The 228706-nt window shown below is 56.5% G+C and carries 220 protein-coding genes, 4 tRNA genes, 3 pseudogenes and 2 riboswitches (2 of these 229 running past the window's edge); of the genes and pseudogenes, 94 read left to right on the plus strand and 133 right to left on the minus strand.

Annotated elements, in window-relative coordinates:
• The 5 genes from lgt to QWY83_RS07875 all read left to right on the plus strand — a co-directional run.
• On the plus strand, window positions 1-508 hold the 3' portion of the coding sequence (lgt, locus tag QWY83_RS07855) for a prolipoprotein diacylglyceryl transferase (RefSeq protein WP_249945380.1). It extends 374 nt beyond the left edge of the window; the window shows 508 of its 882 coding nt (coding positions 375-882); its start codon lies off the left edge, out of view; its stop codon occupies window positions 506-508.
• Complete coding sequence (locus tag QWY83_RS07860; protein ID WP_249945379.1) at window positions 505-1560, plus strand: class I SAM-dependent methyltransferase; 1056 nt, start codon at window positions 505-507, stop codon at window positions 1558-1560. The genes lgt and QWY83_RS07860 overlap by 4 nt, the downstream gene beginning before the upstream one ends.
• The gene (gene pgeF / locus QWY83_RS07865) at window positions 1557-2315 is read left to right on the plus strand and encodes a peptidoglycan editing factor PgeF (protein WP_249945378.1); all 759 of its coding nucleotides are present in this window, start codon (window positions 1557-1559) and stop codon (window positions 2313-2315) included. The genes QWY83_RS07860 and pgeF overlap by 4 nt, the downstream gene beginning before the upstream one ends.
• Window positions 2316-2508: 193 nt before the next feature.
• Complete coding sequence (locus QWY83_RS07870; protein ID WP_249945377.1) at window positions 2509-2658, plus strand: hypothetical protein; 150 nt, start codon at window positions 2509-2511, stop codon at window positions 2656-2658.
• Between the two features lie 274 nt (window positions 2659-2932).
• Window positions 2933-3715 carry a Hint domain-containing protein gene (locus tag QWY83_RS07875; protein WP_067546288.1) on the plus strand — a complete coding sequence of 261 codons (783 nt, stop codon included), beginning with the start codon at window positions 2933-2935 and terminating at the stop codon, window positions 3713-3715.
• Here QWY83_RS07875 and QWY83_RS07880 read toward each other — a convergent pair.
• Window positions 3712-4212 (minus strand): Lrp/AsnC family transcriptional regulator, encoded by a 501-nt coding sequence (locus QWY83_RS07880; protein ID WP_067546291.1) that lies wholly within the window; start codon window positions 4210-4212, stop codon window positions 3712-3714. The two genes, QWY83_RS07875 and QWY83_RS07880, sit on opposite strands and share 4 nt — an antisense overlap.
• Window positions 4213-4404: 192 nt before the next feature.
• On the opposite strand from QWY83_RS07880, the gene trxB reads away from it, so the two are divergent.
• Complete coding sequence (gene trxB / locus QWY83_RS07885; protein WP_067546295.1) at window positions 4405-5346, plus strand: thioredoxin-disulfide reductase; 942 nt, start codon at window positions 4405-4407, stop codon at window positions 5344-5346.
• A gap of 42 nt (window positions 5347-5388) precedes the next feature.
• Here trxB and QWY83_RS07890 read toward each other — a convergent pair whose 3' ends face one another.
• The 3 genes from QWY83_RS07890 to QWY83_RS07900 form a co-directional block, all read right to left on the minus strand.
• Complete coding sequence (locus tag QWY83_RS07890) at window positions 5389-5868, minus strand: cytochrome b (RefSeq protein ID WP_249945376.1); 480 nt, start codon at window positions 5866-5868, stop codon at window positions 5389-5391.
• Between the two features lie 101 nt (window positions 5869-5969).
• Window positions 5970-6194 (minus strand): DUF1150 family protein, encoded by a 225-nt coding sequence (locus QWY83_RS07895; RefSeq protein WP_105234661.1) that lies wholly within the window; start codon window positions 6192-6194, stop codon window positions 5970-5972.
• Entirely contained in the window at window positions 6194-6613 is a 420-nt protein-coding gene (locus QWY83_RS07900; RefSeq protein WP_105234660.1) for an Hsp20 family protein, read from the minus strand. Before QWY83_RS07900 ends, QWY83_RS07895 begins: the two co-directional genes overlap by 1 nt.
• Window positions 6614-6771: 158 nt before the next feature.
• Between QWY83_RS07900 and QWY83_RS07905 the strand changes: the two genes are divergently transcribed.
• The 3 genes from QWY83_RS07905 to QWY83_RS07915 all read left to right on the plus strand — a co-directional run bounded on the left by QWY83_RS07905 (window position 6772) and on the right by QWY83_RS07915 (window position 8621).
• Window positions 6772-6990: a YdcH family protein gene (locus QWY83_RS07905; RefSeq protein ID WP_067546311.1), complete on the plus strand. Its 219-nt coding sequence runs from the start codon at window positions 6772-6774 to the stop codon at window positions 6988-6990.
• Between the two features lie 73 nt (window positions 6991-7063).
• Entirely contained in the window at window positions 7064-7552 is a 489-nt protein-coding gene (purE, locus tag QWY83_RS07910) for a 5-(carboxyamino)imidazole ribonucleotide mutase (protein WP_067546314.1), read from the plus strand.
• The gene (locus tag QWY83_RS07915) at window positions 7545-8621 is read left to right on the plus strand and encodes a 5-(carboxyamino)imidazole ribonucleotide synthase (protein ID WP_249945375.1); all 1077 of its coding nucleotides are present in this window, start codon (window positions 7545-7547) and stop codon (window positions 8619-8621) included. Before purE ends, QWY83_RS07915 begins: the two co-directional genes overlap by 8 nt.
• Here QWY83_RS07915 and QWY83_RS07920 read toward each other — a convergent pair.
• Complete coding sequence (locus QWY83_RS07920) at window positions 8599-9333, minus strand: alpha/beta fold hydrolase (protein WP_249945374.1); 735 nt, start codon at window positions 9331-9333, stop codon at window positions 8599-8601. The two genes, QWY83_RS07915 and QWY83_RS07920, sit on opposite strands and share 23 nt — an antisense overlap.
• A gap of 77 nt (window positions 9334-9410) precedes the next feature.
• Here QWY83_RS07920 and QWY83_RS07925 point away from each other — a divergent pair, with 77 nt between their 5' ends.
• On the plus strand, window positions 9411-9857 hold the full coding sequence (locus QWY83_RS07925) for an NUDIX domain-containing protein (RefSeq protein ID WP_249945373.1): 447 nt from the start codon (window positions 9411-9413) through the stop codon (window positions 9855-9857).
• Here the strand turns inward: QWY83_RS07925 and QWY83_RS07930 are convergent.
• Together QWY83_RS07930 and QWY83_RS07935 are read right to left on the minus strand one after the other, a co-directional pair.
• Window positions 9854-10912 (minus strand): CaiB/BaiF CoA transferase family protein, encoded by a 1059-nt coding sequence (locus QWY83_RS07930; RefSeq protein ID WP_249945372.1) that lies wholly within the window; start codon window positions 10910-10912, stop codon window positions 9854-9856. The genes QWY83_RS07925 and QWY83_RS07930 overlap by 4 nt on opposite strands.
• Window positions 10912-12123, minus strand: a complete 1212-nt coding sequence (locus tag QWY83_RS07935; protein WP_249944287.1) for an acyl-CoA dehydrogenase — start codon at window positions 12121-12123, stop codon at window positions 10912-10914. The genes QWY83_RS07930 and QWY83_RS07935 overlap by 1 nt, the downstream gene beginning before the upstream one ends.
• A 99-nt stretch (window positions 12124-12222) precedes the next feature.
• Between QWY83_RS07935 and QWY83_RS07940 the strand changes: the two genes are divergently transcribed.
• The 4 genes from QWY83_RS07940 to QWY83_RS07955 all read left to right on the plus strand — a co-directional run bounded on the left by QWY83_RS07940 (window position 12223) and on the right by QWY83_RS07955 (window position 16186).
• Window positions 12223-13113, plus strand: a complete 891-nt coding sequence (locus QWY83_RS07940; RefSeq protein ID WP_249945371.1) for a LysR substrate-binding domain-containing protein — start codon at window positions 12223-12225, stop codon at window positions 13111-13113.
• 61 nt (window positions 13114-13174) lie between these two features.
• Window positions 13175-13870 (plus strand): molybdate ABC transporter permease subunit, encoded by a 696-nt coding sequence (modB, locus tag QWY83_RS07945; protein ID WP_435404506.1) that lies wholly within the window; start codon window positions 13175-13177, stop codon window positions 13868-13870.
• Window positions 13867-14925: a molybdenum ABC transporter ATP-binding protein gene (gene modC, locus QWY83_RS07950; protein WP_249945369.1), complete on the plus strand. Its 1059-nt coding sequence runs from the start codon at window positions 13867-13869 to the stop codon at window positions 14923-14925. The genes modB and modC overlap by 4 nt, the downstream gene beginning before the upstream one ends.
• A 49-nt stretch (window positions 14926-14974) precedes the next feature.
• Window positions 14975-16186, plus strand: coding sequence for an AGE family epimerase/isomerase (locus tag QWY83_RS07955; RefSeq protein ID WP_249945368.1), 1212 nt, complete (start codon window positions 14975-14977; stop codon window positions 16184-16186).
• A gap of 4 nt (window positions 16187-16190) precedes the next feature.
• Here QWY83_RS07955 and QWY83_RS07960 read toward each other — a convergent pair whose 3' ends face one another.
• Genes QWY83_RS07960 through QWY83_RS07970 form a run of 3 tightly spaced genes read right to left on the minus strand, consistent with a single transcriptional unit; the run spans window position 16191 to window position 19141 of the window.
• Complete coding sequence (locus QWY83_RS07960; RefSeq protein WP_249945367.1) at window positions 16191-16937, minus strand: maleate cis-trans isomerase family protein; 747 nt, start codon at window positions 16935-16937, stop codon at window positions 16191-16193.
• A 1-nt stretch (window position 16938) separates the two neighbouring features.
• Window positions 16939-18099: a M24 family metallopeptidase gene (locus QWY83_RS07965; protein ID WP_249945366.1), complete on the minus strand. Its 1161-nt coding sequence runs from the start codon at window positions 18097-18099 to the stop codon at window positions 16939-16941.
• The gene (locus QWY83_RS07970; RefSeq protein ID WP_249945365.1) at window positions 18092-19141 is read right to left on the minus strand and encodes a pyridoxal-phosphate dependent enzyme; all 1050 of its coding nucleotides are present in this window, start codon (window positions 19139-19141) and stop codon (window positions 18092-18094) included. Before QWY83_RS07970 ends, QWY83_RS07965 begins: the two co-directional genes overlap by 8 nt.
• A 170-nt stretch (window positions 19142-19311) precedes the next feature.
• On the opposite strand from QWY83_RS07970, the gene QWY83_RS07975 reads away from it, so the two are divergent.
• On the plus strand, window positions 19312-19767 hold the full coding sequence (locus QWY83_RS07975; protein WP_105234648.1) for an Lrp/AsnC family transcriptional regulator: 456 nt from the start codon (window positions 19312-19314) through the stop codon (window positions 19765-19767).
• Here QWY83_RS07975 and hpbA read toward each other — a convergent pair.
• Window positions 19764-21800 (minus strand): N-methyl-L-proline N-demethylase HpbA, encoded by a 2037-nt coding sequence (gene hpbA, locus QWY83_RS07980; protein WP_249945364.1) that lies wholly within the window; start codon window positions 21798-21800, stop codon window positions 19764-19766. The two genes, QWY83_RS07975 and hpbA, sit on opposite strands and share 4 nt — an antisense overlap.
• A gap of 118 nt (window positions 21801-21918) precedes the next feature.
• On the opposite strand from hpbA, the gene QWY83_RS07985 reads away from it, so the two are divergent.
• Both QWY83_RS07985 and QWY83_RS07990 read left to right on the plus strand, forming a co-directional pair.
• Window positions 21919-22548 (plus strand): TetR/AcrR family transcriptional regulator, encoded by a 630-nt coding sequence (locus QWY83_RS07985; protein WP_249945363.1) that lies wholly within the window; start codon window positions 21919-21921, stop codon window positions 22546-22548.
• Window positions 22545-23312: a pyrroline-5-carboxylate reductase family protein gene (locus QWY83_RS07990; protein ID WP_249945362.1), complete on the plus strand. Its 768-nt coding sequence runs from the start codon at window positions 22545-22547 to the stop codon at window positions 23310-23312. Before QWY83_RS07985 ends, QWY83_RS07990 begins: the two co-directional genes overlap by 4 nt.
• Here QWY83_RS07990 and QWY83_RS07995 read toward each other — a convergent pair.
• Both QWY83_RS07995 and QWY83_RS08000 read right to left on the minus strand, forming a co-directional pair.
• Window positions 23309-24382, minus strand: coding sequence for an FAD-binding oxidoreductase (locus QWY83_RS07995; RefSeq protein ID WP_290245900.1), 1074 nt, complete (start codon window positions 24380-24382; stop codon window positions 23309-23311). The two genes, QWY83_RS07990 and QWY83_RS07995, sit on opposite strands and share 4 nt — an antisense overlap.
• Window positions 24379-25596 (minus strand): aromatic ring-hydroxylating oxygenase subunit alpha, encoded by a 1218-nt coding sequence (locus QWY83_RS08000; protein ID WP_249945743.1) that lies wholly within the window; start codon window positions 25594-25596, stop codon window positions 24379-24381. Before QWY83_RS08000 ends, QWY83_RS07995 begins: the two co-directional genes overlap by 4 nt.
• Window positions 25597-25725: 129 nt before the next feature.
• Here QWY83_RS08000 and QWY83_RS08005 point away from each other — a divergent pair, with 129 nt between their 5' ends.
• Both QWY83_RS08005 and QWY83_RS08010 read left to right on the plus strand, forming a co-directional pair.
• Window positions 25726-26607, plus strand: a complete 882-nt coding sequence (locus tag QWY83_RS08005; RefSeq protein ID WP_249945361.1) for a LysR family transcriptional regulator — start codon at window positions 25726-25728, stop codon at window positions 26605-26607.
• A gap of 105 nt (window positions 26608-26712) precedes the next feature.
• Window positions 26713-27546, plus strand: a complete 834-nt coding sequence (locus QWY83_RS08010) for a bifunctional allantoicase/(S)-ureidoglycine aminohydrolase (protein ID WP_249945360.1) — start codon at window positions 26713-26715, stop codon at window positions 27544-27546.
• A gap of 79 nt (window positions 27547-27625) precedes the next feature.
• Here QWY83_RS08010 and QWY83_RS08015 read toward each other — a convergent pair whose 3' ends face one another.
• Genes QWY83_RS08015 through puuE form a run of 3 tightly spaced genes read right to left on the minus strand, consistent with a single transcriptional unit; the run spans window position 27626 to window position 30976 of the window.
• Window positions 27626-29023 carry a uracil-xanthine permease family protein gene (locus QWY83_RS08015; protein ID WP_249945359.1) on the minus strand — a complete coding sequence of 466 codons (1398 nt, stop codon included), beginning with the start codon at window positions 29021-29023 and terminating at the stop codon, window positions 27626-27628.
• Between the two features lie 52 nt (window positions 29024-29075).
• On the minus strand, window positions 29076-29564 hold the full coding sequence (locus tag QWY83_RS08020) for an ureidoglycolate lyase (protein ID WP_249945358.1): 489 nt from the start codon (window positions 29562-29564) through the stop codon (window positions 29076-29078).
• Window positions 29561-30976, minus strand: coding sequence for an allantoinase PuuE (gene puuE, locus QWY83_RS08025; RefSeq protein ID WP_249945357.1), 1416 nt, complete (start codon window positions 30974-30976; stop codon window positions 29561-29563). The genes QWY83_RS08020 and puuE overlap by 4 nt, the downstream gene beginning before the upstream one ends.
• Window positions 30977-31114: 138 nt before the next feature.
• Between puuE and uraH the strand changes: the two genes are divergently transcribed.
• Window positions 31115-31468 (plus strand): hydroxyisourate hydrolase, encoded by a 354-nt coding sequence (gene uraH, locus QWY83_RS08030; RefSeq protein ID WP_249945356.1) that lies wholly within the window; start codon window positions 31115-31117, stop codon window positions 31466-31468.
• Here uraH and QWY83_RS08035 read toward each other — a convergent pair.
• On the minus strand, window positions 31465-32370 hold the full coding sequence (locus tag QWY83_RS08035; protein WP_249945355.1) for a LysR family transcriptional regulator: 906 nt from the start codon (window positions 32368-32370) through the stop codon (window positions 31465-31467). The genes uraH and QWY83_RS08035 overlap by 4 nt on opposite strands.
• 101 nt (window positions 32371-32471) lie before the next feature.
• On the opposite strand from QWY83_RS08035, the gene QWY83_RS08040 reads away from it, so the two are divergent.
• The gene (locus QWY83_RS08040) at window positions 32472-33707 is read left to right on the plus strand and encodes a urate hydroxylase PuuD (RefSeq protein ID WP_249945354.1); all 1236 of its coding nucleotides are present in this window, start codon (window positions 32472-32474) and stop codon (window positions 33705-33707) included.
• A gap of 153 nt (window positions 33708-33860) precedes the next feature.
• On the plus strand, window positions 33861-35177 hold the full coding sequence (locus QWY83_RS08045; protein WP_249945353.1) for a cytochrome-c peroxidase: 1317 nt from the start codon (window positions 33861-33863) through the stop codon (window positions 35175-35177).
• Here the strand turns inward: QWY83_RS08045 and QWY83_RS08050 are convergent.
• Window positions 35174-36652, minus strand: a complete 1479-nt coding sequence (locus tag QWY83_RS08050; protein ID WP_249945352.1) for a CRTAC1 family protein — start codon at window positions 36650-36652, stop codon at window positions 35174-35176. The genes QWY83_RS08045 and QWY83_RS08050 overlap by 4 nt on opposite strands.
• Window positions 36649-37923, minus strand: coding sequence for an ROK family transcriptional regulator (locus tag QWY83_RS08055; protein ID WP_105234632.1), 1275 nt, complete (start codon window positions 37921-37923; stop codon window positions 36649-36651). The genes QWY83_RS08050 and QWY83_RS08055 overlap by 4 nt, the downstream gene beginning before the upstream one ends.
• Window positions 37924-38137: 214 nt before the next feature.
• On the opposite strand from QWY83_RS08055, the gene QWY83_RS08060 reads away from it, so the two are divergent.
• From QWY83_RS08060 to QWY83_RS08090, 7 genes are all read left to right on the plus strand, one after another.
• On the plus strand, window positions 38138-39166 hold the full coding sequence (locus QWY83_RS08060) for a substrate-binding domain-containing protein (protein ID WP_249945351.1): 1029 nt from the start codon (window positions 38138-38140) through the stop codon (window positions 39164-39166).
• Between the two features lie 158 nt (window positions 39167-39324).
• Window positions 39325-40644 (plus strand): sugar ABC transporter permease, encoded by a 1320-nt coding sequence (locus QWY83_RS08065; RefSeq protein WP_249945350.1) that lies wholly within the window; start codon window positions 39325-39327, stop codon window positions 40642-40644.
• Window positions 40645-40656: 12 nt separating this feature from the next.
• Window positions 40657-41418 (plus strand): ATP-binding cassette domain-containing protein, encoded by a 762-nt coding sequence (locus QWY83_RS08070; RefSeq protein WP_105234629.1) that lies wholly within the window; start codon window positions 40657-40659, stop codon window positions 41416-41418.
• Entirely contained in the window at window positions 41418-42857 is a 1440-nt protein-coding gene (gene xylB, locus QWY83_RS08075) for a xylulokinase (RefSeq protein WP_249945349.1), read from the plus strand. Before QWY83_RS08070 ends, xylB begins: the two co-directional genes overlap by 1 nt.
• 8 nt (window positions 42858-42865) lie before the next feature.
• Window positions 42866-44167, plus strand: coding sequence for a xylose isomerase (xylA, locus tag QWY83_RS08080; RefSeq protein ID WP_249945348.1), 1302 nt, complete (start codon window positions 42866-42868; stop codon window positions 44165-44167).
• Between the two features lie 216 nt (window positions 44168-44383).
• Complete coding sequence (locus tag QWY83_RS08085; RefSeq protein ID WP_105234626.1) at window positions 44384-45361, plus strand: hypothetical protein; 978 nt, start codon at window positions 44384-44386, stop codon at window positions 45359-45361.
• Between the two features lie 3 nt (window positions 45362-45364).
• Complete coding sequence (locus tag QWY83_RS08090; protein ID WP_249945347.1) at window positions 45365-46372, plus strand: carbohydrate kinase family protein; 1008 nt, start codon at window positions 45365-45367, stop codon at window positions 46370-46372.
• A 4-nt stretch (window positions 46373-46376) separates the two neighbouring features.
• Here QWY83_RS08090 and QWY83_RS08095 read toward each other — a convergent pair whose 3' ends face one another.
• Window positions 46377-47342: a sodium-dependent bicarbonate transport family permease gene (locus tag QWY83_RS08095; protein ID WP_435404507.1), complete on the minus strand. Its 966-nt coding sequence runs from the start codon at window positions 47340-47342 to the stop codon at window positions 46377-46379.
• A gap of 95 nt (window positions 47343-47437) precedes the next feature.
• Between QWY83_RS08095 and QWY83_RS08100 the strand changes: the two genes are divergently transcribed.
• A complete protein-coding gene (locus QWY83_RS08100) occupies window positions 47438-48346 on the plus strand; it encodes a hydrogen peroxide-inducible genes activator (RefSeq protein ID WP_249945346.1) in 909 nt (302 codons plus the stop codon).
• A gap of 130 nt (window positions 48347-48476) precedes the next feature.
• On the opposite strand, the gene QWY83_RS08105 is transcribed toward QWY83_RS08100, so the two are convergent.
• The 4 genes from QWY83_RS08105 to QWY83_RS08120 form a co-directional block, all read right to left on the minus strand.
• Window positions 48477-50696 (minus strand): S8 family peptidase, encoded by a 2220-nt coding sequence (locus QWY83_RS08105; RefSeq protein ID WP_249945345.1) that lies wholly within the window; start codon window positions 50694-50696, stop codon window positions 48477-48479.
• Between the two features lie 297 nt (window positions 50697-50993).
• On the minus strand, window positions 50994-51797 hold the full coding sequence (locus QWY83_RS08110) for a 3-hydroxybutyrate dehydrogenase (RefSeq protein ID WP_249945344.1): 804 nt from the start codon (window positions 51795-51797) through the stop codon (window positions 50994-50996).
• Window positions 51794-53320 (minus strand): AMP-binding protein, encoded by a 1527-nt coding sequence (locus QWY83_RS08115; protein ID WP_249945343.1) that lies wholly within the window; start codon window positions 53318-53320, stop codon window positions 51794-51796. Before QWY83_RS08115 ends, QWY83_RS08110 begins: the two co-directional genes overlap by 4 nt.
• The gene (locus QWY83_RS08120) at window positions 53317-54477 is read right to left on the minus strand and encodes an acetyl-CoA acetyltransferase (RefSeq protein ID WP_249945342.1); all 1161 of its coding nucleotides are present in this window, start codon (window positions 54475-54477) and stop codon (window positions 53317-53319) included. Before QWY83_RS08120 ends, QWY83_RS08115 begins: the two co-directional genes overlap by 4 nt.
• An 83-nt stretch (window positions 54478-54560) precedes the next feature.
• On the opposite strand from QWY83_RS08120, the gene QWY83_RS08125 reads away from it, so the two are divergent.
• A complete protein-coding gene (locus QWY83_RS08125; protein ID WP_249945341.1) occupies window positions 54561-55109 on the plus strand; it encodes a PAS and helix-turn-helix domain-containing protein in 549 nt (182 codons plus the stop codon).
• Here the strand turns inward: QWY83_RS08125 and QWY83_RS08130 are convergent.
• Both QWY83_RS08130 and rpsU read right to left on the minus strand, forming a co-directional pair.
• A complete protein-coding gene (locus tag QWY83_RS08130; protein WP_249945340.1) occupies window positions 55106-55357 on the minus strand; it encodes a hypothetical protein in 252 nt (83 codons plus the stop codon). The genes QWY83_RS08125 and QWY83_RS08130 overlap by 4 nt on opposite strands.
• Window positions 55358-55621: 264 nt before the next feature.
• Window positions 55622-55822: a 30S ribosomal protein S21 gene (rpsU, locus tag QWY83_RS08135; protein WP_067546482.1), complete on the minus strand. Its 201-nt coding sequence runs from the start codon at window positions 55820-55822 to the stop codon at window positions 55622-55624.
• Between the two features lie 215 nt (window positions 55823-56037).
• Between rpsU and QWY83_RS08140 the strand changes: the two genes are divergently transcribed.
• The 3 genes from QWY83_RS08140 (at window position 56038) to QWY83_RS08150 (ending at window position 58811) form a co-directional block, all read left to right on the plus strand.
• Window positions 56038-56478, plus strand: a complete 441-nt coding sequence (locus QWY83_RS08140) for a rhodanese-like domain-containing protein (protein WP_249945339.1) — start codon at window positions 56038-56040, stop codon at window positions 56476-56478.
• Between the two features lie 92 nt (window positions 56479-56570).
• Window positions 56571-57788 carry an NAD(P)/FAD-dependent oxidoreductase gene (locus tag QWY83_RS08145; protein ID WP_249945338.1) on the plus strand — a complete coding sequence of 406 codons (1218 nt, stop codon included), beginning with the start codon at window positions 56571-56573 and terminating at the stop codon, window positions 57786-57788.
• 282 nt (window positions 57789-58070) lie between these two features.
• Window positions 58071-58811, plus strand: coding sequence for a hypothetical protein (locus QWY83_RS08150; protein ID WP_249945337.1), 741 nt, complete (start codon window positions 58071-58073; stop codon window positions 58809-58811).
• A 242-nt stretch (window positions 58812-59053) separates the two neighbouring features.
• Here QWY83_RS08150 and QWY83_RS08155 read toward each other — a convergent pair whose 3' ends face one another.
• Window positions 59054-59287: a hypothetical protein gene (locus QWY83_RS08155; protein WP_249945336.1), complete on the minus strand. Its 234-nt coding sequence runs from the start codon at window positions 59285-59287 to the stop codon at window positions 59054-59056.
• On the minus strand, window positions 59284-60501 hold the full coding sequence (locus QWY83_RS08160; RefSeq protein ID WP_249945335.1) for an FAD-binding domain-containing protein: 1218 nt from the start codon (window positions 60499-60501) through the stop codon (window positions 59284-59286). The genes QWY83_RS08155 and QWY83_RS08160 overlap by 4 nt, the downstream gene beginning before the upstream one ends.
• A 400-nt stretch (window positions 60502-60901) precedes the next feature.
• Between QWY83_RS08160 and QWY83_RS08165 the strand changes: the two are divergent.
• Together QWY83_RS08165 and QWY83_RS08170 are read left to right on the plus strand one after the other, a co-directional pair.
• Window positions 60902-61161 (plus strand): annotated as a pseudogene (locus QWY83_RS08165) (transposase); the annotation flags it as partial.
• Window positions 61162-61351: 190 nt separating this feature from the next.
• Window positions 61352-61616 (plus strand): annotated as a pseudogene (locus tag QWY83_RS08170) (integrase core domain-containing protein); the annotation flags it as partial.
• A 500-nt stretch (window positions 61617-62116) separates the two neighbouring features.
• Here the strand turns inward: QWY83_RS08170 and QWY83_RS08175 are convergent.
• Window positions 62117-62380 (minus strand): annotated as a pseudogene (locus tag QWY83_RS08175) (alpha/beta fold hydrolase); the annotation flags it as partial.
• An 18-nt stretch (window positions 62381-62398) separates the two neighbouring features.
• Here QWY83_RS08175 and QWY83_RS08180 point away from each other — a divergent pair.
• Window positions 62399-63202 (plus strand): TRAP transporter large permease, encoded by an 804-nt coding sequence (locus QWY83_RS08180; RefSeq protein WP_290245947.1) that lies wholly within the window; start codon window positions 62399-62401, stop codon window positions 63200-63202.
• A gap of 36 nt (window positions 63203-63238) precedes the next feature.
• Here the strand turns inward: QWY83_RS08180 and QWY83_RS08185 are convergent, their stop codons facing one another.
• The 11 genes from QWY83_RS08185 to QWY83_RS08235 all read right to left on the minus strand — a co-directional run bounded on the left by QWY83_RS08185 (window position 63239) and on the right by QWY83_RS08235 (window position 74458).
• A complete protein-coding gene (locus QWY83_RS08185; RefSeq protein WP_249945334.1) occupies window positions 63239-63946 on the minus strand; it encodes an IS6 family transposase in 708 nt (235 codons plus the stop codon).
• A gap of 77 nt (window positions 63947-64023) precedes the next feature.
• Window positions 64024-65127: a mandelate racemase/muconate lactonizing enzyme family protein gene (locus tag QWY83_RS08190; protein WP_067548455.1), complete on the minus strand. Its 1104-nt coding sequence runs from the start codon at window positions 65125-65127 to the stop codon at window positions 64024-64026.
• A gap of 11 nt (window positions 65128-65138) precedes the next feature.
• Window positions 65139-65354, minus strand: a complete 216-nt coding sequence (locus tag QWY83_RS08195) for a helix-turn-helix domain-containing protein (protein ID WP_353958945.1) — start codon at window positions 65352-65354, stop codon at window positions 65139-65141.
• Complete coding sequence (locus QWY83_RS08200; protein WP_249945332.1) at window positions 65257-66351, minus strand: ATP-binding cassette domain-containing protein; 1095 nt, start codon at window positions 66349-66351, stop codon at window positions 65257-65259. Before QWY83_RS08200 ends, QWY83_RS08195 begins: the two co-directional genes overlap by 98 nt.
• A gap of 10 nt (window positions 66352-66361) precedes the next feature.
• Window positions 66362-67411, minus strand: coding sequence for an ABC transporter permease (locus QWY83_RS08205; RefSeq protein WP_067548462.1), 1050 nt, complete (start codon window positions 67409-67411; stop codon window positions 66362-66364).
• A gap of 75 nt (window positions 67412-67486) precedes the next feature.
• Window positions 67487-68449 (minus strand): ABC transporter substrate-binding protein, encoded by a 963-nt coding sequence (locus tag QWY83_RS08210; RefSeq protein ID WP_249945331.1) that lies wholly within the window; start codon window positions 68447-68449, stop codon window positions 67487-67489.
• A gap of 327 nt (window positions 68450-68776) precedes the next feature.
• The gene (locus QWY83_RS08215) at window positions 68777-69787 is read right to left on the minus strand and encodes an Ldh family oxidoreductase (RefSeq protein ID WP_249945330.1); all 1011 of its coding nucleotides are present in this window, start codon (window positions 69785-69787) and stop codon (window positions 68777-68779) included.
• 12 nt (window positions 69788-69799) lie between these two features.
• Complete coding sequence (locus QWY83_RS08220; protein WP_249945329.1) at window positions 69800-70372, minus strand: DUF3726 domain-containing protein; 573 nt, start codon at window positions 70370-70372, stop codon at window positions 69800-69802.
• The gene (locus QWY83_RS08225) at window positions 70369-72036 is read right to left on the minus strand and encodes a hypothetical protein (protein ID WP_249945328.1); all 1668 of its coding nucleotides are present in this window, start codon (window positions 72034-72036) and stop codon (window positions 70369-70371) included. Before QWY83_RS08225 ends, QWY83_RS08220 begins: the two co-directional genes overlap by 4 nt.
• Window positions 72033-73016: a membrane dipeptidase gene (locus QWY83_RS08230; protein WP_067548477.1), complete on the minus strand. Its 984-nt coding sequence runs from the start codon at window positions 73014-73016 to the stop codon at window positions 72033-72035. The genes QWY83_RS08225 and QWY83_RS08230 overlap by 4 nt, the downstream gene beginning before the upstream one ends.
• On the minus strand, window positions 73016-74458 hold the full coding sequence (locus tag QWY83_RS08235) for an aldehyde dehydrogenase family protein (protein WP_249945327.1): 1443 nt from the start codon (window positions 74456-74458) through the stop codon (window positions 73016-73018). Before QWY83_RS08235 ends, QWY83_RS08230 begins: the two co-directional genes overlap by 1 nt.
• Window positions 74459-74560: 102 nt before the next feature.
• Between QWY83_RS08235 and QWY83_RS08240 the strand changes: the two genes are divergently transcribed.
• Entirely contained in the window at window positions 74561-75463 is a 903-nt protein-coding gene (locus tag QWY83_RS08240) for a LysR family transcriptional regulator (protein ID WP_249945326.1), read from the plus strand.
• Here the strand turns inward: QWY83_RS08240 and QWY83_RS08245 are convergent.
• Genes QWY83_RS08245 through QWY83_RS08260 form a run of 4 tightly spaced genes read right to left on the minus strand, consistent with a single transcriptional unit; the run spans window position 75455 to window position 80488 of the window.
• Window positions 75455-75997, minus strand: a complete 543-nt coding sequence (locus QWY83_RS08245) for a sarcosine oxidase subunit gamma (protein ID WP_249945325.1) — start codon at window positions 75995-75997, stop codon at window positions 75455-75457. The two genes, QWY83_RS08240 and QWY83_RS08245, sit on opposite strands and share 9 nt — an antisense overlap.
• A gap of 4 nt (window positions 75998-76001) precedes the next feature.
• Complete coding sequence (locus QWY83_RS08250; protein ID WP_067548488.1) at window positions 76002-78944, minus strand: sarcosine oxidase subunit alpha family protein; 2943 nt, start codon at window positions 78942-78944, stop codon at window positions 76002-76004.
• A complete protein-coding gene (locus QWY83_RS08255) occupies window positions 78941-79228 on the minus strand; it encodes a sarcosine oxidase subunit delta (protein ID WP_249945324.1) in 288 nt (95 codons plus the stop codon). The genes QWY83_RS08250 and QWY83_RS08255 overlap by 4 nt, the downstream gene beginning before the upstream one ends.
• Window positions 79229-79237: 9 nt before the next feature.
• Window positions 79238-80488, minus strand: a complete 1251-nt coding sequence (locus QWY83_RS08260; RefSeq protein WP_249945323.1) for a sarcosine oxidase subunit beta family protein — start codon at window positions 80486-80488, stop codon at window positions 79238-79240.
• Between the two features lie 103 nt (window positions 80489-80591).
• Here QWY83_RS08260 and QWY83_RS08265 point away from each other — a divergent pair, with 103 nt between their 5' ends.
• Together QWY83_RS08265 and QWY83_RS14230 are read left to right on the plus strand one after the other, a co-directional pair.
• Window positions 80592-81542, plus strand: a complete 951-nt coding sequence (locus QWY83_RS08265) for a GlxA family transcriptional regulator (RefSeq protein ID WP_067548497.1) — start codon at window positions 80592-80594, stop codon at window positions 81540-81542.
• Between the two features lie 20 nt (window positions 81543-81562).
• The gene (locus tag QWY83_RS14230; protein ID WP_353958948.1) at window positions 81563-81802 is read left to right on the plus strand and encodes a thermonuclease family protein; all 240 of its coding nucleotides are present in this window, start codon (window positions 81563-81565) and stop codon (window positions 81800-81802) included.
• Between the two features lie 17 nt (window positions 81803-81819).
• On the opposite strand, the gene QWY83_RS08270 is transcribed toward QWY83_RS14230, so the two are convergent.
• Together QWY83_RS08270 and QWY83_RS08275 are read right to left on the minus strand one after the other, a co-directional pair.
• Complete coding sequence (locus tag QWY83_RS08270; protein WP_249945322.1) at window positions 81820-82557, minus strand: DUF5681 domain-containing protein; 738 nt, start codon at window positions 82555-82557, stop codon at window positions 81820-81822.
• Entirely contained in the window at window positions 82558-83850 is a 1293-nt protein-coding gene (locus tag QWY83_RS08275; protein WP_249945321.1) for a site-specific DNA-methyltransferase, read from the minus strand.
• 426 nt (window positions 83851-84276) lie between these two features.
• Between QWY83_RS08275 and QWY83_RS08280 the strand changes: the two genes are divergently transcribed.
• Both QWY83_RS08280 and QWY83_RS08285 read left to right on the plus strand, forming a co-directional pair.
• Window positions 84277-84672 carry a DUF2924 domain-containing protein gene (locus QWY83_RS08280; protein WP_290245919.1) on the plus strand — a complete coding sequence of 132 codons (396 nt, stop codon included), beginning with the start codon at window positions 84277-84279 and terminating at the stop codon, window positions 84670-84672.
• Complete coding sequence (locus QWY83_RS08285; protein WP_249945320.1) at window positions 84673-86358, plus strand: recombinase family protein; 1686 nt, start codon at window positions 84673-84675, stop codon at window positions 86356-86358.
• A gap of 363 nt (window positions 86359-86721) precedes the next feature.
• On the opposite strand, the gene QWY83_RS08290 is transcribed toward QWY83_RS08285, so the two are convergent.
• Window positions 86722-86811: transfer RNA gene (locus QWY83_RS08290), tRNA-Ser, on the minus strand.
• Between the two features lie 186 nt (window positions 86812-86997).
• Here QWY83_RS08290 and QWY83_RS08295 point away from each other — a divergent pair.
• From QWY83_RS08295 to QWY83_RS08325, 7 genes are read left to right on the plus strand one after another with little or no spacing between them, the layout of a single operon-like run.
• Entirely contained in the window at window positions 86998-87843 is an 846-nt protein-coding gene (locus QWY83_RS08295) for an SPOR domain-containing protein (RefSeq protein WP_249945739.1), read from the plus strand.
• Window positions 87844-87863: 20 nt separating this feature from the next.
• A complete protein-coding gene (locus QWY83_RS08300; protein ID WP_249945319.1) occupies window positions 87864-89042 on the plus strand; it encodes a D-alanyl-D-alanine carboxypeptidase family protein in 1179 nt (392 codons plus the stop codon).
• Window positions 89043-89049: 7 nt separating this feature from the next.
• On the plus strand, window positions 89050-89670 hold the full coding sequence (gene tmk, locus QWY83_RS08305; RefSeq protein ID WP_105236301.1) for a dTMP kinase: 621 nt from the start codon (window positions 89050-89052) through the stop codon (window positions 89668-89670).
• Complete coding sequence (locus tag QWY83_RS08310; RefSeq protein WP_249945318.1) at window positions 89667-90791, plus strand: DNA polymerase III subunit delta'; 1125 nt, start codon at window positions 89667-89669, stop codon at window positions 90789-90791. Before tmk ends, QWY83_RS08310 begins: the two co-directional genes overlap by 4 nt.
• A 7-nt stretch (window positions 90792-90798) precedes the next feature.
• On the plus strand, window positions 90799-91590 hold the full coding sequence (locus QWY83_RS08315; RefSeq protein WP_249945317.1) for a TatD family hydrolase: 792 nt from the start codon (window positions 90799-90801) through the stop codon (window positions 91588-91590).
• Window positions 91590-92387: an MBL fold metallo-hydrolase gene (locus QWY83_RS08320; RefSeq protein WP_249945316.1), complete on the plus strand. Its 798-nt coding sequence runs from the start codon at window positions 91590-91592 to the stop codon at window positions 92385-92387. Before QWY83_RS08315 ends, QWY83_RS08320 begins: the two co-directional genes overlap by 1 nt.
• Before the next feature lie 25 nt (window positions 92388-92412).
• Window positions 92413-93342, plus strand: a complete 930-nt coding sequence (locus QWY83_RS08325; protein ID WP_249945315.1) for an AEC family transporter — start codon at window positions 92413-92415, stop codon at window positions 93340-93342.
• 49 nt (window positions 93343-93391) lie between these two features.
• On the opposite strand, the gene QWY83_RS08330 is transcribed toward QWY83_RS08325, so the two are convergent.
• The 7 genes from QWY83_RS08330 to QWY83_RS08360 form a co-directional block, all read right to left on the minus strand.
• A complete protein-coding gene (locus QWY83_RS08330; RefSeq protein ID WP_067550953.1) occupies window positions 93392-94285 on the minus strand; it encodes an ABC transporter permease in 894 nt (297 codons plus the stop codon).
• 5 nt (window positions 94286-94290) lie between these two features.
• A complete protein-coding gene (locus tag QWY83_RS08335) occupies window positions 94291-95832 on the minus strand; it encodes an ABC transporter permease (RefSeq protein ID WP_249945314.1) in 1542 nt (513 codons plus the stop codon).
• A gap of 91 nt (window positions 95833-95923) precedes the next feature.
• Window positions 95924-97033: an extracellular solute-binding protein gene (locus tag QWY83_RS08340; protein WP_249945313.1), complete on the minus strand. Its 1110-nt coding sequence runs from the start codon at window positions 97031-97033 to the stop codon at window positions 95924-95926.
• Window positions 97034-97115: 82 nt separating this feature from the next.
• Entirely contained in the window at window positions 97116-98216 is a 1101-nt protein-coding gene (locus QWY83_RS08345; protein WP_105234549.1) for an ABC transporter ATP-binding protein, read from the minus strand.
• Window positions 98217-98440: 224 nt separating this feature from the next.
• Complete coding sequence (locus QWY83_RS08350; protein ID WP_249945312.1) at window positions 98441-100213, minus strand: Hint domain-containing protein; 1773 nt, start codon at window positions 100211-100213, stop codon at window positions 98441-98443.
• A 97-nt stretch (window positions 100214-100310) separates the two neighbouring features.
• Window positions 100311-100397, minus strand: a tRNA-Leu gene (locus QWY83_RS08355).
• A gap of 68 nt (window positions 100398-100465) precedes the next feature.
• The gene (locus QWY83_RS08360; RefSeq protein ID WP_105234547.1) at window positions 100466-100957 is read right to left on the minus strand and encodes a DUF2306 domain-containing protein; all 492 of its coding nucleotides are present in this window, start codon (window positions 100955-100957) and stop codon (window positions 100466-100468) included.
• Window positions 100958-101047: 90 nt separating this feature from the next.
• Between QWY83_RS08360 and QWY83_RS08365 the strand changes: the two genes are divergently transcribed.
• Together QWY83_RS08365 and lipB are read left to right on the plus strand one after the other, a co-directional pair.
• On the plus strand, window positions 101048-101818 hold the full coding sequence (locus QWY83_RS08365) for a LytTR family DNA-binding domain-containing protein (RefSeq protein ID WP_249945311.1): 771 nt from the start codon (window positions 101048-101050) through the stop codon (window positions 101816-101818).
• A 3-nt stretch (window positions 101819-101821) separates the two neighbouring features.
• Complete coding sequence (gene lipB, locus QWY83_RS08370) at window positions 101822-102484, plus strand: lipoyl(octanoyl) transferase LipB (protein WP_105234545.1); 663 nt, start codon at window positions 101822-101824, stop codon at window positions 102482-102484.
• Here the strand turns inward: lipB and QWY83_RS08375 are convergent.
• Window positions 102481-102981: a DUF2244 domain-containing protein gene (locus tag QWY83_RS08375; RefSeq protein ID WP_249945310.1), complete on the minus strand. Its 501-nt coding sequence runs from the start codon at window positions 102979-102981 to the stop codon at window positions 102481-102483. The genes lipB and QWY83_RS08375 overlap by 4 nt on opposite strands.
• Window positions 102982-103101: 120 nt before the next feature.
• Complete coding sequence (ctaD, locus tag QWY83_RS08380; protein WP_067550981.1) at window positions 103102-104775, minus strand: cytochrome c oxidase subunit I; 1674 nt, start codon at window positions 104773-104775, stop codon at window positions 103102-103104.
• A 355-nt stretch (window positions 104776-105130) separates the two neighbouring features.
• On the opposite strand from ctaD, the gene QWY83_RS08385 reads away from it, so the two are divergent.
• On the plus strand, window positions 105131-106342 hold the full coding sequence (locus QWY83_RS08385; RefSeq protein ID WP_249945309.1) for an aminotransferase-like domain-containing protein: 1212 nt from the start codon (window positions 105131-105133) through the stop codon (window positions 106340-106342).
• A gap of 41 nt (window positions 106343-106383) precedes the next feature.
• On the opposite strand, the gene QWY83_RS08390 is transcribed toward QWY83_RS08385, so the two are convergent.
• Window positions 106384-106842 carry a GatB/YqeY domain-containing protein gene (locus tag QWY83_RS08390; protein WP_249944330.1) on the minus strand — a complete coding sequence of 153 codons (459 nt, stop codon included), beginning with the start codon at window positions 106840-106842 and terminating at the stop codon, window positions 106384-106386.
• 151 nt (window positions 106843-106993) lie between these two features.
• On the opposite strand from QWY83_RS08390, the gene carA reads away from it, so the two are divergent.
• Entirely contained in the window at window positions 106994-108154 is a 1161-nt protein-coding gene (carA, locus tag QWY83_RS08395; RefSeq protein ID WP_105234541.1) for a glutamine-hydrolyzing carbamoyl-phosphate synthase small subunit, read from the plus strand.
• Between the two features lie 96 nt (window positions 108155-108250).
• On the plus strand, window positions 108251-110068 hold the full coding sequence (locus tag QWY83_RS08400) for a glycosyltransferase (protein ID WP_249945308.1): 1818 nt from the start codon (window positions 108251-108253) through the stop codon (window positions 110066-110068).
• Here QWY83_RS08400 and QWY83_RS08405 read toward each other — a convergent pair.
• The gene (locus QWY83_RS08405; RefSeq protein WP_249945307.1) at window positions 110065-110715 is read right to left on the minus strand and encodes a GntR family transcriptional regulator; all 651 of its coding nucleotides are present in this window, start codon (window positions 110713-110715) and stop codon (window positions 110065-110067) included. The two genes, QWY83_RS08400 and QWY83_RS08405, sit on opposite strands and share 4 nt — an antisense overlap.
• A 103-nt stretch (window positions 110716-110818) precedes the next feature.
• On the opposite strand from QWY83_RS08405, the gene QWY83_RS08410 reads away from it, so the two are divergent.
• Both QWY83_RS08410 and QWY83_RS08415 read left to right on the plus strand, forming a co-directional pair.
• Window positions 110819-111463: a pyrimidine 5'-nucleotidase gene (locus QWY83_RS08410; RefSeq protein ID WP_249945738.1), complete on the plus strand. Its 645-nt coding sequence runs from the start codon at window positions 110819-110821 to the stop codon at window positions 111461-111463.
• A gap of 30 nt (window positions 111464-111493) precedes the next feature.
• Complete coding sequence (locus QWY83_RS08415) at window positions 111494-112705, plus strand: UbiH/UbiF family hydroxylase (protein ID WP_249945306.1); 1212 nt, start codon at window positions 111494-111496, stop codon at window positions 112703-112705.
• Window position 112706: 1 nt separating this feature from the next.
• Here the strand turns inward: QWY83_RS08415 and QWY83_RS08420 are convergent, their stop codons facing one another.
• From QWY83_RS08420 to QWY83_RS08430, 3 genes are all read right to left on the minus strand, one after another.
• Window positions 112707-113249, minus strand: a complete 543-nt coding sequence (locus QWY83_RS08420) for a hypothetical protein (RefSeq protein WP_249945305.1) — start codon at window positions 113247-113249, stop codon at window positions 112707-112709.
• A 64-nt stretch (window positions 113250-113313) separates the two neighbouring features.
• The gene (locus QWY83_RS08425; RefSeq protein WP_249945304.1) at window positions 113314-113769 is read right to left on the minus strand and encodes an Lrp/AsnC family transcriptional regulator; all 456 of its coding nucleotides are present in this window, start codon (window positions 113767-113769) and stop codon (window positions 113314-113316) included.
• A complete protein-coding gene (locus tag QWY83_RS08430; RefSeq protein ID WP_067551005.1) occupies window positions 113766-114221 on the minus strand; it encodes an Lrp/AsnC family transcriptional regulator in 456 nt (151 codons plus the stop codon). Before QWY83_RS08430 ends, QWY83_RS08425 begins: the two co-directional genes overlap by 4 nt.
• Window positions 114222-114359: 138 nt before the next feature.
• On the opposite strand from QWY83_RS08430, the gene ilvC reads away from it, so the two are divergent.
• A complete protein-coding gene (gene ilvC / locus QWY83_RS08435) occupies window positions 114360-115382 on the plus strand; it encodes a ketol-acid reductoisomerase (protein WP_067551008.1) in 1023 nt (340 codons plus the stop codon).
• 86 nt (window positions 115383-115468) lie between these two features.
• On the opposite strand, the gene glmM is transcribed toward ilvC, so the two are convergent.
• The 8 genes from glmM to QWY83_RS08475 all read right to left on the minus strand — a co-directional run bounded on the left by glmM (window position 115469) and on the right by QWY83_RS08475 (window position 125801).
• Window positions 115469-116812 (minus strand): phosphoglucosamine mutase, encoded by a 1344-nt coding sequence (gene glmM / locus QWY83_RS08440; RefSeq protein ID WP_249945303.1) that lies wholly within the window; start codon window positions 116810-116812, stop codon window positions 115469-115471.
• Window positions 116812-117816, minus strand: coding sequence for a dihydropteroate synthase (gene folP / locus QWY83_RS08445; protein ID WP_249945302.1), 1005 nt, complete (start codon window positions 117814-117816; stop codon window positions 116812-116814). The genes glmM and folP overlap by 1 nt, the downstream gene beginning before the upstream one ends.
• Window positions 117813-118733: a dihydroneopterin aldolase gene (locus tag QWY83_RS08450; RefSeq protein ID WP_249945301.1), complete on the minus strand. Its 921-nt coding sequence runs from the start codon at window positions 118731-118733 to the stop codon at window positions 117813-117815. The genes folP and QWY83_RS08450 overlap by 4 nt, the downstream gene beginning before the upstream one ends.
• A gap of 91 nt (window positions 118734-118824) precedes the next feature.
• The gene (locus QWY83_RS08455) at window positions 118825-119502 is read right to left on the minus strand and encodes a cell wall hydrolase (protein ID WP_249945300.1); all 678 of its coding nucleotides are present in this window, start codon (window positions 119500-119502) and stop codon (window positions 118825-118827) included.
• A gap of 145 nt (window positions 119503-119647) precedes the next feature.
• A complete protein-coding gene (locus tag QWY83_RS08460; protein ID WP_249945737.1) occupies window positions 119648-122152 on the minus strand; it encodes a putative PEP-binding protein in 2505 nt (834 codons plus the stop codon).
• A gap of 126 nt (window positions 122153-122278) precedes the next feature.
• Window positions 122279-124339 (minus strand): glycine--tRNA ligase subunit beta, encoded by a 2061-nt coding sequence (gene glyS / locus QWY83_RS08465; protein WP_249945299.1) that lies wholly within the window; start codon window positions 124337-124339, stop codon window positions 122279-122281.
• Entirely contained in the window at window positions 124339-124872 is a 534-nt protein-coding gene (locus tag QWY83_RS08470) for a DUF6446 family protein (protein ID WP_105234533.1), read from the minus strand. Before QWY83_RS08470 ends, glyS begins: the two co-directional genes overlap by 1 nt.
• The gene (locus QWY83_RS08475; RefSeq protein WP_249945298.1) at window positions 124869-125801 is read right to left on the minus strand and encodes a glycine--tRNA ligase subunit alpha; all 933 of its coding nucleotides are present in this window, start codon (window positions 125799-125801) and stop codon (window positions 124869-124871) included. The genes QWY83_RS08470 and QWY83_RS08475 overlap by 4 nt, the downstream gene beginning before the upstream one ends.
• 173 nt (window positions 125802-125974) lie before the next feature.
• Here QWY83_RS08475 and QWY83_RS08480 point away from each other — a divergent pair, with 173 nt between their 5' ends.
• Window positions 125975-127705 carry a trypsin-like peptidase domain-containing protein gene (locus tag QWY83_RS08480; RefSeq protein WP_249945297.1) on the plus strand — a complete coding sequence of 577 codons (1731 nt, stop codon included), beginning with the start codon at window positions 125975-125977 and terminating at the stop codon, window positions 127703-127705.
• A gap of 27 nt (window positions 127706-127732) precedes the next feature.
• On the opposite strand, the gene QWY83_RS08485 is transcribed toward QWY83_RS08480, so the two are convergent.
• The 4 genes from QWY83_RS08485 to QWY83_RS08500 form a co-directional block, all read right to left on the minus strand.
• Window positions 127733-129181 carry a TrkH family potassium uptake protein gene (locus QWY83_RS08485; RefSeq protein ID WP_249945296.1) on the minus strand — a complete coding sequence of 483 codons (1449 nt, stop codon included), beginning with the start codon at window positions 129179-129181 and terminating at the stop codon, window positions 127733-127735.
• A 78-nt stretch (window positions 129182-129259) separates the two neighbouring features.
• Window positions 129260-129487, minus strand: a complete 228-nt coding sequence (locus QWY83_RS08490; RefSeq protein ID WP_249945295.1) for a hypothetical protein — start codon at window positions 129485-129487, stop codon at window positions 129260-129262.
• Between the two features lie 117 nt (window positions 129488-129604).
• The gene (folE2, locus tag QWY83_RS08495) at window positions 129605-130705 is read right to left on the minus strand and encodes a GTP cyclohydrolase FolE2 (protein WP_067551638.1); all 1101 of its coding nucleotides are present in this window, start codon (window positions 130703-130705) and stop codon (window positions 129605-129607) included.
• 107 nt (window positions 130706-130812) lie between these two features.
• On the minus strand, window positions 130813-131991 hold the full coding sequence (locus tag QWY83_RS08500; RefSeq protein ID WP_249945294.1) for an aminotransferase class V-fold PLP-dependent enzyme: 1179 nt from the start codon (window positions 131989-131991) through the stop codon (window positions 130813-130815).
• Window positions 131992-132042: 51 nt separating this feature from the next.
• Window positions 132043-132119, minus strand: a riboswitch (SAM riboswitch).
• 93 nt (window positions 132120-132212) lie between these two features.
• Between QWY83_RS08500 and QWY83_RS08505 the strand changes: the two genes are divergently transcribed.
• Window positions 132213-132911: a glutathione S-transferase N-terminal domain-containing protein gene (locus QWY83_RS08505; protein WP_249945293.1), complete on the plus strand. Its 699-nt coding sequence runs from the start codon at window positions 132213-132215 to the stop codon at window positions 132909-132911.
• The gene (locus tag QWY83_RS08510) at window positions 132908-133195 is read left to right on the plus strand and encodes a Dabb family protein (protein WP_249945292.1); all 288 of its coding nucleotides are present in this window, start codon (window positions 132908-132910) and stop codon (window positions 133193-133195) included. The genes QWY83_RS08505 and QWY83_RS08510 overlap by 4 nt, the downstream gene beginning before the upstream one ends.
• Here QWY83_RS08510 and QWY83_RS08515 read toward each other — a convergent pair.
• Genes QWY83_RS08515 through ftsY form a run of 3 tightly spaced genes read right to left on the minus strand, consistent with a single transcriptional unit; the run spans window position 133188 to window position 135883 of the window.
• Window positions 133188-133787, minus strand: a complete 600-nt coding sequence (locus tag QWY83_RS08515) for an inner membrane-spanning protein YciB (RefSeq protein ID WP_105234525.1) — start codon at window positions 133785-133787, stop codon at window positions 133188-133190. The genes QWY83_RS08510 and QWY83_RS08515 overlap by 8 nt on opposite strands.
• Before the next feature lies 1 nt (window position 133788).
• Window positions 133789-134691: a DMT family transporter gene (locus tag QWY83_RS08520; RefSeq protein ID WP_249945291.1), complete on the minus strand. Its 903-nt coding sequence runs from the start codon at window positions 134689-134691 to the stop codon at window positions 133789-133791.
• Window positions 134692-134716: 25 nt separating this feature from the next.
• A complete protein-coding gene (gene ftsY / locus QWY83_RS08525; RefSeq protein ID WP_249945290.1) occupies window positions 134717-135883 on the minus strand; it encodes a signal recognition particle-docking protein FtsY in 1167 nt (388 codons plus the stop codon).
• A gap of 117 nt (window positions 135884-136000) precedes the next feature.
• Here ftsY and QWY83_RS08530 point away from each other — a divergent pair, with 117 nt between their 5' ends.
• Window positions 136001-137026 carry an alkane 1-monooxygenase gene (locus tag QWY83_RS08530; RefSeq protein ID WP_249945289.1) on the plus strand — a complete coding sequence of 342 codons (1026 nt, stop codon included), beginning with the start codon at window positions 136001-136003 and terminating at the stop codon, window positions 137024-137026.
• A gap of 36 nt (window positions 137027-137062) precedes the next feature.
• A complete protein-coding gene (locus QWY83_RS08535; protein WP_249945288.1) occupies window positions 137063-137461 on the plus strand; it encodes a hypothetical protein in 399 nt (132 codons plus the stop codon).
• Here QWY83_RS08535 and QWY83_RS08540 read toward each other — a convergent pair whose 3' ends face one another.
• On the minus strand, window positions 137462-139909 hold the full coding sequence (locus QWY83_RS08540; RefSeq protein ID WP_249945287.1) for a beta-glucosidase: 2448 nt from the start codon (window positions 139907-139909) through the stop codon (window positions 137462-137464).
• A 103-nt stretch (window positions 139910-140012) separates the two neighbouring features.
• Between QWY83_RS08540 and QWY83_RS08545 the strand changes: the two genes are divergently transcribed.
• Window positions 140013-141047 (plus strand): LacI family transcriptional regulator, encoded by a 1035-nt coding sequence (locus QWY83_RS08545; protein WP_249945286.1) that lies wholly within the window; start codon window positions 140013-140015, stop codon window positions 141045-141047.
• Between the two features lie 10 nt (window positions 141048-141057).
• Here QWY83_RS08545 and purD read toward each other — a convergent pair whose 3' ends face one another.
• A complete protein-coding gene (purD, locus tag QWY83_RS08550) occupies window positions 141058-142320 on the minus strand; it encodes a phosphoribosylamine--glycine ligase (RefSeq protein WP_249945285.1) in 1263 nt (420 codons plus the stop codon).
• Between the two features lie 70 nt (window positions 142321-142390).
• On the opposite strand from purD, the gene xseA reads away from it, so the two are divergent.
• On the plus strand, window positions 142391-143932 hold the full coding sequence (gene xseA, locus QWY83_RS08555; RefSeq protein ID WP_249945284.1) for an exodeoxyribonuclease VII large subunit: 1542 nt from the start codon (window positions 142391-142393) through the stop codon (window positions 143930-143932).
• Between the two features lie 112 nt (window positions 143933-144044).
• On the opposite strand, the gene QWY83_RS08560 is transcribed toward xseA, so the two are convergent.
• From QWY83_RS08560 to QWY83_RS08580, 5 genes are all read right to left on the minus strand, one after another.
• Window positions 144045-144554, minus strand: a complete 510-nt coding sequence (locus tag QWY83_RS08560) for a CarD family transcriptional regulator (RefSeq protein ID WP_067551068.1) — start codon at window positions 144552-144554, stop codon at window positions 144045-144047.
• A 244-nt stretch (window positions 144555-144798) separates the two neighbouring features.
• Entirely contained in the window at window positions 144799-145134 is a 336-nt protein-coding gene (gene fdxA, locus QWY83_RS08565) for a ferredoxin FdxA (protein ID WP_249945283.1), read from the minus strand.
• A 48-nt stretch (window positions 145135-145182) separates the two neighbouring features.
• On the minus strand, window positions 145183-145581 hold the full coding sequence (locus QWY83_RS08570) for an RNA-binding S4 domain-containing protein (protein ID WP_249945282.1): 399 nt from the start codon (window positions 145579-145581) through the stop codon (window positions 145183-145185).
• A gap of 3 nt (window positions 145582-145584) precedes the next feature.
• Window positions 145585-148293, minus strand: a complete 2709-nt coding sequence (locus QWY83_RS08575) for a helicase-related protein (protein ID WP_249945281.1) — start codon at window positions 148291-148293, stop codon at window positions 145585-145587.
• Window positions 148294-148317: 24 nt separating this feature from the next.
• Complete coding sequence (locus QWY83_RS08580; RefSeq protein WP_249945280.1) at window positions 148318-148878, minus strand: tetratricopeptide repeat protein; 561 nt, start codon at window positions 148876-148878, stop codon at window positions 148318-148320.
• 69 nt (window positions 148879-148947) lie between these two features.
• Here QWY83_RS08580 and QWY83_RS08585 point away from each other — a divergent pair, with 69 nt between their 5' ends.
• The 4 genes from QWY83_RS08585 to QWY83_RS08600 all read left to right on the plus strand — a co-directional run bounded on the left by QWY83_RS08585 (window position 148948) and on the right by QWY83_RS08600 (window position 153341).
• Window positions 148948-149238 (plus strand): SCP2 sterol-binding domain-containing protein, encoded by a 291-nt coding sequence (locus QWY83_RS08585; protein ID WP_105234515.1) that lies wholly within the window; start codon window positions 148948-148950, stop codon window positions 149236-149238.
• Window position 149239: 1 nt separating this feature from the next.
• Window positions 149240-150205 carry an alpha/beta fold hydrolase gene (locus QWY83_RS08590; RefSeq protein WP_290245933.1) on the plus strand — a complete coding sequence of 322 codons (966 nt, stop codon included), beginning with the start codon at window positions 149240-149242 and terminating at the stop codon, window positions 150203-150205.
• A gap of 62 nt (window positions 150206-150267) precedes the next feature.
• Complete coding sequence (locus tag QWY83_RS08595) at window positions 150268-152085, plus strand: M3 family oligoendopeptidase (RefSeq protein WP_249945278.1); 1818 nt, start codon at window positions 150268-150270, stop codon at window positions 152083-152085.
• Between the two features lie 77 nt (window positions 152086-152162).
• Window positions 152163-153341 (plus strand): dipeptidase, encoded by a 1179-nt coding sequence (locus QWY83_RS08600; protein WP_249945277.1) that lies wholly within the window; start codon window positions 152163-152165, stop codon window positions 153339-153341.
• A 3-nt stretch (window positions 153342-153344) separates the two neighbouring features.
• On the opposite strand, the gene QWY83_RS08605 is transcribed toward QWY83_RS08600, so the two are convergent.
• The 3 genes from QWY83_RS08605 to QWY83_RS08615 form a co-directional block, all read right to left on the minus strand.
• Window positions 153345-154310 carry a Gfo/Idh/MocA family protein gene (locus QWY83_RS08605; protein ID WP_249945276.1) on the minus strand — a complete coding sequence of 322 codons (966 nt, stop codon included), beginning with the start codon at window positions 154308-154310 and terminating at the stop codon, window positions 153345-153347.
• A 93-nt stretch (window positions 154311-154403) separates the two neighbouring features.
• Entirely contained in the window at window positions 154404-155300 is an 897-nt protein-coding gene (gene rpoH, locus QWY83_RS08610) for an RNA polymerase sigma factor RpoH (RefSeq protein ID WP_249945275.1), read from the minus strand.
• A 180-nt stretch (window positions 155301-155480) separates the two neighbouring features.
• Window positions 155481-156509, minus strand: coding sequence for an RluA family pseudouridine synthase (locus tag QWY83_RS08615; protein WP_249945274.1), 1029 nt, complete (start codon window positions 156507-156509; stop codon window positions 155481-155483).
• Here QWY83_RS08615 and QWY83_RS08620 point away from each other — a divergent pair.
• Window positions 156508-156807 (plus strand): DUF6476 family protein, encoded by a 300-nt coding sequence (locus tag QWY83_RS08620; protein ID WP_249945273.1) that lies wholly within the window; start codon window positions 156508-156510, stop codon window positions 156805-156807. The genes QWY83_RS08615 and QWY83_RS08620 overlap by 2 nt on opposite strands.
• Before the next feature lie 18 nt (window positions 156808-156825).
• On the opposite strand, the gene QWY83_RS08625 is transcribed toward QWY83_RS08620, so the two are convergent.
• A tRNA-His gene (locus QWY83_RS08625) sits at window positions 156826-156902 on the minus strand.
• 125 nt (window positions 156903-157027) lie between these two features.
• On the opposite strand from QWY83_RS08625, the gene QWY83_RS08630 reads away from it, so the two are divergent.
• Window positions 157028-157222, plus strand: coding sequence for a DUF6324 family protein (locus QWY83_RS08630; RefSeq protein WP_067551101.1), 195 nt, complete (start codon window positions 157028-157030; stop codon window positions 157220-157222).
• Here the strand turns inward: QWY83_RS08630 and QWY83_RS08635 are convergent.
• The 6 genes from QWY83_RS08635 to QWY83_RS08660 all read right to left on the minus strand — a co-directional run bounded on the left by QWY83_RS08635 (window position 157209) and on the right by QWY83_RS08660 (window position 161236).
• Entirely contained in the window at window positions 157209-157655 is a 447-nt protein-coding gene (locus QWY83_RS08635; protein WP_105234508.1) for an MmcB family DNA repair protein, read from the minus strand. The two genes, QWY83_RS08630 and QWY83_RS08635, sit on opposite strands and share 14 nt — an antisense overlap.
• A gap of 326 nt (window positions 157656-157981) precedes the next feature.
• Window positions 157982-158317 carry a hypothetical protein gene (locus QWY83_RS08640; RefSeq protein WP_105234507.1) on the minus strand — a complete coding sequence of 112 codons (336 nt, stop codon included), beginning with the start codon at window positions 158315-158317 and terminating at the stop codon, window positions 157982-157984.
• A 106-nt stretch (window positions 158318-158423) separates the two neighbouring features.
• Window positions 158424-158891, minus strand: coding sequence for a transcription antitermination factor NusB (nusB, locus tag QWY83_RS08645; protein WP_067551110.1), 468 nt, complete (start codon window positions 158889-158891; stop codon window positions 158424-158426).
• Window positions 158892-158905: 14 nt separating this feature from the next.
• Entirely contained in the window at window positions 158906-159424 is a 519-nt protein-coding gene (locus QWY83_RS08650) for a 6,7-dimethyl-8-ribityllumazine synthase (RefSeq protein WP_249945272.1), read from the minus strand.
• Window positions 159424-160554: a 3,4-dihydroxy-2-butanone-4-phosphate synthase gene (gene ribB, locus QWY83_RS08655; RefSeq protein WP_249945271.1), complete on the minus strand. Its 1131-nt coding sequence runs from the start codon at window positions 160552-160554 to the stop codon at window positions 159424-159426. The genes QWY83_RS08650 and ribB overlap by 1 nt, the downstream gene beginning before the upstream one ends.
• An 85-nt stretch (window positions 160555-160639) precedes the next feature.
• Window positions 160640-161236: a riboflavin synthase gene (locus tag QWY83_RS08660; protein WP_067551119.1), complete on the minus strand. Its 597-nt coding sequence runs from the start codon at window positions 161234-161236 to the stop codon at window positions 160640-160642.
• Window positions 161237-161491: 255 nt separating this feature from the next.
• Between QWY83_RS08660 and QWY83_RS08665 the strand changes: the two genes are divergently transcribed.
• From QWY83_RS08665 to QWY83_RS08675, 3 genes are all read left to right on the plus strand, one after another.
• On the plus strand, window positions 161492-162703 hold the full coding sequence (locus tag QWY83_RS08665; protein ID WP_249945270.1) for a capsule polysaccharide biogenesis protein: 1212 nt from the start codon (window positions 161492-161494) through the stop codon (window positions 162701-162703).
• 151 nt (window positions 162704-162854) lie between these two features.
• Entirely contained in the window at window positions 162855-163988 is a 1134-nt protein-coding gene (locus tag QWY83_RS08670) for a polysaccharide biosynthesis/export family protein (RefSeq protein WP_249945269.1), read from the plus strand.
• Window positions 163988-166021 carry a capsule polysaccharide biogenesis protein gene (locus tag QWY83_RS08675; protein ID WP_249945268.1) on the plus strand — a complete coding sequence of 678 codons (2034 nt, stop codon included), beginning with the start codon at window positions 163988-163990 and terminating at the stop codon, window positions 166019-166021. Before QWY83_RS08670 ends, QWY83_RS08675 begins: the two co-directional genes overlap by 1 nt.
• On the opposite strand, the gene ribD is transcribed toward QWY83_RS08675, so the two are convergent.
• From ribD to dnaG, 6 genes are all read right to left on the minus strand, one after another.
• Entirely contained in the window at window positions 166018-167115 is a 1098-nt protein-coding gene (gene ribD, locus QWY83_RS08680; protein WP_290245941.1) for a bifunctional diaminohydroxyphosphoribosylaminopyrimidine deaminase/5-amino-6-(5-phosphoribosylamino)uracil reductase RibD, read from the minus strand. The genes QWY83_RS08675 and ribD overlap by 4 nt on opposite strands.
• Window positions 167112-167579 carry a transcriptional regulator NrdR gene (nrdR, locus tag QWY83_RS08685; RefSeq protein ID WP_067551134.1) on the minus strand — a complete coding sequence of 156 codons (468 nt, stop codon included), beginning with the start codon at window positions 167577-167579 and terminating at the stop codon, window positions 167112-167114. Before nrdR ends, ribD begins: the two co-directional genes overlap by 4 nt.
• 115 nt (window positions 167580-167694) lie before the next feature.
• Window positions 167695-168117, minus strand: a complete 423-nt coding sequence (locus tag QWY83_RS08690; RefSeq protein WP_249945266.1) for a secondary thiamine-phosphate synthase enzyme YjbQ — start codon at window positions 168115-168117, stop codon at window positions 167695-167697.
• A gap of 13 nt (window positions 168118-168130) precedes the next feature.
• Entirely contained in the window at window positions 168131-168343 is a 213-nt protein-coding gene (locus tag QWY83_RS08695; RefSeq protein ID WP_249945265.1) for a hypothetical protein, read from the minus strand.
• Window positions 168344-168388: 45 nt separating this feature from the next.
• A complete protein-coding gene (gene rpoD, locus QWY83_RS08700; protein WP_105234498.1) occupies window positions 168389-170371 on the minus strand; it encodes an RNA polymerase sigma factor RpoD in 1983 nt (660 codons plus the stop codon).
• 108 nt (window positions 170372-170479) lie between these two features.
• Window positions 170480-172441 (minus strand): DNA primase, encoded by a 1962-nt coding sequence (gene dnaG, locus QWY83_RS08705; RefSeq protein ID WP_249945264.1) that lies wholly within the window; start codon window positions 172439-172441, stop codon window positions 170480-170482.
• A gap of 440 nt (window positions 172442-172881) precedes the next feature.
• Between dnaG and QWY83_RS08710 the strand changes: the two genes are divergently transcribed.
• The 4 genes from QWY83_RS08710 to QWY83_RS08725 all read left to right on the plus strand — a co-directional run bounded on the left by QWY83_RS08710 (window position 172882) and on the right by QWY83_RS08725 (window position 176465).
• The gene (locus QWY83_RS08710; protein ID WP_249945263.1) at window positions 172882-174336 is read left to right on the plus strand and encodes a TadE/TadG family type IV pilus assembly protein; all 1455 of its coding nucleotides are present in this window, start codon (window positions 172882-172884) and stop codon (window positions 174334-174336) included.
• A complete protein-coding gene (locus QWY83_RS08715; protein WP_249945262.1) occupies window positions 174336-174890 on the plus strand; it encodes a TadE/TadG family type IV pilus assembly protein in 555 nt (184 codons plus the stop codon). The genes QWY83_RS08710 and QWY83_RS08715 overlap by 1 nt, the downstream gene beginning before the upstream one ends.
• A 2-nt stretch (window positions 174891-174892) precedes the next feature.
• On the plus strand, window positions 174893-175462 hold the full coding sequence (locus tag QWY83_RS08720; protein WP_249945261.1) for a TadE/TadG family type IV pilus assembly protein: 570 nt from the start codon (window positions 174893-174895) through the stop codon (window positions 175460-175462).
• Between the two features lie 91 nt (window positions 175463-175553).
• The gene (locus tag QWY83_RS08725; RefSeq protein ID WP_249945260.1) at window positions 175554-176465 is read left to right on the plus strand and encodes a pirin family protein; all 912 of its coding nucleotides are present in this window, start codon (window positions 175554-175556) and stop codon (window positions 176463-176465) included.
• A 16-nt stretch (window positions 176466-176481) separates the two neighbouring features.
• Here QWY83_RS08725 and QWY83_RS08730 read toward each other — a convergent pair whose 3' ends face one another.
• Window positions 176482-177069, minus strand: a complete 588-nt coding sequence (locus QWY83_RS08730; RefSeq protein WP_249945259.1) for a TetR/AcrR family transcriptional regulator — start codon at window positions 177067-177069, stop codon at window positions 176482-176484.
• Window positions 177070-177176: 107 nt separating this feature from the next.
• Here QWY83_RS08730 and QWY83_RS08735 point away from each other — a divergent pair, with 107 nt between their 5' ends.
• The 5 genes from QWY83_RS08735 to QWY83_RS08755 all read left to right on the plus strand — a co-directional run bounded on the left by QWY83_RS08735 (window position 177177) and on the right by QWY83_RS08755 (window position 181881).
• The gene (locus QWY83_RS08735) at window positions 177177-177416 is read left to right on the plus strand and encodes a hypothetical protein (RefSeq protein ID WP_105234491.1); all 240 of its coding nucleotides are present in this window, start codon (window positions 177177-177179) and stop codon (window positions 177414-177416) included.
• Between the two features lie 73 nt (window positions 177417-177489).
• Window positions 177490-178776, plus strand: coding sequence for a homoserine dehydrogenase (locus QWY83_RS08740; protein ID WP_249945258.1), 1287 nt, complete (start codon window positions 177490-177492; stop codon window positions 178774-178776).
• A 176-nt stretch (window positions 178777-178952) separates the two neighbouring features.
• On the plus strand, window positions 178953-179915 hold the full coding sequence (gene glpX / locus QWY83_RS08745; RefSeq protein WP_105234489.1) for a class II fructose-bisphosphatase: 963 nt from the start codon (window positions 178953-178955) through the stop codon (window positions 179913-179915).
• Between the two features lie 78 nt (window positions 179916-179993).
• On the plus strand, window positions 179994-181742 hold the full coding sequence (gene recJ / locus QWY83_RS08750; RefSeq protein ID WP_249945257.1) for a single-stranded-DNA-specific exonuclease RecJ: 1749 nt from the start codon (window positions 179994-179996) through the stop codon (window positions 181740-181742).
• Between the two features lie 64 nt (window positions 181743-181806).
• Window positions 181807-181881 (plus strand) — tRNA-Glu (locus QWY83_RS08755).
• A 16-nt stretch (window positions 181882-181897) separates the two neighbouring features.
• Here the strand turns inward: QWY83_RS08755 and QWY83_RS08760 are convergent.
• Window positions 181898-182893, minus strand: a complete 996-nt coding sequence (locus tag QWY83_RS08760) for an NAD(P)-dependent oxidoreductase (RefSeq protein ID WP_353958946.1) — start codon at window positions 182891-182893, stop codon at window positions 181898-181900.
• Between the two features lie 272 nt (window positions 182894-183165).
• Here QWY83_RS08760 and QWY83_RS08765 point away from each other — a divergent pair, with 272 nt between their 5' ends.
• Both QWY83_RS08765 and QWY83_RS08770 read left to right on the plus strand, forming a co-directional pair.
• Complete coding sequence (locus QWY83_RS08765; RefSeq protein WP_249945255.1) at window positions 183166-184248, plus strand: Zn-dependent alcohol dehydrogenase; 1083 nt, start codon at window positions 183166-183168, stop codon at window positions 184246-184248.
• 27 nt (window positions 184249-184275) lie between these two features.
• Window positions 184276-185505 (plus strand): mandelate racemase/muconate lactonizing enzyme family protein, encoded by a 1230-nt coding sequence (locus tag QWY83_RS08770; protein ID WP_249945254.1) that lies wholly within the window; start codon window positions 184276-184278, stop codon window positions 185503-185505.
• A 15-nt stretch (window positions 185506-185520) separates the two neighbouring features.
• Here the strand turns inward: QWY83_RS08770 and QWY83_RS08775 are convergent, their stop codons facing one another.
• Complete coding sequence (locus tag QWY83_RS08775; RefSeq protein ID WP_249945253.1) at window positions 185521-186252, minus strand: class II aldolase/adducin family protein; 732 nt, start codon at window positions 186250-186252, stop codon at window positions 185521-185523.
• Window positions 186249-187397, minus strand: coding sequence for a TauD/TfdA family dioxygenase (locus QWY83_RS08780; RefSeq protein WP_249945252.1), 1149 nt, complete (start codon window positions 187395-187397; stop codon window positions 186249-186251). The genes QWY83_RS08775 and QWY83_RS08780 overlap by 4 nt, the downstream gene beginning before the upstream one ends.
• 112 nt (window positions 187398-187509) lie before the next feature.
• Between QWY83_RS08780 and QWY83_RS08785 the strand changes: the two genes are divergently transcribed.
• The gene (locus QWY83_RS08785) at window positions 187510-188394 is read left to right on the plus strand and encodes a LysR substrate-binding domain-containing protein (protein WP_249945251.1); all 885 of its coding nucleotides are present in this window, start codon (window positions 187510-187512) and stop codon (window positions 188392-188394) included.
• A 2-nt stretch (window positions 188395-188396) separates the two neighbouring features.
• Here QWY83_RS08785 and QWY83_RS08790 read toward each other — a convergent pair whose 3' ends face one another.
• The 6 genes from QWY83_RS08790 to bcoG all read right to left on the minus strand — a co-directional run bounded on the left by QWY83_RS08790 (window position 188397) and on the right by bcoG (window position 195842).
• Complete coding sequence (locus QWY83_RS08790; protein WP_249945250.1) at window positions 188397-190019, minus strand: ABC transporter ATP-binding protein; 1623 nt, start codon at window positions 190017-190019, stop codon at window positions 188397-188399.
• Window positions 190012-190830 (minus strand): ABC transporter permease, encoded by an 819-nt coding sequence (locus QWY83_RS08795; protein ID WP_105234481.1) that lies wholly within the window; start codon window positions 190828-190830, stop codon window positions 190012-190014. The genes QWY83_RS08790 and QWY83_RS08795 overlap by 8 nt, the downstream gene beginning before the upstream one ends.
• The gene (locus QWY83_RS08800) at window positions 190827-191786 is read right to left on the minus strand and encodes an ABC transporter permease (protein ID WP_105234480.1); all 960 of its coding nucleotides are present in this window, start codon (window positions 191784-191786) and stop codon (window positions 190827-190829) included. Before QWY83_RS08800 ends, QWY83_RS08795 begins: the two co-directional genes overlap by 4 nt.
• Window positions 191787-191796: 10 nt before the next feature.
• Window positions 191797-193386: an ABC transporter substrate-binding protein gene (locus QWY83_RS08805; RefSeq protein ID WP_067551349.1), complete on the minus strand. Its 1590-nt coding sequence runs from the start codon at window positions 193384-193386 to the stop codon at window positions 191797-191799.
• Between the two features lie 96 nt (window positions 193387-193482).
• Window positions 193483-194925 (minus strand): carnitine 3-dehydrogenase, encoded by a 1443-nt coding sequence (locus QWY83_RS08810; protein ID WP_249945249.1) that lies wholly within the window; start codon window positions 194923-194925, stop codon window positions 193483-193485.
• Window positions 194922-195842: a 3-dehydrocarnitine:acetyl-CoA trimethylamine transferase BcoG gene (bcoG, locus tag QWY83_RS08815; protein WP_249945248.1), complete on the minus strand. Its 921-nt coding sequence runs from the start codon at window positions 195840-195842 to the stop codon at window positions 194922-194924. Before bcoG ends, QWY83_RS08810 begins: the two co-directional genes overlap by 4 nt.
• 148 nt (window positions 195843-195990) lie before the next feature.
• Here bcoG and QWY83_RS08820 point away from each other — a divergent pair, with 148 nt between their 5' ends.
• Complete coding sequence (locus QWY83_RS08820; protein ID WP_249945247.1) at window positions 195991-196926, plus strand: GlxA family transcriptional regulator; 936 nt, start codon at window positions 195991-195993, stop codon at window positions 196924-196926.
• On the opposite strand, the gene QWY83_RS08825 is transcribed toward QWY83_RS08820, so the two are convergent.
• From QWY83_RS08825 to QWY83_RS08840, 4 genes are read right to left on the minus strand one after another with little or no spacing between them, the layout of a single operon-like run.
• Entirely contained in the window at window positions 196923-197792 is an 870-nt protein-coding gene (locus QWY83_RS08825; protein WP_249945246.1) for an alpha/beta hydrolase, read from the minus strand. The genes QWY83_RS08820 and QWY83_RS08825 overlap by 4 nt on opposite strands.
• 2 nt (window positions 197793-197794) lie before the next feature.
• Window positions 197795-198580: a carnitinyl-CoA dehydratase gene (locus QWY83_RS08830; RefSeq protein WP_249945245.1), complete on the minus strand. Its 786-nt coding sequence runs from the start codon at window positions 198578-198580 to the stop codon at window positions 197795-197797.
• Window positions 198577-200610 carry an acetate--CoA ligase family protein gene (locus QWY83_RS08835; RefSeq protein WP_249945244.1) on the minus strand — a complete coding sequence of 678 codons (2034 nt, stop codon included), beginning with the start codon at window positions 200608-200610 and terminating at the stop codon, window positions 198577-198579. The genes QWY83_RS08830 and QWY83_RS08835 overlap by 4 nt, the downstream gene beginning before the upstream one ends.
• Window position 200611: 1 nt before the next feature.
• A complete protein-coding gene (locus QWY83_RS08840) occupies window positions 200612-201772 on the minus strand; it encodes an acyl-CoA dehydrogenase family protein (RefSeq protein ID WP_249945243.1) in 1161 nt (386 codons plus the stop codon).
• A 77-nt stretch (window positions 201773-201849) separates the two neighbouring features.
• Between QWY83_RS08840 and QWY83_RS08845 the strand changes: the two genes are divergently transcribed.
• On the plus strand, window positions 201850-202806 hold the full coding sequence (locus QWY83_RS08845; protein WP_249945242.1) for a GlxA family transcriptional regulator: 957 nt from the start codon (window positions 201850-201852) through the stop codon (window positions 202804-202806).
• On the opposite strand, the gene QWY83_RS08850 is transcribed toward QWY83_RS08845, so the two are convergent.
• The 8 genes from QWY83_RS08850 to gcvT form a co-directional block, all read right to left on the minus strand.
• On the minus strand, window positions 202772-203860 hold the full coding sequence (locus QWY83_RS08850) for an N-acetylglucosamine-6-phosphate deacetylase (RefSeq protein WP_249945241.1): 1089 nt from the start codon (window positions 203858-203860) through the stop codon (window positions 202772-202774). The two genes, QWY83_RS08845 and QWY83_RS08850, sit on opposite strands and share 35 nt — an antisense overlap.
• A complete protein-coding gene (locus tag QWY83_RS08855; RefSeq protein WP_249945240.1) occupies window positions 203853-204731 on the minus strand; it encodes an ROK family protein in 879 nt (292 codons plus the stop codon). Before QWY83_RS08855 ends, QWY83_RS08850 begins: the two co-directional genes overlap by 8 nt.
• Before the next feature lie 75 nt (window positions 204732-204806).
• Entirely contained in the window at window positions 204807-206054 is a 1248-nt protein-coding gene (locus tag QWY83_RS08860) for a saccharopine dehydrogenase family protein (protein ID WP_249945239.1), read from the minus strand.
• A 61-nt stretch (window positions 206055-206115) separates the two neighbouring features.
• Window positions 206116-207207: a carboxynorspermidine decarboxylase gene (locus QWY83_RS08865; protein ID WP_249945736.1), complete on the minus strand. Its 1092-nt coding sequence runs from the start codon at window positions 207205-207207 to the stop codon at window positions 206116-206118.
• Window positions 207208-207294: 87 nt separating this feature from the next.
• Window positions 207295-207936, minus strand: a complete 642-nt coding sequence (locus QWY83_RS08870; protein ID WP_249945238.1) for a Crp/Fnr family transcriptional regulator — start codon at window positions 207934-207936, stop codon at window positions 207295-207297.
• A 308-nt stretch (window positions 207937-208244) separates the two neighbouring features.
• Window positions 208245-211094, minus strand: coding sequence for an aminomethyl-transferring glycine dehydrogenase (gene gcvP / locus QWY83_RS08875; RefSeq protein WP_249945237.1), 2850 nt, complete (start codon window positions 211092-211094; stop codon window positions 208245-208247).
• Window positions 211095-211203: 109 nt separating this feature from the next.
• Window positions 211204-211563: a glycine cleavage system protein GcvH gene (gene gcvH, locus QWY83_RS08880; RefSeq protein WP_067551388.1), complete on the minus strand. Its 360-nt coding sequence runs from the start codon at window positions 211561-211563 to the stop codon at window positions 211204-211206.
• 22 nt (window positions 211564-211585) lie between these two features.
• Entirely contained in the window at window positions 211586-212692 is a 1107-nt protein-coding gene (gene gcvT / locus QWY83_RS08885) for a glycine cleavage system aminomethyltransferase GcvT (RefSeq protein ID WP_249945236.1), read from the minus strand.
• A gap of 111 nt (window positions 212693-212803) precedes the next feature.
• A riboswitch (glycine riboswitch) is annotated at window positions 212804-212889 on the minus strand.
• 145 nt (window positions 212890-213034) lie between these two features.
• Here gcvT and QWY83_RS08890 point away from each other — a divergent pair.
• Window positions 213035-213934 carry an MBL fold metallo-hydrolase gene (locus tag QWY83_RS08890; protein WP_249945235.1) on the plus strand — a complete coding sequence of 300 codons (900 nt, stop codon included), beginning with the start codon at window positions 213035-213037 and terminating at the stop codon, window positions 213932-213934.
• 39 nt (window positions 213935-213973) lie between these two features.
• Here QWY83_RS08890 and hemA read toward each other — a convergent pair whose 3' ends face one another.
• The 11 genes from hemA to QWY83_RS08945 form a co-directional block, all read right to left on the minus strand.
• Complete coding sequence (gene hemA, locus QWY83_RS08895; protein WP_249945234.1) at window positions 213974-215197, minus strand: 5-aminolevulinate synthase; 1224 nt, start codon at window positions 215195-215197, stop codon at window positions 213974-213976.
• Between the two features lie 2 nt (window positions 215198-215199).
• Window positions 215200-215634: a DUF302 domain-containing protein gene (locus tag QWY83_RS08900; protein ID WP_105234465.1), complete on the minus strand. Its 435-nt coding sequence runs from the start codon at window positions 215632-215634 to the stop codon at window positions 215200-215202.
• 120 nt (window positions 215635-215754) lie between these two features.
• Window positions 215755-216978, minus strand: a complete 1224-nt coding sequence (locus tag QWY83_RS08905; protein WP_249945233.1) for a c-type cytochrome — start codon at window positions 216976-216978, stop codon at window positions 215755-215757.
• Window positions 216962-218236, minus strand: a complete 1275-nt coding sequence (gene soxC / locus QWY83_RS08910; protein ID WP_074039024.1) for a sulfite dehydrogenase — start codon at window positions 218234-218236, stop codon at window positions 216962-216964. Before soxC ends, QWY83_RS08905 begins: the two co-directional genes overlap by 17 nt.
• A gap of 16 nt (window positions 218237-218252) precedes the next feature.
• Window positions 218253-219956, minus strand: coding sequence for a thiosulfohydrolase SoxB (gene soxB / locus QWY83_RS08915; protein ID WP_249945232.1), 1704 nt, complete (start codon window positions 219954-219956; stop codon window positions 218253-218255).
• Window positions 219957-220043: 87 nt separating this feature from the next.
• On the minus strand, window positions 220044-220889 hold the full coding sequence (gene soxA, locus QWY83_RS08920) for a sulfur oxidation c-type cytochrome SoxA (protein WP_105234461.1): 846 nt from the start codon (window positions 220887-220889) through the stop codon (window positions 220044-220046).
• 30 nt (window positions 220890-220919) lie between these two features.
• Window positions 220920-221249 (minus strand): thiosulfate oxidation carrier complex protein SoxZ, encoded by a 330-nt coding sequence (gene soxZ / locus QWY83_RS08925; RefSeq protein ID WP_105234460.1) that lies wholly within the window; start codon window positions 221247-221249, stop codon window positions 220920-220922.
• 17 nt (window positions 221250-221266) lie between these two features.
• Window positions 221267-221683, minus strand: coding sequence for a thiosulfate oxidation carrier protein SoxY (soxY, locus tag QWY83_RS08930; RefSeq protein WP_067551408.1), 417 nt, complete (start codon window positions 221681-221683; stop codon window positions 221267-221269).
• A gap of 25 nt (window positions 221684-221708) precedes the next feature.
• Complete coding sequence (gene soxX, locus QWY83_RS08935) at window positions 221709-222185, minus strand: sulfur oxidation c-type cytochrome SoxX (RefSeq protein WP_249945231.1); 477 nt, start codon at window positions 222183-222185, stop codon at window positions 221709-221711.
• A gap of 140 nt (window positions 222186-222325) precedes the next feature.
• Window positions 222326-222892 carry a thioredoxin family protein gene (locus tag QWY83_RS08940; protein WP_249945230.1) on the minus strand — a complete coding sequence of 189 codons (567 nt, stop codon included), beginning with the start codon at window positions 222890-222892 and terminating at the stop codon, window positions 222326-222328.
• Between the two features lie 22 nt (window positions 222893-222914).
• A complete protein-coding gene (locus tag QWY83_RS08945; protein WP_249945229.1) occupies window positions 222915-223649 on the minus strand; it encodes a cytochrome c biogenesis CcdA family protein in 735 nt (244 codons plus the stop codon).
• 85 nt (window positions 223650-223734) lie between these two features.
• Between QWY83_RS08945 and QWY83_RS08950 the strand changes: the two genes are divergently transcribed.
• From QWY83_RS08950 to QWY83_RS08960, 3 genes are all read left to right on the plus strand, one after another.
• A complete protein-coding gene (locus tag QWY83_RS08950) occupies window positions 223735-224091 on the plus strand; it encodes a thioredoxin domain-containing protein (RefSeq protein WP_105234456.1) in 357 nt (118 codons plus the stop codon).
• Window positions 224092-224193: 102 nt separating this feature from the next.
• Window positions 224194-224529, plus strand: coding sequence for an ArsR/SmtB family transcription factor (locus tag QWY83_RS08955; RefSeq protein ID WP_105234455.1), 336 nt, complete (start codon window positions 224194-224196; stop codon window positions 224527-224529).
• Between the two features lie 48 nt (window positions 224530-224577).
• Window positions 224578-225633 carry a YeeE/YedE family protein gene (locus QWY83_RS08960; protein WP_249945228.1) on the plus strand — a complete coding sequence of 352 codons (1056 nt, stop codon included), beginning with the start codon at window positions 224578-224580 and terminating at the stop codon, window positions 225631-225633.
• Here QWY83_RS08960 and QWY83_RS08965 read toward each other — a convergent pair whose 3' ends face one another.
• The gene (locus QWY83_RS08965) at window positions 225634-226695 is read right to left on the minus strand and encodes a dipeptidase (protein ID WP_249945227.1); all 1062 of its coding nucleotides are present in this window, start codon (window positions 226693-226695) and stop codon (window positions 225634-225636) included.
• Window positions 226696-226789: 94 nt separating this feature from the next.
• On the opposite strand from QWY83_RS08965, the gene QWY83_RS08970 reads away from it, so the two are divergent.
• The 3 genes from QWY83_RS08970 to QWY83_RS08980 all read left to right on the plus strand — a co-directional run.
• Window positions 226790-227449: an HAD family hydrolase gene (locus QWY83_RS08970; RefSeq protein WP_249945226.1), complete on the plus strand. Its 660-nt coding sequence runs from the start codon at window positions 226790-226792 to the stop codon at window positions 227447-227449.
• A complete protein-coding gene (locus tag QWY83_RS08975; protein ID WP_249945225.1) occupies window positions 227446-228405 on the plus strand; it encodes a sugar-binding transcriptional regulator in 960 nt (319 codons plus the stop codon). Before QWY83_RS08970 ends, QWY83_RS08975 begins: the two co-directional genes overlap by 4 nt.
• A gap of 244 nt (window positions 228406-228649) precedes the next feature.
• On the plus strand, window positions 228650-228706 hold the beginning of the coding sequence (locus tag QWY83_RS08980) for an ABC transporter substrate-binding protein (RefSeq protein ID WP_249945224.1). Its footprint extends 1248 nt past the window's final position; the window shows 57 of its 1305 coding nt (coding positions 1-57); its start codon is at window positions 228650-228652; its stop codon lies beyond the right edge, outside the window.

Raw genomic sequence — 228706 nt, forward strand, 5'->3', positions numbered from 1 at the left:
CCTTTATTCGCGCCATCAAAAGCTGCCGCTCGGGTCGGTGGCGGATTGTTTGGCGATGGTCGCGCCCTTGGGCCTCCTGCTCGGGCGATTGGCGAATTTCATCAATGGCGAACTATGGGGCCGCGTGAGCGATGTGCCGTGGGCCGTCGTCTTCCCCTCTGAAGCGGCGCAGCAGTGCCTCTTGCCCATCTGCGCTCGCCACCCCTCGCAACTCTATGAGGCCGCGATGGAAGGCGTGATCCTTGGCCTTATCATGCTCTGGCTCGTGCTGCGTGCAGGCGCGCTGAAACGCCCGTGGACCTTGGCAGGGACATTTTTCGCAGGCTACGGCGTATCGCGCTTTATCGTTGAATTCTTCCGCCAACCTGACGCGCAATTCATCAGCGAAGGAAATCCGCTCGGCCTTGCGTTTCATGTGAACGGCTGGGGCCTGACCATGGGGCAAACTCTGTCGCTGCCAATGATCATCATCGGCCTCGTTCTGATCGCACGGGCGAAACGGACATGACGGCGCTGGCGGACCTCCTCAAACGCAGGATTGCGGCGACGGGGCCAATCACGCTCGCTGACTATATGTCAGAGGCGCTTTTGCACCCAGAACACGGCTATTACACCACCCGCGATCCGCTGGGTGCGACGGGCGACTTTGTCACCTCGCCCGAGATATCGCAGATGTTTGGCGAAATGATCGGGCTGTGTTTGGCGCAGGCTTGGATCGACCAAGGCCGTCCGAATGGCGTTCTGGCAGAGCTCGGCCCCGGTCGCGGCACATTGATGCAAGACATCCTTCGTGCCACCAAAGGCGTCGCTGGGTTCCATGACGCGCTCGACCTGCATCTGGTCGAAGCCTCGCCCGTCCTGCGTGCCGCCCAATCCGCGCGCCTTCCGAACCCGACGTTCCATGCGGATGTATCGACGCTGCCCAATGCGCCCTTGTTCCTTGTGGCGAACGAATTCTTTGACGCCCTCCCTGTGCGCCAATTCCAGCGCGACGGCACGGGCTGGCGTGAACGGATGGTCGGGCTAGAGGGTGACACCCTCACCATTGGCCTATCTGCCGCCGCCCCGATTGCGCTGCTGGATCACCGCCTCGCCGATACCAAAGACGGCGATCTGGTCGAAGTATGCCCAGCCCTCCCCGCGATTATGGGGCAAATCGGCGAATGGATCGGCACCCGTGGCGGTGCGGCGTTGATCATCGATTACGGCGATTGGCGGTCCCAAGGTGACACGCTCCAAGCCCTGCGTGGACACAAACCCGTTGATCCGCTTGACGCACCGGGCACCGCAGACCTCACGACACATGTGGATTTCGAGGTCATCACCCAATCTGCAGCCCCTGCCCGCTTTACCCGCATCACGCCTCAAGGCGTCTTTCTCGAACGCCTCGGGATCACGCAGCGTGCGCAGAGTTTGGCTCAGTCAATGTCGGGCGATGCGTTAGAGTCCCACATCGCCGCACATAGACGCTTGACCCACCCGTCAGAAATGGGTGACCTCTTCAAAGTGGTCGGGATTTACCCCGATGCCCACACACCGCCCGCAGGTCTGGAACCATGACGCTCGAAATTATCACCCATGATGACCTTATGCCGATCCGCCACGGGTTCTTTACCCGACGGGGCGGTGCATCGTCTGGCGTGTTTGCGGGCTTGAACTGTGGTGGTGGCAGCAGCGATCAATCCGACATCGTCGTGATCAACCGTGGCCGTGTGGCCGCAGCGATGGATGTGGCGCCTGAGGCTCTTATTGGTGTGCATCAGGTGCATTCGGCTGACGTTGTGACCGTGTCTGACATCACCACGCCCCGCGCCCAAGCCGACGCCTTGGTCACCGATGTTCCGGGCATTGCGTTGTCCATCCTCACCGCCGATTGCCAACCTGTGCTCTTTGCCGACCATGACGCAGGTGTCATCGGTGCCGCACACGCGGGCTGGAAAGGGGCGCTTAGTGGCATTCTCGAAGCGACGGTTATCGCGATGGAAGACCTCGGCGCGGACCGTGAAAACATGGTCGCAGTCATTGGTCCGACCATCAGCCAACGCGCCTATGAGGTTGGTCAGGAATTCTTTGACACGTTTCTGGACGAAGACCCCGCCTTTGCTCGATTCTTTGTGAATGGCAAAGAAGACGGGAAGTTCATGTTCGATCTTCCTGCCTTTGGTCTATTCCGTCTGCGCACCGCTGGCGTGGGCACCGCAGAATGGACGCGCCACTGCACATACTCGGACCCAGACCGATTCTACAGCTACCGTCGGACCTGCCATCAAAAAGAGGCCGATTATGGCCGTTTGATCGCGTCGATCCGCCTCTGACCCGCCACAATCGGGTCACTTCCGCTTAGCCTCACGCTCTCGCACCCCTTTGCGTAAAGGGCTTTCGCCGTTCTGAGACAGTTTCCCCATGAACAGGGCAAAGTTTCACAACTTCGCCCAACTCTTGCCGCCTGTGCCCTTGATAGTGGGATCAACGCCGAAACTGGCAACGACTATCCAAGAGGACAGAGCAATGAAAAACAAACGCTGGCTCACCACTATGATCGAAGACGCCAAAGCCTGTGACACGCAGATGCCTTGGGCGCGTGGTCTGCGGCGCGAGGCGATGATCGCCCGCCGCACAGAAACTACCTCCCCCGAATTAGAGGCCAAAGTGGCCTGATTTCTCCCTCGGAAGCAGACACTTCCAAGACCTCAAGGCGGCCAGTGGCCGCCTTTTTCTTTGCGATTCGGGGTGAGCGGCGTGAAATTAAGGCCAGATTAACGCCCCTAAGGTGAACAATCTGAGGTTGCCAACCCCACTTTGTTACCCGCTGATCCACAATACATTGATTTCTTTGACAAGTCCGACCAACTTCTGCCACATTCTGGTCAAGTTGAACGACCCGATGTTGTCGGTGGGGGCCGACGGAAGGTCAACCGTAAGGTGGACCAGTATGCATATGCCCCGTTCGGCAGCCGCTCTAGGCGTGTCAAATAACCTACCGGTCTCTCAGGACCGGATCGCTCGGAAAGACGGGCGACTTCAGCGCAACCAGCCTCTCATGCGCAAATACGAAGTCGCCCATCTGACCAAAGATGGCCTCTGCCATGAATTCCAGAAAACAGCGCCCGCGCACCCTCTGTTCGAGGAAGCCTTTTCTGCCTTTGCTCGTGGCCTGCTATTCCAAACAGAAAACGGCCCAATCGCGGTCGAAGACCTCTGGCCCGGGGACCGCATCCGCACAGCCAACGGACGCCTCCGCACGCTCATGTGGAAAGGGTCGATGATGATCGTGCCGCATGTGGCGAGTGAAACGACATCCATGATCCGCGTTGGGACAGAGGCGTTGGGGCTTCATCGTCCATCGCACGACACAATGTTCGGACCATCAGCGCGTGTGTTTCATACGTCACCCCGCATCAGGGCCTTCAACGGGCAAGACGGCGCATTTGTTCCGCTGGCCGATCTCGTCGATGGGGACGGCATCATCGAAATCACGCCGATGGCGCCCGTGCAAGTGTTCCACTTGGGCTTTGCGACCCACGAACGCCTCAGCGTCGCGGGGCTAGAGGTCGAAAGCTATCACCCCGGCGCGCCGCATCGGTTCCCCTTGCGCGGCGAACTCCTCGACATGTTCATGCCGCTCTTCCCGCATATGCGGGACCTCGGGGATTTCGGGATGGATTGCCAGCCGCGCTTGCGGATGGCTGATCTTACGGTGTTTGACGTCGCCTAAGCGTCGCGAGCAAGGCGTTCCTCAAGCACGTCAAACGGCACACCCGGTTCGTCCTTCGCACAGCGGATAACAAGCGATGTTTTCACATGCGCAACGTTGTCCGCGGTGAGCAGTTCACCCGTCAGGAAGCTCTGGAAGCTGCGCAAATCAGGGGCCACGCATTTGAGGATAAAGTCGACCTCACCGTTGAGCATGTGACATTCGCGAACGAGCGGCCAGTTGCGGCACCGTTCTTCGAAGGCAGAGAGGTCAGCTTCGGCTTGCTTGTGCAGACCGACCATCGCGAACACCTGCACTTCAAAGCCCAATTCGCGGCTATCCACGTCAGCGTGGTACCCACGAATATAGCCCTGCTCTTCGAGCGTGCGCACACGACGCAGACACGGCGGCGCGGAAATGCCCACTCGTTTTGCCAATTCGACGTTGGTCATGCGACCATCCGCCTGCAATTCGGCAAGGATCATGCGATCGATTTCATCGAGTTTGCTGCCCGGCATTGGTATCCCCAAAGAAAGTTTCGCGAACCTTACGTCGAATGAACTTTATGCGCAACAATATTTCAAAGTTGCGCAATTTCATTTCTCATTCGCATGCATAAAATTCTTGCAATGTTTTAATCCCGCTCGCCTCTTTCCCGCGGCGGGCGGCGTGGCTATATCGGGGGGAACGGATATTGAAAAGAGGCTGACATGTCTGACGCACGCCACACGAAGGTTTTGATCATTGGCTCTGGCCCTGCAGGCTATACCGCAGGCGTTTACGCAAGCCGCGCCATGCTGAACCCGATTCTGGTTCAGGGGATGGAACCGGGCGGTCAGCTGACCACCACGACCGAAGTTGAAAACTGGCCGGGTGAAAAAGAAATCCAAGGGCCGCAGCTGATGGTGAACATGGAAGAGCACGCCAAGGCGATGGGCTGTGAGATCATCATGGACCTGATCTCTGACCTCGACCTGTCCCAGCGTCCTTTCGTGGCCAAAGGCGACAGCGGCACCACCTACACCGCCGATGCGATCATCCTTGCAACAGGTGCTCGTGCAAAGTGGTTGGGTCTGGAGTCGGAAGAAGCCTACAAGGGCTTCGGCGTGTCGGCCTGCGCGACCTGTGACGGGTTCTTCTACCGCGGTCAGGAAATCGTTGTGATCGGCGGCGGCAACACCGCAGTCGAAGAAGCACTCTTCCTCACCAACTTTGCGACCAAAGTGACCCTGATCCACCGCCGTGACTCGCTTCGGTCGGAAAAGATCCTGCAAGAGCGTCTCTTGAAGCACGAAAAGATCGAAGTGCTCTGGAACCACGAACTGGAAGAAGTCGTTGGCGAAGGCGATCCTAAAGGCGTGACAGGCGTTCGTGCAAAACACGTTGAAACGGGCGAAATCACCGAAGTCCCAGCCAAAGGCGTCTTTATCGCTATTGGCCACGCGCCGGCGAGCGAGTTGGTCAAAGACCAGCTGGAACTGCATTCGGGTGGCTATGTGAAGGTGAAACCAGGCTCGACCGAAACCTCGATCCCTGGCGTCTTTGCTGCGGGCGACCTGACCGACGCGAAATACCGTCAGGCGGTCACATCTGCGGGGATGGGCTGCATGGCGGCGCTGGACGCAGAACACTGGCTCGCCGCACAAGAGTAACAACAAAAAAGCCCCGCAATAGCGGGGCTTTTTCTTTGGGGGTTAGCGCAGCTTCATCCGCGCCATCAGGTTATCCTTGAACACGAACTGGTGGACCAACGCGCCGAGGATATGCAGCCCCAGAAGGCCGAGGCCCAAGGTGAACATGACCTCATGCACCTCGCCCGCATCGCGGATGCCACCAAACCAAACGGCGATACCCGACAGCGGGATCGTGATCATCACGACATAGAGGCCGAGCTTGACCGCCTTAGCGAGCAAAGCCTGCGCACCGCTACCCATTTCCACAGGTGCGGGACGAGTAAAGCGCATCACAATACGCACCACGGCGAGCGCCAAAATCGCAATACCGACAATCACGTGCACACGGGTGCCGATGCCAATATCGGTCACGCCTTCGCGGACAAAGGCACGGTAGCTATCCTTGATCGCATCATGGCTAAAGAAGCTCACGAAAAAGAGCAGAAACATCAACCAATGCAGAACAATTTGGGGTTTTGAGAATTTTTCGGGATGTGCCAACTCAGGCCTCCTTATCCATACATAACAAAATTATAATTTAATTTTTAGGGCACTTGCAATCGTCAAACAAAAAAGGCGCCCTCTTGGGCGCCTTTGTCACATCAATGCACCGCCATCGGTGTCATGTCATTTTGTCGAGCCAGCACAAAGGCCATCTGACGATCCGCAACGAGCGCGATCTGTTCGCCCGCTTCGGTATGGACCGAAAACAGCTGTTTGCGGCCTCCTGCCTGTTCCTGAAGATCTTCGGGAAGATCAGCGACATCGACCGATTTGACATAAACAATCCGGTCTTGGGCGTTTCTGAAATCGTATTTCGCGTTCATCATTCGGACCCTTTCCTAATCTTGATCGTCTGCACCACTGTTTCAGGGAGTTTGCGCGTCAAATCGACGTGCAGCAAACCGTTTTCCATCACCGCTTCGCCAACATCGACGCCATCGGCCAACACAAACGACCGTTGGAATTGGCGGGCCGCGATACCGCGATGCAAGAAGATACGACCATCACTGTCGTCCGATTGGCGACCACGGATGACAAGGCTGCTGTCCTCAACGGTGATCTGCAAATCGTCCTCAGAAAAGCCAGCCACAGCCAGCGTGATCCGATAGGACCGTTCTGATGTTTGTTCGATGTTATACGGGGGATATCCGTCATTGCCGGATTTCGCGGTGCGTTCGACCAGCCGTTCCAGCTGTTCAAAGCCCAGAAGGTAGGGATGCGCCCCTAATGTTAGTTTCGTCATACGACACGTCCTCGTCCAAGCGACCGTCAAATTGGCCCCGATCACGGCAGCCATAAATTGAATATGGTCTTTCAATCCGACCGCTGCAAGGGCTAGGCGGAATCGATCAAACCGCTTATGTTAAGAACTCGCGGCGCGAGAAAGTATCGGGTGAGTCCATGAATAAATCCGCACGGATGGAACAGATTGAGGTCCTTCGTTTCGAACTTGAGGTTCTCAAGCGCGAACACCGTGACTTGGATGAGGCTATTCATGCCCTGGAAGATCGCGGAACAGGCGATATGCTGACCCTGCGTCGCTTGAAAAAGCAGAAACTGAACCTCAAGGACAAAATCGTCGTCCTAGAGGACCGTATTTTCCCCGATATCATCGCCTGAGTGCATCGCGGGCAATTGCACCCTGCCCCATGCTCGCTATAGTGCCGCTTCCTATTCCAAGCGGGGACACATCATGACCACACCGCAAGTCGGTATCATCATGGGCAGCCAGTCCGACTGGCCGACAATGAAACTAGCCGCCGATATTCTCGACGAACTGGGCATCACCTACGAGAAAAAGATCGTCAGCGCGCACCGCACGCCAGATCGCCTGTGGGCCTATGGCAAGGCGGCAGCGGATCGCGGCCTTCAGGTGATTATCGCTGGTGCAGGTGGTGCGGCGCACCTTCCGGGCATGATGGCATCGAAAACCCGCGTTCCTGTAGTTGGCGTCCCTGTTCAGACCAAGGCGCTGTCGGGCGTTGATAGCCTCTATTCCATCGTTCAGATGCCCAAAGGCTACCCCGTTGCGACCATGGCAATCGGTGCGGCGGGTGCATCGAACGCTGGCCTGATGGCCGCTGGTATCCTCGCCCTCCAAGACGCCGATCTTGCTGCCCGCCTTGATGCGTGGCGCGAGGCGCTTTCTGCTTCTATTCCTGATGAGCCCGTCGATGAGTGATATGCTGAAACCTGGTTCGACGATTGGCATCCTTGGTGGAGGTCAGTTGGGGCGTATGCTCTCTGTCGCGGCATCGCGGTTGGGCTTTAAGACCCACATCTATGAACCCAGCGCGAACCCGCCCGCGGGCCATGTTGCGGACCGTGTGACCACTGCGCCCTATGACGACGCCGAAGCGCTCGCTGATTTCGCGGCTTCTGTCGATGTGATCACCTACGAGTTTGAAAACATCCCGACCGAAGCGCTGGACCTTCTCGAATCCGTGCGCCCGATCCGACCGAACCGCAAGGCATTGGCCGTGTCGCAGGATCGCCTTGTCGAAAAAGCATTCTTGAACGATCTGGGTCTGAAAACCGCACCCTTTGCGGCGGTCGATGATGAGGTCGATCTGGCCGAAGCCATCGCCGAGATTGGCACCCCTGCCATTCTGAAAACCCGTCGGTTCGGCTATGACGGCAAAGGTCAGGCGCGTCTGAAATCCGCTGATGATGCGGAACAGGCACTTGCTGACATGAACGGTGCGCCGTCGATCCTCGAGGGTTTTGTGAACTTCACCCACGAGGTGTCAGTGATTGCCGCACGCGGCACCAACGGTGAAGTTGCCTGCTATGATCCGGGTGAAAACGTCCACAAGGACGGCATCCTCGACACCACCACCGTTCCTGCGAACCTCACAGGGATGCAGGGCGTGGATGCGGTTCTACTCGCTGGGAAAATCCTCAATGCGCTGGATTATGTCGGCGTCATGGGCGTTGAGCTGTTCGTCACCCCCCAAGGGCTGATCGTCAACGAAATCGCGCCGCGTGTTCACAACTCTGGCCACTGGACCCAAAACGGCTGTGCGGTCGACCAGTTCGAACAGCACATCCGCGCTGTTGCGGGCTGGCCTTTGGGTGACGGCAAACGCCATTCGAACGTTGTGATGGAGAACCTGATCGGCGACGACGTGGACCGCATTCCAGAGATCGCAAAATCAGGTGATGCCATCCACCTCTACGGTAAGGCTGACGCAAAACCCGGTCGCAAGATGGGTCACGTGAACCGCATCACGGGTCCTGCGGGTCAATAAGCCCTTCGATCACGTCATAGACGACCTCTCCGCTCCGATCGAAGCGGCCGTCTTTCAAAAAGGTGACAACCTCCGCGATGACTTGGGGGTTGTTCATCATAAAGGTGTGGGTCACGGGCAAAACCATGTGATCCGCGCCCTTCAATCGGGTCGACGCGACCGACACTTTGCCATCGTCGGGACCGTCAATCAGCGATGAATAGATCGGGTTCAGGCTCTGATCGCCCGCGATTATCCCAACCTCAACGTTCAGATCCCCCAGCGATAGCGGCACGCTCCCCGCCCCAGTGCCGAGCTGTTCGCCCGCGGGGCCGTTGATCCACTCGAACGGTTCCCAATCGCCGAATACATCGACCAGCTCAGACCCTTGGTTCGGCGGGGCCAGCATCACAACGCGCCCCATATCAACAGGCGTATGCCCCTGAAGCCACGCACGGATCAGGATGCCACCCATCGAATGGGTCACGAAATGAACCTTGCGTGCCCCGCAAGCCGCCACATCATCGGTGATCTGCCCGACGAGTTCTTCAATCGGCTGCTTGGTCGACGGGTAGCCGCGATTGACGACCTTATAGCCCTCGGCCTCTAACACCTCCCCCATCACAAACAGAGAGGCAGGCCCACGCGCCAGCCCATGCAGCAGAACAACGCAATCCTCTGCCTTGGCAGGGGCAGCGGCGAGAAACAAAAGTGAGGCGAGTAAAGTTTTCATATACACCACATAAGCGCAAAAACGCATAATCCAATCAACCAGCTTGCGCGACGCTGCGGCACAGGCCACTGTAGCGCATGTCCAGATCAATCCGTCTTGCCACACGCGCCATTATTTTACACGAAAACAAATTGTTACTCGTGAACGCTTGGAAAAATCGCGATCACCTGTGGTGTGCACCTGGGGGCGGCGCCGAAGCGCATCAGAGCCTGCCTGCTAACCTATCGCGTGAAGTGCACGAAGAAACGGGACTGATCGTTAAGGTGGGTGAACCCTGCCTGATCAACGAATTCCACGACCCGAAGGGCGATTTCCATCAGGTCGACCTCTATTTCCGCTGTCAGATTATGGCGGGCGATCCCTTTGGCGACTGGACCGATCCCGAAGGCATCGTGAGCAAACGTCGTTGGGTCACGCGTGAGGAAATGTCGAAACTCAGGGTAAAGCCCGATAGCCTCGCGGCGGTGGCATGGGGGGACGCAGATGCCCCACCCTATGACCCACTAGAGCCGATCCAGCGTTAGCGGCGGAGCGGCGTCTCTGATAGACGAATGGGCGTTCGGATTGCAGGAATACCGTTTTCCATAACCTGCATGCCGCGTGCAACGACCTGTGGATCGGCAAAGACCTGATCGACCGAATTGATCGGCCCCGCTGGTACAGTCGCCTTTTCCAACGCCAACAAAAGCTCGGACCGATCCCATCGCGACAGGACCACCACGACCTTGTCCCGCAAGGGCACCCTATTCGCCACGCGCAGCGCATTTGTTGCAAAGCGCGGGTCCTCCTCCAGACCCAGCACGTCGCAGAACCGACGGAATTGGCCATCGTTGCCAACGGCCACGATGATATCGCCATTCGACGTCGGAAGAACTTCGTAAGGGGCGATGTTTGGATGCGCATTGCCCATACGGCGAGGGGCATTTCCCGATACGAGGTAGTTCATCCCCTGATTGGCCAGCACCCCAACAGCGCAATCGAGCAGTGCCATATCGACATGCTGCCCGCGCCCCGTGGTTTCGCGTGCTTTCAGCGCGGCCTGAATACCGATCACCGAATAGAGCCCCGTGAAGATATCAGCAAAGGCCACGCCGACTTTTTGCGGCTCACCGTCTGGCGCCCCTGTGAGGTCCATCCAGCCCGCCATGCCTTGGATCAGGAAATCATAGCCAGCACGGTCCGCATAAGGCCCGTCCTGCCCGAACCCTGTGATCGAACAATAGACCAGCCGCGGATTGATCGCCGACAGCCCCGCATAGTCGAGCCCGTATTTCGCCAGACCACCGACCTTGAAATTCTCGATCACCACATCGGCGTTGCGGATCAGGTCGATCACGATCTGCCGCCCCTCTTCGGTGCGGAAATCGGCAGTCACCACCGATTTTCCAGCGTTCGTCGCATGGTAATAGGCAGCGGTGCCGTCATCCATGAACGGTGGCCCCCATGTGCGGGTATCGTCGCCGTCGGGGCTTTCGACCTTAATGACCTCTGCCCCGAGGTCGGCCAGAACCTGACCAGCCCAAGGACCAGCCAGAATACGCGCCAACTCGACGACTTTCACACCGTTCAGCGGTTGCATCAGAAGAACGCCTGCAGACCAGTTTGCGCACGGCCAAGGATCAGCGCGTGGATGTCATGCGTGCCCTCATAGGTGTTCACCGTCTCAAGGTTGACCATATGGCGGATCACACCGAATTCAGCCGAAATCCCGTTGCCGCCGTGCATGTCGCGTGCGTGACGCGCCACATCGAGCGCCTTACCACAGTTGTTACGTTTGATCAGGCTGATCATCTCTGGCGCAGCCTCAGCGGCGTCCATCAAACGACCGACTTGCAACGCAGCCTGAAGGCCCAACGTAATCTCGGTCTGCATATCCGCGAGCTTTTTCTGGAAAAGCTGGGTCTGCGCGATCGGTTTGTTGAACTGCTTACGATCCAGACCGTATTGGCGTGCCGCGTGCCAGCAGAACTCTGCCGCGCCCATAACGCCCCACGCGATACCATAGCGTGCGCGGTTCAGACAGCCGAACGGTCCCTTGAGGCCCGACACATTGGGCAACAGCGCATCTTCGCCCACCTCAACGCCGTCCATGACGATCTCACCCGTGATGGACGCCCGCAGGGATACCTTGTTTTCGATCTTCGGCGCCGACAGACCCTTCATCCCTTTCTCAAGGACGAAGCCTTTGATCTTACCATCATGCGCTTCGGACTTTGCCCAAACCACGAACACGTCCGCAATAGGCGAGTTGCTGATCCACATTTTGGACCCAGTGATTTTGTAGCCATTCGCGGTCTTTTCCGCGCGGGTTTTCATGCCCGCAGGGTCAGAGCCCGCATCGGGTTCGGTCAGGCCAAAACAGCCGATCCATTCGCCCGACGCCAGTTTCGGCAGGTATTTCATCCGCTGCTCTTCGGTGCCGTAAGCGTAGATCGGATACATAACGAGCGAGGACTGCACCGACATCATCGAGCGGTAGCCGCTGTCCACACGCTCAATTTCCCGCGCAACAAGGCCATAAGAGACATACGACCCGCCAAGCCCGCCGTATTCCTCTGGCACTGTGACGCCCAAAAGGCCCATCTCGCCCATCTCGCGGAAAATCGCGGGGTCGGTGTGTTCGGTCAGGAAGGCGTCCTTCACCCGTGGCAGCAATTTTTCGGTCGCATAGGCCCGCGCACTCTCTGCGATCATGCGTTCATCTTCGGTCAGCTGACCAGACATACGCAGCGGATCGGTCCAGTCAAAGGAACCAAGATCGGGGGCGTCTTTGGGCTTGAGTGCGGGCATGAGGGAAACCTTTCGTCTGAAGTTGCGCAGAGACTGCCCCTAAGGGCGCCAAAAAACAAACGATTTAATAATTGAATTTGATGAGTTATAGTCATGAACATGCGCCAGAGTTACACCCCATCCATTCCCGAACTACAGTCTTTCACCGCATGTGCACGGCTTGGCACAACGACGCTCGCCGCGGGGCATTTAAACCTCACGCAAAGCGCGGTATCGCGGTCACTTGCCACGCTTGAGGATCGTCTGGGCGTTGCCCTCTTTAACCGTGTGCGAAAACGGCTGGTGCTGTCCCCTGCCGGCCATGCCTTTCTCGACAAAGCCGAAGCCATATTGGCGCAACTCGACGATGCCTCTGTTGGCGTAATGGCCTTTGGTGGGCGCACGTCAATCCTGCGGATCGCCGCCCTGCCCAGCTTTGTCCGCAGTTGGCTGATCCCGCGCCTACCGGGATTTACGGCGATTGCGCCTGACATCAGCCTCGACATTTCTGCCCGGCTCGACCCCGTGGATTTCATCCGCGATCCTGTCGATCTGGCAATCATGCGCAAAACGCATCAACCGACAGGATCAACGGCAGAGATCATCTTGCCCGAAAATCTGGTGGTCGTAGCCTCCCCTGCACTACTCAAAGGGGCATCAAATCTGTCGGACACCGACCTGTTGAATCTGCCCCTGTTGCAGCAATCCACTCGTCCGACCCTCTGGCTCGACTGGTTTCGCGATGGAGAGGCAGACCCGCGTCGGGCACTACGAGGGGCGCGTCTAGACCACTTTGACATGGTAATCGATGCCGCGATTGCGGGACTTGGCGTTGGCATCGTGCCGCATGTGATCGCGCGGCAATCGCTCGACCGTGGCACTCTGGTTCTGGCCAGCGGGCGAAAGTTCGAAACAGGCGATGCCTACGCCCTGATCCTTCCCGATGGCCAAGAGCCCAGCGCCGAGGTCAGGCTTTTTCGTGACTGGTTGCGGGCTGCAGTAAGACGTTGATCTGGCTTGCTCCTCTGCCACCACTCCGCAATAGTCAGCCCGAGGAATGGAGGCGGACAGCGTGACGGATTGGCTCTCACCAGCGGAATGGCAGGCGGTATCCCTGTCGCTGCGCGTTGCCTTTTGGGCAACCGTGCTGAGCCTCCCCGTCGGGATTTTCACCGCCTACGCTTTGGCCCGCTGGTCCTTTGTCGGGAAACAGGTTCTCAACGGGATCGTCCACTTGCCGCTCGTCCTGCCACCAGTGGTGACGGGCTATCTACTTTTGCTGACCTTCGGGCGGCGCGGCCCTGTCGGTGAGTTCCTCGAACAAACGTTCGGGATCATCGTCGCCTTTCGCTGGACGGGGGCTGTCCTCGCTGCGGCGATCATGGCGTTTCCACTGATGGTCCGCGCGATCCGACTGTCGATCGAGGCCGTAGACCCAAAGCTGGAGGAAGCCGCATCAACCCTCGGCGCATCGCGGGCCTGGGTATTCATGACCGTGACCCTGCCTCTGATCCTCCCCGGTATTTTGGCGGGTTCCATCCTCGCTTTCGCCAAGGCGATGGGCGAATTTGGCGCCACGATCACCTTTGTGTCAAACATCCCTGGCCAGACGCAAACGCTTCCCTCTGCGATCTACGTCTTCCTGCAAGTCCCCGGCGGTGAAGCCTCTGCCCTGAGGCTCGTCATAATTGCTGTGGTCATCGCGATGGGTGCCCTCCTCTTGTCCGAGGTCGTATCGAAACGCATCGCCGCTAGGGTATCGGCATGACGGTTTCGGTTCAGATCACACACAAACAGGGCGATTTCATCCTTGATGTGGACTTTGACGCGCCTGATGGGCTGACAGTTCTATTCGGTCGCTCTGGCTCTGGCAAAACGAGCGTGATCAACGCCATTGCGGGCCTGCTGCGCCCTGACGCGGGGCGCATCGCGATTGGGGGGCATGTGCTCCAAGACAGCGCGACGGGCCTTTGGCTGCCGCCCCATAAACGGCGGATCGGTTATGTGTTCCAAGACGCGCGTCTGTTCCCACATCTGTCCGTTCGCCAGAACCTCACCTACGGGCAGAGGTTCAGTGCGACGAAGGCTCCGATTGATCCCGTGGTCGAAATGCTCGGCCTTGGTGATCTGTTGAACCGCCGCCCTGCCGCCCTCTCTGGCGGGGAAAAGCAGCGGGTTGCGATTGGGCGAGCATTGTTGTCAGGGCCAGAACTGATCCTCGCCGATGAACCTTTGGCGGCGCTGGATGAGGCCCGCAAAGATGACATTCTGCCGTATTTCGAACGGCTCCGCGATGAGGTGGGTATCCCAATTGTCTATGTAAGCCACGCCGCGGGCGAGGTTGCACGGCTTGCCACCACAGTGGTCGTCATGGATCAGGGGCGCGTCAAACAAATGGGACCAGCGGGAGAAGTCCTCTCTGACCCGTCGGTGATCCCTGTCGGCGTACGCGAGGCTGGCGCAATGATTGAGGCGCGGGTTGGCGCCCATTCCGACGATGGGCTGAGCGACCTGTTGATTGGCGATCTGGTCGTCACCATCCCCAATTGCGGCCGTCAGATCGGCGATCTGGTTCGACTACGTATCGCAGCCCAAGATGTGATGATCGCCACCCAGGCACCCCAAGGGATCTCTGCCCTCAACGTGCTGCCTGCTACGATCAAATCGATCCGCATGGGTGACGGCCCCGGCGCGATGGTCCAGATGGAGGTTGGCGGCGCGACGCTTTTGTCACGGATCACCCGCCGTTCGGTGCAAACCCTCGGCCTGACCGCTGGGCAAAAAGTATTTGCGGTGCTCAAGGCGGTAAGCGTTGCGCGGTAACGGGCGTTAGCGGTATCAATTCGTTACACTTAGCACGAATAGGCACAGCATGACCCAGATCGGCACAGACGGTTTCAACGGCCATTGGATCAACGATCCTGTTCATCGGGCATTTCTGGAAAACGACGCCCACGCGCAATTGGCGTTTTATCGCAAAGCGTTACGTGCGGACGGGGCCTATGACGTTCTCGCCATCGACGGCACCCCTATCGCAGGGTCCGCTCAACAGCTCCACAACACCACGCGGATGGTGCATTCCTATGCGCTGGCCTCGCTCTGGGGGGCGAAGGGGCATGAGGACATGATCGACGCGGGCATGGCGTTCCTATGGAACCAACACCGCGATACGACACATGGTGGCTATGTCTACGGCCTAAAGGACGGCGCAATCGTCGATGACAAAAAGCTCGCCTATGGGCATGTCTTTGTCCTCCTCGCGGGGGCGAGCGCAAAGAACATCGGCCACCCAGATGCGGACCGTCTGATCGCGGACGTCGCCGAAGTGCTGGACACGCGGTTCTGGGATAACGACGCGGGCCTGTTCTTTGACGAGTTCAACCGCGACTGGTCACCGTTTTCGACCTACCGTGGTTACAACGCCAATATGCACGGGGTTGAGGCGCTCTTGGCCGCCTATGAGGCGACGGGCGAGACGCTGTTCCTTACCCGAGCGGGCCGCATCCTGTCGTTCTTTATGGAAACCATCGCGCCCTCGCATGACTGGCGTTTGCCAGAGCACTACACCCCAAATTGGACGCCCGATCTGACCTATCAGGGCGACCCGATGTTCCGTCCGCGCGGCACTACACCGGGGCATTCGTTCGAACTTGGCCGGCTTTACCTGCAGTATTGGGATTTAGCGGGCCGCAAAGATGACGGCTCTGTCGATCGTGCCCGTTCGTTGATCGAAACCGCGCTGAACGATGCGTGGGTTGAGGGCGGCGGATTTGTCTACACCCTCGATTATTCTGGCGCGCCGCAGGTCACAGACCGCTACTGGTGGCCCCTGACAGAGGCTATCGGGGCCATGGTATCACTGATCAAACTCGACGGTCGCGACAGTGACGAGGCATGGTATCGCCGTTTGTGGCAAGCGGCCTCTGACCTCTTTATCGACCACGAAAACGGTGGTTGGTTCCATGAGGTCGATGCAACTGGAAAACCTGCACAAAAGCAGTTCATCGGCAAGCCTGACCATTACCACGCTATTCAGGCGGATCTCTTCCCTCTCGACCAGAGGTTGACCCGCCTGTTTACCTAAGCGTTCAGAGGCGGAACAATTTCCCCGGTGCGTTTGGCCCAGCCTTGCAGCCTGCCAACTGCGCCATGTGCCATGCCAGCGCCTGATTGCTGCTGACGACAGGTTTGCCCAACTCGTCCTCGAGCGCGTCGATGATATCCATCGTGCGCAGGTTGGTGCAGGACAGGAAAACCGCGTCGACCTCTGGATCGCGACCGATCTCTAGCGCTGCGGCTTGGATCGATTTGGGGTCAATGCGGGCAACGCGGGCCTCTAGCTCTTCGCCAAAGGATAGCGTCTTTGGCACCTCAAATCCTCGTGCGACAAAGGCATCCCTGATCGCATCCGCGACCGTGGCGATATAGGGCGATACGACCCCCAAACGCGTAGCCCCCAGCGCACGCAGCGCCGCGACCGAGGCGGTCAGAGGGTTCGTAACGTTCCGCGTCTTGGCCCCCTCAGCGACGAGGTCGGCCACACGATCCTCGCCAATCAGCGTTGTGCCAGAGGTGCAAGCATATGAAATAGTGTCGAAATCTAACGATGTCGGGAACAGAGACGCCGCACCCGTGATGTGCCCCGCCATCGTCGCGATGGTATCTGGGTTCAGTTCTGCTCCCGCAGCCACGCGACTAATATAGACCGCGACATCCCGTTGCGGGAACATGTGCCAAAAGTCCTGTTCGACCGTTTCGTCGGTGGAAAGCGCGATCAGACCGAGGATCGAAGTGGACCCTATCGGGCCCGTCAAATCATAGGGATAAGTCGTCATATCAAACCTCTGGCAAGAATTCTGGTGCGCGGGTGGAGAGGAGTTCTGGACCCTCCTCGCGCAGGACGATGTTTTCCTCGTGAACGAGGATGCGGTTCGGGGCGATCTCAACCCCCGGCTCTAGGGTCAGGACCATCCCCACCTGCAGTTCGGTTGTGTCAAGCGGGGTGAAAGACGGCCATTCGGTCAGGGTAATCCCCAGCCCATGGCCGAGCCGACCACCGCCAGCCACGGCGCCCTTGTTCGTTATGGCATCGGTGAGGATACGGTGGACGTCCCGAGCCAGCATCCCCGGACGCAAAATATCTAACGCAACATCAATCGAATGGGTCAGCGCCGCTTGGGCGCGTTTGACGTCATCGGACGGCGCGCCGACGGCATAATTGCGGTCGAAATCACAGAAATACCCGTCCTTCACCGCACCCGTGTCGAGCATGAGGATATCACCTGTCCGCAACGGCTCTGGCCCAGCGGGAGAGATCACATCGCCATAGCCGCCCTGCCCTGCACCGCCGGCGGTATAGCTCACCCAATCCGCGCCTTCGTCCAAGAGAACCTTTTGGAAATCGCGGAACACTTGGTCGAGGGGGCGGCCAACGCCTGCGAACTCTGGCACGCGGGCAAAGGCGCGATCAGCGACGCCGCAGATGGTGCGGATTTTTGTAATTTCCGCCGCTGATTTCACCTCGCGAACGCGCTGGATGGTGTCGGTGCCGTCCACAAATCGACGCGGCGTTATGCGATCCGCGATCCGCATAAAGTCACCCAACGGCAAACGGGCCGAGGTTTCCAACCCCATCGGGGTCGCGATCACACCGCCCGCAGGCACCAGATCGCAAAGTGTGTCAGACAACAGCGATACACCATCATCCACAGGGTCAGGCGCGGCCCACGTCCGAATGTCGTCAATCCACGTCCGCCCCATCAGATCCGCCCCAATCGCGGGGATCACGGCAATCGGATCACCCTGCGCAGGCACCACGATGAACCACGGACGCGCGGGACTTTCCCAGAATCGCGTCAGGAACCCCGTGACGTAGAACACATCAGCGGGCGAGGTCAGCAACAGCGCGTCTTGCCTCGCCGCGGCCATCCGCGCTTGCAGTCGATCAACGCGACCACGGTATTCGCTGCGTGGAAAAATGAGAGAGCGGTCAGACATCTTCGGGGCCTTCGCTGAGGATACACATGACATGCGCATCAGGCCCGATCCCGTCGATCCCTGCAATGAGCGCAGCCAATCCTGCCCCGCCCGACGGAGTCGTGGCAAATCCATGTTGCGCCAAGACCGCGATGCCGTCAGCCGCCTCTTTTTCGGTCAGGGTCAGGAAGATATCGGCATCCCGCGACAACCCCGCGAGGGCAATCATCGAGGGGGTTTTGCAATCCAAACGGCCCATCTCTGACACGCCACCTGAAGAGGTCACAAGTGCACCTGCACCGATGCTATCGAACAAGGCGGGTGCTTGGTCAGGTTCTACAACGATGATCTGCGGACCATCGCCCCAGACCGACCGCGCATAGACTGCCGCCGCCGCTGCAAGCCCACCTACGCCCGCTTGCAACAGGATGTGCGTCGGGGCCGCGTCGATCTGCACTGCAGCCTCTGCCGCCAACTGAAGATAGCCCTCCATCACGTGGAACGGCGGATCGGTGTAGCCCGGCCACGAGCTATCGGAGAGCAGCGTATAGCCTTTTTCCGCGGCCCAAACCAACGCGGCCTCCATGCTTTCTTCATAATTCGCGCCAGCCCGTTCAACCTGCGCTCCTTTGGCTTTGAGCCTTGTGGCAAAGGCTTCGGGCACGGTGTTCGATAAGAAAATCACCGCCTGCGCGCCAAATAGGTGGGCACCAGCGGCGACCGACAGACCGTGGTTGCCTGCGCTCGCCGTGACGAAAACGCGACCCGAAAGGGCACTGCCCCAATCGTCGCCCTGTAAGGCTTCTGCCGCCTCGCGGGCAATCGCGAATGCCGCGCCGAGCGCCTTGAAACTGCCCAAGCCCATCCGCCCGCGTTCATCCTTGATCGTGATGCGGGCTACACCGACGGTTTTTGCCAGTTCCGGGGCTTCGACCAACGGCGTTTGAGCGTGCGCGGGGCACATCGATAACAGTTTACCCACGGCACTCGCGTCCGCGGTCGGGTAAAGCGTCATGTTCGGCAGGCCAGTACCGCGGAAGGGGTTGGGGCATGTGATGGGCATGGGGAATCCTTTTACTTTGCAATAAGAATAGCGCAGGCGGTCAATCCGATCTCGGCAAAGAGGGGTACGATTAGGCCGAAAAACCGTGTTCTGAACCATCAGTTGCGGATTTTCGGACCAATCGGAGAATATACCGTGACAACGGGCGTATATTCCGACCAAATCCCCACATGGACAGCTTTGACACACTCATCCTCGACGCCCTGCAGCACAACAACCGCCTGACCGCCGAAGCGCTCTCGGAAAAAGTGGGGCTATCCCCTGACGCTTGCCGCAAACGGCTTGCCAAATTGCGGTCATCGGATGCGATTGAACAAGAGGTCGCGATCCTCAATCCGCAGACTATTGGCCGAGGGCTGATCATGATTGTGGAGGTGACGCTCCAAAATGAACGGCCTGCGGAATTGGACCGTTTTAAGGACAAGATGAAAGCCGCGCCAGAAGTGATGCAGTGCTACTATGTCACTGGAAACGCGGACTTTATCCTGATCCTCTCAGCCAAGGACATGGCCGATTACGAAGATTTCACGCGACGCCACTTCTTTGCAGAAGAAAACGTCGCGCGATTTAGAACGAGCGCGGTTATGGACCGCGTGAAGGTCGGCTTTACGATGCCAATCGGTTAGAGGTCCTTACCGATACGCAGGGCATCATAGATCGCCGCGTGGGTGTTGCGCGCCGAAACAGCGTCACCGATACGGAACAGACGGAACGTGCCCTCAGAGTTGCGCATCACGGTCTGCGGCGCACCTGTCGACAGCGCGTCGTAATCCACCTCGCCAAGGTTCGACGACAGCGGTTTCAGATCGAAATAGATGTCATCGAGCGGGCGCGTGCCATGGTTCACCACAACCTGATCCACGATCCGTTCACGGGTCACCCCGCCGTAATCGCTGCCCAAGGTGGCGCGTAGTTGGTTGCCCTCTTTCGCGACCGCTATCAGACGCCACGTGACCGTAAAGGTCGTGTCGCGTTTTTGCAGGTTACGCATGTAAGGAACAAGGTTCATCGCCATGACTTCGGGAGCGAAACTGCGGTCGGGCGTGACGATTTCGACCTTCGCGCCCGTTTCCGAAATAACATCCGCCGCCTGTAGACCCGCGTGATCGCCTGCATCGTCAAACACAAGCACGTTCGTGCTCGGCTTCACATCGCCTGACAGAATATCCCACGCGGAACAAACCAGTTCATTGCCAGCTTCAAGCACCTCGGTATGGGGCAAGCCACCTGTCGCGACGATAACCTCGTCTGGCTTGGTTTCCAGAACGGTGTCCAGGTCGGCAAAGGTGTTGAAATGGAACTGCACGCCGCGTTTGGTGCACTGGTCAAAGCGCCATGCGATGATCGACGTCATCTCGCGACGGCGTTCTTGCAGTGCGGTCAGTCGGATTTGCCCGCCGGGTTGGTCGGCGGCCTCAAACACATTTACAGTGTGACCGCGTTCTGCGGCGACGCGCGCGGCCTCCATCCCTGCGGGGCCTGCACCGACGATCGTGACCCGCTTTTTCGTGTCCGCAGGGGTGATCGTCTGCGGGACTTCCATTTCGCGGCCCGTTGCGGGGTTATGCAGGCAGAGCGCCATGCCGCCCTGATAAATACGGTCGAGGCAGTAGTTCGCACCGACGCAGGGACGAATATCATCCTCGCGCCCCTCAATGATTTTGCGCACCAGATGCGGGTCGGCCATGTGGGCGCGGGTCATGCCAACCATGTCGAGCTTACCGCTCGCAATCGCGTGGCGGGCGGTGGCAACGTCAGGGATTTTGGCAGCGTGGAAGGTTGGGAAATTGGTCGCTGCGCGAATTTCGCCCGCAAAATCAAGGTGCGGCGCGTTCCGCATCCCTTGAATCGGGATCAGATCGGTCAGACCAGGGTCTGTGTCGATATGGCCCTTCACGATGTTAAGGAAGTCCACGAGGCCACTGTTTTTGAGCATGTGAGAAACCTGAAGCCCCTCATCCTTGCCCATGCCGCCCGCCATATCCTGATCGCCTGTGTAGCGCACTCCGACGATGAACTTCTCGCCACAGCGGTCACGGATCGCTTGCAGAACCTCCATCGTGAACCGCAGACGGTTTTCAAGCGAACCACCATAGGGCGCGTCAAGGTCGTTGGTCAGCGGGGACCAGAATTGTTCAAGGAGGTGGCCGTAGGCTTCGAGCTCGATACCGTCAACACCCGCTGCTTGCATACGTTCAGCGGCATCCGCGTAGTCCTCGATGATACGAGTAATGTCCCAGTCTTCTATGCGTTTTGGGAATGCACGGTGCGATGCTTCGCGTTCGTGGCTGGGCGCTACAACGGGCAACCAGTCCGCTTTGTCCCAGCGCGTGCGGCGGCCAAGGTGGGTCAATTGGATCATCACAGCGGCGCCATGGTCGTGACATTCATCGACCATCTGCTTCATATAGCCGACGACTTCGTCCTTCCAGGCAAGGATATTGTTGAACACAGGCGGGCTGTCGCGCGCGACCGAGGCCGACCCTGCGGTCATCGTAAGCGCCACGCCCGCCTTTGCCCGCTCTACATGATAGGCGCGGTAACGATCCTTGGGCATGCCGTCTTCGGGATAGGCGGGTTCATGACTTGTAATCATGATCCGGTTTTTCAAAGTGAGGTGTTTCAGCCGATACGGCTGGAGAAGTGGATCGTTGGACATAGCGCGACTCCGCAATTGGATTTGCCGAAGGATTCCGAAAATGTTCATAACTGTCAAGTTTAGGTTCACCTATGAACATTTACTTGAGCACCCTGTCATTCACAGGTAGCCTACCCGCATGACTCAGGCTGAAGACATCGATACCGGATGGCGCGGATCGCCAGAATTATGGCTGCAAGCGGCCTATGATGCCCTGATCGAAAACGGCATCGATGCGGTGAAAATCCTACCACTTGCGGCGCAGCTGAAATTGTCGCGCACCAGCTTTTATTGGTTCTTTGACAATCGCGGATCGCTGCTCCAAGCGCTGAGGGCATTGTGGGAGGACCGCACAACAACCCCCCTGATCGCCGCCACAAAGGAATACGCAGAGACCCGAACTGAGGCGATGTTCAACGTCATCAGTTGCTTCCTGCGCGAAGATGCCTTTGACGCGCGGATGGAACACGCGGTGCGCAGCTGGGCGATCCAAGACCCAAAGATGCTCACCGAACTGCAGGCTGCAGACAATCGACGGCTCGATGCGCTGCGCGGGATGCTTGAGGGCTGGGGCTATGACGCCCAAGATGCCGATGTGCGGGCGCGGACGATTTACCTTGTTCAGATTGGCTATATCTCGATGCAGACGACAGAACCCTTGACCGAACGACTGGCCCGCGTTGCCAATTATGTTGAGGTCTACACGGGCCAAAAACCCAATGATCGCGAGGTGGCGCGGTTCTATTCGCGGTTCGGAGTAACACTATGAAAATCGGAATTATCGGTGGCACGGGATGGCTCGGCTCTGCTTTGGGTAAGGCGCTGTTAGATCGTGGTCATGCGCCGAACGATTTGGTGATCGTAAACCGTAGCGGTCCGCGTGAGGACTATTTCGGGCGTCAGGTGGTTTGGGCGGCGGACGTAGCTGATCTGGTGGACCGCTCGGACGCGATCATCCTATCTGTACGACCACAGGATTGGCCCGCACTGAATTTTGACGCTAAGGGAAAATTGGCGATTTCGTTTATGGCAGGCGTGAACATCGCGGCACTTGGTGATCGTGTGATCCGCGCCATTCCGAATGCGGCCGCAGAGATCGGCACGTCCTATTCGCCGTGGTTCGCGGGGCCTGCGGTCACTGCAGATGACAAAGCGACCGCGAATGACATTCTGTCCGCCTTTGGCACCTGTGATGAACTCGCGTCAGAGACGGATATCGATCTAATGACCGCGCTTTCTGGATCAGGTCCCGCCTACCCTGCCCTTATGGCTGCTGCGATGATGAAATTTCTAACGGACAATGGCGTCAGCCCCGACATTGCCGCCCGCGCGACCGAGGCGACCATCTGTGATGCGGCGCAATTGTTGCGCGGTGAAGCGCAGAACGCGACCGAGTGGGTGAAAGTCTTTGTCGATTATGCGGGCACGACGGCGGCGGGTCTGACCACAGCAGAGGCGGGTGGGTTTTCCACCGCGCTCTACTCTGGTCTTTCTGCCGCGACCCAAAAGGCCAAGGATATGGGGGCGGATTAAGCCTCCACCTCCACATTGCCCAAGGGGTGCGAACAACAGGCGAGGATGTAGCCGGCGTCAACTTCGGCATCGGTGATCCCGCCGTTGTGGACCATATGCACGTCGCCCGAGATTTTCTTGATCTTGCAGGTTCCGCACAGACCAAAACTACAGCCCGACGGCAGCGGCACACCATTGGCACGCGCCAAGGCAAGCACGGTGTCCGTTTCTTTGCCCAACGCGGTCTTGCCCGATTTCGCAAAAGTAACCTCTGCGGCTGCCGTGGCATCGGCTTCAACATCGTTGAATTCGGGCAGGTCTTTTTCATCCTCAACAGGGGCCGAGAACGCCTCTTGATGATAGCGATCCATATCATAGCCGAGCGAAATCAGGATCTCGCGCACGCTGTCCATAAAACTCTCAGGGCCACAGCAATAGACATCGCGCTCGAGGTAGTCCTGACACATCAGGCCCAGCATCAACTGGTTAAATCGACCGCGATAGCCCGTCCAAACCTCATAGGGGTCGTTTTGACCGACTACAAAATGCAGGTCGATACCAGCGGTCCGCGAGGTCATCAGTTCCAGCTTTTGCCGGAAAATCAGGTCGCGTGGACGTTTGGCGCATTGGATAAAGCAGATATCGGGGTCGTTGCCCAATTCATACAATGTCGTAGCCATCGACATGAGCGGCGTCACGCCAGAGCCCGCCGAAATGTAGAGGTATTTGCCATCGGGCTGGTCAGGCAGGTGGAAGATACCCGCAGGACCGTAAGCCTTAAGCCGTGTGCCGATCGTCAGATGATCGTGCATCCAGCGACTTCCGACAGAACCCTCTTGGACCTTGACCGTCACACTGATGTAGCCCGCCGACAGGGGCGAAGAGGACATGGTAAATGTCCGCTGCACATTCCCGCCTGGCACGGGCAGATCGAGCGTAATGAACTGCCCCGCCTTGTAGACAAATGTCGCACCAGAGGGTGCGCGGAAGCTAAAGGTTTTGACGTTCGGTGCCTCAGGCAGAACGGCGACACACTCTAGCAATTCCGCATCGGTCCAAACGGGCGAGGCGCGGTTCGGCATGGGGATCATGACGACACCATGTGGTTTTGCAGCGTCTTGCAGTACCAGTCCACGAACTGGTTCACGCCGCCTTCTTGGGCCTTGCTGTAGGGACCGGGTTTATAGCCAGGAGATTGGACGCCACGCTGGTTTTCTTCAACGATTTGGCGGTCCTCATCGTTGGTGTGAATCCAAACTTCGGTCAGGCGGTTCAGATCGTAATCCACGCCTTCGACCGCATCCTTGTGAACGAGCCACGTCGTCGTGACTTCGGTCCGATCTGGGCCGAGCGGCATGACGCGGAAGGTCAGCACCTGATCCGACAGGAAGTGGTTCCACGAGTTCGGATAGTGGAAATAGAGACAGCTGCCTGCATCATCAAAGGGCACTGTACCAATACGTTTAGACACCGCAGCCTTACCGTCCATCGTGTAGCTGACGGTATCGCGCAGGAACGGAATACGGACAAAACGCCATGTTTCGGTCGGGTCGATCACATAGCGCGCAGGGAAGTTCGCGGCCTCACATTTTTCAATATGCTCGCGGCCCATGTTACTGGTCGTCGCATCATCCGCACCAACGAGGTTCGGATCATCAGGGAAGGTCACACAGAGCGACGGGTGGTTCGACGCGCAGTGGTAGCACTCGCGGTTGTTTTCCATCACCAGCTTCCAATTCGCCTCTTCGACGATGGTGGACTGGTAGGCGACCTTGAGGTTGGCCACGTCGTGAGGGCCGAGATAACGGGCAGCTTGATCCGCGAGGTCACCGCTGTCAGGCGCAACGGCGGCGAGGCAGATGTAGATCAGCCCCTGCACTTCGCGACAGTGAACGACACCGAGGCCGTGCTCTTTGGGATTAAAATCATCGCCCATTTCACGCGCCCAGAGAAGCGATCCGTCGAGGTCATAGGTCCACTGGTGATAGGGGCAAACGAGTTTAGCAGAGGTGCCTTTGGTCGCCGAACAAATGCGGCTGCCACGGTGACGGCAGGAGTTGTGGAACGCACGCGCGACACCATCAGCGCCCCGCACCACGATGATCGACGCATCGCCCAAGGTGACGGTCACATAGTTGCCAGCGGCAGGCAGTTCCGCAGCGCTCGCCGCGAAAATCCATTCGCGGTGCCACAGGTCGCGCATGTCGGCGTCATAGGCCGCTTGGGACAAATAAAGCCCCTGCGGCAGCGAATGCCACGGTTTACGGGACAGGAGGAGAGAGAGGACATCACTGTTCGAATGCATCGGTCGGTCTTTCGTTGAATCAGCCATACAGAACCGCAAAACGCAGGTCTCTCGCAATCGCAAAAAACCTATCATTGACTTACTTGAATTAAGCCATAAAGGTTTTTGCGTTCACCTCAGGATTACCCCATGCCAGCTCGTTATCGTTCGCTCCCCTCTCTCACCGCGATTGCCAGTTTTGAGGCTGCCGCGCGGTGTGCCAGTTTCAAAAAGGCCGCCGATGATTTGAACGTCACCCCCGCCGCGATCAGCCATCAGGTCAAATCGCTCGAGGCCGAACTGGGGTTTCAGGTATTCAACCGTTATCACCGTGGTGTCGAATTGAACGAGGCAGGCGCGTTTCTCTATGTCGCAATCCAGCGCGGTTTTAGCGAAATATCCAGCGCAATCGAACAGTTACAGCTTCGCGCGGATGACGACGCGGTGACAATCGAGGCGACGACGGCGGTCTCTGCGTTCTTTCTCACCCCGCGTTTGACACGGTTTTGGGCGCACCGCGGACACATCCCCGTGTCGCAAAACGTCACCGATTTGCCGGGGACGTCGCCCACCAGTGACCTGTGCATTTTCTACGGTGAGGATGCCCCGAATTCTGGCGATTGCCGCCTCTTGTTCCGTGACCGTATTTCTATTCTTGCCTCACCAGAGTTCGCAGCGCGTTTTTCTGCCCAAAATTTGACCGATTTGACTAAGATGCCTTTGATCCACCTGACAGCGTCAGATGCGCGATGGACGGGCTGGCAGAGCTTCCTCGAAATGCTAGGGGTGACGATTGATCTGGGTCCGTCACACTACGTGAACAACTACGCCATTGCGCTTCAAGCCGCCCAAGACGGCGTTGGTGCGGTGCTGGGATGGGAAACGCTGACACGCGGGCTGATCTCATCGGGTTCGCTGGTCAAACTCTTTCCCGACAGCATTGAGGCGCCGCATGGGTTCTATATCACCGCTCGAAAAAACGCCCCTGCGCGGGCGATTGAGTTGCGAGATTGGCTACTGGCTGCGGCCTGAATTGCGATTATCAAACCCAAGCTACGAAACCTTATCGTCAAATCGCTGTGGTGCGTCGCGCCAAAGTTAGGTTGAGTGGGGTCGATCTATAAGGTTCGGATTATCATGACAAAATCTCGATACTACTCCCCGACGGGCGGGCTGCCGCCGCAGACACAGTTGCTCACGGATCGCGCTGTGTTCAAAGACGCCTATGCCGTCATTCCCAAAGGCACGATGAGCGATATCGTGACCAGCTACCTGCCGTTTTGGGACAAGTCCCGTTTTTGGGTTCTGGCGCGCCCGCTGTCTGGATTTGCAGAGACGTTTTCGCAATACATCGCTGAGGTTGCTGAGGGCGGCGGTTCGGATCGCCCAGAGACGGAGACGGGCGTTGAGGCTGTTCTCTTTGTCGTGGCGGGTGAAATGACGCTCACGCTGAACGGTGAAACCCATGTGTTGGCTGAGGGCGGATATGCCTTCCTCCCGCCAGATGCGACATGGTCCCTGCGCAATACCAAAGCTGCACCACTACGGTTCCATTGGCTGCGCAAACGGTATCAAGCGATTGACGGGCTGGACATGCCGCCCGCCTTTGTCACGAACGAAGCGGACGTGGCCCCGAATGCGATGCCCGACACGGATGGCAAATGGGCGACGACGCGGTTCGTTGATCCGACCGACCTGCGCCATGACATGCATGTGAACATCGTGACCTTCCAACCCGGTGGCGTAATCCCATTTGCGGAAACGCATGTGATGGAACACGGGCTTTATGTGCTTGAAGGCAAAGCCGTCTACCGTCTCAACGATGATTGGGTCGAGGTCGAGGCTGGCGATTTCATGTGGCTTCGGTCGTTCTGCCCGCAAGCCTGTTACGCGGGGGGACCGGGGCCGTTCCGATACCTTCTCTACAAGGACGTGAACCGCCACATGCCCTTTGCACCACTGGCCCGATAAACGAAAAGCCCCAGAGTTTCCTCTGGGGCTTTTGCTTTGTCATATGCCCTGCCCCGCCACTGCGGAGCAGGGTTTTTGATTACTTCTTGGACCCCGACATGCCACCCGACACTTCATCAGTCGCTTCGACTGAGAGGTGCGCAGGCAGGATGAGGTTCAGAACAATCGCGATCAGGGCCGCAGGCAGGATGCCCGAAGTTGCCAAGATCTTGATCGTGCCCGGCAGATACTGCAGCGCATCAGGCTCGAGCTGGAGGCCCAGACCCAGCGACAGAGCGATCGCAAAGATCACCATGTTGCGGGAGTTCCATTCAACGTCCGACAGCATCGAAATACCCGAAGCCACGACCATGCCGAACATGACGATCACACCGCCGCCCAGAACTTCGATCGGAACGGTCGAGATGATCGCGCCAACTTTGGGGACCAGACCACAGATGATCAGGAACACAGCGCCAAGGGTCACAACGTGGCGGCTCATGACGCCCGTGATTGCGATCAGGCCAACGTTCTGGCTGAACGAGGTGTTCGGCAGTGCGCCAAAGAGGCCAGACACAGCAGTGCCCAGACCGTCTGCATAGGTCGCGCCTGCGATCTCTTTGTCAGTCGCTTCGCGGCCAGCGCCACCTTTGGTGATACCAGACACGTCACCCACGGTTTCAACAGCCGACACGAACGCCATTGCGCAGAAGCCGATGATCGACGCCGCGGTGAATTCCATGCCAAAGTGGAACGGGTTCGGCAGCGAGAAGGTCGCAGCGCGCCCCACGTTACCAAAGCTCACCATGCCCATCGCATAGGCAACAACGTAGCCAGCGATCAGACCGATCAGAACGGCAGAGATCGACATCATGCCGCGGGTAAAGAACTTTAGACCAAGCGTGACAACGATCACCGTGCCAGCGACCAGCCAGTTCGCGCCAGAGCCATATTCAGGCGTGCCAATCGCAGGAACACCGCCTGCCGCATACTGGATACCGACTTTGACCAGAGCGAGACCGATCATCATAACCACAAGGCCAGTCACCAGCGGCGGCAGAGCAAAGCGGATCTTACCAATGACCGTGCCGAGGAGTGCGTGGAACAGACCGCCCACGAAAATACCGCCCATCAGGACAGCGATAGCATCAACGCCCTTGCCCGCAACGAGCGGGATCATAATCGGAATAAAAGCAAAGGATGTGCCCTGAACGATAGGCAAACGTGCGCCGACGGGACCGAAACCAATGGTTTGGAACAATGTCGCAATGCCCGCAAAGAACATCGACATCTGAATCATGTAGACCATTTGCGGGAAATCAGGCGAGTTCGACCCAAAGCCGAAACCAGCCGCGCCACAAACGATGATCGCAGGGGTGACGTTCGAGACGAACATCGCCAAAACGTGTTGGATACCGAGCGGGATCGCTTGGCCTAATGGAGGTGTATAATTTGGGTCCTTTAGCTGTGCAGCTGTCCCAAGTGACGTATCAGCCATAGTGTTACTCCCTTTTGACTGTTGTTAGTCGCCCCCATTCTGCGGGGAGCGTTTATTGTGGGACGTCAATAATCACTGGCTCTTTGAACCAGTGTTCCACCAGATTATTGCCGTCCCCAATTCGGTCGATCACGATGTATTGGCCATCGCGATCCAGTGGCGTGAGGACCCCATGCCATGTGTTTTTATGTAGGTTGATCGATTGCCCCGGCTGGCTGATGAAAGCCTCAATCGGGCCAGGAGTTTCGCCCGCCGCCGCAACCACAACAATCATCGGAACGCCCGAGATCGGCACAAAGGCCTGACTACCCAATGGGTGACGTTCAACCAATGCGACCGTCATCGGCAGGCTACGCGCCTTTGCGTCAAAGAGGCTGATGCCCGCGCGACCCTCGCCGAAATCGACGTTTGCGCGGTCGTGGTGACGCCCGCACATGCCCTGATTGATGATCATGTCAGGGGCGCCCGAAACTTCGATCACGTCACCATAAGGCGCAAAGGCTTCGGCGGTGAGGGGTTTGGGCGTCACGTTAACTGTCATGCGAAGAGATCCTGCAAACGGAACTCTGCGATGCGTTCGACCTGTCGGCAGGCCTCTGCAAACTCGGTCGCGCGGTCGTTGTTGATCCGACGTTTGAACGCAGCTAGGATCGATGCCTTATCGTGGTCGCGCACGGCGATGATAAAGGGGAACCCGTGTTTTGCGACGTAGTCCGTGTTCAACGCGGTAAAGGTTTCGCGCTCCTCATCGGTGAGCATATTCAGACCCGCGCTGGCCTGTTCTGATGTGCTCTCTGCGGTGAGACGACCAGCCGCCGCCAGTTTCCCAGCCAGATCAGGGTGCGCCAATAGAACGCCCAGACGTTCATCCTCGGTTGCGGAACGGAACATACGGCATAGCGCGTTGTGAACGCCTGCAGCACAGTCATGCGCGGGGCCCAGTTCCAACTCGAACGCACGTTCGGCAATCCAAGCGGAATGTTCAAAGATGCCACCATAAAGGCTGACAAAACGGTCTTTGGTCATCTGGCTCGGTCGTTCGATCCGTTTGTGCGGATGATGCGTCGCCCAATGCTCTGCGATCTCGATGCGGCGCGGGCACCAGACATCGCTATGTGCCTGAATATGGTCGATGAATTTCTTGAGGCCCGCGATTTTACCGGGACGGCCAACCAGACGGCAATGCAGCCCGACGGACATCATTTTCGGCGCGCCAGCCTCGCCTTCGGCATAGAGCGTATCGAAGGCATCGATCAGGTAGTCGCCAAAGTCCTGCCCTGTGACCCACCCCGGTGCACCCGCAAACCGCATGTCGTTTGCTTCGAGCGTATAGGGGATGATCAGCTGATCGCGGTCGCCGCATTCCATCCAATGCGGCAGGTCGTCGTCATAGGTATCGCTGATGTAGTCGAACCCACCCTCTTCGGCGACGAGGGCAACGGTGTTCATCGAGCAACGGCCCGTGTACCAACCGCGCGGGCGTTCGCCGACGACCTCGGTGTGAAGACGGACGGCCTCAGCGATCGCTGCGCGTTCCTCGTCCTCGGGCATGTCTTTGTGTTCAACCCACTTGAGCCCGTGGCTCGCGATTTCCCAGCCTGCGGACTTCATCGCGGCAACCTGTTCAGGGTTGCGGGCCAAGGCAGATGCCACGCCGTAGATCGTCACGGGAATATCTGCGCCCGTAAACAAGCGATGCAGACGCCAAAACCCAGCGCGGGCGCCGTATTCGTAGATCGACTCCATGTTCCAATGACGCTGACCTGCCCACGGCGCAGCACCCGGAATATCGGACAAGAACCCCTCAGAGCCCGCATCCCCATGGAGCAAGCAGTTCTCACCGCCTTCTTCGTAGTTCAGAACAAATTGCACAGCCACTTTGGCCCCGTTGGGCCAGTTCGCATTGGGGGCCTGCGGCCCGTATCCGCGCATGTTGCGAGTATATCGACGCAATTGAATTCTCCTGCAGTTCGCAACACTGTATTCTGAGAGCCAGTGAAACGGTTTCAATTTAATCTTGAAAGTCCTTATTGCTGCTCAGGTATCGCTTCATTCTGAAACTGCGGCAAAAAAGGGCAAAAGGAGACTGAAATGTCTGGATATTTGACTACTCACGTTTTGGACACGGCGCGTGGCTGCCCTGCGCAGGGTCTAAAGATTGACCTCTATCGGATTGAAAACGAAACCCGCACGCACATCCGTAGCCTCTCGACAAACGCGGATGGCCGCACCGATGAACAGATCCTGCCCGCAGCCGAATTTGCGACGGGCGTTTATGAGTTGGTGTTCCACGCGGGCGACTACCTCGATGCTTGCGGCACCCCACCTGAAACCCCACGGTTTCTGGATGTGATCCCGCTGCAGTTCGGCATGTCAGAGGCATCGCACTACCACGTGCCGCTGCTTCTCTCGCCCTTCGGGTATTCGACCTATCGCGGCAGCTAAACCGATAGCTGTTCGTCGATCCGTTTGACCATAAAATCTATAAAAACCCGTGCCTTGGGGTCTTGCCGTCTGCGGTGCATGAACAGGCATCCCATCTGAATGGGCACGGGTGGTTCGTCTGGCAGCACAGGCACCAGACGCCCAGATTCGAGGTGCTCTGATATCTCGAACACCGATTTCAGAATGATCCCCTGCCCATCCAAGGCCCAATTGGTCAGCACGTCACCGTGGTCGGTCTCAAACGGCCCCGACACGGGGACACGACGCACACCCTCTGGACCTTGCAAAGGCCAGCGAAACTCTGGCGCGCCGGGGTAGCGCAGGTTCAAACAATCATGAGCATCGGTGCAGAGTTCCGCACTCGATGTCGGATAGCCCCGCCGCGCGAGGTAATCAGGCGACGCGCAGAGCACCCTCTGGCAGTCGGTGATTTTGCGAATGCGGAGGTTGCTGTCCTCGGGATTGCCAAGGAAAAACAACACATCAAGCCCTTCCTCGGCCATATCCAACTTGCGGTCGGACAGACGCAGGCGAATATCCACAAGCGGGTTTTGCGCCCGAAAATCAGGCAACGCGGGCGCGATGACCCGCTGACCCAGCCCGAGCGGTGCAGCGACATAGAGCGTTCCGCGTAATGTGCTTGTCGCGGTGCTAATGTCGGCTTCGGCCATATCGACGGCCTCAATGATGCGGCAGGCCCCTTCATAAAACATCCGCCCCTGTTCAGTCGCAGCGAGCTTGCGGGTCGTGCGCTGGAAGAGCCGTGTGTTAAGGTGTTCTTCTAACTGCGAGATTCGAGATGATGCAACCGCAGCAGAAATGCGTAAATCTCGTGCAGCCGCCGACATATTTTCAAGTTCATAGACCCGAATGAAGGTTCTGATATTGTCGAGGTAAGCCACGTGATATTTCCGTATTTCTTGAAGCTGCCTTGGAATTTTCAAGAATACTCGAAAAGCTATCACTGGACTAGACTCTTCGCAAAGACAGGAGATGGGGAAATATGCAGGACCTTGTAGTATTGTGGGATTGGGCCGCCTTTGCAGTGCGCTGGCTTCACGTGATCACCGCGATGGCGTGGATCGGATCATCCTTTTATTTCATCGCGTTGGACCTTGGTCTTCGCAAAGTGCCGAACCTTCCAGTGGGCGCGCATGGCGAAGAATGGCAGGTGCATGGCGGTGGGTTCTACCACATCCAGAAATACCTCGTTGCCCCTGAAAACATGCCCGACCATCTGACGTGGTTCAAATGGGAGAGCTATACGACTTGGCTCTCTGGCGCGGCTCTGTTGATGATCATCTACTGGGTGGGTGGTGAACTATATCTCATCGATCCAGCCAAGGCTGACCTCGCCCTGTGGCAGGGTATCCTGATTTCCGCGGCCTCCCTCAGCATCGGCTGGCTGGTTTATGATTTCCTCTGCAAATCGCCTCTGGGCGAACGCCCCACCGTCCTGATGGTTCTGCTGTTCGTCCTGCTCGTCGTTATGGGTTGGGCCTACAATCAAGTGTTCACAGGTCGCGCAGTCATGCTGCACCTCGGCGCGTTCACCGCTACGATCATGACGGCGAACGTGTTCCTCATCATCATGCCGAACCAGCGCATCGTTGTAAAAGACCTCCAAGAAGGTCGCACACCTGATGCGAAATACGGGAAAATCGCGAAACTGCGGTCGACGCACAACAACTACCTGACCCTTCCGGTCGTGTTCTTGATGTTGTCGAACCACAACCCGCTGGCCTTTGGCACCGATTACAACTGGATCATCGCAGCGCTGGTGTTCCTGATGGGCGTAACAATCCGCCATTATTTCAACACCCGCCACGCTCGCAAAGGCAGCCCAAGCTGGACATGGGCCGTGACTGCGATCCTGTTCATCCTGATCGCGTGGCTGTCGACCGCACCGCTGCGCTACGACACATGGGAAGAATCTGACGCGCGTCCGCTGACCCCGACCGAACAAAAGTTCGCAAATGCCGAAGGGTTCGAGGATGTGGCATCGGTGATCCCTGGCCGCTGTTCGATGTGCCACGCGCGTGAGCCGTTTTATAACGGTATCCGCAACGCGCCCAAGGGAATGCTGCTCGAAACGGACCATGATATTGCCCGCGCCGCGACCCAGATTTTCCTGCAGGCCGGCGTCACTCACGCCATGCCGCCCGCGAATGTCAGCTACATGGAAGACGACGAACGTCGGATGATCGTGGAGTGGTATCGCAACGCCACAAACAGCTAAACTGCTTCTCCCTGCAAAGAGGCCCTGCCCGAGAGATCAGGTGGGGCCTCTTTCTGTTCAAAACACCGTTTATATACGAAAAATCTACCCTCTTTTCCTTTCCAAACCCAAGGCTTTGCGACACTCTACTGCCAAGGGAAGAGGAGAGATCGAATGCGTTCATTGACCTTAGTTTTGACGTTGGCAGCCCCAATGGTTCAGGCGGCGGGAATACCTGCGCCGTTGACGGATGATGACTTCCTGCCGGTGCGCCAAGACGAGGCCGAATTGGGCCAGTTGCTGTTCTATGATCCCATCCTGTCGGGTAACAAAGAGGTCGCCTGCGCGACCTGTCACCATCCGTCCGAGGGAACAGGCGACGGGCTATCGCTATCCATCGGGGATGGTGGTCGCGGGCTCGGCCCGAACCGCGTTTTGGACATGGCGAACCTGCCTGAACAACGGATTCCCCGTAACGCGCAACCGCTCTTTAACCTCGGCGCCAAAGAGTTCCGCGCGTTGTTCCATGACGGTCGGGTAGAGCTCGACCCGAACCGTCCGTCTGGCCTGCGCACCCCTCTTGAGGACGAGATGGTCGCGGGCTTTGCCTCTATCGTTTCCGCGCAGACAATGTTCCCCGTTTTGTCCGCCGATGAAATGGCGGGCCATTATTCCGAGAACGAGATTTCGCAGGCCGTGCGTCTGGGCACGCTGACGGGCGAAGGCGGTGCGTGGGATTTGATCGCGCGGCGCGTTGCGGCCATTCCTGAATACGCGGATAAATTCAGCGCGGTGTATGACCACATTTCGTCGCCTGACGACATCGCCTTTACCGATATTTCCAACGCCATTGCCGCGTTTATGGAGTTTGAGTGGCGGTCGGACACATCGCCCTTTGATGCGGCCTTGCGCGGGACTGCTCCGCTACCAGAGACCGCTGCCCTAGGGATGGAGTTGTTTTATGGCGAGGCTGGATGTGCGTCCTGTCACGCAGGAAAATTCCTGACCGATCATAGCTTCCACGCGATGGGGCAGCCTCAGGTCGGACCGGGTAAAGGTGCGCGGTTTGAAACCAATGCCCGCGACGAAGGGCGGTTCCGTGTGACAGGCGATCCCGCAGACCTTTACGCATTCCGCACTCCATCATTGCGCAATGTAGCACTCACAGGGCCTTGGGGGCATGCGGGGGCGTATTCGGACCTGACGGCATTCGTCAAAGGTCACATTGATCCCGTTGCGGGTCTCGAATCCTACGACCGCTCGCAGGTCGTGCTGCCCGAGGCCGAGTTCGCCGATTGGCGGATTATGGATGATCCCGCAGAGGTGGCAGCTATCGCCGCAGCAGTCAGCATTGAACCCGTTGAACTGTCGGATGACGAGGTTACGGCGATTGTCGCGTTCTTGAACAGCCTCACCGACACTGCCGCGCAGACAGGACGTTTGGGCGTTCCCGAAACGGTGCCGAGCGGTTTGACGATCCCTAACCCTTAATGGGTTAGGGTCAGCGTTTGGTTCACAGGGGCCGTGGCCGTGGTCACTGTCCCGTTCGGCCATTCCACTGTGATCGTCGCCTCAATCGCGTCGCCAAGACCGAAATGCAACGGTACGGCCTGGCCGCCAGCGTGACCGCCGCCGATGGTGACTTGCTGGGTTTCTTTAAACGTACCTGCCTCAACCGTGATCTGCGCGCCGATTGCATTGCGGTTTCCACCGCCCTGCTCCAGCGCGACGTTGAGCCAAGCGCCAGTATCTGGCGTCACGTTGCGATAGATTTCCATTGGGGCACGACGGTTCAGCACCAGCACATCAAGCCGTCCGTCATTGTCGAAATCGGCCAATGCCGCACCGCGGGCACGTTCACCACTGGCCAGCCCCGCCTCGAGTGCTGCCTCAATAAAATGACCATCGGGCTGCTGCATCAGAAGGTTATTCGGATCATGGATCGCGTTCGATGGCATCTGATCGACATTGCCTTTCGCGATGAACAGATCGGCGCGACCATCGTTGTCCACATCGCCAAACTGCGCGTGCCATCCTGTCGACGGTCGGCCATCATCGCCGAGATATGGGCGATGCGCCGATGTGCCCATGTTAAACGGCGCAGCGGTATATAGGCCTTCGTCCGTTGCGATCTGCAGAAGCTGATCGCCCATTGAGGTCAGCATGACCTCGTCGCGGCCATCACCGTTCAGGTCGCGACTGGCGATCCCCATGCCCCAGAGAGACACCTTCGCCCAGCCGTCCTCTTCGCCTAAAAACCGTGCTTCGGCGATGTCCCACATCTGCTCGTAACCGCCGCGCACGTAATACTGACGGTCGTTCGAAATGCGGAGCCGCTGGGTACCCGATGCATCCCGCGCCGCAAGCATGGAGAGTGCGCAAAAGCCGGGCTCGAGGTTACTAGCCGTGTATGTGCCGTTCTCAGGCGTCAGTAGCGTATTGCTATCACAGGCGAAAAACGGCCCCTTGGGGTTGCTGCGATCGACGTAGTTGCCGACCGCCATCTGAGGCAGACCGTCATCGACCCACCACGCTGTAAAGGAGGTGGACCACTGATCTGTCTCTGGCACACCATAATCCGCCGTCACATCGGTAAAACTACAATCCGCGCCGCCCTTCAGCACTCTATTCGCGCCGATCCGCAGGACGAAAAGGTCCATGTGACCGTCCGCATCAATGTCGATCGGATAGGCACCTGTGGTCTCTGTGATTTCGGGAAAGTCACCTGCGTGGAACTGGAAATCACCGTCGTTGATGAACAGCGATGCTGGCCCCGTTCCGCCCGCGGCGAACACATCAGGGAGCGTATCCCCATTGCAATCCATCACCGCAACGCCGCCGCCGACGAAATGGTCCCAGCCGCCGCTGTATTCGTGGGGCGGCAAATTCTGGGACATATTTTCGAAAACTGGACCCGCAAAGGCCGGAGCCGCGCCAAAGACCGCGAGTAGCGTTAGGTATTTCATGCTGGTAACTTCGTCTCTCCAAAGACCCGATTGGTCAATTCACTCAGCGCAAGCGCTGCTGCCCCACGGGCCCAGACTAAGTCATCCCATGTCTGGATTTCAATTTTACTTCTTGGTCGCGCCTGATTGAGCGTCAAGGAATGCGTCTCCGCAAGCACTTCGGCGGCGTAGAGGTAGTCGAACCGCATCCGTTCGCCCGACAGAATGATCAGCTCGGGATCGAAAAGGTTGATGATATTAGACAGGCCAACCGCCAAATAGCGCCCTGCCCGCTGGAAAATCGTCCGCGCACCACGGTTGCCCGATTTCGCTTTTTCGTAGAGCGTTTCGAGCATGACAGGCAAGCTCTGCGGATTGTTCCGCGAAATACCCAAGGCCGTCGATGCCTCACGCGCCAAAGCGTAGTCCGCAAGGTAAGCTTCGAGACATCCACGTTGCCCACAACGGCAGAGCGCACCGTCGAGTTGCACTTTGATATGGCCCAATTCCATGCCCATGCCACGGGTGCCGCGATAGAGCTGGTTGTTAATCACCATGCCCATACCCACGCCATGTTCGACCGTGACAACCGCAAAATCCTTACGGCTACGGCCCGCGCCGAACCACAGTTCAGCCAGCGTCAGCATATTCGCGTCGTTTTCGAGGTGAGCGGGACAGTTGAACCGATCCGCGATGGCTTGCTCCATCGCGACTTCGGTTTCAACAATGAGCGGCGACCATGTGACCACACCACAGGAATGGTCGACAACACCAGAGATCCCAACACTGATTCCCGAGACCGCCGAGAACGGCAGGCCCGCCGTGGTCATCAAACGGTTCACAAGTTCTTCGAGTTCATCAAGGATAGTGGCGACGGGCTTTTTCGTGGTCGGAATGTTCAACGCGGCAGAGGCAACCACCTGCCCCGCGAAATCGGTCAGCACGGCGGTGTGGCGTTCGTCAGAGATCTTAATCCCGATGACCCGCTTCACCTCTGGCACCACCTGCAATGCGACGGGAGGACGGCCACGACCCGCTTCGCGTGCAGCACCCTCAACCTCGCGCAGATACCCTTCGGCGATCAATTCGGCCGTAATAGAGGTCACAGACCCCGGCGAAACGTTCAAAGTCCGCGCGATCATCGCCCGCGACACCTGCCCATTTGCCCGCACCTGTTCAAAGACCTGCTGACGGAGAGATTTGGAATCACGCAACCCCACAAGGTTAATCGGCCCGCACCCTTCCTGTGCGTGCTGCGATTCGAGAAGGACCTCCTCCAACCCAGATTCCATAAGTTCACCTCCTGAACTATTTCTGCACCTGCGAGAAGATTTCCTCCGAATTTCCCTCAGGTGAGCGTAGTATTCGGGCGAAAATTGCCCGCTGTCCATAAATTTTCCGCAATTTATGATTTTTTTATTTTGACAATTGAATTTAATCAGTCAAGCTAAGGAGGCCTACGAAGAGAACGATCTTCGTTGATAGAATTCTATGGGAGGAAACACTATGCATAAGGCAATTATCGCGGCTGCTGTGGCAGTTGCAGGCTTCAGCGGCTCTGCTGCTCTGGCAGACGGCATGAAAATCGGCGTATCCTGGGCGAGCTTCCAGGAAGAGCGTTGGAAGATCGACGAAGCAGCAATGGTTGCAGCAATCGAAGCTGCTGGCGACACCTATGTGTCCGCAGACGCTCAGTCGTCGTCCACCAAACAGCTTGCTGACATCGAAGCACTGATCGCTCAGGGCGTTAACGCACTGATCATCAACGCATGGGACAAAGACGCAATCGGCCCGGCTATCGAAATGGCAGCGGCTGAGGGCATTCCGGTTGTAGGCTACGACCGTCTGATCGAAGACGACCGCACCTTCTACCTGACCTTTGACAACATCGGCGTTGGTCGCATCATCGCTGAAACCGTTTCGGCAGAAGTTCCAGAAGGCAACTACGCAATCATCAAAGGTGACCCAGGTGACCCGAACGCTGCGTTCCTGCTTCAGGGCATGATGGAAGTTATCGGCGACGACGTTGCTGCTGGCAAAATTAACATCGTTGGCGAAGCGTTCTCGGACAGCTGGAAGCCTGAAAATGCTCAGAAAAACATGGAGCAGATCCTGACCGCAAACAACAACAACGTTGATGCTGTTCTGTCTGAAAACGACGGCATGGCTGGCGGTGTTGTTGCTGCTCTCTCCGCTCAGGGTCTCGTTATCCCAGTTGGTGGTCAGGACGGCGACTTGGCTGCGATCAACCGCGTTGCACGTGGCACCCAGACCGTTTCGGTTTGGAAAGACTCCCGTCAGCTCGGCACTGCAGCAGGTGAGATTGCTTCGGCTCTCGCAGCAGGTACCGCACTTGACGCAATCGAGGGCGCTGTGAAGTTCTCGGGCGGCGAAAAAGGCATCGAAATGAATGCGATCCTTCTGTCCCCGACCCCGCTGACACGCGCAAACCTCAGCGTTGCAATCGACGCAGGCCACATCTCGAAAGAGCAGGCATGTGAAGGCGCAATCGCAGGCGTTGACGGCTGTAACTAAGCCTCAGACACGGGTGCCAGACCTCGGTTTGGCACCCGACACTCTTTGAATTTTCGACATTCGGACGCTTTGCCGTCCTGAAACGCCGCAGCAGCTTGCCACGAAGACTAGGTTTGAGCACTGCACCCTGCGTACCAAGCAGATATTTGGAAGGTTCCATGACCGACACCACAAACAAACCCACCGGCTCCGCGTCGAAGACTGGGCCGATCACGCGATTCCTGCGTGCAACCGAGATTGATACCCGCCTCCTCGGCATGGTCGGCGCTTTGCTGGCGATCTGGATCGGGTTTCACATGTATGGCGTAATCTTTAACGATTTTGGCGCCTTCCTCACACCACGCAACCTGTGGAACTTGTCCGTTCAGATGTGCTCCATCGGGATCATGGCAACGGGTATGGTTCTAGTCATCATCACACGCAACATTGACCTGTCGGTGGGCTCTCTTGTTGGTGTGACTGGCATGATCATGGGTATTTTGCAGGTCGAAATCCTGCCGCAATACCTCGGCCTCGGAAACCCGTCGATCTGGATCATCACCGCTGTCGTTGGCATCCTGTGTGGTGCGATCATCGGCGCATTCCACGGCTGGCTTATCGCTTACCGCGGCATCCCTGCGTTCATTGTGACCCTCGGTGGTCTGATGATCTGGCGCGGCGCTGCATTCTTGTCAAACAACGGTAAAACCATTTCCCCCGTTGACGCGACCTTCCAGCTTTTGGGCGGCGGACCTTACGGCACCGTGGGTGCAACTGGCAGCTGGATCGTTGGTGGTCTGGCCTGTGCAGGCATCATCTGGTTGATCTACGCAGGTCGTCGCAATCGGATCGAGCATGACTTCCCGCTGCGTCCGATGTGGGCTGAACTGTTCGTAGGCGGCCTAGGCTGCGCGATTGTGGTTGGTGCAGTTCTTCTGGTGAACTCCTACCCATGGCCGAAAGGCATCGTGAACCAATGGGCGGCGAAAAACGGCGTTGAGGTTCCTGCTGAAGGCCTCTTCATCAGCCACGGCTTTGCTATCCCTGTGATCATCCTGATGGTGGTCGGCATCCTGATGACCATCCTGATGACCCGCACCCGCTTTGGTCGCTACGTCTTTGCGATCGGTGGTAACCCCGAGGCTGCGGCTCTGGCTGGTATCAACGTTCGCTGGATGACCCTGCGCATCTTCGCACTGATGGGCGCATTGGCTGGCCTTTCGGCTGTTGTTGCCTCTGCCCGTCTGAACAGCGCGACCAACGCTCTGGGCCTTCTGGACGAGCTTTATGTGATCGCGGCAGCCGTGATCGGCGGCACCTCGCTCGCTGGTGGTGTTGGCACAATCTACGGTGCGATCCTAGGCGCGCTGGTAATGCAGAGCCTTCAGACCGGCATGGTCCTGATCGGCTTTGATACAGCAGTCCAACAGATCGTCGTCGGTAGCGTCCTCGTGATCGCTGTCTACCTCGACAACCTTTACCGCAGCCGTTCAAAGTAAGGAGACGTGACAATGACCAACACGCAAAACCCTCTTGTCGAATTGCGGAACATCGAAATCGCATTCGGCGGTATCAAGGCCGTGGATGATGTCAGCGTTGACCTCTACCCGGGCGAAGTTGTTGGCCTCTTGGGCCACAACGGTGCAGGCAAATCGACCCTGATCAAATGTCTATCGGGCGCGTATAAAAAGGACGCAGGTGAAGTGCTGATCAACGGCCAATCCGTTGAGATCAACAACCCGCGCGACGCCCGTTCCTACAACATCGAAACCATCTACCAGACGCTCGCGCTGGCGGATAACCTCGATGCAGCGTCGAACCTGTTCTTGGGCCGTGAGATCGTGACCAAATCAGGCATGCTCGACGAAGCAAAGATGGAAGCTGAGACGCGCAAGATCATGGCGCGTCTCAACCCCAACTTCCGCAAGTTCAACGAACCAGTGAGCGCGCTTTCGGGCGGTCAGCGTCAGTCGGTTGCGATTGCTCGTGCGGTGTATTTCAACGCCAAAATCTTGATCATGGATGAACCGACAGCGGCGCTCGGCCCGCATGAAACACAGATGGTGGCAGAGCTGATTCAAGAGCTAAAGAAACAAGGCCTTGGTATCTTCTTGATCGACCACGATGTGCATGCGGTAAAACAGCTTTGTGACCGCGCGGCGGTTATGAAAAACGGTCAGTTGGTCGGCGTTGTGAAAGTGGATGAAGTGACCGAGGACGACCTCCTCGCGATGATCATCCTTGGACGCAAACCGGAACATCTGGCAGCATAATGTACATCGGACTTGATCTAGGCACTTCGGGCCTAAAGGGGATCGTCATTGACGATTCCCAAACTATCCTCGCCGAAGCAACGGCCCCCCTCACCGTCAGCCGCAAGGCAGATGGTTGGTCAGAACAGGACCCCGCGGATTGGATCACAGCCGCGCAAACTGTTCTGGGTGCTCTCAAGTCCAAACTTTCGCTCGACGGTGTGCGTGCCATTGGCCTCTCTGGTCATATGCATGGTGCAACGTTGCTGGATGCCTCGGATACAGTGCTACGGCCCTGCATCCTCTGGAACGATACGCGGTCCTCAGCTGAGGCGGCAGCGCTGGATGCTGACCCGCGGTTCCGTGCCCTTACGGGCAACATCGTATTTCCGGGCTTTACCGCGCCGAAAATCGATTGGGTTCGCAACAATGAACCCGAAATCTTTGCCAAATTGGCGAAAGTTCTCCTGCCCAAGGATTACCTGCGCCTATGGCTCACAGGTGAACACGTCGCTGAGATGTCGGATGCGGCAGGCACATCGTGGCTCGATACAGGGGCGCGGGCGTGGTCCGATGACCTACTCGAAGCGACCCACCTGACACGCGATCACATGCCGCGTCTCGTCGAAGGGTCTGATGTTTCGGGCACCCTACGGGCCGACATCGCAGCACAATTCGGCCTCCCCGCCAATGTCGTCGTGGCAGGCGGCGGCGGTGACAACGCAGCGAGCGCCGTGGGCGTGGGCGTTGTGAAATCTGGCGATGCGTTTATCAGCCTCGGCACCTCTGGCGTGCTCTTTGCGGCCTGTGACGCCTATTCCCCTGACGCGGCGAGCGCAGTGCACACCTTCTGTCACGCCCTGCCCGACACATGGCACCAGATGGGCGTGATCCTCGCAGCTGCGGACGCGATGAACTGGTTTGGTCGCGTGATGGGCGCGGCACCTGCAGAACTCACGGGCGCGTTGGGACCACTCACCGCCCCTGCCCGCACGTTGTTCCTGCCCTACTTGGGTGGCGAACGTACCCCGCACAATGATGCGACCATCCGCGCCTCGTTCCTGCACCTTGACCACGCGACCGACAGCGCAGCGATGACACGAGCGGTGCTAGAGGGCGTCACCTTTGCGGTGCGTGATAGCTATGACGCGCTGACCTCTACTGGCACACAGATCGAACGGTTGATCGCCGTTGGGGGCGGGTCAAAGTCTGACTACTGGGTGCAAGCGATCGCAACCATCCTCGGCATTCCGATCGGGTTGCCTGTGGCTGGTGACTACGGTGGCGCGTTCGGCGCGGCCCGTTTGGGCCTAATGGCAGCAACAGGTGAAACCACCGCAGCAGCAAGCGCCCCGCAAATCGCGCGCACCATTGATCCTGTTCCCGCTTTGCAAGAGGCATTCCTCGCCCGCCACGCTGATTATCAAGCGGCCTATAAGGCGCTTAAGACACTCAACTAGAGGTTCCTATGACCGATTTTTTCAAAGGCATTCAGGCCGTCAAATACGAAGGCCCCGAGACTGAAAACGAATTTACATTCCGTTACTACAACCCTGACGAAGTCATCATGGGCAAACGGATGGAAGACCATCTGCGCTTTGCCGTCGCCTACTGGCACAGCTTTGCCTACGAAGGCGGCGACCCGTTCGGTGGTCGCACCTTTGATCGCCCGTGGTTCGGTGACTCCATGGATGCCGCGAAACTGAAGGCTGATGCGGCGTTCGAGATGTTCGACATCCTCGGCGCGCCATACTTCTGTTTCCACGACCTTGATGTGCGTCCTGAAGGTAAGACCTTTGCAGAGAACAAACGCAACCTCGAAGAGATCGTCGACTACTTTGCGCAGAAAATGGAAACCTCAAAGACAAAGCTACTTTGGGGCACCGCGAACCTATTCACCCACCGTCGTTTCATGGCTGGTGCGGCGACCAACCCTGATCCAGAGGTTTTTGCCTACTCTGCTGCGACCATCAAATCTTGCATGGACGCAACGATGAAACTGGGCGGTGAGAACTACGTTCTGTGGGGCGGCCGTGAGGGCTATGAAACCCTGCTGAACACCGACCTCACCAAAGAGGCCGAACATGCGGCGCGGATGCTCGAAATGGTGGTCGAGTATAAGCACAAGATGGGCTGGGACGGTCAGATCCTGATCGAACCGAAACCCCAAGAGCCGTCCAAGCACCAGTATGACTTTGACGTGGCCACCGTTTATGGCTTCCTCAAACGCTTCGGCCTTGAGAACGAAGTGAAGATGAACATCGAACAAGGCCACGCGATCCTTGCGGGTCACAGCTTTGAACACGAACTGGCCTTGGCTGGGTCGTTGGGCATGCTGGGTTCGATCGACATGAACCGCAACGACTACCAGTCTGGCTGGGACACCGACCAATTCCCGAACAACGTTCCGGAAATGGCGCTGGCCTATTATGAAGTTCTCAAGGCTGGCGGCTTCACCAAAGGCGGCACCAACTTTGACGCACGTATCCGTCGTCAGTCGCTCGACGCAGAGGATCTGATCCTCAGCCACATTGGTGGCATGGATTGCTGTGCACGCGGCCTCAAGGCGGCGGCTGCGATGCTTGAGGATGGCAAGCTCGAAGCGGCACGTGATGCGCGTTACGCAGGCTGGGATACCGATGGCGCGAAAGCGATGCTGGGCAGCGATCTGGCCTCGATCCAAGAGCGCGTTCTAGCTGACAACGTTAACCCAGAGCCCCGCTCGGGCCGTCAGGAACGTCTGGAAAATCTGGTTAACCGCTACCTGTAATCAGGTGCGAAAAGGCCAAAGAAAGGGGTGCCATCGGCGCCCCTTTTGCATGTCAGGCATCACGGGCTAGGTCAGCAGTTCGCACATCAATCCAAGATTGATAGTCACATGCGCAGCCTCCCTCGCGCTCATTGCAAAACTTTTCTTTTCGCAGACAGTTTAGCGCTATCAATTTCACGAAACTGCGATACCGTTTTCCCTAGAGTGGAGGACGTTATGCCGAAAAATCTTGATCGTAAGTTAGACGCCATTCGTTCGGGCAAATACAAGCCGAACGACTTTATCATTGCGGACGCCAAAGACGGCGATATGGCCTTTGGCTGTGCCACCCCAGGAAAAGGGGCTGATGGCCGCATGAAATCGCTGCGTGCCTATCGCGACGATATGATCAAGGTGACGAAATCTGGTTTGGTCGACATCATGCTGATGTCCCTCTCGACCGCAGAGGTGATGCAGGCCGAGGGGCTGTTCCACAAATCTCACGTGACCCCTGCTGTGCGCCTGAACGATACCACGGATATTTGGCACGTCCGTGGCGGGTGCTATCCCAAACACATGATGAAGAATTTCCGCTCTGCCCGTTTGGATCGGGTCAAAGCGGTCGCGCCTTTAGGCCTCTATTCGGTGACGTTCTACAATGACCTCGAACGGGATCACAAAACGCTCGAAGAGTTCGCGAAGTTCCGTGATGAGGCCTCTGCGGAAGGGGTCGATTACTTCCTCGAGGTCTTTAACCCCCAAATCCCCGTCGAAACCAACGGCGACTTTGCGACCTACAACAATGACATGATCGTGCGCTGCCTTGCGGGCGTGTCGCGGCATGAACGCCCCGCCTTCCTCAAGGCAGCCTATAACGGTCCCGCCGCGACCGAAGAAATCGCAGGGTACGATCCTGAGAACCTGATCTTTGGTATTCTTGGCGGTGGCGCGGGAACCACGCGCGATTGCCTTGAACTGATCCGTCAGGCGGAAAAATACGGTGCACGTGTGGCTCTGTTCGGGCGCAAGATCTACTACTCTGAGGACTCGGTTCTCATGGTCAAAGCGATGCGCCACGTGATCGAAGACGGCGTTACCAGTGAGGAAGCGGTGAAGGCTTATCACGGTGATCTTCAGGCCAATGGTATCACGCCTTTCAGATCGCTCGACGACGATCTGGTGATTTCTGAAAACATCCTCAAGCCCAACGTGTGACCCATGCGCAAGGGGTTTGTGACCGCAGGCACGTGGTGTGTTGATCGCAACATTACCGTCGATCAATGGCCCAAAGAGGACATGATCGCCGCCGTTCAAAAGGTCGAACTGGCGGGTGGCGGGTCTGGTTGCAACTTTGCCGTCGATATGCGCCGTCTCGACCCTGACATGCCCGTCTGGACCCAAGGTCTGATTGGTGCGGGCGAGATGGGCGATTTCCTGATCGGGATCGCCGACGAATACGGCATTGATCGCAGCGGCCTTTACCGCACTGCTGACGCACAGACCCAAGTGACAGACGCCTATGTATCGGCCCAAACGGGTCGTCGCACGCATATCCTGTTCTTTGGTGTCGCGGACCTGATGACGCCAGACCATTACGATTTTTCGACCTGTTCGGCGCGTGTTCTACACCTCGGGCTTCCGGGTATTCACAAACAGATGGACGCAAAGTGGGGCGGCGATGCTAATGGTTGGGTTACGGTGCTCCGCAAAGCTAAGGCCGCGGGACTGAATACCAACTTTGAATTCGTCGCCGGGCCTGAGGACAAGATCAGAGCGGTCGGGCACCCTTGCCTACCGCATCTCGATACCTTGGTGGTCAACGATTTCGAAATTGGCGCGCTGGCTGGGCGCAAAACCGTTGAGGACGGCGTGACTGATCGCGATCAAGTGTTTGCCGCCGCCAGAGAGGTCCTTGCCATGGGGGCCATGGAACTCGTCGCCGTTCATTTCACCGAAGGCGCGGTTTTGGTCACTCGCGACGGCACCGAAACCTTCCAACCCTCGGTGCGCATCGCAGATAAAGACCGCAAGGGCGCAAATGGCGCTGGTGATGCCTTTGCCGCGGGGTTCCAATACGGGCTTCACGAAGGATGGACAGGGCAAGACTCGCTCAAACTCGGTCACGCAGCTGCCGCCGCCTGCCTACGGTCGGTCGGCACTTACACGACCGTAGAGACAGCGGCGGAGTGTTTGGCTTTGGCCCAAACGTGGGGATGGCGCGACTAGTCCCTCAGATGAGGCCGGCCAGCCAGAGGTAGAGCGGCAGACCTACTGTGATGTTGAACGGAAACGTCACGCCGAGCGATAGCGTCAGGTAGATCCCCGTTTCTGCCTTGGGCAGCGCGATTTTCATGGCCGCAGGCACCGCGATGTAAGAGGCCGACGCCGAGAGCACCATCAACAAAAACTGACTGCCCGTTTGCAGGCCGATCAAAGAGCCAAGACCCATGGCGAAGATCGCACCAATCAGGGGCATCATCACGCCAAAGGCGAAAAGGCCTGTGCTGAGAAGGTGACGGTTTGTGATCAGGCTCCGCCCCGCAGACAGACCCATATCCAGCAAGAATAGGCAGAGGATGCCGACAAAGGGTGTCACGACGAAGGGCGCGATCATCTCCATCCCTTTGTCCTGCGTCAGCGCACCGATCAAAAACGCGCCGCTCAGTAGAACGATTGACCCATTGGCAAAGAGTTCACGCATCGGGACGCTGGCCTCTTGGCCGTCGCGACCAAACCGATTTGCAATCCAAAGCGCAGAGAGGATCGCGGGCACCTCCATCACGGCGGCAACAGCCACCATGTAGCCGTCCGCCGACAGACCCGTCAGGTCCAGTAGGCTAGACGCCGCGACAAAGGTCACGATGGAAATCGAGCCATAGTGCCCCGCAACCGCCGCTGCCGTGGTCGCATCAAGCCGCGTCATTGTGCGGAGCAGCATGTAGGCGAGGAACGGCAGAAGGAATGACAACAACAAACCCGCTGCCAGTGCGAGGAACACCTCAAAACTGAGCCCTCCTTCGGCGAGGCTATGCCCCCCTTTGAACCCGATGGCGAGCAGCAGGTAGAGCGACATGAACTTTGCCGCGCCTTCGGGAATAGACAGGTCGCTGCGCACAAAGGCCGCGACAAGGCCCAGAACAAAGAACAAGATCGTCGGCACCATCAGGTTCCCAACAAGGCTATCGAACATTTGCATAATTAATCTCTCCAACAGGTTTGCGGCCTGTTGCCCTAAATTTACTGATAGCTTAAATACAAATTAACATTTTTATTCATAGTTTGAGGCTATGTATGCGCCCGACCCTGCGGCAAATGGAATATATCGTCACCGTTCACCAGTTGGGCGGCTTTGGCCTCGCTGCGGAAAAGCTGAATGTCAGCCAACCGAGCCTATCGACCCAGATCGCCGCCGTGGAAAGCGACCTTGGCGTTCGGCTCTTTGATCGGAGCCGAGCTGGGGTTGAGGCGACAGCGCGCGGGTTGGATTTTGTGAAACGCGCCCAGCGTATCTTGGCCGAGGTCGAAGCCCTGCGCGGCACCATGCTCTCTGACCTGCCATTTGGCGGCAGGCTACGATTGGGGGTTTTGCCTTCCATCGGGCCCTATCTGTTGCCTCAAGCAATCACCGCGCTGCACGACGCAGAACCCGATCTGCGCGTTGTGGTGCGCGAAGAAAATACCCTCCTGTTGGATGACGGCATCCGCAGCGGTCGGTTCGATGCGATCATATCGACACCCGAAGACCACCCCAACACCATGCAACATCCGTTGTTTGTGGAACCCCTTTGGGTCGCGGTCGCGCAAGATCACCCGCTTGCCCATCGGTCGAGCGTGACAGCCGCCGACCTGACGGGGCAGCGTCTGTTGACGTTGGATACGGGGCACAGATTGTCACGCATCGTCTACGGCATCGCTGGCGCGAGCGGCGCGATAGTGTCCGACGACTACGAAGGCACGAGCCTCGATTCAATCGTTTTGATGGCAGCGACGGGTGCAGGGATCGGCATCCTTCCCGACCTTTTCGCCCGTAGGCAAGGCATCCACCGCAGCGAAGTGCGTATCATGCCGCTGGTCACGCCAGACTCCCACCGTACCATCAGCCTCTTGGTGCCGAGCGATCGGACCGAAAAGTTTGCAGGCGCTTTGGCTCGCATTCTGCGCAGTGCGGCTAAGGCACTGGAATTGAACGTAATCGAATAGCCCACGTAGATTTGCTTTTTGGAAATGGAGTTGACCACAAAAACTTTACCCGAACTAACATCGGAACCAGCAATATTGGACCACCTCATTTGGGCCTTCGGTACAAATTAGTGAACTCTCCGAGAGACCTTCACAGCCTAAAATTAAGCGCTATCCCAACCATATTTCCATGGACCCCTTCGATGTGACCCGCGTTGAGGCTATGCACCATGGAAAAGGTGAAGGACGCATTGTCGATGGCATGGATCGGCGCTGAATATTCAAAGCCAATGTCCATTTGACGGGCCTCGGGTGCTAGATCGGCTGCGATAGTTCGAAAGGCGTCAGAGCCAGCGGCCAGAGCCGTCGTCTCGTTGGCGAGGCTCACATCCACCGTACCGCTGGTGATCGCTGAAGGACGTGCGAGAGAAACGCTGAGAAGCCCGCCATTCGGCAACGCGCGATCCATTGCGACCTTCACGCTGTTGAAAGTGACGTCGTTAAAACGACCCAGCATCCCTGCGCCGTGACCGTCGGCTTTGCCCGCAGCCCCCTCGAGGCGCAGACCGATGCTGTCGGCCAGTTGCACACCATAGGCAAAATCCAGAGCCGCAGAGCGACCACGGATGCCATCCTCAAAACCAGGTGCCGTCACGCCGACGACGGACCCGACCTCTTGCATCGCTGTAAGACCAGCCGAAAAGTAGCCACCGTCGGTCGCGAAGGTATGAGCGAGGCCTAAACCAGCGCCACCGTTGTTCCCTTCGATCATGCGCAGATTGGTCTGGCCGAGGGTCAGGTCGCGCACGAAATTGCCCGTTTGCGCATAGGCATTCATGGCAACATCAGCCTCGATCATCGCACCATAGCCCTGCCCCGCTGAGAGGGATTGAGCGGTCGCAGCGCGGGCCGAAAGGCGCGGCTCTGCTGACAACGCAGCAACGTCGATCGAACTGAGCGACCCCACGGTCCCTGCAACGATATCCGAGGCCGCGATGTCAAATGTGCCTTTCAAACTGTCGGAAGCATAAACGGTCTCGCTCGACAGTGCGTCGGCAAGGGCGTTCCCCGACAACGCGCCCGACACAGCCGCCACCTGCCCCGCAGACAGATTGATGCTCTGTCCTTCGGCAACTGGAACGCTGGCCGTTCCAATCGGCAAAAGCGCCGCCCGCAAATCAAGGAACCCATGTCCGAATTCATCATTATAAGCGTGTGTGACGCCCGACCCGAAATCAATCGACCCCGTGAAATCTGTCATCCAAGCATTATCGGCAGAGGCCAAAAGGCGGTCGCGCAATTGCGAGGCGGAGAGGTCTGGAAAGGCCTCAGCCAGCAGCGCCACAGCGCCAGAAATTTGCGGCGTCGCGTAACTGGTGCCCGTGCCTGACGTGTAGCCGATATCGGTGTAATCCGTCGCGATGTAGATCGACCCATCCGCAGTCATACAAAAGGCCGCGGTTTGCATGCAGGCGGACGAGATGCGCTCTACCGAGGTGATCCCATATTCATCAAACGTTGCCGCACCATTTACAACGGTGATCCACGACCCTTCGAGATCGGGATAGAGGAGCGGCAAAGCCCCGACGTTATAAGCGTCCAATTCGTCATGATAGTTCGACAGAGCAAAGACCACGACGCCGCTCTGTGCATAGTCGCGCATCGCACTGATATACGAGGAGGCGACGGAATACTGGCCAAAGTAGTACTCGAAGGTCGATTGATTGAAATCACGCGACAACTGCCACGAGTTATTCATCACAATAGCACCAGCGGTATCGGCTTCACTCACCATTACGGCGCGTTCATTCCACGTCGAACCTGTCTGATAATCCCACGTCCCGAGGAATAGATCAGCCCCAGAGGCAACGCCTTCGACGGCATCGATGCCAGTTCCGCCTCGACCAACAGCGATACTCGCCACTGCCGTGCCATGGTCATCGCGCGCATCCAAATTTGATACGGAAGAGTGCGTCACGTTCACGCCGTCGAACGTCTCATGGCTCAAACGGACCGCGTTATCCATGATGGCAATCGTTTGCCCTGCCCCCGTCAGACCGACGGACCGCGCATAATCGACACGCGCCGCTTCAAGCGGACGGCCACCGCGCCAATTCACGTTGTTGGAAAAATTCGCGGTGCTTTGGACGGCATGAACGGCCGCCATCGAGAACTCGGTCACGAACCCACGAACCCACCCAGTTCCGAGTTCGCCGCCAGGACCCCAAGTCGATTTCGAATATTGCTCGCTCAGTGCAGAGCTAGAGCCACCGTAAGAATAGTCAGTTTCGTCCTCACCACTGCCGCCACAACCGATAAGAGCGCAAAGCGATAGTATGGAGGTCGTTCTGTAAATTGCAGAACAACGCATTGCATGAGCCTTAAAAAAGCACAGCAACAGACCTGCCGCAGCAGGAAACCCAATAAATCAATACAAATGTAACAACTGCATCCGCCAAAATAAGCGGTAAGCGATCCGTTGCAGAAATCAAAATGAGGTAAAAAATCACCACTTAAGGTTTAACAACTAATGAGGTAAATCTCACACGAAGTTAGGTCAAGGGTTGAAATGCCAATTCTGACGCTCCGTAATTACGAGGCGCCTTAGTCAAATGACGAGCCGCCCCTTTTCGAGGCGGCCTATATCTCAGATTATAGTTGGGGGCCGTTACTGCGCCGTCCAACCACCATCAACGGGGATCACCGCGCCTGTCACATTGTGCGCAATCGGGTTGCACAGCCAGAGGGCAAGAGCCCCGATTTCGGACGGGTCAGAAGTCCGTCGGCTTGGCTGTTTTTCGGCGAGAAGTTCGGCGATGCCTTTCTCGCGGTCGCCACCATATTTAGCCGCCCGTTCGATGATCTGCGGTTCAATAATCGCGGTCTCGGTCCAGCCGGGTCCGATACAGTTCACCGTGATGCCGCCATCACGTTTGGACCCTGCCGCTGCGTATTCCAAGGCAGCGACCTTTGACATGCCCACCAGCCCGAACTTTGACGCGCAATAGGGAACCTTGGCGACCGAGGCGACAGTGCCGTGGACGCTGGCGATGTTGATCACGCGGCCATAGCCTTTTTCAGCCATCTTCGGCATAGCGAGCCGCATCGTGTGGAACGGACCAGAGAGGTTGATGCCGATGATCGCGTCCCACGTTTCTTTGTCCATATCGGCAAGCATGGCGGTTTTCTGGATGCCCGCGTTGTTCACCAAAACGTCGATCCCACCCCATTCATCGACTTCTGTCATCATTCGTTCGATGGCTGCCACATCTCGCATATCCGCCTCAAAGAACCGCACTTCAGGTGCACCTGCGGCCAGCAGAGTATCCACCGCAGCTTGCGCTAGGGCAGCATCAGCCAATCCATGAACCGCAATGCGTGCCCCTGCACCTGCCAGTTCCTTTGCAATCGCCAAACCGATGCCTTGGACAGAGCCCGTAACCAGAGCCGTTTTACCTGTCAGGAATGTCATGTGGTGGGTTCCTTTTTCATACGGTCTCTCAATTCAGTCTTGAGGACTTTGCCGTAGTTGTTTTTGGGGAGTGCATCGATAAATCGATAGGCTTTGGGCCGTTTGAAACGAGCGATGCGGTCGAGGCACAGCGCATCCAATTCTGCGGACGAAACGTTAGCGTCAGGCAGTGTGACGACAAATGCGATCACCTCTTCGCCCCATTCGGGATGAGGCGTGCCGATAACCGCAACCTCATGCACATTCGGGTGGCTCAGTAGAACCTCTTCGACCTCGCGGGGGTAGATGTTTGAGCCGCCAGAAATGATCATGTCCTTTGATCGGTCCTGCAAGGTGACGTAGCCGTCGTCATCCATGCGCCCCATATCACCCGTCCAAAGCCACCCATCACGGATCGCTTTTTGGGTCGCCTCAGGGTTCTGCCAATAGCCAGACATCACGGTCGCACCTTTGACGACGATTTCGCCGATTTCACCTCGGGGAAGCTCTGCGCCGTCCTGATCAACGATGCGCACGCGCACCGCGCTCTGCGCCGTGCCGACGGAATTCAAACGGTCCCGCCAGCGTGGATGACTGCGGTCTATCACGTCACCACGAGGCAAGGCCGTAATGCCCATAGGACATTCCCCCTGCCCATAGATTTGAACAAAGCGTGCGCCCATCACCTCGGTCGCGTCCAAAATATCGGCCTCATACATTGGACCGCCCGCGTAGACGATGGTCCGAAGGCCTTCGCCCGTTTCAGAACTGGCTTTCGCGGTATCGACCAGCCGCCGCACCATGGTCGGCGCCGCGAACATGGAAATCGGCCCCATTCGTTTGCCCAGCATCAGGATTTCTGCCGCATCAAAACCACCACTTTCGGGCACCAGATGCCGCGCCCCGCGCATCACATGCATAAAGTTATAGAGCCCAGCGCCATGCGACATTGGCGCGGCATAAAGGATTGCGTCCTCCGCGAAAACATCATCCACATCGGTGAAGTAGGTAAAAGTCATCGCAGCTATGTTGCCACAGGTCAGGGCCACGCCCTTGGGTTTGCCCGTGGTGCCTGAGGTGTAGAACAGCCAAAGGAGATCGCTCTCGTTCAGACCGACTGGCGCTGGCATCGGATCAGCCTGTTTCATCTCTGCAAACGCGGTCCCGTTGACGGAAATGATCTCTCGCCCTTCCGACAGATCAGACAGATCCCCGACCAATACGTCATCACTGAATACCAAATCAGCGCCCGCATTACGGATGATCCAAGTCGCCTCTTTGGGATGTAGCTTCGCGTTGATTGGCACTGCCGCCGCGCCCGCATACCAACTGCCATAGAGCGTTTCGAGGAATTCAGGACAGTTATACATGAACACCGCGACGCGATGCCCCGCGCCAATTCCGCGTGCCCTCAACGCAGCCCCAATCGATGCCGCCGCGCGGTCAAAACCCGCGTATGTCGATACGAGGGTTTCGCCAGAATAGAGCGCAGGACGATCAGGGGACCGCGTTGCCGTTCGTTTCAACCATTCAGCGGGGTTCATCGAACGGCCTCTAGGATTGAACAGTAGTTCGCAACGCCCGAGCCACCCATGTTAAACACACAGGCCAGTTCCGCACCTTCCAGCTGAACGCCACCTGCCTGCCCCGTGACCTGTTGCGCAGTAAGGACATGCATCGACACGCCCGTTGCGCCAACGGGATGCCCTTTGGCCTTTAGCCCGCCCGACAGGTTGATCGGAAGACGGCCACCACGCAGGGTCGCGCCCTCAGTCACCAGGCTGGCCCCTTTGCCTTTTTCGGCAAGGCCCATCGCCTCGTAGATCATCAGTTCCGCGATGGTGAAACAATCATGGACTTCAGCCAGATCGAGATCATCAACGGTGATCCCCGCCATTTCATATGCGGTTTCAAAGGTGCGCCGCGCGGCGGTCAATTCGGTCATATCGCGCCGCGACATTGGCAGAAAATCGTTCAACTGCACGGCAGCGCGAAATCCCGCAACATGGTCGAAATCCGCCGTCATATCGTCTGCCACCATCACCAGCGCCGCTGCGCCATCGCTGATCAGCGAACAATCGGTGAGCCGAAGCGGGGCCGCGATCATCGGGTTCTTTTCACTGACCTCATTGCAGAAATCAAATGTCACCTCGCGCTGCAGGTGGGCCAGCGGATTGCTCAGAGCGTTTTCATGGTTTTTCACCGCGATCCGCGCAAGCGGTTCGGATTGATCACCAAAGGCATCAAAATATCCCGCGGCGATACGGCCAAAGATCAGCGGGAAACTCACGCCTGCTTCTTCGGCGGAATAGGATGCACCAGCGAGGGCCGCCGTCACGCCTTTGGTGTCGAGTTCGGTCATCTTTTCGACGCCGATCACCAAGACACAGCGCGCGTCACCAGCGCGGATCGCATTGCGCGCCGCATAGACCGCGGCAGATCCCGACGCGCAGGCGTTCTCCACGCGGGTCGCTGGTTTAAACCGCAATCCGTCATCCATCCCCAACACGAGCGAGGCGGCAAAGGCGTCAGGCACCATGCTGTTGTTAAAATGACCGAGCCAAATCGCGTCGATATCGTTCGGCGTGAGACCTGCGCTTTTGATCGCCTCAGACGCCGCCTGCTGGATTAACGCCTCTAGGCTCTTGTCACGATGCACGCCAAATTTGGTGTGCCCCCAGCCAACTATTCTTGCGTCCATACTTGCCTCCATTCCCTTTCCATCGGAATACTCCAGCGGGTCGGGCCGCGCGATCCGTGAAACTACGTAACGGGTGACAAGAGATGGACAGGTTTGCCGCACTAGCCTTTGAGAGCGCGCCAGTCGGTTTGATCTACGCCGAGGATCGCGTGATCCAGCGCTGCAACGCCCGCTTTTGCGAAATGTTCGGATTTGCGGCCTCCGAACTTCAGGGGCATTCACTGTCAAAACTGTATCCCTCGTCAGAGGAATTTCAGCGCATTGGCCAGATCGGCGCCGAAAAGATGCGCGGGCTGGGGCGCTATGCCGACGAACGCATCATGCGTCGCAAGGATGGCAGCCTGTTTTGGTGTCGTGTTCGGGGGCAGTCGCTCGACCTTGATCAGCCCTTTGCAAAATCGGTGTGGAGCTTTGCAGACATTTCGGACAATCGCCCTGTGACCGAACTCACGCGCCGCGAACGACAGGTGGCGCAGATGCTGGCCGAGGGACTAACGTCCAAGGAAATCGCGCGTCGCCTAGAGATCAGCCCTCGCACTGTCGAAGTTTACCGCGCAAAGCTCATGGACAAATTCGGTGCCCGCAACGGGTTGGAGCTCGTTGCGCATCTCGCGGGTATTCCGATCGCCTAGACCGCGCTTATCGTCGCTGCGACCGCGCGTTTCCATGCTGCGTAACGTCGGTCTCTGACCGTGTCCTCCATCGCGGGTTCGAAACGAGCATCGACCTTCCAGCGGCGCGCGAAGGTGTCCTGTTCGGGATAGAACCCGACGGACTGCCCAGCCAGGCGCCTATAGGTCGTGATCTTACCCCCAAACGTCAGCCGAACGCCAACGGCCCCACCGCCAACCTTCTGCAAATCCTGAAGCGATGTCTTCATCCCAAACGCAGCTACGGCCGCAATCAAACACGCACGTGCCTTTGCCGAGTAGGCGGGCGTTAAAACTATCGTGAATTCAGAGACTTAAAGGCGAAACAGAAAAAGCTGCCAACTTTGCGCCTCGATCCCACCCAAAAACAACACATCGGTGTTCAGGATGAAAGGCGCTAGTCGTGCAGCTTCTGTAATGTTCTACATCGACGTCTTTCGACGAATGCAGCAACCTTGGATAGACGCACCCAACTCGGCGCGAACCAGCCTAGCTTAGCCGAGCATTTGAGCCCGTTTGCGAGCCAGTTTACGCTGACGGCTGATCGCTTCCTTCTGCTCGCGCGCTTTGCGGATGGAAGGTTTCTCGAAATACTCTTTCAGACGCATTTCGCGATAAACCCCTTCACGCTGGAGCTTTTTCTTTAACACACGCAACGCTTGCTCGACATTATTGTCGCGAACCGAAACTTCCATCTTTTTCCTGCTATGTTTGCAAAGAGAACTTTGGCGCAGCTTGCAGAGAGCGAGGAAGATTTCAAATGAAATCGACAGAATACTCCATTAGGATATGCTTTTGATGGGGTCAGTCGGTCATTTTTGCCTCACCCCGCGACCAAACGCAGCTAGTTGGCCCCTACACATTACATTTTCATTATATTATATGTGGCAAAAATTCATGAGGATGAACGATGAATCGCAGAGTTTTCTTGGGCGCCGCCGTCATTTCAACCGCCGCAATCGGATTCGGGCTGTATCAACCTGAGGCTCACGCCGAAAACCTCACGCTAGAAGCGCTCAGTGGTCAGGCGCTTGCCACATCTGAGGACACATTGCTCGTCGACATTCGGCGCCCCGAAGAATGGAAGCAAACAGGCGTGATTGAGGGCGCTCTGCTCGTCACCTACACCGACCCGCAATCGTTCCTTCAAGCCGTTCAACCACACCTTCGCGACGGGCAAAAGCTGGCGCTCGTGTGTCGATCAGGCAATCGCACATCCCAAGCCACGCGCCAGATCGCCCAATTGATCAACGGCCCCGTGATCGATGTCCAAGGCGGCATGAACCGCATCCTGCGCGAAGGCTACACCCCAGTCGCCCCCACACGCGAACGCGGCTGTTCGACGTGTTAGGCTAGACGTCGCGTCGAAATCGAGAATTTGACACGCCGAATTAATATCGCACTATGGCGACCTTGAAGTCAGCTTTCGCGACGTGAGCACTTATGCCTGATCTTACCCCCAAACCTGATCACCACGAAATTATCGTCATCGGCGGTGGTGTCGTTGGAATGAGCATAGCCTTTCGCCTTGCCAAAGAAGGCAGAGAGGTCGCGCTTATCGAACCTAATGAATTGGGCATGGGTGCGTCTTACGGGAATGCTGGCACAATTGCAGATTATGCAACAATTCCAGTGGGTACGCCTAATGTGCTTCGCAATTTGCCCAGTCTGTTCTTTGACCGTAACAGCCCATTGTCTTTGCGTTATCAGACCTTGCCAAGCCTCGCGCCTTGGTTGATCGAGTTTTTCTACCAAAGCCTCCCCAAGCAAGCTGAAAACAATGCCCAGAGGATCGGCGCGCTCCTGAAAAACGCGAGCGACATGTGGCATGAACTTAGCCTCGAACTTGGCGCATCACATCATTTGCATCGGCGAGGATGCTTGTACCTTTATGAGTCAAACAAAGCCTTTGCCGCCGCAAAATACGACGAAAGGCTGCGGAGACAGAACGGCGTCGCGGTCGAAGTCATAACCGCCGACGAGGTCTTGCGCCTCGAACCCAATTTACAGCCCTTTGAGGGCGGCGCTCATTTCTTTCCCGACGCAACGAGCATCGACAACCCTGGGGAAGTTATGAAGATTTTCGCCAAGAACTTGGTGGAACGGGGAGTCACGATCTATCCGACGGCCGCGTATGCAATCGACGACAGTGACGGAACACGGATAAAGGTTCACTGCACAGACCACGTTCTTCAGGCCAATAAGGTGGTTGTGGCCGCGGGGGCGTTTTCGAAACCTTTGGCACGCTCGGCGGGCGATACTGTGCGCCTTGATACCGAACGCGGGTATCACTTGGAGTTCGACATGGATACGCCGCCGGTGACGCGGCCAGTATGCTCTGCCAAACGCGGCTTTTACGCCTCGCCAATGGTCGGACGATTGCGCATCGCTGGAACGGTCGAATTGGGCGGACTTTCTTTGCCGCAGTCTGAACACCGACTAAAAATGCTAGAACGCGGAGCACGTGACATGTTTCCAGCCTTGGGGGTACCTAGTCGAACTTGGTTCGGGTTTCGCCCATCCATGCCGGATTCAGTCCCCGTTATCCGAGCCACAAAACACAACAAAAACGTGATCATGGCATTTGGACATGGCCACATCGGCGTCACTCTCGCACCCGCCACCGCCGCAATCGTGAGCGATTTGGTAAAACTGGGTTAACCGTTGGTTCCGACTACCACACAGCAACATTGCTGACGCATCACAATCGTCGCGAATATCCCATCTCCTGCAGACTACGGAACTGAGGCCGCCAACTCGGTTTTCGCGCTGGATTGGCATACCACTCGCCAAGAGTTCCGATGCACAAGGTCTTAATATTCCCTCGGCTGTCGTGATTGCCGACTGGGCCAAAACCAAAGAATGTTGCTCCATTTGATTGCTACACCCTCGGATTGCCCTAACTCAGACACAGAGAAGAAGTGGCAACGGGGAGTCCAAGCCGTGGGTGTAGTCATTATTATTGGTTCAGGACCTGGGGCACTTCAGTCAAGAGATTGGCGCCGCAGTTCGTCCCAAACCATCGTCGCGATCAACAATGCATGGCAAGTACGCCCCGATTGGGACTATCTCATTCATCCCGAGGATTTCCCGATAGACAGACGTCCACGATTATTTAAAACAGATCAAAAAACGATCTGCGCAAATGATTATGTACCTCTGCAAAACCAATTTGGTGGCTTTGTTTATGCTGGAGGCACTATGGCCTTCACCGCCGCTTACTGGGCGCTTGCCGCGCTCAAACCACGCGTTATAGCCATGATCGGTTGTGACATGGTTTATCCCCAGACCGGGCCAACGCATTTTTATGGCCAAGGAACGGCTGACCCATTGCGCGACGACATCACCCTGCGATCCCTTGAAGCAAAATCAGCGCGTCTTTTGGCACTCGCATCTCAGTCGAACTGCGCCTTGGTAAACCTATCGAATGCTCCTACAAGCCGTCTGATTTATCCAAGAGCCGTTCATTCAAGCCTAAACTCTGTTCGACCTATCAGGTTTCAAAGCAGCCTTATTGAGCGTGCACTGAGCGCTGAAGCGCGCGCAAACTACATGGTGCCAAATGGACGATACTGGAAAGTCGCAGATCAATTTGATCCCAAGGTTATAGACCAAATTGATCAACTGTGGCTGGATGTCGCTGAACATATGATGCTTAACAACGACCTCTCAGAAGCAATATAAAAGGTACTTTTCCGGACACTCACCCAGAAAAAGACAACTGCCGTCGATCCAGCACAGGTCAAGGCTGCTGTCCCGCGATGCTTAAAGGGCCATCGCCGCGAGGGAATGTCGGCTTGTAACGAGGCGATGACACTTGCCTTCATATGAAAAAGCGATCTCCTCGATCCTACGACCGTTGGCGAGTTCATTGAGATGGCGCAGGGATCATGTTGCGTTCGATCAGCTCCGCACTTTGCACGGGCTCAGGAAGCGCAGGCTTCGACGATACAGGTCATAAGCCGCTCTTGCGTCTCATAGTGGTGAGCGCCCGCCAGCGTGTCGATGCGTCGGATGAGCGGGTCGTAGTCAAACACGAGCGCCATCTCGTCTCGCGGAACCATCACAAGATGTGAGGAAATGGTAAGTGTCAGATCCAGAATATGAGCATCCGGCACAACGTCATCCGGACCGTAAGACCCGATCCGCACGGCGATCATGCGAGACCTGCCTGTTCAAGGATACGTGGGATATTTTTCTTAACCTTGAAGAAACCTGCAGTGGCGTGGGGCCAGATCGCCTTATCCCAATCGCGCTGCCACTCGCATAGCGTTATGCCATGCTTGACCAAAGATGGAGTGGCCGCATCCAGCCAATCTCGCAAAGGACCGCGCGTCACATACGGCGTAACGATCTGTGTTGCACCCGCATCCGCCGCCCATCGCGCCAAGCCGCTGGGATCGTTTGCTTGCATCTCTACTGAGGCAAACCCAGCGCGCGCAGCCGCATCTGCCAACGCACCATTCTCGAACTGAAGAACACGATTGGATACTGGCAAAGGGGATCGCAGATGACCCGCCACAAGCGTAGCCACCGTTCGAATATCCAACGCAGAACTGTCGAAATCCTCGATCCGGCAATCCTCGTCCGTGATCAGCAGTGCAGTTGGGAGATCGGGTTTCGGTGACAGGACCGAACGCAGCGGCACGACTGGAGGCAGGCCGTCAGGCTCGGTTGCCTCAAGCCCTTGGGTTACCACCGCCAGATCACTGCGGCGCGGAGTAAACCGACCGGCTGTGAATGTTGCGATATTCTGCGTGTCGGCCGGATATGGCTTGCCACGCGTGTGCAGTCCTGCCACCCAGCGCCAGCTCAGCGTGTTTGAGGCGACATCACCATCAAGCAGGTTACGAAAAAAGAAATCCGCACCTAACCGCCATGGCAACCCAAGAGTAAATATCCAGATCGAAGCGAACCACATCCGAGCGTGATTATGCAGATAGCCAGTCTCCACCAGTTCGGCTGCCCAAGCATCAAAGCACTCTAGTCCCGTTTGCCCAGACATTGCACGGTCGACATCGCGGCGCATACGGCGGTCACGGTCAAGCACGGCAATATCAGCGTCCAGCCCCTTGCGATAACTGTCCCAGACCTGCGGTCGGTGTTCCAACCAGCCTTTGAAATAGCCGCGCCAGATCACCTCTTGCACAAACTTTTCCGCATCTTGCGGCCCATGGGCGGTTAACGCCGCTGAGACCGCATCCGCCTCCAGAACCAACCTGCGCCGAATATAGCGGGATAAAACCGAAACTGCTTTGTGTGCGCCTGGGCCATGATCCGTATTGCGGCCATTGGCGTATCGACGCCCCATTCGAGGCCCAAAAGCCGCTAAGAGCTCTTCGCCAGCGGTGCGGGTCGGGATTAAGTCTGTCATTGTTTCGATCTCATATTGTCCTCTGAGTGACCTAACGCGCGGTCGCCAGAGTTCAACTCGGCCGAAACACCCGAAATGATCAACAACCACGCCGCCTTGGGGTTGTTCTATTCGCACCGAGAAGCAGTTCAACCTGCTACAGCGGTGGCGCGGCCTTCCGCGCCAACCCACTGAAAGGGATGTACTTTTTAGATCCGTCTCGATTTCGCCGAAGGACGGGTAGAAAGAGACGCGAAGCGTCCAAAGACCGATATCAGCCAGATCGCCAGTCTTCGAAAGTTGGATTGCTCCGATAAACTTGGTTGAAACAAAAACGGCCCCGTAGGCGACCTGATCCCGTGATTGCAATGTGCAAGCGACGGTGCTGTCAGCCCTATCCGAACTGGATTTAATCTATCCGCTCTCCACAACCTATCTGGAGGCACACCGCAGAGCCTCAAGCCTGTGGCCGAAAAAGGGGAGTCGACGTCTAAATGATCAGACAAAGGGTGGCAAGAACACCAAACTGCATGCTGTCACGGACACGAGCGGACGCCCGATCCGTTGCTTCATCACAACTGGCCAGGTCAGCGATTATACTGGTGCAACGGCTATACGAGCAGTCTACCGGATGCTGAACGGCTAGTGGCTGATCGAGATTTTGATGAGGGATTGTGGCGGAAGCGGTGAGAGCCGCCAGCAATTCACACCCAAATTAAACCAAACACAATCAATTACTTAGAAAACAATCGCCCAAACCGTAACGCAAAATGTGTAGCAAAATGTGTAGCAAATTTTAGCGACCTACAGATCACTCAGAACCCCATTACTGAAGCAGTTTGAGGGGCTCTACGACAAGAGCATTCCCGATATAGAACGAGGGAGCCCGTAGGAGAATGGTGACGCCGAAAGCTCTAAAGGCAGGGACCGCGACGAGCTTTTGAATGACGAAGTCTTCTACACTTTATGAGAAGCCCACATCATCATTGAACAGAGGAGGCAGCACTACAACATAATGATACCGCAGAGCTTTAGGATATCATCCACCCGCTCTTGAAGCCATCCTACAGAAGGACCGTAGGCCCATTGGTTCACTCCAAACGGCAATCAATTCGAAATCGATCTCACCAATTTAGCAGACATTCTCAACGGTCGCTTTTAAGATCCCGACAACTCCATCGAGCATTCACAAAGAACGCCAGCAGGATGGATTGCGCGATGGATCATCACCTCACTTCCCCCACCTTCCCGAGCAATAAAGATAAGCTTTGAAGGGGGTAGTCATGGGGCTTTAAGGGTATGAAGTTGATGAGAACTCATGAGGACTATCGTCTTTAAGATTTTGATGGGGTCAGCGGGATTGTTGGGATTTCGATGAAACGCTGCCAGAAAAAAAAGAAACCGGCGATAGGAAATAAATTCCCGCCCCCAAAACCCATAGGATATCTCACCTAGGGGGTCGTAAATTCGGCGGAAATGCGCAGTTCGGTATTGCATGCACCCTCCCGAAGAACCCACGATCGATTCATACCCTAAACTATTGATCGAAAATCTAGAAAACAGAAAGACCCAGCACCCAACCAGCTAATGCCTTTGGGTATTGGGTCGATCTTGATCGCTCGTTTAAGCGGTTATTTCAGCAAACCATTTTTTCGAGGGCTTCCAAAAAGAACGGCCTGAAGCCGACTGGATGTTCACTCATCGGGAAGTGGCAGAGTTCATCCATCACGGTCAACGTAGAGCCCGGAATAGCCTTTGCAGTTCGCTTTGCGTCTTCTGGGGTACACGTCGGGTCATATGCGCCAAAGATGATATGAACAGGCGTTTTACTTGTATCAATCGACGGCAGCCGCGCAATCAGGCTATCATCTTTCGTGTAAAAGCTGAGGTCACCATCGAAGTCATCGGTTCAATCGCAATGATTACGGCTATCGCACTGGCATTTTTGCGCGTGCCCCTTGCGTTCGCCCTTATGGCCGTCTCCGTCCTTGGCATCGGTTTCGCTATCAATTGGAATATCGCGTTTCAATTGGTGCCACTTACCATTTCAGATGCAGTCCTGTCCTACGATCTCGCAGTGGTTCCGATGTTCATTCTGATGGGCAACGTTATTTCCAAAACGGGCATTGCGAATGATCTGTTTCGCGCTGCATTTGCCTTTGTCGGTCATGTGAGAGGCGGGCTGGCTCTTTCAACAATGGTTGCCTGTTCGGGGTTTTCTGCCGTATGCGGATCAAGCTATGCGACAGCTGCGACGATGGCGAAGGTCGCATACCCCAGCATGCGCAAATATGGATATTCTGACGAGATCGCATCTGGAACGATCGCAGCTGGTGGAACGTTGGGTATCCTCATCCCTCCATCGATTATCATGGTTGTCTTCGGCATCCTGACGCAAACGAACATTGGCGATCTCTTCGTTGCGGGTGTTGTTCCAGGTTTACTAGGCTTGGCCTTCTATATGATCGCGATCCGGTTTATCGCGGCCCGCAATCCTGAACATGCGCCCAAAGGCGAAAAAGTTGGTTGGTCGGAACGTCTTTCCGCACTCTCGGGTATTTGGCCGTTCCTGTTACTCTTCAGCCTCATTATCGGAGGTCTCTACGCAAAGATCTTCACCCCAACCGAAGCCGCGGGGATGGGCGCGGGTCTGGCAATCATTATTGCAGCGCTGCACGGTCGCTTGACCATCAAAGTCCTAAGGAAGGTGCTGTCAGACTAATTCGAACTCGTCTCCGTTTGTCACTTAACCAAGTCTTCAGATCGCACCAAGTTGGCGCCACTCTGCGAGAGCAGCGGCGCGTAAGGTCTTTAAGTTGCCTCGGCTATAGTGGTGTCGTTCCTGATTGAAGTGATTGTGGACGGAAGAGTGAACAGCGGCGAATTTCTGCAAACATCGCATTTGCCGAAACCTCAGCATGGCACGCTCTCGTCGTCGAAACGGAAGGTGAGAATTCTCAATACGGTTGTTGAGCCACCTGCCCGTTTTCTGCTTCTCAGTATTTCCCAGGTCTCTCATAGCTGCGCCATAAGACCTCAGATTATCGGTGACTATTGCCTGAGGGCTTCCGTATCTACGCAGAGATTTCCTAAGGAATTTCAGTGCTGCCTTACGGTCTCGGCGCTTTGTGACATAGCTTTCAAGCACCTCCCCTTCGTGATCAATGGCGCGCCACATGTAATGCCGGACGCCATTCACTTTCACGAAGACCTCGTCCAGGTGCCATTGCCAATTCGAGCTGGATTTCAATCTGTCCGCTCTTCGCTTTCTGATTTCAGAAGCAAACAGCGGACCAAATCTGTTCCACCAATAACGGATCGTTTCATGGCTAACATCGATCCCCCGCTCATGCAGGAGATCTTCCACATTACGAAGAGACAGAGGGAACCGTACATAGAGCATGACCGCTAAGCGGATCACCTCTGGGCTCGTCTTGAAGTACCGAAATGGAGAGCGCTTAGTCATACCAAAACGCTAACCACCTACACTACCCTGCTCAAGGACGTTTAGTCTGACACTGCCACAATGCCCTACAATGCCTCTTAAAAACTTGCCGCAGGTGCGCCGAAAACCGACACGTCAGGCGTAATGCCCAGACCCGCACCAGTTGGGCGTTTGATATATCCGCCCTCAATTTTGATGCCGTTTTCGGGGTCGTAGTTTCCTTCGATATAAGGCGCCGCAAGCCACGCGCCTTCGCACAAATCGGGACGCATGGTAGAGGCGATTTGCGTGCAGGCCGCAGCGATGATATCCCCACCCCAAGCGTCATCACAGGTATGTGGCAGGTTCCGCGCCTCGCAAATCTCGCGGAAGGTCCGCATATGCTGCAACCCGCCGATCCGTGTGATTTTCATCCCAAACCCATCAACCAAACCCGTTCCCACGGCAGAGATCACCGTGTTCAAATCGACGCTGTTTTCGTCCATGTAGATGCCATGAGACACCAGCGATCGAATAGTTCGAAGGTCTTCGATTGTGTTACACGGCTGCTCCATGATGAACGGAATGTCAGGACATTCACGGCTAACCCGAAGCGCGTCTCGTGTCTTCCAACCACGGTTCCCATCAACGGCGAGCCGCATCCCTGTGCCGCGGATGACCTCCCAAACTTTGCGAATGGTTTCGATGTCGATCTCGACGGGACGACCACCAACTTTGATCTGCAAACGAGGATAGCCTTCGGCCAATTTTTCAGCGGCAATGCGAGCAATGTCATCGGGCGCGCCCACACCGCTAGCATAGTAAGACGGCACATTATCGGTCACCGCCCCACCAAGGAGATCAGCCACCGAAACGCACAGCGATTTACCCAAGAGGTCATGCGCCGCGATATCAATCGCAGCTTTGGCGTAGTTATGACCGTTCAGCAAACTCGCCATTTTACGCTGCAACATTGCGGGCCAAATCTCTGCCCCGATCAGGTCAGGCGCCATCAGTGCGAGAGCCGCACGCGCACCCGCCGCGTGGGATTCCGCATAGGTCGGTCCGACAGGACAGGTTTCCCCCCATCCTTCCAATCCGTTGTCACCCACAATGCGGACAAGCGTTGTATCTAAAGACCAGACAGTTGCATTCGCCATTCGATAAGGGCCATTTTTGACCGGTAGCGCGTGGTGATAAATGTGGATTTCACGAATGCGCATGTCTGATCCTTTCAGGTTAAACGCCCACGTTGCATCATCGGCGTCCCCCCATAGGCGAGCCGGTAAACTCTTGTGAAATGTCCAGAGTTCCCAAACCCACAGGCCATCGCGACTTCGACGGCGGACATTTCAGTTTGGAGGAGAAGGTTCCGCGCCCACTCTAGCCGCACTTCTGCGTATACCGCCTGCGCTTGCACTTGTCGGAACCAGCGCCCTAACGAGATCACGCATGTAGACCAGACCAACAGGCTTGCCGTTCGCCATCACTCGGAAAATCTGATCTGCATCCCCACCAGAAAGCGCAATCACAGACTCCAGCGTATCTTCGGCATCGACTTCACCAGAGATCGACTGCTGTGCGTCAGTTTTCAACGCCTTCATGATAGACCGAACGCGCAAAACGCGGGCGCGGTTGATATCCGAGATAAAGTCGACGATGTAAGGATCGTTTGGCCGCAACAGGATTTCTTGCGGTTCGCCTTGCTGCACAACACGGCCATCCTTGAGAATGACCAGATGGTCAGCAAGTTTGAGCGCTTCATCCAAATCATGGCTGATAAAGATGATCGTTTTATGCAGTTCGTCCTGAAGTTCCAACAACAAGTCCTGCATGTCTGTGCGGATCAGCGGATCGAGCGCGGAGAAGGCTTCGTCCATGAGCATAATCGGCGCATTCGACGTCAACGCACGGGCAATACCGACACGCTGCTGCATCCCGCCCGACAGCTGGTGAGGATACTGACCGCCCTGCCCGCCAAGCCCAACACGATCAAGCCACTTGAGAGCATCTTTCTCGTAATTCGGCTTTTTCTCGCCACGCACAGATTGCGCAAGGCCAGTGTTTTCCAACACGGAACGATGCGGAAGAAGAGCAAAATGCTGAAACACCATCGACATTGTCAGTCGGCGCATTTCGCGCAGGCGTTCTTCGGAAAACTCCAGAACGTTCTCGCCGTCCACCCAGATTTCGCCCGCAGTCGGCTCGATCAAGCGGTTCACGTGGCGGATCAGCGTTGATTTACCAGAGCCCGAAAGCCCCATAATCACCGTGATCTTGCCCGCATGCATATCAACGTTGATATCGCTCAGCCCGAGAACGTGGCGATGTTTATCCATCAACTCTTTCTTGGACGCGCCATCATATACGCGTTTGAGAGCCTCTTGCGGGTTAGACCCAAAGATCTTGTACAGATTGCGGATCGAGATGCTTACTTGGTCAGTCATAATACGATCCTTAGTGACGCGGGACGCTGTTGGATGCGTTAACACGCGCGAGAGCTGCTTTGGTGACGCGGTCAAGGATCACAGCCAGCAAGACGATCCCGAGCCCAGCCACAAGCCCCACCCCGAGTTCAAGGTTACGGATGCCGCGTAGCACCAGCACACCAAGACCTGGCGCCGAAACGAGCGAAGCAATCACGACCATCGCAAGGCTCATCATGATCGTTTGGTTCACGCCAGCCATAATGTTTGGTAAGGCGAGTGGGATTTGCACGCTGTAGAGCTTTTGGCTCTTGGTCATGCCAAATGCGTCGGCGGCTTCGATCACCTCTTTGTTCACGAGCCTAATGCCAAGGTCGGTCAAACGGATCACAGGCACAATGGCGTAGAGGATGATCGCAATACCGTAGAGTTTTGGCTCCGTGACTGAGAACAAGAAGATCAGCGGGATAAGGTATACAAATGTCGGAAGGGTTTGGAGCATGTCCAATATTGGGATCATAATCCGCTGCATCCGATCACTTCGTGACATCACGATCCCTATCGGAACGCCAAAGAGCACGCAAAGAGTGGCGCACACAAAGATGATCGACAACGTTTGCATCGCAAACGAGTAGTGGTCGATAAAGGACAGAAACAGAAGTGCAGAGGCCACAAAGCCAACCAACTGAAGTGACTTGGATGCGACGTGCACGAGGAGCAGGATCAGAGGGATCATCAACCACCAAGGCGTCGCAGCAAAGAGCCACAGCGTCCCTTCCAAGATCCAGCTTAGGGGTTGGGTCAACGGATCGAGAACGATCTTGAGGCTGTCCTTGGCACCCAAAAAGGCGTCTTCAACAGCTTTTGTTAGATCACGTGTCCGAGCAAGCGAAGAGCAGGCTTCGTTCAGTTCATCCAGAGACGGAAACGGAACCGACATTGCCTTGTTTAGGAAGCCCTCGCTATCGGACCCTTTTGATCCGGCAAGGAGCTCGGCCATAGTCATTGGTCCGCTAGACTCTTTGACGCCGCACCAATCCCTTAGGCCAATGCTGTCAAAGATAAAATCATATGTCGCCATCAGACCGACCTCTTCATTTCGTCGTACCGTTCAAAAAATTGCCGAGGCGGATTCACACCCGCCTCGGCCAATTCATTACTTGAGGATCGCGCTCAGCTTTGCAGCGGCATCTTCGCTAACCCAGCTCATAACGTTGTCTTTGTTACCCATCAGGTAATAGACAGCAGCTTCTTCCGAAGACGCACCGTTATCTGCTTGCCATGCCAACAGCTGGCTCAGCTCGAGCGAGGTGAACGAGATTTTGCTGACGAGATCAAAGACCTCAGGGTTACGCTCTGCGAAGTCAGAGGTGACAACGGTCAGAACAGGCGCAGCTGGGTAAGACGATTTCGCTGGAGTTGCGCAATCGACGGTCTGGTTACATGCGTGGATTTCGGCGTCATATGGACCCATATCGACGGCAACCATTGGGTAACGACCCAGAACTGCGGTCGGGCCATACATGTAGCCAAAGAACGGCTCTTTGTTTTCATATGCCGATGCCATTGCAGCAGAAAGCGTTTCGCCCGAACCGTGGTTGAACACTTCCATGCCGTGACCTGCGAAATCGAACGCTTTCACAAGGTTGTCGTTGGCGATACGGCAGCCCCAGCCATCAGGACAGTTGTGGAAACGACCGCCAACCAGCTCTGGGTTCGCCAGAATGCCGTCGATCGTTGCCAATTCCGGATGCTCTGCAACCACGTAGTCCGGCACGAACCATGCTTCGGTACCACCGTCAGAGAACACATTGGCAGCGGTGATCGCTTTACCTGCTGCTTCCAGTTCGTTGTAGAGCGGCGCAGAGTTGACCCAGAGTTCAGGCACTACATCAGGCTCATTGTTTTCAGCAAGCGATGTCACAGCGGTGGTGGTCGCCGAAGGCACGAGGGTAACCTCGCAGCCGTAACCTTGAACCATCAGGAACTCGGTGATCTTGGTGATGATCGAGGCAGATGCCCAGTTCATCTCAGCGACCGAGACTTCACCGCAGTCGGCCATAGCAACGCTAGGTGCGGCAAACGCCCCAAATGCGCCAGCAAGCAGTAGTTTCTTCATGTTTACTCTCCCTGAGTAATTATGTTTGAGAGCAGAGCGGTTTGTTCCGCCTTTTTCTGCATTTCATTGGTTGCATTGCCACACGGCAAAGCGACGAAGACCATTCCTTTATTGCACTCATGAACAGGGCACAGTTCGTGCCAAACCCAAGTGCTCGGTCCATTCAATATTCGGGAAGAATACACTTCAATCAAACAAATACTTCTAAACTAAATTTCAGATATTCTGAAACGCAGGATTTTTCATTGCACGCAAAGACAAATCCATAAACCCCAAATTTAACAGGGCTTAAGGCGATACAATCGCTACGACTGATCGAAGATGGGTCTATGCGATAATAGCGGATATTTTATCGAGAATTGCGACATTCACATTGACACCCTCAACCTTGGCCAGCGCCCGTTTCGCACCCCTTCCATCCCCCGGAAGATGTGCGCCCTCCTGATCGTGAATTATGGAAACAAGACGTGTCAAACGATCTACAAAGTGACCGCCAGAGGTCGCCACCGGATCAATCGCGAGGAAAAACTGACCTGTTTTAGGCGGACCACCCGCAGTTCCAGAAAACGGTGAAGCATCCGCGCCCAAAGTTGCACCCGTCATAGCGGCGGCAAGGAGTTCGGTCATCAGCGCGACACCAACCCCCTTGTACCCACCCGAAGGCGACATAGAGCCCTTCAATCCGACGTTCGGGTCCGTTGTCGGGTTTCCCTCGGGATCGAGAGCCCAACCAACTGGGATTGGTCGTCCCTCTCGAGCACGTTTCATAACTTCGGATTTAGCGATCGTGCTTGCCGATTGATCAATAAGAATTAGCGGTTCACCATTTTCACCGGCCGCCGCAATTGAAAACGGGTTGGTACCGACGACAGGTTTCGCGCCACCCGAGGGGGCGATTGATGCGGGGGCATTTGTGAAACCGATCCCCAATAATCCCGCCTGCGCAAGACGATGGGTGTGATACCCTAAGACCCCGCAGTTATAACTATTATCAATCGCAAGCGCGGCAATTCCCTGTGCTTTAGCAAGAGGAATAAGCTCTGCAAAACCAAGATCGATTGCAGCATGTGCAAAACCAGTGGCCGCATCGACTTTGACCACGCTGGGCCGAGGCCGCGTGACAATGGGAACGGCTTCCCCATCAACTTTACCGCATTGGACGTGTTCACAGTAAATCGGAATGTAGGCGAGCCCATGGCTCGAAACTCCGTCAGCCTCAGTTGCTGCGGTTGCAAGCGCGAGCGGGCGTGCGTTTTTCTCTGAGGTGCCCGCGGCCACCAGCGCCCGCATGGCCAGATCTTCGATGGCCTCAAGCGACAAATTGCGGGTTTCGATCATAGGTGCCTCTCATTAATCATTATCAGATAGCCCTGCACCAGCGCCTTTGAGGCGGCTTTCATCGGTCGCAGGCGCATAGGTGCGTTTTGCAAGGGTTTCGAGTTCCGCCCAATCGGACGGGTTAGGTCTAGCGCGAGACGACGGACCCTCCGCACCCAAAACCGTATCCGTCAATCGGATCGACAGCGCGGATGCAATTTCTGGAAAATCGCCGGTAAGGGTCAGTGACTTCCCATCGGTCAAAGCGCGACACCCGTCACATTCCACTTCGACTGTTGCCCGCAGTGTCTGCGCGGCCATTGCCGCAAATGGCAACAAAAACAGAGGGTCAGAAATGTTCTGCAATTCAACCGCACCTTTACGCAGGTCAGCCGCGCGGTCTGACAGAGCTGCGCCACATGCCAAAGTGGACCCAGCCGCCACCCCATTAGTGAAAACCGCAACGGCCTCGGCCACACCGTCTTGTCCTTGAGCGCACAACCAGCGTGTGGCCTTCCCCGCATCTTCGGCCAAGCCCCACTCGAACCCAGCCCCCCGAGCAGCCTTGCGGGCCATAGCCTCAACTTCATTTAGCGACATCGTCATGACGCTGCCTCGGGGTAAATCCAATGCTCGCAATTTTGCGCCGACAATTCTGTCGGATATGGCGCGCCAGCATACATGCAGACCCGCACCCATCGATCAGAGCGCGGATCAAAATGCGTCACCCCAAAGAACGACAGTTTTGCCCGCAACATATTGATCGGCAGAATATCGTGAGCGATCGTATTTGACCTAATCTCAGCATAGGGCGCGAAACGGGCCATTTGTGCGCGTCGGACTGTGTGGCGACAGTCTGGGTGACGTGTTAAGAAATCAGCCGTCGTCTCATCGCGTCCAAAGGCTTGGGCCTTGCGATAGGCATCAGCCGCATCACGTGCAGGCGCAAGTGGCTGCTCATATGCAGCGATAGGTTCTTCGAATCGATTACCCAGACGCGGCTCTAGCTTTTCCTCTGATACATACCACGCCATTGCCGTATGTTCGGGCGCGTTCCAATCCACGTCCAATGCCCAACCGAAACTTTGTTCGATCAGCGAAAGCAATTCTGACACTGGCATTGAGCCATCGACGATATTGGCCTGCGTATGACTATCGGCCATGCAGGTCCCCAAACCATCAACCAACTCGCCATATGGCTCGAGCATGAGAGACGCCAACCACTCTTGACCTTCCGATGTGAGATGGTTCTCAGCCCAGTTCCACAATGCATCCCAAGGACGTTCAGAATGAAAATCAAAACCTTTCAGACGTTGAAGCAGAGTTGCAATGTCCGCCCCTAATTCCGCTAGCTTTTCGATCTGAATTGGATGTTCAGAATACCACGCCTGAACCGATTTCTCTGCTCGCGCGACCAAATCATTAAAACAGGCGATTTCATCTGGTGATGCGCGTTCAACGCTGCGGACGCGAGCGATGGCTTCTTCACGCGCCATGATCCAATTGTTGAACAAGACAGGGTGATTGACGATGAACGGGGCCATTCCAAGCCCTGTCGAGTTCCCGATACCCAGGCGCGCAGCAATAACGCGATCAAGCTTGACCGCAGCCTCTCCGCCTTTTGAACGCGCCATATGTTCGATGAGGTCGCGCACGAACCAACGGATCAAATAAACCGTCAGCATCTCGGCCTGAAACGGAGCCTGCATTTCGGGGCGGTTGGCAATCACTTCGCGGTCAGCTGCACCGAGTTTTCCCGATCCGTAGACTGCAGTCGTGCGCATCAAATAACCAACCGCATCGAGTTGCGCAGGATCAGGCTGGTTGCCAGATGCGAGGGCTTCGACACAATGGTCCCAAAGTCGAACCGAGCGATTGGCGCGACTGACGGTCAGTTCGCTCTCGCTCACGCGACCCGCTTCTTGGAGCGGAATATTCTGCGACAGCCGTTCGATGTCCGCTACCGTTGGCACCCCATCGAACAAGGTAAAAGTCGCATCCCACGCCGTGGCGATAACACGGTCCGACCGAAGCTCTGGTGGCAAATCATGTGCAAAGGCCACTAATGAATATAACCGTTCAGGCCCCTTTGCAGTATACACCGCATGCCCAACACCATTCGCATCAATGTTGAAGGCGTGGGTGTGAAACGACCAACCCTCGCGAGCGATCCGACGCGTCAACTGACGCATAAAGCTCAGACGCGATTGATGCAGTGACCCCAGACGTTCTAGGGTCATCACGACGTCAGGCGAGCGACGCTCGATCATGACTGTGCACCCTGCGGAACAAAGTTCTTTTCAAAGAAACGATACCAATTGCCGCCCATAACGGCTTTGATTTCATCAGCATTCATTCCAACATCTCTGAGACCCTTTTCGAGGTTCCCAAAGTCGCGATTGTCTTTGAACCAATGCGGCATCGGCGGAAAACCAGCGTCTGACGCCGAGCCTTCACCATAGTCGATCCGTTTGGTCCAGCGCCCGACACGCATCCATTCGACAACACTATCAGGTTGGTTCTGACACAGGTCAGAGCCGATCCCGATATTTCCGATGCCGTATCGATCAGCGGTGCGCGCAATCATTCCGCAGAACTCCTCTAACGTACAATTAGACTTGTCCTTGAGATGGTGCGGATAGAGCGAAAATCCAATCATGCCGCCATTTTGCGTCACAGCGCGGATCACATTGTCCTTTTTATTTCGCAGAGCTGGGAACCAGTCATAAGGATTGGCGTGGGTGATCGCGATGGGGCGCTCTGAGATTTCAGTCGCCTCTATGGTCGAACGATCTCCAGAATGGCTCATGTCGACGACAAGCCCGACACGGTTCATTTCCTTAATCACCTGCCGACCCATCCGCGTGATCCCAGCATCTTCGGCCTCATAACATCCCGCCGCTAGAAGCGACTGGTTGTTATAGGACAACTGCATGAAGCGCGCCCCGAGTGTGTGAAGGATTTCGACCAAGCCAATATCGTCCTCCATCGAGGACGGGTTCTGAAACCCGAAAAACACGGCCGTTCGCCCCGTTTCACGCGCTCGATCGATATCGCTCGCCCATTGTCCCTTCATAATGAGATGGTCGTATTTCTCGAACCATCGGTTCCATTGTTCAAAGTTCAGAACCGTTTCACGGAAATTCTCATGGTACGCGATGGTGACATGAATCGCATCGACACAACCTTCTCGCAATTGCTCAAAGATTTCTTCGGACCAGTTGGCATATTGAAGGCAGTCGATACGCATCATACTGGGCCCGCGCTGATATAAGCTGTCTTTACTGTGGTGTAGAACTCGGCTGCTGCTTTGCCCTGCTCGCGCGAGCCATAAGAGCTATCCCCGCGACCACCAAATGGCACATGGTAGTCAGTTCCCGCGGTCGGCAAGTTGATCGTCACAACGCCTGTCCGTGCATTTCGGCGGAAGTGCGTTGCCCGCGCAAGGCTCTTGGTCACGATCCCAGAGGTCAGACCGAAATTGGTGTCATTCACGACCGACAGTGCCTCGTCGTAACTGGCGACTTTAATGACCGACGTGAGCGGCGCGAACATTTCTTCGCGGTTGATGCGGAAATCATTGAGAGTGTTGAGAAAAACGCCAGGGGACATGTAGAAACCGTCGTGGGGCATCTCCAGACGCTCACCACCACAGCACAGTTCTGCCCCTTCGGACTTGCCCAAATCAACATAGGCCAAGTTCTCCGCCAACTGTTCCGCGCTCACGACAGGACCCATTTGCGTCCCCTCTTCGAGCGCATGTCCGACCTTCATCGCTTTGGTCCCTGCGACCAGCTTTTCAACGAAAGTGTCGTGGATAGCTTCATGCACGACCAAACGTGAGGACGCGGTGCATTTTTGCCCCGTGCCACCAAAAGCACCGCCCAAAGCCAATGTCACAGCGAGGTCAATATCAGCGTCATCCATGACAGCGAGCGCGTTCTTTGACCCCATCTCCATCTGAACCTTGGTGAGGTTTTGAATAGCTGCGGTAGCAATCCTTTTACCCACAGGCACGGACCCAGTAAATGTAACTGCGTTGACCTTTGGGCTCTGAACGAGACGTTCACCAATCCCACTACCAGAGCCCATCACGAGACTAAAAAGCCCCTTGGGGATGTCTTGCCGCGCGATGATCTCGGTCAATGCATAGGCTGACGCGGGTGTGATGTTGGCCGGCTTCCAAACCACCGCATTGCCATAGCAGAGCGCTGGAGCAATTTTCCACGACGCCGTAGCGGTTGGGAAGTTCCAAGGGCTAATGACTGCGACCACACCAACTGGTTCGCGACGCACGTCCACTTCGATATTGGGGCGCACAGAGTCCGCGTTTTCCCCGATCTGACGCAAACACTCAGCGGCGTAGTAAGTAAAGAACTGCCCTGCCCGATAGACCTCGCCCTTACCTTCGGCGAGAGGCTTACCTTCCTCGCGGCTCAGAAGTGCGCCAAGTTCAGCCGAACGCGCCATCAGTTCGTTACCGATGTTCATCAAAACGGCCTGCTTGCGCTCCATGCCATAAGCGGCCCATTCGCGCTGCGCTTGTTGCGCCTGATCCAAAGTGGCCTCTAGCTGGTCACTGCTTGCCTGAGCAAAAACCCCAATAAGATCCGTCACATCCGAAGGGCTACGGTTTTCGATTTCGCTTTCACCAACCAGCCATTCGCCAGCGATCAGATTCTTGTGCAGCACGGTCTATCCCATTCTTTTCTGTCGTGTTTTACCAATGTGGACAATTCGCCCCATGTCAGTCAAACTCAAATCGTTGAAATAAATTTCAGGAATCGTGAAGTCATGAGCATCAAGATCGAAATGCTCCGTAGCTTTTGTGCGGTAGCACAGGCTGGGAATTTGTCGGACGCAGCCGATCAGCTCGGCCGAACACAATCGGCTGTCTCCATGACGCTAAAGCAACTCGAAGCGCACCTCGGAAATCCGTTGTTCGAAAGTGACCGAAAGAACCGTCTCACCCCACTCGGCGAACAGGTTTTGCGCCTTGGCCTAACCCAGATCAGCCAGTTCGATAACACGATCGCTGCAATCGAAAAATCAGCGCGGGCACCACAGGGCATCCTGCGCATTGCAGCGGTTCCGTCTGTCGCGATTTCAATTTTTCCTGAACTTGTTCGCACCCTATCCGAACGGCACCCCTCTCTGAAAATCGAGCTACGCGATACCGATACCCAGCAGGTTCTAGAGGCACTTGGACAGAGCTGGGCAGACATCGGCATTGCCTCGGCTCAAAAATCACTCAATGGGATTAAGACATCGATCTTGTTCAGTGACCGCTACGGGCTGGTCATGTCCGAGAACCACCCGCTTACCCAGAAAACTGACCCAATTCAGATCGACAACGTTTTCTCGGCCCCGTTCTTGCGCAATGCCCTTTGCGATCAGATTGAAACACCTGAATTCGCGGAAAAACTAGGGACCGCAGACATAACTGTTCATAACACCCAGTCCCTTCTCGCGATGGTCCGGAAAGGAGATTGGGTAACGGTCCTGCCTCAACTCGTCACAGAGATTGCACCCGAAGGGCTCGTGTTCCGCCCTATCGCTAACCTTCCTGACATGCGGAAGGTCTATCTCTACGTGCGCGAGAAAAACGTCTCCTCGAATTTCGTCGAAGAAGCCGTAACGATTATGCGCAGTTCAACTCTGCAATTGTTCGAAGAGGCAAGCGAGGTCTTAACGTAACCTCACCGCGGTGCTTTCGAGCGCGTGACACAGGGCTGCTGCAAAGGTCCGCATACCCATGATCGTTACATGGGTATCGCTGCGACGGATGAGGTAGACGCTCATATGGTGAAGCCCCGTCCGAAGCGCGGTTCCGACCCCAAATCCATTTAAGTCAATATTGACCAGTTTTTCCAACAGACCCTCAAGAGGTTTGAACCCGTCGTTCGAATAGACATCAAACGCCACCCAGCCATCCGTCTGTTCCGTGACAGCGCAATCAGGCGCAGCCGCTTTCACAATGGCAGCAAAGTCCTCATGCGCGCGACCCTCTCCCTCAATGAACCACTGGTTCGGAGCCGTCCAAAATGCGGAGACTTCTGGACCCGCCAGCCATTGCCCGACATCTGGCATAGACGTCCCAAGGATCGTCGGGGCACCCTGCCCCCGACCAAGGCTGAGCGACGCAAGAGCCAGTTCAGTGTTTTCGCGGATCACGAGGCCACCGATTTGAAACTCGTATGGGGCAACTGCGCCAAGCGCTGTGATAGCCATTAAATCAGTCACGGAGCCGCCCTCCCTCTGGGTCAACAAAATGCGGTGAAACGACCTCTACACGGACTTCACGCCCTTCTAGGGGGTTTGCCGCAATAACAACCTCGCCCATGCGGGCATCCCCCTCTTCGAGGAAACCAATCGCAATCGATGACCCAACATGCGGCGAATATGCAGCCGAGGTGATCCAACCTTGGTCGGTTGTCGTGTTGCGCGTTTCACCTTGAGTAAATAAATGCGACCCAGCCACGATGGCTTCGGATTTATCGATGGGACTGAACCCAACCAAACGTCGCTTGTCTTGCGCCAAGCCTTCGCGACGTGACATGACGGCGCCGATACTGTCCTTCTTTTCAGAGACCATCCGCCCAAGAGAGAGCATCTGCGCTGTCGTTTGGCCGTTCAATTCAGAACCAGCCGCATGACCTTTTTCAATCCGCATAACGCCGAGAGCTTCAGTCCCATAAGGCGTCGCACCAAGATCGGCACCGACCTGTGCCAATCGCTCCAGCAAGGCATTGCCATAGCGCGCCGGAACAGCGATTTCGTAAGCCAACTCGCCAGAAAAGGAGATACGGAATAGTCGGGCTCTGAGGCCACCGCAAACCGTCAACTCTGCGCAGGCCATAAAGGGGAAAACCTCATTCGAGAGATCAAACCCATCGACGACCCGCGACAACAACGTTCGTGAATTCGGCCCCGCGACAGCAATTTGCGCCCATGCATCCGTCGTGGAAATCAAGCTTACATTCAGCTCGGGCCACAGACACTGACGTGCGAATTCCATGTTCCGATAGACAATTGCAGCGTTGGCTGTGGTCGTCGTTACCACAAAGTGGTTCTCCGAAAGCCGCGCACACGTGCCGTCATCATAGGCGTGACCATCCTCGCGCAACATGACGCCATACCGCACGCGACCGACCGCAAGGGTGCCCATCATGTTGCAGTAGATCCGATTGAGGAACTCTGCTGCATCGGGTCCTTGAACGTCGATTTTGCCAAGTGTTGTGACGTCGCACAGTCCAACCCCACTACGAACCGCCAGGACTTCGCGATCAACAGATTGCCGCCAATGGGTTTCGCCTGGCTGAACAAAATACTGAGCACGCAACCAAGCGCCCACTTCCACAAATGTCGCTCCTTGAGATGCGCTCCATTGATGCGTTGGCGTGTAGCGCGTTGGGCGGAAATGTTTGCCCGTATCGCCTCCACCCAGCACGGAAAGCGTGACCCCAGTATACGGAGGGCGAAAGATCGTCGTCCCCGTTTCAGGCAAGGACTTGCCTGTGAGTTCCGCCATGACGGCCAATGCCGAAATATTCGATGTCTTCCCTTGATCCGTTGCCATGCCAAGGGTGGTCCACCGCTTCAGATGCTCGACGGGTCGCATGTTCTCTTGATGCGCGAGAACGATGTCTTTGACGGTGACATCATTCTGGAAATCCACCCAAGCACGTCCTTTGCGCGAAACATGCCAAAACGCGGTTTGAGCAGCAGCTGTATCATCTGCATCAGGCAAATCGATGGGCTCGGCCGCAATGCCTAGGGCGGCGAGGCTCGAAACAGCCGCCTCCACCCCACTGCGGAGCGCCTTGACCGTCGTCCCTTGCCCAACCGCAGCACCCGCGACAATCATCCCGTTCGGTAGATCTTTACCAGGAACAAAAGCAAGTAGGGCGTCATCCCAGACGGGCTTGGACCTGTGATGGGAACTCAGATGAACATTGGGGTTCCAACCACCAGATACGCCGAGAGCACCACAAGGCATCCAACGTGATTGACCGTTTTGGGTCACACGAACCGAGGTCAGCCCAAGCCTGCCCTTTGTGTCGTCGACAACGCCCGTGATCAGCTCATAGTCACCAAAGGTTGGAGCGTCGCTACGCGGGTCCACAACCGCTGAGACGGGCACGCCTTTGGCCAAAAGATCGGTCGCAGTCCTGTGTCCATCGTCATTGTTTGTAAAAATGATAACCGGATCGCTTGGATGGCGCGTTGGGGATGCTGCCCAACGATTGGCATAGGCCCGCATCGCACCAGCAAGCATAATCCCAGGGCGGTCATTATTCGGAAATGGGATATGTCGCTCTGTTGCGCCAGCAGCCAAGATTGATCGCTTTGCCGTAATACGCCAAAGGGTTTGTCGCACTGCACCATCGGCTGCGGACAGGTGATCAGACACCCGTTCGACAGCGCCGTAAATGCCGTGATCATAGGTCCCAAAGACCGTTGTGCGAGGCATGACCCGAACATTCTCAAGCCCAGCAAGCTCAGCCATCACCGCGGTCACCCACGATGTCGCAGGCATACCGTCGAGTTGATGAGTTTCAGCCAAAAGTCGTCCGCCAAACTGGAAATCCTCGTCTGCCAGAATGACTTTTACCCCGGCACGACCAGCACCAAGTGCAGCAGAAAGACCAGCAGCCCCACCACCAATCACCAATAGATCACAATGCAGGAAACCTTTGTCGTAAGCGTCAGGATCAGCCTCGCCAGACAACCGCCCAAGGCCAGCCGCATGACGGATCAACGGCTCATAGAGCTTTTCCCAGAACGCGCGCGGCCACATGAAGGTCTTATAGTAAAACCCCGACGCAAATAACGGCGACAGTAGGTCATTTACCGCCATGAAATCACGGTGCAATGGCCCCACATGGTTTTGACTGCGCGCCCTAAGACCGTCGAATAGTTCTGTCACAGTCGCACGCGTATTAGGTTCTTCGCGCGCGCCACCACGTAGCGTGACAAGCGCGTTTGGCTCTTCTGAACCTGCACTCAGAACACCCCGCGGACGATGGTATTTGAAACTACGCCCGACCAGTTGCACACCATTCGCAAGGAGCGCAGAGGCGAGCGTGTCCCCTTTGCGTCCCGAATACGTCTTTCCGTTAAAGGTAAAACGGAGCGCTGTCTCATGATCAATAACACCACCAGTTAGTCGGGTCATGCCAGCACCTCTGATTTAACGGCGCTTTCGCAGGCCAGTTCAGCGTTCAGGATTTCGTGCGTCAGAGTGTTACGTGTCACAATGAGCCAAGAGCGGTCCCCTTGTTCATGAAACCACAGTTCGCGGTGTACGCCGGCTGGGTTGTCGCGCAGATAGACATAGTCAAAAAACGCGACCGCCGCATCTGGGGACGAGGCATCTGGGCGGTTCAACAGCGAAGCATCACCGAGGTAGGTAAACTCTTGCGCATCACGAAGACCGAGGAGCGGGTGAGGGATTAACATCTTAGCGCCTCAATGAAGGTTAGGTTGGGCGCCAACGCCCTTTTCATCAATCAGATAACCGCGCGCAAATCGATCTAGGCGATAGGCGGTTGCGGTCTCATGTGGACGATCTGTCGCGAGAAGATGGGCAAAGGCAAACCCAGATGCAGGCGTTGCTTTAAAGCCGCCGTAGCACCAACCACCGTTGAAATAGAGCCCATCGACCGAGGTCCGATCAATGATCGGGGATCCGTCCATCGACATGTCCATGATCCCACCCCAGCTCCGCAACAGGCGCGCGCGTCCGATCATTGGCATCAGGGCCATCCCCCCCTCGAGCACGTCTTCTACAACAGGTAGGTTTCCGCGCTGCGCATAGGAATTATACCCGTCGATATCGCCCCCAAAGACCAAGCCACCTTTGTCTGATTGGCTCACGTAGAAATGACCCGCGCCAAAGGTAATGACACCGGGGATAACTGGCTTAAGCCCTTCTGAGACAAAAGCTTGCAGGACATGGCTCTCGACAGGGAGCCTCATGCCCGCCATCGACATCACCCGACTGGAGCTACCAGCAACCGCGACGCCGACTTTACCAGCCGCGATATAGCCACGCGATGTTTCGACACCGAGGACTTTACCCCCCTCAATTCGCATCCCAGTAACTTCACAGTTCTGTATGATATCAACGCCACGCATGTCCGCGCCGCGCGCATACCCCCATGCGACACCATCATGGCGCGCCGTGCCCGCACGCCTTTGGAATAGCCCACCTTTGATCGGAAAACGGGCATTGTCGTAGTTCAGGAATGGAACCATCTCGCGCAGCTCGTTGGGCGACAAAAGCTGCGCATCTGCGCCAGCAAACAGCATGGCGTTCCCGCGCCGACGATACGCATCCCGCTGAGCATCAGTGTGGATCAAATTGATGATCCCGCGTTGCGACACCATCGAGTTGAAATTCGTTTCTTGCTCTAAGTTCTCCCAAAGCTTCATGGAAAACTCATAAAAGGGCTCGTTACCCGGCAAGAGGTAGTTGGAGCGAATAATCGTGGTGTTCCGCCCGATATTCCCCGACCCAAGCCAACCCTTTTCTAGGACGGCGATCCGAGATTTCTGGAAGGTCTTCGCAAGGTAATAGGCTGTCGCGAGGCCATGCCCGCCGCCACCAACGATGACATAGTCATACCGAGGCTGAGGCTCTGGGTCCCTCCAAAGAGGACGCCACCCTTTTTGGCCCAACAAGGCCTCTTTTATGACCCGAAAACCGGAATACCGCATCCGACGCTCCTTCGTGCTTCATCTCTTTCTAAGCAGCTGAAGGGAAAGTTCCTTTTATAAATTTGACATTTATTTACATAAATAGGACAAATCGCTCATGCCTATGAAACGGATCGCTTTTGTTTTGCTCGACGGATTTGCGCTGATGTCAACGGCATCGGCACTCGAACCTTTGCGAGCGGCCAACCAATTCTCGACCACACCGCTCTACGACATTTCCCTTCTTTCGCTGGCAGGTGACAGCGCCACATCGTCGCTTGGGTCACGGTTCTCAACCCAACCCTTCGACAGCGTAGACCCAAACTTTGATCTGGTTTTCATCGTTGCTGGCGGCGACCCGCGACATTTTCAAAACCAAACCCTGTTTTCATGGCTGCGTCGCCTCGATGCCTCTGGAGTTGCACTTGGCGGTATATCGGGCGGCTCCGTGGTGCTCGCGCGTGCAGGCCTCCTCAATCGGCATCGCTTCACTGTGCACTGGCATCACTACGATGATTTTGAGATCATTACAGGGCCGTGGTTGCTCGAACGGCGATTGTTCGTCATCGACCGCAACCGATACACTTGCGCTGGTGGCTCTGCCCCTCTCGATATGATGCACGCGATTATCGCAGGGGACCACGGAATTGCGTTTGCTCAGAAGATTTCCAACTGGTTTATTCAAACCGAAATCCGGAGCGCTGATGCCCCCCAAATTGCGACAATTCCAGCGCGATACGGCCAACTTCCGCAAACAGTTGAGGCCGCTATAGGCTATATGGAAACCCATATTGCGGACCCGTTGGACCAAGAACAATTGGCGCAGCTCGCGGGCTTGTCCGTGCGACACCTCCAACGTCTTTTCCACGAACATATTGGACGCAGCGTTATGGACGAATACCGCATGATCCGCCTCGAAACCGCTAAATATTTGCTCGCGTCGACGTTGCTTCCCATGAGCGAAATAACCGCAATGACTGGTTTCGCGAACCAAGGTCACTTATCGAACCGTTTCAAAATGGCCTTTGGCATGTCGCCATTGCAGTGGCGGAAACGAAACTCTGACCCTGTCTAGGCTCAGGACCCGCTATCCGCATTTGGGGATTAGATGCCCCCGAGACAGATGAGGCTGGCGGGAGAGCTGCCACTCAAGCGCTCAGTGATCTCATCGAAAGTCAGACCCTGTCCTGCCATATTAAAGATGTAGATCGATACAATCGCATTGTTGGGCAGTGTTTCCTCGAAGATGGAAAAGACATCGCTGCCGAGATGATACGCATAGGCCTGGCCTTCGAATATTGTCGCTATTCAGGAGGCTATTACGGCACCTGCTAGAAACCAAAGCAACTAGCTCAGGCAGGTTCAAACAGCTTCACGAATTTATCGACTGTTTCGAATAGCCTCTGATCTCGCTGGATCATTTCTTTTAGATCAATGACAGCAGCCTGATTACCTTCTTCAATTGCCAACTTCAAAGCGTCATTCAGACACTGTAGCTCGTCTATTTGAACAGCTCTCGTCCGCTTTGCCCGCTCCAACATTTTGAGCTCTTCTTCCGAAACCGGACCATGTATTCTTGCCTCTCCAGTTCGCATGTTCAGGATGATATGATCCGGATGCGGCAGCACGGGAGGTAAATCCGTTAGTCCATGCTTTGCGCGCCGCTCAAGTTCCGCAGTTGCATCACGCTTGTAATCCAGAAGCGCCTCGAAATATTCGACGTGATCCTTTAGTTTTTTTGCCTCTGTAGTGAGCAAGATTTCGGCAAAAAGCTTTTGTGATCTCGGTTCACCTTTCATGGCTTTTAAACCAATAGAACGCATGACCGCAGCTGCAGTTGAGATCGTTAAGATCTTATCACCCTCTTTGATTGGCACGTCCCGATATGCTTCCTCGAATATGATGTCATAAAATGGCTCATCATATGCAGGGCGAGGTTTGTTCTTAACGCCCTTCGGACGCCCCTTCGGATTGCCCGATTTGCCCTTTTGGAATTTCCCTGATGCGGGTGGTGTCGCGTACCCCACGTCATAGTTTGCAGCATTATGCTTGAGACGATTGCTCAATTGCTTTTTGGTGAGCTTAGTCATCTAAGCCCCCTCAACACGAGACCAGCCACATAGGACCTGCTCTGCTTGTCGTTTTGTGGCAGCCTCCCAGCGCGCCAGGATTGTGTCGCAATAGAGGGGATCCAATTCAACGAGATAGGCGCGTCGCCCCGTTTGCTCAGCGGCCATAAGCGTGGATCCGGAGCCGCCGAAGGGATCGATAATAATCTCCCCCCTACTCGAAACATCCAGAATAGCGTCAGCGATCATCTCGACGGGCTTGACCGTTGGATGCATCGCGAGCTCTTCACCACGCTGTGCGTGCAAAGAATTGATACCGCGGTATTCCCAAACATTGGTGCGATAGCGGCCGTGCTCTCCGAGCCCAAAGTTGTTTTGGTGACGAGCCGTCCCTGTCTTGAAGACAAAAACCAATTCATGACGTGATCGGTAGAAGCTGCCCATACCTCCATTGTCCTTGACCCAAACAATAAGGTTCTTGAGCTCAGTATAAGCCTCCTGCCCCGCCTCCAACATCTCAGCCATGTGCCGCCAATCCATGCAGACGTAATGGATCGATCCTTCGACACTGAAAGACACCATGTTGTTGAAAGCCGATTTTAAAAACTCGGTGAATTCCCTCACCGACATCTCACCGGATGCCATAACAAACTCGCGGTGTTTGATCTGACCGGAGTTTCCAACATGTCCATCAATCGGAACATTGTAGGGTGGATCTGTGAACACCATCGCGGCGCGTTCCCCCCCCATGAGCCTCTCGAAAGTCGCGCGCTCCAAGGCACTGCCACAGATGAGGCGATGCTTACCCAACTGCCATAAATCACCAAGGTTACTCCTCCGAGGCGCTTTTTTCGGCAATTTATCAAGGGGGTTGTCCTTCGTGATTTCCGTGTTCTGATCTAGCAGCAAACTGTCGATCTCAGGCATCTCAAAGCCCGTGATCGTAACATCGAAGTCGAGATTGAACTCTAGGAGAGCTTCGAGTTCCTCGGCTAAGATCACTTCATCCCAGCCTGCATTTAACGCCAATTTGTTGTCGGCCAGAACATAGGCTCGTTTCTGTTCGGGCGTCATATGATCCAAACAAACACAAGGGACCCGCTCTATGCCAATACTCTTTGCAGCTTCGACCCGCGCGTGTCCCGCGAGGATATGATATTCTGCATCGATCAGGACTGGGTTGGTAAAGCCGAAGGTCTCGATGCTATCCGCAACTTGGCGAATTTGCTTCTTCGAATGAGTACGTGCGTTCTTCGCCCAAGGTTTCAACTGGGAAACTGCAACGTACTCAATCTGCGAATTCGGTGTATCCATGCTAGACACTCCTTCAAGGAAGGTTGCGCAAAGTTTCTGGTCTCACGGCGCAGATTGCTGCGCCGTGAAGTGAAAATCAGCCTAGTCACGGGTCGGCTATCGAACTGCAAAAGAAGGAACCTGCGCGATCAGGCATCCACAAAATTACAGATGTTGCGGATATCGGAGGCCTCTTAAGATGACCCCACAAGCGATATCTCGACGTTCTTCCCGTTGTCCGTTCTGTCCTGATCTAGGGTGCAGTAACGGGTGGTCTGAACGCATTTTGAAGTTACGAGAATCAGCAGGATGTGGTCAAGCGCCTCAGGCACATCTCCACCTAATTTCGTGTAATAACACTATATTTTGTGTTTAAATTCTCATCTGGACTTCCTTAGCGGAACGAGCGTGAGTGTGTCGTGACGCGATTTAGGGAGCGACACAGGTATGCGATGGACGGACGTGGAACCGCTTGGACGCGAGGGGCTGACTGAAGCATGGGTGGAGGTGATTGGAACACCACCACCTAAGAAGATGAGCCAAGGATTTATGCGCAGCATCCTAGCCTATGAACTTCAGGCGCGGGAATTTGGGGACCTCAAGCCAGGCGCCCTGAAGCGGATCAAGACTGCAGGACAGGAGGGGCCCCGATCAACCAATCGCGAACGAGGAGCCCTAAAGCCTGGTGGGCGGCTAATCCGAGATTGGAATGGGGTCAGTCATATCGTTGAAGTCACGGAGGCAGGGTTTGTTTGGCAAGGCCAAACCCATCGCTCATTGTCTGCCATAGCACGCGCCATAACCGCTACCCGCTGGTCTGGTCCACGGTTCTTCGGTCTCTAGATGAGTGAGGGCAAACCAAAGACCCGCTGCGCGATCTACACGCGCAAATCCTCCGAGGAGGGGCTCGAGCAAGAGTTCAACTCACTTGATGCTCAATACGATGCCTGCACCTCTTACATCGCGTCTCAAAAGCACGAAGGATGGCAACTCCTCAGTCAGCGATATGATGATGGTGGTATCTCAGGAGGCACGATGGAGCGCCCTGGGTTACAGCGGCTCCTGAGTGACATTGATGCCGGTCTCATTGATATGGTCGTTATCTATAAGATCGACCGTCTGACACGCTCACTTGCGGACTTCGCGCGCCTTGTAGAGCGCCTCGAACAGAGGGGTTGTTCGTTTGTCTCCGTGACCCAGGCTTTCAATACGTCTACATCGATGGGCCGGTTGACCTTGAATGTCCTGCTCTCTTTTGCGCAATTCGAACGTGAGGTCACTGCAGAGCGCATTAGAGACAAGATCGCCGCCTCCAAGAAGAAGGGCCTCTGGATGGGTGGGCTTGCACCCTTGGGGTACGACCCTCACCCAGACAAATTGATCCGCAGCTTGGTCATCAATGAGGCCGAAGCCAAAGACGTCCGAACGCTCTTTGATCTCTACCTGACCCACGGCAACCTCAGGCTGGTAGAAGAGCAGGCCAAGCGTCAGGGAATACGATCAAAGCAGAGGCAAGATAAGACGGGGCGGCAGACAGGAGGAGCGCCACTGTCTCGCGGACAGATCCACCACATGCTAACCAATCCGATTTACAAGGGAGACATCCGACATAAAGACAAAACCTACCGAGGCCAGCACGAGGCCATCGTCTCTGCTGAGATCTGGGAGGAGGTCCAAGCCAAACTTCAAGAGGTCAGTGCAAAGACTCGGGGACGAGGGCCACACCTGAATGCCTCTAAGCTTCCCACACATGGTATCCTGAAGGGCAAGCTCTTCGATGAGACCGGAGATCGGCTCACACCCAGTCACACGAAGAGTAAAGGGACATACCACCGGTACTACGTCTCAAACCGGCTCATCTCAGGGGGTAAAGACCCATCTGCATGGCGTATCCCTGCAGACCAACTCGAGCATTGTATTACATCGGCAGTAGCAAACCACATTGCCTCAACTGCAGACAACTTCACCCTAATAAATCAAAATTCAGAGGAGATCGACAAGATTAAAGTCACCTCAGAAAACATTGTAAATAAATTAACTAATCGAAAAGAGCACCTCATAACAAAGCTCCTAGAGAGAGCTACATTCAGCAAAGGCAAGCTTGATTTAAAACTCTCCGCGCATCACCTCAGCGCGGCACTGAACATAGAAAAAAATCGGCTCTCGACACATCTCACCAGCTTCACTGCTCCACTTACCCTTCGCAAACGAGGGGTCGAAGCAAAACTTATCGCGGGGGAACTTCAATCTAAGCCTGACCAAACTTTGTTGTCGGCTTTATCAAAGGCGGAAGGATGGATTGAGCAACTTAAGATGGGAACCATGATTGCAGAAATTGCGGCGGCCCAAAGATGCAACGAAAGCTACATACGTAAGCGTATCCAGCTCGCGTTTCTGTCGCCTGATCTTAAACTCGCAATCCTACAAGGACGTCAGCCAGTTGATTTGACGCTTGAAAAGCTGACCAGCACGGCCATTCCTCGCAGCTGGTTGGAACAACGGAAACGCTACAAACTCGACGCTCCCTGATATTCCCTGCTTTACCTGTTTAAATCCCTGTTATTAAAACCAAATTACCCTGATATTGAAATTTAAATTCCCTGATAATTTGATAACAGGGAAATCGCAGAAATTTTCAATGAATCTAGAGTGTTACAAGCATAAAAGGGCGCCGAAAGGTTCGTATTTCGACCAAAAACAGAAAAATTCCCTGTTAATTCCCTGTAAACGCCAGAAACCGCACCGTGCTCTTTGCCCAACAGAGACTTCTGCGGAAGAACAGGCATGTTGGCGGACCACGGGCGTCTCTCAACAGAAATGCCCAACATAACCCACGGAAAAACCGTAAGAATACAGCGTAAAACCGCCAGAGATTGGAATTTAGGGGGTGGTTGGCGGAAGCGGTGGGATTCGAACCCACGGTACGGTTCCCCGCACGCTAGTTTTCAAGACTAGAGCCTTAAACCACTCGGCCACACTTCCTGCGCCTGCGGTGACTAACGGCATGCTTTTGATTCTGGAAGCTAAAAACCAATGTTCGGAAAACCGCCGACCTTTGGCGCTGAAGGCTTTAAAACGTGGTGGCGCAACGCTATGGTGTTCGCGACGAGAGCAGAACGCACTAAAACAGGTGCAGCGGCAACTCCGCATAATGATAGGGGCAACATAATGTCGGGCAAAATATCGTGGGTTGTGGCAGGCCTTCTTGCAACGACCGTTCTGACAGGCTGTGACAGCGACGGCCAATTCCAATTCCCACAGTTGGGCGGCGCGGCCTCGACCGAGCAAGCAAGCCCAAGCGTGCAGCTGGTAGAGCGCGACGTTGAAGCCCCCGAAGTGTTCCAAGTCACCGATAACGGCCTATGGGACGGGCGTCCGTCGCTGGGCGGTGTCTGGGTGGCGCATCCTGATGTCGTTGACCCAGAGCGCGTGATTATTCGCAACACAGAAAACGGAAAATTCGTGATTGGCGCCCTGTTCCGCCGTGAACGCGAACAGCCTGGTCCTGCGTTGCAAGTGTCCTCTGACACGGCTGCGGCATTGGGTATGCTGGCTGGCGCACCTGCGTCACTGCAAGTGACCGCGCTTCGCCGCGAAGAAGCCCCAGTTGAGGCCCCTGCCCCAATTTCGAACTTCGATGAAACGGCGATTGCGGGCGAAGCGGTTCAGACCACGTCGCTCGACCCGATTGCGAATGCTGAGGCGGCGATCTCTGCGGCTGAAGCGGAACAAGTGGCGACAGCCGCTCCTGCGCCGCAAGCAGCGGTCGCGACATCGGCCCTGACGAAACCCTATATTCAGATCGGTATCTTCTCGATCCAATCGAACGCGGACCGCACGGCTGAGATTTTGAATGGGAATGGCATCACTACGACCATTCTTGCCCAAGAAAGCCAAGGCCGCCCATTCTGGCGGGTCGTTGTTGGCCCTGCGCAAAGCTCGGCTGAACGTTCTGATCTTCTTTCGCGCGTAAAAGGCCTTGGATACGCTGACGCCTACGCTGTGACCAATTAAACGAAACGGATTGCTTTAAGATGATCATCCGCCTTTTGACAGCATGCCTTCTGGCCCTGACCGCAACGTTTGCCGCCGCGCAATCGTTCGAAACCAATGCCCGCGCCGCCTATGTCTATGACATGACGACAGGCACGGTCCTATTGGAAAAGAATGCGGATACGCCACTGCCTCCGGCGTCAATGTCGAAGCTGATGACACTTTACCTCGCGTTTGAGGCCATAGCAGACGGACGACTGTCGCCCGACGACGAACTGCTCGTGTCTGAACACGCGATGAGCTACCAAGGGTCGTCGATGTTCCTGCGCAGCGGTGAACGTGTCCGCGTCGAAGATCTGATCCGCGGCGTGATTGTCCTGTCGGGCAACGACGCGAGCGCAGTTCTGGCGGAAAACCTGTCGCCCGATGGTACCGAAGCTGGCTTTGCCCGCATGATGACTTCGCGCGCCCAAGATCTGGGAATGATGCATTCCACCTTCGCCAACTCGAACGGCTGGCCTGACCCGAACCAGCGTATGTCTGTGCGCGATCTTGGTATCCTCGCTCAACGCCTGATCACCGATTTCCCAACATACTACCCGATTTTCGCAGAGGAAGAGTTCCTCTTTGACGGTCGCGTTCCGTCGAACAGCCAGAACCGCAACCCGATCCTTGGCCTTGGCCTTGGTGCCGATGGGATGAAAACTGGCCACACCCAAGAAGCAGGCTATGGCCTCGTTGGTTCTGCAAAACAGGGTGACCGTCGCGTTGTTTTCGTGGTCACTGGGCTCGACAGTGCAGCCGCTCGCGCCGAAGAGGGGCAGCGCATCCTGAACTGGTCCTTTCGTCAATTTGCCGAGAAAAATGTGATCGAAACAGGCACCCGCGTCGCAGAAGCCAGCGTATGGATGGGGCAAGCCCCGACTGTCGGACTTACCGTTGCCGAGGACGTGTCTATGCTTGTGCCAATCCTGAGCGGGGATAGCATCGACGGTGAAGTTGTTTTCAACGCCCCGATTGAGGCGCCGATTGCCGCTGGCCAAGCCTTGGGCGAGTTAATCATTCGCTTTGATGATCTTCCAGAGCGTCGCATCCCGCTCGTCGCTGAAGCTGACATTCCTGTCGGTGGATTTGCGATCCGTATGCGCACCGCCGTGATGGTTCTGTTGGACAAAGTCATGAGCAACGCCGATACGGCAACAACAGACGAAAATGCCTGAGGCGATAATGACCCGCGGACAACTCATTACCTTTGAAGGGATCGACGGGTCCGGCAAATCTACTCAGGCCAAGATGTTGGCTGAACGGCTGCGTGCCAAGGGCCACGATGTGATCCACACGCGTGAACCTGGCGGCAGCGTCGGCGCCGAAGAAATCCGTCAGCTTATCCTGACAGGCGACACCGATCGCTGGTCCCCTGAAACGGAAATCTTGCTGTTCACTGCGGCTCGCCGTGATCATTTGGAAAAGACCATTCGCCCCGCACTTGAGGCGGGAAAGATTGTTGTCTGTGACCGCTTCGCGGACAGCACCCGTATTTATCAGGGCGCGACCCGTGGCGATCTGCGGGCGAAAGTCGATCAGCTGCACGATTTGATGATCGGCCAAGAGCCTGACCTCACCTTTATCATCGATATGGATCCTGCAATTGCATTGGCTCGCGGATTGGCTCGCCCCGATGCAGAGGCCCGTTTTGAGGATTTCGGCCTCTCGTTCCAAGAAACCGTTCGTCACGGGTTCCTTTCGATTGCACGTGCGCACTCTGACCGCTGTGTCGTAGTCGAAGGCAATCGCACAGCAGATGAAGTCGCTGCAGAAGTCCTCGCCATTTTTGAGGATCGCGCATGAGCGATGACCTCCCCGAACCAGATCGGATCGAGGGTGCACCCCACCCGCGTGAAACCGAAACCCTGTTCGGTCAAGAGCAAGCAGAAGCCGCGTTCCTAGAAGCCTATAACTCTGGTCGCCTCCATTCGGGGTGGCTGATCACAGGGCCCAAAGGCATCGGCAAAGCGACCCTCGCCTACAAAATCGCTGCGTTTTTGCTCACCGAACAACCCGCCGACGGTGGCCTCTTTGGTGACGCGCCCCCTGCCCCGACATCGCTGTCGATCAGTTCCGATCATCCTGACATGGCGCTGATCCGTGCAGGCAGCCATCCGCGGCTTTCGATCGTGCGGCGTCCAGTGGATGAAAAGACAGGCAAGTTGCGCACTGAAATCACCGCTGACCCCGTGCGGGATCTGAAAAAGTTCTTTCACATGTCCGCCGCTGACGGGGGTCGCCGCGTGGTGATCGTGGACGTGGCCGATGAGATGAACGTCACGGCTGCAAACTCGATCCTCAAAGAACTCGAAGAGCCGCCAGCACGCACAACGCTCCTGCTGCTCGCCCACCAGCCTTCGCGGCTGTTGCCGACAATTCGGTCGCGTTGCCGGGAACTGCGGTGCAAGCCCTTGTCCCCTGCCGACGTCGCGCAAGCCTTGGCTCAGGCCGACGTTCACGTGGACGAAACAGAAGCGCTCGCCACCTTGTCAGGCGGCTCTGTTGGCGAAGCGATCCGTTTGATGAACCACGACGGGCTGCAGATGTATCACGATCTGGTGCATATGTTCGACAAACTGCCGAACGTTGATCGCGCTGCCGCATTAAAGCTCGCGGAAAGCTGCGCCGGTAAAGGGGCCGAGGCGCGGTTCCCGATGGCGCTCGACTTGATCGATCTCTTCCTTGCCCGTGCGGCGCGGACAGGCCTCGTCGGTGAACCCAGCACCCAAGGAGCGATGGGCGAAGCACGCCTCTTGGCACGGATCGCGCCGCATGACCTTGCTGCGCGTCGATGGGCGGAACTACAGCAGGAACTGTCGCTCAAGGTGCGCCGCGGTCGGGCGGTGAACCTTGACCCTGCCGCGCTCATCCTTGATATGGTTTTCAGGATCGAAGAAACGGCCCGCTCCGTGGCCGCAGACTGAGGCAGATATGTCCCCCAAAGCCCAAATCGTTGATAGCCACTGCCACCTCGACTTCCCCGATTTCGACGAGGAACGCGATGACGCGATCGCCCGCGCGATTGAGGCTGGCGTGACACGCATGGTGACGATCTGCACAAAACTGCACAACGAACCCAAGGTGCGCGCCATTGCAGAGGCCCATCCCGAGGTCTTTTATGCCGTGGGTATTCACCCGATGAGCGTTGAGGCACAGCCTCTCGTCACGGTCGATCAACTGGTTGGCTATGCTTCACATCCAAAGATGGTCGGTATTGGCGAAACAGGTCTGGACTACCACTACACGCCCGACAGTGCAGAACTACAAAAACAGTCGCTACGCATCCACATTGACGCCGCCCGCGAAACAGGTTTGCCGCTGATCATCCACGCCCGCAATGCAGACAAGGATATGGCGCAAATCCTGCGTGAAGGTATGGATAACGGCGCCTACACCTGCGTTATGCATTGCTTTAGCTCTGGTCCAGAACTGGCCCGCGCTGCGCTGGATATGGGGTTCTATCTCTCGATGTCTGGCATCGCGACCTTCCCCAAATCCCAAGAGGTCAGGGACATCTTTGCATCCGCCCCGCTCGATCGAATTTTGGTGGAAACGGACAGCCCTTACCTCGCGCCGAAACCATTCCGCGGCAAACGCAACGAACCAGGTTATACGATCCACACGGCGCAAGTCGGCGCGGACGTGTTCGGCGTTTCCTATGAGGACTTCGCCCAAGCGACGACCGCGAACTTTGATCGCCTGTTCACAAAGGCGAAACTCTGATGGCTCGGCTTGAGGTTACAATTCTCGGCTGTGGATCGTCTGGCGGTGTGCCGCGCATTGGCGGCATCTGGGGCGATTGTGACCCCACCAATCCCAAGAACCGCCGCCGTCGCTGTTCGATCATTGTCACCCGCTGGGACGGCGACAATGCGACCCGCGTGTTGATCGACACTGGCCCCGATATGAAAGACCAGCTTGTCGATGCGGGTGTTGGAGAGCTTGACGGCGTGGTCTTTACCCATGCGCACGCCGACCACATGCATGGCCTCGATGACGTGCGCCAGATCGTCTTCAACACGGGCAAGAGGTTGCAGGTCTGGGCCGATGGCGACACGTCAGAGAGCCTTCTGTCGCGTTTTGGCTACGCCTTTGTTCAGCCCAAAGGATCGCCCTACCCGCCGATCTGTGAGTTAAACATGATCGATGGCCCCGTGACAGTTTCGGGCGCGGGCGGTGATGTCACGCTGACCCCGTTCAGGGTCAACCACGGCTCTATCGACGCGCTGGGTTTTCGGATCAACGGCGTCGCCTATCTGCCCGATGTTGCCTACCTCTATGACGAGGCTTGGGACCATCTGAATGACCTCGACTGCTGGATTGTTGACGCTCTGCGTCGCACGCCTCACCCGACCCATTCCCATCTGGAACAAACGCTCCAGTGGATTGAACGGGTCGCGCCCAAACAGGCCGTTTTGACGAACATGCATGTCGACCTTGATTACGAAACGGTTGCTGCTGAAACGCCAGAGCATATCATGCCCGCTTATGACGGCATGACATTGTCGTTCGACATCTAACTTTTCCGTCTCGGAAGGCTTCCTCATGTCTGCTTTGATACAGGTGGTTTTACCTGTCTTTATCGTCATTGCCTTTGGCTATGGCGCCGCGTGGCGCGGTTGGTTCAAGGCCGAGGCCGTGGACGCGCTCATGACCTTTGCCCAAGGGTTTGCCATCCCCATGCTGTTGTTCAGGTCGATGATGAACCTTGACCTAGCAGGGTCGTTTGATGCCGCGCTCTGGGCGTCGTTCTATGTGGGGGCGCTGACGGGTTTTGGCGTGGGTATCCTCGGTGCGCGGTTCATTTTCCACCGCACATGGGAAGAAGCCATTGCGATTGGTTTCGTCGGTCTGTTTTCGAACTCGCTCCTGCTGGGCCTGCCGATCACAGAGCGTGCTTATGGGGTCGATGCCCTATCGGCTAACTTTGCGATTATCGCGATCCACTCTCCGTTCTGCTACGCCGTTGGCATTACTGCGATGGAGATCGTCAAAAATCGCGGCGGGTCTATCGCGCAACTCCCCGCAAAGGTGCTCCGCGCGATGTTCCGCAACATGCTGATTATCGGGATCATTTGCGGTGTGATCGTGAACCTGTCTGGCTTTACGCTCCCGTCTGCCCTGACCGAAGCAATCGACCTCATGGTTCGCGCGGCGCTTCCGACGGCTCTGTTTGGTTTGGGCGGCATCTTGTTCCGCTATCGTCCAGACGGCGACCTTCCCACAGTGGGCTTTATCATCACCGTGTCGCTTATCGTGCACCCTCTCGTCGTTTGGGGCATGGGCAAGATGCTGGGGCTGCCGCTTTCGTCATTCCGCTCTGCCGTCGTGACCTCTGCGATGGCACCCGGGGTCAACGCTTTTCTCTTTGCCAACATGTATGGCCAAGCGCGGCGGGTGGCTGCATCAGCGGTTCTTCTGGGAACGGCGGTGTCGATACTGACGGCCTCGTTCTGGCTAGTCCTTCTCCCATAAAAAAAAGGCGGCCAAGCGGCCGCCCTATTCAATTCAATTCCGCGAAACCTTAGCCTGGTGACATACCGCGCAGGCGTTCGGATCGACGACGCAACAGTTCCAGCGTGGTCAGCAGCATGATCGACAGCACCACAAGGATCGTAGCAACAGCAAGGATCGTCGGGCTGATCTGCTCGCGCAGGCCGATGAACATCTGCCACGGCAGCGTCTTTTGCTGAGCTGAACCCACGAAGAGCACAACCACCACTTCGTCGAAGGAGGTGATGAAGGCGAACAACGCGCCAGAGATCACGCCCGGCAAGATGAGCGGCATCTGAACACGGAAGAACGTGGTCACGGGGTTCGCACCCATCATCGCAGAGGCGCGGGTCAGCGAGCGGTCAAAGCCCACCAGCGTCGCAGTCACAGTGATGATAACGAACGGGATACCCAGAGCCGCGTGAGCAAGGATAACACCAGCCCGTGTGCCTGTCAGAGTAAACGGCAGGTAAACTTTGCCGTAGAACGGAACAGGGATGTAAGGGTTAGAGTAGAAGAAATACATGCCCGTCGCCGAGATGATAAGCGGAACGATCATTGGCGAAATCATCACCGCCATAATCGCCCGACGACCCGGAACGTGGCTCTGCGACAGACCGATAGCAGCTAGCGTGCCGAGGCTTACAGACACGAGGGTCGCAATCGGTGCGATCTGCAGAGAGTTCTTAAGCGCCAACTGCCAGTCGGAGTTGCTGAAGAAGTCGTTGTAGTGCTTCAACGAATACCCAGCCGGATCAAGGCGCAGCATTTCAGGCGTGAACGTAAAGAAGTCCTGCGCGTTGAAAGACAGCGGGATGATCACGAGGATCGGTGCGATCAGGAAGAAAAAGATCAGTCCACAAATCGTCCGGTAGCTGTAGTGCCACACCCGTTGAGCGGTGCTTGCATATGCGGGAAGTGCCATTGTGATCAGCCTCCGAGTTTCACGTTATCAATGCCAACGATACGGTCGTAGAGCCAGTAGAGCGCAAGCACGAGGATGAGCAGGATAGAGCCAAGAGCCGCTGCCAGACCCCAGTTCAAAGAGCTGGAGATGTGGTATGCGATCCGGTTCGAGATGAAGACACCTTTGGTGCCGCCAACCAGCTCGGGGGTGATATAGTAGCCGATGGACAGGATGAACACGAGGATCGAACCAGCGCCAATACCCGGAACCGAGTTCGGGAAGTAGACGCGCCAGAAGGCAGTCCAGTCATTCGCACCCATCGATTTGGCAGCGCGAACATAGGACGGGCTGATCGTTTTCATCACCGAATAGAGCGGCAGGATCATGAACGGCAACAGGATGTGGGTCATCGCAATGATGGTGCCTGTTGCGTTGTTGATCAGCTCAAGACGGTTGTCGTCTGCAATAATGTGAAGCCAAACGAGGATATCGTTGATCACGCCTTGGTTCTGCAGCAGAACCTTCCAAGCCGAGGTCCGCACCAGAAGCGAGGTCCAGAATGGCAGCAGAACAAGGATCATCAGGACGTTCGCGCTCCGCAGTGGCAGGTTTGCCAGAAGGAATGCGATCGGGTAGCCGAGCAGGATGCACGAGCCAGTGATGACGATCGACAGGATGATCGTGCGGACGAACAGTGTGATATAGATACGCTCGTCTTCAGGGCGCTGCGTTACACCTTCGCCAGACAGCTGCATATCGACCGAGTTTAGGAAGTAACCGCTGGTGTAGTCACCGCCATAGGTTTTGATCGTCGACCAAACCGCGGGATCGGCCCAGCCGTCATTCGCGTCGATGAACTGCTCACGAAGGGACACAGGCTCCCATGCAGTCACGTCGACCGACGGCATAGACGCAACCGAAGATCCATCCATCAAGTCATTGTAAAGACCAGTATAAACGAAATCTGCAGGGACTTCTTCGGACGGAACATCGTTGTTCAAATCGACAACAATCTTAGACCACGCGTCATAAGCGTCGGCCGTCTGCGGGAGTGCCGCGCGCACCGCATCATCCGCCATCCATGCAGCCCAATGTGCAGGATCAGCATATGCAGCGTCGGCCGCGGTGAATTGTTCGGTGTAGGACTCCGTTTCAAACTTAACAACCTTGCGGCCAGTAGAACGGAACAGCGACGAGATACCAGTCAGTTCATAGTTCAGGCGCGAACCCAGACGAGTGTGGCTCTTGTATTCCTCGGCAATCGCAAAGTCGGTGTAGAACGCGGCAAAGACGTCTTCGCCCGGCGCTTCGTCCGAAGTTGCATCCCAATCCTCAAGTGCAACGATTGTGCGCGGGATCGTATCCGGCACGATATCGTTCTCAACAGACCGCAAAAGCATGTCGAAGATGGGAGCGATGAAGCTCAACAGAATAAAGAGAAGTAGCGGTGCAATAAGCATCAACGCCCGTACCTTTTGGCGGCGCAGTGCTTTGTGCAAACTTTTTTTGAGGCTCTGGCCGTCAGCTGTCGTCAGCTTACCGGCGTCGGTGGTCGCGTCAGTCATAAAATGGTCCCGTCCCGAGTGGCCACGGCCCGCGATTGGGGCCGTGGCATTTTTTTGTCTGGCCCTGACAGCAGGGCCAAACTAGGTCCGATTACTGGGCGAGCCAGGCTTGGAACTTAGCGTCCAGATCGTCACGGTAGTCAGCCCAGAAGTCGTACTGGGTGACAAAGACGTTCTTGGAGTTGTTCGGATCGGTCGGCATGTGCGGAGCCATAGGAATACCCAACTCAGCGTGGTTACCTACGAGCGGAGCGGACGATGCACGAGCCGGACCGTAGGAGATGTATGCAGCCTGATCAGCCAGACGCTGGGTGTCGGTTGCGTATGATACGAAGTCCAGAACGCGTGCCAGACGATCTTCCGGCAGACCAGCTGGGATTACCCAACCGTCGAAGTCGAGCATCTGAGCGTCCCAGAGCATGCCGATCGGCTGGCCCTGTTCTGCGATCGCAGAGAACAGACGACCGTTGTAGGTCGAACCCATTACGATTTCGCCGTCAGCGAGGAGCTGCGGAGTTTCAGCAGCAGCCGACCACCAGATCACGTCGTTTTTGATGGTGTCGAGTTTTGCGAACGCTTGGTCCTGACCTTCCGGAGTTGCGAGAACGTCATAGATGTCGTCTTTTGCAACGCCGTCACAGAGCAGAGCCCATTCCATGTTTGCCAGCGGGCGCTTGTTCAGTGCGCGCTTGCCCGGGTAGGTTTCGGTGTCGAAGATCGCACAGATCGAGTCTGGTGCGTTGTCGCCAACCATGTCTGCGCGGTAGCCAACAGTGGTCGAGAACACGATCTGCGGGATGAAGCAGTCAGAGATGATCGAGTCGCCGAAGTCTTCGGACGCGGTGGAACCGTCGTTGCCAGCAGCGAGCATGGCGTCGTGGTCGATTTCCATCGCCAGACCTTCGTCGCAAAGACGGATAGCGTCAGCAGCTTCTACGTCAACGAGGTCCCAAGTGATGTTGCCCGACTCGTTCATCGCACGAAGTTTCGCCACGGCTTCAGCCGAGGATTCGTCCCAAACGATGTTTACGCCAGAGTTCGCAGCCATATAGGGCTCCGAGTAAGCTTTGGTCTGCGATGCTTGGTAAGCGCCGCCCCAGCTAACAAGGGTCATATCCGAAGCCATGTGTGCGTCTGCGAATGCAGCGCCAGCAGCAACGGTAAGAGCCGAAGTAGCAAGAAGTGTTTTAGTAAGTTTCATACTATTCTCCCGTGGTTTCCCGGTGATTTGATTTTGCAGGGGCCCGCCCGGGTGGGGCCTCCCGCATTCATTAATCACGAACTCAAGCGTCGAGTGCGTGACAATCCTCTGGCAACCAGCCGATGTCGATCATCGCGCCGGGCTGCAAACGCACCTGATCAGGTGCGTTACGTGTTTTGATAACGAAATCATCATGACCAGCAACGCGCAAGCGTGTGCGGAAGATGTCGCCCATGTAGATAAACTCCAAAACCTCAGCTTTGAGGGTATGGGCATCTGGGGACAGACGGTCCTTGTTGATTTCGACACGCTCTGGGCGGATCGACACCTTGGTGCGATCGCCGACATTTTTCACGTTAACTGGCTTTGCGTCGATCAAATCGCCGCCATCCAGCTGGACGAGGCACTTGCCGTTGCCGATTTCCTTAACGACGCCAGTAAGCGTGTTATTTTCACCAATGAATTGCGCAACAAAGCTGTTCTGTGGCGATTCATAGAGTTGGTCCGGCGGCGCAAGCTGCTGAATACGGCCATCGTCGAACACGGCAACGCGGTCAGACATGGTCAGCGCTTCGGTTTGGTCGTGGGTCACGTAAACGGTCGTAATCCCCAGTTCGTGCGCAAGGCGCGTGATTTCGAACTGCATGTGTTCGCGGAGCTGTTTATCCAACGCGCCAAGCGGTTCGTCCATGAGAACCAGTTCCGGCTGGAACACGAGAGCACGTGCAAGTGCGATACGCTGCTGCTGACCACCCGAGAGCTGGGCCGGACGACGGCCACCAAAACGGCCCATCTGAACCATATCGAGCGCGCGCTGCACTTTCTCTTCACGCTCCGACTTGCCGATTTTGCGAACCTCAAGCGGGAAAGCGAGGTTTTCAGCAACCGTCATGTGGGGGAAGAGCGCGTAGTTCTGGAACACCATCCCGATACCACGTTTATGCGGAGGGATATTGTTGATCGAGACGCCGCCGATACGGATGTCACCGTGAGTTGCGGTTTCAAACCCTGCCAACATCATAAGACACGTGGTCTTACCAGACCCTGACGGTCCAAGCATGGTAAGGAACTCGCCTTTCGGCATGCTCAGGTTGAGATCTTTAACGACGAGCGTCTCGCCATCATAACTTTTCTGCACGCGTTCGAATTCTACGAACGCGCTGTCCGTTGCGCTTGAAGCCAAAACGGCACTCCCTGATATCTACAGCGGTTTGCCCGCCCGTTTGTAAGGAGAACTATTCCCGTCCACTTTCCATATTGCAACCAGTTAGGTTGTTTTTACCCATCACATTCCTAAATTCCCGACAAATGACTTTAGTTTGCGCAAACATCAGTCAAATAAACTTTGGTTTCGGGGCTCTTCAGGAAAAATTCGTTCTAGCTTGCCTAACGTCAAGCGACTGTCCTTCATAGATGCGACAAAGCCATGTCGCTAATAGATTCTGGAAGGTCGCGGAACTTCGCTACTGGTCGCGCAGTTTGCCCGTAGCCCGTTTCGGCTCCGAGTCGACCTAATTCTGGGAACAAACGTAGCACCTCAAACACCGACTCACGCTCAAGCGCGGTTAATCCCCAAGGTCCAGGATAGAAGCTCTCCGACGCAATTCCGTTGCCGTAGATGATCTGGTGTTTCTCGAACATGAGATGCACGTAGGTCACCTTTTTCACACCCTTAGCCACCCGAACCTTCCCGCCCTTGAGCCGAGCGAGGTGCTTTGCCCGCACAAGTGTATCGGAACCACCGCGTTCATCGATCTTCGTGAATACTCCATGTTGGGGAGACACGAGTAGTCCACGGTCGCCGCCCAATATCGACGCATCAAGTCGGATGGGCCTCAGGTCTGGCGACGCGTCTAATTCATCCGATGACAAATGCCGCGATCCACACCACACAATCGGCTGTGGGCCGTTATCTCGGGTCACGACGATATCACCAACGCGGAGGTTCTCGACAGGCACCTCGCCTTTCGGCGTCAAGATCATTGTGCCTGCAGTGAAACATGGGATGCCGATCTTGAACAGCTCGGGTCCAGTATCGACGAGAGTTGGCGCAATGCCCCATAGGATCAGCTGCTCCCCATTCGGGAACATGAGTTTTGCATTCCCAGATCCGTCGTCAACGACCGTTACATCAACCGTTCGGATCGGGTCGCCGTTTCCGTTCGTTAGATTGCTAACATCAAGCTGATCGTTGGTGCGCCCATTCAGGTCACTATCGCCGAGGTCAAAGTCCCCAACGTAATCCAAACCAGACGAAACGACGAAAACGTCATTACCCGTCCCACCGAACAAAACATCGTTTCCATCACCACCGGCAAGGATGTCATCACCATCATCGCCTTGAAGCCAGTCGTCGCCGACCTCACCGTAAAGCGTGTCATTCCCGCTTTCGCCGTAAACGGTGTCGTTTCCAGTTCCGCCATAGAACGTATCACCATCTTGACCGAGCCAAGCTGTATCGTTCCCTGCACCACCATAAACGGTATCGGCACCGCTCAGTTGGGTGCCACTGACATCGTCAATAACGTCGTTGCCATCACCACCATAAACGAGGTCATTCCCTGCCCCGTAATAAATGGTATCGTCGCCCGACCCGCCGTCAATAGTATCATCGCCGCCTTGTGCAATGATCGTGTCACTGCCGATCCCGCCGTACAGCGTGTCACCATAAGTGTTGGAGCCAACCATGGTGTTAAACTGCGATGACTCGTAGGTTTGACTAACGAGCGTACTGTAGCTGACACCGTCGGTATTGGAGGACGAGACCAGTTCATAGGTCACACCTGGCGTCATTTGCTTGTCAGCAAGAGTGCCGACCCAAACGCCTCCAACCTCTACCGTGTAAAGCCGAACTTCGGAGCCATCGGGCGCCCGAAACACATAGACATCTTCTAGGTAGGATCTGCCGCTAGCAACAACATTCCCCGAAGGATCGCGAAGCGTAAGTGTTTGCTTGTAGCCGTCGTCACCAACTTCGTCGTTATTACGGTCACCACCAAAAAGCGTATCTGAGGTTTCGATCAACAACAGCAAATCGGCGTCGTCGACGGAGAAGTTGTAACCATCGGTCGATGCAGACCAGTTCGGGTCCAAATGGATTGTTGACCCGACGGTGGAAGTGCTCCCCGCAAATCCAATCAAATCCGAGGTACCAAAACCTACTTTGGTGTAAATCGCCATTGGTTACTCCGCACAAACGCTGAACGGTGTAACGGCAGAAAACGCACCCGTTTAAGGGGCGCTTACTTAATGTAATCAACAATCTCAGGAGAGTAGTTGGTGCGGTCGAGAAGACTCGAACTTCCACGGGAGTTACCCCACAGCGACCTCAACGCTGCGCGTCTACCAATTCCGCCACGACCGCACTGTCTAGGCTTGGTGCGGGGTCTCTAGACCAACCACGCACCCACCTCAAGAGCAAAAATGAAGAAATCATGTCAGTCGTGCAAACAACTGTCGTGACACGAGGATACGGCCCACCAAAAATGCCCCTCCAGCGCCGATCACAACCCAGCCAATTTCGCGCGCATCGTTGAAAAACAAGCGGTTTACGATGCGTCCGGGCAAGAAATTGAACAAAGCCGCCACAAGGACACCATTCCAATAAAGACTTTGAAAAGTTTTGCGGTGGGCGCGAATATTTCCCTGATAAATGTAGCGCATCCCCACCCAAATCGACCAAATTGCCAGACATGACAGCAAGTGAATCGGGCTAAAGGGACCAATGACCGCATATGCGCGGATTCCAAAGGAAGATAGCGCCGTGCAGAGCATCGCAATCACCCAGATATAGCCGATCCATTTGTGCAGCACGTCCCGCCGATCACGGTAAATCGCAACAGGTCCGAGGACGAGCGCGAGAGTGGCGGCGATGGCATGTATCTGAATAGTGGGTGAGGCTGCGAGGAATGGGGCGAACGACATTGGCTTCTCCTTTGGGAATGAGTTGTTTAGGTTGAAGCCGAACCAACCAAGCCGCTCAACGCGGGATACGTGAAAAGGCGTGAGACGACCGTGACCACACAGCCATCGCATTCTGCGCTTCGTGAATTGCGACGCCATTTTAGCCAACCTGTTACGGGGGCTGTGATTGTGGGCGTTGCTGTGGTCCTCACCGTGGTGGCCCCTTTCGGATCAGGAGAGACGATGCGGGCGCTCCCGCGCCTTGGCTACTGGCTGGTGATGATCGCCCTGACCTACGCGGGCGGCTATGGTATCAGCGCATACTGCCGCGCCGCCATGCCAGGCCGCTTTTCCCTGCCTCTCCGCTCTCTCGTAGCGGCTGTGGCAAATGGTCTGACCATCATGGCGATCGTTCTTGCGGTGAACTGGGCGCTTATCAATTTTGTGCCGTCAGGTCAGGACGCCTATACCCTGCCCTTGTCTTTGTTTGTTATCGGTGCGGTCGTAACCCTGATCCTACAGCTCGTCGCCAAACCATCGACAGCGCCTGCTGTAACACCCAGCCTCCCCCCGATCCTCTCGCGTCTGCCGATGGAAAAGCGCGGCGCATTGGTGGCGATTTCGGTCGAGGATCATTATGTCCGTATCCGAACCGATAAGGGCGAAGAGATGATTCTGATGCGATTGGCAGATGCGATCAAAGAGGTGGGGCAGACCGCTGGCCTACAGGTGCATCGGTCCCATTGGGTTGCCACGGCCGCAGTCACATCGGCAAAACGAACGGGCGACCGTGCTATCCTGACGATGTCGCATGGCGCGGATATTCCCGTCAGCCGAACCTATATCCCAGCAATTAAGGAGGCAGGGCTTTTGCCCGCATGAACCATGGTAGAATGGATCACCTCAACTGGATTGACCGACTATAATGAAGCCGTCGCCTTTATGGAGGCGCGCGCCGAAGCCATTCACGCGGGCGAGGCTGAAGAAGCAATTTGGCTGGTCGAACATCCACCGCTCTACACGGCGGGCACCTCTGCGAAACCTGCGGACCTGCTCGAACCTGATCGGTTTCCAGTCTACGAGAGCAAACGTGGCGGGCAATATACCTACCACGGCCCTGGTCAGCGCGTGGCCTATGTGATGCTCAATGTGGGTGAACGCGGGCGCGATGTGCGGTGCTTTGTGCGTGATATGGAACAGTGGATCATCGCTGCCCTCGCCGAATTCAACGTGCACGGCGAAATTCGTGATGGTCGCGTCGGTGTTTGGGTGCCTCGCCCTGACAAACCCCTCTTGCCCGATGGATCTGTGCGAGAAGACAAAATCGCGGCCCTTGGTGTTCGGCTCAAGAAATGGGTGAGCTTCCATGGCCTGTCGATCAACGTAGAGCCCGACCTCAGCCACTTTGGCGGGATCGTGCCCTGCGGGATCACTCAGCATGGGGTCACATCGCTCGTTGATCTAGGGCTTCCCGTGACAATGGAAGATGTCGACGTTGCGTTGATGTCGACGTTCGACCGTGTGGTAACGCCCCGTTGCGCGGGTTAACGGCAGCGATCTAGCGCTTCGCGGATTTCCGAATAGAGCCGTTTGCGTTCGCTGACGGTGAGGAACGCCCCTATCTCTACCTCGCGGTCGGACTGGCCTTTCATCGTCAGATATTCTGGCACAGGACCGCCAGTCGCATGGCGGGTTAAACGCACCCAATAGGGATTGGCCTCCCAATTCTGGGTCGGCTTGCGCGGATTGTGGCGTGTGAGCGTGAGGTGATCGTTCCAGATCAATAACTCTTCTAATATCTCGCCATCCCGATAACTACGCTGGAGCGCGGCCCACATCGCCCAAGTGACGAGCAAGATAAACGGCAGCAGCCCCCACAGAACCGCCGTCCCAATGACCGCCAAAAGCGGTAGTGATAGCAACGACACCGTCCCCCCGACAAACCAGACGAACCCCGCTTTCGGCAGGCTTCGATAAGGCCAGAGGTGCAGTTCAGCCAAGGGCGCGTCGGCCTCTGGCACAGGGTCAATCCATTCGTAAGGCATGTGAGTTTTGCAGCTGTTTCTGCGCGTAACTATAGGCGGGCAAAGACATGGGTAAAGGGGACGCCCTGTCGCGGTCCCACAAATGAAAACCCCGGCGCTAAGGCCGGGGTTTTGCGTATCTTAGTGGGCGTGCTGTTTGTCCCAGTCTTCCTGCTTCGGCAGCTGCTCGAAGGTGTGCTCCGGCGGCGGCGATGGCAGGGTCCATTCCAGCGTGTCAGCGAATTCGCCCCACGGGTTCGGACGGGTCTCACGACGGCCTGCAAGCAGGGTGTACGCAAGAACGACGATGAAGAAACAGAACGATGCGAAGGCGATGAATGCACCGATCGACGATACGTAGTTCCACTGAGCGAATGCTTCTGGGTACTCGATGTAACGACGCGGCATACCCTGACGGCCCAAGAAGTGCTGCGGGAAGAAGGTCAGGTTTGCACCGATGAACATCATCCAGAAGTGCAGCTTTGCGGCCCATTCCGGTGCAGCGCGGCCCGAGAATTTCGGCAGGTAGAAGTAGATACCTGCGAAGATCGCGAACACAGCGCCCAGCGACATCACGTAGTGGAAGTGAGCAACCACGTAGTAAGTGTCATGGTAGGCGCGGTCGACTGCTGCCTGCGACAGAACGATGCCGGTCACGCCGCCAACGGTGAAGAGGAACAAGAAGCCGAACGCCCAGAGCATCGGCGATTTGAACTCTACCGAACCGCCCCACATGGTCGCGATCCACGAGAAGATCTTAACACCAGTCGGAACAGCGATAACCATCGTTGCGAGCATGAAGTAGGACTGCTGGCTCAGCGACATACCAACGGTGTACATGTGGTGTGCCCAAACAACGAAGCCCAGAACACCGATTGCAACCATTGCGTAGACCATCGGGAGGTAGCCGAAGATCGGCTTTTTCGAGAAGGTCGAGATGATGTGGCTGATGATACCAAAGCCCGGGATGATGATGATGTACACTTCCGGGTGGCCAAAGAACCACAGGATGTGCTGATACAGGATCGGGTCACCACCGCCAGCAGGCTGGAAGAACGAGGTACCAAAGTTACGGTCCATCAGGAGCATGGTGATTGCGCCAGCCAGAACAGGCAGCGACAGAAGGATCAGCCATGCAGTCACGAATACCGACCATGCGAACAGCGGCACTTTGTGCAGGGTCATGCCCGGCGCGCGCATGTTGAGGAAGGTCGTGATGATGTTGATCGCACCAAGAATCGACGACGCACCAGAGACGTGAACCGCAAAGATCGCGAGGTCCATGGAGTAGCCACCTTCGGAAGTCGACAGTGGCGGGTAGAGAACCCAGCCAACGCCCGAACCGAGCTGACCGTTACCACCCGGCGACAGCATGGACGCAACGCCCAGCGCAACACCAGCAACATACATCCAGAACGACAGGTTGTTCATACGTGGGAACGACATGTCCGGAGCGCCGATTTGCAGCGGCATCAGGTAGTTACCGAAGCCACCGAACAGAGCCGGAATAACCACGAAGAACATCATCAGAACACCGTGATAGGTGATCATAACGTTCCAGAGGTGACCGTTCGGAGTACAGGGCGCAGAAGCGTCCGCGATGAAACGCGCACCTTCAAGGCACATGTACTGAACGCCCGGATGCATCAACTCGAGACGCATGTAGACGGTAAAGGCGACCGAGATGAAACCTACAATACCCGATACGAACAGGTACATGATCCCGATGTCTTTGTGGTTGGTGGACATGAACCAACGGGTAAAGAAGCCCCGTTCGTCGTGATGTTCATGGCCATGGATGGCTGCATCTGCCATGTGGCTCTCCCCTTTTGGTCAAATCATGAGCGGACCGAGTCACAGACTCCGCCCGAGCTTTGGGGAGGTTCTAGTGCCTCAACGCGCTTTCGGCAATATTCGAAAGGTCTGATACGTTGAGATATTATGGCGCACCCCAACCGCAGGGGAGGTAGCGTCAAGGCGCGCCGTGGGTTCACGATGCCATTCGCACCCCCTGAATACTTTGATGCATGTCAAATTTTACATGTCCAAAAAGAAATTTTTCACGAAACACCATAAAATTTGGCGCTAACGGGACTGTTAGGTCAGCCCTATTGACTTAATGACAGGCCAGATCAATTCTCACCCATCACAGACCCCACGGGAGGGAATCATGGACTGGGAACAGGTTTTCGCAACGCGCCAATCACGGATGAAGGCGTCTGAAATCCGCGAATTGCTCAAACTTTTGGACCAGCCTGACATTATTTCTTTTGCGGGCGGCATTCCTGATCCAGCCCTTTTCCCTAAAGAAGCCTTTGCGGACGCGTTTGCGGACCTGTTTAGTGGCCTTCAGTCTGAACAAGCCCTGCAATACTCCGTCTCCGAAGGCTTCCTGCCGCTTCGCGATTGGATCGCGAGCCAGATGCGCGACATTGGGATCGACTGCACCACTGAAAACATCCTGATCACGTCAGGGTCGCAGCAGGCTTTGGATTACTTGGGCAAACTGTTCCTATCCCCGGGCGATACCGCTTTGGTGGGTTGGCCGACTTATATGGGCGCGCTTGGGGCGTTTAACGCTTACGAACCTTGCTATGACCGCTTGGACCCAGCCTCAAACCGCTCTGCCGCCGATTACCGAGCCTCCGCTGAAGAAGCGGGTGGCGATGTGAAATTCGCCTATACCAGCTCTGACTTTGCGAACCCAACAGGGATCACATTGGATGAACGCGCACGCAACGCGCTTCTCGACCTCGCTGAATCGCTCGATATCCCTGTGATCGAAGACGCTGCCTATCAAGGTCTGCGGTATGATGGCGAGGCGATCCCGCCGATCCTCGCGCTCGATATCCAACGGTCGGGCGGCATTGAAAACACGCGCACTATATACTGTGGCAGTTTCTCCAAAACGCTCGCCCCCGGCCTGCGCGTTGGTTGGGCCGTTGCCGCAAAACCTGTGATTCAGCGTCTCGTTCTGATCAAACAGGCAGCAGACCTGCATTCCTCCACCCTGAACCAAATCGCCATTCATCGCGTCGCCAAAGATGGTTTTGCCGATCAGGTCGCCAAGCTGCGCGAAGTCTATTCCAGCCGTCGCGACAACATGCTCGCCGCGCTGGAACGTGAAATGCCTGAGGGTGTGACTTGGACCCGTCCCGAAGGCGGCATGTTCGTTTGGATCACCCTGCCCGCCCATATCGACGGTGCAACGCTTCTCGCGCAATCGCTTGAAACGGAAAGAGTCGCATTTGTGCCCGGCCGGGCCTTTTTCGCGGATGGGTCGAACGGAAATACGATCCGCCTGTCGTTCTCCTGCGCCCGCCCGCCAGAAATCAACGAAGGCATCGCCCGCTTGGGTCGTTTGATCCGATCTGTCGCGTAAGACAGCAGAAACAAAAAGGGGGGCCAGCGCCCCCCAATTTTTTATCCCAGTTTTGCTTTGACCATCGGGCCAACAGCGCCAAAGTCCATTTGGCCGGTGTATTTGGCCTTTAGGGCCCCCATCACCTTGCCCATGTCGCGGATCGATTCCGCGCCAACTTCGGCCATTGCAGCTGTGATCGCTGCGTCAACCTCAGCGTCATCCAACTGACGCGGCAGGAAATCTTCGATAACGCTGATCTCGCCGCGTTCCTTTTCAGCCAGTTCCAGACGACCGCCCTCTTCGTATTGGCGGGCACTTTCCTGACGTTGCTTTACCATTTTACCAAGGATCGCGAGAACCTCGTCGTCACCGATGACCGACTCTTCACCATCCCCACGAGCAGCAATTTCGCGGTCCTTGATCGCAGCACTGATCAAACGAAGTGTCGAAAGCCGTCCTGCGTCCTTCGCCTTCATCGCCTCTTTGAGTGCTGCGTTAATCCGTTCACGCATGTCCATCCCGTTCCCCTTGCGAGCGATAACATCCGCGCAGCTTTACCTGTCCTATCCGTTCGTGACAACCTCATCTGAGGCTTGGAACGTTACGGCCTTGACCCTATGGTGGCTCATGCCTAGTAACGCAGCAATTTGACCATAAGGAGTCGCTGCCATGCCGAACGGAACCGCCCAAAAACCGACCGCCTGCCTCGCGCTAGCTGATGGCACTCTGTTTTATGGTAAGGGGTTCGGCGCGACGGGCCAGACCACCGCAGAGCTTTGCTTTAACACAGCGATGACGGGATATCAGGAAATCATGACCGATCCGTCCTACGCTGGACAGATCGTCACCTTTACCTTCCCACACATCGGCAACACTGGCGTCAACGAAGAAGACGACGAAACAGCCGATCCCGTTTCGGCTGGCATGGTTGTCAAATGGGACCCGACCGAGCCGTCGAACTGGCGTGCAACCGAAGAGTTGACCGCTTGGCTCACCAAAAAAGGTCGCATCGGTATCGGCGGCATCGATACCCGTCGCCTGACCCGCGCTATCCGTCAGCAAGGTGCACCTCACGTCGCTCTCGCCCACGATCCCGAAGGTAACTTCGACGCTGAAGCACTCGTCGCTGCGGCACGTGGGTTCAAAGGTCTGGTCGGTCTCGACCTCGCCAAAGATGTGACCTGCGCACAGTCCTACAAATGGAACGAAATGCGTTGGGCGTGGCCAGATGGCTATCAGCCGAACACCGCACCTAAACACAAGGTCGTTGCCGTTGACTATGGCGCAAAGCGTAACATCCTGCGCTGCCTTGCTTCCGCGGGCTGCGACGTGATCGTTCTGCCTGCGACCGCAACTGCCGAAGACGTGCTGTCGCACAATCCTGATGGCGTGTTCCTCTCGAACGGCCCCGGCGACCCAGCCGCGACTGGCGAATACGCTGTTCCGATGATCAAACAGGTTCTGGATACCACCGATCTACCCGTCTTTGGTATCTGTCTCGGGCACCAAATGCTGGCTCTCGCGCTCGGCGCTAAGACCGTGAAAATGAACCACGGCCACCACGGTGCGAACCACCCCGTTAAAGACAAAGACACGGGCAAGGTCGAAATCACGTCGATGAACCACGGTTTTACCGTGGACAGCCAGACGCTCCCCGAAGGTGTTGTTGAAACTCACATCTCGCTGTTTGATGGATCGAACTGCGGTATCCGCATGGCTGATCGTCCGGTGTTCTCGGTTCAGCACCACCCAGAGGCATCGCCGGGTCCGCAGGACAGCTTCTACCTGTTCGAGCGTTTCGCCGACGCCATGGAAGCGCGCAAAGCGTAATCGCGTTAACGCCGCTTTAAGCCGAAATAGAGTGAACTCCCGCCTGAAAAGTCGGGAGTTTTCTTTTTGCAGCACACGCGCAGTTTCAGGACGGTTGTGGTAGAACCGTTTGCACCGTCTCTGAGCCCATTGGGCAAAGAGGTGATCCGACGTGGGTTCGCCTCTGCCCAGCGCGTGGCGGTCGCGGAACAGGACGCGAGCAGACAGGGCTGTCGATTGGCGGATACCTTGCGCCTGCGACTGTCGATCAGCGCGGCCAAAATGGCAGAGGTCGAGGCCGCCATCGCAGGGGTAGGCGTGGTTGATCCTTGCAAACACAAACCAGACGCGCGGCTTCTGGATCAAATCGGCGCGACCTACTGTATCGAAAATGCTATTCTTCCGTGGCGGTCTATGGCGGGCGAGGTCATTATCCTAACCGCCCGCCCCGAAGATTTTGCCCGCCACCGCGAAAAGCTAACCTCGCAATTCGGTGCAATTCGGTGGGCTGTAACGACCGAAGCTGCGCTTCACGCCGCAATCCGTTCCTGCGCGAATGACACCCTCGCCCGTCTTGCCGAAGAGAAAGTGGCGAGCGGGGAAAGCTGTCGTGGCTGGAATGCTCGTCAGGCGGCCAATATTACGCTGGGTTTTATCGCGTTCGCCATTGCCAGCCTCTTTGCGTGGTTTGGGCCGACAGCCATCGCGCTCTTTGGCATCATGTTGTTTTGGACCGCCGCCAATGCCGCGCTTAAGGCTGCCGCAGTCGTCATGCAGCTCCGACCGAAAGCAAAACCAGCGCCCCCAGCCGCGCCCCACCGCCTACCTATCGTGACAATCATGGTGCCGCTCTACCACGAAAGCGAAATCGCTGTGCGGTTGGTGGATCGACTGTCGGCCTTGGACTATCCGCACGACCTCTTGGACGCGTGTCTCTTGCTCGAAGCGGACGATCAGATGACGCGGCAGGCCCTGTTGGCAACCACGCTCCCCCGTTTTATGCGGGCTATCGTTGTGCCCCAAGGGACGGTGAAAACGAAACCGCGCGCACTGAACTATGGACTAAGCTTTGCCAGAGGGTCCATCATTGGCGTTTACGATGCCGAAGACGCCCCCGACCCGCAGCAAATCCGCGCAATTGTCGCGCGCTTTGCCGCTGTCGGACCTAAGGTCGCCTGCCTTCAGGGGATGCTCGATTTCTACAACGCCAAAACGAACTGGCTCTCGCGTTGCTTCGCGCTGGAATACGCCACATGGTTTCGCGTCATCCTACCCGGGCTCGAACGCCTCGGTTTTCTGATCCCCCTTGGCGGCACTACCCTCTTTTTCCGACGCTCCGTTTTAGAAAAACTTGGCGGTTGGGATGCGCATAATGTGACAGAGGACGCGGATTTGGGCGTGCGGCTTGCGCGACATGGCTATCGCACTGAAATCGTTCGAACTGTCACGGGTGAAGAGGCCAACAGCCACGTCTGGCCGTGGATCAAACAGCGGTCACGTTGGCTCAAAGGCTATGCGATCACCTACGGTGTTCACATGCGAAACCCGCGACAATTGCTCCGCGATCTTGGATGGCGGAAATTCTTGGGATTTCAGGTGCAGTTCCTCGGCACACTGACGCAATTCGTAACCGCGCCGCTAATGTGGAGCTTTTGGGCCATCCCGCTCGGCCTTTGGCATCCAGTCAGAGACGTTCTACCACCGTCAGGCTTGATCACGCTGTCGGTTTTATTCGCGACCTCCGAAGCCGTCCACCTTACCGCTGCCATCCTCGGGGCTAGGGCATCGGGACGGCTGTGGCTCTTACCTTGGGTGCCCACGTTGCACCTCTATTTCCCGCTCGCCAGCCTCGCAGCCTATAAGGGGTTAGGTGAACTTCTGCACCGCCCGTTTTACTGGGACAAAACGGCGCATGGAAAATTCGGTGGAGCTTAGCTGTTTTCGACCTTCGCCGCGTCAAGCTTCAATCGCGTGACGAAAGCCTTTGAGATGTGTTCGCGCAGAGACTTATCGGCCGCATCTCCATCCCCCGCCGCAATCGCCTCAACAATCGCATCATGTTCTGCAAGCGCATCATCACCGCGCCCCTCTGCCGCCAATGATGTCGTCGCGAGCAGCGCCATCGATCGATGCACAAGGTCGAGTTGTTGAACCAAGAACCGATTGTGCGACGCAAGGTGGATCTGTTTGTGGAACCGTTTGTTCGCGCGGCTCAGCGCCGACGGGTCGCCCAGCAACTTGCGGTCTGCCTGAACCATATCTTTCAACACGCGAATTTCTTCGGGCGTGGCGTGCCGCGCAGCAAGTCGTGCTGCCAGCCCCTCGAGTTCACCACGCACCACATACAGCTCGGCCATTTGCGTATGGTCCAAGGACGCCACAATCAGCGACCGACCATCGCGGGTCAGCAGGCTCTGCGTCTCAAGACGCTGGAGCGCTTCACGGATCGGGGTCCGCGACACACCGAACCGATCTGCAAGGTCACTTTCCACCAACCGGTCACCCGGCTTGTAAATGTGGCTGTCGATTGCCTCGAGGATCAATTGATAGGCGTCTTTTTGGGCGTGTTTAGGGTCTTGCATGGCCACTTTCGTCATATTGAGTGTTAGAGCCTAGTCATCATTTCGCCCCGCAATCAAGCCAAAGCCGTTGCAGGCGTCAATGCGTCGCTTTACCTGTGTCGTCATGGTTGCTGCATCTTTCAAACATGTCCGCGCGTGGGTCTTTGATTTGGACAACACGCTATACCCGCCCTCGGCTCGGCTTTTCGACCAGATTGAAGTCAAAATGACCGACTATGTGGCAAAGGCGTTGAACGTTTCGACAGAGGTCGCCGACCACCTGCGCGACACCTATTGGAAACGATACGGGACCACGCTAGCGGGACTAATGGCCGAACATTCGATTGACCCAGATCCTTACCTCGATGCGGTCCATGACATCGATTTTTCAGTGCTTTCGCCTGATCCAGCCCTAGCCGCGCGGATTGACGCGCTCCCTGGACGAAAGGTCGTCTACACCAACGGCGCCCGCCCCTATGCACTCAAGGTGTTAGAGGCACGTGGACTGATGGGGTTGTTTGATGCTGTTTACGGCGTTGAACACGCGGGCTATCGCCCCAAACCTGAACAGGCAGCATTTGAGGCTATCTTTGCGCTCGACAATCTAGCCCCCGAACTCGGCGCGATGTTCGAGGACGATGTTCGTAACCTCGCGGTGCCTCATGCATTGGGTATGCGCACCGTTCACGTAGGCCCTGATCCCTTGCCCGCCCCGCATATTCACCACCACACCGATGATCTCGCGGCTTTTCTGTCGCAGGTGATCTAACAGACCTTTTCCCTGCCCTTAGACAGGCCTATGTCTATCCATATGGAACGGATTTCTGCGGATATTGTGATCGCAGGTGGCGGCGTTGCCGGCCTGTCTTGTGCGGCGGCCTTTGGGGCAGCTGGGTTTTCGGTTGTGTGCGTGGACCCCGCGCCGCCCGTGACGGATAATACCAGCGCAGACTCTGATCACCGCACGACCGCGTTTTTCCAAGGGTCGCGGAATTTCCTCGCCGATGCGGGGATTTGGGACAAGCTGGACGCCCACGCGGCGCCCCTTCAGGTGATGCGGATCGTTGATGCGGGTGGGGTTGATCCCGAACCGCGCGTCATCAAAGATTTCAACGCCTCGGACATTTCTGACCTGCCGTTTGGCTGGAACCTGCCGAACTGGCTCCTCCGACGTGAAATGGTGGCACGGTTGGCTGAATTGGATACGGTCGATTTCCGCGCTGGCGTCGGGTTCAAATCGATGACCACCCGCGAAGCCGAGGCTCTCGTGATGTTGACCGATGGCACACAAGTGCGATGCAAATTGGTGATCGGAGCGGATGGTCGCAACTCTGCTGTTCGTCAGGCCGCTGGTATTGACGCTAAGACCACGCGGTACGGACAAAAGGCCGTGGTCTTTGCCGTAACCCACGAGGCACCGCACTACAACGTATCTACCGAAGTCCACCGCTCGGGCGGTCCCTTCACGCTGGTCCCATTGCCTGATCAAGACGGCAAACCCTGCTCTGCTGTGGTCTGGATGGAAAACGGCGCAGAGGTGTTGCGTTTGCGCGACCTCCCCGAAGATGAGTTCAACAAGGCGGCAACCGAACGATCCGCAGGCATTTACGGCCCCTTGCAAGTCGTCGGCAAACGTCAGGCGTGGCCGATCATCAGCCAAGTTGCCGACCGCATGACCGCGCAGCGTTGCGCCTTGGTCGCGGAAGCAGCGCACGTCGTGCCTCCGATTGGCGCACAGGGGCTGAACATGAGCCTCGGCGATATGATCTGCCTTCTCGACCTCGCCAAAGAACGGCCCGATGGCTTGGGTGATGCGCAAATGTTGGCAACCTACGAACGCCGCCGTCACAGCGAAGTCGTCCTGCGCGTCAAAGGCGTCGATGCCCTGAACCGCGCGTCAATTGCAGGCGCCCAGAGCATCCGCGACCTGCGTGCCAAAGGCATTGAAGCGCTCTACTCCGTGGCACCCGTGCGAAAGGCCCTGATGGAAATGGGCCTCGGCGCACGCTGATTTAGTGATGGCGCTGCATCATCATCTCATGAACAGCCATCATTCCGCGCTCTGCCATGGCAGACACTTCGGCCGCGTGGACATGCATCGCTTCGACCAATTCGGGATCGTCTGAGGTTTGAACCACGACGATACCTTCGTCCGTGAGGTCAATGGTCGTCTCAATCTGGTCACCGCGTTCGAAAAAGATGTCCAAGGTTGGGCTTTGGATGAAAATGTCGGGGCTGTCTTTCGCCTCCACCCGCCCGATCATGCCGACAACGTGGCTGGTTAACGCATCCAACACCGCAGGATTAGAGCTCGTCGTAACAGTGCGAATACCGTTCGGGAGGTTCTCAACCGTGCGCGAGAGGGTCGAGAAATTGTTGAACATCACCGCCAATTCAGCGCTTTCGTGCGGCTGCGCGTTCGTGCCCTGCAATCCGGGCATATTGGTCATATCGTGGATAGGCATGCCGTTGCTATCAACTGGGTGACCATGCATCGATTGCGCGACAACTGGGCCTGCTACAGTGATCATCAGTGCAAAAATAGCGTATTTCATCGGCATCTCCCTATGTTGAGGAGGTGTTAACCGATTTCACCCAGCAAAGCGCATAACAACTTTGTCACAGGGGGCCGGGGCGGCGCTCCTCAGTCAAAAGCACGTTCGCCTCAACGTTCCCCACACCCGGGAGGGTCATAATCCGTCGGCGCAAAACGCGTTCAAAGTCAGATAGGTCGGTCGCGACGACACGCAGGCGGTAGTCATAGAGCCCCAGAACGTGCTCCACCGTTTGCACTTCGCGGATGGCGGACACGGCGCGTTCAAAATCCTCTAGGCTCACCCGACCTTTGGCGACCAGTTTGACGCCCAGAAAAACCGTCACCCCAAAGCCGAGCTTTTCACGGTCCAGCACCAAACGCCGCCCCGCGATGGCACCCGCCTCTTCTAACCGTTTAATCCGCCGCCATGTTGCAGGCTGCGACAGATCGAACCTACGTCCCAACTGGCTCGCCGATTGGGTAGCGTCCTGCTGTAATGCCCGCAGGATTTTGCGGTCGATGTCATCCAATTCGATCATAGCGGAAGAGCCTCCTCCCGTTTGACGGTCGCCACGGTGAGCAACGACTCAATTTCAGCAATGTGAGGCAGTTCGAGAACGCGATCACGATAGATGGACTGCCAATGCGCGAGGTCCCGCGCCACGATATGCAACCGCACGTCCACGCGCCCGAGGAAGGTTTGGATTTCGATCACTTCAGGCACCTGACGTGCGGCCTCAAGGAAATCGTCAAACGCGCGACCCTGGGTCTTATCCAGCGTGCAGCGCAGCGAAACCGCTACATCGAACCCTAGCGCGCGCCAGTCGATCACGGCCTCTTGCCCCTTGAGGACACCCAATTCGCGCAGTTTATCCAATCGGCGCGTCGCGCGGCCAGTTGTCAACCCGCAGGCCTCTGCCAGATCGGGCAAAGGCATCGTAGGATCAGATTGAAGTAGCCGAAGAATACGGCGATCTAGGTCATCAAGCATAAAATTTACAATATCAGATCATTTAACGAATAACTATTGCGAAAATTCTGCAAAATTCATCTCTTCTGCTATCGCGTTTTCCGCAAACCAAACCTAATCTCCGCCCCAATCGAAACCCGATACACAAGGAGCGCCAAAATGCGCGTTTATTACGATCGCGATTGCGATGTGAACCTGATCAAAGAAGCTAAAGTTGCTATCCTCGGCTACGGCTCCCAAGGCCACGCACACGCACTGAACCTGCGTGACTCTGGCGCGAAAAACGTTGTTGTTGCTCTGCGTCCGGGTTCGGCATCGGCTAAAAAAGCCGAAGGCGAAGGCCTCAAAGTGATGGACATCGCTGAAGCAGCAGCATGGTGCGACGTCATCATGTTCACCATGCCCGACGAACATCAGGCAGAGACCTACAAGAAATACGTTCACGACAACCTTCGTGAAGGTGCAGCGATCGCATTCGCTCACGGCCTGAACGTACACTTCGGCCTGATCGAGCCGAAAGCTGGCGTTGACGTGATCATGATGGCGCCGAAAGGCCCAGGTCACACCGTTCGCGGCGAATACCTCAAAGGCGGCGGCGTTCCTTGCCTCGTAGCTGTTCACCAGAACGCAACTGGCAAAGCTCTCGAAATCGGTCTGTCCTACTGCTCCGCTATCGGCGGCGGTCGTTCGGGCATCATCGAAACCAACTTCCGTGAAGAGTGCGAAACCGACCTCTTCGGCGAACAGGCCGTTCTCTGCGGTGGTCTCGTTGAACTGATCCGTTGTGGCTTTGAAACCCTCGTTGAGGCTGGCTACGCACCGGAAATGGCATACTTCGAATGTCTGCACGAAGTGAAACTGATCGTTGACCTGATCTATGAAGGCGGCATCGCTAACATGGACTACTCGATCTCGAACACTGCAGAATACGGCCAGTACGTCACCGGCCCGCGCATCCTGCCGTACGAGCAGACCAAAGCTGCGATGAAAGAAGTTCTGGCAGACATTCAGCAGGGCAAATTCGTTCGCGACTTCATGTTGGAAAACGCTGTTGGTCAGCCGACCCTCAAAGCGTCGCGTCGTGCAAACGACGAGCACCTGATCGAAGCAACTGGTGCTAAACTTCGCGAAATGATGCCTTGGATCTCCAAAGGCAAAATGGTCGACAAAGCGAAAAACTAATTTGGCCGCGTGGCGGGAAAACCCGCCACCCCAAATGCAAAAGCGCCCCAAACGGGGCGCTTTTTTCATGTCTGGTGTCCTAGCGGTCAGGCTGCGGTTTGAACCTCGGCCACGATCCCGTCAACAACCTGCTCTAGCAGCGCCGCATCTTCGCATTCGGCCATAACACGCACGAGCGGTTCAGTCCCCGATTTACGGATCAACAGACGCCCTTTGCCGACCAAAAGACCCTCTGCATCCGCAATCGCCCGCTTCACGCTCTCTGCAGAGAGCGGATCACTGCCCGCCGAATAGCGCACGTTTTTGAGCATCTGCGGAACCGTCTCAAACGACTTCGTCAGTTCGCTGGCCTTCTTACCGGTCGCGATCATTGCAGCAAGGAACTGCAGACCAGCCAAGAGGCCATCCCCAGTCGTTGCAAAATCCGTCATCACGATGTGGCCAGACTGTTCACCACCGAGGTTATAGCCCCCTGCCCGCATCCGTTCGACGACATAGCGGTCACCTACGTTGGTACGCTCCAGCCGCAAACCGCGACCGTCGAGGTAACGCTCTAGGCCAAGGTTCGACATCACCGTCGCAACCAAGGCACCGCCCGACAGACGACCTTCGTCCGCCCAACGTCCCGCCATCAGCGCCATCAACTGGTCGCCGTCAGCGACATTGCCCTTTTCATCGAGGATCATGATGCGGTCCGCATCGCCATCGAGGCAGATACCAACGTCAGCACCATGGCTCACGATTGTCTCAGCCGCAGTGCGTGGGCTGGTCGAGCCACAGTTTTCGTTGATGTTATAGCCGTTCGGCGCAACGCCAACGGGGATAACCTCTGCGCCAAGTTCCCAAAGAACCTCGGGCGCAACCTTATGCGCTGCCCCGTTCGCGCAGTCGATCACGACCTTCAAACCCTTGAGGTTCTGCCCCTGAGGGAAGGTCGCCTTGACCCGTTCAGCGTAACGGAATCGACCATCATCGATACGCTTTGCACGACCGATATTGATCGACTGAGCGAGCTGGATATCCGCGAACACCATTGCTTCGATCTCGGCCTCAGCTTCGTCCGACAGCTTGAAGCCGTCAGGGCCAAAGAATTTGATGCCGTTGTCGTGGTGCGGGTTGTGGCTCGCTGAAATCATGATGCCAACGTCGGCACGCATTGTCGTGGTCAGCATCCCAACAGCAGGTGTCGGCACGGGGCCGAGCAAAAGAACGTTCATACCAGTTGAGGTCAGACCCGCCGTCAGAGCATTTTCAAACATATAGCCCGACAGTCGCGTGTCCTTACCGATCACCACGCGGTGGCCGTTCGATCCGTCGTTGCGAAAATATCGCCCAGCAGCGGCCCCGATTTTCAAGGCCATCTCAGCGGTCATCGGATATTGGTTTGCGGTCCCACGCACCCCATCCGTACCAAATAATTTACGAGTCATTAAAGTGTCCCAAACAATGCAGTCTGCAGGCTAATGGCCTGTCTGGTGTGCAAAGTATCATGGACTCGCACGATCTGCACCCCTTGGCGAATACCATCGAGCGCGACAGAGACCGATCCAGCCATCCTTTCGGCAGCATCCTGCGCACCGGATATTTCACCAATGAAACGTTTGCGGCTCGCCCCGAGTAGGATCGGACAGCCTAAGCTGTGAAAGATCGACAAGCGCCGCAAAAGCGCAAGGTTATGCTGTTGTGTTTTGCCAAAGCCAATTCCCGGATCGACAATGATCTGTGATCGCTTGATCCCGGCGGCGATGGCCACCTCAATACGTTCCGCCAGATAGTCATAAACATCTAGCACAACATCGTCGTAACGCGGGTCAGCCTGCATGGTTTCAGGTGTGCCCTGCGCGTGCATCAGGCAGATCGGCAAACCAGTAGCGACTGCAACCTCGGCCATCGCTGGATCATAGGACATTGCCGACACATCGTTGAGGATCTTGGCCCCCAATTCGGCGGCCTTTGCAGCAACGGCTGCCTTTCGCGTATCAATCGAAACGCAAACTCCGCCATTCGCCAACGCCTCAACAACCTGCGCGACACGTGCCGTTTCTTCTTCGACAGGAACGACAACCGCACCAGGACGTGTGCTTTCCCCCCCAACGTCAATAATCGTCGCACCTTCGCGGATCATGGTTTGCGCTTGGGACAGCGCGTTTTCAGGGTCGATATATCGCCCACCGTCTGAAAAACTATCTGGGGTGACGTTCAGGATGCCCATGACCTGCGGCTCGTCCATCGACAGCCCCGCGATATCCCCACGGGGCGAAGCGATCGCATGCAGAACGCTCTGCGGAGCTTCGGTCACGGGGATAATCTCGGCAGCTTTGCCGCGTGACAGAACCTCAATCCGATCAAACCAGCACCAGCCCCCCGCAATTGGCAGCGCGCCTGCAGGCCGCGCAGGGTCAGTCATCGGGATGGCGCGGTAATAATGGGTCATAGCAGATGCTCCGCCGTCACCTCCGCCGTTCGAACGGGGATAGAGGCCGATGGCGCATCAGCACCGATTACCAAAAGCTCTGCAGCTTGCATGTGTTCAGCGAACCACGACACCAGCGCCAAGGCCTCACGCGGGCTGGCCGAGGGGCTTTCTACGGCATCGAGGACGATTTTCGACGGGGCCCAAACGCAAATTTGCGAATGTTTCATCGCCCAATCCAATTCGGTCCGCGTCCCGACCACCATGCAACGCTTATCGCGACCAGCCAAAACCCATGCGTTCTGCTCAATGGCCAAGAGATCAATCCGACGCTGCGCCAATGCGGCAGCAGATTGTGGAGCCGTTGTATCGGCTGCACCAACGGCAATGATCAGCGGCGCCTTCTCTGCCGATAGCTCATCAATCCAGCCTTTGAGACGGTCGGACACGATGGCCTCGTTCGACAGATACAGAACCCGAGGATGCGGTACCTGAACGTGGTCTTGCCCTTTGCGAGCAACCTCTCCTTTGGCACGCACGATTTCGACGCCAAGGGAGAACGGACCGCGGTCTAGCTTTTCGATGCGAACAAAGACGCGCAGGGCTTGCGGTTCACGCAAGATGCGTTCGGCCACCCGTGCGGCCAAAGTTTCCAAAAGGTTGATCCGTTCGGCACCCAATTCGACATCAATGGATTCCGTAATCGTGTCGTAGGACAAAATCCGATCCACATCGTCGTCGATTTCGCCCGTCTGCGGCGCGACTTCGACCACGACGTTGAAACGCACCCGCTGAAGGTGCCCGCGTTCCTGCTGAAACGCACCAATTTCGACCTCAACAACATAGTCGCTCAGGGAAATACGGTCACAGGGTTGGGTTGCGCTGGCTTCGGCTCGTTCCGAGGGATGGGCAAAAGCCATGCGGATATCGTCGGTCATTGTCGCACTTTCGGTCGTTCGAGTGTCGGCATACTAGGCCGACACCAAAGGGACAAGCGATCACGCACGCCCCTTTGGTTCCGAAACGCGACTAGTTCGACGCCGTGCGGGTCGGCTGACGATAGAAAAGATGCGAGTCAATCGCCGCCGTCTGCGGGAAACGGCGGGCCCATGTCGGGTTCACGTTACGTGTGTGATAGTGAGTTGCACCTGCGGTCAGGTCACGCGGCGCACCGTCGAGCAACAGGCGAGCGACCTTGCCCACCTCTTCCCACGCACCACGTTCGTTGATCGCTTCGGCGCGACCATCGCAGGTGTAGGAAAACTGGCAGGCGTGCAAACGGCCTGTGCCCTGATTAACAACACCACATACCGAATTCGGGTAAGCGCTGCTATCAACACGGTTCAAGATCACTTCGCCGACAGCGAACTGACCTTTGAGGCTTTCACCGCGGGCTTCGAAATAAAGGGCTTCTGCGAGACATTCCCACTGGGCACCGCCAGACGCGCTCGGCATAGCGTCGAGGGTCGCGGTTTCATACAGGCCAGCTGGGACAGTCGCGATGTTGCGCGCTTCGGGCGCGGGCGGGGTCGCCAGAGCAGTCATGCTCGACGACGAAATCTCTGCGATGGCTTCACGCTCTTGCCCCAGCAAAGAGGACAGGCGGCTCGCCAAAAGGTTCTGTGCGGACGCATAAGCGCTGCCCGACAAAAGAAGCGCCGCAGTCATTGCGGCGCGAATCGTCATAGTGACGAGTGACTTCTTCATCACTCTGCTCCGGTTTCACGCGGTCTGCCCCACGCTGGCCGGAGGGGACTACAAGAAACATTAGAACAGAGTCTACCCACCCATTCGTGCAAATTTAAACACGAATGAGTGTTCCAGCAACATATCGCGCAATGGTCGAAGTCGACTACCGCATACTGTTTTTGCGAGAGTCAGAAATTGCCAATTGTGCAGCAGAAAGTCGCGCAGATGGAACGCGGAACGGCGAACATGACACGTAATCAAAGCCTTGGCGGCGACAGAAGTCGATCGCGCTGCGGCTTCCGCCATGCTCACCACAGATCGAAAGCACCACATCGCGGCGACCCAAACGCCCCCGTTCAGCCCCGATTTTGAGCAACTCACCGACACCTTCGATGTCGAGAGTATGGAATGGATCTTCGGCGTAAACATGCGCATTGACGTAGGATGACATGAAACGGCCAGCGTCATCGCGCGACAATCCGTAGGTCATCTGGGTCAAATCGTTCGTACCGAAGGATAAGAATGCTGCGTATTGGACGATGTCTTCCGCCCGCAAGGCCGCACGTGGCGTTTCCACCATGACGCCATAGCGATAGGTGAAATTGGTGCCTGTCTCGGCCCGCACGTGACCCGCAACGGCGTCGATCCGGCTCTTGACCAGTTCAACTTCGCGCATCGCGCTGACGAGCGGGATCATGATTTCAGGGACCACAGGGTCACCAGAACGGCTCGCTTCAACGGTCGCTTCGAAAATCGCACGCGCCTGCATGTCGTAAATTTCGGGATAGGTCAGTCCCAACCGAACGCCCCGCATGCCAAGCATGGGGTTGTATTCGGACAGGGCTTCGACCCGCGCATTTACTTCGGACAGAGGCAAGGACAACTGTTCCGCCAATTCACGGTGGCCCGATTTGTCGGCGGGCAAGAATTCGTGCAAGGGCGGGTCAAACAGGCGGATGCAGACGGGTTTGCCCTGCATAATCTCGAACAACTCGATGAAATCGCCACGCTGCATCGGCAATAGGCGTTCGAGCACGGCGCGACGATCCTCTGAGGTATGCGCAAAGATCATCTCGCGCATCACACCCAAACGGTCCCCTTCAAAGAACATATGTTCCGTGCGGCAAAGACCGATGCCTTGGGCCAGGAAGTTCCGCGCAGTTTGCGCATCGGCAGGCGTATCGGCGTTCGCACGCACGCCAATGTCGCGATATTCATCCGCCCATTTCAGCAATGTTTGGAACGCGTTATCCAGCGCGGGTTCTTCGAGCGTGGCCGTCCCTGCCAGAACATCGCCAGACGAACCATCGACGGTGATTACCTCACCCTCGGCAAATTCGCGGCCGTCAGGTGCGATCATCACGCGGCGTTTTTTATCAATCACGAGGTCGGAGGCGCCAACCACACAGGGCAGACCAAGCCCGCGCCCGATAACAGCAGCGTGGCTGGTGATACCACCCCGCACGGTCAGAACCGCATTGGCCGCATGCATCCCGCGAATATCCTCGGGCGTTGTTTCGCGACGAACAAGGATACAAGGCTCGCTCCGCGCGGCACTGGCCTGCGCATCATTCGCCGAAAACACAATGCGCCCGACCGCAGCGCCAGGGCTCGCCGCGATACCGCGAACGATCCGATCGCGTTCGGTCATCGGCGCAACCTGACGGTGGAGCAATTCAGACAGAACCGCAGGATCAACACGCATCACGGCTTCATCGGTCGGGATAATCCCATCTTCGGCCAATGCGACCGCAATACGCACCGACGCGCGGTTGGATCGCTGAACCCGAACACCGTCAAGGATATGCAACTTACCGTTTTCAATCGTGAATTCGATCTGCATTTCCTCGCGCAGACGAACACGAACCAATTCGCCAAATCGGACGAGCTCTGCGAACAACTCCGGCAGTTCCTCTTCGACGGATGGACCGCGCCCGTCTTGAACGAGGTAGAGTGCACCCTTCGCAGCAGACAGGGCCTCGCGGCCTTGGCTTTGGCTTAGGTAACGCCCTTTGATCCGACGTTCGCCTGTCACTTCGTCCACGAATTGAATGACGCCAGACCCAGAGGTTCCCTGCCCCACACCCAAGGCGATCCGCTGAACGACGAGACCAAGTCCCGCATCAATCGGCGCACCTTTGGCCTGCCGCAAAAGACGTGCTGTTGTCCCATCCCACGCCCGCGCCATCGAACGCAGAACTTCGCCCAACTGTTGAACGGGGTCTTGGGGGAAAACCTCATCGGTTTCGTATTCGAAGGCATCCAACATCACGCGCACCGATTCCAGTGTCGGCGTGTCGGGCAGGTAGAACGGCTCTGGATCGAGGCGAGCCACCTGCACAGCATAGGACTGAATGAACCGCAGATAAATCGCGGTCGCCGCTTCTTCGCCGATTTCGGCGCACAGAGCAGCGTGGCGTTCGTCGTTCATTCCGATATTCAGAATGGCCGAAGGACCACCCCAATCGGGGTCTTGGCTCGACGGACGAACGGACAGAAGTGGCGCACCCCCAAAGGGCGCGATCAGCTCATCCATGTCAGGCATTTGACCGCGTGCAATATCGCGTACGGCGTCGAACGATAGTGCGACCGTCGTCGGCACCGGCATGTCCAAGCGCACCAAACGCTGCAAACATTTCGCCCGTCCACCATGCACCGATGGAGACATCGAAGCGGTCGGGGTAATCAGGGTAATCGGGTCGTAAATACGGTCTTGCTGCACTGCGGCGAACTCCTTGCTGCGATGCACTTTAGAGCAAGCGCGATTCGCAGCAAGGGTAACGTGACGGTTTTATTAACCTTCGACGCGCGAAAGATCGGCCACAGAGGTACAAATCGTCCGAATACGCGACAGAAGGTTCAGACGGTTGCGACGGATGATCTCGTTCTCCGAGTTCACCTGAACCGCTTCAAAGAACCCATCGATCGGAGCACGCAGGGAGGCCATCGCCGACATAGCTGCGGCAAAGTCCTCAGCCTTCATCGCAGGTGCAATCGCGGCCTCTGCGGTATCGAGCGCCGCAAAGAGCGCCTTTTCCGCATCGCCCTCGGCAAATTTCACATCCGCACCGAACGAATATTCGACGCCGTCTTTGTCTTCGGCTTGGGACAGGATGTTAGACGCACGTTTGTAACCTTGCAGAAGGTTGGTGCCGTCCTCAGTGCCCATCATGTCCTGCAGGGCCCGCGCCCGTTTAACAAGCAGCGCGATGTCATCGCTGCCGTCCATTGCAAGACAAGCGTCGATTACGTCGTGACGAATGCCTTCGTCGCGGAGGAACACCTTCAGTCGATCATGGAAGAACGACAGAAGGTCTGCCGAATCCGCGCCAGCGTTCGCCTTTGCGATGACGTCAGACAGTTTCAAGGTCAGGCCATTCGACAGGATCAAACGGATCACACCGAGGGCTGCACGACGCAGTGCGAACGGGTCTTTGGAACCTGTGGGTTTCTCATCAATCGCCCAGAATCCAGTCAGCGTGTCGAGTTTATCAGCAAGCGCCACAGCCACCGAAACAGCTTCGGTCGGAACGTCGTCAGACGGGCCTAGCGGGCTGTAGTGATCGCGGCAGGCATCAGCTACAGCATCGGACAATTTTGCACTTTTCGCGTAATAGCGGCCCATGATCCCCTGCAATTCAGGGAATTCGTAGACCATTTCCGATGACAGGTCACATTTAGCGACTTTCGCTGCCAGCTCTGCCTCTGCCGCATCCGCACCAACAACAGGCGCGAGCTCTTTGGCCAGTGTAGCGATACGCCCGATGCGTTCAGCCTGCGAACCGAGCTTGTTGTGGAAGGTCACATTGGCGAGCGGAGCGCCCATCGCCTCGAGCCCTTCACGTTCGACCGTGCGCAGGTCGTTCTCCCAGAAGAACTTTGCGTCCGACAGACGCGCAAAGAGAACCTTTTGGTTGCCCTTCAGGATTGTCGCGCCTTGATCGGCGGTCTCGATGTTGGCGACCGTGATGAACTTTTCGATGCGGCCCGTTTTCGGGTTCCGAACCGAGAAGAACTTCTGGTGCTCTTTCATCGAGGTTTGCAGAACTTCTGGCGGCAGACCGAGGAAGGCATCGTCAATCGAGCCCATCAGAACAACGGGCCATTCAACAAGGCCCGACACTTCAGCCAGAAGGCCCTTATCGTCGACGACTTCCAGACCAGCGGCGAATGCCATGTTCGTGGCGTCCTGCCAGATCGCATCGGCGCGTTCGTCCGCACGCAGGATAACCTTCGCGCGTTTTAGTTTCGCCTCGTAGTCATCAAACCCAGTGACCGTAAAGGCGTCAGGCGCCATGAAACGGTGCCCTTTGGTCGTGTTCGACGAGGTGATGCCGTCTATATCAACAGGAACAACTTCGTTGCCGTCAGCATCAGACAGGATACAAACGATGGAATGCAGCGGACGCACCCAACGCAGCGGGCCAGCGCCCCAGCGCATGGATTTCGGCCATGGGAAATTGCGGATCGTTTGTTCCAGAACCTCTGCAATCACCTCTGCCGCCTTACGGCCCGGTTTTTCGATCACTGCGAAATAGGCCTGACCCTTTTTCTGGTCACGCACTTCTAACTGGTCAATCGTTAAACCTGTCGAACGCAAGAACCCTTCGATGGCTTGTTCTGGTGCGGTGGTCGCTGGGCCCTTGCGCTCTTCACGAACAGGTTTGGATTCCGCGAGGAGATCATCAATCGACAGTGTCAAACGGCGCGGGGTCGAAAAGGCAGCGGCGCCAGCGTAGGTCAAACCAGCCTCGACCAGTCCATCGGTGACCGTCTTGCGCAGATCGTCAGCCGCTTTGGCCTGCATACGTGCGGGGATTTCTTCAGAGAAAAGTTCGATCAGAAGATTAGGCATTAGTTTGTCCCTTCGACGGGTGTCGGGCATCCTTCGGGCAGCGGATCGCCGTTGAATTTGGCTTCGCCGCATTTGTTGATCTGGTGCCAGACATAGCCATGTCCGTCGCCCGTAAAGGCCACCACGCGATCAACGCCGTAGGTGATATTTTCATGACCCATAAAGGCCACAGCTTCACCAGTTTCGAGAGCTGCGCCGACGTTACTCGCGTCGTAGCAATCGAACCAGTTTGGACCGTTCAGCGGCACTGGGTCTGCATACATTTCATAATTGTCGGTCAGCGACCCCATGCTGATCGGGGTCGAGAAACACGCGCGGAAACGGATCGGAGAGCTATCGCTATCGATCGCCTCGAACCCTTCGGTCATGATGCCTTCGGGCTGGCCTGTATGGATCGAGGTCAGTTCAACCTCGCCAAACGATGCAGCGTCCACGCGATCATAGAAAGCGTAGACCTGATTGTAGTAAAGAACAGCACCAGCCAGAAGCGCAGACACAACAATCCCCGAAAGAGCCACTTTTACCGCATTCATTCGGCAGCCTCGGCGGTATACCCACCGGCCTCTGTCTGAACGAAGGCGTCCGCACACAGTTTTGCCAAGGCACGAACACGGCCGATATAGGCCTGACGTTCGGTGACCGAAATCACGCCACGTGCGTCGAGCAAGTTGAACAGGTGCGATGCCTTGATGCACTGGTCGTATGCAGGGTGCGCCATGACGATGCGTTTACCCGTTTTCGGATCAACCGCGGGGTTGTCGAGGATACGCTGACATTCTGCTTCTGCATCGATGAAGTGACGCAAGAGCTTTTCAGTATCCGCCGCATCAAAGTTATGGCGCGAATATTCTTCTTCGGTCTGACGGAAGATGTCGCCGTATTTCAACGCAATCGGAGCGTCTGGATCGTTGAATGGCATATCCATCACGTGATCCACGCCAAGGACATACATCGCCAGACGTTCGAGGCCGTAGGTCAATTCGCCCGAGACAGGTTTACAGTCGTGACCGCCAACCTGCTGGAAATAGGTGAACTGCGACACTTCCATGCCATCGCACCAAACTTCCCAGCCAAGGCCCCACGCTCCCAAGGTCGGGGATTCCCAGTCGTCCTCAACAAAGCGGACGTCATGCAGACCAAGGTCGATACCGATCGCCTGAAGCGAACCAAGGTAAAGGTCCTGAAGATCAGGCGGCGACGGTTTAATCAGCACTTGATACTGATAGTAGTGCTGCAGACGGTTCGGGTTTTCACCATAGCGACCATCGGTCGGACGGCGGGACGGCTGAACATAGGCCGCAGCCCACGCGCGATCACCGAGCGAACGCAATGTCGTCGCAGGGTGGAAGGTGCCAGCACCAACCTCCATGTCGTAGGGTTGCAGAACTGCGCAGCCCTTTTCAGCCCAGTAGGTCTGGAGCCTCAGGATGATCTCTTGGAAAGAACGGGGTTTATCGGCCATGGTCGCCCTCTTTTCGGTTCCGCGCCTGAATAGGCTGCACATGGGGCGGGGTCAATTGGGGCGTCGGTGTCACATTCGCTTCAATGCAGTTATTTTCGGGCGTCGGGGGCTTGGTAATGCCCGTCGAGTGGTGTCATAAAGCCCCATACTTTGACTGTAGAATTGGGAACAGTATGATCCGTCGCCTATCCGTTTTTCTTATTTTTGTGTTTACGTCTTTTTCTGCGGCTGCCCAGCAGTCGTCTTGGGTCCAACTCGAAGCGCACCCCACATTGACCGCCGCACAGGATGCAGCGCGTAAATATGCGGCTGAGCTGGACGATGTGAACGGATTCTATCTGGGCTCGGATTGGTATGGCGTGGCGCTCGGGCCCTACACCCGCTCTGATGCTGAAGCCCTGCGTCGTCAGCTGCGCAGCTCGGGCCAAGTCCCGCGCGATGCGTTTGTCAGCGACGGCGAACGTTTTGGTCAACAATTCTGGCCGATTGGCGTTGGCGCACCGATCAAACCGCAACCGCTGCCGACTGAAACAACCGACCTCCCCGTTGTAACGATTGTTCCTGATGAAGCACCTGCGGAACCCGCCATCGTCGACGAAACACTGGCCGAGGCCCGCGCGAGCGAAGCGGCGCTGGACCGTGGCGAACGTGAGATGCTTCAGATCGCGCTGAAATGGGCGGGGTTCTACAACTCCTCGATCGACGGCGCCTTTGGTCGTGGCACCCGCGCCTCCATGAGCGCATGGCAAGAAGCGAACGGCTACACCAACACGGGCGTTCTGACCACGCTGCAACGTGCCGACCTCTTGGCGCAATACAACGCCGTCCTCGAGGGTCTGGACATGGAACTGATCCGTGACGACGCTACGGGCATCGCCATTGAAATCCCGACCGGCGCTGTCGAATTCAAAGCTTATGATTCCCCCTTCGCTCGGTTCGAGGAAAAGGATGGGTCGGGCGTAACGGTCCTGCTGATTTCTCAACCCGGTGACCGGACGCGGTTCTTTGGTCTCTACGAAATCCTGCAAACACTGGAAATCGTGCCGACAACGGGCGACCGCAATCGCCGCGACAGCTCGTTTGAAATCGAAGGCGTGAATGACAGCATCCACACCTATGTGACTGCGTCGCTCTCTGGAGGTCAGATCAAAGGCTTTGCCCTCGTTTGGCCCGCTGGTGACGACGAACGCCGCACCCGCGTGACCGAGATCATGAAAGCGAGCTTTGAAACGTTGGACGGTGTGCTCAACCCCGCCCAAGCTGCCGAGGAACAGTCCATTGATCTGGTCTCTGGCCTCGCGATCCGTAAACCGCAACTCGCACGCTCTGGCTTCTATGTGGATGGCGCGGGCACTGTTGTGACGGCGGCAACCACCGTTGCGAACTGTGAACGGGTGACGCTGGACGATAGTTTCGACGCAGATGTTGTGTTCAACGACGGCAGCGTTGCCATCCTGCGCCCGCAGAGCCGTCTTGCCCCGATGGGATCGGCGGACATTCAAACCGCCCTGCCCCGAATCCAATCGCAAATCACCGTGGGTGGTTATCCCTACGGCGGCGCGCTCACCTTGCCGACGCTGACATTTGGGACACTCGCTGATGTACGTGGCTTGGACGGAAATGACAGCACCCTGCGCCTAAACATGCAGACCGAGGATGGCGACATTGGTGGTCCAGTGTTCGACAATGGCGGTGCTGTGATTGGCATGCTCTTGCCGCACCCTGCGACAGGCAATCAGATCCTGCCCGAAGAGGTCAGCTTTGCCTATTCCGCTCAGGGCATTTTGAGCGCGCTCACTTCGGCAGGCGTGACGGCAAAAACAACGGACTCGATGGCTTACATGCCGCCAGAGACGCTCACATCCATGGCGTCAGACATGACCGTCTTGGTCAGCTGCTGGTAACGGCTTGGGGCGCTTCGGCGCCCCTTTTTACGAGCGCCAGAACCGTGGCAGGATGAGAACGAACACCGATACGATCTCTAGCCGTCCCAAGAGCATTCCCAAGATCATCAACCATTTCGCCGTATCTGGGAACGGATGCACAGCGCCCGACGGTCCTACCTCTGGGCCGAACACGGGACCGATATTAAAGATCGATGTCCACGCCCCAGTGATCGCCGCAAAAAAGCTAAGTCCCGTCATGCCCATCAGAACAACCAGAATGCCGAAGGTCATCACAAAGCAGCTAAAAAGCAACATAACGGAACTTAAAACCTCGTCGCTCACGGCCCGACCCTCGAACCGAACGGAAACAACTCGGCTCGGGCTATAAAGTCGCCGAATTTGGGCAGAAATCGCACGCAGCATAAACTGATAGCGGAACACTTTGATCGAACAGCCCGTCGACCCCGAACAGCCGCCAATCATGCCAACGGCAAAGAGGATCGCAAAGGCAAATGGCCCCCAAGCGACCACATCCCCGTCCCCAAACCCAGTCCCCGAAAAGATCGAGACAACGTTGAACAGGGTCGAGCGGAACATCTCTTCGCTGTAGTCCCCATGGGCGAACATACGAAACACAACAATCAGCGCCGTCGCGTAGAGGGTCCACGTGAAATAGGCCCGCACCTGCGCGTCTTGGAACAAGGGTTTCGGATCACCTGTGACCATTTGCAAAAATCGCAAGAACGGCACTGAGGCAAGGAACATAAAGACCACAGCGACATACTGCGGCGCGCCAGGGAACGCGGCGAAGGATGCATCCGAGGTCGAATAGCCCCCCGTCGCAATCGTCGTGAAGGCATGCACGATCGATTCCTGCATGTTCATCCCAGAGATCCCGTAACAAACCGCACAGAGCACCGTGAGACCGATGTAGATATTCAGCAGGCCCTTCGCGATGTCCAATGCACGGGGCAGCGATTTGCCCGAGGTATCAAAGCCCTCGGACTGAAAGAACTGCATCCCGCCGACTTTCATCACGGGCAGAAAAATCATCGCAACAATGACGATCCCGAGGCCACCAAGCCATTGCAGGATCCCGCGCCAGAGCAGAATGCCGTAAGAGTGGGTCTCTAGCCCTTCAATCGTCGTGGCCCCGGTCGTGGTCATCCCAGACATGGATTCGAACATCGCATCGACGAGTGAAAGCTGGGTTTCCCCGATCATAAATGGAATAGCCCCGAAAGCGGGCAAAGCGATCCACACACCTGTGGTGAGGATAAAGCTCTGTTTGAGCGTCAAACCATCGCCCAATTGGTTCGAACAGGCCAAGGCGAGAAACACCCCAGCCATGGTTGTCAGCACCGAACTTTGCAGAAAGGTCTGCCATTCGGGGTCGTTGTGAAAAAGGTCGAACAGCATCGGGGCGACCATGGTCAACCCCATTACCGCTGTCAGCAATCCTATCACGTATCCAACTGGGCGCATATCAATCATGGCCGAAGGCTTGGCGTTAGGCTGCTTGTCTGTCAAGCCGCGACACAGGCAAATTCCCTGCCGCGGATCACATCGTCATCAAACGTAGAACATATCGCGGAAAACGTGAACGGCGATCTGATCACGACGAAGACCCATCGCAGCCAGCTGTTCATCGGTCTTTGCGTTGAGAGCAGCAATTTCACCAGCGCGGGTTTTACTTTCTCCATACGCCTTGATACCGCGACCGAGTGCAGAAACGAACTGGCGTAATTTTTTGCGAAGCAGTGCTGCGTCAAAGGTCGGATTAACTGCGATTTGTGCCATTTTGGAACATCCATGTAGAACGAGTTGTTTCCCTCGTACATGAACGATAGCGCCAATAGGTCAGTATGTGCGCCGTTGATTTTGCATTGCAGCATTTCACCTGCTGCAATGCAGAATTTATCCGACGTGAAACAACGTTGTGAACAAACGCGGGTCAATGCTGTCGCTGTCAAAGGTCTCCCCCTCGACCAAGACCGACACAGCGTCATGGCTGTGCAGGCTCTCTTGGTGGCTGGCCACAACGCGGAAATCACCGACACGCGGGTCCTGCTGAAGCTGCTCGCAGAAGAGACGCGCCGCGTCCTCAACAAATATCGGATTGGCCGCGTTGAGTTCGGCGAATGCCTGTTCATCTTCACGCTTAACCATCACTTGGGTCTCGGTCGGGACAGCAACCCGCGCCATGTCGATCAGATCTTCGAACCATAGCATCGGGCCGTCTTCCATCACCGCCGACATGCGGGCCACAGAGCGCTGCGAATGCGGCGTGGCCAACTGACCACGGAATTGGCGCGCGTGTTCGGACAGTTCGAGCGAACAGGGGCATGTCGACGAATAGACGTAATCGAGATGGATTATCTTTTTGCGCACGCCTGCGCGTTCAACCAGTTCGAGCGCGATGTCGTAATACTGGAACCCCTCAAGCCCCGAACGCAGCGAACGGACCTTCATCGGGAAACGGAACCGCATCTGGATACGCGCATCAAAGCTTTCGAGGTCGGCCATATAGGCGTCCAGCGCGTTCTCCATCACCTCAAAGCTGAACGTCTGCTCTGAGTGCTTGTAGAAGGACCGCATGATGCGGGACATGTTGATGCCCTTCTTTTCTGCTTCAAGGCTCACCGTCCCCGTCACAGAGGTTTCGAGCGTCACATCACCATTGTCGCGAGTGTGAAAACGGATCGGCAGACGGAAGTTCGATATCCCAACGTGCTGGATTTGCTGCTTTGCCCCTTTGATCAGGCTGCTTGGCCCGTTCTGGAGGTCAGGCATCGACGCCTTGTAGTCCTCATCCACCACGAAATCTTCGGGGTAGGCGCGAGCGAGGGCTGGGTAGTTTGAAACTTCCTGCCCAGGGATCAGGCGCGACACGAGAGGGTCGAGCGTTGCCACCTCTTCGGGTGTGGCATCGCCTGCCCAGCGCCGCAAAAGCGCCAGCGCCGCCTCGGCCTCTTCGCGCGACGGTTCGCGGTCCATGTCAGACGAGTGGATATTCATGTCGGAGCCTCCCGCAGGTGCAGCACGCCCCACTATATGGGATGCGCGCGACAGTTTTCCATCAAATGCGAAGGGAATACGCTTGGAACCGTCGCGCGGATCACTCATCAGATGGCATCCAATGCTTGTTTCAGGTCTGCCAACAGATCGTCAGCATCCTCAAGGCCGCAGGACACACGCACCAAACCGGGTGTGATACCCAGCGTGTCTTTCTGATCCTGCGGCAAACGCTGGTGCGTTGTGGTCGCAGGATGGGTCACCAGCGACTTACTGTCTGCAAAGTTGTTGGTGATCGTGAAAATCTTGAGCGCGTTGAGGAAACGGAAGCATTCTTCTTTGCCGCCTTTCACGTCAATCGCAAAAACAGTGCCGACGCCCTCGTATTGGGACTTCGCCAGCTCAAACTGAGGATGACGCGGATCAAGAGGGTAGTTCACCGAGTTCAGCTTTGTATGACCGGCAAGCGCATCAGCCAATTTCACCGCGGTTTCAGACTGCTGCCCCACGCGCAGGAACAGAGTATCGAGCGACTTCAGCATGACCCAAGCGTTGAACGGGCTCATCGCGCCACCAGTGTGTTTGAGGTATGCCTCAACAGGCCCCCGAACGAGCTCTTTCTTGCCCAGAACCATACCGCCAAGGCAGCGACCCTGACCGTCCACGTGTTTGGTGGTCGAATATACGATGAGATCAACGCCCAACTCGCCAGCGATCGAATAAGCTGGCGTGACCATCGCGTTATCACACACAACAATCGCGCCATTGGCATGCGCCAGTTCGACAACAGACTTCATGTCGATCACTTCGAGCGTCGGGTTCGAAATCGACTCAAAGAAGACGACTTTGGTGTCGGGACGGATCGCAGCCTTCCACGCATCCAGATCACGACCATCGACCAGCGTCAGTTCGACCCCAAACCGTTGCAGCACGTCCTCGAGGATATAGAGGCACGATCCGAACAACGCGCGGCTCGACACAATGTGATCGCCAGCCTTCAGCATAGACATCAGCGCACCGTTCACTGCGGCCATACCCGAAGCGGTGGCAAATCCTGCCTCAACGCCCTCAAGGTCGGCCATACGATCTTCGAGCATAGCAACGGTCGGGTTGCCATAGCGCGCATAGATAAATTCGTCTTCGCCGAGTTTCACAAAACGGGCCTCGGCCTGTTCTGCGGTTTCGTAGACAAAGCCCTGCGTCAGAAAAATCGCCTCGGACAGTTCGTTGTACTGGCTGCGGCGGGTGCCCGAATGCACGGCGCGAGTGCGTTTGGAAAGTTTGTCCATGTCTTTGTTCCTTACGGCCATTAAAAAACCCCTACACCGAATAAAGGGAGCAGGGGTTGGCCTGTTTCCTTTTTAGCGGTTTGTTTAACGTGGCCCGCAATCCGGTTCAAATCGCCACGGCAGAGTGGTTACGCCGTTGTGACATTCTGGTCAAGGAAAACGGCCTTGCGGCCCAGCGCGAAACGCGCATTGTGACCCCACCTTGCGAACAGGAGTTTCAGATGACCGCTGCAATCGATCTCTACTACTGGCCGACGCCAAACGGCAAAAAGATCACCATAGCCTTGGGTGAGATGGGCTTGGACTACAACCTGATCCCAATCAACATCGGGGCGGGCGACCAATTCGCGCCAGACTTCCTTGCCATTGCGCCAAACAATCGCATGCCCGCCATCGTCGACCGTGATGGCCCCGATGGCGAACCGATCTCTATTTTTGAATCGGGGGCGATCCTGCAATACCTCGCGCGGAAAACTGGACAGTTCGGCGGTTCGACAGAGCGCGAACGGGTGATGATCGAACAGTGGCTGATGTGGCAAATGGGCGGCGTTGGGCCGATGGCCGGTCAAGCGCACCACTTCCTCAAATACGCGCCCGATATGTCCCCGCCCCAAGTGCTCCCCTACGCGCAAGACCGTTACCGTAATGAGGTTGGCCGCCTCTATCGCGTCTTGGACAAGCAGCTCCAGGACAAAGAGTACGTCTGCAGCGAATATTCAATCGCGGACATGGCGATCTACCCTTGGGCTGCGGGATGGGAAGGCCAGCAGCAAACGCTTGACGACAAACCGAACTTTGCCGCGTGGTTGGCGCGTATGGCGGCACGTCCCGAAGTTGCAAAAGGGATGGAAGTCGGAGCCGAACTGCGCCAAAAGGCCTTCTCCAATGAAGAAATGGAACGGCTGTTCAAACAAAAATGATACGTCACATCGTCTTTTTCACAGCAAAGTCACCAGATGATCGCGACACCGTTTTCCAAGGGCTCAAACTCTTGGAAAACATTAAAGAGTGCCGCCATATCGAAATCGGTGAAAACCTGAACTCTGACCCCATCAGCCCTGATGGTCCAGATTTCATTGTCTATGCTGAATTTGACGATGCCGAACAGCTAGCGGCCTACAAGGCTGACCCGCTCTACGCTGAATCGATCCGCATTGTGCGCCCTCTGCGCGACATGCGGATCGCTGCGGATTTTTTTACTTAGGCTCTTCGATCAAGAACCGCTGGAGCGTCACAATCTGCGACCAGAGGAACAGGAATAGGACCACGGGGAACGCAAAGGTTTCGAGCGTGACCCAAAGTTCCTCGCTCTGCGTGCGCCAGATGAATTCATTGGCCGCGGCCAATCCCGCAAAGAACACGGTCAGACGGCGGGTCAGGATCATCCACCCTTCGCGCTGCATGGGCAGAAACTCTCCCATCACATACTCGAGCCAGCTCTGACCGCGTAAGAGCCCGATACCGAGCAGCAGCGAGAAGAGCCCGTAAACAATTGAGGTCTTCATTTTAAAGAAGGCCTCATCATTGAACCAAGCGGTCAACCCACCGAAGAAGATCACCATGATCGCGGTAAAGACCTGCATCCGCGACAACTTTTTCGTGAGGAACCAGAGCACGGCCATGGCTGCCAGCAGCACAGGAATGAACACGACTGCCGCGACGATAAAGCCGGAATAGTCAGTGCCTGCGATAGTATAGGTGTTATCCTTGATCTTAATGTAGAGCAGGAAGAACGCCAATGTCGGCCCCAGTTCCAGCACCTGTTTCAGGATCGGATTGATCGGTTTTGCTGACATTCTAGCCTCCCATTTCCACAATGATTGCCCCTATGGCAATCAAAGTCATCAGCGCCAAACGGCGCGGCCCCACCTTTTCACCCAAGATGAACCATCCAATCAAGGCCGCAAAAACAGTAGAAGTTTCACGAAGCACCGCTGCTTCGCCGACCTTGTCCAAACGCGTTGCGATCATCACGCCGCCAAAGCTGATCCACCCAATCACAGCCCCCGCAAATCCACGCCACATCAGCGGGCCGATTTGGGGACGTTCACCAGATTTGCGCAACTTCAGGATCGCGATGATGGGCATATCTACGCCCGACAGGAAAAAGAACCACGCAAGGAAGGTAAACGGATCAGTCGCCTGACGAATGCCCCACGCGTCATAGGTCGTGTAGACCGCAACCATCAAACCACAAAGGACCGCCCAGACGAGCGCGACTTTGACCCGCCACGGGTCAATCACTTCTTCGCTCAGGTTGCGCAGCGCCAAAAGGAGGATCCCCCCCGACAGGCACGCCACGCCGAGCCATTGAACCAGCGTGAAATGTTCGTGAAAAACGACCGAGGCAAAGATGACCGTGACCAGCGGGCCAGAGCCGCGCACAACCGGATAGACCACGGTGTATGCCGCGTATTCATAGGCCAGCGCCATCGTCACCTTGTAGATGAAATGGATCACCATAGCGCCGGCGAGGACACCCCACATCGCGCCTTCGGGCCACGGAACAACGAACAGCGCGAAAGGGGCTGAGACGAGCGTAAACCAGAGGTCAATCGACCCTCGCGCCACCCACGGATCGTGTTTGCCCTTTTGCAACGCACCAAAGGCCGCATGTGCCAAGGCCGCCATCAAAACCAACAGCGTCGCCAGTTGCCGACCTTGGTCCGTGCCTTCGAGAGAAACGAGCCACTCACCCATTGGACAGACGGACCAATATCGGCATTTAGTTCAGACCAACCAGTGCTTTGGCGAAATCTTCGGGATCGAAGGGTGCAAGGTCGTCGATCTGTTCACCGACACCGATCGCGTGGATCGGCAGGCCGAATTTATCAGCAAGCGCGACCAGAACGCCGCCTTTGGCCGTGCCGTCAAGTTTTGTCATAACGAGGCCCGATACATCCGCCAGTTTCTGGAACGCATCGACCTGCATGATCGCGTTTTGACCCGTCGTCGCATCCAACACCAACAGCGTGTTATGCGGCGCATCGGGGTCTTTCTTGCGGATCACGCGAACGATTTTCGACAGTTCTTCCATCAAATCCTGACGGTTCTGCAAACGGCCCGCTGTATCAATCATCAGCAGGTCAGCACCATCCTCATGTGCCTTTGTCATCGCGTCAAAAGCAAGGCTCGCAGGGTCGGACCCTTCTGGCGCGGTCAGGACAGGCACGCCAGCGCGCTGCCCCCAAACTTGTAATTGTTCAACAGCCGCCGCGCGGAAGGTATCGCCAGCCGCGATGACCACGGATTTACCAGCGGCCTTAAACTGGCTCGCCAATTTGCCGATGGTCGTGGTTTTGCCCGACCCATTCACGCCGACCACCAAAACCACCTGCGGTTTCTTCGCATAGATCGGCAGGGGTCGTGCCACGGGTTCCATGATGCGGGTGACTTCATCGGCGAGAAGCTGTTTGATTTCTTCAACCGACAGCTTTTTGCCCATACGACCTTCGGCCATGCTCGACGTGACCCGGAGCGCGGTATCGACACCCATATCAGCGGCAATCAACAACTCTTCGAGCTGTTCGAGCATATCATCGTCAAGCGTCCGACGCGGCGCATCAGGCTTGCGCCCCAGCATACGACCCAAAATACCCGGCTTCGCGGTTTCATCGGTGGGCCCATCTTCGATCAATGGCATCGGCGTGACCGTCAACTGAACCGGAACGATAGGCGCAGGAGCAGCCTCAGGCTCGTCCTCTACCTCAACCTCAGGCTCGTCGTCTTCGACTTCAACGGACGGCTCTTCGATCACCTCTTCAACGATGGGCTCATGCTCTTCCTCGGCTGGCAGATGATCCTCTGCCTCTTCGACAATAGCCTCCAGCCCCTCATCGATTTTCGACGAAGATTTGGTCAAACGGTCACGAAGTTTCTTGAAGAACGACATAAGTAAGCCCTGAACCGGTTTTACCACCACCTAATGGCAACGGAAGGCGATGGAAAGACCTGCGCCACTAGTCAGTCGCGATTAGGGGGCATATCACTGCATCAACAGGAGAGTCCCATGCGTCCGATGACCCTTTTTACGATTGCGACACTGACACCGCTGCCCTTGATCGTGCTTGCTGCACTGACGGGCGGATGGTGGGCGCTGCTTGCACCGCTTTACATGACCCTGATGACCGCATCATTGGACGAAATGGTGAAGCGGATCACTCCCACCGTGCCCGAGGCCGAATTTCCTGTGGCAGATCGACTGTCAGTCATCATCGCCCTTGGTCAATTTTGTTTATTGGGTGCAGTCACTTACGGGATGGGTCACGGCCTAAGCGGTTGGGAAAAGGTCGGGGTATTTGTGGCAACAGGGCTTTACCTCGGGCAGGTTGGCAATTCGAATGCCCATGAACTGATCCATCGCGGCAGCCGATTCCTGCATGACTTGGGCATGTGGGCCTATATTTCGGTCCTCTTTGGGCATCACACCTCTGCACATGTTCTGATCCACCACCGCTTTGTCGCGACAAAGTCTGATCCCAATTCCGCTCGCAAAGGTGAAAGTTTCTACCGATTTGCCCTTCGGGCATGGATCGGATCGTTCCGTGCGGGCCTCAAAGCGGAATCAGAGCGGCTGAAACATGCGGAGCGGGCCTCGTGGAGGCATCCCTACGTCATCTACATCAGCGGGGCGCTTTTGATGATCGGCGCGGCCTATTTGATTGGCGGTAAGATCGGCCTCCTCTGGTATCTCGCCATCGCAGGTTTCGCCCAAGTGCAGCTGCTGATGTCGGACTATGTTCAGCATTACGGCCTCCAACGTTATGTGTCCGAGGATGGTAAAGCTGAACCTGTTGCGGGTCGTCACAGTTGGAACAGCCCGCATTGGTTTTCATCCGCTCTGATGCTCAATGCGCCGCGCCATTCGGACCACCACGCGCACCCTGCCCGCCCTTACCCTGCGTTGGAGTTGGGCGAAAACCCGATGCTGCCGAGATCGCTCCCCGTTATGGCATGCGTCGCGCTTTATCCACGGTTCTGGCGCAAGGTCATGGACCCACGGGCCGCAAAATGGCGATCGGTCACCAAAACCTGAATTGAGCGCAGACGGAAAACAGGGGACACTCCCATCATGCGGACCATCACACTCATCCTCGCCCTCTGCGCCCTGCCCGTTTCGGCACAAACGGCCCTGACCGCCGAGCAATTCGAAGCCCGCGTCGAAGGCAAAACGCTCGATTTTGGCTATGACGGCGAAACGCCCTACGGATTGGAACGCTACCTGCCCGACCGCCGCGTTTTATGGAGCTGGGGTGACAACACCTGTGAGCCTGGAAAGTGGTATGAAAATGACGGCGAGATTTGTTTCGTCTACGACTTTGACCCCACACCCCAATGCTGGACCTACTACGACATGGACGGACGTCTCATGGCTGTCTTTATGAATGACATCGACACAGCCACGGGCACGGTTGTCTATGAACTCTCACCCGTGGCCCGTGAACTGATTTGCGATAACTTTGGTATGTGATCAGACAGGGATCAGCGCATCGTCGCGCTGAACGGTCGCGACACTTCGGATATCTGCCGCAGACAACCCTGCTTCAATTGTAAAGCTGCCCGCCTCGATCCGCCATTGCCCGACGGTCACGTCAAAGAACGCAAAGGCCCGCGGCGGTAGCGCCATCCGAACGGTCGTTGTTTCACCCGCGTCTAGGTCAACTTTCGCAAAGGCTTTCAACTCTCGCGCTGGCCGCTCGACCGAAGCCTCAAGATCGCCAACATAGACCTGCACCACCGTTGAACCGCGCCGCGCCCCTGTGTTGGTGACAGGGATCGTGCAGATGATGTCGTGACCATCCTCTGACAATTCCATCTGCCCAAGGTCAAAGTCAGTGTAGGACAGGCCAAAGCCGAACGGGAACATCGGTGCGATCCCGTGTTTGTAGTAGTGGCGGTATCCAGTCATCACCCCTTCTGCGTATCGAACATGCCCATCGAGACCCGGATAGATTTCAGGATCCTGCGAATGGGCTGGATTGTCCGACAGCTTGATCGGGAAGGTCTGGGGCAAACGCCCTGCGGGCTCCGCATCCCCGTAGAGCACATCAACGATAGAATTCCCCGCTTCTTGCCCGCCATACCACGCTTGCAAAATAGCTGCGACATCAGAGACCCAAGGCATCTCAACGGGTCCACCCGTTTGCAGAACCACGACCGTATTCGGATTGGATGCCGTTACCGCAGCGACCAATTCATTTTGACGACCGGGGAGGTGGATATCCTCCATATCCCAACCCTCGGTATCCCATTCGCCCGAACGCCCAATCACTACGACAGCCACATCAGCCTGCGCTGCGATCTCAGCCGCCTGCGCAATATCGGCTTCTGTCATCGGCACCGAAATACCGACACGCAAAGCCGAGTGGTTCAGGTTGTCTGGCGTTTTCGAACGGAATTCGATCCGAATGTCATGCGCCTGACCCGCCGTTAGCTCGACCGCACCGACGACCTCATCGTTCCCTTCTTCAAAGAAGGTGCGCCCTTTGGTCCATGTCTCTTCCCAACAATCCACAATCAGTTTGTTATCGACATAAACACGCGCATAGCCCGCAGCATGTGCACCGATGTGATGGATGCCCGATATAGTCGGCGTAAAAGTGCCCGTGATCTTGGCCGCAAAGTTCGTCGGGTCGACCTGACCGCCCGCAAACGGCGGGACCCAGAACGCATTTACGCTGTCCATCGATTGAGTGTGAGCAGGTTCAGAGGTGAGGTCGTGACCGCGATAGAACGAAAGTTCGAAATCGCCGGTAAGGATCGGTTCCCAACGGTGGTTGGTGCAGCCTTTGGCAAAGCTAAGGTTTTCAGCCCCAATACGGGCCAAAAGCGCATCGTAAGGCGACACCATGTAGTGCGGGTTCAATTGGGCAGAGCCGCCACCCATGATCTTAACCTCTTTGGCGTTTGGACCGATCAAAGCGACCTTGGCCTCGGACGGGAGCGGCAGAACACCATCGTTTTTGAGCATGACCATGCCGTCTGCCCCCGCCTTGCGGATCAAGTCGCGGTGTTCGGGGCGATCATCCGCACGTTCAACGAACGGGGTCGTGTCGGTAAGGCTCCCCACCCGATCCATCAGGCGCAGCATGTTCAGCGCTGCAGTGCGCACTGTTTCACGGCTGACCTCGCCCGCGTGAACGGCAGCGACCAGTTTGTCGCCACGATCACGGGTCGGCCCAGGCATCTCCAGATCAAGACCCGCATTCACGGTCGGCGCGGTGCTGCGTGACCCGAACCAATCGGACATGACGATACCATCGTAGCCCCACTCTTTGCGCAGCACATCCGTGAGCAGCCATTCGTTTTCAGCCGTGTAGGTGCCGTTCAGACGATTGTAGGACGACATGATCGCCCATGTGCCCGCCTTTTTCACAGCGTCCTCGAACGGGCGCAGATAAAGCTCGCGCATGGTGCGTTCGTCGATATCTGAACTGATGGTCGTACGTTCAATCTCGCTTTCATTCCCGACGAAATGCTTGGGCGATGCGGCGACACCTTTGGACTGCAGGCCCCGAATATACCCGACCGCGAGAGCCGAGGTCAGTTCTGGATCCTCAGAGTAACATTCGAAATTCCGCCCGTTCGTCACACCACGATGCAGGTTGATTGTCGGCGCCAAGGCGACGTGCGCGCATTTCGATTTCACCTCATCCGCGATGGCACTGCCGATTTGTTCGGCCAGTTCAGGGTCCCACGAGGCCCCAATCGCGATACCGACAGGAAACGCTGCAGCCGTGACACCACCGAACAGAGATCCGCCCCCACGCGCCCCGTTCGGGCCATCGGTGACGCGCATTTTAGCTATCCCGAGGCGTTCGATCTCTGGTGTCGACCAAAAATCTGCCCCCGCCAGAATGGCGACTTGTTCTTCCAGCGTCATTTCATCCACGATAGCTTCAATCGATTGGGTCGCCATTTTGAGTGCTCCGTCAGAGGGAATCTAAAATCTAAAACGTTATAGATTTTTCTATAACGTTTATGTAGGGTCCAACAATAGGAATAAAAGGAACGTTTTAAACATGACCGATGCGGGAAAGAACACCAACACTATTGCCGCGCAGGTCACAGGGAAGCCCACACTCAAAACGATCTCAAAACTGAGTGGATTGGCGATCCCGACGGTATCTCGCGCGCTGAGCGACGCACCCGACATTAGCGAAAAAACAAAGAAGAAGATCCGCGAAATCGCGGCAGAGATTGGCTATGTGCCAAATCGTGCTGGCGTTCGACTGCGGACAGGCAAGACGCTGGTGATCAGCTTGATCCTCGGACCAGATTCCGAACTGATGCCCCATACCGCGCAACTTATCGGATCAATCGCCCGCGCCTTGCGAGAGACACCCTATCACCTAAACGTCACGCCCTATTTACCTGACGATGACCCGATGAAGCCCATTCGGCAGATCGTCGAAAATAGACTGGCAGATGCGGTAATCCTGAACAGAACCCAAGCAGACGATCCTCGTGTCGCTTATCTGTTGGAAAAGCAATTTCCCTTTGCCACGCACGGACGCACGAATATGTCCGATCGTCATGCCTATTTCGACTATGACAACGCGGCATTTGGGGACTTTGCCGTTCGCCACTTAGCCGCGCGTGGGCGCAAACGCATCGCACTCCTGGCGCCGAAACAGAACCAGCTTTACGCAACTCACATGATCGAAGGCGCTTTGGCCGCTGCCACGGATTGCGGCGTATCGCTGACAGTTTTGGATGATGTCGATAGTGACGCACGGATTGACGAAATTCGGGCCGCGATTGCGCTACGGCTAAAGGACAACCCGGATGTCGATGCGCTGATAACCGCTTCGGGCGTTGCTGCGATGGCCGCTGCCGCTGGTGCTAAATCGGCAGGGCGGGAAGTCGACATTTTTGGCAAAGAAGCAACGTCGATCCTGAGGTTCTGCAACCCTAACATCCTCACCCTGCGCGAGGATGCAGCACGCGCTGGCGCGTTTCTAGCCGAGGCCGTGGTTGCGGCACTCAACGACCCACTAGGGGCACCGAAACAAGGGCTTCAAGTGCCAAGCGAGGCTGACTTCAACCTCGCTTGAGACTCATAAATCAGAGCGCGCGCCAACCGATATCGCTGCGATAGAACCCTTCGGCCCAATCGATCTGCTCAACCATCGCGTAGGCACGCGCACGCGCCTCGGCCAAGGTCGCGCCACGCGCGGTCACGTTCAGAACACGCCCACCCGTCGCAACAATCGCGCCGTCTTTTTCGGCGGTACCCGCGTGGAAGCAATATTCGCTGCTGGTCTCAGGCAAATCGCCCAGACCCTTAATCACGGTGCCTTTTTGATAGGTGCCCGGATAGCCGTTCGATGCCATCACGACGGTGAGCGCATTATCATCTGCCCATTGCGCCTGAACTTCGTTCAAACGGCCCTCAGAGCAGGCAAGCATCAGGTCGAGAGCCTGACCACCCAAGCGCATCATCAAAACCTGACATTCGGGGTCACCAAAACGGCAGTTATATTCAACCAGTCGAGGCTGACCGTCTTTGATCATCAGACCCGCATAAAGGACGCCCTGATAGGGCATACCCTGATCTTTCATCGCTTTCATGGTCGGAATGACGATTTCGTTCAATGCTTTGGCAGCAACCTCATCCGACAGAACGGGCGCAGGCGAATAAGCCCCCATCCCGCCCGTATTCGGACCAGTGTCGCCGTTGCCGACACGTTTGTGGTCTTGCGCGGTGCCAATCGGCAGCACGTTTTCACCATCCACGAGGAGGAAGTAGGACGCTTCTTCGCCGTCCATAAATTCTTCGATCACGACTTCAGCACCAGCCTCACCGAATTCGCCGCCGAACATATCGTCGATGGCATCCAGCGCGTCTTGTTCGTTCATCGCAACGATCACGCCCTTGCCCGCAGCCAGACCATCGGCCTTAACCACGATCGGTGCGCCCTGTTGGCGGATGTAATCCTTGGCTGGGGCCGCCGAGGTAAAGCGCGCATAAGCCGCCGTCGGTGCATTCGCGGCGTCACAGATCGCTTTGGTAAAGGCTTTAGACGCTTCCAACTGCGCTGCCGCCTTAGACGGGCCAAAAACCTTTAGGCCAGCTTCGCGCAGACGGTCAGCGACGCCGGCGGCCAGAGGGGCCTCAGGCCCGATGATGACGAAATCAATCGCGTTCTCTTCGGCGAACGTCGCAACAACATCGCCGTCCAGAATGTCGATTGCCGCACATTCAGCAATCTGCGCGATACCAGCGTTACCTGGCGCAACGATCAGTCGATCACATTTCGGGTTCTGTTTCACAGCCCAAGCAAGACTATGTTCACGTCCACCACTACCCAAAATTAGGATGTTCATTGCGCCCTCCGCTTGGCCTTTGCTTGCGGGCGTTCTAAGGTTGCAGGACGAATATAACAAGGGCGAGCAGATGGACCTTTTCGAAGAGCCGAACGACAACGCGCATGAGTTTTCCGTATCGGAAATTTCTGGGGCCATCAAACGCACGCTCGAAGGTGAATTTGGCAACGTCCGTGTCAAAGGCGAGGTTGGCCGCGTGGTCATTGCCCGCACGGGTCACATGTATTTCGACCTCAAGGATGATCGCAGCGTTATCGCCTCGGTCAGCTGGAAAGGCCAAGTTTCCAAACTGTCCCACATGCCCGAAGAAGGGATGGAGGTTGTCGCCACTGGCCGCCTGACGACCTTTGGCCCGCAATCGAAATACCAGCTCAACGTCGAAGATATTCGCCCTGCGGGTGCGGGTGCGCTTATGGCGATGTTGGAAAAACGCAAGGCCGCTCTCGCTGCCGAAGGGCTGTTCGCGACAGAACGCAAACGCCCCCTACCCTACCTGCCCGAAGTCATCGGCGTTGTAACGTCCCCAACTGGCGCAGTCATCCGCGATATCCTTCACCGTCTGCGGGATCGGTTTCCGCGCAAAGTGCTCGTTTGGCCCGTCGCCGTCCAAGGCAAAGACTGCGCTCCTCAGGTGGCCCACGCCATCGAAGGGTTCAACCAGATGACCCCAGGTGGCGCGCTCCCCCGGCCAGACGTCATCATCGTCGCCCGTGGCGGTGGTAGCATCGAAGACCTCTGGGGTTTTAACGAAGAGATCGTCGTTCGCGCTGCTGCCGCGAGCCAGATCCCATTGATCTCTGCTGTCGGCCACGAAACCGACACGACGCTGATCGACTATGCCTCGGACATGCGCGCGCCGACCCCGACGGCAGCGGCTGAATTGGCTGTGCCGGTCCGACTCGAACTTTTGAACTGGGTCGAAAATCAGGGCATGCGCCTCACCCGTTCGGGAACGCAGGCCGTCACATTGCGCCAACAACGCTTGTCTGACCTGTCCCGCGCCATGCCCAAAGCGACCGAGCTTCTCGAAGGGCCCAGTCAGCGGTTGGACATCTTGTCCGATAAACTCGACAACGCCTTGCGCGACTTCACCCGCCAAAAGCGGCTCAAACTAACTGAGGCGTCTGGTCATCTTCGCCCGTCGGTCCTGACAAATCGGATCGCCGAACAAAACCGCCGCCTCGATGATCGTTCGGCTCGACTAGCACCTGCCCTTGCACGTGGGACACGTCAGCACCGCCGTGATTTCACAGCACTGACCAGTCGTATCCGCCCTGCGGCTCTCAAAGAGAAAACCGCGCTCTTGTCGGAACGGCTCGTCCCGCTTGCCCGCCGACTGACTGACCACGCGAACCGCGACCTCGCAGATCGTAAGGCAAAACTGACTGCATTAGACCGCCTACGCCTGACCCTCGGCTACGAATCCACGTTGCAACGGGGCTATGCGGTGATCCGCGACGGCGACAAAGTCATTACAACCACCAAAGAAGCCAAGTCAGCGAGCGCCCTCGAAATCCAGTTCGCGGACGGACGGATCACGCTCGACGACACCCCAAAAGCCGCCCCCAAGGCCAAGAAGCCAAAACCACCAGAACAAGGCAGCCTCTTTTAACCTGCCTTTGTGCCCAAAATATCCCGGGGGTTTGGGGGCAGCGCCCCCATGACCTAAAAACGAAAAAGCCGCGCAATTTGCGCGGCTTTTCCATAATCAAAACTTCAACCAATCAGGCGGCGCGGCCAACCAGAACGCTGTCGATTTCTTTTGCAGCGTCTTGCTCGTTATGGCCGCCGACAGCCGCGATTTCGCGGGTCAGGCGCTCAAGCGCAGCTTCGTACAACTGACGCTCAGAATAGGACTGCTCGCGCTGGTCGTCCGCACGGTGCAGGTCACGGACAACCTCAGCAATCGCGATCAGATCGCCAGAGTTGATCTTCTGTTCATATTCCTGAGCGCGACGCGACCACATAGCTTTCTTCACCTTCGCTTTACCCTTCAGGGTCTTCATCGCATGAGCGACAACGTCAGGCGACGACAGGCTACGCATACCCACTTCGGTGGCCTTGTTTGTCGGCACGCGAAGGGTCATTTTGTCTTTTTCGAAGGAAATCACGAACATTTCGAGTTCGAACCCAGCGACTTCCTGCTTTTCGATGTTCACGATCTGGCCAACGCCATGAGCGGGATAGACCACAAATTCGTTCGGGCTGAAGTCGTTCTTCTTGGATTTAGTCATTTTCGTCCTTCCTATGGACCGACCCCAAAGAGTCACAAGATCCGGCGGGGCAAAAGCCTCCGTCGGAGTAAGTTGGATATAGGGATGGGTCAGTTTTCCGGCAGCATTTGCAAAACTTATATCACAAAATCCGACTTCTTGGAAGCGCCGCACCGCAGCAGGGGCAAACCCAATAGCCCCATATAAAACAAGGCTATTCTATCGCGTGGATAGAATAGCCTCGAATCAATTTGGTCGAATCAGATCAGTTTCCTTCGCCGGGAGCCTCAGAGAAGAGATCCATCTTGCCGGGCTTGCCGTCCATCTCTTCTGCGGTCGGCATCGGGTCTTTCTTAGCCGTGATAACAGGCCAGAGTTCCGAATACTTGCGGTTGAATTCAACCCATTTCTCCATATCCGGCTCAGTGTCCGGACGGATTGCGTCTGCAGGGCACTCTGGCTCGCACACGCCGCAATCGATGCATTCATCAGGGTGGATGACGAGGAAATTCTCGCCTTCGTAGAAACAGTCTACTGGGCAGACTTCAACGCAGTCTGTGTATTTGCAGGCAATGCAGTTTTCCGTAACGACGTAGGTCATGGATCGGTCCTATGATGTTCGGGCGCCTTGCTAGACCGCCCTGCCCAATCATTCAAGCGCGAATGGATCGTCAGAGCCCAGATGCGACGCCATGTTCCGTCTCTCGCGTTTTCCGGGGCGTCCCTTCCCATCAAATGCGGGATTTTTGGGAGCTTTTTCCGTCGCATCCTTGGTGATTGGCGCCAAATCTTCGTAAAGCGCCTGCGCTTCGGGGGCAGGACCGCGCCGTTCGCCGATCGCGAGGATTCGGACGACACGGATATCGTGCCCTTGGGCAAAGGTCAGAACGTTGTCCGGACCCACCATACGCGCTGGTTTGGAAATAGGTTGGCTGTCGATCCGCACCTTGCCCTGTTTCACCACATCGGCGGCTAGCGTGCGCGTCTTGAAAAAACGCGCATGCCAGAGCCATTTGTCGATGCGGATAGTGGGCCGCGGATCGTCCACGCCTTACTTGGCCTTAAAGCCCGACAGGGCGGCCGCGAACGGGTTGTTCGGGTCGATCTGTTTTTCTTTGCGTGGTTTGGCCTCAAACGACTGAGGCTTGTTACCACCTTTGCCGCCTTTGCCTTTCGGGCCACCTTTGCCACCTTCGCGGCGCGGTTTGCCCTGCTGGCCCTGCGGTTTACCGCCCTGACGACGCGCGCCAGCTGGACGACCACCCCAAGTAAATGTGAAGAAAACTTCCATTTCCTCGGGCGCAGCATCTGCTGGGGTTTCAGCAACCTCAGCAACGGCTTCTTCGGTCGCTTCTGCTTCAGGCTTTGCAGCATCTGCTGCTTTAACCTTTGCACGCTCACCGCGTTCAGCCTTGTAGCCCAGACCTTGCATCAGGTCCGCGAATTGTTCGAGCGTCATGCCAGTGATCGACAGCATGTCGGGGTTCGCTTCAAACCCACCACGGCTGTCTTTGTCGCGCAGCATGTCGGCAAGACGTTCCAGCATATCGATACGCACAGCGCGCTCGCCAGCCGCACGGTAACCCGCCATCGCATAGTAACCCGGAACCGCATCCTTGGACGCCGGCACAGTCACCAGACCCGGAGGCGGTGCTTCGGGGAATTCGTCGAGTTTGTTCGCCAGCGACCACAGAACCAAACGCAGACGGGTCGGCGCAGGTTTCAGCAGAAGGGGCATGAAAATAGTGAACTGACCAAAGCGAACGCCATGTTTGCGCAGTGCGCCACGGGCATCTTGGTCGAGTTGTTTAACGTCATCGGCAACTTCGCCACGCGGCAAAATACCGAAACCTTCGGCCAAACGGAACGCAAATCCTTTTGCCATGCCAGACAGTGCCTCATCGCGCTGCATGTTCAGCATCGGCTCGAACAGAGCAGCGATTTTGCGGTCGATGAAGTGTTGCAGACGGCGCTGAACCTTTTGGGCCACGTCATCGCCAGCTTCTTCGTCAACAAAGGCAACGACCTGCGGCTTCATCGCGTCTTGGCTTGCGACCAATTTACCAACCGCGTGTTCACCCCACATCAGACCACCCTGTTCGGTGTAGTCAATTTCGGTGTCCGGCGCGTTGTAGAAACGGTCTGCGCGCAGATAAAACTGCGGTGCCAATGCCTGAACCGACGCCTGACGCAGGGTCTTGGCCTCGTCCGGGCTGCCAGTTTTGTCCATACGGAAACGGAAGCCTTCCAACTTGCCGACGTATTCACCGCCAACAGTTACTTCACCCTGATCGTTTACTTCGGCCACAAGGCCCTCCTTCTGCTTGAGCCGGCGAAGCAAAACGCTGGTCCGCCGGTCCACAAATCTTTGCGTTAACGCGTCGTGCAACGCGTCAGATAGTCGGTCTTCTACAGCGCGAGTCGCGTCACGCCAATGGGTTTCGTCCCTCAGCCACTCGCGGCGTTGCGCCACATAAGTCCAAGTGCGGATATAGGCCAATCGTTTTGACAGCGTGTCAATGTCCCCGTCCGTCCGATCAATACGCTTTACCTGCCGCGCAAACCAATCGTCAGGCACCTGTCCATGCTGGTGAAGGAAGTTGAAAATCTCACGCAACAGGTTCGCATGTTCATTACGCGAAATTCCGCGGAAATCAGGTATACGGCAAACATCCCAGAGCAATTGAACGGACGGCCCATCTGACGCTCGCGCGACAACTTCGGCGTCCTGGGACAGGTTTCGCAGCGCGGCGAGGTCATCTGATTCCCGCACCCGCGTCAGCCACGGATCATCGGTGCGCTGTTCAAGTGTCTGGATCAGTCGCGTGACCGACCCAAACTGAAGCCGCCCATTTCGCCATTGCAGTTTCTTGATCGGACGGAACTGGTGGTTCTCAATCGCCTTCACGACCTCATCGTCTAGGTCGTGTGCTTCTCCCGTCACACCAAAGGTGCCGTCCGTCATGTGGCGCCCAGCGCGACCCGCGATCTGTGCCAGCTCGTCAGGTTCGAGATACCGCATCCGCTGACCGTCGAATTTGGTCAGAGCCGAAAACGCCACGTGATTGATATCGAGGTTCAGCCCCATGCCAATCGCATCAGTCGCAACGAGGTAGTCCACATCCCCGTTCTGGTACATTTCAACCTGAGCGTTTCTCGTGCGTGGCGACAATGCGCCCATTACGACAGCGGCCCCACCTTTGGTACGGCGCAACAGCTCTGCAATTGCATACACATTTTCAACTGAAAATCCGACGATTGCCGTCCTCGCAGGCATCCGACTTATCTTTTTCGAACCTGCGTAGGTCAAAGTCGAAAAGCGATCCTTTTTCATGAACTGTGCCTCTGGCACCATAGCGGCAATCGCATTGCGCATGGTTTCAGAACCAAGGAACACAGTCTCTTTCAACCCACGGGCGTTCATCAAACGGTCGGTAAAGACGTGGCCGCGTTCAGGATCAGAGCAAAGCTGGATCTCATCGACGGCCAGAAAATCACACCCCATTCCGGGGGGCATCGCTTCGACGGTGCAGACCCAATATTTGGCACGGGGCGGCACGATACGCTCTTCGCCCGTGATCAATGCCACAACCATCGCCCCACGTTTTTCAACGATCCGATCATAGACCTCGCGCGCCAAAAGACGTAGCGGCAGGCCGATAATACCTGTCGGATAGGCCAACATCCGTTCAATCGCGTAATGCGTTTTACCCGTGTTGGTTGGGCCTAAAACGGCCGTGATGCGCGAAGGCGTCGTCATGTGCATCCCCGGCGGTGCGGAAGGTCAGAGGGTCTGGCCTTCGAGGTCGAGTTTCAGTCGCTCAATGGCTTCTTGCACATTTGTAGCGGCGGGGACCAGATCAAGAATCTGCTCATAGACCTCAAGCGCCTCTTTCGGTCGGTCAAGTTCTTCGAGGATCACCGCGAACCCGCTCATCGCCCCAAAGTGACGTGGATTGAGAACGAGCGTCTCGCGAATATCATCGAGCGAGGGACCGATCTGGTTCATCAAATAATAGGCTGTTGCGCGACCATTATAGGCCTCCGCAAAGGTCGGATCATGGTCAATGGCCGCTGTGAAATGTTCAATCGCGGCTGCGAATTCGCCCGCCTCGATTGCTTCACCACCACGACGCACCAGCAAATCAATCGTGGGAGAGCCGCTCTTGCTCCATTCTTCGTAGATTTGCCCCTCAATTCGAGCCCAATCCGACGGATCAGCGTCCTGAAGCTGTTCGAACAAATCATCCACGACCGCCGAATCCGCCTTAGCGGGTCCGGAAATCCCGACTGCAACCATCAGTGCCGCAACGGTAAGTTTGCTAGACTGTTTCAATACGCTCATAACAATACTGTAGCGGAAACATCGCCGTCCGCCAGTGGCGGCGTGAACACATCGACGAAAGGTATTAAAATGAGCGATATCGTGACCGAGGCCGTAGCAGCCCTGACCGAAAAACTGGGATCTGAAGGCTTTGACGGTTCGGCGAAATTCGTCATCGAAGGCGAAGGCGCACTGGTTATTGACGGATCGGGCGTTCACGCGGGCGACGATGACACAGATGTGACCCTGACCGCTTCTGCAGAAACATTCAAAGCGATCTTGGACGGCGAAGAGAACGCCACGACCGCGTTCATGACAGGCAAACTGTCGGTGGACGGCGATATGGGCACCGCGATGAAGCTCGCAGGCGTGCTCGCCTAATATGTCTCAGATTGCGCCCCTTTTGAATGATTTAGCGGAAGGCCCCGAGGGCGGGTCCGCCGCTTGGCTAACCACCAAAGACGATGTCACGATTCGCGTGGGCCATTGGCAGCGCGCGGGATCAAAGGGCACCGTTCTGCTATTTCCGGGGCGCACTGAATACATCGAAAAATATGGCAAGGACGCTGGACTTCTGCTGGATCAGGGGCTCGACGTCATTGCCATTGATTGGCGCGGTCAGGGGCTATCAGACCGCCCTTTAACGAACCGCCTCTTGGGGCATGTAGAGAAATTCACGGACTATCAGCACGATGTGGATGCGGTCGTTGCCTACGCTCGCGCACAATCCTGCCCTGAACCCTTCTTTCTATTGGCCCATTCAATGGGGGGATGCATTGGCCTCCGCGCCTTGCACAACAGATTGCCGGTAAAGGCTGCCGTTTTCTCTGCCCCTATGTGGGGCATCAAATTCGCACCATTTATCAAAACCGTTGCGTGGGGGCTGACCTCGCTCGCTCGGCCGATTGGGCTGTCACGCACCTTAGCGCCTGGGCAGCTCGAGGAAACTTACGTCGCCCGCGCACCGTTTGAGGGCAACAGCCTGACCACCGATAAATCGATGTTTAAATACATGAAACGTCAGGTGGAATTGATGCCTGATCTGGCGTTGGGTGGGCCCACGATGCAATGGCTGCACGAGGCAATGGTGGAAATGAGCGCCCTCGGCGACATGACCCCGCCACCAATCCCGACGATCACTCTGCTCGGCACAGATGAATCAATCGTCGATTCCAACGCTGTGAAAGCCATCATGCAACATTGGGCCAACGGCACGCTGCATATGTTCGATAGCGCACAACACGAAATTCTGATGGAGCGCCCTGCGATCCGCGAGGCGGCCTTTGCCCTGCTCACCGCACATTTTCACGCACATCTGACCGATTCAAACATCCCTGAAACCGCCTGAGCCTTTCATCTGTCGATCACCGCGACTATCTGTTGATCAACAGATGAAGAAAAGGATCCGTCATGTTCGCAAAGACCCGTGTTTTCGACGCCAACCCTTCGGGCGGCAAAGACCTTGGCCAATTGCCTGAATGGGACCTGACCGACCTTTATACCGCCGACGATAGCGCGGAACTGAAGCGGGATATGGCTTGGCTCGAAAGGGAATGCGCCGCTTTCGCTGCCGACTACGAAGGCAAGCTCGCCACCCTATCCGCAGACGAACTGCTGACCGCCATCCAGCGTAACGAAAAGATCAGCGAGATCGCGGGCCGCATCATGTCTTATGCAGGGCTGCGCTATTACCAGCTGACGACCGACGCTGGCCGCGCGAAATTCATGTCCGACTGTCAGGACAAGATCACGACTTTCACCACGCCGCTCGTGTTCTGGAGCCTTGAGTTCAACCGTATTGAAGATGCCCACTACGACGCGCTGATGGAATCGAACGCTGACCTCGCGCGTTATAAACCCGTCCTCGACCGTATGCGGGCGATGAAGCCTTACCAGCTCTCGGATGAGTTGGAAAAATACCTCCACGATGCTTCGGTCGTGGGATCGACGGCATGGAACAAACTGTTCGATGAAACCATCGCAGGTCTGAAATTCACCATCGATGGTGAAGAGAAAAACATCGAAGCCACGCTCGACCTGCTATCCGATCAAAACCGTGATGAACGCGAAAAAGGGGCGCGTGAATTGGCGCGTGTCTTTGGTGACAACATCAAAACTTTTGCCCGCGTTCACAACACGCTCGCCAAAGAAAAAGAGATCGACGACCGCTGGCGTGGGTTCGAAAGCCCGCAGATGGCGCGTCACCTGTCTAACCACGTCGAACCTGAAGTGGTCGAGGCACTGCGCACTGCCGTTGTTGAAGCCTACCCGCGCCTGTCGCACCGCTACTACGCGCTGAAGGCTAAATGGCTTGGCCTCGACAAACTACAGGTTTGGGATCGCAACGCCCCCCTCCCGATGGAAGCGGATCGCACCGTCAAATGGGACGAAGCTGAGAAGATCGTCATGGATGCCTACGGCGCCTTTGATCCGCGCATGGCCGACATTGCCGAACCGTTCTTTACCAAGGGCTGGATTGACGCTGGCGTCAAAGCGGGCAAGGCCCCCGGCGCATTTGCACATCCGACCGTCACGACCGTGCACCCCTATGTCATGCTGAACTATCTGGGCAAGCCACGGGACGTGATGACTTTGGCTCATGAACTGGGTCATGGTGTCCATCAGGTTCTTGCTGCAAAACAAGGTGAATTCCTATCCGACACACCTCTCACTCTTGCGGAAACCGCATCAGTGTTCGGCGAAATGCTGACCTTCCGCAAACTGCTGACAGGCGCGAAGGATGATACCGAACGCAAGGTGATGCTGGCGGGTAAGGTCGAGGACATGATCAACACGGTCGTTCGTCAGATCGCTTTCTACGACTTCGAATGTAAACTCCACGCGGCCCGTCGCGAAGGTGAACTGACGCCCGAGGACATCAACGCGCTGTGGATGAGCGTTCAGGGCGAAAGCCTCGGCCCAGTGTTCGAATTCATGCCAGGGTATGAGACGTTCTGGGCCTACATCCCGCACTTCGTGCATTCGCCGTTCTACGTCTACGCCTACGCCTTTGGCGATAGCCTCGTGAATGCGCTCTATACGGCTTACACCGAACAGGGCGACGCGTTTAAGGACAAGTATTTCGACATGCTGTCTGCTGGCGGGTCGAAGCACCATAAAGAACTGCTCGAACCCTTCGGCCTTGATGCCTCTGACCCAGCGTTCTGGAACAAAGGGCTGTCGATGATCGAAGGCTTCATCGACGAACTGGAAGCAATGGAAGGCTAAGACTTTCCCCAAGGTTTCGCTTGCGCGAATGGGTTGGCTAACGCACCCTCCTCCACAACTTGGGGGAGGGTTTTCTTATGCTGCGGTTCATCAAACGTCTCTTGGCCGTCGTGCTGGTTTGGATCATCGTTGGTGCGGTCGGATTTTTTACTTTCGCGCCCGCCTACGTCGAAAAGTCCCGCAACAACGTGATCGCACACACCCCCTACCCTGTGTCTGACGCAGGTGCCGCACTGCACGCTGACCTCATCATCGGGGATTGGCACGCCGATAGCCTGTTGTGGAACCGCGACCTGACCGAACGCGGGAGCTATGGCCAAGTTGACCTGCCACGTTTGACCGAAGGCAATGTTGCGGTCCAAATGTTCACCGCCGTCACGAAATCTCCAGCGGGTCAGAACTACGATGAAAACTCGGGCGATGCGCTCGACAACATCACGCTCTTGGCCATCGGCCAATTGTGGCCGCCGCGCACGTGGAACAGCCTATTAGAACGGGCGCTTTACCAGTCTGAGAAACTTCATGCATTTGCCGAAGCCGCCCCAGATCAGCTGTATATTGTGACAACAAAAGCCGAACTGGACGCCGTGATCGCGGAACGTGCGACAGGGTCACAGGTCACCGCTGGCCTTCTGGGGATTGAAGGCGGGCATCCGCTCGAGGGCGAATTGGTAAACATGGATGTGCTCTATGCTGCGGGGTATCGCCTCATTGGGTTACAGCACTTCTTTGACAACGAACTCGGCGGGTCGCTCCATGGCACAGGGAACCACGGCCTCACCGAATTTGGCAAGCAGGTGGTGGAGAAAGCCGTGGCTGACGGCTGGATCATCGACCTCGCCCATTCGTCCGAACAGGTTGCCCGCGACGTTCTGGCCATGACTGATGTGCCAATTGTGGTAAGCCACGGCGGGCTCCACGGACATTGCCCTGTCAAACGCAACTTCCCTGATGCCTTGATGCGTCAGATTGCCGAGACGGGCGGCGTGATCGGGATGGGATATTGGGCGGATGTGGTCTGCGGGGACATAACGCCCGAGGGCATCGCGGATATGATCGTCGCAGCGATTGCAGCCGTGGGGGAGGATCACGTCTCACTTGGTTCTGACTTTGACGGATCAGTTGAAACGGCGTTCGATACCTCCGAACTGCCCGCATTAACCACGGCGCTTTTGAACCGTGGTCTGGACGATGACACCATCGCAAAGGTGATGGGCGGCAACATGCTCCGCGTGCTGCGCGCCCGTCTGAATTAAGCGTTACTCTGCCGCCAGAACCATATCAGTCATAGCCTGCGTGCCACGGCTGAACTCTAGCGGACACGGATAAGCAGCGCCTGTGCGAATGGTTTTGCCAAAGTTTTCGACCTGCAGCACATACTGGTTCACCGTCGGCCAGCGTTCAACGTGGCGTTCGGTGGCAGGTGCTTCAAGGATGAGTTCGGCAATATCGTAGACGCCCGCGTTAAACGGTGCCGTGAGGGTGATATGCCCCGCAGTTCCGTGGAACGTGATGTGTTGACGGTTCGCCATGCGCATCGACACGGTGCCCTGATAGGCAAACGACGGGAATTCGGCCATGACTTGAGTGAACACGTCGACGCCGTTTTCGCGGACGATATGCGCGTTGCGGATGCTGACAGGTTCCTCACCCGCCACAAAACGGGCAGAGCCAAAGGCATAGACACCAATGTCACCCAACGCACCGCCACCTGTTTCAGGCTTGTTGCGGATGTTGTTGGTGTCCTCCGCATTGTTAAAGCTGAACACGGTATCCACGAGCATCAGATCCCCGATCACACCGCTGGCGAGCAGCTCTTTGGCGCGGGTGAATTGCGGGTGATGGACGATCATATAGGCTTCGGCCGCCAAAAGACCCGACGCATCACGAGCAGCGATGATCGAGTCAAAATCCGCCTCTTTCATCGCCATCGGTTTTTCACAGAGAACGTGTTTCCCAGCAGCCAGCGCTTTGAGCGTCCATTCGACATGGAGGTGGTTCGGTAGCGGAATATAGACGGCTTCAACCTCAGGATCAGCGAGAAGCGCATCGTAGCTGTCGTGGATAACGAGGTTCGGGTTGAAAGCCTGAAAATCAGCGGCTTTCTCGGCGCTGGATGTGGCGAGCGCGTAGAACTGCGCCCCCTCAGCAGCATGGATCGCCCGCGCCATATGTTCACGCGCAAACTTTGCGGCCCCCAAAATACCCCACTTTATAGATTTCATCGCGGCTCTCCCTGTTCGCGCTAACAGAAACAACCTAGACCGCACCAAACCCAAGGGCAAGGTGCGGCCAAGGCCGAGGGAGGAAACAGTAGGTTATGCTGGGATCAGCATACCCTTTTCGATGGCCAGTTCTTGCATCCGCTTTTGGAGCTTTTCAAAAGCGCGGACTTCGATCTGGCGAATACGTTCGCGGCTGACGTCATATTGCGCCGACAAATCCTCAAGCGTCACAGTCTCGTCGGCAAGGCGGCGCTGAACGAGGATGTCTTTCTCGCGCTCATTCAGAACCTCCATTGCCTGCGCCAACAATTCGCGACGTGCCGTCAGTTCATCATGCTCTTCATAAGCAACAGCCTGATTGGCGTCCTCGTCTTCGAGCCAGTCTTGCCATTGGGTTGAACTGCCGTCCTCGGTGCCGACGGTCGCGTTCAGCGATGCGTCAGCACCCGACATACGGCGGTTCATGGAGATTACTTCTTCCTCTGTCACGCCCAGATCAGTTGCGATCCGTTTGACGTTGTCGGGATGCAGATCACCCTCTTCGAGCGCACCAATGCGATTCTTTGCCTTACGCAGGTTAAAGAACAGCTTCTTTTGCGCAGAGGTTGTCCCCAGTTTCACAAGGCTCCACGAGCGCAGGATGTATTCCTGAATAGACGCACGAATCCACCACATGGCGTAGGTCGCCAGACGGAAGCCTTTTTCAGGGTCAAACCGTTTGACCGCCTGCATCAGACCGACGTTCGCTTCAGAGATCACTTCTGCTTGCGGCAGGCCATAACCACGGTAGCCCATCGCGATTTTCGCCGCGAGGCGCAGGTGCGAGGTCACAAGTTTATGTGCCGCACCGCTGTCTTCGTGATCCACCCACCGTTTGGCGAGCATATATTCTTCTTCAGGCTCCAGCATCGGAAAACGCCGAATTTCCTGCATATAGCGGTTTAATCCTTGTTCCGGCGACGGTGCCGGCAGGTTGGTATAACTACTCATTCCAATCCCCCAATTCACTCGAACCCTTCGATGTTTAAGGGCTTAACATCCATATGGTGGCGCTATCATCCCCGTTCAAGGGGTCAACAACGTTCCTTCTACGCAAATGTAGCAAGCCTCCGTCGCTCTGCTAGGGGCAAAGCGGCGCAGTCACGCAGTCGGGAAAGATGTTTCAGTCGATTATGAACCGCCCAAAGCAGTCAAAAGCGCCTGCATATCCTCGGGCAAATCGGATTCGAATTCGATCCATTCACCTGTGACAGGATGTTCAAACCCCAACGTCGCCGCATGGAGCGCCTGACGCGAAAATGCTGCAGCAGCCTCGGCACCTGCTTCGCCGATGGCTTTGACGTTCAGTTTGCGACGGCCACCGTAAACAGGATCACCGATCAGCGAATGACCAACGTGGGCCATATGCACGCGAATCTGGTGCGTACGGCCTGTTTCCAGCCAGCACTCCAACAGCGCAGCCACCGGCGGCACACCAAGGGATTCGATGATCCGCGCCCGTGTTACCGCATGGCGGCCTTGGGTAAAGCTCACCGCTTGCCGTTGGCGGTCGGTTTTATGGCGACCGAGGAACGTTTGGACCTTGAGGATATTGCCCGGTTCAAAGTTCGTCCCTTTAACCCCGTGAATACGCGGATCATTCTGGTCAGGCGCACCGTAGCAGATCGCGAGGTAGCGACGATTGACGCTGTGATCCTCGAACTGCGCGGCGAGTCCATGGTGGGCGCGATCGCTCTTTGCCGCAACCAAAAGGCCGCTTGTGTCCTTGTCGATGCGATGCACGATACCGGGGCGCTTTTCGCCGCCAACACCCGATAGGCTATCGCCGCAATGATGGATCAGCGCATTCACCACGGTGCCATTGGGCGTGCCGGGTGCAGGATGAACCACCATGCCAGCGGGTTTATCAATCACGATCAGATCGTCATCCTCATAAACCACGACCAGCGGGATATCTTCGCCAACGATGTGACTCTCGATGGCCGCTTCAACGGTTACAGTGATCTCATCACCTTCAGAGACCTTGAACCGTGGGTTTTCAACCACCGCACCGTTGACCGTCACAGCCCCCGTTTCGATCAAACGCCCCAGACGCGAACGGCTCAGATCGGCCTCTGCTGGCACATCGCGCGAAAGCGCCTTATCAAGACGCGGAGGCGGATTTTCCGCGATGGTAAACGATACAAGGGTATGGGCCATGGATCAGGCTCCTGAAAACGATAGCGACCAGCCGCTCGTCACCTATCTGAAACGATTGGTCACGGCGATGGCCTTTGTGATGATTGCGGGGTTCGTAGTCCTTATCGGCACGCTTGTCATCCGCTTGAACGCCGATCCGATCCCCCTACCCGATCGCGTCACCCTTCCAGCCGGAGTTTCTGCTGTCGCATTTACTCAAGGCACGGACTGGTATGCGGTTGTAACCGACGCGGATACGATCCTCATTTACGACCGTAGCACGGACGCGCTGGCACAAACTGTCACCATCGACCGCTAACCTACTGGAAGTAAGGGATGGTACCACCTCCCCGGCTCGAACGGGGGACCTCTTGATCCACAATCAAGCGCTCTAACCAACTGAGCTAAGGCGGCACTGGCGCGGGATTTAGACCGTGTGCCGACGGATTGCAAGCGGCTAACACCGCTTTTTCTCACATCCCCTTGCAAGTTTCTTATTCGCTGGGATAGTCACGACCATCGACAGACAGGAGGCCACCATGGGCATCAATACCGAACGCGACATCGAAGCGAATCTCCAGATCGGGCCGACCGACGCAGGTATGGTCCGTTTGTTCATCGAAGCGGATGGTGTGGAAATCCCGATGGATTTCGAACCAGAAGAAGCAGAAGAAATCGCAGAAGAAATGCGCGCCGCCGCAATGGCTGCTCGCGCAGCGTCTAAGAAGCGCTAAATTTCGGATCCCGCGCCGCCATCTGCCGCAGGGCTGCATGGCGGGCGAATTTATGGGTCATGACCTTACGACGCGCAGGGGCCAGCTTTGATTCGGGCCCCATGCGCACAACTTCGCCGCCATAGCTGTCAGCGATAATCAGACCTGTATCATCGGGTAAAAGGTCCGTTGGGAAATCGGCATCGACTGCCCAAAAGAACCGATCACACCATTCCAGATAGCCCTGCCATTTGTTGTCGGACTGAAAATCTGCGCGACTGGATTTGCATTCAACCACCCAAATTTCGCCTTTAGGCCCAAGTGCCATAACGTCGACGCGCAAACCGCGGGTCGGAACCAATTCCTCGACCGTGACGAAATCATAGGTCAGCAAATGCCGACAAACCCCACGGGCAAGCAATTGTCCGGGCATCATCAGGCGGTCATCTGGCATCTCTAGGGTCATGCCAGAAACATGAACAATAGGTGAACATTGGTCAAGTCATCTTGCGGGGCTTGATTGACGGAACGCTGAGGACTATCTGCACCCTTGGCGAGTTTCTGCTCTTCACGTGCGCAAGCCCTTACATTCCAGTGGCCTTAAGCAAATCCGAGGGAGCTGGCTCTGTCCTTGCCCTGGCCTGGTTATCTGGCGCCCACCTGTAAAAACAGGTCCTCGGGAATAAAGGGTGCACGGTTGCTGTGGTTCTCGCCACTTTCTCCCACACAAAAAACTAAGGGCGCCCTAGCGGACGCCCCTTAAACTAATTGCAGCGGGATTTAGTGACGCAAATTGCGCGCACGGTAGGTGCGTTTTGCCTGCACGGGCACGCGCACCAAAGCAGGCTCGCGGATCATGCTGTGCTGACGCAGACCACCACGTGGTTCGTCATCATCGTCATTCATATTCATGATGCGGATCGCAAACTGAACACCCGCAAAAACGATGCCGTTGAACAGCCACAGCAGGAATACGGCCAATAGGCCCTCTTTGGAGCTGGTGACAAGATGCGCGAGGTTCGCGATGTTGAACCAGAGGAGCAGACCCACAAACACCGCCGAGACGATGAAACCGATGATCACCTGAGTGATATACATCTTGATAAGTTTGGGCATGGTCGCACCTCCGTTACAAAACTGAACGTAGTCGCTTCCCCCCGCGCTGCAAGGGGATTCGCCAAAATGAGCAGAGTTATCGCAGGAAACGGCGGTGAACCGCCTGTTAGAACGCCTCAGGGCGTGCTTCGCGGGCCATGTGGTCCAAAACAGCGTTTACGAATTTAGGTTCGCGACCTTCTGGGAAGAATGCCTCAGCAACCTGAACGTATTCAACGATGGCCACTTTGGGTGGGGTATCGCCAGCCACCAACTCAGAGCCAGCCGCACGAAACAATGCACGCAGGGTCGGGTCGATGCGATCAATCGGCCATTTCGCAACCAACGCGCGGTCGGTCATTTGGTCGATCTTGGCCTGTTCGTTCACAGCAACATCCACGATCGAACGCAGGACTTCGATGTCGCCATCTTGCAGCGTATCGCCCTCGATCGTTTCGCCGAACCGATAGTTCGCAAATTCACGCACGACCGCTTCGACAGTTTGGCCAGAAACTTCCATTTGGAACAGCGCCTGAACCGCGTAGAGACGCGAGGCTGATTTCATCTTGCGGCGTTCGTTATTGGAAACGTTCATGGCTTGGGCAGTCCTCAGGCCTTTTGGGCCAGCAATATATCGTTGGTGAAGCCGATCTTACCGGCGCGGCCCCACTTACGGCCCAAGGCGATCAGGTGCAAGGCCGCAGCTGCAGCACCGCCCCCTTTGTTTTGATCTTTAGGATCTGACCGAACGGCAGCTTGCTCATAATTCTCGACTGTAAGGATGCCGTTGCCGATGCAATGGCCCTGAAGCCCGAGCAAAGTGATGGCACGGCTCGAATCATTACAAACTGTATCGTAATGGGTGGTTTCCCCACGGATCACACAGCCCAGCGCGACATATCCATCAAAATTCGACATGCGTGTGGCGATCCCGATCGCGGTCGGAATTTCGAGCGCACCTGGCACTTCGATCACCTCATAGGTGCCACCAGCGGCCTCAATCTCTGCCTTTGCGCCCGCGACCAGACCATCGGCGATGTCTTTGTAATAGGGTGCCACCACGATCAGCAGCTTGATCGGGTCGTCGAACTCAGGCCGATCAAGGATATAGTGCGATGCGCCAGCCATCAGTTTGCTCCGTCAATCATGCGGGTGCCGACAATCTCTAGACCGTAGGCATCAAGCCCAACCACCTTGGGCTGGGGCGAATTCGATAGCAGTGTAATACGCGACAGGCCCAAGGACGACAAAATTTGTGCACCCAGCCCATATTGGCGCAGCGTTTGCGGTGATTGGCCTTCCTCAGGAACCAGTTTCATCTGCAGATCACGCAGCAAAACAACGGCCCCACGACCCTCTGCGGCGATGGTTTTCATCGCCTGCGAAAACTCGAACGCGCGACCCTCGTGGCCGACACCGACCATATCCAGCATCGGATCAAGCGAATGCATCCGCACCAAAACGGGCTCGTCACCGCTAATGTCGCCTTTGATCAGGGCGATATGCTCTGCACCTTGGGTCTGGTCTGTATAAATCCGCATAGTCCAGTCGCCGCCGAACTCTGACGTGATTTGCTGTTCGTCCCGCAGTTTCACGAGGTTATCATGGCGACGACGATAGGCGATCAGATCGCTGATCGTCCCGATCTTGAGGTTATGCGTCTGCGCAAAGGCAACCAGATCAGGCAGACGCGCCATTTCGCCGTCTTCCTTCATGATCTCACAAATCACGCCCGATGGGTTCAAACCAGCAAGCCGGGAAATGTCGGTGGCAGCCTCTGTGTGACCAGCACGCACCAACACACCACCATCGCGCGCACGCAGCGGGAAAATGTGACCGGGGGTCGCGATATCGGCAGGGCCTTTGGAGGCATCAATCGCCACAGAAATCGTCCGCGCACGGTCACCTGCTGAAATCCCCGTCGAGACACCCTCTCGCGCTTCGATCGAGACCGTGAAGGCTGTTTCATGACGTGACGAATTGGTCGAAGCCATGAGCGGCAGGCCAAGCTGCGCGATACGTTCGCTCGTCATGGTCAAGCAAATCAGGCCACGCCCGTGGGTCGCCATAAAGTTCACCGCATCAGGTGTTGCCATCTGCGCGGGGATCACCAGATCGCCTTCATTCTCGCGATCTTCGTGATCGACAAGGATAAACATCCGACCGTTGCGGGCCTCATCAATGATCTCTTCAATGCTCGAAATGGCATCTTTGAGTTCCCGTTCTACTGGGCCTGCAGCTTCGAATTTGGTCGACATAGTACTTCCCGATCTTGATAGGCGGTCCTAAGGGGTTAGGCTGGAAACAGAGGCCAGACTTTGCGGTAGGTCAAACGCGGGTCGGTTAGTCCCATTCTCGCAGACGCGCCACGTAGCGGGCCATCGTGTCGATCTCTAGGTTGATACGGTCCCCAACCTGAACATCGCCCCAAATCGTCACCTCTTTGGTATGCGGAATGACGTTGATCCCAAAGGTCGCGCCGTCCACCTCGTTCACGGTGAGCGAGGTGCCGTTCAACGCGACTGATCCTTTGGGCGCGATGAATTTCGCCAGCTCTTCAGGCGCGCGGAATGTCATTCGCGTGCTATCACCCTCGGTCGTCATGGCGATCAGGTCAGCCACGCCATCGACGTGCCCCGACACAATGTGACCGCCCAGTTCGTCACCGACCTTGAGCGCACGTTCTAGATTGATCCGTTTTCCAACAGCCCATCCGCCGATGTTCGTCTTAGCAACGCTTTCCGCGCTGATTTCAACGTCGAACCAGTTCTGTGGCTCACGCCCCAAAGCCACGACCGTCAAACAGCAGCCATTGCATGCAATCGAAGCGCCCAAGTCGATGCCATCCACGTCATAGGATGTCCCAATCCGCGCACGCAAATCGCCGCGCTGTTCCAGTTCGAGAACCTTGCCAATATCCGTGATGATGCCAGTAAACATGGGTCTGCCTTTCCAAAGTTGAACAAGTGGTATCGTTCCATCAGGTCCCAGACAAGGGCAAGGGTAGCCTCGCAAAACCAACAGACCAGCATCACCCATGGAAAAGGTCTTATTTATGCCTTATCCACAGGGTAATCTGCGCAGATGCAGGTAATTTTATAGAAGTGCACCCTTTTTCAAGTGACCCAAAGACCGAACCGCCATTTCCTGTTTTTACAGGGTCCTCACGGGCCCTTCTTCCATCGGCTTGGGCTTATGCTCCGCCGTGCAGGGGCAGAGGTTTGGCGGGTTGGCTTTAACGCAGGCGACCGCGCGTTTTCGTTCGGGGACCGCGGGTTTATTCCGTTCACGGGGGCGCCATCTGACTGGCCTGACACGTTTGCAGCCCTCGTCGCTGAGCATCATATCACCGATATCGTCCTTTATGGCGATGTGCGGCCCATCCACGCGCAGGCTGTTGCGGCGGCAAAGGACATGGGCCTTACCGTTCATGTGTTCGAAGAGGGCTATATGCGGCCTTATTGGGTCACTTATGAACGCGGCGGCACCAATGGCAATTCGCGCCTCATGGATATGTCCATCGACCAGATGCGTCAGGCCCTTGAGCGCTCGGACATGGACGTTCCAGAACCGCCTGCGCATTGGGGTGACATGCGCCAGCACGTGTTTTACGGCGCGCTTTACCATTGGTTCGTGATTTTCCGAAACCGCCAGTTCCGAGAGTTTGCGCCCCATCGTGACCTTAGCCCGCTGCATGAAGCTATACTGTATACGCGCCGCTTGCTGCTCATGCCGTTCATTTCTCTGCATCGTATGCTGGCAACTGCACGCGTGAGGTTTGGCGGCTTTCCCTATCACCCTGTCCTGCTTCAGCTAGAGCACGATTCAAATTTCCTCCGCCATTCGCCCTTTGCATCAATGGAGGATTTCCTGCGCGTCGTGATCGAAGGTTTTGCCCAAGGCGCGGGACGGCACCACCACCTCGTGTTCAAAGCACACCCGCTGGAAAACGACCGCTCACCCACGCGCAAGAACATCAACCGCATCGCCAAAGAGTTCGGCGTTGAGGATCGCATTCACTACATTCGCGGTGGAAAGCTGGCAAAGCTCTTGGATCACGCTCGCACGGCTGTGACGGTCAATTCGACTGCGGCCCAGCAGGTGCTCTGGCGGTCGATCCCGCTCAAGGTGTTTGGCAACGCGGTCTATGACAAACCAGAGTTTGTCTCGACCCTGCCACTGCCTGATTTCTTTGCGCAACCTGGGCGTCCAGACAATCGAGCTTACCGTGATTATCGTCAGTTTTTACTTGAAACGAGCCAAATTCCCGGCGGGTTTTATTCGTCCCGCGGGCGCCGTCAGTTGCTACGGCAGGTTGTAGACATGATGCTCGACGATGAAGATCCTTATGATGCGCTTCGGTCGGGGAAGATCGCGCCGAGGCAGTCTTTGCGGATTGTGAACTAAACACCACTACCCCTAGTAGCCCGCCACCCACTCGCGGCAGGGTGGCAACAGGTTGCACGCTTTGGTGTTGCAGACTGGATTTTATTCACAGACTTCGGTAACTTATTCTCAAAACTTGAGGCAGATAATAATAGGTCGAGGAGACCGAGCAGTGAGCACCCTAAGTTTGCGCCTTGCCCGAGGTGCGGCACTTATCGCCGCATGTTCCCTTTTGGGAGCCTGTGGTTTGCCGCGTTCTGGCCCAAATAAAGCTGAAATTTTCGCGGGTTCCGTCATGCGCGAAGGAGATGCCTTTGTGCTGATCGTCGATGACCGCGTTAACCGCATTGCAAGCGTTTCGCCCGCGCTCGGATTTTCAAGCTCGCTTGAAAACGCAGCGATCCTAGGGTCCGACGTCATAAGCGCAGGCGATGTTCTCGGTCTGACGATCTGGGAAAACGTCGATGATGGCCTTTTGGTGCCCCAAGGACAAAACGCAACCGTTCTGAACGAGCTTCAAGTTGATGGCGCTGGGTTCATTTACGTGCCCTACGCGGGCCGCGTTCGCGCTGCTGGCAACTCGCCAGAACGTATCCGTCAGATCATCACCGAAAAGCTCGCAGAGCAGACCCCTGAACCCCAAGTTCAGGTGCGTCGTCTGGCTGGTGACGGTGCAACTGTGACCGTTTCGGGCCGCGTCGGCGGCCAAGGTGTCTACCCGATTGAACGCCCGACCCGCACGCTCTCATCAATGATCGCTGCCGCAGGTGGCGTTGCCATCCAGCCTGAAATCGCACAGATCACCGTGATCCGTGGCGATGCCAGCGGCACAATTTGGTACGAAGACCTCTTTGATCACCCAGCGGCCGACATCGCATTGCGCGCTGGCGACCAGATCTACGTCAAAGAAGACAGCCGAACCTTTACCGCGCTCGGCGCGACAGGCAGCCAAAGCCGCGTTCCATTTGAATCCAAAGCAATCTCTGCGATTGAGGCTTTGGCGACAGTCGGCGGTTTGCAAACCGCTGCGGCCGATCCAACTGGCGTCTTTGTGTTCCGCAACGAACCCGCCGAAATCGCGAACCAGCTTTTGGCTCGGACTGATTTGGTCGGCACTCAGCGCGTTGTTTACGTGCTGGACCTGACCCAACCGAATGGCATGTTCATGGCTCGCGACTTTGCAATCCGTGATGGCGACACCGTCTACGTCACCGAAGCGCCGTTCGTTCAGTTCAACAAGGCTATTGCGGCAGCGACAGGCTCGCTAACCGCAGCCGACACCGCGCGCTCTGCGTTCACGCAGTAATGCACGCGCCCGATTGGACACCCGCCGCCGCAGGGGACACCTTGCGGCGGCTTTTTGTCTACAACGGCGGGTTTCTCACCCAAAAACGCGTCAGGCGTATTCTGCAGTTGGCAGGTTACGACATCAGCCTCGGCAAACCGTCAGAGGGTGATCTGGTCGGCGTCTGGGGGCAAAGCCCAACCGCCCCGCGTGGCGAGGCCATTGCTAGCCGCACAGATACTCCCATCATCCGTGTTGAGGATGCGTTCCTTCGCTCAATCCATCCAGGTCGCGATGGTGAACCGCCGCTCGGCCTCTGCATTGATGACCTCGGCATTCATTTCGATCCCGAACAACCATCTCGGCTGGAACGAATTTTGGCGGAACATCCCCTTGATGATACAGCGCTTTTGAACCGCTCAAGGGCGGGGATCGAGCGGATACGCGGGAATGAACTGTCGAAGTACAACGCTTTCGATCTGACGCTCTCTGCGCCAGAGCCAGGCTATGTTCTGGTCATTGATCAGACCACTGGCGACGCGAGTGTCACCGCCAGCCGCGCGAACCGTCACACATTCCAAGAGATGTTGTTTCAGGCCCGCGAGGATCACCCCAACGCGCGCATCCTTATTAAAACCCACCCAGAAACGGCGGCAGGGCATCGGGGTGGACACTTCCGTCCCGACGATTGCCGCGATGGGATGGAGTTATACGATGCGCCCGTTTCGCCGTGGGCGCTACTGGATGGGGCGATCGCCGTTTATACAGTGTCCTCACAGCTTGGGTTCGAGGCGATCATGGCGGGTCACCGCCCGCAAGTCTTTGGTCAACCGTTCTATGCGGGCTGGGGCCTGACGAACGATCATACGCCGCTTTACCGCAGGCAAAGGCGTCTCACGCGGGCACAGCTTTTTGCCGCGGCCATGATCCTTTATCCGATTTGGTTTGATCCCTATCGCAATCGGCTTTGTTCGTTTGAAGATGCACTGACCACGCTGGAAGCCGAAGTTCGCGCCTATCGCGAAGATGGTCAAGGCTGGGTCGCGGCAGGCATGCGCCTATGGAAACGCGGGCCGCTGCAGAAGGCATTTGGTCTGCACAAGCCATTGATCTTCAATTCCAAAGCCCCTGTCCGTGCGGCACAAAAATCAGGCCGTCCGCTGATGGTCTGGGCAGGGAAAACCACTCCCGACTTAGACGCTGCGGGCGCTGTGCGTGTCGAAGATGGGTTCATTCGGTCCCGTGGACTGGGCGCGGCCCTTACCCCCCCGCTCAGCCTCGTTCTGGATGATCAGGGGATTTACTATGATCCGAGCCGTCCATCGCGGCTCGATGCCATTATTAATACAACCGATCTAAATGACGACCAGCGCCGACGCGCTGACGCCCTCATCGCGCGGCTCACCTCTGACGGTGTCAGCAAATATAATTTGAACGGCACTGCGCTGCCCGATGACCTGCCAGCAGGACGGCGCATCCTCGTTCCAGGACAGGTCGAAGACGACGCATCAATTCGATTGGGCACGGGCGATATCAACACCAATCGCGCTTTACTGAGCGCCGTGCGTGCTGCCAATCCTGACGCGGTGATCCTCTATAAACCGCATCCAGATGTGGAGGCGGGATTGCGCGTTGGAAAGGTTCCAGACGCCGAAGGTTTTGCTGATGTGGTTCTATCTGGCATCGACGCCGTGACCGCGATTGAAGCCGTAGATGAGGTTTGGACCATGACCTCGACGCTCGGGTTTGAGGCATTGCTAAGAGGCAAACGCGTCGTCACCTTTGGCCAGCCATTTTACGCAAGCTGGGACCTTACCCAAGATCGCGGAATGCCTGTCGCGCACCGCATTGCGCGCCCCGACTTGGCAACCTTTGTCCATTGCTGCCTGATCGACTACGCCCGCTATTTCGATCCCGTGACAGGACGCCCCTGCCCTGTCGAGGTTGCCCTCGACCGCATCAAGGACGATACGGTCACGACCAGCAGCGCAGGTCTAAGGGCGTTATCGAAATTACAGGGGCTAATGGCGAGCTACGCGCACCTTTGGCGTTAAGCCCGACGCGACCAGCGGCTCATGACGTCAGCGCCAACTTGGGTCACTTCGGTCAAGTCAAAGCGCGGGGCGTCCGACAGAGTATCAATGCCCATCGCAGCCAAGGCTGGCATGCCTTCAGCACCGATGCCCATGCCCGCCGAAAAGACGATCAATTCGTCGACCACATTCGCCAACAGAAGCGACGCGGCCAAGGTGCCGCCCCCTTCGCAGAACACACGGGTCAATCCGTTTTCGGCCAATGCGGAAAGAGCCGACGTCACAGACACCCGCCCTTGTTCAACCTTGCACGGCAACATCTTCACGCCCGCATCATGCCACGGGGCTAGCCGCGATGTGGCGTCTTCTCCGTGGCACAGCCATACAGGAATATCTTTGGCGGTGCGGGTCAGGTCACAATCGTCTGGCAGGTCCATACGTCGCGAAACCACGACGCGGACAGGCTGAACCGACACGCCCATATCCCGAACGGTCAAAGACGGGTCATCAGCGCGCACAGTCCCAGCCCCAACCATCACCGCATCATGCCGCGCGCGTTGTGCATGCACCATCCGACGGGCCTCGGGACCAGTGATCCACTTACTCTCACCCGTCGCCGTCGCAATACGTCCATCCAGCGTACAGGCCAGTTTCAGCGTAACCCACGGCCTCGATTGAGTAATTCGGCTAAAGAACCCGGCATGATCACGGCGAGCCTCTGCCTCACAGACGCCTGTTGTAACCTCGATCCCAGCTGATTTTAGAATATCAATTCCGCGACCCGCGACACGGGGGTCTGGGTCGGTGCATGCAACAGCAACCCGTGCGATCCCCGCCTCAACCAAGGCATTCGCGCAGGGCGGCGTTTTACCGTGATGCGCGCAGGGCTCTAGACTGACATAGGCAGTCGCGCCGCGTGCCCTTTCGCCTGCTTGGGCGATGGCAACGGCTTCCGCATGAGGCCGACCGCCATCGGCAGTTCGACCACGACCAACAATAATGCCGTCATTTACCAGAACGCATCCGACCGCGGGGTTCGGCCATACACGCCCCATCCCACGCCGCCCCATGGACAGCGCGAGACGCATGTATCTTTCGTCGTTATCTGGCGTCACTTTTCAGGCGAAGTCGCAGGGCGCAGTTCATCGATGAACTTGTCAAAGTCGTCCGCAGCCTGGAAGTTCTTGTAAACGCTGGCAAAACGCACGTAGGCGACAGTGTCGATCCGCGCGAGGCTCTCCATCACGATCTCACCGATGATTTTCGACGAAATGTCTGTTTCGCCCATGCTCTCCAGTCGGCGCACGATGCCAGAGATCATCTGGTCCATCCGTTCAGGCTCAACTGGGCGTTTTTGCAGCGCGATACGGATCGAACGTTCTAGTTTATCGCGATCAAAGTCCTCACGGCGACCGTTGGATTTGATGACGACCAGATCGCGCAGCTGCACGCGTTCATAGGTGGTAAAACGCCCGCCGCAGGCAGGGCAGAACCGACGACGACGGATCGCAACGTGATCCTCTGCCGGTCGGCTATCTTTTACTTGAGTGTCGACGTTTCCACAAAACGGGCAACGCATGGGCCTGTCCTCTTACCGCTCATTCTAGGGTTAATCCCTAGTTATCCACAGGCACTATAGGACCGATAACTAGATTTGGGTAGAGTCAATTTGGACACACCAGATGATGTGGCGATTAGGACTCACCTAAAAATTGCGCAACAACGCGACGATCATGGGGCCGATCCCGATGTTCGAACAGATAAATCCCCTGCCACGTCCCCAACATCGGCACGCCTGCGATAACTGGAATGCTGATCGAGACAGGCATCAAGGCCGCCTTGATATGCGCAGGCATATCGTCAGGCCCCTCATAGGTGTGAGTGAGATAAGACATCGTTGAATGCGTTGTCGGCGGCACCAGCCGAGCAAAGAACGCTTTGAGGTCCGTTTGCACTTCGGGGTCGGCGTTCTCTTGGATCAAGAGCGAACAGGAGGTGTGCTGAACAAACAGCGTCAGAAGCCCATCACCTTGACCATGACACCAACGTTTTACCTCCCGCGTGAATTCGTAGAGGCCCTGCCCGCTGGTCGAAATCTGGAACAAAGTATGGCTCATCTATAGCCCCCTTTTAGACCACAGACTGCGCCCAAGCGCCGAGACCATAAGCAACAACCGTCAACGCCGTCCGTAGGCCATTTATCACGAAAAATCGCCTATCGTAGGACTTCACGCCAATCGTGCAGATCGTCAGTAGAACCGCGGCAAACGGTAGTATGATCCACGGCGTCACGCCCATAAACCCAAGGATGCCGAGCGCAATCAGGATCAAACCACCGATCATATCGTCGCCTCAGACGAAAAAGGCGCCCCGAAAGGCGCCTCGTTCTTATTGATCCAAGAAGCTGCGCAGCTTGCGCGAGCGGCTCGGGTGTTTGAGTTTCCGCAGCGCCTTGGCTTCGATCTGGCGGATACGTTCGCGGGTCACGCTAAACTGCTGACCAACCTCTTCGAGAGTGTGGTCAGTGTTCATGCCGATACCAAAACGCATACGCAGAACGCGCTCTTCACGCGGGGTCAGCGATGCAAGAACGCGGGTCGTGGTCTCTTTCAGGTTTTCCTGAATCGCCGAGTCCAGCGGAAGGATCGCGTTCTTATCCTCGATGAAATCGCCGAGTTGCGAATCTTCTTCGTCACCAATCGGCGTTTCGAGCGAGATCGGTTCCTTAGCGATTTTCATCACCTTGCGAACCTTATCGAGCGGCATTTGCAGCTTTTCTGCCAATTCTTCTGGCGTCGGTTCGCGGCCGATTTCGTGCAGCATCTGGCGACCCGTGCGGACCAGTTTATTGATCGTTTCGATCATGTGAACTGGAATACGGATAGTACGTGCTTGGTCAGCGATCGAACGGGTGATTGCCTGACGGATCCACCATGTCGCGTAGGTCGAGAATTTGTAACCACGGCGATATTCGAACTTATCGACCGCTTTCATCAGGCCGATGTTACCTTCCTGAATGAGGTCGAGGAACTGAAGGCCACGGTTGGTGTATTTCTTCGCGATCGAGATAACGAGACGAAGGTTAGCCTCCACCATTTCTTTTTTGGCCTGACGCGCTTCTTTTTCGCCCTTCTGAACCTGCTGAACGATGCGGCGGAATTCAGAGATATCGACACCAACATATTGGCCAACCTGCGCCATCTCAGCACGCAGTTCTTCAACCTTATCGGTGAATTTCTCAACGAACATTTGCCAGCCGCGACCCGGCTTTTCGTTCATGCGATCCATCCAAGTCGGATCGAGTTCAGCGCCACGGTATTCGTCGATGAATTCGCGACGGTTGATACGCGCTTGGTCGGCGAGTTTAACCATGTTCGAGTCGATCGACATAATGCGGCGGTTGATGCCGTAAAGCTGGTCGATCAGCGCTTCGATACGGTTGTTGTGAAGGTGAAGCGAGTTCACCAGTTCAACGATTTCCGAACGAAGTTTCTGATACCGATCTTCGTCAGCCTCAGAGAACGATCCATCCTCATTCAGGGTAGCCGACATACGGGCGTCCTGCATGTCGGACAGGTCAGCAAAGTCGCGTGCGATGATTTCGAGCGTTTCGAGGACGCGCGGTTTCAGCGCAGTTTCCATCGCGGCCAGCGACATGTTGGCCTGTTCGTCATCATCGTCATCATCGTCAGAGCGGATCGGGTTACCGTCCGCATCGTATTCTTCTTCTTTTTCTTTCGAACCAGCCTCGGACGACACAGCCGAGGTGTCGACGACAGGCTCATCGCCGTCTTCGTCGAGTTGGTTGCCGAATGTGGCCTCAAGGTCGATCACATCGCGCAAAAGAATGTCTTCGGACAGAAGTTCGTCGCGCCAAATGGTGATCGCTTGGAATGTCAGCGGGCTCTCGCAGAGTCCGAGGATCATGGTGTTGCGACCAGCCTCGATCCGTTTTGCAATCGCGATCTCGCCCTCGCGGGACAGCAATTCAACACTGCCCATCTCGCGCAGATACATACGAACAGGATCGTCCGTGCGGTCCAACTTTTCGGTTTCACCACCCGAAAGTGCCACGTCACGATTGCCACCAACAGCAACCAGATCGGTGCCGCCTGCGTTGTCCTCTGACTCTTCTGATTCTTCTTCTTCGGTGACCTGAATGCCCATTTCAGAGAGCATCGACATCACGTCTTCGATTTGGTCAGAAGAAACCTGATCCGGCGGGAGCACAGCGTTCAGCTGATCGTAGGTGATATACCCACGCTCGCGCGCCTCAGCGATCATCCGTTTAACCGCCGCCTGACTGACGTCCATGGAGATCTCGTCGTCCTTGTCGTCAACCTTGTTGTCGTCGGTATCTTTGGCGGCCATGAAATGCTCCTAAGCGGTTCAGCAAGTCTGTGCTGATTCGGTTAAAGTCGAATCAACGGTTTCGCGGGGTGATTCGCAACCTCTTGGCCACGATTTTTCACCCATTAATTAGGTTCTGGGCTTTTTACGACCCGATTTGGCAGGATCGAGCGATTCGAGCACCTTGAGGAAGTCGTTCCGTTCGTCCTTTGACAATGACAGCCCATTGTCTGCGGTCACCGTTTCCGTCGTGTCGTCCACATCACGCTGCGTTGTGGGATCAACAGCTAGCGCGGATACACCCAACCGCCACGTCAAATCCTCTCTATCTTCAGCCTCAGCAATCTCAACCTGAGCCTCCAAAATTTCCATGGAGTGCCCACGCAAGGCCTCAAGCTTCATGAACTCTTCTTTGACCGAGTTATACGCAAACTCGCTATCGCCAGCGCGTCGGATCGCGGGGGTGATCTTTACGTGGCGCTCGGCAAAGAGGCTTTCAAGGGGGCCAGCCCCAATTTGATCTTCGATGCGGTCGCGCAAATCATCTTCACCGACTAATCGCAAAATAGCGTCCCGCAGGGTTCTGTTGCGCTGGTCCTGACATTCCATCCGTTCAAGCTGCATCTCGAATGCGGGCACTTCGGTCGGATTGGCGATCAGAATGGCAAGGATCACCGTTTCACGCAGGTGAATTTGATGATCGTCCCGTTGAACCAACTCTGAACGTTTTGCAGAAGCGCTCGGCGCGATGACGACCGATTTACCAGGCTGCCATGGTTTGCGCGGCTGGAACGCGGCCCGTCTGTTCGATCCGAACAGTTCATACCGAAGCTCTTTGATCGCTTCACCATAATGGTGACGGATCGACGGATCTTGGATCAGTTTTATCTTTTCACGGAGGGATTTATCCAAAGCCGCCCGACGTTCGGGACTGTCGAACACCTTCCCGTCCGTTTCGCGTTGCCAGAGCAAACGCACCATCGGCATGGCACCGTCCAGCACCTTTTGAACGGCCCCTGCCCCTTTGGCACGGATCAGATCATCAGGGTCCATCCCGTCAGGCATCACCGCGAACCGCAGCGATTTACCCGCCTCAAGCACAGGCAGCGCAAGATCAATCACGCGCATCGCAGCACGGATGCCCGCCGTATCACCATCAAGGGCAATGATAGGCTCGTCCGCCATGCGCCACATGAGTTGTAACTGATGATCCGTGACAGCCGTGCCCAAGGGCGCAACTGCCCCAGTGAACCCAGCCTCTGAAAGGGCAATCACATCCATGTAGCCTTCGGCAACGATCAGCGGCTGACCCTTGCCCGAGGCCTCGCGGGCGTTCTTGTGGTTAAACAGATTGCGCCCTTTGTCGAACAAATCCGTCTCTGGGCTGTTGAGGTATTTGGCGTTGTCGTTGGGGTCCATCGCACGACCGCCAAAGGCAATTGCCCGCCCGCGCACATCGCGGATTGGGAACATGATCCGATGACGAAAAACGTCATACGGCGCTTTGCCTTTGTCGGAGGGTTTGGCGAGCCCCGCACCGATCAGCAACTCTGGCGAAATCCCTTTGGCGGACATCGCATCGAATAAGTTTTGCCACCCTTGCGGCGCAAAACCAATTTCCCATCGTTCCTGCGCCGCCTCGGACAGTCCACGTTTCGTCAAATAGGCGCGCGCCTCTACCGCAGCGCCTGTGCGCAATTGAAGGCGGTAGAACTTTACCGCTTCTTCCATGACCTCGGCCAATTGGGTTCGATGGTCCGCTTTTACCTGAGCACGCGGGTCTCGTTCTGGCATCGGCAACCCAGCTTCACGGGCCAAAATCTCGATGGCCTCCATGAAGCTGACGTTTTCCGTTTCACGAACAAACGAAATCGCGTCGCCTTTGGCGTGGCACCCAAAGCAGTAGTAATAGCCCTTACGGTCATCAACGTGAAACGACGCGCTCTTTTCTTGGTGAAACGGACAGGGTGCCCACATGTCGCCCTTGCCTGGGTTGGACTTCTTATTGTCCCACATCACTTTGCGGCCAACCACTTGGGTCAGCGACAGGCGTGTGCGCAATTCATCCAAAAAACCAGGGGGCAGACTCATAATGCCAATATCGGCGCTGGACCCGCGCAAGTCCAGCGGTCGGACGCAGAAGGTTGGGGGTAAGTTTTCCGACGGCGTTATCCGTTTGTTTACGAATTTGCGCCAATCTGGTCTCCGCAAATGCCCGCTTTTGACGGGGATCGCACTCACCAACCCGGTGACGCGACTCATTTATTGCGACTCACTCATATGAACTATTGACCAAACGCGCCTGCACTTAGCGCGTAGCACGTCGGTTTGCCCGCCGACCGCCACATTTCCACCGATTATCAGGAAACAAAGGGCGTTCAGAGACCCAACCGTCCACCCTGACCACACAATAGGACCAAAAGTGGCCAGTTGCTGCCCAAATTCTGCCACTCTCTAAAGGATATAAAGAAAGCCAACAGAGGTGGTACTCCCACCAAAAAGCAGTGAAGCCCCCGAAAGATCGGTCAATAATGAAGACATTGGAAACACAGACGCAGACGATTGCATCTCGCATCGCCCGCCACCTGCGTAAATTCCAAACCCGTGAAGATGGCACCATGGTCATTTTCGCGGTTTTCATGCTGATCTTGATGCTTCTCGTGACTGGCATGGCCGTGGACTTTATGCGTATTGAATCGACGCGCACCCGCATGCAGGGCACGCTTGACCGCGCGGTTCTGGCCGCTGCTGACCTCGGCCAAACTCTGCCGCGTGAACAAGTGGTCCAAGACTACATGGACAAGGCAGGTCTGGGTGACGCCCTTCAAGGCACCCCAACCGTGACCGAGGGACTGAACTTCCGCGAAGTGTCCGCCGTCGCGCAAGCGACGGTCCCGATGATGTTCTCTGGCCTAGCTAAGATTCTGGATGCCGACGCGACCGTGCATGAATCGATGACCGTTCCTGCCGCTTCTGTCGCCGAAGAACGTGTGTCCAAAGTAGAAATTTCGCTCGTCCTCGACATCTCGGGTTCGATGGAGAGCAACAACCGCATGACCAACTTGCACACGGCGGCGACTGAGTTCGTAAACACCGTTCTAAAGGACGGAAACGAAGACCTCGTATCCGTGTCGCTGATCCCCTATTCCGAACACGTGAACCCTGGGCCAGACCTGTTCAACTTGCTGAACGTCCGCAAGGTTCACAACTATTCGCATTGCATCGAATTCGACAATAGCGCGTTCAGCAGCACAACGCTGAGCATGACGCACCAGTACCAACAGATGCAATATTTCCAATGGAACTATAACGGTAGCTACTACTACGGGAATGACCTGTCAGAAACGGTCTGCCCTCGCTGGGACTACGAACGGATCAACCCATGGGAATCCAACCGCACCGAGCTGGTGACGCAGATTAACAATCTCAAAGGCCGCGCTGGTACGTCGATCTTTTTGGGCCTGAAATGGGGCGCTGCCCTGCTCGACCCATCGACCCGACCCATGCTGACCAGCTTGGTGGGCAGCAACAAAGTAGACAGCAATTTTGCCGGTCGCCCAGCGTCTTACACCGACACCGAAACGGTTAAGTTCATCATTCTGATGACCGACGGCGAAAACTCAACATCCAGCCGTATCCAAAGCTGGGCCTATGACTCTGACAGCGATTACGCACACTGGAGCCGCTATAACTTTAACTGGTATCTCGACAACTACGTGTCGAGCTGGAAACACAATCAGTATTCCTACCTTAAATACAACCGGACCCTCGGCAACGAGTTGATGGACGACATCTGCGACGCCGCCAAAGCCCAAGGCATCGTGATCTGGACCATCGGCTTTGAGATCCCAGACCCCGTCGGCAATCAGGTCTTGGCCGATTGTGCGACCTCTCCCAGCCACTTCTTTGACGTGGACGGCATCGAAATTTCGCACGCGTTCTCTGCAATCGCGACCCAAATTAACAATCTAAAGCTTACACACTAATGAAACAACTGCTTCAAAATCTCTGGTCTGGCCTGATGCGCCCGCTTTCGCGGTTCGCACGGGATGACCGTGGGACAGCTACAGTTGAATTCGCGCTTATTTTTCCTGTCTATATCGTCCTTTTGTTATCAGCGTTTGAATCCGGCATGTTGATGACCCGCCAAGTCATGCTTGAACGTGGGCTAGAGATGGCCATGCGTGACGTGCGGATCGGGGCTATGTCGCCTGTCACCCACAACACGCTGAAGAACGCGATTTGCAACAACGCGGGCATTATTCCGAACTGCGCCGATGCGTTGAAGATCGAGATGCGTCGCGTTGATCTGCTGAATTGGACCAACATTCCTGCCGCGGCGGATTGTATCGACCGCAATGACCCCGCCGCGCCTCTGGTTGCCTTCCAACAAGGTGGCGCAAACCAAATGGTCATCGTTCGGGCCTGCGCTCTGTTTGATCCGGTGTTCCCGACACTTGGTCTGGGCGCACAAATCCCACGCGAAACTGGCAATGAATACGCACTCGTGTCGCGCTCTGCATTCGTGAGGGAACCATGAACATGTCCCATATTTTCCGTCGGTTCCGCGATGACGAACGTGGCAGCATGGCAATCGAGACCGTCCTGATCTTCCCGATCCTGTGCTGGGCTTACCTTGCAACGTTCGTGTATTTCGATGCCTTCCGCATTCAGAGCACAACGAACAAGGCCGCCTACACGATCAGCGATCAGGTGAGCCGTGAGACGGGCTACATTACGCCCAACTACATGACTTCGTTGTATAATCTGCACGAGTTCTTAACCTCGTCTAACCACCCGTCAAAGCTAAGGTTGAGCGTTGTTCGGTATACCGACGACAACGGCTATGACGTCCGTTGGTCCCAAGGTCGCGGTGGTGCAGGCACGCTCACTAATGCGGGTCTGGCTGACATTTTGGACAAATTGCCTGTGATGCCCAACAACGAGGTTATCATCGTCTTGCAGAACTGGCTTAGCTACGAGCCCATGTTCAGCGTTGGCCTCAGCGCGTTTGAGTTCGAGAACCTGATCGTGACCCGTCCCCGTTTTAACTCGGCTCAGCTTTGCTGGAATTCCCAAGAGAACGGCGGCGTGACGACAGCGACCTGCTAATTGGCGCAGGGGACCTGTGCAAAGCAGAGTGGCTCTGACAGATTGATGGATGCTTTGAGCGGGACTATCTCTTGCTCAAAGGAGATACATCATGTCCATCAGACCCACTCTAGAAGCCCGTCGCGCGACACCCCATATGGAAGGCGCGGGCGTTCGACTTCACCGCGCTTTTGGTTTCCAAGACCCGAGCGAGCTCGACCCGTTTTTGATGTTCGATGATTTTCGTGGCGATCATCCGGATGACTACATCCGAGGTTTTCCGTGGCACCCCCACCGCGGCATCGAAACGATCACTTACGTTCTGAACGGCACCGTCGAACATGGCGACAGCCTCGGGAACACAGGCACTTTGGGCGCCGGTGATGTTCAGTGGATGACCGCTGGATCGGGCATCCTCCACCAAGAGATGCCAAAGGGGAACATCGCGGGCCAAATGCATGGCTTCCAGCTTTGGGCGAACCTGCCTAGTCATCTCAAGATGACCGCGCCCCGCTATCAGGACGTTAAAGGCAAAGAAATCCCCGAGATCATCGACGACGACGGCACCCGCGTCAAAGTCATCATCGGTGAATTCTGGGGCAAACGCGGCCCTGTTGATGGCATCGCGGCTGACCCGCAGTATCTGGATATTTTCGTGCCCGCAGGTGTCCGCAAAACGTTTAAGGTAGACACCTATCGCCGCGCATTTGCCTATGTATTCCAAGGTGCTGGCGCCTTTGCGGATGCGTCAAAACCCGAAGGGGTCCTCCTCGAAAAAGAGGTCATGGGCGAAGAGGTGAACATCCGCGACATGTCAGGCAACCGCACCTTGATCCGCTTTGGCACTGGTGACGAAGTGACTGTGCAGGCAGGCGAAGAAGGTATTCGTTTCCTTCTGATCTCTGGCGCACCAATCGAAGAACCTGTCGCATGGCACGGCCCGATCGTGATGAATACCAAGGAAGAAATCCGTCAGGCCATGGCAGATTTGCGCAATGGCACCTTCATCAAACCCGCCCACTGATGCGGGGATGCGTCGGTCAGGCCGTTACTGACCGACGCACAATACCCCAATAAATCTCTTCGATCTCGCTCAGCGGCAAACGCCCGCCTTCGCGATACCATTGCGGGATTGCGGTCAACATGCCGATCAACGCGATAGAGGTAATACGTGGGTCGGTGATCATGAAATCACCGCTTTCCTTGCCCGCCTTCAGGATACCCGCAAGGATCTGCTCGTAGTCCCGACGACGTCCTTCGATCACGGCAAAGTTGTCAGGATCTAGGTTCCGCAATTCCATGTAGGAAATGAAAACCTGCTCAACACGCGGTACGTGGAACAGGATGTGAAAGCGAATAAACGCCTCGAGCGCGGACCACGGAGGGCCAGAAAGATCAACGTCTTTCAGCGACTCCACCAGATCGTCCATGTGATCCAGCACGATATCGAACAAGAGGCTCTGTTTGTCGGCGGTGTAGTTATACAGTGCGCCAGCTTGCACACCGACCTCAGCTGCGATCTGGCGCATCGACACAGCCGCATAGCCATGCTGCGCGATCAGCTTGAGCGCCGCCTCCCGAACCTTGGGTCCAGTAATGTCTGAATGTGAGCCTTGTTTGCGCGCCATTCGTCAACATTAACTGAACAAATGTTCATTTGAAAAGCCTGATCTGACCTTGCCCCTCAATTGCAACCAAAGGTAAGGTTCACCGATCACAAACCGCTGGATTGGTCATGCGCCTCGTACTCCTTTCGCTTTTGGTGCTTTTGCCTGCCTGCGCAACCTTTCCCGCGCTGGATAAGGCCATCGATCCCGCCGCGGCCAAAGCGGCTTTCCCCGACTTTGTTCCGTTCGAGACATTTGGCACCACGCGCGATGACCAAACCGCCGCAGAAATGGCCGATGACCTAGCCCTTCGCGCAACCGTTCTGCAAAATCGGGCCGAACAATTGCGTAACAGCGCAGTTCAATAGCACCTGCGCGTTGCAGTGACCGCAAGGACGCGGTAACAGCGGAGTGTTCAAAAAACAAAAAGCGGAATCCCATATGTCTGACACCCTTCGCCTTGGTATTGCCGGTCTCGGAACGGTCGGTGTTGGCGTCATCCGCATCGTCGAAAAACAGGCGGCACTTCTGGCCCAGCGCACTGGGAAAACGATTGTGATCAGCGCTGTAAGCGCACGATCCAAAGACAAAGATCGCGGTGTTGATCTGTCAGGCTACGCGTGGGAAGACGATCCTGTCGCTCTCGCTACTCGCGACGACGTCGACGTTTATGTCGAACTCATGGGCGGTGAAAATGGCCCCGCAAAAGCATCCATCGAGGCAGCAATTGCCGCTGGCAAAGATGTCGTCACCGCCAACAAGGCATTGCTGGCACATCACGGCCAGTCCATCGCAGAACAAGCCGAAGCTAATGGCTGCGTCGTGCGCTATGAGGCCGCCGTCGCAGGCGGCATCCCCGTGATCAAAGCCCTGACCGAAGGGTTGGCTGCGAACGGCGTGACCCGCGTGATGGGCGTCATGAACGGCACCTGCAACTACATTCTTACCCGCATGGAAGACGCCGGCCTCTCGTACGAAGAGGCTTTTGCCGAAGCGGACGGTCTGGGCTACCTCGAAGCCGATCCGAACTTGGACGTTGGCGGCATTGATGCGGGTCACAAACTGTCGATCCTCTCGGCAATCGCCTTTGGAACACAGGTTGATTTTGACGGTGTCGAACTCGAAGGGATCGGCGCGATCACCATCGAAGACATCCGCAACGCTGCCGACATGGGCTACAAGATCAAACTTCTGGGCGTTACGCAGATGACAGGTCGGGGCCTTGAACAACGCATGTCGCCTTGCCTCGTGCCGGCGACCTCGCCCTTGGGCCAATTGGTTGGCGGCACGAATATGGTCGTACTCGAAGGTGACGCTGTTGGACAAATCGTCCTTCGCGGCGCTGGTGCTGGCGAAGGCCCAACGGCGAGCGCGGTAATGGGTGATGTTTGTGATATTGCACGTGGTCTGCGCCTCCCGACCTTTGGGCAGCCCGCGAACACACTGCGCTGTGCGAAATCTGCGCGCGCCGCGATCCCTGCGCCCTACTACCTCCGCCTGTCGCTCTTGGACAAACCCGGCGCGATGGCAAAAGTGGCGAGCGTTTTGGGCGACGCGGGCGTATCTATTCACCGTATGCGCCAACATGACCATGATGGCACCCACGCTCCTGTCGTGATTGTCACCCACAAAACCACCCGTCAGGCTGTCGATCAGGCGATCGAAGGCTTTGCTGCGACAGGCGTCGTTTCGGGGGTACCCGTCGCCCTACGGATCGAACAGGTCTGATCCCAAATTTAAGTTCAAAATGTCAAAGGCAGGGTGAAAACCCTGCCTTTTTTGTATCAGAAAAAAGAAATTTTGAACCAAAGCGATTTTAGCGACTGACTGTTAGCGCCGACAGCCTTGCCCCCATGGGCTTGCCCTGCGTAGATGCACCCGAATGTTACTTGAGGACTTTTGACATGTCGCAGACCACTGAATTCCACGACCGTATGCTGTCGCTCGGGCTTGCCCGCGTATCTGAGGCTGCGGCTCTCGCATCGGCGAAACTGATCGGGCGTGGTGACGAAAAAGCTGCGGACCAAGCCGCCGTAAACGCGATGCGTGATCAGTTGAACAAACTGGACATCAAAGGCGTTGTCGTTATCGGTGAAGGCGAACGTGACGAAGCCCCGATGCTCTACATCGGTGAAGAAGTGGGCACGGGCGAAGGCCCCGCGGTAGATATCGCGCTTGACCCACTCGAAGGCACGACCCTTACGGCAAAAGATATGCCCAATGCCCTGACCGTCATTGCGATGGGTCCGCGTGGGTCGATGCTGCACGCCCCTGACGTTTACATGGAAAAGCTCGCCATTGGACCGGGTTTCAAAGCGGGCGTCGTGACCATGGACATGTCCCCATCCGAGCGCGTTTCTGCATTGGCCGCCGCCAAAGGCTGTTCGACAGAAGACATCACCGTTTGCGTTCTCGAACGTCCGCGCCATGACGAAATGATCGCAGAACTGCGCACCACAGGCGCAGCTATTCGCCTGATCACGGACGGCGACGTCGCGGGCGTGATGCACTGCGCGGAACCTGAAAAGACAGGGATCGACATGTATATGGGTTCTGGCGGCGCACCCGAGGGAGTTCTCGCTGCTGCCGCGCTGAAATGCATGGGCGGCCAGTTCTTTGGCAAACTGTTGTTCCGCAATGACGACGAACGTGGCCGCGCTGCCAAAGCTGGCATCACCAACTTTGACCGCGTCTACACCCGTGATGATCTGGTCAAAGGCGATGTAATCTTTGCAGCGACAGGTGTGACCGACGGCAGCCTTTTGGCTGGGATCAAACGCGAACCGGGATATTTGACCGCTGAAACGATCCTGATGCGCTCCAAAACGGGCTCGGTCCGTCGGATGACCTACACCAACCCCATCTAAACCTTGATCCGGCCAGAGCATCGCTCTGGCCCTTTTCATATCATTGCGCCGCTTTGCTCTCTGGGCGATAAGCGAGGCATGAAAGCATTTCTCAACGTCGAACAGTCCGCAACGGGTCGCCGCTGGATTGGCCCGAGCATCGAAGAAGACCGCCTCGCCGAAGCGATGGAACAGGCGACGGGCCTGCCCGCGCCCGTCTGTCGGACATTGGCGCGCCGTGGCGTTGAACCGCATGAAGCTGACAGTTTTCTGGCGCCAACATTGCGGGATCTTCTCCCCGATCCGCTGACCTTGCTCGACATGGAAAAGGCGTCCGAACGCTTTATCGCTGCGCTCGACCGCTGCGAAAAGATTGCCGTTTTTGCTGATTACGACGTGGATGGCGGCACCTCTGCCGCGCTTCTTCTGACGTGGCTGAGGGCAATGGGACACCGAGCGACGCTCTATATTCCCGACCGCATTGATGAGGGCTATGGCCCTAATGAGCCCGCGATGGAAGCGCTCGCCAAGGATCACGACCTGATCATTTGCGTTGACTGCGGAACCCTCTCGCATGGTCCCATTGCCGCCGCAAAGGGCGCGGATGTGATGGTGCTCGACCACCACTTGGGCGCGGAAACCCTGCCCGACTGTGTCGCCGTCGTGAACCCCAACCGCCAGGATGAAACGGGCGAGCTGGCGCATCTCTGTGCTGCGGGCGTCGTGTTTATGATGCTCGTCGATGTAAACCGCCGCCTGCGGACAAAGGGCGTGACTGGGCCAAACCTGATGTCATTCCTAGACCTCGTCGCATTGGCGACGGTTGCGGACGTGGCCCCGCTGATCGGCGTGAACCGTGCGTTCGTGCGTCAAGGCCTTGCCGTTATGGCGCAACGCGATCGCATCGGCCTAACAGCATTGGCGGATGTCGCTCGTATGGACAGCGCGCCGACGTCCTATCACCTCGGTTTTCTCCTCGGCCCTCGCGTCAACGCGGGCGGTCGCATTGGTGCTGCTGATTTGGGCGCGCGCCTTTTGGCGACAGATGACCCACGTGCGGCGGAAAGCCTTGCCAAACAACTAGACCAACTGAACCGCGAACGCCGCGAAATCGAAAACGAAGTGCGTGATCTGGCACTTTTGCAGGCCGAAGAGCGTGGGTTTGATAGCCCTCTGGTTTGGGCCGCGGGCGAAGGCTGGCATCCGGGCGTCGTCGGCATCGTCGCAAGCCGCCTCAAGGAAACCACCAATCGCCCGTCCATCGTGATTGGTTTTGACGGCGACATTGGCAAAGGTTCTGGCCGTTCGGTGACGGGTATCGACCTCGGTGCGTCGATCCAGAAGCTCGCCATGGAAGGGCTGCTGATCAAGGGCGGTGGCCACAAAATGGCGGCGGGCCTGACGGTGCATCGGGATAAACTCGATGCTGCGATGGAACGGCTGGCTGAACTTATGGCGCGCCAAGGTGCTGATCGCTTGGGACCCGCTGACCTACGGCTCGATGGCATCCTCATGCCCGGTGCTGCCACGGTTGAATTGGTTGAACAGATCGAAAAGGCTGGACCGTTCGGCGCATCGGCCTCTGCCCCTCGGTTCGTTTTCCCAGACGTTCAAATCCATTTCGCGAAACGAGTCGGCGCAAATCACCTAAAGGCCACATTCGGCGACGGGCTTGGCGCACGAATCGATGCGATTGCCTTTGGCGCATTTGATGGTCCGATCGGACCAATGATTGAGGCCCACAACGGCGCGCGGTTCCACCTTGCTGGGCGGTTAGAAATCAATATTTGGCAAGGCAGACAGAGCGTTCAGCTCCGTCTCGAAGATGCGGCACCCGCTGGGAAATAATTTTTTACAAAAGCCTCTTGCGGGCGGTTCACACAATACGTAAAAGCCGCCTCACGCACAGAGTGGCCCGTTCGTCTATCGGTTAGGACGCCAGGTTTTCAACCTGGAAAGAGGGGTTCGATTCCCCTACGGGCTGCCACTTTTCCCCAGCATTGTTATCGCCCCTTAGGGAAAACCTCGTAGCCTGCTTCTTCGGGTTCGTCGTCGATCAGTTCGCGTGGGAACCCATCCGCCAGAACGCTCAGCCCTGTGGCCTCTTCTAGACGTTCAATGATCCGATCCGATTGGGCGCGATCGCCAAACCGCCGCTGACCGTCGCTCATAATGTCGATCATCAGTGGTGAAATTTCGAGCGGCACACCGTGGTCGTCCGCTATTTTCTGGAACAAGCCGATGTCCTTTTGGACGAGGTCCATAGTGAAGTTCACATCCCGCGACCCTGACAAAATCAGCTGGCTTTCCGTTTCATGGACAAAGCTGGTGCCCGACGAAATCTTAATCGCCTCATAGGTCGTCGCCATATCGAGCCCCGCGGCCTTCATTGTGATCAACGCCTCACAGCAGGTCAAAAGGTTCGCCGTGGCGAGGTAGTTCGTCATCACTTTCAACAACGACGCAGACCCCAATTCGCCCGTGTGCAGCACCCGACGGCCCAATGTCGTAGTGAGCGGAAGAACCTTGTCAAAGGCGGCTCGATCCCCACCCACAAAGATCGAGATATTGCCTGTATCCGCGCGATGGCATCCGCCCGACACAGGACATTCGACCGCGTAGGCGTCCTTTGACTGCACGATCTGGGCAATCCGTTTGAGTTCATCCGCATCGGTCGTGGACATTTCCATCCAAACCTTGCCCGCAGACAGACCCGCAATCACGCCATTGTCGGCCTCCATCACGACGGAACAGGCTTTAGGCGACGGCAAACAAGTGATCACCACGTCGCAGATTTCGGCCATCTCTCTAGGACTATCGGCCCAAGAGGCGCCACGCTGCTCATACGCCTCTTTCAGATCGCTATTTAGGTCATGAACGACGGTATCAAACCCGTTGCGGATCAAACTCCCCGCTAGTTTTCCACCAACATTTCCTAAACCGATAAAACCGACTTTCATTGCGTCACCCTCATATTTTGGTGTTTTCACCTCTGGCATGGCAGGGTGGATCCTTGGCGTCAGCGTTTCACAGTTATTTTGATCTGTCAGTTTATTTCGAAGGGATATCTACCTTTGGAATGCGCGTCGAACTTTCGATATACCATCAGCAAAATCAGGTAGTTCACACCCTTTTTCTGCGTGAGATCACAGCTCTTTTGGCGTGACCTCATTCTAATTCGAACCAACATCAAAATTTGATCAAGTTTTTCCTTGTTCGACTCAAACAATCCGCGCAACCCTGCGTCGGAGGAATGAGGAGAGCCGAATAAATGCCACAAATTAAAGCCGCCGTTTGTCACGAGTTTGGGAAACCACTGGTCGTCGAAAAAGTAGAACTCCGCGCCCCAATCAGTGGCGAAGTTGAGGTGACACTTGCTGCCTGTGCGATTTGCCATTCCGATATCACATACGCGTCAGGCGCTTGGGGTGGATCGCTCCCCGCTGTATATGGGCACGAGGCCGCTGGCCACATCACCGCGGTTGGCGACGGTGTCCACGGGGTCAAGGTCGGCGACCCAGTTGTCGTTACGCTGATCCGGTCATGCGGGACTTGTGCGCCCTGCTCTTCGGGCAAGCCAACGATTTGCGACACGTCTTATGACGGCGATCATGGGCCACTGAAAACGGTGGATGGAGGCAAGTTGCATCAGGCGATGGCGACGGGCGGCTTTGCTGAAAAGGTCGTTGTGGACCACAGTCAGGTCGTTCGTATCCCTGAAAACATGGACCTCGCGGCCGCCTCTCTGCTCGCTTGCGGCGTAATTACAGGCGTCGGTGCCGTTGTGAACGCGGCGCAACTTCGCGCGGGCCAAGATGTCGTCGTGATCGGCGCTGGCGGCGTGGGCCTGAACGCAATCCAAGGCGCACGGATCGCAGGTGCGCGACGGATCGTTGCTGTCGATATGTCCGACGAAAAACTCGAAATCGCGAAGGATTTCGGCGCCACCGATACCGTTCTAGGCACCCAAGACAACCCGTGGCGCGCCGCGAAAGAGGCATTGGGCCGTGGCGCGGATGCGGTCTTTGTAACCGTGGGTGCTGCGGGCGCATACAACGATGCGCCCCGCTATATCGCAAAAGGCGGCAAGGTCGTGATGGTCGGCATGCCGCCATCAGGTGCCATGAGCCAATATGAGCCGGGCAACTTTGCCGCTGCGGGTCAGTCGTTGATCGGATCGAAAATGGGTGATGCCGTGATCAAGCGCGACATTCCATGGATGATCGACCTCTATGGCCAAGGACGTCTAAAGCTCGATGAATTGATCTCTGAGAAATACAGCTTGGATCAAATCAACGAAGCGATCGAGTCCACGAAAACGGGCGCCGCAAAACGGAACGTCATCGTCTTTTAATCCCAGCCATAAACTGGAGGGCCTGATATGAAACTGGCCGATTTGGATATCATTGTCACCTCTCCAACCGCGCCAGGTTGGGGAGGGCGTTATTGGATTTTGCTTAAGGTCACGACTGATACTGGCATCGTGGGATGGGGCGAATGTTATGCCTCCACCGTGGGACCAGAGGCCATGCGTCACGTCATCCGCGATGTGTTCGAACGACATATGGCGGGCGAAAATCCTGAAAATATCGAACTGATGTTCCGCCGCATTTATTCGTCTGGATTCACGCAGCGCCCTGATTTGACGGTCATGGGCGCGTGGTCTGGGTTGGAAATTGCGTGCTGGGATATCCTCGGCAAAGATCGCGATCGCCCTGTTCATGCCCTGATCGGCGGCAAACTCAACGACCGTATTCGCGCCTACACTTACCTTTACCCGACCCGCGACACTCATACCCTGCCTGACTTTTGGGTTGATGCCGCGATGGCCGCTGAAAGTGCGCTGGATATGGTGAACAAAGGCTACACTGCCGTCAAATTCGATCCGGCAGGCCCCTACACCATTCGGTCGGGGCACATGCCTGCGATGCGGGACATCAGTCGATCCATTGAGTTTTGCGCCGCGATCCGAGAGGCCGTTGGCGACCGCGCTGACCTTTTGTTCGGCACGCACGGCCAGTTTTCGACGGGGGGTGCGATCCGCATGGGGGCCGCAATCGAAGCCTATTCGCCGCTCTGGTACGAAGAACCAATTCCGCCCGACACCCTGCGCGAAATGCAAAAGGTGGCGGAAGCCGTGAACATCCCCGTGGCGACAGGCGAACGCCTCACGACAACCCGTGAATTTGCGGAGGCACTGCGCGCGGGCGTTCAAATCCTGCAGCCTGCCCTTGGGCGATCTGGTGGGATTTGGGAAACGCGCAAAATCGCTGTGCTGGCCGAGGCGTGGAATGCCCAAGTCGCGCCACACCTCTATGCGGGGCCAATTGAGTGGGCCGCGAATATTCAGCTCGCCGCGACGATCCCGAATATTCTTATGGCAGAGACGATTGAGACGCCGTTCCATGCGGCGCTGATTAAGAACACGCTCTCGGTCGAGAATGGCTTTGTGACCGTTCCGGACGGCGCGGGCTTGGGTATCGACGTGGATGAAGATTTGGCGCGGGCCAATGCCTACGACGGTGATGGTTTGCACCTGCAAATGCAGGAAGCGCCAATCAGCTATCACGAAGAGAACGTGTTCGAAGGTGGGGCGCCATCAAAAACCTGAGGCGCCCCCAACCTTTTATAAAGGCGGCAAGGTGCTGCGCAGATAGTCAAAGTGCTTCTGCGCCATGCCGCGATACGGCTTCCATCCATCCGCGGTATTCTGCGCCACCGCGTCCGACAAGACAGCCAATGGCTGGCCGCTGGACCGAGCGAGGATGATCGTCTGCGCGGCCTTTTCAAAGAAATACAGGTCCTCAAACGCGTCAGCCACCGTTTCACCGACGATGGTCACACCGTGGTTCCCCATGACGAGGACCGATTTGTCGCCGATGGACTCTGACAACCGCTCCCCCTCTTCTTCTGCGTCCGCAATACCGCCGAAGGACAAATCATAAGCGGTGCGCCCGTAGAACCGCGCCGTGTTGTTGTCGATTGGAACAACCGTAGGGTCCTTCAAACAGGCCAAGGCCGTGGCGTAGGGCGAATGGGCATGCAGGATCACGCGGGCGTTGGGCAAACGGCGATGCAAGGTGCCATGAACGCACCACGCCGACGCATCGGGGGCATTGGGGCGTTCCATTATCCCTTCATCCCGACTGTCGAGCAACAAGAGGTCATCGGGCTTGATCGTCGCAAAATGCTGCCATTTAGCGTTCAACAGGAACTCTTGCCCATCGGCAGAAACCGCAGCACTGAAATGGTTCCCGACGCTCTCGCTCCATCCCAGCATATGGCAGATGCGAAACGCATCTGCCAAATCACGGCGCAGGGTGGCCGTGGCGTCTAGCGTCACAGTCGGTGCGTTCATGCCTTGAACCTTCCTTCGCTGACCAGCGCACGATAGGTCGACCGCATTTCACCGCGATCCACATAGCATCCGCGCAAGTATCGGTCCCCGCTCGTCGCGGAATAGGCCGCACGACCATGCACAATACGGTGGTTATCAAAGACCATACATTCGCCGCCCTTCATCAGGAACCGCATCATATATTTGTCTTCCTGCAGCATTCTCCCAAAGCGGCAAAACGCAGGGTAGTAGTCGTCGAGAAGCGCCTGATCGAGATCGAAAATATCCGCCATGTGCTGGCTGATCGTGAGGCCAGAGACCTCGCCATGTTGGTCCAATTCGATCACCGTCTGACGCGACCGCGAGTCATAAGTGTCGTGTTCACAGAAGAACGGGATCGACACTTCGGACAGGAGCTTGAACCCTTCGGGATCGCGTTTGCGGAAATCATTCGCCACGGCCACACCATCCGAATAGAGGCTCTGCCCCCCGTCCACGGTGTTCACCCGACAATGAAGGAACTGGATACCCGGCGCGAATTCTTCGGCGGGGGTGTCCGTATGCAGTTCGAGCGCCGCCGAGGTATAGGCCGTATTCGTCGGGTTGATATGGGTCTTCACGTCAAAATAGTCGCCAAAGAACGTAGGCCGCACATAGCCCATCAGCTCTGCCGTTTGAGTGAGCCCCTCGTTGCTGTCAGGCATATCGGTTACGATGGTGAAACCGTGGACCAGCATCGCCTCGATCCACGCAGCGCGCTTCGTCTTGTCAGCAACCAACTCTGGCTGGGAAAAACGCGGGACGGTCGGATAATGATCGCTATACCACGCAACCCGCGGCAAATCGGCGGGATCGTGACGCGGCTTGGCGACTTTATACGCTTCCAACCAGTCGAGAGGCATGCGGGTCACATGATTCTCACCTGCCCAGTCGATCACCAATGCATCCCCTTCCACAGCCGCCGAGTTCGGGCGCGGCGCGGTATCGAGATGGAAAATGTCAAAGCTCCGCTCACGGGTGACCGAGCTAAACGATGATGGGCAGTTATCGCGCAGCCAGTAGTAGTTAAAATAATGCGACCCGCCGTCGGACAGGGTGATGTGCAGACCTTTGTCACCGATTTCGGTCACATGTGGCGCGGTCATGGTTGAGCTTAGTTCGTTCATTGTATGGCCCCAAAAGGATGTTCGCTGAGGATAAACGTCTCACGGGAATGACTTGCGCGATAGCTCAGTAAGTATAATCATTACTTAACCTTATAGTTATACTAAGACCGCAATGAATCACTTCCCCCCTCTCCGCCTCCTTGTCACCTTCGAAGCCCTATCGCGCCATGGTTCTATGCGTGATGCGGCAGCACGGCTGAACGTGACACAGCCCGCGGTTAGTCAAGCGATCAAGGCGCTCGAAGATTACATAGGGGTTAGGTTAATCGACCGATCCGTCAGGCCCTCACGCATGACCGAAGAAGGCGAACTCCTCGCCCGTGCTGTTCGTGAAGGCCTTGGGCGCATCTCTGCAACGTTAGAAGACATTCGGGCGATGCAGGCAGATGCAGACCGTCAGATCACCGTGGCCTGCACGCTCGGCGTGGCCACATATTGGTTAATGCCCCGCTTATCGGGCTTCTATGATCGCCATCCCGAAATCACGGTTAACGTTCAGGCACCCGCCTCCGACCTCCCCGTCCTTTCGCCCGGCGTGGACATCGCGCTGCGTTACGGCACGGGTGGCTGGCGTGAGGGCATCAATGGAAAGCTGTTCGACGAAATCGTGTGCCCTGTTGGTTCACCTGAACTGGTCGCGCGGTTGATGACTGACGGGCTTAACCTAGACACCGCGCCCCTGATCCATGTGCGCAATCCGCACAACCAACACTGGGCGGGATGGGAGGATTACCTTGCCGCCAAAGGGATCGCCCGCCCGCGCAGCAGCGGTCAGAGTTTCAACAACTATGTGCAAGCCATGCAGGCCGTAATCGACGGACGCGGGCTGATGCTCGGCTGGCGGTCGATCACCGAACGCGCCGTCCTCGAGGGCACCCTGACTGAATGGCCGAACGGCGCGCACGACCTAGGCACGGCCTATTACATCTCAACGGGCGTTGATCCGTCGAAAGATGCGCTACTGTTCACCCGTTGGCTGCGCGAAGTGGCCGCATAGGGTTATTCCGCAGCCGTCCCCATCACCTCTTCCATCCAGCCCATGCGTAGTTCGGGCACAGATTTCAGCAGCATATCGGTGTAGTCATCGAACGGCGGGGCGAGGACTTCGGACTTTTTGCCATATCGGACAAGTTTTCCGAGGTGCATCACCGCAATCGTGTCCGCAATCGCCCGAACAGTCGCAATGTCATGAGTGATGAACATGTAAGACACCTGTTCACGCTCTTGCAGATCTGCGAGCAGCTTCAGGATGCCTTCAGCGACCAAGGGGTCGAGCGCGCTCGTCACCTCGTCACAAATGATCAGCTTGGGCTTTGCGGCAAGCGCTCGCGCGATACACACTCGCTGCTTTTGACCGCCCGACAATTCCGCTGGATACCGATCAATAAACTTTTCACCCAGTTCAATTTCACCGAGCAGTTCAACCACGCGATTGCGTAACTCTTTGCCCTTCATGCCGAAATAGAACTGCAAGGGTCGCCCGATGATCGTTCCAACAGTCTGACGCGGGTTCATCGCGACATCAGCCATCTGGTAGATCATCTGCAATTCACGCAAGTCGTCCCGCGAGCGGGATTTTTGGTCGGGCGTCAACTGCCGACCATCAAACACCATTTGCCCCGCGCTCAATGGCAAGAGCCCCGTGATCACCCGTGCCAAGGTCGATTTGCCCGAGCCAGACTCCCCCACGACAGCAAGGGTCGTCCCCGGCTGGATTGCCACGTTGATGTTCGACAACACATCGCGCGTCATTCCGCGATAATTGGCACGCAGTCCTTTGACTTCGAGGATCGGCGGAAGGTCCGTGTTCTTTTCCTCATGATCCTTGGCAACCACGGACACCAGCGCCTGAGTGTACTCTTCTTTGGGTGCCGTGATGATCTGTTCGGCTGTGCCATATTCGACCGTCTTACCGTGACGCAGAACCATGATGTTATCGGCGATCTGCGCAACAACAGCGAGGTCGTGGGTGATATAAAGCGCGGCCACCCCCTGATCTCGAATGGCCGCCTTGATCGCTGCCAAAACACCAAGCTGGGTCGTCACGTCGAGCGCCGTCGTCGGTTCGTCAAAAATCACCAAATCGGGCTGAGGACAGAGCGCCATTGCCGTCATCGCCCGCTGCAACTGGCCGCCCGAAACTTGGTGCGGATAACGGTTCCCAAAGTTTTCGGGTTCGGGCAGACCCAGTTTACGGAATAGATCGACAGCGCGTTTTTCGGCCTCTGCCTTCGTTGCGCGGCCATGCGTGACGGCGGCCTCTGTCACTTGCTCCATCAACCGTTTTGCGGGGTTAAAGGCCGCCGCTGCCGATTGCGCGACATAGGTGACTTCGGCACCACGCAGCGACCGCAACACACGGCCACGGGCCTTGCGGATTTCACGGTTATTCAGGTGGATCTTCCCACCCGAAAGCTCGATCCCGCCGCGACCATAGGCCATCGCAGAGAGGCCAATGGTCGATTTACCTGCCCCCGATTCACCGATCAGGCCCAGCACTTTGCCCTTTTCGAGCGTGAGGGACACACCATCGACGATCGTGATCCGACGCGGCGCTTCACCCGGCGGATAAGCGGTGGCTTCGATCGTTAGGTTGTCGATCTGGAGAAGTGGCTTATCCATTGCGGCCCCCTTTCAACGATGATGTGCGGTCGAGCACCCAATCCGCCACGAGGTTGACGCTGATCGACAGCGCAGCGATTGCAATCGCGGGCAACAACGCTGCAGGGATACCGTAAACAATCCCGTCTTTGTTCTCTTTCACGATACCGCCCCAGTCTGCATTTGGTGGCTGCACGCCAAGGCCAAGGAACGACAGCGTCGACACAAAGAGCACCATGAAGATAAAGCGCATCCCCGCTTCGGCTACCAACGGTGACAGCGCGTTAGGCAGGATTTCACGGAAAATGATCCATGCGCGGCCTTCACCGCGGAGCTGGGCCGCTTCTACAAAGTCCATGACTGCAATGTCGCTGGCAACAGCGCGGGACAAACGGAACACCCGCGTCGAATCCAAAAGCCCCATAACAAGGATCAGCACGGGGATGGTCACGGGCATAACCGACAGGACCACCAGCGCAAAAATCAGGGTCGGGATCGCCATGATCAGATCGACAAAGCGCGACAGAAGTTGATCAATCCAACCACCCACAACGGCAGCAAACAGACCTAGGACAGACCCAGTGACAAAGCTCACGACAGTCGCAGCAATCGCAACAAGGATCGTCGTGCGGCCGCCCCAAATGAGGCGCGACAACAGATCACGTCCGATATTGTCAGTGCCAAGCCAAAACTCGGATGACGCAGGTTCCCAAACATCGCCTACGATCTCGCTTAGCCCATAAGGCGCGATGATGGGGGCCGCGATGGCGGAGAGGATGAAAAGACCTGTGATGAACAGCCCGATCAGGGCCGGAATGGGAACACGTCTCATTTCGGGTGCCTCAATCTTGGGTTCGCGAGGATCGAAACGATGTCAGCAAACATGTTCAGGAAGATGTAGACCGCCGCAAAGATCAGACCGCAGGCTTGCACAACGGGCACGTCACGTTTGGCCACGTGATCGACCAGATACTGGCCCATACCGGGGTAGACAAAGACCACCTCGACCACGACTACACCCACGACGAGGTATGCCATGTTGAGCATCACGACGTTCACAATCGGCGCGATGGAGTTCGGGAAGGCATGGCGCCAGATTACCGACGACCGACGGATGCCTTTGAGCTCTGCCGTTTCGATGTAGGCCGACTGCATCACGTTCAACAGCGCTGCCCGCGTCATCCGCATCATGTGCGCCAGAACCACCATTACAAGGACGGCAATCGGCAGTGAAATCGCATGCAATTTATCGAGCATGCTCATCCGATCATTGAGCATCGCAACAGACGGCGCCCAGCCGAGTTGCACAGCGACGTAATACATCAGGATGTAGCTCATCATGAACTCTGGCACCGAAATCGCCGAGAGTGTCACCGCAGAGATCAATTTGTCAGGCCAACGGCCCCGATAAAGAACAGAAATAAGACCCAAAGTGATCGCCAATGGCACCGAAATAATCGCGGCCCATGCCGCAAGGAAAAGCGTATTTCCCATGCGATCCGCAATCGACTGACCGATATCACGGCCATTGGTAAGTGACGTTCCCAGATCACCCTGCAAAACACCGCCCAGCCACGACATATACCGTTGATAGGCAGGAATGTTCAGGCCCAACTCTTCGCGCAGGTTGGCGAGGGATTCAGGCGTTGCAGATTGACCAAGGATCGCTTGGGCGACATCACCCGGCAGAATTTGCGTGCCGAGAAAAATCATAATCGAAACGAAAAAGATGAGAACGAGGCCCAGCGAAATTCGCTGGACCAAGAGTTTTAATACAAGTGCGTTCATACCGCCGGCCTCAGGCCAGCCAGCACTTGGCCGGAGCCAAACCGTTCATGACTTCCCAGACGCCGTTTTCTTCCCAGCCCTGAACTTGATCGCTGACGCCTTCGACAAAGTCGTTGAACATCGGACAGATCAGGCCGCCTTCGTCTGCAAGGATGTCTGCCATTTCGCGGTAGAGCTGCTTGCGACGACCTTCGTCAAGTTCACCTTTGGCTTCAAAGAGTTTCGCGTCAAATGCTTCGCTCTTAAAGCGGGTGTCGTTCCAGTCTGCGGTCGACAGGTAAGCGGTCGAATACATCTGGTCCTGAACAGGACGGCCACCCCAGTAGGATGCGCAGAACGGCTGAACGTTCCAAACTTCAGACCAGTAGCCATCGTTCGGCTCGCGGCTGATTTCCAGCGGGATACCACAGGCACGTGCGCTTTCTTGGAACAGTTGCGCTGCGTCAACTGCGCCCGGGAAGGCACCTTCAGCAACGCGCAGGACGATCGGGCTGCCATCGTGACCCGATTTTTCGTAGTATTCACGCGCCAGTTCAGGGTTGTATTCGCGCTGCGGACGGGTGTCGTCGAACAGCGGGTATGCTGCGTTGATCGGAATATCGTTACCGATCGAGCCGTAGCCCTGAAGGATCTTCTCAACCATTTCACCACGGTTGATCGCATATTTCAGCGCCATCCGCAGATCTGGGTTATCGAACGGTGCGGTGTCACAGTGCATGATGAACACGTAGTGACCACGGCCCGACACGTTCTTAACCGAGATACCCGGTGCGCGGTTCAACAGAGCCGCAACTTTCGGTGCCACGCCGTTCACGATGTGAACCTGACCAGACTGCAGGGCCGCGTTACGGGCGGTTGCGTCGTTGATCACAGCGAATTCAACACCGTCAAAGTGACCGCGGCTGCTATCCCAGTAATCCGCGAATTTTTCAAAGGTGTAGCGCACGCCCGGCTCCACCTCGACCACGCGATACGGACCAGTGCCGATACCTGCGCCTGGATTGTCACGGCCACCGTTCGGCTGGATCACGAGGTGATAGTCCGACATCAGGAACGGAAGGTCAGCGTTTGCATCGGTCAGTTCGACGATGAAGTTGTCACCATCGACGCTCATGTTCGCGATGCCCTTCATGATGCCCAGAGCACCGGACTGCGCGTTCTCATCCGAGTGACGCAGCATGGTTTCCATGACGTCGTTCGCGGTCATCTCAGAGCCGTCATGGAACTTTACGCCCTGACGGATTTTGAAGGTCCATGTTTTCGCATCGGGGCTGGAGAACACGTCGGTCGCCAGACGCATATCGAGCGAACCATCGCCGTTTACGTCGAGAAGCGTTTCACCAAAGGTGCGCATCGCATGGAACGATACCTGTGCGAGCGACAGCGCTGGATCGAGGGAGTCGGTGCTTTCACCACCGCCAAGACCCATCTTCAGGATGCCGCCTTTTACTGGTTCGCTTGCCAGTGCCGCACGGAACGGCATTGCGCCCCCGATCAAAGCACCAAAGCCGAGCGCACTGGCTCGGCCCAACAATTGACGGCGTGACAGTCCATTGCTGCTGAAACGCTGATAAGTCGAAGTCTTTTTCTGGTCAGTCATTTCTAGTTCCCTGTTGTTGGTTAGACCATTTTTCGTCCCCGTTTTCGGGGTATTAATGGGCCCCGATTTTTCGGGACCCTAATCTGAAATCGGCACCTACCCCGCTGCGCGCGGCTGACCGACATATCGCCCAACACCCTCCGTTTGGTATGCTGCATGGCTTTGCGCCAAATCGGCAAGCTTTTTTGCAACCTCGGGTTTTGGTTCGCAGGTTCGGCGGGCGTTTAAATCGGTGTGAAGAAGAAGGGTTTCCACAGTCGCGGAGAGTGTTCCATCCGACCGCCATAGGCGATGGAACAGATGCATCTTCTTGCCTTCACCGCTTAAAACCTGCGTCGTGATCGTCAACTGATCACCTGCGTGGACCTCGTCTAAGTATCGAATGTGACTTTCAACGGTAAAGTAACTTAGACCAGAAGCGACGTATTGAGCATCAGCACCGACCAATTCCATCAACCTATCAGTCGCAAGAGACGCTGCCTCTAGGTAATGTGTTTCGTTCATGTGGCCGTTGTAATCCGTCCAGCTGGTCGGAACTTGGCGACGCACAGTAACGGGGAGCCCATCCTTTTCTTCGGTTAAATCCAGAGAGGATTCATGGGTTTTGACCACTCCACCCGCGCCCGAACCCGTCCGTTTCAGCGCCCGCACCATGCCGACGATGTTGTCATCGCGCAGACGTTCTAATTCACGGATCGACATATGGCCGGATTGCGCATCCGATTGACCCGCGATCAGATCGACAAGCTCTTCCGTAAACTCAGGCACATCCATCAGTTTCGTCCACGGCCACGACAGGCACGGTCCGAACTGCGCCATGAAGTGCTTCATGCCAGCTTCGCCGCCCGCAATGCGGTAGGTTTCAAACAGGCCCATTTGTGCCCAGCGGATGCCAAAGGCCATGCGGATGGCTTCGTCGATTTCCGCGGTGGTCGCGACACCGTCTTGGACCAGCCAAAGGCTCTCGCGCCAAACCGCTTCGAGCAAACGATCCGCGATATGCGCGTCGATTTCCTTGCGGACAATGAGCGGGAACATCCCGATACTTTTGAGCGTTTCAGCGGCGGCGGCGGTGCGTTCAGGCGCGCCGACCAGTTCGACCAACGGCAAAAGGTAAACAGGATTGAACGGGTGCGCGACGACAGCGCGTGCGCCTTTTTCGTTCAGTTCGGACGGTTTGAACCCAGAGGTTGACGACCCAATGATCGCACCTTCGGGTGCCGTTTGCGATAGAGAGCCCAGCACCTTGTGCTTTAAGTCCAAGCGCTCCGGAACACTTTCTTGCACCCAGTCCACATCCGATACAGCGTCGCCCATATCGTCGCAAAAGGTCAGCGTTCCCTCGGCGGGCAACGCCCGATCATAGAGCGCCGGCAGCGCACGACGTGCGTTCGCAATCACCTCTCCGATCTTACGTTCAGCCTCGGGATCGGGGTCAAAGACATTGACGTCCCATCCATTCAGCAAAAACCTCGCCGCCCAACCGCCGCCGATGACACCACCACCAATGACGGCGGCCTTTTTACGTTTCGCGATCATGCCATAACCTTGGGAGCACGTTTCACGAGGCCGAGTTTTGCGCGGACTTCCTCAGGTCCGATCACACGAGCGCCCAAGTTTTCGATAATCGTCACCGACCGCTCAACGAGTTGCGCGTTGGTCGCCAACTGCCCTTTGCCAAGCCAGAGGTTATCTTCGAGCCCGACCCGCACGTTACCACCTGCCAGAACCGCAGCAGCCACATAGGGCATCTGATCGCGGCCAAGGCTGAACGCAGACCAGTTCCAATCAGCGGGCACAGCGTTCACCATCGCAAGGAAGGTGTTCATGTCATTCGGCGCGCCCCACGGCACACCCATGCACAGCTGAACGAGGGCCTGACCGTCGAGGGTGCCTTCTTCCACCAATTGCTTAGCGAACCAAAGGTGCCCCGTATCAAAGGCTTCGATTTCAGGCTTCACGCCGAGTTTGGTCATCATGCCGCCCATAGCACGCAGCATCCCCGGCGTGTTGGTCATGACGTAATCAGCTTCAGCAAAGTTCATCGTGCCGCAGTCCAGCGTGCAAATCTCTGGAAGGCATTCTTCGATATGAACCATCCGTTCGGTCGCGCCGACCATGTCCGTCGCGGCAGCATTCACTGGGAACGGTGCTTCGGTCGATCCGAAAACGATATCGCCCCCCATCCCTGCGGTCAGGTTCAGCACCACATCAACCTCAGAATCGCGGACACGTTCGGTCAGTTCACGATAGAGCGCGGGGTCGCGAGAGGGTTTACCGGTTTCAGGATCACGCACGTGACAATGAACAATCGCGGCGCCCGCTTTTGCTGCATCAATCGCGCTATTCGCGATCTGCTCTGGACTGCGAGGAACATGCGGCGACCGGTCTTGCGTCGCGCCAGACCCTGTAACAGCACAGGTGATAAAGACCTCTTTATTCATTGCCAACGGCATCGAGAACTCCTGACAAACATCGGTACGGGTCAGTTGGCACAAAGCAGATGTTCGATTCCAACCACCTATTTGTAAAAATGGTATGGCGTAGATGTCGGTTTTATTGTTCCTATTGTGACAATAAATATTCCAATACGGTCAGAATGAGATGAAAACAGTCACCGTCCTGCTCTACGATGGGTTCTCGAATATGGTGCTGTCGTGCCTCCTCGAACCGCTCCGCGCAGTGCGGGATCAGGGGCAGGCTGATCTGTCGTGGCGCATTGTGACACCACACGACGGCCCAGCGCAGAGTTCGAGCGGGCTCAAGATTTCACCTGATTGTTCTATTGCAGAGGTGGGGCGATCTGACCTTCTAATTGTCGTCAGCGGCTACGGATTTCGTGACTATTCGAAGCCAGAACAACTCGCCCCACTGCGCAGGCTCACTCGACAGGCCGACGCAATCCTTGCTGCAGATACGGGCAGTTGGATTTTAGCGGCCGCGGGTTTGCTCGACGATCAAACGGCGACAATCCACTGGGCCGTTATTTCCGATTTTACCGAGGAATTCCCACGAACCCGCATCAGTTATGATCGATTTGTCAAAGGCAGCCGCATCTCGACCTGCGGCGGGGCCTCGACCGCGATGGAGCTGATGTTGGCGCTAATCTCGGACCAGTTTGGTCCTGCAAACGCGTTTATCGCCTCAACGATGTTCCTTCACGATGCAGAACGTCAGCAAACGACGGGGCGCGGGGCGAATAGGTTAGAAGGCAAAGGCACAGCGCAGCTTCGGCAAATCGTTAACCTGATGGTTGAAACCATTGAGACACCCCTGACCCTCGAAGAGCTTGCGCAGCGGTCTGGCCTCACGCGCCGAACCCTCGACCGTCTATTCCAAGCCGAACTCGCCATGTCGCCTGGTCGCTACTACCAGATGATGCGCCTCAGCCACGCAAGGGAGCTGGCCGCCAGCACGGATTACGACCTCGACACAATTGCCATTCGCTGCGGATATTCATCGGCCTCTGCGTTAGGTAAGGCGTTCAAACACGCCTTTGGTCACCCTATCCGCAAATCACACGGCAACCGCCCGCACTAACCTGCCAAATGGGCCATTGCGTTGATGATCTGATCAAAGGCCCGTCGGGTCATATCGCTCCGATCACGTGCACGGAGCCAGCCATGCACCAGTCCGTCCTGCTGGCACAAATGGACCTCGCCTCGGAATGCGTCCGCGTACCGAACGGCATCGTCACAAAGCGGATCACATTCCGCAGGGAATAGCCAAGTAGGCGGCAGCGCGGAAAGGTCACCCAACGCAGGGATTAGCCTCGGATCATCAGGCGATCCCCCCCTCACGTCCGCGTAAAATTCCAGATCAGCAGTCGAGAGGAGAGGCGCGTGTGCATGGACATGGAAACTTCCGCCTGTCGCTGGATACCCAATCATCGGATAGATCAGAACCTGCCCCACGAACCCCAAATCAGCCCGTGTTCCAGCAATGGCGGCGCAAAGCGTTCCACCTGCGCTATCGCCACAGAGGACAACAGGCCCCTCAGCGCAGAGAGCTTCAGCAACCGCGACCGTATCGTCATAGGCCGCTGGGTGGGGGTGTTCGGGCGCAAGACGGTAATCCACTGACACCACCTGACAGCCTGTTCGGTCTGCAATCTCAGCGCAAACATCGTCGTGGCTCTCTAACCTACCCAGAACAAAGCCACCGCCGTGTGCGTATAGAACCGTGGTCTTGGATGGCAGTCCGTAGAGCCGCACAGGAACGCTAGCAATCGACTGATCTGACACCTGCAGACCTTCGGGCCGACCTGCATGAAAATGCGCGGCCATGGCGTTATAGACCCGCCGTTGCGCGGCCCAATCGGTTGGGTCGAGATCAGCGGGATAAAAGGCCAGTGTCTCGTCGATGAAGGCGAGAACCTCGGGTGAGAGATACTGGCGATAGTCCACGATCAGCGCCCCTTCCAAACAGGATCACGCTTGTCGGCAAAAGCACGCGCCCCTTCCAACTGATCCTCAGACCGATAGAGCCGTTCGACCGTCGCAAACTGGCTTTTGGTGATGCGGTTCATGGCATCTTGGAACTTCATGTCCTCGGCCTCGCGCACGATCTCTTTGATCGCGGCAAAGACGAGAGGCGGGCCATCGGCCAATTGCGCGGCCAGCGTGCGGGCCTCTTCCATGAGGGCCGCGGCGGGCAAAATACGATTGACCAATCCCCAACGCGCGGCTTCTTCGGCGTCGAACCAACGGCCGGTCAACAGCATTTCCATCGCGATGTGATAAGGGATGCGTTTCGGCAATTTGATCGAAGCCGCATCCGCCACCGTCCCCGACCGAATTTCTGGAAGTGCAAAGGTCGCGTGATCGGAGGCGAGGATGATATCGGCACTTAGGGCCAACTCTAACCCACCACCACATGCAATCCCGTTCACCGCAGCGATCACAGGCTTATTGAGGTCACGCAACTCTTGCAGTCCGCCAAACCCGCCTTTGCCATAATCTCCGTCGACGGCATCACCGCCAGCGGCAGCCTTGAGATCCCAACCAGGGCAAAAGAATTTATCACTTGCTCCCGTGATGATCGCCACACGCAGGCCGTCATCATCACGGAATTCCGTGAAAACCTCACCCATCTGTCGGCTGGTTTCCAGATCAATGGCATTGGCCTTTGGGCGGTCCAATACGACCTCAAGAACGGCACCATGACGGGTGACCTGCAGCGGAGATTGGGTCATTGATTTCCTCCCATTCGGATCAGCGCATCGACCGCGATGGCCTCATTTGGTCCGCAGAGAAGCGGATTGATTTCGACTTCTTTCACCACGTCTTGGTTCGCTTGCACAAACTCTTGCACAGAGAGAACTGCCGCGACAATCGCATCCACATTGGCGCCCGCCTTGCCACGATAGCCCTGTAACAGGGGGAAGCAACGCAAACGGCTGAGAGCATCTTCGACTTCTGCAGAAGAAACCGGCAGGAGGAGCGACACTGTATCTGACAGAATTTCCGTCAGGATTCCCCCTGCCCCAATGGTCAGAACGAACCCATGTGCAGGGTCACACAAGACGCCGACCAGAAGCTCTGCAACTGTTTCGGTGATCATCTCTTCGACTAAGAAGTCGGAACATGGCATCGCGTCAGCGGCAGCTTTGACCGCTTCCGCATTCGTAAGCCCCACGCGAACGGCGCCCGCTTCGGTTTTATGCGCAAACCCGACCCCTTTGAGCACAACGGGAAACCCCAGATCGTTGGCGGCGTCACCTGCGTCTTTGGCGCTATAGACCATGGCGGATTTTGGCACACGAAGGCCATGATGACTAAGCGCAGACTTTGCCTCTGCCTCGGTCAGCGTTTCCGCATCCTCCCGCAGGTTTGGCAAAAGCAGCGGCACCTGTGAGGTCGCATTAACCTGCGACGCAGCCGCAATCGCGGCGAGCCCATCGGCCATACCGCACAGCGGCACAACGGACCGATCCATCGCCTCAGCCGCAATCGCTTCTGGCATCCCCTCAGCCATGCTCGCCAGCAAAGCCATCGGTTTTCCTGCAGCGGCGGCGGTATCGGCTACCGCGTTCAGGACCAATTTCCACTCTGGCGCGGCAAAACGATCCTCGCGCGGGAAATCCAGAACCACGCAGCCCATGGCCAAGTCACCCTCCATCATCGCAGCAAAGCAACGGGTCAAAGCGGCCTGATCGCCCCAGATATAGGTGTGATAATCCAACGGATTGGCCAAGGCGACCTTGGGGCCAAGCGCTTCGCGCAGGGCATCTGATTGGGCGACATTCAGGGGTGGATAGTCGACGCCAGAGGCCATCCCGATATCCGCCATCAGCGACGCTTCCCCGCCAGAGCAGGACATCGACGCGATCTTATTCGAGGACAGCCCGCCCGTCACATGCAGGACCTTAAGCGTCTCCAATAGGGCGGACGGGCTATCGACCTGCGCGAACCCCAACCGCCGCATAAGGGCCTTTGCGCCTGCATCGCTCCCCGCGAGGGAGGCGGTATGGGACACTGTTGCTTGCTGCGCTTGATCGGACGCACCGACCTTCATCACAACAACGGGTTTGCCTAATCGCTTCGCCGTATCCGCCAAGGCCTCGTAAGCGCGAAGATCATTCACCCCCTCGATATGAAGCCCCAAGGCCGTCACGCGCGGATCAGAGAGCAGTGCGGCACCAATATCGGCCATGCCCATCTGCGCCTGATTGCCGACCGTGACCACATAAGCCACGGGCAACCCGCGCCGCTGCATTGTCAGATTGATGGCAACGTTTGAGGACTGACCAACGATGGCAACGCCTTTGTCGCACGGCACCATCCCATGCACATCGGGCCAGAGCGCCGCCCGATCCAACGCGTTCACAAACCCATAGCAGTTTGGCCCAAGGATCGGCATATCGCCCGCCGCAGCGACAAGTTGCTCTTGGAGACCATCGCCATCGGCGAGCTCGGACGACGCCTCTCTGAAACCAGACGCAAAGCAGACGGCACCTCCTGCCCCACGCGCCGCAAGGTCAGAAACGACGCCAATGGTTGCCTCACGGTTCACACCGACAAAGGTCGCATCGGGGGCTTCGGGCAAAGCTTCGATCGAGGCATAGGCTGTGACCCCAGCGACTTCCGCTCTGGTCGGATGCACGGGCCAGATATGTCCTTCGAAACCGATCCGCTGGCATTCGCGGATGATATTGGCGCACCAACTGCCCCCTCCAACAACCGCTATGGAGCGAGGCTTCATCAGGCGATCAAGTGCCACCATGTTAGGCCCCCAACGGACGGAACAGATCGCGGCTGATGATGTGGCGCTGGATTTCACTGGTGCCGTCCCAGATCCGCTCAACCCGCGCATCGCGCCAGAACCGCTCGATCGGGAAGTCATCCATGAGCCCCATGCCGCCGTGAATTTGCAATGTCGCATCGGTCACACGCGCCAGCATTTCCGAGGCATAGAGCTTTGCGCTGGCGATCTCTCGGTTCGCCTCCATGCCCTGATCCAGACGCCACGCGCCAGATAGCGTCAGCCAATCCGCCGCGTCGATCTCTGTGATCATGTCGGCGATCTGAAAACTGATCCCTTGAAATTTCGCGATCTGTTGGCCGAACTGTTTCCGCTCTGCCGCGTAGCTGAGTGCATGATCGAAACACCGTCTGGCGCGCCCAACGCAGAACGCGGCGACAGTCAGACGGGTCGCATAGAGCCATTCGTTCATGACAGCAAACCCACCATCGACCTCGCCCAAAACCTGCGCATCAGGAAGGCGGCAATTGTCGAAATAGAGGATGTAATTCTTATACCCACGATGCGACACCGAGGTGTAGCCCTCACGCACTTCGAAACCCGGTGTTCCGCGATCAACGAGGAAGCAGGTGATCCGTTTTTTCGGACCTTTCGGCGTGTCATCGACCCCCGTTGCAACGAACACGATGAAAAAGTCCGCGTGTTCAGCGCCAGAAATGAAATGCTTTGACCCGTTGATCACCCAATCGCCGCCATCGCGTTGGGCCTGACATTTCATCCCCCGCACGTCAGACCCAGCATCTGGTTCCGTCATGGCGAGGGCATCCATTTTCTCACCACGAACAGCGGGCAAAAGGTATTTCTCTTTCTGCTCCCCCTCGCAGGCCATCAAGATATTCTGCGGACGCCCAAAGAAGTGGGTCAGTGCCATAGACCCGCGACCGAGTTCACGTTCGACAAGCGTAAAATCGAGGTGCGACAGCCCAGCGCCGCCGACCTCTTCGGGGAAATTACAGGCATAAAACCCGAGGTCGATGACCTTTTGTTTGATCTCTAACCCCAGTTCCAGCGGCACCTGCCCAGTGCGTTCAACCATGGCCTCATGCGGGTAGATTTCGTTCTCTACAAACGCCCGCACGGTGTTCACGATCATGTCTTGTTCTTCGCTCAGCCCAAAGTGCATGGCGTTCTCCCCTTGTCGCGTTGGATCAAGGATGCGAGAAGTTGCCAAAGCGCATCATGCAGATTTAGGCAAATATCATGCAGATTTGGAAATCATCTGAGACCACCCGCGCGGTCGGCATCCTGTTGTTCGATGCGTTTTCCAATCACTGTCTCGCCAACGCGGTAGAACCACTTCGCGCCGCCAACTCCCTCGCCCGCAAACAGCTCTATCAATGGCAGTTTCTTAGCCTACAAGGCGGCACGATCACGTCGTCCAGCGGACTTCCCGTGCACACCGAACACACACTCAGGCACCATACTGGCGGGGATTATCTGTTTATCATGCCCAGCTATGACTTTCAGAGCCACGCCACTTTGGCCTGCAATCAAGCCCTGAGATCAGCCAGCACCCGATTTAAAACATTGGTCGGCATGGATATGGGGAGCTGGCTACTCGCTTCGGCGGGCCTCTTGGACGGGCGACGCGCGACGATCCACTGGGATGAAATCGATGCCTTTGCCGAACGGTTTCCCGATGTCACGGTCAGCGAGGATCGCATCGTGAAAGACGGGAACATCTTATCCTGCGGCGGGGTGACGACCACCTTTGATCTTGTCCTGTCCCTGATCGAAGATCATCACGGACCGATGCTTGGCTTAGAGGTCAGTTCGCTTTTTATGTATGGCGAAAAGGCGACGATGATCGGCACCCGACCGAGCACTACGAAGCCGCAGAAAATCCGTGCGGCGGCGGCACTCATGCGTCGGAATATCGAAACGCCGCTTTCTGTTCCTGACCTCGCAGAGCGGATTGGCTTGACCGAGAAAGCCTTCACCGCCGCTTGCAAAACGGCCTATGGCTTTGGCCCACGGCGACTGTATCAAGCGATCAAACTGAGAGAGGCCCGACGACTGGCAACGCATTCCAGCATTTCGATCGCGGAAATTGCGGACCGTTGCGGATATCAGAATGCCAGCGCCATGACCCGCGCGTTTCGGGCCGAATTTGGCTGCACGGTCAGTGACCTACGAAAGACGCCAACGGACCGTTGACGACCCAATCATGGTTCAGGACAATCACATCCTCGACAGAGCGGCCAACCAGTGACGCGAGGTCTGACCGTCCGATGAGCGCAGCGGGATTTGTGATCGCCATGTGCAAAACATCCTTAGGCGGCTCTCCCAACCCAATCAGCCGCGCAACGCCCTCTGCCATTGTCGTGTGCGCCCCTGCCAAGGCACCTTCGGCATTCACCAAGCGACCATCCTCGACCCGAATGGTAGTTCCATAGAGGTCGAACTGATCAGGCCCACCGACCGTGGGCATCGCGTCCGAGACAAAGAATATCCGTCCCTGCGTTGCGCGAACGGCAATCTTTAACACGCGATCTTCGACGTGGATGCCATCCGCGATGAGGCCGACAAACGGCGCGCGTTCCATCGCTACGCCAGCTAGACCTGCGGCACGGTGCGTCATCGGCGACATAGCGTTGAACAAATGGGTCACTGCCTGTGCCCCCGCCGCAAAGCCAGCCTCGGCTTCCTCTGCCGTGGCATCAGAATGCCCGAGAGAGACGATCACTCCCATCGCCATGAGGTCTGCGATCGCCGCCTCACCGACGATTTCGGGGGCAAGTGTCAGCAAGACGGTAACACCTGCGTCGCGCAACCGCTTAACCGCTGCAATGGTGTTGTCATCCATGGGCCGCACATGTTCAGCCGAATGGGTGCCGCGTTTAGACATGGCAATATGCGGGCCTTCGATATGTAGGCCAAGAACATCCTCTTTCGCCGCAATGATCGCATCTGTAACGGCGGTCAGAACGTTAGGCGCGTCGGTGATCACAGTCGGCATAATGCCAACAGTCCCAAACCGCCGATGGGCCGCGCAGATTTCGGAAAGTCGACTGGGTTCGGCGTTCAGCAAAACGCCGCCGCCACCGTTGACCTGTAGGTCCAGAAACCCCGGAACAATTGCGCCACTGATCTCAGCCCCACGCCGCGCGAGCGGGGTGACCTCAACGATCTGACCACCTTCAATACAGAGCGACGCAGGCCCCAAAGAGGCCCCATCGAACACAGATTCTGAGAAAACCCACTCAGTCATCCGCGCTTTGCCGCCATGCCACATAGGCAGCACCAAGCGCACCAGATGCGTCGCCACCTTTGGCAATTCGAATATCGGGAATAGGGAAGCCTTTGAACTGCGCGTTCGTCAGCGCCACTTTCAGATCTTCGACAAGGTGGGGAACCTTGCTCAGCCCGCCAGCCAAAATGATCAACTCTGGATCACCAATGGTGTTGAGCGTAAAGAGCATCTCGGCCGTCAATTCGCACCAAATGTGCCAAGCCTTACCCCGTTCGGCGGCGATATCTTTCGGTGTCGTCTCGGAGCTTTTCACCGCTTTTGCGATCCGAACCAGCCCTGGCCCTGCAATAAGCGTTTCCATACAGCCGACACGGCCGCAGCCGCAGGCCACGAGCGGCAAGTTATACCGTTGAACCAAATGCGCTGGCAGCGCGACGTGACCGATTTCACCCGAGGTTCCCGATGTCCCCGCTTGAAGCCGTCCATCGACCGACAGCCCACTGCCGATCCCCGTTCCAATGATGACGCCCGCCACACGCTTCACGCCTTCTCCGACGCCAAAGACAGCCTCGGACAAAAGCAACGCCCGCGCATCGTTGATCCAAACCAATGGGCGCTTTGTCACTTTGACTACGTCAGAGACAAGCGTTCGTCCCGTCGCAGGAAGGTTCGACGTGAGAGCCACGCCCGTTTCAGGGTGGATCAATCCAGCCGCCGAAATACCAATGGGGACGTCACCGCAGGATGCCACCAGTTTTTTGAGCGCAGAAATCAAACCCTCATAGGTTTTCGGTGTGCTGACCCGTTCGGTCGCAACCAATTTCCATCCACGGTCAAAAATCTGTGCTTCGATCTTGGTCCCGCCGAGATCAATTCCTGCTGCGATCATCCTGTCCCCAAAAAGAACAAGGTGGGTCGACGCCCACCTTATCCAAATATTTAACGATGTTACCAGCCTATTGGATCATTCGTTCCAAGCTTTGTCGGTGCCACCAAGGCCACCAACCTGAACGCGGGTCGGCAGGCCGATCTGGTCCAGAATGGTAAAGAACGGCTTGGGGTCGAGCTCTTCGACATTGCGCATGGTCTTTGCCTCCCATTCGCCAGTGGCAACAAGCATCGCCGCAGCGACGGGCGGAACACCTGCGGTGTAGGAAATGCCTTGGCTGCCGACTTCTTCGTAGGCTTCTTTGTGATCGGCCACGTTGTAGACGAAGACCTCAACGTCTTGACCGTCTTTTGTGCCCTTCACGAGATCACCAATACAGGTCTTGCCCGTGTAGTTCGGCGCCAGAGAGGACGGATCTGGCAAGACAGCTTTCACCACTTTCAACGGCACCACTTCCAGACCTTCGGCAGTTGTGACTGGCTGCTCGGACAGAAGGCCGAGGTTTTTCAGAACGGTAAAGACGTTGATGTAGTGGTCACCAAAGCCCATCCAGAACCGCACGTCAGCCTGCGGATAATTCGCAGCAAGGCTGTGCACCTCGTCGTGGCCCGACTGATAGCCGCGGCAAGTGCCGACCACAGGGAGGTCCCAATCGTGGCCAGAGGCAAACATGGTTGTCTCTTTCCACTGCTGGTCTTCCCAGTAGTAAACAACGCCGGTGAATTCACGGAAGTTGATTTCAGGGTCAAAGTTCGTCGCAAAATACTTACCGTGCGAACCCGCGTTGATGTCGACGATGTCGATGGACTTTACCTCGTCCATATATTCATCAATCGCAAATCGCGCGAATGCGTTCACAACACCCGGGTCGAAACCAGCGCCCAAAATGGCGGTTACGCCCTTCTCAGCGCAGAGGTCGCGTTTCTTCCATTCGTAGTTTGCATACCAAGGCGGAGTTTCGCAGATCTTTGCGGGGTCTTCGTGGATCGCCGTGTCGATATAGGCAACGCCTGTTTCGATACAGGCATCCAGAACGTACATATTCACAAAGGCAGAGCCTACGTTGATGACGATCTCAACACCCGTCTCGCGGATCAGGGCTGCAACCGCCGCCGTATCCATCGCATCAACCTGATGGGCCGCCAAAACGCCCTCTTGTTTCATCGCGCCCTTTTCGCGGACCGACTCAAGGATCGCTTCACATTTGGAAAGCGTCCGGCTCGCGATATGAATCTCGCCAAGCACATCGTTATTTTGCGCGCATTTATGCGCTACGACCTGAGCGACGCCGCCAGCGCCGATGATGAGAACGTTCTGTTTCAATGCACAGGACCCCCTTTGGTGGTAAGTTTGACGTTAGGTTTATCGCCCTGAGGCGACACATTCACGACAATGCAGCCGAGAAATCTTCGTATGTGAAATCGCGGACCAATCGTTCGGTACCGTCGAGTTCGCGAATGGCAATCGCAGGCATCTTTACGCCATTGAACCAGTTCTTCTTAACCATAGTGTAGCCTGCCGCATCCTGAATGGACAGGCGATCACCTGCCTTGAGTGGCGCAGGGAATTTGAACTCGCCGAAAATATCGCCCGCAAGGCAGGATTTTCCGCAGACCATCCACTCTTGATCGCCGCTCTCGTTCATCTTTGCGCTTTCGCGGTAGATCAGCAGGTCGAGCATATGCGCTTCGATCGAGCTATCCACGATGGCAAGGTTTTTACCGTTGTGGAGTGTGTCGAGAACCGTCACCTCGAGCGTGGTCGATTTGGTGATCGCCGCCTCGCCTGGTTCCAGATAGACCTGTACTTCGTTCTGTTCGCTAAAGCGTTTCAGGCGCTCAGCGAGCTTTTCAAGCGGATAATCCTCGCCAGTGAAATGGATACCGCCGCCAAGGCTGATCCATTCCATCTTGCGGATCAGGTAACCAAACCGCTGTTCAATGCTGTTGAGCATTGCGTCAAACCGATCAAAGTCCGCGTTCTCACAGTTGTTGTGGAACATAAAGCCAGTGATCAGATCGGCAACGGGTTCGATGTTTTTCGGGTCATGTTCACCCAGACGGCTAAAGGGGCGCGCTGGATCGGCGAGGTCAAAACCAGAGGTCGACACACCGGGGTTCACGCGCAGGCCGCGTTTATGGCCGCGTGATACTTCCTCATGGCGGGTCAGCTGACCGACCGTGTTGAAAATGATCTTGTCTGAGTTCGCCAAAACCTCGTCCATCTCGTCGTCTTTCCAAGCGACAGAATAGGCGTGGGTTTCACCGGGGAATTTTTCGCGACCAAGCTTTACCTCAAACATAGAAGACGACGTCGTGCCGTCCATGTATTCGGACATAAAATCAAACACTGACCACGTCGCAAAACACTTGAGCGCCAAAAGCGCCTTTGCCCCCGAGTTTTCGCGGAGCCAAGCAATTTTTTCCATATTAGGAAGAAGACGAGCCTTATCGATAAGGTAGTACGGCGTGTCGATCATCGGTTTCCCCCGTGAGGCAAAGGAACTCAAACCAGAAACCGCGACATAGGGCCTTTGCCCCCATGGGACAAGTTTAATTTGTGATCAATCCTCTACGGTGTCGATCCACTGGAGCAAAACATCCTCTGACTTGATCTGGATAACACCCTTTTCAATGGTGATCAGACCGTCGCGGCGCATACGGCCTAAGTTCTTGTTCACGGTCTGACGCGAACACCCGACTGTATCGGCAATAAAGGTTTGGCTATGCCGAACGCTGTTATCCGAACAGCGCAACTGAAGAAGATAATGCGCGATCCGCTGCGGGACATTCATATCCTTTTCAGCACTTCGGAACATATTGAACCGCAGCATGGCCTCGTACATATGCGCCGAAAGGTTGCGAACAAATCGGGGATCGGTCGTCAGGTCTGCGAGCTGAGCCTTTTCGATCAAAAGAACGCAGCTCCCTGCCGTCGCCCGTCCACTCGCCGCAGCAGTCCTATTGGCAAGGCATTCAATACCGCCCAATGTCATGCCCACATTGGCGATCAACAATGGCGTGCGGGTGCCGGCAGACGAAAGGTAGCAGATCTCTACCTGCCCTTGTGCAACCAAATAGAGCCCTAGGGGCACTTGATCCTGATGAATGAAATCCGTCGCCTCTGGGAAGTATTGCATGCGAGCTGCATCGATGAGTCGGATTTTCTCCAGTTCCGAGAAACCGTCGAATATCTCGCTCCGCATCAATTGTGGGAACCGTAAACTATTTCTTATCCCTCGGCTCGGCTTGTCAGCCGTGCCTTTGTCCCCAAGCATCGGAACTCCGTCTGTGTTATATGTGAAAAAGCGCAGCAGCAGAGATGCACTGCATGCTGCGCCCATACTAAATACGAACCACAATCTAAAGTATATATGACCTATACTTGAGGATATAATGTCTTTGAGGCGACACCATAAACCATTGGATCATTTTCAGTGGAGACTCGTTAACAAGCCCTTAACAAAAAAGGCCCGCGAACACTTCGCGGGCCTTTTCTTGTTTTGACGAAACCTTACTCGGCGGCTTCTTGGTAATTCGAAAGCGGCGGACAAATGCACATCAGGTTGCGATCCCCCCAGACGTTATCGACGCGATTCACAGGTGCCCAGTATTTGTCCACACGGAACGATCCCGCTGGATAACAGGCCTCTTCACGGGTGTACGGACGTTCCCAATCACCGATCAGGTCCTCAACAGTATGCGGCGCGTTGCACAGAGGGTTGTTGTCAGCGGGCCAAGTTCCCGCTGCAACCTTGTCGATCTCAGCGCGGATGGACAGCATCGCATCGATAAAGCGGTCCAACTCTGCTTTTGTCTCGGACTCGGTCGGCTCGACCATCAATGTTCCCGCGACAGGCCAACTCATCGTGGGTGCGTGGAACCCGTTGTCGATGAGACGCTTTGCGATGTCATCGACGGTCACGCCGTGATCATCGGCAAACGGACGCGTGTCGAGGATACATTCGTGTGCTACGCGACCATTGCGGCCTTTGAAAAGGACGCCGTAACCAGCTTCCAGCCGTTTCGCGATGTAGTTCGCGTTGAGGATCGCGACCTTGGTCGCTTGGGTTAGGCCCTGCCCGCCCATCATCAACACATAAGCCCACGAAATCAGCAGGATCGACGCAGACCCCCAAGGTGCCGAGGACACCGGTCCCGTTTCGCCACCCGTTTCAGGGTGTCCTGGCAGGTAGGGCGCGAGGTGTGCTTTGACCCCAATTGGACCCATGCCGGGGCCACCGCCGCCGTGCGGGATCGCAAAGGTCTTGTGCAGGTTGAGGTGCGAAACGTCACCGCCGATGTCACCCGGCTTAACCAAACCAACCATCGCATTGAGGTTCGCGCCGTCGATGTAAACTTGGCCGCCGAACTGGTGCGTGATCTCGCAAACCTCGCGCACGGTTTCTTCGAACACGCCGTGGGTCGACGGATAGGTGATCATACAAGCCGCCAAACGGTCACCCGCTTTTTCAGCCTTCGCGCGGAAATCCTCAACGTCGATATCGCCATTTTCTGCGGACTTCACCACGACCACATCCATGCCACACATCTGCGCCGAAGCAGGGTTCGTGCCGTGTGCAGAGACAGGGATCAGACAGATGTTTCGCTGCATGTCGCCGTTGGCCTTATGGTAGGCCATGATGGTCAAAAGGCCTGCATATTCGCCCTGCGCGCCAGAGTTCGGCTGCATCGACATCGCGTCATAGCCTGTCACGACACAGAGCTTTTCACTCAGGTCAGCGATCATCTCTTGATACCCAGCAGCCTGATCAACAGGGGCAAAGGGGTGCAAGAACGCAAACTCTGGCCACGTAATCGGCATCATTTCCGCCGCCGCGTTCAGTTTCATAGTGCACGACCCCAGCGGGATCATTGCCCGATCGAGCGCAAGGTCGCGATCCGAGAGACGACGCATATAGCGCATCATTTCCGTCTCAGCGCGGTTCATGTGGAAAATAGGGTGGGTTAGGTAATCCGACGTGCGGATCAGATCCTCGGGGATTTCATAATGATGCGTGAGGTCTTCGTCCTTTGCATCGATGCCAAAGGCACGCCATACCGCCTCAATCGTAGAACGACGAGTGCGCTCATCGAGGCTGATACCGACCTTAGTTTCACCGACTTTGCGTAGGTTAATGCCTTCTTCAACAGCTGACTTCATCACGGTGCCCTGAAGCGGGCCAACCTCGACGGTGACAGTATCGAAATAGGCATCGGGTTCGACCTTGAACCCTGCGGCTTCGAGGCCTTTCACCAGTCGCACAGTCTTGCGGTGGATACGCTGCGCAATCGCTTTAAGGCCAACGGGGCCGTGGAACACCGCATACATCGACGCCATCACCGCCAACAATGCTTGCGCTGTGCAGACGTTCGACGTCGCCTTTTCACGGCGGATGTGCTGTTCGCGGGTTTGAAGCGACAGACGCAGGGCACGGCCACCGCGACTATCGACCGACACACCCACAATGCGTCCAGGCATGGAACGTTTGTAAGCATCTTTACAGGCGAAATAAGCTGCGTGCGGGCCGCCGTATCCTAGCGGCACGCCAAATCGCTGCGTGGTGCCAACGGCAATATCTGCCCCCATCGCACCCGGCTCTTTGAGCATGGTCAGGGCGAGCGGGTCGGCGATCACGATACCAATAGCGTTAAAGTCATGCAGGTCCGCGATCTGGGCCGTAAAGTCCCGCACGTGACCATAGGTGCCTGGGTATTGGAACACAGCGCCAAAGACCTTGGAGGCGTCGAGGTCGTCGGGACAACCCACGATCACTTCGATCCCCAGCGGTTCTGCGCGGGTTTTGATGACCGCGATGTTCTGCGGATGGCAGTTTTCATCGACAAAGAACGCGGTTGCTTTGGACTTTGCCACGCGCTGCGCCATGGTCATGGCCTCGGCTGCGGCCGTTGCCTCGTCCAAGAGCGACGCGTTCGCAATTTCGAGGCCCGTCAGATCACAGACCATGGTCTGGTAGTTCAACAGCGCCTCAAGGCGACCTTGCGAAATTTCAGGCTGATAGGGCGTGTAAGCCGTATACCACGCAGGGTTTTCCAAGATGTTGCGCTGAATGGCGGGCGGCGTCACGGTGCCATAGAACCCCTGCCCGATCAGCGAGGTCATCTGTTTGTTTTTCTTGGCCACGTTACCGAGGAAATACAGCAGTTCACCTTCCGACTTGGGCTTCCCAAAATCGAGAGGTTCGGACTGACGGATGGATGCAGGGACCGTCTGTTCGATCAATTGATCGAGGCTCTCAACACCCACAACACGCAGCATTTCTTCCATCTCAGCAGGGCTTGGCCCGATGTGACGGCGGTTGGCAAAATCGTAAGGGCGGTAGTCGGTGGGTTCAAACGGCATGGGCCTATCCTCGGGCAAAAAAGGTCTGACTGGGGGCGACGACCACCCCCATTTCTGTCGTCCAGCACTGAATGTCACGAAGCTCTAACCACATGACATATCAGAGAAATTATCCGATGTGCGCCTTGTAGGCGGCTTCGTCCATGTATTCATCAAGCACGGACAAATCTTCGACTTTCATCTTGAAGAACCAACCGTCATTCAACGGATCGTCGTTCACCAAAGATGGGTTGTCAGCCAGAACGTCGTTCACTTCGACGATCTCGCCATCCAGCGGAGCAAGGATGTCGGAGGCTGCTTTAACCGATTCAATCACAACCACTTCGTCGTCTTTGGCGACTTCGGTGCCTTCTTCGGGCAGTTCCACAAACACAATATCACCAAGCTGCTCGGTGGCGTGTTCGGTAATACCAACAACGACCAGATCACCTTCGACGCGCAGCCATTCGTGTTCTTCTGTGTATTTCATGTCCAAAATCTCCTGTCGGACCTTAACGCTTATATGTTGATGGACGGAACGGAAGTGCCGTCACTTTAGCGGGCAGGCGCTTTCCACGCACTTCACCCCAAATCACTGTGCCTTCAACCGAGAGCTCGGCGGGCACGTAGCCCATAGACATCGGTGCATTGATGCTGGGCCCGAATGCGCCAGAAGTCACCTCACCAATCGGTTCGCCTCCAACCTCATCGGCAAAAAGCATCGTATGGGCCCGCATTGGTGCACGCCCATCAGGCAAAAGCCCAACGCGCGCACGGGCAGCACCGTTTTCAAACTCAGCAAGGATACGGTCGGCACCCGGGAACCCACCAGCGCGATCACCGACGCGACGCGCCTTCTGGATCGCCCACTTGAGGTCAGCCTCAACGGGCGTTGTTGTCGTATCGATGTCGGACCCGTAGAGGCACAGTCCTGCCTCAAGCCGCAGGCTATCACGTGCACCTAGGCCAATCGCCGCAACATCATCGTCTGCCAGCAAAGCACGAACAAAAGCTTCAGCTTGATCATTGGCGACCGAAATTTCGAAACCGTCTTCGCCCGTGTAGCCGGACCGTGATACCCATAGATCGCCAAAGGCGCTCGGCACAGTCGCCACATCCATGAATTTCATCGCAGCGACGTCAGCAATTTTCTGAAATGCTGTCTCGGCTTTCGGCCCTTGCAGTGCAACCAGCGCACGGTCGGAGATTTCCTCAACCTCGATACCCGCGAGGTTTTCCCGCATGTAAGCAATATCGGCATCTTTGCAGGCCGCGTTTACGACCACAAACAGGTGATCGCCACGGTTCGCAAACATCAGGTCGTCGCGAATACCGCCTTCGTCATTGGTGAACAGGCCATAGCGCTGGCGACCCTCGGTGACGCCCTGCACATCCATTGGCACCAATGCCTCGAACGCAGCAGCGACACCTTCGCCGCGCAAGATCACCTGCCCCATGTGGCTCACATCAAACAGACCTGCATTCTCGCGGGTCCAGAGGTGCTCTTTCATAACGCCCAAGGGGTATTGAACTGGCATCTCATAGCCAGCGAAAGGAACCATCTTGGCCCCAAGGTCCACGTGCAGATCGTAAAGCCCCGTGCGTTTCAAATCGGACATACTGCCTCCAGCATCCGGACCAATGGCCCGTTTCATGATGCCCCCTCTGTCCATTGCGCCTGAGATCGTTATCCCTTCGGCGGACGCTGTCGCGTCACTCTCCAGAGTGTTGATACGTGTAAGGTCCTTTTGCCTGAGAGTTTCCTGGGGCGGTTGCTCCTTCGGCACTGGTGATCCAGTTCTCCCGAACACGTATGTTTCCGATAGGAAATTTTTCGACCCCCGTCCAGTGGGAAAATGCGACTCTTTGCATTTCATTTGCGCCATCACGCAATGACTAGGCGAAAGCGAACAAAAGCGCTACATATACAAACATATGAATGTGACTTGGGAGGAGTTACAATGAAGCTTACCAGACGCGCTGTAATGTTGGGCGGGGCTGCTTTGACGGGCACCCTGCCATTCCGCAGCTTTGCTTCGGTCGAAATGGGCAACCTAAAGATCGACACGCTATCCGACGGCAACCTCGTTTTGCCGGGCTCGATGATCCTCGGGGATCGGGTTGGCGACGCTGGCGAAATCCTCGCACGCTACGGCCTGACGCCTGACCAATTTACGCCCGATTGTAACGTCACCCTGCTCCGCGATGGCACGAACACTGTGCTGTTTGATACCGGTGCGGGCGCGAATTTCATGCCGACCGCAGGGCGTCTGCTCGACTCGCTCGACACACTCGGCGTCACGCCTGAAGAAGTCACTCACGTTATCTTTACCCACGCACACCCTGACCACCTCTGGGGCGTTCTGGATGATTTTGACGAACCCGCGTTCTATAATGCAAAACACATGATCAGTCGGGCAGAACGTGATTTCTGGCTCGACCCGAATACGCCAAATGCCATCGGTGAGGCGCGCATGGCCTTTGCTGCGGGCGCGATCCGCAATCTTCAAACCATCGAAGACTACCTCGAGACCTTTGAGGACGGCGATGAGGTTGTGTCTGGCATTTCCGCTTTCGCCACCAATGGCCACACGCCGGGTCACACATCGTTCGAAATCCGCGGTGGGTCCGACAGCCTGATGATCATCGGTGATGCGATCGGTAACCACCACGTTGGCTTCGAAGTCCCATCGTGGGCGAGCGGTTCGGACCAAGATCAGGACATGGGCATTGCGACGCGCGAACGGCTTCTCGACCGTCTCGCAAACGAACAAATGGCGATGATCGGCTTCCATTTCCCCTTCCCTGGTGTGGGACGGGCCGAAAAATCGGGCGACACTTACAAATTCGTCGCAGCATAAAAGAAAGGGCGGCTCTGAGCCGCCCTTTTCGTATCTGGATTATTGAGCCGCCATTGGCATTCGCGCCAATTCACATTGCGCCCAGAGCTCTTCGAGAGCGCCGATAAGCGTATCAATGTCCTCTTGACTGTGAACAGGGGACGGTGTGATGCGCAGACGTTCAGTGCCTTTGGGAACTGTCGGATAGTTGATCGGCTGAATGTAGATGCCGTAGCGATCCATCAGAACGTCAGAAATCCACTTACACTTCACAGGATCGCCGACCATTACTGGAATAATGTGGCTCGGATTTTCGATGTGCGGGATACCCGCCGCATCAAGCCGTTCACGTACCTGAGCAACCTTTGCCTGCTGCGATTCACGCTCAGCAGACGAATGCTTGAGGTGTTTGATGGCGGCGCAGGCACCAGCCGCGACCGTAGGCGGCAGAGCCGTGGTAAAGATAAAGCCCGACGCAAAGGACCGCACGAAATCAACGAGTTCTTTCGTTGCAGTGATATATCCACCCATAACGCCGAACGCTTTGCCCAAGGTGCCTTCGATCACGGTCACGCGGTCCATCAGACCTTCACGTTCCGCCACACCACCACCGCGCGGGCCATACATGCCAACGGCGTGAACCTCATCCAAATAGGTCATCGCATTGTATTTCTCGGCCAGATCGCAAATCTCTTTGATCGGAGCGATGTCACCGTCCATCGAATAAACCGATTCAAACGCAACCAGTTTCGGACGATCAAGCGGCTGTTCGGCGAGGAGTTCTTCGAGGTGAGCTAGATCGTTGTGTTTCCACAGCTTACGCTCTGCTTTGGAATGGCGGATGCCTTCGATCATCGATGCGTGGTTAAGGCTATCGGAAATCACAAGGCAATTCGGAATGCGCGACGCCAAGGTGCCCAGAGCAGCCCAGTTCGACACATAGCCCGAGGTGAACAAAAGAGCCGCTTCTTTATCATGGAGATCGGCCAGCTCGCGTTCGAGCAAAACATGGTGGTGAGTCGTGCCAGAGATGTTGCGCGTGCCGCCAGCACCAGCGCCCACCTTATCCAGCGCATCATGCATCGCTTCCAGAACCTTCGGGTGCTGACCCATGCCGAGATAGTCGTTCGAACACCAGATCGATACTTTGCGAACCGCGTCCTCAACAAAGTTCGCCGCCTTCGGGAAGTTTCCACGCTCACGCTCAAGATCCGCAAAAACGCGATAGTTGCCTTCCTCGCGGAGCTTGTTCAGCTCCGAGGCAAAGAAATTCTGATAGTCCATGGTTATTCTCCGACAGCTTCGCGGGCGATTTCATCGAGCAAGCTTTGCACAGCCTGCATCACGCCTTCAGGTTGGTTTCGGTAACCCACAACAACTTCGCCTTCGCGTTCAAAAACGAACACAGCATAAGGACAATGGGCAATATTCAGAGGGTCCGCTTCCATCATCTGCCGAGAGATGGTGGCCGAACAAAATTGGAAAATATCAGCTTGATCAAAGATAACCTGATCGGCACCTAAATCGGCACCAGTGCGGTTGAGCATTTCGCCTGTGTGACTGACCCAATCCACCACAAGACCACGGCCCACAATAGCGGATTCGACGCCAAAGGTGGCGTCGTCAAAACTACCGTCAAAGGCATAAGTGGTTGCGGCCTCTTGGGCAGAGGCGGCAGTCATCGTCAAAGTTAGCAGCGCAGCGACAAAGGTGCGGGTCATGGCGAAGGGCCCCTTCCTGTTGATCTCTGGTTAATCCCACCTCTGCGATCCGACTTTGACATGGATCATATCGGAGAAATGGAAAACCCCGCCCGACAGGTGCGCCGGACGGGGAAAGTATTAGCGCGAGAAGGTCGACAGGTACGCAATGATCGCGTCGATATCTTCCTGAGTGCGAAGGCCAGCAAATGCCATTTTGGTACCTGCCATCGACCCACGCGGATCAGCGAGGAACTCTGCCAGGCGGTCGGCGGACCAAACGTCACCCGCTTCGTTCGCATCTTTGAACGTATTGGAGTAGCGGAAGCCATCAACCGAGCCGATGTGCGCGCCGACAACACCATTCAGCGCAGGACCCGTTGCGTTGCGAGCGCCTTCGCCGACTTGGTGACAGCTACGGCACTGACGGAATACGCCCTCACCTGCCGCAATCAGTTCAGCCGATGGGGCAGCGTCTGCGGCTGCTTCAGTCACTTCAGCAGTAGCAGCTTCTTCAACGGCAGCGGCTGGAGCAGCTTCTGCCGCTGCGGCGGCTTCTGCGGCTGCGGCCGCTTTTGCAGCGGTTTCCTCTGGCGTCACGTCCAGAACGGACGCGTGCATTGTGATCTCAACCGCATCTTTACAGTTTTCCATGCAGATTTCTGGACGAACAAATGCAGGAATTTCTGTGGTCATACGGTCGTCGTCGATGAAGTTTGCCTCGTTCGGCAGACGCACGTCTTGGAAGTTCTCATTGCTGAGTTCAAAGTCGTCATCAACCAGATCGTTCACATACAGAAGGTATGCGGTGATCGCGTAAACTTCGTCATCGGACAGCGAGGTAGCATCACCGAAAGGCATCGCGCGCTTCACGTAGTCATAGACGGTCGACAGATACGGCCAGTAGGATCCGATGGTTTTAACCGGATCTTCATGCTCGAGCGTGCCGTGACCACCAGCGAGCACAGGCCAACGGCCAACAGCCTCACCAAAGTCGCCGTGGCACATTGCGCAGCGTTCGACGAACACTTCTTCGCCAGTGAAGACGTCACCAGAACCGACAGGCAGGCCATGTCCGTCAGGACGAACGTCCGTATCCCATGCCGCAACCTCTTCCGAGAGCGCACCGCGACCCAAACCGTAGCCACCATCAGCCGACGGCGCGAGGCCAGCCATCGCAAGCTCTGCAGCGCGGGCTTCGGCCTCTGCACGGGCTTCTTCAGCAACTGCAGCGTTGATCGCGATAGCCTCGCGAATAGGCGCAGGAATATCTACGATGAACTGGTCAGCGGCCGTGTAAGCCAGCGCGAGCATACCCGCCGCGCCCGTTGCTGCTGGGGCGAAAATCTTAAGAAATTTCGACATTTTCTGCCTCGCCGTTTTCGTTGACATACCAAGTCTGGATGCCGTTGTTGTGGTAGATCGAGTTTTCGCCGCGGAAGTGACGCAGCTCTTCTTTGGTTGGCTGGACATAGCCAGTGCTATCGTGCGCACGAGACTGCAGAAGCAGCGGCGAGCCATCCCATTCAAACTCGAAGTAGAAGCGGTGCATCGATTTATCGAGCGACGGACCAGACATACGCGCCTGATGCCAGTTCTTACCGCCATCGATGGTCACATCCACACGTGGGATCGTGCCACGACCAGACCAAGCGACACCCGTGAGAACAGTCCAACCTTTGCCGTGGGTGATCGGAGCCTGCGGGCTCGGGTTCGTGATGACCGATTTCGCGTCCATTTCCCATGTGAAGCGACGCGCGATGCTGCCTTCGAGAAGGTCAGTGTATTTCGACGTTTCTTCACGTGCGTGCCAAGGCTCGTCACCGACTTCGATACGACGGAGCCATTTGATCCACATGTTGCCTTCCCAACCGGGAACAACGAGGCGGACAGGATAGCCCTGCTCTGGCCGTAGTGCCTCGCCGTTCATTTTGAACGCGATGAGGCAGTCGTCGAGTGCTTTCTCGATCGGGATCGAACGGTTCATACCCGCAGCATCCGCGCCTTCAACCATCAGCCATTTGCCGTTGGTTTTCACGCCAGCTTCTTCGAGAAGCAGACGAAGCGGAACGCCTGTATACATTACGTTGTGGATCATGCCGTGGGTGAACTGACAGCCATTCAGCTGCGCGCCCGCCCATTCCATGCCAGAGTTCGCCGCACACTCGAGGAAGTAAACGTGGTTCTCACGCGGGAAGCGCATGAGGTCTTCCATTGTGAACACGAGTTCTTTTTCCACGAGGCCGTTGATCATTAGGCGATATTCAGCGGGATCAACATGCGCGACGCCACCGTGGTGACGTTCAAAGCACAGGCCGTTCGGGGTGATGATCCCGTCGAGTTCATGCAGCGGCGTAAAGTTGATCGACGATACAGCGTCAGCGGTCAGCCACGGAACGCGACGACGAATAACGTCAGCCTCGTATTCCGACGGCATACCGTAAGGTGCTGCGTCCACACCATCACCAAGGAACTGGCGCCATGGCTGGGTTTCAGTGATTGCAGGATCAGGTGCGCCTTGCGCCCGCGCGTAGGTCGTCCCAACGGCAGCACCGCCAGCGGCAAGTGCTCCGGTTAGGAACGAACGACGGGACGGCTTGGTGCCTTTGTATTTGGTGTCCATCCTATGGTCCCCTGTCTTACGCACCAACGACCTGCACCGAAGTATTCGGTGCAACGGACACGGTGCCGAGTTTGCGGATATGGCTTTCAACAACGTCCCAAATTTCAGGACCTTCTGTGCCTTCGTTCACACTCGCCCAGCCCGCGACCACATAGGATTTGGAAGGATCGAGTGTTTCGCCTGACTTGAGGAGCGTAATGTCAGAGATACGCTCGCCAATCGGCTTATTGATGTCGATGCGGTAGCCGAGGCCACCCATGCGAACCATATCCCCGCCCTGCTGGTAGTATGGGTCGGGGTTAAAGATGTTGTCCGCGACGTCTTCCATGATGGTGTGAATGAATTCACCTGTCATTTCAGTGCGATACGCGTTCGGATAAGTCATAGAGGTGACGTTCCAGAGATCCTCGCGCGTGATCTGCTGACCCGGCATCATGGACGGCCCCCAACGCACGCCAGGCGACATTGCGATTTCTGCGTCACGTTCGGACAGAAGCGCGTCACAGATTAGGTCATCCCACGAGCCGTTAAAGTTACCACGGCGGAACAATGTAGTGTCGTCCGCAACGGTACCGATGACCTCGTTCAGGTCGGCCTCATACGGGGCACGTTCGGCGTCAATCGCTGCGGTCATTTCTGCGTCCGCTTCGATCACGTCAGAGAAGATCGGGATCAGTTTGTGACGGAAGCCCATCATGCGGCCATCGCGGATATCGAGGTCAACGCGGCTGACGAACTTACCGTTCGAGCCTGAGGCCACGATGATCGTTTCACCGACGAGGGCGGGTTCGGGCAGCGCGTCGTGCGTGTGACCCGACAGGATCACGTCGATGCCCTGAACGCGGCTCGCCATTTTCTTATCCACGTCGAAACCGTTGTGCGACAGGACGACAACGCATTCGGCACCCATGCCGCGCACTTCATCGACCATTTCCTGCATGCGTTCGTCACGAATACCGAAGGAGTATTCAGGGAACATCCAACCTGGGTTGGCGATTGGCATATAGGGGAAGGCTTGACCGATAACGGCGATCTTTACGCCACCACGTTCAAAGAACTTATAGGGTGCGAAATCTTCTGCAGGTTCGTCCCATTCGCTGTCAAAGATGTTCTGGCCGAGGGAGGCATAGGGCAGATCAGCGATCAGTTCACGGACGCGGTCAGAACCCAGCGTGAATTCCCAATGGAACGTCATTGCGTCAGGTTTAAGGAGGTTCATGGTGTTCACCATGTCCTGACCCTGTGTGTGGTAGCAGGTGTAAGACCCGTGCCATGTGTCACCGCCGTCCAGAAGGATCGCATCAGGACGATCAGCGCGGATCGACTTTACGACCGTCGCAATGCGGTCGAGGCCACCCATCTTGCCGTAGGTTTTACCCAGAGCGGCAAAGTCATTGTAGGTCAGCGCGTAATGCGACGACGATCCATCGTCGATCCCATAAAGACGGCGGAAGTCTGCGCCCGTTACGTGCGGAACAGCGCCACGGCTGTCGCCAACGCCGAGGTTGATCTCAGGCTCGCGGAAATAGATCGGCTTGAGCTGGGCGTGAATGTCGGTGATGTGAATCAGCGACACGTTGCCGAAGGTTTCGAACGAAAGCAGGTCGTCTTGGGTCAAGACCTGCTGCGCGGCCAAACGTCCCCAATTGCCAAAACCGGACGCACCCCAGATGGCGCTAGCGGCCATACTGGCCTGAAGAAAATCACGGCGTGAGATCATACCAAGCGATCCTTTTTCGTATTCTTGTTTTTGAATGTTTCAGGATAGACAAAAGCCCGCACCATCGCTGGCGCGGGCCTTGATTTCTTACGGACGAACCGACGGTGCTTCGACGCTCAGGCCATTGCCGCGCGACGCGACATAGAGTTCCAGAGCAACGAATTCAGCCGAACCCGGCGAGAAAGTCTCGGCGCGGGTGTCGCGAACACAACCTTTGAAGCGGTTGTGTGTCTGAACCAGACCAGCGGTTTTCAGGCGGTATGCCGGGAAGCCGTTGATTTGACCCTGCGACAGGTGGTCAGCCCGAATGTTGTTGTCGTAGTTCTGTTCGTGGCAGTTTGCGCACGACAGTTCCAGTTGACCGTAGCGAGTGTAGTACATCTCGCGGCCCTGCTCCCAAGTGGCAGCAACGGGACCGTCGATTGCAACGTTCACAGGCATACCGCGCGACTGGACAGAGATCAGTGCTTCCATACCCGACATATCAGAGCCGTCGTATTTCCACGCATCTGCGCCCATCTGCTCGGTACGGCAGTTGTTGATCTGCATCGCAAGGGTGCGGACTTCGCCAGCAGTTTCGTTCCATTTCGGATAAACTGCACGGATACCGACCATGCTTTCCTCTGCGCTGCCGTGGCAGGATGCACAGGATTTTTCTGCAGTGCCCTCAACCGTGTCCCAAGCGCCCATTGCGGCCTCAACAGCCAGCATACCTGGGTTGTCAAAGTCATCGAGCTGCATTGCTTGAGTGTCAGCCGAACGGAATTCCCAACCAGAGATCAACTCTGGCAGAGCACCATCCAGATAATCAGGTGTAGCGGCGTGAGTGGTGATCGAGATCTCTCCGTTAATCTCGAAACCACCCTCTGCCATTGCACCGCTCGCAACGAGTGCGAGGCCAGCGATAGCGGATTTAAGAACCGTCATCTTCATATTAAAGATCCTCCCTTTGACGGTTCACCCTTAGCTGACAGCGATGTCTTTGGTGTCGGTGTAAACCGAACCGTCGTCATCGTACCAGGTGAAGGTGAACGTTCCTGATTCCGGCACCAGAGACTGGAACTCGAAATAGGGGTTTGTCGAAATCGCTGGCTCGAGAGTGACATCAATCACGCTCTGACCGTTAAATTCGCAAGTGAAGCGGTTGATGATTGACCGCGGGATGAGGTTGCCGTCACCGTCTTTGCGCTGACCGGATTCCATCGGGTGCGAAATCAGCGTCTTGATGACGATGGATTCGCCAGCTGCTGCATCGCGGGGAACGCGGACGCGGGGTGTTACGTTGTCTGCCATTTTGACTCTCCTAAACCTTAGCCGCCGCAGCCGCCGATGGTGACTTTGACTTCCGAAGACGCCTGAGCGAACGAACCGTCAGCCATCTTAGCGATTGCTGTGACGTTCTGAGTTTTCGACAGACGGATACGGGTCGATGCGGACTGGGAACCAGCCAGCGGGCCAAAGTTGAAAGTCGCAACCGACGGGGTCGGGTTGCCGGTTGCCAGCAGCATGATCGCTACTGCGCCCGGTGCGTCAACTTCTACAGGAACAGTGTTACCGTTCTCTGCGATTTCCGGCGCGATTAAGGTAATGCCGGCATCACCTACAGCAGCGCCGCCAGTGAAAGCATTGATAAGGTCCTCGACGGCTGCATTTGCGGTGAACGGCACCATTGCGGCAGCCGAAGCACCCATCGCAAGCAGGATCGAGTCTCTGCGCGTCAGCTTCATTTTCTCTCCTCTCGGGTTCGGTCGCTTAGTCTGTCAATGTGAGCAGATAGGCGACGACATCTTCGATTTCTTGGGCGGTCAGAAGCGGAGCGAGAGGCTCGGCACCTGCTTTGCCGGTGAATGCATCACCCGGACGGATGTAGCCGTTGGTCTTGTAGAACGAGGGCATAACCGTGTCGGGGAAGGTGTGTTTTGCGTTCGCCACGATACCACGCAGCTCTGCTTCGGTCCGATAGCCACCAACGCCGTTCAGCGCCGGTCCGACTTCGCCGTGGAACGGGTAGTCCGCAAGTGCATCGACCTGATGGCACGCAATGCAGTTCCCTTTGCCGCGGTTGGTCATGATGACAATGCCGTTCTCGACGTTGCCAGCTAAGCCGGTCAGGGATTGTTCGACCGCGCCGTAATCGTCAAAAACGACTGCGTCGGGTGCGACCTCTTCTGCCGAAGCAACAGAGGCAACAACTGCCAGACCGACCGCCATTTGAATGATGCTCTTCATGAGCCCTCCCTAAATCATCATATGCGGTTCTTTGAATACCGTAGTAGACAAACCCGCCTCCTGACAATCACAAATTCAAATTTTTGAATATTGCTGCGTTGCGGCGGGCTGTCGCACCCCTCGATTTGGGGTGCGAATTATCAGTCGAAAAGGCCGCCCTCTTCGATCCTACGTGCATGATATTTCTGGAAATTTTCGTCCCCGAGGTAACCCTCTTCGACCACCCAGTTTAGCAAGTTGTAGGTGGTCCACTTTCCAAAGGCCCCAGGCATCACCGCTGCAGCCGCAGCCTGACCGAATGCACCGTCCTCTACCTCTGTCGGATAAAAAATCAGCGTCGGAGTGAACAGAATCCCCCAGCGTTGAATCATGTCCTTCTCGGCCAAGGTCGTGCCGTCAAAGTCCGTGACCTCGACATCACCGAACATATTGAGCTGAACAACGAAGTAGTGGTCACGGATGTATTGGTCGATTTCAGGCACGGGAAAGACTTCCTCGTACATCTTGGTGCAGTAAATGCAGCCACGCTGTTCGATGATGACCATCAAGCGCTTACCCTCAGCGTTGGCCTCTTCGAGGTCTTCGCGAAGATCTTTGAACGTGTCACGCTGCCAATCTACTTTGTGCAGACCATCGTCGCCCAGTTCAGCGGAATGCGCGGCTTGAGCGAACAGAACAGCCGCAAGAATACCTAGTAATTTACGCATGGATTTCCTCCCCCACTGCGACTCACAAAATCGTTGAGAACCAAGGCACGTGGCGGATCATCCAATCCGCAATCGTGTTCACACTGCCCGTAGCGATCAAAACACCAAACAGGATCAGCATCACGCCCATCGCTTTTTCGACGTAGCCCAAATAACGGCGGTTGCGCCGCGCCCAGCCCAAGAAAGGCTTGGCAAAAAGTGCCGCCACGACGAATGGCGCCGTCATCGACAAGCCGTAAACCAAGAGGAGCATCCCCCCTTCCCACAGGCTGCCCATGCCGCCCGCGATCATCAGGATGGACGCAAGAGCCGGACCAACGCAGGGCGTCCACCCAAAGCCAAAGGCGAGGCCCATGAGATAGGCCCCAACTACGGTCGAAGGCTCAGCTGAGCTCTCCATCCGCGCCTCACGATAGAGGAACGGTATCCGCATGATGCCCAAGAAATGCAGGCCAAAGACGATCAAGACCGCAGAGGCGACATAGGCCAAGATCGGCTTCCATTGTGCAACCGCCTGCCCGACCGCCGTCGCGCCAAGTCCGAGCAGCACGAAGATAGTCGTGACGCCCAGCGCAAACGCGATGGATGACAGAACGAGGCGGCGTTGCGCGCCGGGCGCGATGTCATCGTCACCTTGCAGTTCATTCATCGAAAGACCTGCCATGTAGGACAGGTAAAACGGAACCATCGGCAAAATGCAGGGTGTAAAGAACGACAAAAGGCCGGCAAAAGCCGCGCCCATATAGGTCATATCCATCGGCGGCCGCCCTCCCTTGCGACATTCACATATTCATATTATGCTAGATGATGATATTTCCATCCGTCAATCGGTTTGCATACAGATGCGCACATTATGGAAAGCCTTGGCCCTCTGGGTCCTGACGGCGGTGCCTGCCGCTGCTGAAACCCGACTTCTTATGGGGGTCGAGGATGGCTGCATGTGGTGCGCACGGTGGGAAGCCCAAATCGGCCCCATCTACCCCAAAACCACCGAAGGCGAGATGGCTCCGCTCTGGCAGGTCGATATCAATGACCCGCTGCCGAGCGATGTGACTTTAGACAGACCGATGGTGTTCACCCCAACTTTTGTCGTGCTTGAAGACGGCGTTGAGATTGGCAGGATCGAGGGCTATCCGGGCGAAGATTTCTTCTGGGGGCTTTTGGGCCAGATCCTCGGCCTGCCGCCCGCGCAAACTTGACGAGGATGCCACAACTTTAATTCGTGTGCGCATCATCGTTGAATAAAATAGCCGTTTCGCGTAAGCGCTGAACAGTACGGCAGGACAATAAGGATCGGCACAATGGGCCTTCCAATTGTAGACGATAAGATTTGCGAGGCTGACCTCGACAAGCTTATGGACAACGCCCAAGAGGCGGCGAACTTCCTCAAGGCGATCAGCCACGAGGGGCGTCTGCTGATCCTGTGTCACCTCTCTGCTGGTGAAAAATCCGTGACAGAGCTCGAAGATTTGATCTCTGCCCGTCAGGCGGCTGTATCCCAACAGCTCGCCCGTCTACGGCTCGAAGGTTTGGTCACGCCGCGCCGTGAGGGAAAAACGATCTACTACCGCTTGACCGATGACCGTCCTCGCCAGATGATTGACCTCGTCTACGACATGTTTTGCGGCAAGTCGTAACCCTATCCGCCGACCTATCGGCGTTTAGGTAAAAGGGAGGAAAATCTGATGCTTGATCTATTGGGCGACGGCAACGCCGCGGCCATCCTTGGCTTGTTGAGCGGGCTTTTGTTGGGGCTGGCGGCACGATTGGGTCGGTTCTGCACCCTCGGCGCGATCGAAGATTACCTCTACGGCGAAAATGACATGCGTTTGCGCATGTGGGGCGTTGCGATCGGCACGGCCGTGATCGGGAGCTTTGCCTTGATTGGCGCAGGTCTGCTTGATGCCCCATCCACGATCTACCTTGGCTTTGCCTTTGCCCCCATCGGCGCTGTGGTTGGTGGGGTGGTGTTCGGCTACGGAATGGCCCTCGCTGGAAACTGCGGATACGGCGCGCTAGCCCGACTGGGCGGCGGCGACCTGCGGAACTTCGTTATCGTGGTTGTCATGGGGATTGCGGCTTATGGAACGGTGTCAGGCCCCCTGGCCTATGCGCGGGTCTACCTATTCCCGCAGGACCGCATTTCGGGCGACGTTCCAGGCATCGCCCATAGCATCGCGCAAATGACGGGCATGACGCCCAGCACAATCGGCATTCTGATCGGCCTTATCATTCTGGTCGCCACCATCGCGCCAGCCCGTGTTCGGGCCTCGACGTCCACCTTGTTCTGGGGCGTCGTGGTCGGTCTGGCTGCCGTCTCTGGCTGGGCTGGCACACAATGGATCGCTTCGAACGGCTTTGATGGCACACCAGTGGTGTCGCACACCTTTGCAACCCCGATTGGAGAGACCATCCTCTGGGGCATGACAGCAAGCGGACAGAGCCTGTCTTTTGCCATCGGGTCGGTTGCGGGCGTCTGGTGTGGTGCCTTTATCGGATCGCTGATCAAAGGCCACTTCCGCTGGGAAGCCTGTGAAGACCCACGCGAACTTCGCCGCCAAATTTTCGGCGCAGCCCTAATGGGTGTAGGCGCAGTTGTCGCGATGGGATGCAGCATTGGCCAAGGCCTCTCGGCCATGTCCGTTCTCGCGTGGTCCGCACCGCTCACACTTGCTAGCATCGTCGCAGGCGCTGCCTTTGGCCTGCGTCAGTTGATTACTGGCTGGCAGCCGGTCGACTGATTAGAGGTTCCGATCCAAGAATGACATCCAGTTCCCGCTGCTGATCTTTGAAACCAGCGCGGGATCGTAGCCGTGGTCGATCATCGCATCGATCAAATCAGGCAGCCCTAAAACGTCCCCAATCACGGACGGGATGACCGCGCCATCGAAATCGGAACCCAAGGCGACACGATTTTCGCCTAGCGCCCCGATCAAGCGATCAAGGTGCGCCATGATACGGTCGAACCCAGTGTTCGCATCCCGTCGTCCGTCCTCGCGCAGGAAGGCACAGCCAAAGTTCAGCCCAACAATCCCGCCACTTTCGGCAATCATTGCCAACTGACGATCGGTGAGGTTGCGCGACGACGGTGTAACCGCGTGGGCGTTGGAATGGGTCGCGATCAACGGACGCGACGAAATCGCCGCGACGTCATCGAACCCTTTTTCATTCAGGTGTGATAGGTCGATCAGAATACCGAGGCGATCACATTCACGGATCAGATCCTTGCCCAAATCCGTGAGGCCAGCGCCTCGGTCAGGGGTGGACGGAAACGCGAAAGGAACCCCTTCGCCATAGATTGTTGGTCGACTCCAGACAGGCCCGATGGACCGCAGCCCCATGCGATACCAGACCTCTAGCTGAGACAAGTCAGCACCAATCGCTTCGGCCCCTTCCATGTGCAGGATGGCCGCGACTTTACCCTTTTCAACCGCCCGACGGACCTCTGCACCACTTCGGCAAACGGTCAGATCACCGCTCGACAAACGTTCCATTTCGAATAGTCCAGCCACTTGAGCCATTGCAGTTGGCAAGGCATCGGCTTGATCCAAAATGGGCGGCATGGGTAGGTCGTAGGGCAAAACCTCCATCATCGCTTCGAAATCGAGACCACCTGCATCATCAGGCGACGGAACCCAAACCGCGAAAAAACCACCAACGAATCCCGCAGCTTGCATCCGAGGGAGGTCAAGGTGATGCGCCCCCTCACCCTCAATCCACATCGCGGCACGCTGCGCCTTTGGCGCGCGGGCATAGCGAAACAGAAAATCGTTGTGACCGTCGAAAACCGTATAATCCGTCATTGTTCACCTCAACCAACAGGGTTCACAGTAACGACGCGCATAACAGGTGCAACGGCAATTCGCCCGTGCTAACGGTGCAGCGCTTGGAGGCCCTATGATCGATCTAATTATTTTTGACTGTGACGGCGTTTTGATCGACAGCGAGATCATCAGCGCTGATACGCTGATCTCAGAACTTGCGCTGATCGGGATCGCGATTGATCGGCACTATGTTCGGAAATATTGCCTCGGTCGCAGTTTTCCAACCGTCGCGAAAAGCCTCCGTGAACAGTTCAACACGCCCCTGCCTGACGACTTTGAACAACGGTATCGGACTAGCCTTCTGCACCGTTTTGAAACTCAGCTAGAGGCCACACAGGGAATCGAAACCCTGCTTGAAACGCTCGACCGACCGATCTGCGTTGCAACCTCATCGAGCCCGCCACGCGTGGCGCGGTCGCTCGAATTGACGGGCCTCGCGCGGTTTTTTGGGCCGCATGTTTTCACGGCGTCTCAAGTCAAAAACGGCAAACCCGCGCCCGACCTTTTTCTATTTGCCGCCAAAGAGATGGGCGCCGATCCCTCCCGAACTTTGGTGATCGAAGACAGCATTCCTGGCCTCACCGCAGCACAGGCCGCAGGCATGCCTCATCTGGCTTACACAGGGGCCAGCCATCTGCGTGGTTTAGGGGTCGAAATGCCCGACGGCGTTCAAGCCTTTGACAACTGGGCAGATTTCACGCAGGTCTTAAAGACGATCAAGGAGGCCCCGTGACAGTCGGTCGATTCACACCTGAAACCACACGTTTGGATGACGCCGCCCGCGCAGGGTGGCTTTACTACGTTGCGGGCAACACTCAGGACGAAATCGCACGCAAGCTCGGGGTGTCTAGACAGTCGGCGCAACGGCTCGTCGCGATGGCCGTCAGTGAAAAACTGGTAAAGGTTCGCCTCGATCACCCGATTGCACGCTGCATGGACCTCTCCAAGGCGGTGACGGATAAATTTGGTCTGGGCTTTTGCGAAATTGTCCCCTCCGACCCCGAGGCCCCGAACCTCACAACGGGCGCTGCAATTGCGGCTGCGGCTGAATTGGAACGCACGCTCAAAACCGAGGATGAACAAATCATCGCTCTGGGCACGGGCCGCGCGTTGAAGACGACAGTTGAACAGCTTCCACGCATGAATTGCCCGCAACACCGTGTCGTGTCGCGCCTCGGCAACATGATGAGCGACGGGTCCGCAACGCCATATAACGCGACCATTCATCTGGCAGAGCGCATTGGCGCGATCCAATACCCCTACCCGCTACCAGTTTTGGCAAACTCGCCCGACGAACTCCAAACGCTCCACGGACAGGAAGCCGTCCGCAACACGCTAAGCCTGTGTGAACGTGCCGACCTTACCCTAGTCGGGATCGGTCAAATGGACATGACCGCACCGCTGTTTGTTGACGGCTTCATTCCACGTCACGAAATCGAAGAACTGCAATCGGCTGGTGCTGCGGGCGAAATCACCTCGTGGATTTACGACGACACGGGCCAGGTGATCGACTGCGCATTTAACCGTCGCGTCGCCTCCGCTCCGCTCGCCGTGGCGGCAGACCGTCGGATCACGGCCATCGCTGTTGGTCCGTCCAAAGTCCGCGCCATCAGAGCCGCGCTCAAAGGGCATCTCATCAACGGATTGATCACGAACGAAGCGACCGCAGAGTCGATTCTCGGCAACTAGTTTCTCCCGCGACACCTTACCTGTAGCCTCTCAACCGTTTCGCTGCGCTGCAACAATACTGTTAGCGCCGTCAGAAATTATACGCGATTGCAGACAGAAATCCCACTGCAAGCCCTTATTTTTATGGTCATTTAACCGTTTACTGCATTGCGGCGGGTAATTGGGATTGACAATTTTGAAGCCTTTTGTGAACATTTGCCCACTAACGTAGCATTTGCCCAAACCTGGGCATTGGGAGGAAATCATGAAATACACTGTGCGTGCCCTTTTGGGCGCAACCGCTCTGTGTTCGGCTGCTGCC

Origin of the sequence: Marivivens donghaensis (assembly GCF_030410045.1) — a bacterium.
Classification (GTDB): Bacteria; Pseudomonadota; Alphaproteobacteria; order Rhodobacterales; family Rhodobacteraceae; genus Marivivens; species Marivivens donghaensis.

What these genes read in the sequence shown, in the direction of transcription:
- QWY83_RS08225 (WP_249945328.1), bottom strand. Translation starts at nt 72,036, where the DNA reads ATGATCGAGCGTCGCTCGCCTGACGTCGTGATGACCCTAGAACGTCTG.
- fdxA (WP_249945283.1), bottom strand. Translation starts at nt 145,134, where the DNA reads ATGACCTACGTCGTTACGGAAAACTGCATTGCCTGCAAATACACAGAC.
- QWY83_RS08605 (WP_249945276.1), bottom strand. Translation starts at nt 154,310, where the DNA reads ATGAAATCTATAAAGTGGGGTATTTTGGGGGCCGCAAAGTTTGCGCGT.
- xylB (WP_249945349.1), top strand. Translation starts at nt 41,418, where the DNA reads ATGTACATCGGACTTGATCTAGGCACTTCGGGCCTAAAGGGGATCGTC.
- QWY83_RS08070 (WP_105234629.1), top strand. Translation starts at nt 40,657, where the DNA reads ATGACCAACACGCAAAACCCTCTTGTCGAATTGCGGAACATCGAAATC.
- nrdR (WP_067551134.1), bottom strand. Translation starts at nt 167,579, where the DNA reads ATGCGTTGCCCGTTTTGTGGAAACGTCGACACTCAAGTAAAAGATAGC.
- QWY83_RS08540 (WP_249945287.1), bottom strand. Translation starts at nt 139,909, where the DNA reads ATGGCGACCCAATCGATTGAAGCTATCGTGGATGAAATGACGCTGGAA.
- QWY83_RS08870 (WP_249945238.1), bottom strand. Translation starts at nt 207,936, where the DNA reads ATGCGGAGCGAGATATTCGACGGTTTCTCGGAACTGGAGAAAATCCGA.
- QWY83_RS08460 (WP_249945737.1), bottom strand. Translation starts at nt 122,152, where the DNA reads ATGTCTCCATCGGTGCATGGTGGACGGGCGAAATGTTTGCAGCGTTTG.
- QWY83_RS08250 (WP_067548488.1), bottom strand. Translation starts at nt 78,944, where the DNA reads ATGACCCGACTAACTGGTGGTGTTATTGATCATGAGACAGCGCTCCGT.
- hemA (WP_249945234.1), bottom strand. Translation starts at nt 215,197, where the DNA reads ATGGACTATCAGAATTTCTTTGCCTCGGAGCTGAACAAGCTCCGCGAG.
- QWY83_RS08790 (WP_249945250.1), bottom strand. Translation starts at nt 190,019, where the DNA reads ATGGATAAGCCACTTCTCCAGATCGACAACCTAACGATCGAAGCCACC.
- QWY83_RS08375 (WP_249945310.1), bottom strand. Translation starts at nt 102,981, where the DNA reads ATGCCTTACGAATGGATTGACCCTGTGCCAGAGGCCGACGCGCCCTTG.
- QWY83_RS08140 (WP_249945339.1), top strand. Translation starts at nt 56,038, where the DNA reads ATGAATCGCAGAGTTTTCTTGGGCGCCGCCGTCATTTCAACCGCCGCA.
- QWY83_RS08940 (WP_249945230.1), bottom strand. Translation starts at nt 222,892, where the DNA reads ATGCGTAAATTACTAGGTATTCTTGCGGCTGTTCTGTTCGCTCAAGCC.
- QWY83_RS08105 (WP_249945345.1), bottom strand. Translation starts at nt 50,696, where the DNA reads ATGCGTTGTTCTGCAATTTACAGAACGACCTCCATACTATCGCTTTGC.
- QWY83_RS07995 (WP_290245900.1), bottom strand. Translation starts at nt 24,382, where the DNA reads ATGATCCCCATGCCGAACCGCGCCTCGCCCGTTTGGACCGATGCGGAA.
- QWY83_RS08015 (WP_249945359.1), bottom strand. Translation starts at nt 29,023, where the DNA reads ATGGCTGATACGTCACTTGGGACAGCTGCACAGCTAAAGGACCCAAAT.
- QWY83_RS08510 (WP_249945292.1), top strand. Translation starts at nt 132,908, where the DNA reads ATGATACGTCACATCGTCTTTTTCACAGCAAAGTCACCAGATGATCGC.
- QWY83_RS08585 (WP_105234515.1), top strand. Translation starts at nt 148,948, where the DNA reads ATGAGCGATATCGTGACCGAGGCCGTAGCAGCCCTGACCGAAAAACTG.
- QWY83_RS08005 (WP_249945361.1), top strand. Translation starts at nt 25,726, where the DNA reads ATGCCAGCTCGTTATCGTTCGCTCCCCTCTCTCACCGCGATTGCCAGT.
- QWY83_RS08480 (WP_249945297.1), top strand. Translation starts at nt 125,975, where the DNA reads ATGATCCGTCGCCTATCCGTTTTTCTTATTTTTGTGTTTACGTCTTTT.
- QWY83_RS08690 (WP_249945266.1), bottom strand. Translation starts at nt 168,117, where the DNA reads ATGAGCCATACTTTGTTCCAGATTTCGACCAGCGGGCAGGGCCTCTAC.
- QWY83_RS08255 (WP_249945324.1), bottom strand. Translation starts at nt 79,228, where the DNA reads ATGTTAATCCCTCACCCGCTCCTCGGTCTTCGTGATGCGCAAGAGTTT.
- QWY83_RS08285 (WP_249945320.1), top strand. Translation starts at nt 84,673, where the DNA reads ATGAGTGAGGGCAAACCAAAGACCCGCTGCGCGATCTACACGCGCAAA.
- QWY83_RS08820 (WP_249945247.1), top strand. Translation starts at nt 195,991, where the DNA reads ATGAAAACAGTCACCGTCCTGCTCTACGATGGGTTCTCGAATATGGTG.
- QWY83_RS08500 (WP_249945294.1), bottom strand. Translation starts at nt 131,991, where the DNA reads ATGGACAAACTTTCCAAACGCACTCGCGCCGTGCATTCGGGCACCCGC.
- QWY83_RS08420 (WP_249945305.1), bottom strand. Translation starts at nt 113,249, where the DNA reads ATGAAATACGCTATTTTTGCACTGATGATCACTGTAGCAGGCCCAGTT.
- QWY83_RS08590 (WP_290245933.1), top strand. Translation starts at nt 149,240, where the DNA reads ATGTCTCAGATTGCGCCCCTTTTGAATGATTTAGCGGAAGGCCCCGAG.
- xylA (WP_249945348.1), top strand. Translation starts at nt 42,866, where the DNA reads ATGACCGATTTTTTCAAAGGCATTCAGGCCGTCAAATACGAAGGCCCC.
- QWY83_RS08780 (WP_249945252.1), bottom strand. Translation starts at nt 187,397, where the DNA reads ATGAACGAACTAAGCTCAACCATGACCGCGCCACATGTGACCGAAATC.
- QWY83_RS08350 (WP_249945312.1), bottom strand. Translation starts at nt 100,213, where the DNA reads ATGGCGATTTACACCAAAGTAGGTTTTGGTACCTCGGATTTGATTGGA.
- carA (WP_105234541.1), top strand. Translation starts at nt 106,994, where the DNA reads ATGCCGAACGGAACCGCCCAAAAACCGACCGCCTGCCTCGCGCTAGCT.
- QWY83_RS07965 (WP_249945366.1), bottom strand. Translation starts at nt 18,099, where the DNA reads ATGTCTGACCGCTCTCTCATTTTTCCACGCAGCGAATACCGTGGTCGC.
- QWY83_RS08390 (WP_249944330.1), bottom strand. Translation starts at nt 106,842, where the DNA reads ATGGACATGCGTGAACGGATTAACGCAGCACTCAAAGAGGCGATGAAG.
- soxC (WP_074039024.1), bottom strand. Translation starts at nt 218,236, where the DNA reads ATGGACACCAAATACAAAGGCACCAAGCCGTCCCGTCGTTCGTTCCTA.
- xseA (WP_249945284.1), top strand. Translation starts at nt 142,391, where the DNA reads ATGGACCTTTTCGAAGAGCCGAACGACAACGCGCATGAGTTTTCCGTA.
- QWY83_RS08415 (WP_249945306.1), top strand. Translation starts at nt 111,494, where the DNA reads ATGTCTATCCATATGGAACGGATTTCTGCGGATATTGTGATCGCAGGT.
- QWY83_RS08115 (WP_249945343.1), bottom strand. Translation starts at nt 53,320, where the DNA reads ATGAACCCCGCTGAATGGTTGAAACGAACGGCAACGCGGTCCCCTGAT.
- QWY83_RS08120 (WP_249945342.1), bottom strand. Translation starts at nt 54,477, where the DNA reads ATGGACGCAAGAATAGTTGGCTGGGGGCACACCAAATTTGGCGTGCAT.
- QWY83_RS07860 (WP_249945379.1), top strand. Translation starts at nt 505, where the DNA reads ATGACGGCGCTGGCGGACCTCCTCAAACGCAGGATTGCGGCGACGGGG.
- QWY83_RS08100 (WP_249945346.1), top strand. Translation starts at nt 47,438, where the DNA reads ATGCGCCCGACCCTGCGGCAAATGGAATATATCGTCACCGTTCACCAG.
- rpsU (WP_067546482.1), bottom strand. Translation starts at nt 55,822, where the DNA reads ATGGAAGTTTCGGTTCGCGACAATAATGTCGAGCAAGCGTTGCGTGTG.
- QWY83_RS08505 (WP_249945293.1), top strand. Translation starts at nt 132,213, where the DNA reads ATGACCGCTGCAATCGATCTCTACTACTGGCCGACGCCAAACGGCAAA.
- QWY83_RS08385 (WP_249945309.1), top strand. Translation starts at nt 105,131, where the DNA reads ATGGACTGGGAACAGGTTTTCGCAACGCGCCAATCACGGATGAAGGCG.
- ribB (WP_249945271.1), bottom strand. Translation starts at nt 160,554, where the DNA reads ATGTCGACCAAATTCGAAGCTGCAGGCCCAGTAGAACGGGAACTCAAA.
- QWY83_RS08635 (WP_105234508.1), bottom strand. Translation starts at nt 157,655, where the DNA reads ATGCCAGATGACCGCCTGATGATGCCCGGACAATTGCTTGCCCGTGGG.
- QWY83_RS08640 (WP_105234507.1), bottom strand. Translation starts at nt 158,317, where the DNA reads ATGCCCAAACTTATCAAGATGTATATCACTCAGGTGATCATCGGTTTC.
- QWY83_RS08335 (WP_249945314.1), bottom strand. Translation starts at nt 95,832, where the DNA reads ATGACTGACGCGACCACCGACGCCGGTAAGCTGACGACAGCTGACGGC.
- gcvP (WP_249945237.1), bottom strand. Translation starts at nt 211,094, where the DNA reads ATGCCGTTTGAACCCACCGACTACCGCCCTTACGATTTTGCCAACCGC.
- uraH (WP_249945356.1), top strand. Translation starts at nt 31,115, where the DNA reads ATGTCTGGATATTTGACTACTCACGTTTTGGACACGGCGCGTGGCTGC.
- QWY83_RS08545 (WP_249945286.1), top strand. Translation starts at nt 140,013, where the DNA reads ATGACCGATGCGGGAAAGAACACCAACACTATTGCCGCGCAGGTCACA.
- QWY83_RS08325 (WP_249945315.1), top strand. Translation starts at nt 92,413, where the DNA reads ATGTCTGCTTTGATACAGGTGGTTTTACCTGTCTTTATCGTCATTGCC.
- ctaD (WP_067550981.1), bottom strand. Translation starts at nt 104,775, where the DNA reads ATGGCAGATGCAGCCATCCATGGCCATGAACATCACGACGAACGGGGC.
- recJ (WP_249945257.1), top strand. Translation starts at nt 179,994, where the DNA reads ATGAAAGCATTTCTCAACGTCGAACAGTCCGCAACGGGTCGCCGCTGG.
- QWY83_RS08425 (WP_249945304.1), bottom strand. Translation starts at nt 113,769, where the DNA reads ATGATCGAATTGGATGACATCGACCGCAAAATCCTGCGGGCATTACAG.
- QWY83_RS08580 (WP_249945280.1), bottom strand. Translation starts at nt 148,878, where the DNA reads ATGAGCGTATTGAAACAGTCTAGCAAACTTACCGTTGCGGCACTGATG.
- QWY83_RS08130 (WP_249945340.1), bottom strand. Translation starts at nt 55,357, where the DNA reads ATGAAGACATCGCTTCAGGATTTGCAGAAGGTTGGCGGTGGGGCCGTT.
- QWY83_RS08055 (WP_105234632.1), bottom strand. Translation starts at nt 37,923, where the DNA reads ATGGAATCTGGGTTGGAGGAGGTCCTTCTCGAATCGCAGCACGCACAG.
- QWY83_RS08785 (WP_249945251.1), top strand. Translation starts at nt 187,510, where the DNA reads ATGAATCACTTCCCCCCTCTCCGCCTCCTTGTCACCTTCGAAGCCCTA.
- QWY83_RS08485 (WP_249945296.1), bottom strand. Translation starts at nt 129,181, where the DNA reads ATGATTGATATGCGCCCAGTTGGATACGTGATAGGATTGCTGACAGCG.
- QWY83_RS08405 (WP_249945307.1), bottom strand. Translation starts at nt 110,715, where the DNA reads ATGCAAGACCCTAAACACGCCCAAAAAGACGCCTATCAATTGATCCTC.
- QWY83_RS08955 (WP_105234455.1), top strand. Translation starts at nt 224,194, where the DNA reads ATGGGCCTTCCAATTGTAGACGATAAGATTTGCGAGGCTGACCTCGAC.
- soxY (WP_067551408.1), bottom strand. Translation starts at nt 221,683, where the DNA reads ATGAAGCTGACGCGCAGAGACTCGATCCTGCTTGCGATGGGTGCTTCG.
- QWY83_RS08275 (WP_249945321.1), bottom strand. Translation starts at nt 83,850, where the DNA reads ATGGATACACCGAATTCGCAGATTGAGTACGTTGCAGTTTCCCAGTTG.
- QWY83_RS08455 (WP_249945300.1), bottom strand. Translation starts at nt 119,502, where the DNA reads ATGAAGAAGTCACTCGTCACTATGACGATTCGCGCCGCAATGACTGCG.
- folE2 (WP_067551638.1), bottom strand. Translation starts at nt 130,705, where the DNA reads ATGAATATCCACTCGTCTGACATGGACCGCGAACCGTCGCGCGAAGAG.
- QWY83_RS08515 (WP_105234525.1), bottom strand. Translation starts at nt 133,787, where the DNA reads ATGTCAGCAAAACCGATCAATCCGATCCTGAAACAGGTGCTGGAACTG.
- QWY83_RS08775 (WP_249945253.1), bottom strand. Translation starts at nt 186,252, where the DNA reads ATGAACGCACCGACTGTGACGCTAGACGCCACGGCCACCCTGCGCCGT.
- QWY83_RS08620 (WP_249945273.1), top strand. Translation starts at nt 156,508, where the DNA reads ATGGATCAGGCTCCTGAAAACGATAGCGACCAGCCGCTCGTCACCTAT.
- trxB (WP_067546295.1), top strand. Translation starts at nt 4,405, where the DNA reads ATGTCTGACGCACGCCACACGAAGGTTTTGATCATTGGCTCTGGCCCT.
- QWY83_RS08970 (WP_249945226.1), top strand. Translation starts at nt 226,790, where the DNA reads ATGATCGATCTAATTATTTTTGACTGTGACGGCGTTTTGATCGACAGC.
- QWY83_RS07940 (WP_249945371.1), top strand. Translation starts at nt 12,223, where the DNA reads ATGCGCCAGAGTTACACCCCATCCATTCCCGAACTACAGTCTTTCACC.
- QWY83_RS08010 (WP_249945360.1), top strand. Translation starts at nt 26,713, where the DNA reads ATGACAAAATCTCGATACTACTCCCCGACGGGCGGGCTGCCGCCGCAG.
- QWY83_RS08770 (WP_249945254.1), top strand. Translation starts at nt 184,276, where the DNA reads ATGAAACTGGCCGATTTGGATATCATTGTCACCTCTCCAACCGCGCCA.
- QWY83_RS08630 (WP_067551101.1), top strand. Translation starts at nt 157,028, where the DNA reads ATGGGCATCAATACCGAACGCGACATCGAAGCGAATCTCCAGATCGGG.
- QWY83_RS08310 (WP_249945318.1), top strand. Translation starts at nt 89,667, where the DNA reads ATGAGCGATGACCTCCCCGAACCAGATCGGATCGAGGGTGCACCCCAC.
- QWY83_RS08340 (WP_249945313.1), bottom strand. Translation starts at nt 97,033, where the DNA reads ATGAAACTTACTAAAACACTTCTTGCTACTTCGGCTCTTACCGTTGCT.
- lipB (WP_105234545.1), top strand. Translation starts at nt 101,822, where the DNA reads ATGGTAGAATGGATCACCTCAACTGGATTGACCGACTATAATGAAGCC.
- glyS (WP_249945299.1), bottom strand. Translation starts at nt 124,339, where the DNA reads ATGCCTAATCTTCTGATCGAACTTTTCTCTGAAGAAATCCCCGCACGT.
- QWY83_RS08145 (WP_249945338.1), top strand. Translation starts at nt 56,571, where the DNA reads ATGCCTGATCTTACCCCCAAACCTGATCACCACGAAATTATCGTCATC.
- QWY83_RS08560 (WP_067551068.1), bottom strand. Translation starts at nt 144,554, where the DNA reads ATGACTAAATCCAAGAAGAACGACTTCAGCCCGAACGAATTTGTGGTC.
- QWY83_RS08595 (WP_249945278.1), top strand. Translation starts at nt 150,268, where the DNA reads ATGTTCGCAAAGACCCGTGTTTTCGACGCCAACCCTTCGGGCGGCAAA.
- QWY83_RS08665 (WP_249945270.1), top strand. Translation starts at nt 161,492, where the DNA reads ATGCTCCGCCGTGCAGGGGCAGAGGTTTGGCGGGTTGGCTTTAACGCA.
- QWY83_RS07880 (WP_067546291.1), bottom strand. Translation starts at nt 4,212, where the DNA reads ATGCCGGGCAGCAAACTCGATGAAATCGATCGCATGATCCTTGCCGAA.
- soxX (WP_249945231.1), bottom strand. Translation starts at nt 222,185, where the DNA reads ATGAAGAGCATCATTCAAATGGCGGTCGGTCTGGCAGTTGTTGCCTCT.
- QWY83_RS08215 (WP_249945330.1), bottom strand. Translation starts at nt 69,787, where the DNA reads ATGATCGAAACCCGCAATTTGTCGCTTGAGGCCATCGAAGATCTGGCC.
- ilvC (WP_067551008.1), top strand. Translation starts at nt 114,360, where the DNA reads ATGCGCGTTTATTACGATCGCGATTGCGATGTGAACCTGATCAAAGAA.
- QWY83_RS08220 (WP_249945329.1), bottom strand. Translation starts at nt 70,372, where the DNA reads ATGACGATGTCGCTAAATGAAGTTGAGGCTATGGCCCGCAAGGCTGCT.
- QWY83_RS08945 (WP_249945229.1), bottom strand. Translation starts at nt 223,649, where the DNA reads ATGGATATGACCTATATGGGCGCGGCTTTTGCCGGCCTTTTGTCGTTC.
- QWY83_RS08965 (WP_249945227.1), bottom strand. Translation starts at nt 226,695, where the DNA reads ATGACGGATTATACGGTTTTCGACGGTCACAACGATTTTCTGTTTCGC.
- QWY83_RS08320 (WP_249945316.1), top strand. Translation starts at nt 91,590, where the DNA reads ATGGCTCGGCTTGAGGTTACAATTCTCGGCTGTGGATCGTCTGGCGGT.
- QWY83_RS08295 (WP_249945739.1), top strand. Translation starts at nt 86,998, where the DNA reads ATGTCGGGCAAAATATCGTGGGTTGTGGCAGGCCTTCTTGCAACGACC.
- nusB (WP_067551110.1), bottom strand. Translation starts at nt 158,891, where the DNA reads ATGAACGTTTCCAATAACGAACGCCGCAAGATGAAATCAGCCTCGCGT.
- QWY83_RS08245 (WP_249945325.1), bottom strand. Translation starts at nt 75,997, where the DNA reads ATGGCTATCACAGCGCTTGGCGCAGTTGCCCCATACGAGTTTCAAATC.
- glmM (WP_249945303.1), bottom strand. Translation starts at nt 116,812, where the DNA reads ATGACTCGTAAATTATTTGGTACGGATGGGGTGCGTGGGACCGCAAAC.
- dnaG (WP_249945264.1), bottom strand. Translation starts at nt 172,441, where the DNA reads ATGAGTCTGCCCCCTGGTTTTTTGGATGAATTGCGCACACGCCTGTCG.
- pgeF (WP_249945378.1), top strand. Translation starts at nt 1,557, where the DNA reads ATGACGCTCGAAATTATCACCCATGATGACCTTATGCCGATCCGCCAC.
- QWY83_RS07960 (WP_249945367.1), bottom strand. Translation starts at nt 16,937, where the DNA reads ATGACGACTTATCCCTATGATTTGACGGGCCCGATAGGGTCCACTTCG.
- QWY83_RS07935 (WP_249944287.1), bottom strand. Translation starts at nt 12,123, where the DNA reads ATGCCCGCACTCAAGCCCAAAGACGCCCCCGATCTTGGTTCCTTTGAC.
- QWY83_RS08810 (WP_249945249.1), bottom strand. Translation starts at nt 194,925, where the DNA reads ATGATCGCGAAACGTAAAAAGGCCGCCGTCATTGGTGGTGGTGTCATC.
- QWY83_RS08265 (WP_067548497.1), top strand. Translation starts at nt 80,592, where the DNA reads ATGAAACGGATCGCTTTTGTTTTGCTCGACGGATTTGCGCTGATGTCA.
- folP (WP_249945302.1), bottom strand. Translation starts at nt 117,816, where the DNA reads ATGACCCATTATTACCGCGCCATCCCGATGACTGACCCTGCGCGGCCT.
- QWY83_RS07955 (WP_249945368.1), top strand. Translation starts at nt 14,975, where the DNA reads ATGACCCAGATCGGCACAGACGGTTTCAACGGCCATTGGATCAACGAT.
- soxA (WP_105234461.1), bottom strand. Translation starts at nt 220,889, where the DNA reads ATGAAGATGACGGTTCTTAAATCCGCTATCGCTGGCCTCGCACTCGTT.
- gcvT (WP_249945236.1), bottom strand. Translation starts at nt 212,692, where the DNA reads ATGTCCGATTTGAAACGCACGGGGCTTTACGATCTGCACGTGGACCTT.
- QWY83_RS08210 (WP_249945331.1), bottom strand. Translation starts at nt 68,449, where the DNA reads ATGAAGAAACTACTGCTTGCTGGCGCATTTGGGGCGTTTGCCGCACCT.
- QWY83_RS07900 (WP_105234660.1), bottom strand. Translation starts at nt 6,613, where the DNA reads ATGACGAAACTAACATTAGGGGCGCATCCCTACCTTCTGGGCTTTGAA.
- purD (WP_249945285.1), bottom strand. Translation starts at nt 142,320, where the DNA reads ATGAACATCCTAATTTTGGGTAGTGGTGGACGTGAACATAGTCTTGCT.
- QWY83_RS08475 (WP_249945298.1), bottom strand. Translation starts at nt 125,801, where the DNA reads ATGGCCGATAAACCCCGTTCTTTCCAAGAGATCATCCTGAGGCTCCAG.
- QWY83_RS08675 (WP_249945268.1), top strand. Translation starts at nt 163,988, where the DNA reads ATGCACGCGCCCGATTGGACACCCGCCGCCGCAGGGGACACCTTGCGG.
- QWY83_RS08180 (WP_290245947.1), top strand. Translation starts at nt 62,399, where the DNA reads ATGATTACGGCTATCGCACTGGCATTTTTGCGCGTGCCCCTTGCGTTC.
- QWY83_RS08730 (WP_249945259.1), bottom strand. Translation starts at nt 177,069, where the DNA reads ATGGCGCGCAAACAAGGCTCACATTCAGACATTACTGGACCCAAGGTT.
- QWY83_RS08330 (WP_067550953.1), bottom strand. Translation starts at nt 94,285, where the DNA reads ATGGCACTTCCCGCATATGCAAGCACCGCTCAACGGGTGTGGCACTAC.
- bcoG (WP_249945248.1), bottom strand. Translation starts at nt 195,842, where the DNA reads ATGCCGTTGGCAATGAATAAAGAGGTCTTTATCACCTGTGCTGTTACA.
- QWY83_RS08830 (WP_249945245.1), bottom strand. Translation starts at nt 198,580, where the DNA reads ATGACCCAATCTCCGCTGCAGGTCACCCGTCATGGTGCCGTTCTTGAG.
- QWY83_RS08905 (WP_249945233.1), bottom strand. Translation starts at nt 216,978, where the DNA reads ATGTCGAAATTTCTTAAGATTTTCGCCCCAGCAGCAACGGGCGCGGCG.
- rpoD (WP_105234498.1), bottom strand. Translation starts at nt 170,371, where the DNA reads ATGGCCGCCAAAGATACCGACGACAACAAGGTTGACGACAAGGACGAC.
- QWY83_RS08085 (WP_105234626.1), top strand. Translation starts at nt 44,384, where the DNA reads ATGCCGAAAAATCTTGATCGTAAGTTAGACGCCATTCGTTCGGGCAAA.
- QWY83_RS08315 (WP_249945317.1), top strand. Translation starts at nt 90,799, where the DNA reads ATGTCCCCCAAAGCCCAAATCGTTGATAGCCACTGCCACCTCGACTTC.
- QWY83_RS08840 (WP_249945243.1), bottom strand. Translation starts at nt 201,772, where the DNA reads ATGCACTTTGGGCTGAGCGAAGAACAAGACATGATCGTGAACACCGTG.
- QWY83_RS08490 (WP_249945295.1), bottom strand. Translation starts at nt 129,487, where the DNA reads ATGGCACAAATCGCAGTTAATCCGACCTTTGACGCAGCACTGCTTCGC.
- QWY83_RS08720 (WP_249945261.1), top strand. Translation starts at nt 174,893, where the DNA reads ATGTCCCATATTTTCCGTCGGTTCCGCGATGACGAACGTGGCAGCATG.
- QWY83_RS08045 (WP_249945353.1), top strand. Translation starts at nt 33,861, where the DNA reads ATGCGTTCATTGACCTTAGTTTTGACGTTGGCAGCCCCAATGGTTCAG.
- QWY83_RS08040 (WP_249945354.1), top strand. Translation starts at nt 32,472, where the DNA reads ATGCAGGACCTTGTAGTATTGTGGGATTGGGCCGCCTTTGCAGTGCGC.
- QWY83_RS08450 (WP_249945301.1), bottom strand. Translation starts at nt 118,733, where the DNA reads ATGACCGACGATATCCGCATGGCTTTTGCCCATCCCTCGGAACGAGCC.
- QWY83_RS08900 (WP_105234465.1), bottom strand. Translation starts at nt 215,634, where the DNA reads ATGACCCGCACCTTTGTCGCTGCGCTGCTAACTTTGACGATGACTGCC.
- QWY83_RS08270 (WP_249945322.1), bottom strand. Translation starts at nt 82,557, where the DNA reads ATGACTAAGCTCACCAAAAAGCAATTGAGCAATCGTCTCAAGCATAAT.
- QWY83_RS08050 (WP_249945352.1), bottom strand. Translation starts at nt 36,652, where the DNA reads ATGAAATACCTAACGCTACTCGCGGTCTTTGGCGCGGCTCCGGCCTTT.
- QWY83_RS08960 (WP_249945228.1), top strand. Translation starts at nt 224,578, where the DNA reads ATGCTTGATCTATTGGGCGACGGCAACGCCGCGGCCATCCTTGGCTTG.
- rpoH (WP_249945275.1), bottom strand. Translation starts at nt 155,300, where the DNA reads ATGAGTAGTTATACCAACCTGCCGGCACCGTCGCCGGAACAAGGATTA.
- QWY83_RS08260 (WP_249945323.1), bottom strand. Translation starts at nt 80,488, where the DNA reads ATGCGGTATTCCGGTTTTCGGGTCATAAAAGAGGCCTTGTTGGGCCAA.
- QWY83_RS07895 (WP_105234661.1), bottom strand. Translation starts at nt 6,194, where the DNA reads ATGAACGCGAAATACGATTTCAGAAACGCCCAAGACCGGATTGTTTAT.
- QWY83_RS08765 (WP_249945255.1), top strand. Translation starts at nt 183,166, where the DNA reads ATGCCACAAATTAAAGCCGCCGTTTGTCACGAGTTTGGGAAACCACTG.
- QWY83_RS08160 (WP_249945335.1), bottom strand. Translation starts at nt 60,501, where the DNA reads ATGACAGACTTAATCCCGACCCGCACCGCTGGCGAAGAGCTCTTAGCG.
- QWY83_RS08850 (WP_249945241.1), bottom strand. Translation starts at nt 203,860, where the DNA reads ATGACTGAGTGGGTTTTCTCAGAATCTGTGTTCGATGGGGCCTCTTTG.
- QWY83_RS07915 (WP_249945375.1), top strand. Translation starts at nt 7,545, where the DNA reads ATGAGTGATATGCTGAAACCTGGTTCGACGATTGGCATCCTTGGTGGA.
- soxZ (WP_105234460.1), bottom strand. Translation starts at nt 221,249, where the DNA reads ATGGCAGACAACGTAACACCCCGCGTCCGCGTTCCCCGCGATGCAGCA.
- QWY83_RS07875 (WP_067546288.1), top strand. Translation starts at nt 2,933, where the DNA reads ATGCATATGCCCCGTTCGGCAGCCGCTCTAGGCGTGTCAAATAACCTA.
- modC (WP_249945369.1), top strand. Translation starts at nt 13,867, where the DNA reads ATGACGGTTTCGGTTCAGATCACACACAAACAGGGCGATTTCATCCTT.
- QWY83_RS08280 (WP_290245919.1), top strand. Translation starts at nt 84,277, where the DNA reads ATGCGATGGACGGACGTGGAACCGCTTGGACGCGAGGGGCTGACTGAA.
- soxB (WP_249945232.1), bottom strand. Translation starts at nt 219,956, where the DNA reads ATGATCTCACGCCGTGATTTTCTTCAGGCCAGTATGGCCGCTAGCGCC.
- QWY83_RS07985 (WP_249945363.1), top strand. Translation starts at nt 21,919, where the DNA reads ATGACTCAGGCTGAAGACATCGATACCGGATGGCGCGGATCGCCAGAA.
- purE (WP_067546314.1), top strand. Translation starts at nt 7,064, where the DNA reads ATGACCACACCGCAAGTCGGTATCATCATGGGCAGCCAGTCCGACTGG.
- QWY83_RS08155 (WP_249945336.1), bottom strand. Translation starts at nt 59,287, where the DNA reads ATGATCGCCGTGCGGATCGGGTCTTACGGTCCGGATGACGTTGTGCCG.
- QWY83_RS08650 (WP_249945272.1), bottom strand. Translation starts at nt 159,424, where the DNA reads ATGGCTGGCGCATCGCACTATATCCTTGATCGGCCTGAGTTCGACGAC.
- QWY83_RS08000 (WP_249945743.1), bottom strand. Translation starts at nt 25,596, where the DNA reads ATGCATTCGAACAGTGATGTCCTCTCTCTCCTCCTGTCCCGTAAACCG.
- QWY83_RS08200 (WP_249945332.1), bottom strand. Translation starts at nt 66,351, where the DNA reads ATGACTGACCAAGTAAGCATCTCGATCCGCAATCTGTACAAGATCTTT.
- QWY83_RS08715 (WP_249945262.1), top strand. Translation starts at nt 174,336, where the DNA reads ATGAAACAACTGCTTCAAAATCTCTGGTCTGGCCTGATGCGCCCGCTT.
- QWY83_RS08575 (WP_249945281.1), bottom strand. Translation starts at nt 148,293, where the DNA reads ATGACGACGCCTTCGCGCATCACGGCCGTTTTAGGCCCAACCAACACG.
- QWY83_RS08300 (WP_249945319.1), top strand. Translation starts at nt 87,864, where the DNA reads ATGATCATCCGCCTTTTGACAGCATGCCTTCTGGCCCTGACCGCAACG.
- glpX (WP_105234489.1), top strand. Translation starts at nt 178,953, where the DNA reads ATGTCGCAGACCACTGAATTCCACGACCGTATGCTGTCGCTCGGGCTT.
- QWY83_RS08890 (WP_249945235.1), top strand. Translation starts at nt 213,035, where the DNA reads ATGAAGCTTACCAGACGCGCTGTAATGTTGGGCGGGGCTGCTTTGACG.
- QWY83_RS08020 (WP_249945358.1), bottom strand. Translation starts at nt 29,564, where the DNA reads ATGACAGTTAACGTGACGCCCAAACCCCTCACCGCCGAAGCCTTTGCG.
- QWY83_RS08110 (WP_249945344.1), bottom strand. Translation starts at nt 51,797, where the DNA reads ATGACATTCCTGACAGGTAAAACGGCTCTGGTTACGGGCTCTGTCCAA.
- QWY83_RS08360 (WP_105234547.1), bottom strand. Translation starts at nt 100,957, where the DNA reads ATGTCGTTCGCCCCATTCCTCGCAGCCTCACCCACTATTCAGATACAT.
- QWY83_RS08795 (WP_105234481.1), bottom strand. Translation starts at nt 190,830, where the DNA reads ATGAGACGTGTTCCCATTCCGGCCCTGATCGGGCTGTTCATCACAGGT.
- QWY83_RS08725 (WP_249945260.1), top strand. Translation starts at nt 175,554, where the DNA reads ATGTCCATCAGACCCACTCTAGAAGCCCGTCGCGCGACACCCCATATG.
- QWY83_RS08855 (WP_249945240.1), bottom strand. Translation starts at nt 204,731, where the DNA reads ATGATCGCAGCAGGAATTGATCTCGGCGGGACCAAGATCGAAGCACAG.
- QWY83_RS07925 (WP_249945373.1), top strand. Translation starts at nt 9,411, where the DNA reads ATGTCCAGATCAATCCGTCTTGCCACACGCGCCATTATTTTACACGAA.
- QWY83_RS08845 (WP_249945242.1), top strand. Translation starts at nt 201,850, where the DNA reads ATGCAGATTTGGAAATCATCTGAGACCACCCGCGCGGTCGGCATCCTG.
- QWY83_RS08090 (WP_249945347.1), top strand. Translation starts at nt 45,365, where the DNA reads ATGCGCAAGGGGTTTGTGACCGCAGGCACGTGGTGTGTTGATCGCAAC.
- QWY83_RS08835 (WP_249945244.1), bottom strand. Translation starts at nt 200,610, where the DNA reads ATGGTGGCACTTGATCGCCTGATGAAGCCTCGCTCCATAGCGGTTGTT.
- QWY83_RS08695 (WP_249945265.1), bottom strand. Translation starts at nt 168,343, where the DNA reads ATGATCGGTGGTTTGATCCTGATTGCGCTCGGCATCCTTGGGTTTATG.
- QWY83_RS07970 (WP_249945365.1), bottom strand. Translation starts at nt 19,141, where the DNA reads ATGCCCATCACATGCCCCAACCCCTTCCGCGGTACTGGCCTGCCGAAC.
- QWY83_RS08240 (WP_249945326.1), top strand. Translation starts at nt 74,561, where the DNA reads ATGAGCATCAAGATCGAAATGCTCCGTAGCTTTTGTGCGGTAGCACAG.
- QWY83_RS08535 (WP_249945288.1), top strand. Translation starts at nt 137,063, where the DNA reads ATGCGGACCATCACACTCATCCTCGCCCTCTGCGCCCTGCCCGTTTCG.
- QWY83_RS08410 (WP_249945738.1), top strand. Translation starts at nt 110,819, where the DNA reads ATGGTTGCTGCATCTTTCAAACATGTCCGCGCGTGGGTCTTTGATTTG.
- QWY83_RS08430 (WP_067551005.1), bottom strand. Translation starts at nt 114,221, where the DNA reads ATGCTTGATGACCTAGATCGCCGTATTCTTCGGCTACTTCAATCTGAT.
- QWY83_RS08205 (WP_067548462.1), bottom strand. Translation starts at nt 67,411, where the DNA reads ATGGCGACATATGATTTTATCTTTGACAGCATTGGCCTAAGGGATTGG.
- QWY83_RS08600 (WP_249945277.1), top strand. Translation starts at nt 152,163, where the DNA reads ATGCTGCGGTTCATCAAACGTCTCTTGGCCGTCGTGCTGGTTTGGATC.
- QWY83_RS07930 (WP_249945372.1), bottom strand. Translation starts at nt 10,912, where the DNA reads ATGCAACCGCTGAACGGTGTGAAAGTCGTCGAGTTGGCGCGTATTCTG.
- gcvH (WP_067551388.1), bottom strand. Translation starts at nt 211,563, where the DNA reads ATGAAATACACAGAAGAACACGAATGGCTGCGCGTCGAAGGTGATCTG.
- QWY83_RS08470 (WP_105234533.1), bottom strand. Translation starts at nt 124,872, where the DNA reads ATGAATGCGGTAAAAGTGGCTCTTTCGGGGATTGTTGTGTCTGCGCTT.
- QWY83_RS08520 (WP_249945291.1), bottom strand. Translation starts at nt 134,691, where the DNA reads ATGGGTGAGTGGCTCGTTTCTCTCGAAGGCACGGACCAAGGTCGGCAA.
- QWY83_RS08530 (WP_249945289.1), top strand. Translation starts at nt 136,001, where the DNA reads ATGCGTCCGATGACCCTTTTTACGATTGCGACACTGACACCGCTGCCC.
- QWY83_RS07920 (WP_249945374.1), bottom strand. Translation starts at nt 9,333, where the DNA reads ATGAAAACTTTACTCGCCTCACTTTTGTTTCTCGCCGCTGCCCCTGCC.
- QWY83_RS08760 (WP_353958946.1), bottom strand. Translation starts at nt 182,893, where the DNA reads ATGCCAGAGGTGAAAACACCAAAATATGAGGGTGACGCAATGAAAGTC.
- QWY83_RS08805 (WP_067551349.1), bottom strand. Translation starts at nt 193,386, where the DNA reads ATGACTGACCAGAAAAAGACTTCGACTTATCAGCGTTTCAGCAGCAAT.
- hpbA (WP_249945364.1), bottom strand. Translation starts at nt 21,800, where the DNA reads ATGTCCAACGATCCACTTCTCCAGCCGTATCGGCTGAAACACCTCACT.
- QWY83_RS08660 (WP_067551119.1), bottom strand. Translation starts at nt 161,236, where the DNA reads ATGTTTACTGGCATCATCACGGATATTGGCAAGGTTCTCGAACTGGAA.
- QWY83_RS08125 (WP_249945341.1), top strand. Translation starts at nt 54,561, where the DNA reads ATGGACAGGTTTGCCGCACTAGCCTTTGAGAGCGCGCCAGTCGGTTTG.
- QWY83_RS08950 (WP_105234456.1), top strand. Translation starts at nt 223,735, where the DNA reads ATGCGCACATTATGGAAAGCCTTGGCCCTCTGGGTCCTGACGGCGGTG.
- QWY83_RS08735 (WP_105234491.1), top strand. Translation starts at nt 177,177, where the DNA reads ATGCGCCTCGTACTCCTTTCGCTTTTGGTGCTTTTGCCTGCCTGCGCA.
- ftsY (WP_249945290.1), bottom strand. Translation starts at nt 135,883, where the DNA reads ATGTCGTTCTTCAAGAAACTTCGTGACCGTTTGACCAAATCTTCGTCG.
- QWY83_RS08065 (WP_249945350.1), top strand. Translation starts at nt 39,325, where the DNA reads ATGACCGACACCACAAACAAACCCACCGGCTCCGCGTCGAAGACTGGG.
- tmk (WP_105236301.1), top strand. Translation starts at nt 89,050, where the DNA reads ATGACCCGCGGACAACTCATTACCTTTGAAGGGATCGACGGGTCCGGC.
- QWY83_RS07870 (WP_249945377.1), top strand. Translation starts at nt 2,509, where the DNA reads ATGAAAAACAAACGCTGGCTCACCACTATGATCGAAGACGCCAAAGCC.
- QWY83_RS07905 (WP_067546311.1), top strand. Translation starts at nt 6,772, where the DNA reads ATGAATAAATCCGCACGGATGGAACAGATTGAGGTCCTTCGTTTCGAA.
- QWY83_RS08740 (WP_249945258.1), top strand. Translation starts at nt 177,490, where the DNA reads ATGTCTGACACCCTTCGCCTTGGTATTGCCGGTCTCGGAACGGTCGGT.
- QWY83_RS08800 (WP_105234480.1), bottom strand. Translation starts at nt 191,786, where the DNA reads ATGAACGCACTTGTATTAAAACTCTTGGTCCAGCGAATTTCGCTGGGC.
- QWY83_RS08190 (WP_067548455.1), bottom strand. Translation starts at nt 65,127, where the DNA reads ATGCGCATTCGTGAAATCCACATTTATCACCACGCGCTACCGGTCAAA.
- QWY83_RS08060 (WP_249945351.1), top strand. Translation starts at nt 38,138, where the DNA reads ATGCATAAGGCAATTATCGCGGCTGCTGTGGCAGTTGCAGGCTTCAGC.
- QWY83_RS08095 (WP_435404507.1), bottom strand. Translation starts at nt 47,342, where the DNA reads ATGCAAATGTTCGATAGCCTTGTTGGGAACCTGATGGTGCCGACGATC.
- QWY83_RS08185 (WP_249945334.1), bottom strand. Translation starts at nt 63,946, where the DNA reads ATGACTAAGCGCTCTCCATTTCGGTACTTCAAGACGAGCCCAGAGGTG.
- QWY83_RS07990 (WP_249945362.1), top strand. Translation starts at nt 22,545, where the DNA reads ATGAAAATCGGAATTATCGGTGGCACGGGATGGCTCGGCTCTGCTTTG.
- QWY83_RS08615 (WP_249945274.1), bottom strand. Translation starts at nt 156,509, where the DNA reads ATGGCCCATACCCTTGTATCGTTTACCATCGCGGAAAATCCGCCTCCG.
- QWY83_RS08230 (WP_067548477.1), bottom strand. Translation starts at nt 73,016, where the DNA reads ATGCGTATCGACTGCCTTCAATATGCCAACTGGTCCGAAGAAATCTTT.
- QWY83_RS07975 (WP_105234648.1), top strand. Translation starts at nt 19,312, where the DNA reads ATGGACAGCTTTGACACACTCATCCTCGACGCCCTGCAGCACAACAAC.
- QWY83_RS08710 (WP_249945263.1), top strand. Translation starts at nt 172,882, where the DNA reads ATGAAGACATTGGAAACACAGACGCAGACGATTGCATCTCGCATCGCC.